This window comes from Chryseobacterium sp. LJ668, assembly GCF_019613955.1.
Lineage (GTDB): Bacteria > Bacteroidota > Bacteroidia > Flavobacteriales > Weeksellaceae > Chryseobacterium.
On sequence record NZ_CP080443.1, the window covers coordinates 1,729,949 to 1,960,634 of the forward strand.

Sequence of the window (230,686 nt, forward strand, 5' to 3'; positions counted from 1 at the left end):
CTTGTTGACTGGACGATCAATGTAGAAAAAGGAAAAAAAGTAAAAATCAGCCATATCGAGTTTGAAGGTAATGAAAGCGTTACCGATGCTAAACTTCGTAAAAAAGCTTTCAAAGAAACAAAACAAAAAAGATTTGGAATTGGTGGTATTTTAAAATCTTCAAAATTTATTGAAGAAAAATATCAGGAAGACAAACAAAGTCTGATTAATTATTACAACTCTTTAGGATACAGAGATGCGCAGATCGTTTCAGATTCTGTATGGAGGAATAAGAAAAACAATTACGAAATTAATGTAAAACTGAGTGAAGGTAAAAAATATTACATTGGTGATATTTCTTTTACAGGAAACACGGTATATTCTACAGAATATCTTCAGAGAATCTTGGGATACAAAAAAGGAGATATTTACGATGCTGTAGGATTCAATAAAAAAGTAGGTGAAGACGGAGGTAAAGAAGACGATTCTGATATCAAATCGATCTATATGAATAACGGTTATCTTTTCTCAAATGTGACACCTGTAGAGAAATCCGTAAATGGCGATAACATCAATCTGGAAATCAGAATCAATGAAGGTGAACAGGCAACGTGGAACAGAGTAACATGGGAAGGAAATACAACAACCCATGACCACGTAATTCTGAGAGCTTTAAGAACAAAACCGGGAGAATTATTTAAGAAAACCGAAATCAAAAGAACCTATTTTGATTTAGCAGGGATGTCTTTCTTTGATCCACAACAGATTGGTCAGGATATTAAGCCAAATCAGCAGGATAACACTGTTGATATCAACTGGACGTTGGTTGAAAAAGGTTCTTCTCAGGTTCAGTTGCAGGCAGGTTACGGAGGTAACAGCTTTATCGGAACTTTAGGATTGACTTTTAATAACTTCTCTCTTAGAAATTTCCTGAAATTTAAAGATTTCAGACCCGTTCCTCAAGGTGACGGGCAAACATTGTCAATTCAGGCACAGGCAGGTCAATATTTTCAGAATTATGGAATTTCATTTGTTGAGCCATGGTTATTCGGAACAAAACCAACTGCATTATCTGTAAGTTTAAATAACTCAAGAGTAAATTACAGCCAGTCTAACGGTCCCGATCAGAGATTAAATATTTTCTCGGCAACAGTAGGTTTAAACAGATTGTTGAAATGGCCGGATGATTATTTCTCATTATATACGGGAATTCAATTCCAGAAGTATAACTTTAGTAACTATCCTTTTGAATTTGGAGATACGACAGAATTGTACGGTAATGCCAATAACTTAAGTTTAAATATAGGATTAAGCAGAAACTCTGCAGGTATAGATCCTATTTTCCCTACAATAGGTTCAAATATTGAATTATCAGGTAAATTTACTCCGCCATATTCATTGTTTAGTAACAAAGACTACTCTACAATGTCCCCAACGGATAAATATAAGTGGATGGAATTTTATAAAATCAAATTCAAGGCTGATGTTTATAATGAAGTTGCAGGCAAATTGGTCTTAAGATCTTCTGCTGAAATGGGTTTTATGGATGGGTATAACAAAGAATTGGGAGCTCCGCCATTTGAGAGATTTTATGTAGGGGGTACCGGTCTTTTCGGAGGTAGATTTGATGGTAGAGAATTGATTCCGTTGAGAGGGTATGAAAATGCTTCTACATATGGAGGAACAATTGATGATATCACTCAGAAAGGTGGAGGTACTATTTACAACAGATTTACGTTAGAATTAAGATACCCGATTTCAATGAGTCAAACCGCAAAAATTTATGCTCTAACTTTTGCTGAAGGAGGTAACGTATGGAACTCTTGGGGCAAGTACAATCCTTTCCAGCTGAAACGTTCTGTTGGGGTAGGGGTAAGAGTTTATATGGGTGCATTTGGTTTGATAGGATTTGATTTTGCGTATGGATTTGACAAGACTATACTTGGTACAGAGCCGTCAGGTACAAAGACTCACTTCTTAATGAACCAATCTTTATAAATGATATGAAGAATTTTAAAATACTTTTCACTTCTCTGGCACTATTGCTTTTCAGTTTCAGCAATGCACAAAAAATTGGTGTTGTTGATACCAATTATATTTTAAATATGATGCCTCAGTATAAAGAGGCGGAAGCAAGGCTAAATTCTCAGATAGATACTTGGGAGCAGGAACTTCAAAGCCTGCAGGCTGAATTTGATAAAAAAAGATCAGCTTTCGAGAACGAAAAAGTACTCTTAGTAGGCGATCAGCTGAAACTGAGAGAAAAAGAAGTATTGGATTTAGAAAAGAACATCAAAACCACTACAAGTTTAAGATTCGGCAAAACAGGAGAAATCCACCAGTTGAGAGCCAACTTAGTAGAGCCTTTTCAGGACCAGATCTATGCAGCCATAAGAACGATGGTACAGAAAAATGGTCTGGGCATAGTTCTTGATAAGAGCAACGACATTAATGTAATTTCATTAGAAAAAAGATATGACTATACAGACAAAGTATTAGATATATTACTAAAAGGAACGACAGAGAAGGAAAAAAAATCGAATAAAAAATAGTAGAATTAATTTTTCGGAATTAACTTCTGCGCAAAATTATAATCTAAAAACAAATTAATTATTTATTACCCGTTATGAAAAAATTAAGTGTATTATTTGCAGCAGCGATGATGGTTGTATCTGTAGGTATGGCAAAAGCGCAAAAAATTGCTACTCTGGATGTCGCAGGTATCCTTAATGCAATGCCAGAAAAGAAAAAAGCTGATACAGAATTACAAACTTTTGTAAATGCAAAACAGGCTGAAATTAAGAAAAAAGCTGACGCTGCACAAACGAAGTATGCTCTTTATACCAAAGAAGCTCCTACAAAAACTGAAGCTGAAAACAAAGCAAGAGGTGAAGAAATGCAGAAGATTCAGGAAGAAATGGCTCAGATGGAAGATAAAATGAGAAAAGATGCTACTGCAAAGCAGGATTTACTTTTCGAACCTATCGAAAAAAAACTGATGGAGATTGTAACTAAAGTTGCTAAAGCAAACGGTTACGATTACATTATGGATGCCAACTCTACAGGATTAGTTTACAAAGCAGGTCCTGATGCAACTCCGGCTGTGAAAAAAGAATTAGGTCTTTAATATCTAGATATTAACAAAGATTTATAAAAACTACCATCTCTATTAGAGGTGGTTTTTTTATTTTTGCGGTATGGAAAAAGAAGTATCAACGACGGTAAAAGTGAGATTCAGCGACTGTGATCCGATTGGGCATTTAAATAATGTAAAATATTTAGATTACATGTTTAACGCCAGAGAAGATCATGTAGAAGAATTTTATGGTTTCACTTACGAAGAATATACGAAAAGAACGGGTTGCACGTGGATTGCTATTCAGAACGAGATCGCTTACTTAAAAGAAGTCAGATACAATACACAGGTAGTCATAAGCAGTAAAACCATCGAGATCCAGGACAGAACTGCAAAAGTAGAAATCCTGATGAAAAGCCTTGACGAAAAGACTATTCACGCGGTTTTGTGGGTTACTGTAATTTATTTTAATATTAAGACAAGAAAGTCTGAGGTTCATCCACAGGATATCAAAGATACATTCCACAAATTCTTTGTAAATTTAGAACAGAAAGATTTTCAGCCAAGAGTTAAATTTTTAAGATCGCAAAACGCGAAAAATTCATAAAGATGAAGAAAATAGCAGTAATAGGCAGCAACGGACAATTGGGAAACTGCATCAGAAAAATCGCTCCGGATTTTGGATTGGATTATGAATTTATTTTTACAGATTCAGCAACCTTAGATATAACCAAAGAAAATCAGGTTAAAGATTTTTTTTCTGAGCATAGACCGGAATTCTGTATCAATGCCTCAGCTTATACAGCGGTAGATCTTGCCGAGAAAGAAAGAGCAAAGGCATTTGCAGTAAATGCGTATGGTGTTGAAAATTTGGCAAAAGCTTGTGCAGATCACGCAACTGTTTTCATTCATATTTCCACAGACTATGTTTTTGATGGCGAAACCAATTTAGATTATTCCGAAGATGATTTCACAAGTCCCATCGGTGCCTATGGCGAATCAAAGAAAGAAGGAGAAGAATTGGCTTTAGAAGCAAATCCTGAAACTGTGATTTTGAGAACATCATGGCTATATTCAGAATTCAATAAAAACTTTGTAAAAACAATGTTGCATTTATTCGCTCAAAAAGACGAGCTTGGGATTGTTGGTGATCAGTTCGGCCAGCCTACCAATGCAAACGATTTGGCAGAAGCGGTCATGGAAATTATTGAGACACCTCAAAAAACTTTCGGAATCTTTCATTTCTCAAATTACCCGGAAACAACATGGTTTGAGTTTGCAAAAAAAATCGCAGACTTTTCAAAATCCTCTGTAAAACTAAATTCATTAACTACCGAGCAATATCCAACTCCTGCGAAAAGACCAAAAAGGAGTACTCTCTGTCTCGATAAAATTGAAGAAATTTATAAGATCGAACCCAAACATTGGGAAAACAGCTTGGAAGAATGTGTTCAAATTCTTTCGAGATAATTCTTGCTGATGAAAAATTTAATAATTACTACCTTGATTTTCTTTGCGCATTTAATAAGTGCACAAAATATATATCTCACAAAAGTTGAAAAAACAAACGTTAACACAGACAAATTCCTTTATCACCTAAAAGAATCGGGAAATGATGCACAATATCTTGGAGAAATTGAAGTACAAGGATTTTCAAAAGATGATGCAGCTGTTTTTTCGCAGATTTATAAAAAAGCAAAAGAAATCGGAGCCAATTCATTTTCGGTAAAGCCATTTGAAAGCATAGATGAGAATCCTCAGAAATTCAATGCATCTCACTATCGATTACAATTATTTTATATGCCTGCAGAAAAATTTTCATTGGAAGAAGGAAATCTTTATTTGTTTGCCGCTTCGCAAAAAGACCAGAAAATAAGCATTAACAGAAAAGATTACATACTACAGCCAAGAACATACCTGAAAATTTCTATGATTTCCGGAGAAATTTACACGATATCTACAAAAAAGCTTTTAGGTTCTACCATAAAAATTCAGAAAGGTGCTAAAAATTCAGATCAGTATTACCAGATTTCGTCTGCAAGATTAGGTAACAGCAGTAAAAATGATGGTACCCTACATTTAAAGTCAGGTGATATCGTTGGTTTAGAAAAATCTTTCGCCGAATTTCTATCAGTAATTTATCAGGAAACAAAATAAGTTTATCGATTAAATTTCTTTAAATAATGTCTTTGTATTTTCAGAGGCATTTCTTATATATTGATATATTTTATCTTTAAAAGATTGCTTTACATTTTGATTATTTTCTTGAGGAGCTCATTCCCTCTCTTTGCTGTATCTTTTTTGCGTTGGTCTCCGCTGCGCTCCGCCACCGCAAAAAAGGATGCCGCTTCGATCGGGGCTAGGGGGGAGGCGATAAAAATTACCATTGTTACCACTAAATTTAATTAGACCCAGCAATTTTATCAGTCATATTTATATACGACTCTTTGAATATTACCTTGAGACGACTAAAATTTTTTTAATTTCAGTTCATCCTTGTAATAAGCTCCGTAGAAGCACCATGTCTGCAGAGATTATTTATCAGAGAAAACAGCGGCATCTTCATCGTGTTTTAGAAAATCACCTGTAGTCATTGCGCTCCTGCGGAGCGCGTTCATTTGTTAATTTGGAAAAATCTGAAAGCCTGATCTTTACAAACATAAAATATCTGTAGCCAGATCACCGGCAATACATAAACTCCGGAGGAGAGCAATTTGCATCATGATTTATAAATGAAAGCTGGGTTCCGTAGAGAGCTGCACGCAAAGCTTCTTACACAAAGGTTACTAATAAATCATCTAATTAAGAAGATCCTTTCAGGTGCGATCTTTCCGGGAACCGCTCAAATACACTACTTTTCCACAATGAGCTCTGGAGGAGCGCCCTGTTTGCAGCAGAGAAATTCATGAAGAAAAGAGCGGCCTAACCAACGGTTACCCAGCGCCCTTCAGTGCTTATAGCACGATCCCCCATATTCTCAAACCCTCAAACCAGCATTCGTTGTCCCCCTTCACCTAACCTTCCACGTTAAATTTTTCTCTCAGACTTTCAGTGTCTTATGCTGTTATATGAATTAAACTTCAACATGATGTTAATTAAATTTGTGTGGATATAGAAAATGCCCTATCTTTGCCCCACTGAAAACGAGAGTGATTGGTAGCGCAGGAGAGCCTTAAAGCGGGCGTTTAAAGAAGATCCTATTTGGATATAAATTTAGGGAATTGCAAAAATTTAGTTGATAAAAATTTGTGAGGAAAGAAAAAGTTTATATCTTTGCAGTCCCGATAAAGGGAGCGCAGGAGTAGGGAAGTTTAGGTGTTGTAAATGGGAGATTAGGGTTACTAAAAAAACTTTAAATTTTTCACAAAAACATTTGGCTGTTTCGGAATAAATTATTACTTTTGCACACGCAAATACGGCAAAGCCCAACGACAGAAAAGGGTGGCCGGGGGAGCGGAAGAGAAGAGATCATTGAAAAATAGATATAACAACCAAGTAAGGAAAAACTAAAGCGTCAAAACTTTGAGTGAGCGTAAGACAAACATACAATGGAGAGTTTGATCCTGGCTCAGGATGAACGCTAGCGGGAGGCCTAACACATGCAAGCCGAGCGGTAGAAGATCTTCGGATCTTTGAGAGCGGCGCACGGGTGCGGAACACGTGTGCAACCTGCCTTTATCTGGGGGATAGCCTTTCGAAAGGAAGATTAATACCCCATAATATATTGAATGGCATCATTCGATATTGAAAACTCCGGTGGATAGAGATGGGCACGCGCAAGATTAGATAGTTGGTGAGGTAACGGCTCACCAAGTCAATGATCTTTAGGGGGCCTGAGAGGGTGATCCCCCACACTGGTACTGAGACACGGACCAGACTCCTACGGGAGGCAGCAGTGAGGAATATTGGACAATGGGTGAGAGCCTGATCCAGCCATCCCGCGTGAAGGACTAAGGCCCTATGGGTTGTAAACTTCTTTTATACTGGGATAAACCTACCCTCGTGAGGGTAGCTGAAGGTACAGTATGAATAAGCACCGGCTAACTCCGTGCCAGCAGCCGCGGTAATACGGAGGGTGCAAGCGTTATCCGGATTTATTGGGTTTAAAGGGTCCGTAGGCGGACTCGTAAGTCAGTGGTGAAATCTCATAGCTTAACTATGAAACTGCCATTGATACTGCGGGTCTTGAGTAAGGTAGAGGTAGCTGGAATAAGTAGTGTAGCGGTGAAATGCATAGATATTACTTAGAACACCAATTGCGAAGGCAGGTTACCATGTCTTAACTGACGCTGATGGACGAAAGCGTGGGGAGCGAACAGGATTAGATACCCTGGTAGTCCACGCCGTAAACGATGCTAACTCGTTTTTGGGCTTTCGGGTTCAGAGACTAAGCGAAAGTGATAAGTTAGCCACCTGGGGAGTACGTTCGCAAGAATGAAACTCAAAGGAATTGACGGGGGCCCGCACAAGCGGTGGATTATGTGGTTTAATTCGATGATACGCGAGGAACCTTACCAAGGCTTAAATGGGAATTGATCGGTTTAGAAATAGACCTTCCTTCGGGCAATTTTCAAGGTGCTGCATGGTTGTCGTCAGCTCGTGCCGTGAGGTGTTAGGTTAAGTCCTGCAACGAGCGCAACCCCTGTCACTAGTTGCTAGCATTAAGTTGAGGACTCTAGTGAGACTGCCTACGCAAGTAGAGAGGAAGGTGGGGATGACGTCAAATCATCACGGCCCTTACGCCTTGGGCCACACACGTAATACAATGGCCGGTACAGAGGGCAGCTACACAGCGATGTGATGCAAATCTCGAAAGCCGGTCTCAGTTCGGATTGGAGTCTGCAACTCGACTCTATGAAGCTGGAATCGCTAGTAATCGCGCATCAGCCATGGCGCGGTGAATACGTTCCCGGGCCTTGTACACACCGCCCGTCAAGCCATGGAAGTCTGGGGTACCTGAAGTCGGTGACCGTAACAGGAGCTGCCTAGGGTAAAACAGGTAACTAGGGCTAAGTCGTAACAAGGTAGCCGTACCGGAAGGTGCGGCTGGAACATCTCATTTTAGAGCGTCCTTAGACGTTAAACAAAAAAAGATACTTAAATGTATCATATACTTGCTTAAAAGAAAACGTTTTAGTTTTTACTCGGTTGCTTATATTATAAAAATACAAAACCCACTAGAAATTAGTATTAGGGAAGAGAGATAATTAACAATTATTAATTAATAATTATTAATTAGAGAGAGTCTCGTAGCTCAGCTGGTTAGAGCGCTACACTGATAATGTAGAGGTCGGCAGTTCGAGCCTGCCCGAGACTACTAATTGAAGGGATTAAAGTATTAAAAAGTTGAAAGATTAAAATATTAGCGATTGTTAATTTTTTAATTATTAAATCTTTTAATCATTTAATCTTACCTAGAGGGGGAATTAGCTCAGCTGGCTAGAGCGCCTGCCTTGCACGCAGGAGGTCAAGGGTTCGACTCCCTTATTCTCCACAGTTTTGCGAGTTTGATTTAAAAGTACGATGGATAGAGCCAAAACAAATATCCGTTTATCAGACTTTCAGAAAGACATAAGATCATTGACATTAACGGTAAAAATATCACAAAGAGAAAACCGAGCGCAATTAAGCGTTTGAGTTTACAAAAATAGCTTGGTAGTAATACTGAGCAAAAAATACTGAACTAATTAATAATTAGGAAAGAAATCGTTAAGGGCGTATGGCGGATGCCTAGGCTTTCAGAGGCGAAGAAGGACGCGGTAAGCTGCGAAAAGCTGCGGGGATCGGCACACACGAATTGATCCGCAGATGTCCGAATGGGGCAACCCGGCATGTTGAAGACATGTCACTCCGCAAGGAGAGCAAACCAGGAGAACTGAAACATCTAAGTACCCTGAGGAAAAGAAATCGAAGAGATTCCGTAAGTAGTGGCGAGCGAACGCGGATTAGCCCAAAAGCTTTTATATGTTTAATAGAATGTTCTGGAAAGAACAGCCATAGAGGGTGATAGCCCCGTATATGAAAGGCATACATAAGTGATAAATGAGTAGGGCGGGACACGTGAAATCCTGTCTGAATATGGGGGGACCATCCTCCAAGGCTAAATACTCCTGAAAGACCGATAGTGAACAAGTACTGTGAAGGAAAGGTGAAAAGCACTTCGAATAGAAGGGTGAAATAGAACCTGAAACCGTACGCCTACAAGCGGTCGGAGCCCACAAGTTGGGTGACGGCGTGCCTTTTGCATAATGAGCCTACGAGTTAATTTTACTAGCGAGGTTAAGGACTTCAGGTCCGGAGCCGGAGCGAAAGCGAGTCTGAATAGGGCGCTTAGTTAGTAGGATTAGACGCGAAACCTTGTGATCTACCCATGGGCAGGTTGAAGCTTTGGTAACACAAAGTGGAGGACCGAACCGGTTGACGTTGAAAAGTCTTCGGATGACCTGTGGGTAGGGGTGAAAGGCCAATCAAACTGGGAGATAGCTCGTACTCCCCGAAATGCATTTAGGTGCAGCGTCGTGTATAAGTTTATTAGAGGTAGAGCTACTGATTGGATGCGGGGGAGTCAAATCCTACCAATTCCTGACAAACTCCGAATGCTAATAAATGTTCCACGGCAGTGAGGGCGCGGGTGCTAAGGTCCGTGTCCGAGAGGGAAAGAACCCAGACCAACAGCTAAGGTCCCCAAATCTCTATTAAGTTGAAGCAACGCGGTTGGACTGCATTGACAGCTAGGATGTTGGCTTGGAAGCAGCCATTCATTTAAAGAGTGCGTAACAGCTCACTAGTCGAGCGGTCCGGCATGGATAATAATCGGGCATAAATAGAGTACCGAAGCTATGGATTTACAACTTTGGGTTGTATCTGGTAGGGGAGCATTCTGTTCGCACAGAAGCAGTATCGTGAGATATTGTGGAGCGTACAGAAAAGAAAATGTAGGCATAAGTAACGATAAAGCGGGCGAGAAACCCGCTCACCGAAAGACTAAGGTTTCCTCAGCCATGCTAATCAGCTGAGGGTTAGTCGGGACCTAACGCGAACCCGAAAGGGGTAGTGGATGGACAATGGGTTAATATTCCCATACTTGCTCACACTAAAAAGGGGACGGAGTGCCGTACCTGCTGGAGACTGACGGAATAGTCAAGGCCTAGCCTTCGGGCGAAGCTGCTGCAGGGAAAGTGCTTCCAAGAAAAGCCGAAGTGAAGCAACCCGTACCAAAACCGACACAGGTAGTCGAGGAGAGAATCCTAAGGTGCTAGAGTGAATCATGGTTAAGGAACTAGGCAAAATAGTCTCGTAACTTCGGAAGAAGAGACGCCAGCAGCAATGCTGGCCGCAGTGAAGAGGCCCAGGCGACTGTTTATCAAAAACACAGGACTCTGCTAAATCGAAAGATGCTGTATAGGGTCTGACACCTGCCCGGTGCTGGAAGGTTAAGGAAGGGCGTTAGCAGCAATGCGAAGCGTTTGACTGAAGCCCCAGTAAACGGCGGCCGTAACTATAACGGTCCTAAGGTAGCGAAATTCCTTGTCGGGTAAGTTCCGACCTGCACGAATGGTGTAACGATCTGGGCACTGTCTCAACCATGAGCTCTGTGAAATTGTAGTAACGGTGAAGATGCCGTTTACCCGCAATGGGACGAAAAGACCCTGTGAACCTTTACTATAACTTCGTATTGACTTTGAGTAAGTAATGTGTAGGATAGGTGGGAGACTTTGAAGCAGGCACGCTAGTGTTTGTGGAGTCAACGTTGAAATACCACCCTTTACTTACTTGGAGCCTAACTTCTTTTAGAAGGACACTGCGTGGTGGGTAGTTTGACTGGGGTGGTCGCCTCCAAAAGAGTAACGGAGGCTTTCAAAGGTACCCTCAGCACGCTTGGTAACCGTGCGTAGAGTGTAATGGCATAAGGGTGCTTGACTGTGAGACCTACAAGTCGATCAGGTGCGAAAGCAGGACATAGTGATCCGGTGGTTCCGTATGGAAGGGCCATCGCTCATAGGATAAAAGGTACTCCGGGGATAACAGGCTAGTCTCCCCCAAGAGCTCACATCGACGGGGAGGTTCGGCACCTCGATGTCGGCTCGTCACATCCTGGGGCTGGAGAAGGTCCCAAGGGTTGGGCTGTTCGCCCATTAAAGTGGCACGCGAGCTGGGTTCAGAACGTCGTGAGACAGTTCGGTCTCTATCTATTGCGGGCGTTAGATGTTTGAGAGGGCTTGATTCTAGTACGAGAGGACCGAATTGAACAAACCTCTGGTGTATCAGTTGTTCCGCCAGGAGCACCGCTGAGTAGCTACGTTTGGAAGAGATAAGCACTGAAAGCATATAAGTGCGAAACTCGCCTCAAGATGAGACATCTTTTAAGGGTCGTTGGAGATGACGACGTTGATAGGCTACAGGTGTAAAGTTGGTAACAGCATAGCCGAGTAGTACTAATTACCCGTAGATTTATTGCCTAATTGGCAACGCTTAATTGCGCAATCAAGGTTCTCTCTTTGTGAACATTTTTATCGATAAAAAGCCATAAGCTTAAGGCCTAAAACCTAATGCTTACAGCTATATACAACCTTTAGGGTGGTTTTAGCGGTGGGGCTCACCTGTTCCCATTCCGAACACAGAAGTTAAGCCCACCAGCGCCGATGGTACTGCGAAAGCGGGAGAGTAGGTCGCCGCCAGTCTTTTTTTTAAAGCTCCTTTATCAAACGATAAAGGAGCTTTTTTTTTGAAATAAACTGAAGCTAAATTTAAAGCTGACACAAAGGCAAAAATTATCTTGATATTTAAATAGCAGATTTTTTTATGTCCAGCCGACTTTAACAGGCCGCTCCTCCGGAGCTTGATCATCTTAACTGATCAATCAATCAATCAATCAATCAATATGATCTATGTTCTATGAACAGCTCGCCACTTCGTGGCTCTGCGGCGTAAAGAATCTTTTAGCTTACAACCTGTCATAAAACTCCGTTTACGTTGACCAATAAAGAATTGTTTTGTTATCAATTAGAATGAAGTTCAATACAAAAACGTGATTACCGAAACTTAAACCTAAACCTAAATCAGAAATTTTAATATTTTTGACACCGCATGAGGGAATATACCTCACCCTAACCCCGATCGAAACGACATCCTTTTGTGTTCTTTGGAAAAAGCACAGGCAACAAAAAAGATACAGTGAAGAAAGGGTAGAAGCTCCTGATGATAGTGAAAGTGATAATTAGTAAAGTTTTGAATGCTTTAAGAAACTGCCGAACTGTTGAAATTAATTTAGGCTCTTAAAACCTACTCAGAATTCCCCAGTGGATTTTGATATCATTAAATTTGAAAGGATTCCCAAATTCATTACCATTCGATAGCTGAAAACTCATTAAACCAATCGGAATAAAAAAGTTAAAACCCAGCCCGACACTGTATAATTTTGGCTTTACCTTGAGCGATTTGTTATTTAGCTGCCCATATTGTCCAAATACATCGAAAAATGCCTGATTACCGATCAGATACCGATATTCCAGACCTCCGTAATAGTAGAAATCGGCGGCAAGAGAATTTTCATTAAAACCGCGTAAGGAATTCCAGCCTCCAAAACGGTAGAGCTCGTTGGCAGAAAAATCAATTTTAGAATCCATCATTGCACCTTCGCCTTTTATATTGAGAAAGTGATTACCGTTGATGTGATAATTATGTTCCCCGAAAAAGTAAAACTGATTTTGCGGAGCCGTAACATCATCTTTGGTATAAACGGTCGTCAGATAATCATATCCGGCGCTAATTTTCGTCTTATAAAGAAACAAATCAATGTCTGTAGGTTCTATCATTTCAAACCAGATTCCGATGCCTTTTTTGTTGTAATCTTTTCCCTGAACGTAAAGTGAATCGATAATTGTAGAGCTTTCAAAAGTTCCCCGCAGACCTATCTTATTTCGACTGTTCATGTGATAATATAAAGCAGGAAGTGCTTTTACATTGGCAAAAGTAGAATCTTGTCTGAAAATATTTACTTTCATATTCAAACCAACATTTGACTTAAATAAATATGGAATATCGGTTTGTAAATCGAAATTTTGACCTTTATCCGGGTTTCTCTGCCAATATAAATTCACAGTTTCAAAACTGTTAAACATATTTCTGAAATTGACATTCAGTGTTCCGTTTAGAGTGAATTTTTCTGTTTTATCATTTCCAAAACCAATGACACCATCAAAACTATTGGTCTTTTTCTTTTCCATAAACAGATAAATCTGTGTAGAATCTTTTGTGAAAAGCGTTTGTGGTGGCCGTTCGAGGCTTACAAAAGCATGGCTCTGAAAATTTTTATTGATCGAAATCAAATTTTTATCATCGTATGTTTTTCCTTTAAATTCCTTCTCGAGATTTTTCATAAATCTTTTAGGAACTTTCGAATACCCTTTTACCACAAAACCATCGATTGTCCGTTTATCATTTTTATTAATATCGAGCTCTACATTAGGATACCCGTTTTTCTGACCTTTGTATTTTGACTTGATTCTGCTGAATGCAAAACCATCATCAATATATTTTTTGTTGATTACTTTTTTGGTTGAGTCTAAATTTTTAGTGAAAAATTCACTTTGTAATTTATGTTTTTTGATGATAGAATCTGAAAGTGTGACAAATGTCTCGTTAAAATTTTTCCCTTTATCATAAATGATTTCTGTGCTGTCACCTTTTATTTTCACTTCTTTCAACTCAGTGAAGAAGTAATTGCTTTGCGCTAAAGAATCGAGAAATTTGACTGCAGAAGCTGAATCTTTTACCTTTTTTTTGACTTTAGTTTCAGAATCGATCAGAAAATAATGCTTTTTCTGCGCTTGTACAAAAACGCAAAACAGGATAAAAAATATGTTTAGAAATAATTTCAACTTTTCTTAATGGTCCAAATATTTTAATACTAACTAAAATTTGTTTTAATAACTGAATTTAAGCTAGTTTATTATACTTTTTCATGAGATTCTCATATGTTCCCTGTGGCAAAACCCATTTCAAAGGAACTCCGATCTTCTGTCCGAATTTACCGAAATAATAATGAGCTTTCCACTTATTTTTAGCTAAAAGTGCATCAATATATTTTGCAACTTCTGACGGTTCGGTTCCGACGCCAACATGAGAATTCATCAAAGCATATACTTTATCAAAAACAGTTGCGTAAGGCTCAGAAACTTTGGTTTTCACTCTGTTTTCTGCTATATTAGTTTTTATATCACCCAGATGAAGCGAGCAGACATCAATATTCCAAGAGTAAACTTCGTATCGCATTGCTTCTGTTACTTTGTCTAACGCAGATTTTGAAGCAGAATAAAATCCACGAAAAGGTAGCCCCATCTCACTTCCAATACTCGAAACATTGATGATTTTCCCAAATTTATTCTCTCTCATTTTAGGTAAAACAGCGCTCATCATCTGAACGGCACCCACAAGATTCAGATTAAAAAGTTTTAAAATATCTTCTTTAGTAGAATCTTCCACAGAACCAACCATTCCCATTCCGGCGTTATTTATTAAGACATCGATTCTGGTTTCTGTCTTCAGAATTTCAGCAATTGCACTCTGAACAGCGTTGTTGTCGGTAATATCAGTAGGGATTGATTTGAAAAACTGACTTTCGGTAAATTTCCGGCTTAAACCGTAAACTTTATGACCTTTCTTCCCGAAATATTCTGCTAATACGAATCCTATTCCTGAGGAAGTTCCGGTGATGATGATTGTTTGTGACATTTAGTAATAGAAATATTTATTTGATTGAGGAATTTTGAATTTATTTTCGCCGATCCTAAAACCGTTCATTTTTATAAGTGTGGTAAATTTATGAATAATCTCTTTATGAAAATCTTTCGGTATATCTGTTTTTTCATCATCGCAAGTTGAATATTCTTCATCGATAATTACTTTACCTGTGGAGAAATTGACTTCGTTGATGACATTATAATCACAGGTGTCATCCAATTGATGTTGCACACCAATCAGATAAAAATCTCCATTTTGAAATCTAAATGTATATTTTGACGTTTCTGAATGTCTCGAGTTTGTGAAAAAGTGCTGAGAAATGATAAGACAGTTATGTTTTATCATTACATTAAGCTCATTAGTGGTAGGATAAAATCCGAATTTACTGTCGATTATTATTGTAGAATTTTCCTTCCAGATTTTTAAGTTTCCACTGATGTTTTTGAGAATATAAAATTTCCGCTCAAGTCCTTCTGATTTTGTTTTTATGTTGGTATTGAAAATTATGACTGTCTCTTCTTTTCCGTCTTTATCCAAATCTCCTTTTACTTCCAGAATTTTTTCATAATTCTTTGGAATTGTAAAATTTTTAAGTTCTTGAGAGCGTAGGAATGTAGAAATGATTAATGCAATAAACAAAAAGAGATTTTTCATGAGTCTTTGTTTAAAATTTCAGACAAATCTTCCCAAAACGTCGGGTAAGATTTATCGACAACATTTTCATCTTCAATATTCAATTTTTTAATCAAACAAAATGGTGCAAAACTCATCGCCATTCTGTGATCCTGATATGTTTTGATGGATATTTCTTCCTCAATGTCTTTAAATGCTAAAGATTTTATGGTTGAATCTGTAATTTCAGTTTCTGCTCCCAGCTTTTTAAGTTCTTGATGTAAAGCCAAAAGTCGATCAGTTTCTTTTACTTTTAAAGTTCCCAAGCCTGAAATTTCAAACGGAATTTTCAAAGCTGCTGCGGTTACACAAAGCGTTTGAGCAATATCCGGACAGTTGTTCATATCCAAAATAATATTTTCAGGAAAATGGAAATTTTCAATAGGTTGAAGGGTCAGTTTGTGTTCGTCTTCTGTGAAAATAGTTTTAATTCCGAAAAACTTTTCATAAATATGAGTAATGACAGAATCTCCTTGTGTTGATTCCTTGTAAAAACTTTTCAGATGTATCGTTTCTCTTCCGATTGCTGCAAATGAATAGAAGTAAGACGCCGAACTCCAGTCACTCTCTACTTCATAATTGATGTTTGATAAGCGATTATTGATGAATGATTCAACTTTGATTGTGTTCCCTACAAATGTATTTTTAATGCCGAATCTTGTCATAATATCTAAAGTCATTTCAATATATGACCTTGAAGTAATGTCTCCGATCAAATTTATTTCTAAACCATTTTCTAACTTTCCCGCTACCAATAAGAGCGAAGTAATGAACTGACTCGAAATATTTGCAGGAATAATTACTTTTTTCCGGATAATTTTTCTTCCTGTAATTTTCAAAGGCGGAAAGCCTTCATTTTCTAAATATTTGATGTCAACTCCCAAATTTTGTAAAGCATTCACCAGATCTAGGATAGGTCTTTCTCTCATTCTTCCGGAACCGGTAAGAATGGTCGTTTTTCCTTCCTGAATTGAATAATAGGATGTCAAAAAACGCATTGCCGTTCCTGCATGATGAATGTCGACAGTTTCAGTACTTGAAGAGAGTGCTTTTTTGAGTAATTGTGTGTCTTGAGAATTTGATAAATTCCCGATTTGTATGTTTGAAAATAAACTTTCTAAAATCAACAAACGATTCGAAATACTTTTCGAACCGCTGATTTGTATGGTTTTATTTTCTGTTAATTTTGATTTTTCTAACTTCATTATTTTTCCAGTTTAAGATTACATCAGATTTCAGAATTTAATAATTTACTATCCTATTTTAATTTATCATTATTCTGATGCCGATCTTTATCCCGGTCAGTTTTAAGTTTCATTTTTCTGTCAAAAGCCTCCTGCAGATTGGTTCCGGTTTGGTTGGCCAGACATAAGGTGACAAATAAAACATCTGCCAATTCTTCACCTAAATCTTTTGTTTTATCACTTTCTTTTTCACTTTGCTCGCCATATCTTCTTGCAATGATTCTTGCAACTTCTCCGACTTCTTCAGTAAGCATTGCCATATTGGTAAGCTCATTAAAATAGCGTACACCAATGGTTTTGATCCATTCGTCAACTTGCTGCTGAAGATTTGTAATTTCCATTAAGATTTATGGCTAATCTGTTGTTCCAGTTCAATGATTTTAGTATTCAGCCTTGCTATTTCAACTTCTTTTTCTTGAATTTCTGAATCTCCCAATTTTCCAGTAAGATTAGCAACTCTTTTAAAAAACTTTCTTACGATTAGGTACACTACAGTAAGAATAATAAAGATAATTATGTTAAAAATATTTAAATCCATCGATAAAAATTTAAATTACTGATATGCTCCTAAGGTCGGGTTTGTCGTTCTGGTAACTCCTACAATATCGGTCGGAACTGTTGCAGCAACTAAGACCGACCCCTTATTTCTTGCCGGCGAATCTGCTTTTACCCGTAAATTCATCTGTGCAGTAAAGTAATTAATAAATTTCGGATCTTCATTTTTCACACTTTGAATCACATGAATTGCGTCAGAAAAATTATATCCTGCTTCTGAAGTGTTGTTGTATTTTATCGATGAATTTTGTATCAAATATTCAAATTGACTTGTACCTGCCTGCTCTAAATTTATAGAATTATCTCTGTCAGAATATACGATACTATTGAGGATGTCTAACTTCTGCAAAGCAGCAATTTCGATTACTCCATTTTCATTTTTCCATTCGTTGGTTGCGAAAATTCCCATTCGGTTACGAGAACTCATAGTTCCAGAATAATTGGCAATTGTTGCGTGTTTATAAGTATGGTTTCCGCCTAATAAAATTCCAATCGCTGATTCTCCACAATTATTCATTACTAAATTTTCAGCATTAACTGTAGATCCTACAGCATAAATTCCGTATTCCTGAAAGGTGTGGATAAAAGAATTTTTTATTGTGGCAGTGGTCTGCTTCATATCAAGACCTTTTGTTCCCCCGAAAAGCCTGGTGTGGTTCATATTAAGAATAGAAGCAGGTTCCATTTTGATAGAATTCCAGTTTCTAGGAATGGTATCGTAATATGGGTCGTTCCTGTCTCCACGCATGATGATTTGGTCTGCTTGAGTTCCGTTGAGATTTAGTTTTGCTCCGGCGGCAATTTTCATTCCGCTGTTTTTGTGAAAATACACTTTTGTTCCCGCCTGAACATCTAAAGTTATATTTTGATCAACGGTAAGATTACCATATATGATTTTAGCTTTACTATTCGTCCAGTTTGTATTGCTAGTCAAAATATTAGGATTTGAAGGGGTCTGAATAAAAAATTCGGCATCCTGAACCACAGAAAATAAAGTAACATGCTGTTGTCCTGCAGGGCTTGTGAAAATCACACGGTCTTCAGCAATTGCTTCAGGACCTGTTGCTTGCGGGGCAATTTCCACAAAAATAAACAGACTGTCTTTCTTTCTTAAAGGAACATTGGTAAAATCATGACCCGCTTTTCCGTCAACATTGATTCTATATAAAGAAGCAGATCCTTTCTCAAGATTGATTCTCGGGATCATAATATCTTTGTCTTCATTATTATACACTTTCACAGCATAAGTTTCGGAGCGCACCTGATGATAAACGGTATCACAAAATACAGTGTCTCTCGAAAAACTGAGTTCCTGAGACGGTGCACCAAAAGAAATCTCGTCTTTGTTGCAAGAAATGGCTAAAACAAACATCCAGAAAGAGCAAAACAGCAGTAATTTGAATTTCATTGAAATTTAAGTTTAAATAGATTCCAAATTTAACGAAAATACTTCAACTTTAATATGTTGCTATCCATTGTTTTTTCTATAGTTTGCTAACGATGTGTTTATTATAATGTTTTTCGATAAATTTCAAAATGGATTTGTTATCTGTGAAAAATTATTGCTTAACTATTTGTATATTATAAAAAAAATTGTATTTTTGCAACCTAAAATTTAGCAGAGAAATACCATTACTATTTCGAAAGCAAACTTTAATTTTTTTTAAAAATTGTATTATGAAAAAAGGAATTCACCCAGAAAATTATAGACTTGTTGTTTTCAAAGATATGAGTAACGACGAAGTATTTGTAGGTAAATCTACTGCTGACACAAAAGACACGATCGAGCACGAAGGTGTAGAGTACCCATTGATCAAAATGGAAATCTCTTCTAGCTCTCACCCTTTCTACACAGGAAAGACCAAATTGGTTGATACTGCAGGTAGAGTAGACAAGTTCATGAATAAATACAAGAAATTCTCTAAATAATTTTTTGTTTTAAAATATTTAAAGTCTTCCAATTTTTGGGAGACTTTTTTTGTGATTAAATTTTATCAAAATTAAATTCATATTGCAAAAATTTATTCAATGATTCGTATTTTTGTAAAAAGCTGAGTGATTGTAAATTTCCTGCCTCAAGCATCCAGCTTCCAACCTAAAAACTATATTAAAATGCAACTCGTATTTTCAGATGCACAATATTGGGAAGATTTTCTTCCGCTTACTTTTACTCGTCCTGTTGCAGAAATGCGATGCGGAATTCTTACTTTCTCCGAAAGATGGCAGAGAATTTTAGCAAACGAAGAAGTATCTTTTTTCACCGAAAATTATCTTCAATGGAAATTTAAAAATCCGGAAGATGTAGAAAGTCTTTTTTTAGTTGCGAATTTCTTGCCGACTGAAACAATCATTCGACAGATAAAAGACTTGAAATTAGGTGAAGCTTTGGTTTATGAAGATGAGTTAATCGCGGCAAAAATCAATATGAAAGGTTTTTCTCTGAACCAGATTGAGAAAATGACCGATATCAAAGAAGAATTGATTTTCTTTAAAAAACCTACTGACCTTTTTACGTATAACGATAAAGCCATTGATTTTGATTTTGAATTATTAACAAAAGGTAAAACTTCTCAGGAGTTATCTTCTACCAACGGATTTTTAGGAAATAAGGAAGATTTATTCATTGAAGAAGGAGCCCAAGTCGAATTCTCTACCATCAATACCAAAACAGGAAAAATCTATATTGGAAAAAATGCAGAGGTAATGGAAGGATGCAATCTTCGTGGGCCGATTGTTTTATGCGAGGAGTCTAAATTTAATTTAGGAGCAAAAATTTACGGTGCGACTACGGTTGGTCCGCATTGCAAAGTGGGTGGTGAGGTGAATAATATCGTTATTTTCGGATATTCTAATAAAGGTCACGATGGTTTTGTCGGAAATTCTGTGATAGGCGAGTGGTGTAATCTGGGCGCGGATACCAATTCTTCCAATCTCAAAAACAATTATGCCAATGTAAAACTTTGGAGTTACAGGACGAAGCTTTTTGAAGATACAGGTTTGCAATTTGCTGGTCTGATAATGGGTGATCATTCTAAAACGGCCATCAATACCCAATTAAATACAGGAACTGTGGTTGGTGTAGCTTCCAATATTTTCAGGGAAGGCTTTCCTCCGAATTTAATTGAAAACTTTTCTTGGGGCGGATTTAAAGATGATGAAAGATTTAAATTAGACAAAGCCTATGAAGTTGCCGAGAAAGTGATGGCAAGAAGAAAATTACCTTTAACAGGCGATGACAAGGCAATTTTAAAGCATATTTTTGACGAATATTAAAGCATATAATTACAAAACTTCAAACTATTTTGAAGTTTTTTTGTTTTGCATGTAATGTTTTTCAGTTTTTAAATGTCTTACTTATAGAAACAAACTTATGACCCAGGAGACTTTCAAGAATACGGTTTTCATTCTCAAAGATGAGATGTATCGTTTTGCGAAAAGATTTGTCATGAGTAGTGATGAGGCAGAAGATGTGGTGCAGGATTTAATGATCAGGTTTTGGCAGAAAAAAGATGAACTGGAACAGTTCGGTAATTTCAAATCCTATGCATTAAAATCAGTAAAAAATGAATGCCTCAACCGATTGAAACACCACGATGTGAAGTTGGGCTTTGCAGATCTGCAACTTCACCGGTCAGAACTTTACAGTATGGATGTGAATAATCTAAAGGAGCATATCATTGGTTTTATCAATCAGCTTCCTGAAAAACAAAAAATGGTCATCCATTTGAAAGATGTAGAAGAGTATGATGTTTCTGAAATTTCCGAAATGCTGGAAATGGAGGAAAATGCAGTAAGAGTGAATCTTATGCGGGCAAGACAAAAAGTAAAAGAACAAATCTCACAACTGATGAGCTATGAGCAACGAACAATATCTGGATAAATATAAAGAAGTCTTCAAAGACTTGAAAGAGGAAAAAATGAACTGGGATTTTGAAGATTTTCTTCAAAAAGCAGAAGGTAATGCAGATCATGAAGGAGAAATCATTCCTATAAGTAAAGCTAAGCCTTCTTTCCCAAAGTGGTTTTGGATGGCAGCAAGTGTAATTTTGCTTTTCAGTATCGTATTAATTTTTAAATACAATCAAAATGCAGATGTAGAAAATCAGGCACAATTAGTTGCAAATGAAATTCAAAAGCAAAAATCTGATTTTATTAAAGAAAACCACGAGCACGAAACACAAGTTGCTGTATTGAGTAACGATTCGATTTCCGGAGAAAAAAGGGACTCTATTTTTGAGGAAAATTCCTTAGCGGAAGTTGATGTTTTAGATAAAATTCTTTCGAAGAAAAGCAGAATTAAAAAGGAAACAAAGCCTAGATACGTCAGCAATTCTGCTATTAAAAATATAAAAGATTCCACAGGATATAAAGATTCTTATGTGATCGTCAACGGAAAAAGAATCGATAATATGGAAGAAGCCATCAATGTTACCAAATATTCGTTTCAGGTGGTTGCCAACAATATGAATCAAGCTTTGGCACAGCCCAAGGTAATGGATAACGTAGAATACTAATAGAACAATCAATATAGATTACGCAACTGATCAGGCTTGTAGTCAACTAAATTTTAATTAAAGTCATGAAAAAAATATTTATCATATTCGCACTCGCTTTTTCACATTTCTTCAATGTGTACGGGCAAAAAGAAAAACTTGATCAATTGTTTGACAGATATCAGGAAGTGGAAGGTGTAACCTCCATTAAAATTGCAAAACCCATGTTCGGTATGCTGAGCAATCTGAATATAGGGGATTCTGAGTTGGATCAGATAAAGCCTTTGCTTGCAAAAATCAACAGTTTGAAAGTTTTGATCACCGAAAGTCCTGAAAACGGAAAGTCTCAGAATAATCTCAATCAGCTGAATAAAGAAATTACGTCTTATCTCAAAAACATGAATTACAGTGAAATGATGTCTGTAAAAAATGGGGACAGCAAGGTAAAATTTCTTTCTTCCGAAGCGAAAAACGGAATTCTTGAAGATATCCTTCTGAGAATTGATAGCGGAGATGGCGAGAATATTCTCGTGATGCTTGATGGGAAGCTTTCCATGGATGATGTGAATAAAATCATCAACTCCGGCGAAACAAATAATGCATCAACACATACAACTACGACATTAAAGAGCGGGTTTAATTCCGAAAATAATTCATCTTATCTAAATGGAGAAAACCGGAATGTGAGTGAGTTTTCCGGAATCAATGTAAGTTCAGGGATAAACGTGGTTTTCAAACAGGAAAATGCCACCAATGTAAGAGTATTTGCAGATTCTGATAAACTTCAAAATGTGATCACAAGAGTGGAAAATGGAGTTTTGAAAGTCTACATCGATACTAAAGGAGTTAAAAAGCTAAAATTCAAAAATCTGAGTGTGAATATCTCTTCACCAAAAATGGATAATGTTAAGGTTTCATCTGGTTCCAATTTTACGGCGGTAAATTCAATTAAAGAAAATAACCTCAGAATTGAAGCTTCTTCAGGAGCTTTAGTCAGTGGAAAATTTACAATAGCAAATACGGCTGATCTTAATGTTAGTTCGGGGTCTAATGTAAAAACAAACATCACGTCAGGTAAAGTGATGGTAAAAAGCTCAAGCGGCTCAAGTGTCAATGTAGAAGGAAATGCAGATATTGGAATGATTGATGTAAGCAGCGGCTCAGTCATCAAAGCTGAAAATTTTCGATTAAATATAGCAGAAGTGGAAGCCACATCGGGAAGCAGTGCTTCTGTGAATGTAAAAGATAAAATGAGGGTAAAGGCATCTTCCGGAGGTTCTGTAAGATACAAAGGAAATCCTAAAATCGATTCTGATGTTAGTAAAATGTCCGGCGGAAGTCTTTCTTCAATCAATTAATTTTAAAAGAGCTACCATGAAAATATTTAAAACTTTATTTGTTGCCATTTGTACAACGATTCTGATGCAATCATGCTTGGTTTCAGAAAAACCGAATATGGCATTTTTTTCAAAGTCAGAGTATGATTATAAAGGAGCGAAGTTCGTAAGCATCAATGTACCCCTATTTTTAGCTAAACCTTACATCAAAAAAGCTTTGAGAGAAGAAGGTGATAATGAGGCTGTCATTGCATTAGTCAAAAAAGTTTCTAAAATAAAAGTTCTTACAGTAGAAAACGGAAACAAAAAAATGCTAAAAGAGTACGCTAGTTATTTAAACGATAATAATTATGAAGACTGGGCAACAATAAAGCATGACGGCAATAATGTCAACATCAGGGTCAAGCAAAAAGGTGAATCTATTAAAAATATGCTGATCACTGTAAATTCGGATCAGGATTTAGTTTTTGTAGATGTAAGAGGAAGCTTTACCTCAGATGATATTTCGAAAATGATCAGCAAGGTTTCAGATAAATAAATTCATATTCATTTATTTTTATATTGTTAAAAGTTGCGATCGCTATGATTGCGACTTTTTAATTTAATTTATGGATTATTAAGTTTCATTTAAACTATTAAAAAGGATTTTCGTATCTCGCCTAAAAGCCTTAATTTTGCAAGAAAGTAAAGATGTCTATTCATAACAAAATTGTAGAGACAGCCATCACTTTCGATGACGTTCTTCTCGTACCTTCTTATTCAGAAGTTTTACCTAACCAGGTTTCTTTAAAGTCAAGACTTACCGATAAAATCACGCTTAATGTTCCTATAGTTTCTGCTGCGATGGATACTGTTACGGAAGGCGAGCTGGCAATTGCTCTTGCAAGAGTGGGCGGTTTAGGTTTTATTCATAAAAACATGACGATTGCCGAGCAAGCTGCACAGGTCAACCGTGTGAAACGCTCAGAAAACGGAATGATCTCTGATCCTGTGACCTTGACAAAAGATCATACTTTGGCTCAGGCTAAAGAAACAATGGCTAAATATAAAATATCAGGTCTGCCTGTTGTAAATGCTGATAATGTTTTGATCGGAATTATTACCAACAGAGATGTAAAATATCAGGAAAATCTTGATATGAAGGTAGAAGAGATCATGACAAAAGATAAGCTGATCACATCAGATAAAACCACCAATCTTGAGAAGGCAAAAGAAATCCTTCTTAAAAACAGAGTAGAAAAACTTCCTATTGTAGATAAAGATTATAAATTGGTTGGTTTGATTACCATTAAAGATATTGACAATCAACTAGAATATCCAAACGCCAATAAAGATGAAAACGGCCGTCTGATCGTAGGCGCAGGAGTTGGGGTTGGTGAAGATACAATGGATAGAATTGCGGCTTTAGTGCAAGCCGGAGTAGATATTATCGCCATTGATTCTGCACACGGACATTCCAAAGGAGTTTTAGAAAGAATTTCAGAAATCAGAAAAGCATATCCCGATTTAGATTTGGTAGGCGGAAACATCGTTACTGCCGAAGCTGCGAAAGATTTGATTGAAGCTGGCGCAAACGTTCTTAAGGTAGGTGTTGGTCCGGGATCTATTTGTACAACCAGAGTAGTTGCAGGAGTTGGTGTTCCGCAATTGTCGGCCATTTATAATGTTTATGAATATGCTCAGTCTAAAAATGTAACTGTTATCGCAGATGGCGGAGTAAAACTTTCAGGAGATATCGTAAAAGCTATTGCAAGCGGAGCAGGAGCCGTAATGGTAGGTTCTCTCTTAGCAGGAACAGATGAGGCACCAGGTGAAGAAATCATTTATCAGGGAAGAAAATTCAAAGCCTATCAAGGAATGGGAAGTCTTTCTGCTATGAAAAGAGGTGGAAAAGAAAGATATTTCCAGAGTGAAGCTAAAAAATTCGTACCGGAAGGTATTGAAGGCAGGGTTCCACATAAAGGAAAGCTGGAAGACGTGATTTTTCAGTTAACGGGGGGACTTAGAGCAGGAATGGGCTACTGTGGAGCAAAAGATATCGATGCTTTACAAAAAGATACTAAAATGGTAATGATCACCGGTAGTGGATTGAAAGAATCTCACCCACACGATGTCATTATTACACAGGAAGCTCCGAATTATTCTTTATAGACAATTTTTTTGGCATACATAAAAAAACTCGCAGAGTTTCTGTGAGTTTTTTTACTTAATTTTTCTGAATCTGAATCTCTGCTTGATCACAGCATTTAAAAACTGGCCTTTGGACCGCGCCGCTTTAAATTTTTCAACGATATCACTTGGTACTCTCTGGTAATCGTATACAGAACCAGACTGATATACAATTCGTAATATCTCAGTTTCAGGGAAATATCTGTAATCTTTTACAACTGATGAAGGCATGATTAACTTCATCAAAAAATATTCCCAACAGTATGTTTTATTTCAGTTTATCTTTAAAATCATCGATTCGAAAGTCGGTGTAAGCATTTCCTTTTTCTATTTTTTCTTTAGAATACAGTCTGAAATCATTTTCAGTTTTTTCCAAAAGATAATCATAAGGTCCAACCTGAGAAATCAATTTTACCAAAACCGGAGAAATTTCCAGGCAGATAAAAAGCCCCATGATAAAAGCTGCAGCAGTTGCAATAATGGCCGAGTTTTTTCCCAATTCATCTAAAGCCTGAAGCCGCGCAGCAAAACCGTTGAATTTATCCTCAATAGTTTCTGTGGATTTTCTTTCCGTTTCTAGATTGGTATAAACCTTAGATATTTCTTTGTCTAAATATTCTAATCTCGGAGCTGCCTGCTTTTGATAGTTTTCAAGATCTACTCTTCTTTGCTCTTTTAGCTCCTGCTTACGTTTTGCATTAGGTCCGAAACCTTCTTTACCACTCGTTAGTCCTGATTGTTTTCCTAAAATTTCTTTTTCGAGCTCTACCGCTGCAGAATCGTAAGACTTTTGGTACTGAGCGATTTTTTCTGAAATCTGCTTTTTCTCAATATCAAACGGGCCGCTTTGCTGTAAAATCCTTCCGGTCATTTCACCCTGAAGCTGTTTTTTGTTTCTTTGAATGATGGTATTTAGCTGTTTGTTGACTTCCTTTTCGAAAATCTTAAGCTCCAAAGGTTTTGAAATAATAATTCCTAAAAATGTTGCTAAAATCAATCTTGGAATCGACAATAAAATCTGGTTCCACCACGTTCCTGTTTTTTTAATTGATGAAACAATATAGCGGTCAAGATTAAAAATCATTAACCCCCACAAAATACCGAAACCTACCGAAATCCAAATATCATCAAATACGGTATACATTGCATAGCCTGCAGATAATGTAGCAAAAACTGCAGTGAATAAGACAATTCCACCGATTCCTGAGAATTTATTCCATTCGCTTGGCGTCTTTTTTAAGATATGAATATTTCCTCCGGAGCAGATCATCAGGAATTTCTGAAACCAGTTTATTTGATGATTTGTTTGATTTATAATTGGTTGACTGTTTTTCATTATTGAAAATTTATACAAAATTAGTATTAAAAATCATACCAATGTTACAAATAGTAATATGTTTTACCAAGTATAGTTGTTTTGTAATATAAATCATTGTTTTCAAAGTACTTACTATTAAAAGATGTTAAATATTAAGTTATTGTTACATTTTCAAACTTGATGTACTTGAGAATTGATAAAAAAATGATAGGTTTGCAATCGAATATTTAATAATATAGAGAGAAATGAAAAGAATCGGTACTATTTTATTGCTTATATTTTTTGTTAATTCATTTTCGCAGGATTTACACAAAGAATGTGGCTTTGATAAAATAATGCAAAAATTGGATGACAGACATCCGGATTTAAAAAGAGCACGGGAAGAAGGTGAGCAGAAGATCAATAATATGAATCAACAGGCTTTTCTAAATAAAGTAGGTGCATCTTCATCGTGGAACGCTCTCTATACAGGACAATTATATGAAATCCCAGTGGTCGTGCATGTTATAGAATCTCAGGATCCTGCAAATGCCAACTTGGCAGTAACAGATCAGGAAATTATCAATTGGATAGCCAGAGCAAACAGCATGTATGCAACAACTTATGGCAATGGGTTTTATCCAGAAGGAGCTGGCCCTACAGGAGGAAATGTAATTCCATTTAAACTTGTTTTGGCAAAAAGATCTCCCACATGTATGCCTACAACAGGTATTGTAAGATACAACGGAAGTACGCTCCCAGATTATGATCAGAACGGAGTGACAGATTCCGGAGCTACAGATACACAAATTAAAAACGAACTTGCTCCACACTGGCCGGAAAATTCGTATTTTAATATTTATGTAGTTATTGGTTTTGACGGTCAGCAGCAATTATCTTATGGGCTCATGGGATATGCATCATTTCCAAGCTCATACGATTACGACTATGAAAGTTTTATGAAAGTGGCGACGATAAAGAATCAGAATGATACCACGCTTACCCACGAGCTGGGTCATGCTTTTGGTCTTTATCATACGTTCCAGGGGATTTCGGCTAACAGTCAGACTACCTGTCCGGTAAACAACAACTGTGCAACACAAGGTGACTTAGTTTGTGATACTTCACCTTCAAGAAGCATGTATGGGGTTGCAATACCAACCAATAATGCTATAGATCCGTGTACAGGCCAAAATTATGATGGTACGCAGTACAATGTCATGAATTATACGAATTCTAACCGTAAGTTCACAGAAGGACAAAGAAACAGAGCTGTCCTGCTGATGATGGAATACAGAAAAAATCTCATCAATTCGCTTGCGGGTACGGATCCTGCAACGGTTATTGCTTCACCTGTTTCTGTGGTGAATGCTCAATGCAACCCTACAGGAATAATAAATCCGACTAACAGCGCTGTCGGACCAACACGACTGATATTCGGAAATATCAGTAGCATCAGCAATGGATATGATTCTGACGAAGCATCACCTCTTTTTTATGCAAATTACGCTGCTGCAACATGCATAAGACCTGCTTATTTTACAGACATTACCTCAAATGTAGCAACAGAGTTGAGAGTGACCTATGCTTACACATTTAATCATGCCGAAAAATTTAGAACGAAAGTTTGGATTGATTATAATAACAACGGGACTTTTGAAAACACAGAACTGGTAGTTAATAATCTTTCGGCTAATCTTACAAATTCAGGACTCACTCTTATCAATAATATTACACCTCCGGCAACTGCTGTTAAGAATGTGTATTTAAGAATGAGAATAGCAGTAGATGCTGCTACATTTAATGGAGTGACTTTCCCGGATTATGATGCTTGTTCGCAATTACGATATGGGCAAATGGAAGATTACGCGGTGAGAATCTTAGATACATTAGGTACTTCGGAGATGAATAACAATAATACTGAAACTAAAATTGTTTATATCAAAGCAGATAACAGACTTCAGCTTTTTGGAAGCACTAAAGCTAAATTTGGTGATTATCAAATCTATGACATGAGCGGAAAACTAATTCAGAGAGGAAATTCAAAAACAAATGAAATTCAGATCAACCAGCAATTAGTAAAAGGAGCATATATCATCAACTACACAGAAGGTGATCAACAAGGATCGAAAAAATTCCTTAACAATTAAATAGACGAAGCCCTTTTTTAAAAGGGCTTTTTTTATGTTTAAATTCAAAGATAAAGAAACTATTGATTCTGTTATTTTTTCTTTAATAATCAGCTATTTCATACGATCCGGATTTTGTTTCAGAAAGCTTTCCCAGCCAGTATAAGATTTTGTATCAGCAATTGTACCCGAATTGAAGTGATGGCAAACTGCTACAGCCAAACCATCAGAGGCGTCAAGATATTTAGTGGGAAATTCTTTCAAATTCAAAAGATTTTTGAGCATTCCGGCCACCTGCTCTTTGCTGGCATTTCCATTTCCGGTAATAGCCATTTTAATTTTTTTGGGCGAATATTCTGTAATCGGAATGTTTCTGTGAAGACTAGCTGCCATCGCAACTCCCTGGGCGCGACCCAATTTTAGCATCGATTGTACATTTTTTCCAAAGAAAGGTGCTTCCAGTGCTACTTCATCAGGATGATATTGATCAATCAGCGCAAGTGTTTTTTCAAAAATATATTTAAGTTTTGTTTCGTGATTAGGATATTTCTTTAGAATAAGTTCATGAATAGAAATCATTTCCATCTGCCCTTTTTTTATCGAAATAAGTCCAAAACCCATAATGGCAGTTCCCGGGTCGATACCTAAAATTATTTTCTCTGCTGAAATCATCGCTCCAAAGATATGACATTCTGCATTTTAATTGGAAAATTTTAATCAACTTATCCTTTCTTTTTATACTTTAGTGAAAAATATTATCATGAAAATATTTACTAGCTTAATGGCTGTCAGTATCTTAACTTTCTTCGGAGTGGGGCAGGTTAAAAGCCAGTCTCAATCTTTAAAGGAAGTGAGTGTGCAAAGCAAAAATGAAATTCTATATCTTTTTTTTAAGATCAGAAAAGATCAGTCTGGTTTAGAAAAAATTTCTCTCAATGATCAGAAAATTGTGAATGGAAAGATGAAATCAATGCCGGCTTTTAATGAAAATGAGCTCGAAAACGGTGATTTAATCATTACTTTATACGACAGGAGCGGGAAAGAAATTTATATACAAAATGCTAAAAATCCTTTAAATCCGGAATTGGAAAGCTTCGGAGATAAGATGGGAAGACATAAGCTTACCTTGCAGGAAAGTGAGTTTAGTTTTAGATTTCCGCATTTTTCAGAGATTAAATTTGTAAAAATTGAAAAATTCACAGATTCTAAAAAACACCTGCTATTCACTCAAAACTTGTAATCATGAAAAAACATTTATTAATTCTGTTACTAAGCAGCTCATTCTGCTTTTCACAGACATTTGATACAGTACCTTTGCTTCAAAACGGAACCAATGATAAGCGCATCAATATCGCAGTTTTGGGTGATGGCTTTACTGTTGCGCAGCTTCCGGCATTTGTAACTTCAGCACAAAATACCGTCAATTATCTTTTTACGAAAAGTCCGTATACAGAATATAAAAATTACTTCAATGTGTACGCAGTAAAGGTGATTTCTGCTGAATCCGGCGTAAAGCATCCGGGAACCGCAACTGATGTCACAGAACCAGTCATTCCGGTGTCAAATCCTAATAATTATTTAGGTTCTACCTTTGATATAGGGGTGCACAGATGCATTTACAGCAATACTACAAATAAAGTAGCTCAAGTGCTTTCGGCGAATGTTCCGGATTATGATATTACCTATGTTCTGGGCAATTCTACAGAATACGGTGGCTGTGGAGGTGCGTATGCTTTTGCTTCTTTAAATTCGTCTGCTAACGAAATTGTCGTGCACGAGCTGGGACATTCTTTTGGGAATTTAGCAGATGAGTATTGGTTTGCAGGTTCAGGAGAATCAGCTAATAAAACTCAGACCTCAAATCCTGCTACAATAAAGTGGAAAAATTGGGTGGGTCTTAATTCTGTGGGGGTGTTTCCTCATGCGGAAAGCCCAAGTTGGTTCAGGCCACATCAAAGTTGTGAGATGAGGTATCTTAATCAACAGTTTTGTTCAGTTTGTAAAGAGAGAATTATCGAAAAAATTCATAGTTTGGTTTCGCCGGTAGATTCTTTTACGCCTGTAAACACAAGTACTGTAGATGCAAATTCTAATGTGACGTTTACCGTAAACGAAATTCTTCCTATTCCTAATACTTTGGTTAACACCTGGAAACTGAATGGAACAACTCTAGCTGCTACAGGAAATACACTCACTGTCACACCTTCGCAACTCAACAATGGCAATAATACGCTTCTTTTCTCTGTAACCGATAATACGACATTGGTAAAAACAGATAATCATAGTACTGTACATTTTACAAACGTCTCGTGGACATTAAATAAAAATGCATTAGGAACTTCTGAAATAAAAGCAGAAGAAAGAAGATTCAGTATCTATCCTAATCCTGCAAACACAGAATTTTTTATCCGGGGAAGATCAAATTTCGCAAAAGACATAAAAATCACTTTGTATGATGCATCAGGGAAATTAGTACCTGTAAAATTTGAATTGCAGGATGCTGCAACGGTTTATGTTGATATTCATGATCTACCTTCCGGTATTTATACTGTCACTGCAACTGAGGGTAAAAGCTTAATTATTTCTCAGAAGATTATTAAAGAATAAATATTTATATCACTAAAATAAAAAAATCGGCTCTTATAGGTCGATTTTTTTATTTCCCGGAAAGTTTTTTTTCAGCAATCGATATCCATTTTCCGTCATGACGCAATAGTGAAATTTTATCAACGATGAATTTAGTTTTAAATTCTTTTCCCTTATAGATTTCCCATGCTTTAAGATAATATTCGAAAGTGAGATTTCTGTAACCTATCGTCATATGAGGATTAAATGATCGTTTATTAAAGGTGAATACTTCTTTAACATTTAAAAACAATTGCTTTAGACTTTCATTTTCTTCTGGTTGTATAAATAAAACCGGACTGTTTGGATTAGGAAAACTTCCGAAACCGTTTAATTTTATTTCGAAAGATGAAATATGGGTGTCAATTTTATCGAATTCCACATGAATATCATTTTCCATCGTCAACTCTCTTTCAAAAGGAGGAAGTAAAGTGATGTGAGCATCATTTTTCAAAGCTTTTGAATTATTAAAATTTAAAGCTAAATCTTTTTGGAAAACTTTTACCTCGTCAATAATCTCCTGTGGCGGATAGATCGCGATGAAATACATTTTTTTCATAACGTAAAAATAGGCATTTTTAAAAATTACCATCTAAAATTTTATACATAAGAAAATTATACATAAATTTGTTATGTATAAAATCTATAGGTGAAAAACAACAGTCTTTACAAAGGAACTTTGCAAAATATCATTTTAAAATTACTTTCAAAAGAGGTGAAAATGTATGGTTATCAAATGACACAACGAGCAAAAGATCTTACAGAAGGTGAATTGGAGATGACTGAAGGAGCGTTATATCCTTTGTTGCATAAATTAGAAGGTGATGGAATCATCAGTTCCGAAATTCAGAAAATCAATGGGCGAGACCGCAAGTATTACCTTTTAACAGAGAAAGGAAAAAGGCAACAAGCCGCTCAGGAAGCCGAAATGAAAACTTATTTATTTAATCTTAATACAATTTTTAATATATGATAACTAACTTTCAAGAGCGTGAGATAAAAAATTTTCTGAGCAAAAAAAATCTGAATGCTGTTATTTTGAATGAAATTTATGACCATTTTGTGATACAGATTTCAGAATTAATGAAAGAAAATTTAAGTTTTCAGGAAGCATTTCTTAAAACTAAAGTTGTGTGGCAATATGAATTAGAAATGGTGAATGCTGATGCCTTGTCATTCAAAAAAATTGCAAGAATAGAGAAGACAATTTTAAAGTCTAGATTCAGAAATATTATTTTTTCTTCAATAGCCTTTTCTTTGATTGGCATGGGTGTGTTTTTATTTCTGAATGATTATTTTTATATCATTCAAATCGGTTTAGCACTTCTTTCCCTTTCAATGCTTTTATACAATTTTGCATTCAAAAAATTGAAATTCAGAGAATACATCGAATTGAGTTTTCATCCTTTGATTTTGAAGAACTTTTTTATAGGATGTATTTTATTTTTTATTGTAGGTTTTTTTTCTCAAAATATACATTTTTGGGAATTTGGGATAAGGAAGGTTTTTGGCGTATATGGTATGTTGGTACAGATTCAGTTATTATATTTCAGAAGCAAAAAAGTAAATGTTTTAATTTAAGTGTTTTAAATAATTACCTCAGTAGCAGAAAGTAAAAAGACAGATGTCTAACTGAACAAGCTTTACTGGATATTTTGCTGGAAGTTAGTGACAAAATGACTGCGCAAATTTTAAATATTCAGATTGATAAAAACCTGAGTTTTGAAAACACTTTTTAAACTTGAATTACATTGACGATGAATTTAAGATGAATCATATTTTGCTTTTTCTCTTGAGTATATTCCTGTAATTTTCAAAAGCATTATCAAAAATTCAAAATTTCATCGAAACTCTATAAATTAGTTTATGTTTTGATTAGTAGAAATACGTTCTATCATATCGGTAAAATTTTTGATCTCACGATGAGGTTTGAAGGTTGTGCTTTTCCCTTTTTCTTCATCAGCAATATTTGAAAGAATGATGACAGAAGTTTTTGTCTCGGGATAATAAATATTTAGCGAGGGCGAGCCTTTTATATAACCGCTGTGAAAATACGCTGCAGGTTTTCCCATATTCATCATAATGCCGTATCCATATCCCATTTTTCCGAAAATCGGGTGTTGTCTTTCAGCACTTTTCAGTAAGAATTTTTTTAATGTTTCGGGTTGTATTATTTTTCCCGAGTAAAGAAGATTGTTCCACCGATGCAAATCATCAACTGTAGACAAAATTCCGCCTGCAGCAATTCCGATTTCTTTTCCGCCTAATCTTTTAGGCATATTGTGCATGATTTCAAAGTTTTTTTCATTTCCTAAATAAGCTCCGGCAAAATTCTCACTATCAAACAGATTTCCCGTAGATGAGTTTTTCAGACCCGCTCTTTTGAATAAATCAATCACATTTTCATCATAGGATTTCCCGGTTACTATTTCTATAATTTTCCCTAAAGCATTGTAGCCATCATTAGAATAGTGGAAATCTTTTCCGTTTGCAAACATCAATTTCTGACCCAAAGTATTAAGTCCTGAAGTGTGATTTAAAAGTTGATGGATCGTGATATTACCGTATTCTTTGCTTTGAAATTCTTTGAGATATTTTGAAGCCTGATCGTCTAAAGTAAGCTTGCCTTCTTCCATTTTTAATAAAATAAGAACCGCGGTGAATTGCTTGCTTACTGACCCGATAGCGAAAACTGTTTTATTATTAATCGCTTGTCTATTTTTAAAATCTGCAAAACCATTATTCCGTAGGTATAATTCAACAGTATCTTTGAAAACACCGACACTGCCGTTGAAATTGTATTGATTAAAAATAGAATCGATTTGAGTTTTATATAATTTTTGTTGAAATACGACAACACCAGAATCCGCAATTGCTTTTCTGTTAACTGGTTGTATAGTCTCAGTTTTTTGACAGGAAAATAGAAGGCAAATAAAACTAAGAATGATTAAAAATTTCATGATGTGCTTTAGATATCTAAAGTTATAAAAAATAAAAAATATCAAAATATGGACGGGAAAAGTTTGAGAAAACCAACGTTTAAGTTTACTGAAGATGCTTAGCTAATAAAACTATTTCGGTTTTACAAAAACTATGTAAATATCTTCTATCTGTTCTTTACTTGTGAAAAACTTTACATATTCTTTTGGGATGTAGTGTATGTCATATCTGCTGTAGTACATCCAATAACTTTTGTTGAATGATTTATGGTCAATTTTTTTACCATCTAAAACAATAAGAGACTTTTCTGTAGCGCTTGGTGGACCCGAAGAAACTTCTCCCATCATTTTATCAAGCCCATTATAATCCAACTTTATTAACTGCTTTTTGCCTAACTCTTTAATTGTGTAAATTGAAAGTTTGTTGTCGTAAACGTAATTATTGGGATTGAATTCTAAGAGACTTTCGAATTTAAGTATTTCTTTTGGAACCTCTAAAGAATAATAACCGTCTTTATCAGAATTTGTAGTATAGACTTTTGAAATCGTAATAAAACTGACTGTCGCAGAAATCGGCTGTTGTTTATCACCAGAGATTATTCTTCCTGAAATGGTAAAATTTTCACCAACATTTTTATTTACTACTTGATTCTTTTCTTTTTTAGATGTCGCAGTATTTACAAATTCTTTTTGTACAAGGTTTTTCGTTTGTGCCGGATAAGAATTAATGATACTTGCTGTCAAAGCTAAACCTGCAACGATCATGGAGAATTCTGTTTTTCTTGCTGGATAAGAAATTTCTTTTTCTTCGTGTGAAAATTCTTTCGAATGATTTTTAAAAAAGATTCCACAAACCTTTTTATTTCTACTTTCGATTATAATATTTGTGATTTCAAATTTGTTTAAGTGTGAAAAATCAATCACTGTTTTCGAGCACAAGTCACAGAATTTTCCTTCAGAAACATCATGCATATTTTCTAAAGATTCCGTACAAGGTTTTTCAATTCTTAAAAATGGATTCATGCTTATTAGTTTTAAACTAAACGGACTTTCTAAAATTTTATTTCTGAACCAAATCACAAAACCAGAAAACATATTCTCCATCGTCCTGATTGTCGCCAGACTTCGGCTTGGGATACGTTTTTTTTACATTGTCTCCAATTTCAAACTTAATCGGATTTTTAAAAATCGGTCCGTCAAAAGTAAAAGTGTGAAATTCTCCGTTTTCTCCGCAAGGATCAACATTTTTAGGAAGATCTTTAATGAGATCATTATCAATAATTCTTCCCGCAAAACTTTCATCCAAATAGGTCTCGTTGACGCATGTGATAATAGTTTTAAAACCGAGATCTAAAAATTCGTTGATGAGTTCCGAAGTATTTCGTTTCCACAGAGGAAAAACAGCTTTCATCCCAATTGTTTTTAACTGATCTTCTCTGTATTTCCTTAAATCTTCCAAGAAAATATCTCCAAAAATAGCATAAGTGATACCGTAAGATTTAATTTTTGACATTGTTTCAGACATAATCTGCTGATATTCTTCCATCGAGGGTTCTTTCGGAAGTTCCATTTTAATTAAAGGGAAACCTAAACTTTCAGCTTGTTTTTCCAATAATGAGACAGGAACACCATGCATCGAAATTCGCTGATAATCTTTATTGATACTTGTCAAAAGGGTTGTTATGTCAAACTTATTTTCCTTTACAATTTTATATAAGGCAAGCGCAGAATCTTTTCCGCTGCTCCAGTTGAAGATGGCTTTTGGTTTCATGTTTAAATAAATCTTCTCGCAGGAGGATTGATCTGTTACTTTTTTTCAATTTCTTTGATAGGAACAAAACCGCCGTTGAGATAGTCTAGTTTTAATTCGAATGGCACAGAAGCAGGACCCGATGCGATTAAACCGCCGATAATTCCGAAAAAAGCTGAAGCAAGTACGACATCACCGGTTTTAGCCGTAGATTTTATTTTTCCTGTAAAATAGAAGTCACCATCTCTTTTTTCTGCTTTTGTATAAAGATTTTCCACAGGAATATAAATGTATGGAGTTCCTTGATAGACAATAGCATACGTGCTGTTTTTTTTGATTTCTTTCTCTTTACCGTCGATTGTCTCATATATCGTCATGATTTTTGGAGACTTTCCGTAGAATTTTACATTGGTCAATTCTTTTTCAGGCTGCTGGTTTTTAAAGGAAATATAATTCATGTAAACTCCTTCTTTCATTGTTGTCGTGCTGTACAGACTTAGTTTTTGTTTTTCAATCTGATCAAAGTTTTTTACATCTTCTAAGGTGTACAGGTCGTTTGGAGTTGCTTTGACCACAATATTTTTGCTGATAAAATCGCTTACCATCTCACTGCCTTTTTTCATTGTAGCTTTCGTAACATCCATAGAAGAATGGTCTATTACAGAATCTATTTTATCAAGGTATGAGTAGGTTCCGTCATCATTTTTTGCAAAAAGATATGCCTGGAAATAGCAATACCCATGTTCGCTGAATGCACCGGTGAGTTCTGCAAAATAAAGCTGTTTAAGATACATTACAATAGTACCGTCTTCAGTATTTTCACCATTTATATGGTTGAGAAGATTCTGAAATTGGTCTGAAAGATTTGTAACAGGTACCACTTTTGCCTTATTGTTAAATGCGCCTTTCTGAACAATTCCTAATGAAGTCGTGTCTGTTCTGGCATCAATGAGTTGTATTGTTTTATAATAACTTTTTTCAAGCTTCGTATCCGGAAAGCTTATCGAGAAATCCTCAGTTCTTTTCTGAGCATCGGCAAATGATGCCAGAACCGCAAATGCCAAAACGAAAATATTTTTAAAAGTGTATTTCATCGTTATCTTTTTATAATGGCAAAAATACATCATTGTGTGAATATGTGGTTCATTGAAAAATTAAATCTCAGGAAATTTTTTGAAGGTTTTCGATAGTGACAAAGTTTAAATTAAGCTATTTGCTTGGTGGTTTTCCAAAATTATTTAGATGACTAACCTCTGTTTTTTCGCGTTCAGCAGCATGTCTTTTTTGCAATTCTTCAGAATTTCTATTGACATCGCTTTGTTGAAGAACCCCCATCGGATAAGATTTACACGAGATAGCAGATCCCAATAAATAAATTGCTGATATTATTCTGATAAAACTTTTCATTTTAATTTTTCTTAAAAGTAAAAGTACAAAAAACCTCAAAGAAATTTCCTTGAGGTTTGATTTATAAATGATTTTTACAGGTAGAAGTCAATCATTGACTTCAGACCTGGTGTTACATGTTTCTTCTGTATTTACCACCCACTTCAAACAAAGCATTGGTAATTTGCCCAAGCGAACAGTATTTCACAGCATCCATCATCACATTGAATAAATTCTGCTGATTGATGGCAGCGTATTGTAATGTTTTTAAAGCGGCTTCGGATTTATCTTCATTTGATTGTTGGAAATTATGAAGCGTTTCAATCTGAACCTGCTTTTCCTCTTCAGTAGAACGGATCACTTCTCCCGGACGAACCGTTGGCGAACCATCTTTTCCAAGGAAAGTATTTACCCCGATGATCGGATATTCTCCTGTATGCTTCAACCATTCATAATGCATCGATTCTTCCTGAATTTTTGAACGTTGATACATTGTTTCCATCGCACCAAGAACACCACCTCTTTCTGTAATTCTGTCAAATTCCGCATAAACAGCTTCTTCCACCAAATCAGTTAATTCTTCAATAATAAATGAACCTTGAAGCGGATTTTCGTTTTTCGCCAATCCTAATTCTTTATTGATAATCAACTGAATTGCCATCGCTCTTCTTACAGACTGCTCAGTCGGAGTTGTAATCGCCTCGTCATAAGCATTGGTGTGCAATGAATTACAGTTGTCATATATTGCGTAAAGTGCTTGTAAAGTTGTTCTGATATCATTAAAATCAATTTCCTGAGCGTGAAGCGAACGACCAGAAGTTTGAATGTGGTATTTCAACATCTGGCTTCTTTCGTCTGCGCCGTATTTCAGTTTCATGGCTTTTGCCCAGATTCTTCTTGCTACACGTCCGATCACTGAATATTCAGGGTCGATACCGTTGGAGAAGAAGAACGATAAGTTAGGTGCGAAATCATTGATATCCATTCCTCTTGACAAATAATATTCAACATAAGTGAAACCATTTGCCAATGTAAATGCTAGCTGAGAAACCGGATTCGCACCCGCTTCTGCAATGTGATATCCTGAAATAGAAACCGAGTAGAAGTTTCTCACTTTTTCGGTGATGAAATATTCCTGAACGTCACCCATCAATCTTAGAGCAAATTCAGTAGAGAAAATACAAGTATTCTGAGCCTGGTCTTCTTTTAAAATATCAGCCTGAACGGTACCACGAACGGTCGCGATTGTTTTAGCTTTAATTTCAGCATAAGCTTCAGCAGGAATCACTTCATCTCCCGTGATTCCTAATAGTTTTAAACCTAATCCATTGTTTGAAGGAGGTAATTCACCGTTATATTTTGGTCTTTCCAAACCTTTGTCGTCGAATTTTGCTTTTAAAGCTTTTTCAACATTCTCTTCAAGATTGTGTTCAGCGATATATTTCTCAACATTCTGATCGATTGCAGCATTCATAAAGAAAGCCAACAACATCGGAGCTGGTCCGTTGATCGTCATTGAAACGGAAGTCATCGCATTCACCAAATCAAATCCTGAATACAATTTTTTAGCATCGTCCAATGTTGCGATAGAAACTCCAGCATTTCCGATTTTACCGTAAATATCTGGTGGTAAAGCAGGATCCTGACCGTACAAAGTTACAGAGTCAAACGCTGTAGACAAACGTTTTGCATCCATTTCCGCAGAAACATAGTGGAATCTTCTGTTGGTTCTCTCCGGTCCTCCTTCTCCGGCAAACATTCTTGTAGGATCTTCTCCGGTTCTTTTGAAAGGATAAATTCCTGCTGTATAAGGAAATCCTCCCGGAAGATTTTCCTGACCTTTCCATTTGATCAAATCGCCCCAATCGGTATATTTCGGTAAAGAGATTTTTGGAATTTTTAAATGTGATAAAGATTCTGTTGAGGTTTCGACTTTAATTTCTTTTCCACGAACGAAATATGAATAAAACTCAGCCTTGAAAGCCTGTTTAGTATCTTCCCAATTGTTCAGGAAGTCGATATTTTCCTGTTGAAGGTCTTTTTCTGCTTTTTGATATTCAGACTCTAAAGTTTCATTGGAAAGGAATTTTTTCACGCCTTCAATGTGATACATTTTTCTTGCTAATTCGGCTTGTTTTTCAACATTGGCATCGTAAATTCTATTATTTTCAACGATTTCAGAAAGATAACGCACTCTTTTTGGAGGAATGATGATAATATCTTCAGAAACTTCCTGCTCAACAAAACCTTGTAAACTTAAATCTGAAAACTTGTCGTTTACTTTCTCAACTAATCTATTGTATAAATCAGTTGTTCCGTGATCATTGAACTGAGAAGCTTTTGTTGCGTAAACCGGCATATCATCTAACAGACTTTCCCACAACAGATGGTTTCTCTGAAACTGTTTTCTGACGGCTTGAAGCGCATCTAAAGCACCTCTTTTATCAGATTTATTTAAAGCCACTAAATCTGCATAATCTAACATGTCGATTTTTTCCAACTGCGTCGAAGCTCCGTATTCAGGAGTCATTACGTACATGGAAACGTCCGCAAAGTCTGAAACCTCTGATCCCGATTGTCCAATTCCTGAAGTTTCCAAAATGATCACATCGGGATGAGCCAATTTCAATACATTTAAAGCTGAATGAATAAAAGGCGAGACAGAAACATTGTTTTCTCTCGTCGCCATCGAACGCATATAAACTCTTGGATCATTGATCGCGTTCATACGAATTCTGTCTCCCAAAAGGGCTCCTCCCGTTTTCTTTTTCGAAGGGTCAATGGAGATGATTGCAATTTTTTTATCTGTATTGGAACGTAAGAAACGTCTTACCAATTCATCTGTCAAAGAAGATTTTCCGGCTCCACCAGTACCTGTGATCCCGATGATTGGAATATTTAAATCTTTTGATTTTTCGTCAATCGCTTTTACCAAATCAGGTTTTTCTTCTGAGAAATTTTCAACTGCAGAAATGATCTTCGCAATGCTGATAGAATTTTCAAAATTGATTAAATCTAAATCTTCCACCGTCACATCTTTTCCGGTTGGGAAGTCTGATCTTTTTACCAAATCGTCGATCATTCCCTGTAAACCAAGCTCACGACCGTCATCCGGAGAATAAATCCTGTCGATTCCATAAGCCATGATATCTTCTATCTCTTCTGGCAGAATTACACCGCCGCCGCCGCCGAAAATTTTGATTTGCGGAGAGTTTTTCTCTCTTAAAAGGTCGTAGATGTATTTAAAATATTCGTTGTGTCCGCCTTGATAAGAAGTCAGTGCAATTGCATTGGCATCTTCCTGAATGGCTGTGTTCACAACTTCTTCAGCAGATTTGTCATGGCCAAGGTGGATAACTTCGCATCCTGTTCCCTGAATCACACGACGCATAATATTAATAGCTGCATCATGTCCGTCGAATAACGACGCTGCTGTTACAATTCTTACTTTGTTTGTTGGAGTATATTTTTGGGTTTCCATATTGATTGTAGAAAATTTCTAAGTTCCCAAATATAATAATAAATAAAAACTTATTTTAAATATTCAAATTGTTGAATTATAATCATTTAGATAATTTCTTTGAATTATATATTTCCTATTTCAGAGGTAAGACAGATGTACAAAATACGATCATAATTTTAAATTGACCGTAAAATGCAATTTGTAGACATTCAAAATAAAATTCTCTATTTTTGCGCCATATAAAAATGATATGCAAAAAGCACTGATGTATTTCGGTTTGGGAACGGTTCTCAGTTTCGTTATCAATTATTTTTTCATGAATAGTGGAAATATCCCGCTGGAGATTTTTTATGCTATAGCATTTGGCTCAGCATGGGGGTTGTCTTACTTTCTGGATACACCGAAATTCTCCTTATGGCAGAAGCTTACCTTTTCTTTTGCTGCAATGGCTTTGCTGGTTTTAATTGGTACGCTTATTTTTAATCTTAAATTGGCAATTCCGGCAATTCTAAAATTCTCTATGGTTTTTGTTGCTTATTATTTAATTGCAAGTTTCAGAGGCAGCAAATCATTAAGAAATTAAAAAATAAGAGGATGTCATCTCTTTTTAAAGGTTTTTTCGTTTAGTGTATCATCAGGAAGCTTATTAAAGCAAGTATAATCACCAAAAACATAAACGCAAAGAAGTTGATGGTGAACAGAATAAATCCGATAACAAGACTTATTAATCCGTGCGATTTGTAAACACGGTGATGCGCTATAAAAAAGTAAGCAACGCTGTAAAGCGACAATGCAAAAATTACTAAATACAAAAGTGTATCAATTAACCAAAAGTCTGTTAAGCTTACCAATTTTGAGGTTAGCATTATAAATAGAATATTTAGCAGCAGGAAAGAGAAATAGTGCAGCGTGAAAATTCCATGGTCAAAATACCACCATTTTTTCTTTTTATGAAAAATCCATAAAAAGAATGCGAATAAGGGAAGATAAATAAATAGTGCTTTTGGCAGGTTGTGAAAAGATGTTTCCGCTAGATTCTTAAGGATTTCTCCTTTTGTCACCCCGTTTTCTTTAAGCTCAAAAAATTTGTGTGCCACCGGAACATCTATAAAATTGAAAAATGAAGGTTTTTTTGCTATTGCCGAATCGTAAGATTTTCTTGTTCTATAGCCGTCGTATTCGAAACTGTCATCTAATTTTTTATTCATTTCAAACGCTGCTCCGATATTGCTTATTTTGGCGGAATCGCTTAAGACGCTTAGTTGAGATATCGCTACCGAATCTTCTTTGGTAAGCTTTCTTTCAGCTTTTATACTGTCAAGAATCTTTTTTGTCTGAACAGCTTTTACTTTTTCTAAAAAACTTTGATCCTTCGATTTTCCGCTGTTATTTTGTGTATTAAAATTTAAATTGAATATCGGAAAAAGTGCAAACATGAAAAAAGTAATAAAACTGACGAAGATATACAATTTCACAGGTGGAACGAATCTCTGTCTCTTGCCTTCGAGATAAATATTGGTCAATTTTCCAGGCTTAAAAACCAAATTTTTCAATGCGCCCCAAAACTGACCGTCATAATGAGTAAAATCTTCTACGAAATGGGTAAAAAGATAATGAAACGGCTGTCTGGTTTCCGTGTTTTCCTGCCCACAGTGCGGGCAAAATCTCTCTTCTACAATATGTCCGCAATTGAGACAGTTTTTATCTACTCTTAATTTTCCGTGGCTCATGGTTTTTTTGGTTTCCGCAAATATAATTATTTCATAAAATATATCTGTTTTTGCTACCCGATTAAAAGCAAGATTTACATTTATTTAATGTGATGATTTAATTTGTTTCTTTTAAATCCTGAGATGGTTTTAAATTCTTAGCGTAGCAATTTTCGATTTGTAACCTTATAACATATATAGATGCGGATTTATTAAAGCTAAATAAGTTTTTGCATTATAAAAATAATGTGTACCTTTGCACACCCTTATGGGGAAAATTATGTTTAATCTTTAACTAAAACGTGTGAATACATTAAGTTACAAAACTGTTTCAGCGAACAAAGCTACTGCAAATAAAGAATGGGTTGTGGTAGACGCTGAAGGACAACCGTTAGGAAGACTAGCTTCTAAGGTTGCAAAGATTTTGAGAGGTAAGCACAAAGCAAACTTTACACCTCACGTAGATTGTGGTGATAATGTTATTGTTTTGAATGCTGGGAAAGTTACTCTTTCCGGAACCAAGTGGGCAGACAAGACTTATATCTGGCATACAGGTTATCCTGGTGGTCAGAAGTCTATGACGGCAATAGAACTTCTAAACAAAGATTCTTTAAAAGTATTGGAAAAATCTGTAAAAGGTATGCTTCCAAAAACTAAATTAGGATCTGCTTTGTTTAAGAACCTTTATTTATATGAAGGAACTGATCACAAGCATGAAGCTCAACAGCCTAAAACACTTAATATTAACGAATTTAAATAATTAATATGTCTATAGTTCACAAAATCGGAAGAAGAAAGACTTCTGTAGCAAGAGTTTATGTAAGACCTGGTACCGGGATTATTACAGTAAACCGTAAAGATGCTGCAACTTATTTCTCTACAGACGTGATGGTTTATAAATTGAATCAGCCGTTTATCCTTTCTGAGACTGTTGGTCAGTATGACGTTACCGTAAATGTTTTCGGTGGTGGTAATACAGGTCAGGCAGAAGCTATCAGATTAGGTATTTCTAGAGCACTTTGCGAAATTAATGCTGAGTACAGATTAGCATTGAAACCTGCAGGTTTACTTACAAGAGATGCAAGAATGGTAGAAAGAAAGAAACCAGGTCAGAAAAAAGCAAGAAAGAGATTCCAGTTCTCAAAACGTTAAGATCTGCAGTAAGCTTAAAGCATTATGCTATAGGCTTTTTGAAAAACTTATTAAACTTTTTAACTCGCTTGAAAGCTTACAGCTTAATGCCTACAGCCTAAAGCAAATTGCCCGTTACGTTTAGCATCCAAACACTTCTCCCATCTAAAGAAGTCGTTGATTGTTTAAGAAACGGAAAGTAAACTAACAAAAACAGAAAACATGGCAAAAGCAAATGTAAAAGACCTTCTAGAGGCTGGTGTACACTTCGGTCACATGACTAGAAAGTGGAATCCAAATATGGCTCCATACATTTTTATGGAGAAAAATGGTATTCACATTGTAGACTTACATAAAACAGCTGTTAAATTGGACGAAGCGTGCAGCGCTTTAGAAAAATTAACTTCTGCAGGTAAAAAAGTTCTTTTCGTAGCTACCAAAAAGCAAGCGAAAGAAGTAGTTGCTAAGCACGCTGCTGAACTTAATATGCCTTATATTACAGAAAGATGGCCGGGAGGTATGTTAACGAATTTCGTTACGATCAGAAAAGCTGTAAAGAAAATGAACTCTATCGACAAAATGAAAAAAGACGGTACGTTCGAAACTTTATCTAAGAAAGAAAGATTACAAGTTGACAGACAAAGAGCTAATTTAGAGAAAAACTTAGGTTCTATCTCTGACATGGTGCGTCTTCCTTCTGCAATCTTCGTTGTAGATATCATGAGAGAACACATCGCTGTAACTGAAGCTAAGAAATTAGGTATCCCGGTTTTCGGTATTGTTGATACAAACTCTGACCCAAGAAAAGTAGACTTCGTGATCCCAGGAAACGATGATGCTTCAAAATCTATCGATATGATCTTAAACGTAGTTTCAGATTCTATCAAAGAAGGTCAGTCTCAGAGAAAAGCTGATAAAGAAAAATCTAAAGAAGAAGGAGAAGTAGTATCTGCTGATAAAGATGCAGATTTCGACGCTGCTGCTGAATAATTGAAGATTTATCTTTAAATAATAGAAAATCCGCTAAACTTGTTTAGCGGATTTTTTTGTCTTATATAAAATTTCAGTTTGATAGCTTTACTGAATATGAACTGGTGACAAATTTTGTTTTCTGATAAACCGAATTGCAAATCATCCCGGAAAAATTATAATTCTGATTTTTGGGAGCCATCACCGATGCTGTTTTTTTGGCTCCAATCGGTATCTTTTTAAAATAGTTATTTCCGCTTATCGTTAAAACCGTGTTGCAAGCAGACTGGTTTTCCACAATAATTGAGGTCCTGGAGTTTTGTGATGAGCCGTTCAGCAAATCATTTAAAACATCTGCTGTTTCAGATTTATAGGTTTTTATTAATGTCTGATATTCGATTTCGGTTTGCGCAGCAGGACTGGTTTTTGTTCCTATAGTTGAGATTACAGGTGCCGCAGGTTTTTTTGCAGGCTGTTTGGTCTGTTGAATTGTACCTCCGCAATTGGTCAGAAACAAAATAATCAGCGTCGAAATTGAAAGAGTTTTTATCATATTAATATTTTCTCAGTGTAAATTTAAATGTTATTCTTTAGATTTGAATGAATTTACTTTCTTTCGCAAAAAAAAGCTGTAAAAATTACAGCCTTTCATTATTTTTTTGATTCAGTAAAGATTTAATTGATCCTAAATTTTATATAAGTAATCGTTTTTCCTTTAGCCGAGAAAAGTTCCTCATAATATGTTCTTATGTCTCTTAAATGCGGAGTATTCGGATCATATTCTAAGGCTCCATAAATATCGTGGTGAGCCGATAGAATTTCGTACCCTGCCCCTTGTAAATACCCTAATGTATAACCATGCAGGAATTCAGAATCTGTTTTAAGATGAATAGTTCCACCAGGCTTTAAGAATTTTTTATAACGTTCCAGAAAATCGGGATGGGTTAGTCTGTGTTTTGTACGTTTAAATTTGATTTGCGGATCGGGAAAAGTGATCCAAATTTCATCAACCTCGTTCTCAGAAAAAAAATGATCTACCAATTCGATTTGAGATCTTATGAATGCAACATTTTTCATGTTATTTTCAATGGCCTCTTTGGCTCCAAACCAAAATCTTGCACCTTTAATGTCTATTCCGATGAAGTTTTTTTCTGTAAATGTTTTGGCAAGGCCCACGGTATATTCTCCTTTTCCACAACCTAATTCTAAAACGATAGGTTGGTCGTTTTTAAAGAAGTTCTCTCTCCATTTTCCCTTCAGTCCAAAGCTGTTAATGGCCTCTTCTCTGGTTGGCTGAATAACGTTGGGTAATATTTTGTTTTCTGCGAATCTTGCTAATTTGTTTTTGCCCATCTTATAAATCTAAAATCTCGCAAAATTAGCGAAAATACCCTACAATCGCTTTACATTTAATAAAAAACGTGAAATCTTAATTTGCTTGAGATAAATCTATTTCGAAGAACTGCCGAGAGCTACCATCAGTGGTTTCTGAATGGTTTTTTGGGAAGCATACTGAGCACCGCAAACAAGACTTGTCAAAAGATAGTCGCCTTTTTGTATTACGAGAGAATTATCTCCATGAGCAGCCACAGGAAGTCTGTATTTTGTATTCCCGATTCCTTCTATTCTTACAATGATGTTGCAGTCAGACTTATTTTCAATCATGATAATGCATTCTTTTGCATTGGGATCATTATCAAAAAGTGAATTAAGTATCTTCACTGTCTTATTCTTATGTTCTACAGGATTGTCGGCCATCAGCATATTAAATTCAGATGCTTCAGTATCTGCGATCGCAGTGGTTGTTTTAGTAACTGCGGGTGTGGCTACGAAAACGTTTTTTGGTGAACTGGGCGTATAAACAACAGCAGACTGGCCAACCTGCAGTTCTCTTTCGTACTTCGCAATCTGTTTCTTCCTGATAATTGCATTCATTTCGTCAAAAGTTATTTTAGTAGAAGGTTTTCTTTTCAGCATAGCCAGCCAATCCTGCATTTGTCTTACCTTCTGGTCTCCGGGAGGTGCATTTTTGATATATTCTTTCATCAGATCCATCACTTTTGGTTTCAAAACAGATCTGCGTGGATCATCGGGGTGAGCGTCCCTCAAAAAAGCATTGATTTCATAGATGCTTTTACTCCTCAGAATATTGCTGTAATCTTTTGCTTTTTGCTGGGCAGAAAAACAGATGAAAAGTAGGGTGGTAAACAGTAAAAGTAACTTTTTCATTATAAAACTGGTGATTGGATTTATTTCTCCTTAAAAATAATAATTTTCAAATAAATTATGACAAAAATAAAGCATGCCATAACGTACAGTATTATTGTAAAACATCCTGTAAATGAGAATTTCTCAATCTTCGTTGGTAAATCGGTAGATATTTCTCAATCGGAATTTTTACCCCTTCAATATTATTCGACTGTACATACATTTCTATATTTTCTGAGGTATAAACAAACTGGAGGAAGTTATCAATCAGATTTTCAGGGATTTTAAATCTTGTAAAATAATCTTTTCCTAAATAATTTTTAATATTTGAGACCGATTTATTCATTCTTTCATACTCAGCATATCGTTGTTTCTTTTTTCTTTCGCCGGAAAGAATGTCAAAAATACTTTCGAGACTGAAGGTAAGTCCACCGTCTCTGAAATCTGCGACCGGAAGCACAGGAGAAGCACCATCACCTTTCGGTTCGGGTAAGCCTATGACTTTTTTCAAGGCATATGCCTTATCGTCTTTTCTTAAAGAATTTACATCATATCTTAAATTTCCCGTTGGCCGGAATCTGCTAATAACAACTTCCTGGATGTCGTGATACGCAACTTTTAACTCTACCAGATTTCGAACGTTAAGGCTTTGGGGCGATAGTTGAACATCTTTTCTTTCGGTAATAATAGAAGTGAAGCGAATGACATCTCCGGGACTGGCCTGAAGGGTAAAGTCTCCGTTATAATTGGTAAGAACTGTTTTATATGTTGTAAGATTGGTCACATAAACCTGATTAAGGTACAAAACAGAGTTGTCTCTTAAAAATACCTGTCCCGAAAAAATCTGTGCATTAATTTTGACGATGAAAACTAATAGCAAAAGGGTAATGACTTTCTTCATATAATGTGCAAAATTACATAAGAAAAGCATCATATCTTGTTATCTAGGACTTTAAAGCAGGTTAAAATTATATTAAACTTTTATTCAAACTGTTAATGAATGTTATATTACCGCTGAAAACTCAGCGATCAAGAATCTATTTATCCCACAAACTGTCATTTCTATTTTTTACCAATAGCCAGCTGGTGTATTTGACAGTGGTAGAATTACCGAATTCTGTCCAGGAAATAAAATACCAATAAGTGGCTGTAGATACTGGTCTGCCCTTCATTTTTCCGTCCCATGTAAAGTTATTGGAAGGTGATCCTCTAAACAGCTCAGCTCCATAACGATCAAAAATCCTGAAAATAAGATTATCTTTGCTCATCAAAGAAGAATAGTCTATATCATCATTATGGCCGTCCGAATTAGGTGTAATTGTATTGATTAGATTAATGATGACAAAAGTTTTTTCTACAACATCACATCTCTGAGAATCTCTCACATAGATTTTATGATTGCCAATCGGTACATTATTAAAAACATTTGAGCTTTGCCAACTGTTGTTATCCAAAGAATACTCGTAAGGCGGAACTCCACCGGTTACGCCAATAGTTACGGTAGACCCGTTGATGTCAATGGATGATATGACCGGTAAAATAGATTCTGATACGTTTACAAATTGTCTGTAAATACATCCGTCAAAAGTAAGGTCTACCCAGTAATTTCCTGCAGCAACATTGGTAATAGATGGAGTAGTAGCTCCTGTGCTCCATAGATATGTTGTAAATCCGGGTCCTGCATCTAATGTTGTTTTAGTTTTCGGACAGATCAGTTTATCAACCAATACATCCGATTTTTTAGGAATTTTAAGAGTGATTCTTATTGATCCTACATTAGGGCAGAAACCGATTTTCTCAAATCTTATAAAATAAGTGTGAGTTCCCGTTAGTGTAACAGCGCCACTGATCGCAGCAGTATCGTTTTGAGCATCGGCCAATGTAGAATGATAGCTTACCGTTACTAGAGGATCTGTTGTAAATTGAGGTATAAATTGTGAGAGATTGACCAGCTTACTACCGTCAAGATCATCATCACAGAACGTTGTTATAAATGCTGTGGTTAATAATGCCAGCTTTGATCCAACAGCAAAATTTAAAACATCTATTACTGGAGCACATCCATCCGGTGATTCAACCCGTACGTAAATTGTTGTATTTGTGCTAAAACTCCAATTATTTGGTAGTGTATTATTATTTCCCAGGTTTGCATCTGCCAGTAGAGCATAATATCTCACATTTGTAAAATAGACAGGATTATTTAAAACTAAAAGAGTAATATCTGATAAAACTACATTAACTACTCCATCAAGATTCTCATCACATAAAAATATTAGGTTAAGGGGTGCAATATTTGCTAAAGGAAATAAATTAAGGGTAATCTGCGCGATATTTTTACACCCTGCAGGATTTTTAACCACAACATACACTATCGTTCCGGCAGGTGCGGAATAGTTGCCCGGTACGCCGATTTGGCCTGCGGCATTTTCTGTCTGCGCAGCTAATAAACTGGTATAGTAGGTTTTAATGACAGGATTATTGGGTGTGACATTCGCTGTTGTTAGATTAAATGTTCCGACACCATTTACATTACATGCTGTTAATGTGGCATTGGTAACAGTAACGGGTAGAATATTTAATGTAACGGTTACCGATTCGCAATCCGGAAAGTCAGGGTCGTTGCCGCAGAATGTATACGTGAAAGTATCTGTTCCTGAAGCTGAAGGGTTGGTTACAGTGTAGGTAATAACTCCTGTTGTTGTATTGATGGTTGCCGTTCCTAGCGTTGGTGCTGTTGTAATTGCAATTGTAGATACCACCGGAGTTTGAGGAGAAGAAGTAAAAGCAGGAGCAATTATTTTGTTTTCACAAATATCAAAGCTTGCTGCCGTAATCTTTAGGCAATTTAAAACTTTGTAAGGTGCAGTTACCAATGGTGCGCAACTTCCCATTGTTACAGAACAAGTATAGTTCCCAGATTGTGTAGGAGTATAAGAAGGTCCGGTGGCACCGGTAATCAGGTTGCCGTTTCTGTACCATTGATATGTTTCGTAGATGATAGGGTCTACGGTTAATACAATGCCGGGAACGCAGTCTCCGCCGGATTTTATAATCACCGGCTGTGTAGAGAAGCCTGCAAAAAAACCACCATAACCTACTGCATCACTTCCTGCAGTGATCCCTGCGGTAATCGCTTTCGTAGAAACAACCGTTATTGTCCCCACTGTGTTCGGGATTCCATAGGTTACCCATGGTGTAAGGCCTGTCATATCAAATGGACCTGTTGTCGCAGGAGGAGTAACACCGTTGACTGTAACAACGGCACCACGTTCTGTAACAAGGTTTAGCTTGGTAGGGATATTCAGTATGCCAGAAGGATTAACATTAGAATGAACGAAATTTTCGTTAATAAAACCAATTTCGTTAATCTGTTTTGGTAAATAGCAACTTAATGCGGGAATAAAATTAAATCCCCCTGTAGCAACTTGAGTTCCGCTCACGGAATCTCCTGCAAGCAATTGGTAGACGTATGCATTTTTTGTTGTCCGGATATATAAATTGTAATGATTAGTACCCTGCAGCTGATATTTAGTATCTGAAACTACGTAATACTGACCTGTATTCAGTGTGGCTATCGGTAAAGTCTCATTATTAAGAAAGACCTGTGTATTATCCTGAGTGGCAATCACAAGGGCGCCTTCCATATTGCTGCCGATGCTTCCGTTACCTTTTACCAAGGCAAACTGCGTTCCCAGCTGTTCAACGGGTACAGACTGATCCATTAAAATATCTGAACTTGTAGGGATATTTCCTGCATATTGACCGTTGAAATTTCCATTTGTAATATTCACAGGCTTATCGGCGATAATCTTTGAGCCTATAAAGCCGTCAAAGTTTCCTGTGAGATCACCTATGCCATCAACAATATAGGATTGTCCTTTATTTAAAATAAAAGTCATCGTCGGTGTGGTTGCCCCTGTTGTACCGTTTGAGAACTGTACAGTAGGTTTGTAACCTGATATTGTTACTGTCGTATTGTCTTCTGTCGCCAGAATACTGGTCATGAAATTCAGGATTGTATTGCTCACGGTAATAGGAGCACTAGCAACGTGAAATGTTTTACCGGTTGAAGGTATACCTTTGGAGGTAATGATTTCTGCGTGATTGAATACTGAAAACCTTAAGTTAGCATAAAAAGGAAAATCTGCTTTTAAATAAAGACCTTTTGAAGTAGGAGTAAATAAATCTGTTTGTGTAGTGGTAATGATGTAATCTCTCAAAACATCAAATTTTTGCGGATTGTTTTTGCTGATGGTTACACTTCCTATGACTACATTGTTATTATAAATACTTACTGTAAAAGGAGTGGTGCGGTTGGTTGAGAGATACAATTTTTGATACGGATTAGGGTTTCCGGTTCTATCTACCATCGGTGCAAACCAATGCTCTCTATCCAGTTGTGCAAAGGAAATAGAGAAAACATAAAAAATAAGAAAAAAAGATAGAAGTTTCTTCATTCTGTATTTGATTTATCACAAATTTAATAATAAAATACGGTGCATCATTCAAAAATGAACAAAAAAACCACGACTTTATATCGTGGTTTTTTTAAAATGTTTATAATTAATTGTTATTCTCTGTTTTTAACCAAAATCCAGCCTGAAAATTTGATCGGAGTTTTGTTTTTACTTTCGTTCCAGGTGATGCTGAACCAGTAATTTCCGGTAGAAACTTTTTTGGTCTTGTTGATAGTACCATCCCACTTGAAGCCGGTGTCTTTATTACCTTCAAAAATCTTAACTCCGTATCTGTCAAAGATTCCCAAAATTAAATTTGGTTTGTGAGCCAATGCAGAATAATCGAGTACATCATTCACACCGTCACCATTTGGGGTAATCACATTTACAATATTAGGAATTGTAATGGTAACCACAATTGGCGTACAGTCAAAACTATCTTTCACATACACCGTTGTATCACCTCTTGTAAGATCGGTAAATACATTAGAATCCTGCCAGTTGATATTATCGGTTGAATATTTGTAAGGAGCAGTACCGCCAACAACAAATACGGTGATATCATTACTGGTAACTTCAATATTAGAAATTACGGGCTGTTTTGTCGGATAAACAGTTACTGTCTGTTTTGTGAAACAATCTCCAGTTTTTAATATAACTGAATAAGTTCCTACACTTACATCAGTAATAGTCTGTGTTGTAGCTCCTGTGCTCCATTGGTAGCCATCAAAACCAGGACCTGCATCTAATGTTGTTTTGTCTTCAATACAGATTTCTTTGTCAATCAATACGGTAGATTTTACTGGCGGAAGCACTACTAAAGTAATTTGTGCTACTCTGTAACATCCGTTCGCATTACTCACTCTCACGAATACTACTCCGTTTGGAGCAATGTAGTTGGCAAAATTTGTAATTTCATTCGTCTGATTATTTGCATCGGTAAGTGACGGGTAATATTTTTTAGTTGTCCCAGGCTGCGTATTTACAACCGCATTGGATAAATTGAATAAACCTGTCGCAATATCAGACTCAAGATAGCATGATCTCATTGTAGCATTGGTTACAACAGGGCTTTCTGAGATCGTTAATGTCAAAGTAATTTGCTCACAATCTACAAATTCCGGTGCATTACCGCAGAATTTATAAGTAATTGTGTCTGTCCCTACAAAGCCGAAGTTCGGAACATATCCGATCACTCCTGTAGTAGGATTGATGATTGCTGTACCATTTGCCGGTGGAGTAACAATCTGAACTGTGCTGGGAACAAAGGTTTGTGTTGAGCTTGTAAATGCCGGAACAATATTTATATAACCTTCACATACTGTTTTTGCTGCAGTAGTTTGCTGAAGACATGTAAAGACCTTGTAAACAGGTGTCGTGGCAGGAAGACAAGATCCTACAGTAATTCTTACCGTGTAATTTCCTGATTGTGTAGGAGTAAACGAATTGCTGTTTGCTCCAGGAATAGGAATATCATTTCTAAACCACTGATAGGTATCATAACTGTCATCTACTTCCAAAACAAGCCCTGGAATACAGTCTCCTGTCTGTTTTGCAATAAGCGGAATAGAAGAGAAACCTGCAAAGTAACCGCCATATCCCGATGTGCTGAATCCACCGTTAATTCCTGCAGTAACTGCTTTATTTGATAATATGGTTAAATTGCCTGCTACAGGTTCTAATGCGTATGTTACCCAGTTGGTATTCCCGGTTAATGGAAATGGGCCTTGAGCAGCAGTCGGAGCAACACCATTTACCGTTACAGTCGCACCTGCTTCCGTTAAAATATTAAGCTTTACAGAAGTTCCACTTGCTACAACACTTGCGCCACCGGCACCCGTTGGCATTTCATTTACTTTACCGATTTCGTCAATCTTTCTGGGCAAGAAACAGTTTAATGGCGGAATGTAGTTAAAACCACACGTCGCATTGCTGTTGCCTACAGAAACTAATTGGTATAAATAAACATTTTTTGAAGTGCTGATAAACATATTTTTATGAGCTCCTCCTCCCTGTGCAAGATAGTTGCTTCCGGAAATTCTGTACCATTGCCCCTGATTTAAGGTAGCAGCTGGTGTAGTAGAGCCGTTTAGAAATACCTGCGTGTTATTTTCAGTAGCAATCACTATACCTCCTTCTATGTCGTCTGCTGTAGTTGATCTGGTTCTTACCATTGCAAAAGTATTTCCCAATCTTTCAGTCGGTACAGACTGATCAAGAATAATGTCGGCTCCAGCACTTGTTCCTGTACCGAAATTACCGAGTACGTTTCCGTTGGTAAGAGTTATTGGTTTGTCAGAAACTATTTTAGCACCGATGAAGGCACTCATATTTGCTGCCGGACTTCCGGAACCAGCAAAAATAAAAGACTGTCCTTTATTTAAGGTAAAGGTATGGGTATTTGTAGTTGGGGCAGCTCCAATGAAGGCTACAGTTGAAATTGCGCTCCAAGTGGCAGTTACCACAGTATTGTTTTCTGTTGCTAAAACTCCTGCAGTAAAATTATTTCCGGTACTGGCAAAAGGAGATGGGGTATTGGCAACGTAAAATTCTTTACCAATCCCTGCCTTGCCTTTACTGGTAAGAATTTCTGCATGCGTGGTACTGCTGACGATTCTCAGTGTACAATAAAATGGCTTGGTTCCATTCAAATATAAACCTTTGTTAATAACAGTAAAACCTTCTGATACACTCGTGGCTGAGATGTTAGCAGGAGAAACTGTATAAACCTGAGGATTGTTTTTACTGATGGTGACTGTTCCTAAAGCAGTATTGTTACTAAACACAGTGACCGTAAAAGGTGTTACCGAATCTGTAGACAGATAAAGTGATTGTGTAACAGTAGATGATGCATAGAACGGGGCGATCCAATGTTCGGTGTCTCTTTGAGCAGAAACATTGATGCCGGTAATCATTAAAAGAAAAATGAGTAGAAATTGTTTCATAAGCGTTGAATTAGGATTTTTACAAAAATAATCCAAAAAAGCATATGTTTTCAGAATTTTTTGTAATTATTGTTGATAATGTTAACCAAAGAAGCCACAACTCTGTGCTGTGGCTTCTTTTTATTGTAAGGATTATTTGTTATTCTCTGTTTTTCACTAAAATCCAACCTGTGTATTTAATTGGTGTTTTTTGTGCATTTGGCTCTGTCCAGTTGATGTGGTACCAATATGTTCCGGTTAGAATTCCTTTACCTGAAAATCTTCCGTCCCACTTATAATTGTTTGACTTGTCACCGGTAAATAGTTTATTTCCGTATCTATCATAGATTACAAATGTAAGGTTTCCTTTATAAGCCAACTCGCTGTAATCAACAAAGTCATTGACGTTATCACCATTTGGAGTAATGGCATTCAATAAATTAGGAACTGTAATTTCTACCGATATTGGTGTACAATCTACTACATCTTTTACATAGAAAGTATGCTGCCCTCTTGAAAGATTTGTAAATACATTAGAATCTTGCCAGTTGGTAGGAGTATCTACTGCATACTTATAAGGTGCCGTACCTCCTTCTGCAAAAATAGTTGCTGTATTATTAGATATTTCAATAGATGTTATGATCGGATCATTTACTTTTTTCACACTTACGAATTGTTTTACAAAACATCCGTTATTTTGAAGGATTACCCAATATTCACCGACAGGAATTCCCTGGATGCTTTGAGTAGTTGCACCAGTACTCCATTCGTAAGATTGATATCCCGGTCCTGCATCCAGACTTGTTCTGTCATCTATACAAATAAATTTGTCTTTTAATACAGTAGATCTTTTTGGAGGTGTCACTTTAAGATTAATTTTTGCAATGGCATAACAACCGTTTGAATTGAATACTCTAGCATATACAAACCCGTCACTGGCAATGTATAATGTAGAATTCATGATTTCATTCGTTCCGTTGCTTGCATCTGTAAACGTCGGATAATATTTTTTTGTAACCGGAGTCTGATTGGTTATTACTGCTGTTGTTAAATTAAAATTACCCTTAGTTTCGTCGTTTCCAAGAAAACAAACCGTTAAAGTAGCATCATTCACTACCGGAGTAGGATAGAAGTCAAGGGTAATTTTAGCTGTGCCTGTACAACCTTCTGAAGTGGTAACTCTTACATAAACAAACCCTGCTCCTGAGAAGTAGTTGGTAGGATTAGTTATTTCATTAGTAAACGCATTAAGATCAGCTAATGTAGGATAGTATTTCTTAGTTGTAGGTACAGAATTATCTGTAACATTCGCAGTTGTTAAATCAAAGAATCCTTTTCCTGCATACTGACATGCTTTGACAGTCCTGTCAGTTAATACAAACGGTACTAAGTTTAGGTTTAAGGTAATCTGCTGACAATCTACAAATTCCGGTGCATTACCACAGAACTTATAAATAATTACATCAGGACCTAAATAGCCAGGAGTCGGAATGTAGGTGATAATTCCGGTTGAAGGATTTATTGTTGCTGTACCATGTGTAGGTTGTGTAAGTATTGTTACCGTACTTGGAACAGGAGTCTGCGTCGAGTTGGTAAATGTAGGGGTAATTACTTTCGTACCACAGATATAAATAGTTTGTGCGGTTTGTTGTAAACAGGTAAATACTTTAAAAATAGGGGTTGTTACCGCTAAACATGAACCTGCTGTCACTTTTACAGTGTAATTGCCGGCAGCTACCGGAGTGTATGTATTGAAAGTTGCTCCGGGGATAAGAACGCCGTTCAGATACCATTGGTAAGTTTCGTAGCTGTCATCAACTTCAAGAATAATCCCAGGAACACAATCTCCTGTTTTTTTACTGATAATTGGAATAGAATTGAACCCTGCAAAATATCCACCATATCCGGCAGTACTATATCCGCCATTAATACCCGCTGTTACCGCTTTGGTAGACTGAATAGTAAGGTTTCCTGTCACATTCTCTAATCCATATGTTACCCATAATGGATTTCCAGTTAACGTATAAGGACCTTGTGCTGCAGTTGGCGCTACACCATTCACAGTCACAGTTGCTCCTGCTTCTGTTATAATATTTAGTTTTATACCTATTGCACCAGAAATACCGGGCATTTCGTTGATTTTTCCAATTTCGTCAATTTTTCTCGGTAAGAAGCAGTTTAACGGTGGTATGTAGTTAAAACCACAGGTAGCACTACTGTCGCCTACTGATACCAATTGGTATATATATACATTTTTTGATGTATTGACGAGCATGTTGTAATGGCCAGAAGTCCCCTGGGCAACATAGCTTGATCCTGGAATTCTATACCATTGTCCTTGATTTAATGTGGCAACTGCAGTTGTTGATCCATTTAAAAATACCTGCGTATTATCTTCAACTGCAATTACAATTGCGCCTTCTAAGTCTGAAGTGGTGGATCTGGTTCTTACCATAGCAAAAGTACTCCCTAGTCTTTCAGTAGGTACAGACTGATCCAAAATAGCATCAGATCCGGCACCAGTATTGTCACCGAAATTACCATTCACATTTCCGTTGGTTAGTGTAACAGGTTTAGTTGATACAATCTTAGCTCCCATAAAAGGAGCAGCGGTTCCGGCATTACCAGCATAAATAAAAGATTGTCCTTTATTCAGTGTAAAAGTATTGGTGTTTGAGGTAGGAGCACCATTAAAAAAGCTGATAGGAGTTGCTGGGTTCCATGTAACGGTTACCACTGTGTTATCTTCTGTTGCTAAGATCCCAGCGGTAAAATTATTGAAGGTAGCACTGGAGGGTGTATTAGCAACATAAAACTCTTTACCGATACCAGCTTTACCCTTACTTGTTACAATCTCTCCATGTGCACTTTGTGCCAATCTGAGTGTACAGTAAAAAGGCTTTGGACCTTTTAAATATAATCCTTTGTTTATTATACTGTAAACATCAGAAGTAGTATTTGTTGTGATGATGTCACTAGCTACTGCGTAGGTTATAGGTGCATTTTTAGCTACACTTACAGTGGTTAGCAAAGAATTATTACTGAATATTTGTACATCAAACGGAACAACCGAATCTGTAGACAAATATAAAGTATTGTTATATCCTGACGTTGTTGAATAATAAGGTGCTATCCAATGGTCTGTATCTCTCTGTGCGGAGAGAGAGCAGAACGTCATAAAAACTAATATAAAACTTAGTAGAAATCTTTTCATAATTATGGAATTAGGATTTCTACAAAATTAGAATAATATTTAATATATTCTTAATAAATGCTAAAGAAAATTTAAAACTTATTCTCTATTCTTAATTAAAAGCCACCCTGAATGTGAAACTGGTAATTTTGTATCAGGTTCAATCCATTTCAATATATACCAATAAGTGCCTGTTGAGAGGGTTCTTCCTTCTGATTTTCCATCCCAGATGTAATTTTTACCGGATGATTTATAAACAGCTGCACCATATCGATCTACCACTTCAATGCTTACATTTTGTTTTAATCTAAGGTCAGAATAGTTTAATACATCGTTATGACCGTCCCCATTTGGCGTGATGGCGTTCACCAGGTTAAGAATTAAAAATTCTTTTATGATAGGTCTGCACCCGTCTGCGCTCAAAACATACACGGTATGAGGGCCTCTCGTAAGACCGCTAAACGTATTTGAAGACTGATAATCAATTCCGTTTAAAGAATATTGATAGGGAGCGGTTCCACCCGATACATTAATTGTAGCGTTTGATCCCGTAACCTGAATACTTGTAATGGTAGGCGCCTGCGCCGTCGTTACATTGACGGTCTGTCTGTAAATACAGCCGTTGAATCCCAGATCGACATAATATATTCCGGCACCTACTGTAATGATCGGTGTTGTTTCGCCGGTGCTCCATAAATATGATGTAAAACCGGTTCCTGCATTCAAAACTGCTTTTTCATTAAGGCAGACCACCTGATCTTTTAAAATGTCAGATTTTTTACCGGATTTTAAAGTAATGGTTATAGTTCCTGTATTTGGACAGGCATTGCTGCTGGTAAACCTTATATAGTAGGTTCCTGACGTTGTAATAACTTGTTGTGCAGCAATTGCATTTGTTCCCGCCTGCGCATTAGCCAAAGTCGAATGGAATGTCAGCGTAACTGCAGGATCTGTCGTAAACTGGTTTTTATAATCGTTGAGGTTGACGGTTTCAGAGCCATTCAAATCATTATCACAAACCTGAGTATTGACAATAGCTGTAAGTAGTGTAATTTTATTTCCGATCGTAAAATTAATCTGTCCGAAAGCGGGCGGACAATTGTTATTGCTTTCTACCCTTACATATACAATTGTATTGGCAGTATACGTCCAGTTGGCAGGTAAAGTATTGTTGTTGCCGGCATTTGCATCGGCCTGATTTAAATAATATTTAACCGTAAAATTAGTCGAGTTTGTAACTATCTGAGGTGTTACAGAAGTAAAATTAACATTGATGATCCCGTCAAAATTATCATCGCAAATATTTGCATTAAAATTTGACGTATTGATATTGGCAAGCGGATTCACCGTTAAGGTGATCTGTGCTGTTCTTGTACATCCGAACGGCGAAGTAACTCTTACATAAACATTAGACGCAGCTGAATTATAAACGGATGGTGTTGTAATGGGTATTGTATAAGCCGCATCAGAAAAATAAGTGACAACGGCACCGGGTGTTGTCGTTACGTTTGCTGTTGTTAAGTTGAAAGTACCATTCCCAAGAATGTTTGAACATGCTGTTAATGTCGCATTGTTAGCAACAATTGTATCTAAGCTCAGTGTTAATTTTGCAATTTGCGGACAAGCATTAGTACTTTGAAATCTGATGTAAAATGTTCTTACCGGTGCTACAGTTTGTGTAGCGTTGATGGCGTTAATTCCAGTCTGTGCATCTGACTGCGAGTTAAAATAAGTCAACGAAACTGCAGGGTCTGTCGTGAAGTTATTTTTAAAATTATCTAAAATTACAGTTTCCGTACCATCAGAATTATCATCACATAATAAGGTGCTGTAATCTTGCGTCAATAAAGAGATCTTAGCTCCGATGCTGAAATTGATCTGGCCAAAAGCTGCAGGACAGCCATTACTGGATTCTACTCTCACATAAACTGTTGTATTTGCAGTGTAAGACCAGTTTGTTGGAAGCGTATTAGCGTTTCCTGCTGTTGCATCTGCCTGTAGTAGATAGTATTTTACTGTAAAATTTGCAGAATTAGTGACAATTTGTGGTGAAATTGTAGTGAAATTGACATTGATGATTCCGTCAAAATTATCATCACAGAGATTTCCGTTAAAATTTGTGGTGGTAATGTTCGGTGCTGCATTTAATGATAAATTAATCTGAGCAACCTTTGAACATCCGTAAGTCGAAGTTACTTTGGCATAAACAATTCCTGCAGATGCGCTGTAAGAAGTCGGTGTCGTGATAGGCAGCGTTAAAGCGGCATCAGAGAAATAAGCGATAGCAATTCCGGGATCTGTAGTCACGATAGCTGAAGTTAAATTAAATATTCCTGTCGTTCCATTAGTCGTACAAGTTGTTATAGCAGTATTGGTAACCTGAAGGACATCAATATTTAAGATTACCTTAAAATATTCAAAGGCTGCAGGGTTACCGGTTCCTTCAATATAATAAGTGAAAGAATCTGTCACGTCCGCACTCAATCCGGGATTTGGAGTATAAGTAATTTGGCCGTTTGTTGGGTTTATAACCGCTGTACCAGATGTCGGAGCAATGCTGATACTTGTATTGGCAATAGAAATAGTTTGTGTAGAAGATGTAAATGCCGGACTGATTACTTTAGTATTGCAAGAACCTATATTTGAAGTTGTAGTAGAGATAGGCGGACAAACCGTGTAGCTGTAAACGTTGGTAAGTTTAGAGTCGCAATTATTCTTTGTAATAAGACACGTGTAATTTCCGGCACCGTAATTTTCAGGATTAATAAAATAAGTTGTAGCACCTGGAATAGGGTTGCCGTTCAAAAACCACTGGTAAGCATCATAGGTATTATCAACCTGAAGCAAAATACCGTTTAAACAGTCACCGGTTTTAGCAATACCGGGTACCGATGAAAATCCTGCAAAATATCCACCATATCCTACGGCACCGCTACCGCCAACAATACCTGCAGTCACCGATTTTGTAGAATTTACGGTAATATTTCCTGTGATATTGGGAATTGAGTAGGATACCCAATTTGCATTTCCGGTCACGGGATACGGGCCGTTTCCTGTTGCGATAGGGCCTCCGTTAAGAGTAACGATGGCACCGGTTTGGGTGATGATATTGAGTTTTGTATTGTAGGTCTGAAATCCTATTTGATTGATAAAACCTATTTCATCCACTTTGTTGGGCAAAAAACAGCTCAACGGCGGGATATAATTAAACCCGCCTGTAGCATAAATGGATCCTGTAGCCACACCTGCCAGCAATTGATAAACATACATGTTTTTCGTGGAGGAAATAGCCATGTTAAAATTATTATTCCCTTGATTCACATAAGAAGCGCCGGGAACCATAAAATATTGTCCTGCATTCAGCGTAACTCCCGAAGGCGCTCCATTTACCGTGAATGTAGTATTATTTTCTGTCGCAAGTACCAAAATTGTTTCCATGCCGGAAGTGGCAGGTCCGTTGCCTTTTACCACTACAAAATCTTTCCCCAACCTGTCTACAGGTACAGCCTGATCCATCAGAATATCATTATTGGTAAAATTTTGATTGGTATAAATTGCATTAAAATTCCCGTTGGTAACAGAAACTGGTTTTGTAGATTCTATTTTTGCCCCGACAAGACCTGCTAAATTATTAGGTGAATCGCTGCTTACAACATCCATTACATAAGATTGTCCTCTGTTTAGAGTAAATGTTTTGTTGGGTGTAGAAGTACCGTCAGAAAAAATAACATTGGGGTCATACCCTGAAACTACAACCGATGTATTGTCTTCAGTTGCAGTAACACCGATAGTAGAATTAATGTAAAAATTACTTCCTGTATTGGGTGCCATTGCCGCATAGAACTTGGTGCCTAAACCTGCAAGACCTTTTGATGTGATGATCTCTGCGTGATTGTCTACCGAAAATCTATAGTTGGCAAAGAATTTTTTTGGACCTTTTACATACATACCCATGGATGAGGGCGTAAAGAGATCTGCCTGGTTTACCGCCATAAGAAAATATTCGGGAATATTTACCTGTACGGGGTTTCCTTTACTTACCTGTACCGTTGTGTACAGTGTATTATTGTTATAGATCTGCACCGAAAAAGGTGCGGTCTCATTGGTAGATAAATATAAAAAGCTCTGCAGATTATTTGTTCCGGCTTTTGCGGCCATAGGAGCAAACCAGTGATCAGTATCTAATTGTGCGTTGACAAGTAAACAAAGAAAAGTACAAATACTTAGTAAAAATTTTTTCATGCCTGAATTTCAAGGGCGACAAATTTAAGTATTAATAATCAAAATCTTATCTAATTTTTTTAACATTTTTTTAGAATTTTTAAAAGTATGAATTTTTTAAACTAAAGTTCATTTAATGTTCATCTTCGCAACAGGGAATAAACAAAAAAATCCCGGTGAATTTTTTCACCGGGATCATTTATTGTATAAAAAAACTGGTTAAGCTAAGCTTACTCTTACAAATCCTGTAATTTTCAAGTCTCCATTTACAGATTTCACGTAATCAGCAACAGAAACAGAACTATCTTTAATAAAATCCTGGTGTACCAAAGTATTGTCTTTGTAGAATCTCTGCATTTTACCTTTTAATATATTATCAATAATATTTGCAGGTTTACCTTCTTCAGTAAGTTTGTGTCTTTCGATTTCCAATTCTTTGTCGATTGTTTCCTGAGAAACCGAAGTTTCATCAAGAGCGATTGGGTTCATTGCAGCAGCCTGCATAGAAACAGCTTTAGCAGCCTCGTCAGCACCGTCTACTTTAGCAGAAAGTGAAGTAATTGCAGCAATTTTGTTTCCTGCGTGGATGTAAGCTCCCAGGAAAGGTCCTGTGATTCTTTCGAACGCACCGATCTCGATTTTCTCACCGATAACTCCTGTCTGCTCGATCAATTTCTCAGCAACAGTCATTCCGTGGAAATCTGTAGCTAATAATTCTTCTTTAGTTGCAGCGAAAATAGCCATTTCAGCAATTTCGTAAGCTAGCTCGATGAACGCTTCGTTTTTAGCAACAAAGTCAGTTTCACAGTTTAAAGAAATAATAGTACCTAAAGTATTATCTTCATTTACTCTAGCGATTACAGCACCTTCAGAAGAATCTCTGTCAGCTCTGTTGGCAGCTACTTTTTGTCCTTTTTTTCTAAGGATATCTACTGCTTTTTCGAAATCTCCTTCTGCTTCAACTAAAGCTTTCTTGCAGTCCATCATACCTGCACCTGTTTGGTTTCTCAATTTTGCTACGTCTGCAGCAGCTGGTGAATAAGACATAATATTTATTTATTTTTTATTTAAAATTATGATTAACTTTAATAGTTTATTTTAAAGATGTGCAAAGATAATGATTTTAATGATAAACTAAAAAATGACTTTTCACGTTATAGCATTATTTAATAAATTTTTAAAGGTTTCTACAGATGAAAAACATATTTCTAATCATATTCCTCCTCATTTTCAGTCTTGGTTTCTCTCAGAAGAAAAAAAAATCTAAAACTAAAGTTGTTGCCGAAAAAGAAACGGTCATTATCTATACAGAAACAGAAGCCGAAACTTCTAACGAACCAAGAATTATCGCAGGTTTTTTAAAGCAAAACCCAGGTCATGCGAGAACAGATTTTTTTAAAAAAAGACTGATTACCATTATTATGGCAGACAACTCACCAGAAGCCAAACCGACCATCAAACCATTAAGTAAAGATAAAATTGAAAAAATAGTAAGCAATAACGAGCTTAATAAAGGTAAGGATGTAACAGTTAATAAATCACCGGAAAAAAATGTAAATTTTGCAAGTGTAGGAAGTGTCAGTAAAAAATCTGAGGCAAGTGATAAAAATAAAAGAACCGCGGCAATGCTTACTCACATTTTTAATGATGATCCGAGTGATAAGGAAGCATATATCAATATCAAAAACAGATCAAACTGCAGGCTGATCGTGAAGATAAGCGGTAAAAAATATTATAACCTTGATGTTCCTGCAAAAGGACAGAATTTTGTCCTGATCGATAAAGGTGAATATGTGCTGACTACAATGGTGTGTGACGCAAAATATTCGTCACTGAAGAAGATCACAAAAGATATTGAGATACAGCTGGATGTGTCGGAGTAAATAAAATTATATTTAAATAAAAAAGGTAGCTAATTTCTCAGCTACCTTTTTTTATTTTTATCCTTTGAATTGCCCCATGGCAATAAATTTGTCTTGTCTTTGGGTTTCCAGTTCCTGTCCTGTGAATTTAGAAAACGCTTTGATGTTTTGCAATATCGAGGTTTTTAAATTCAAATAGGTTGCTTCAGGATCGTAATGTGCTCCGCCAAGAGGCTCTTCGATGATTCCATCGATGAATTTTTCTCTTAAAGCGTCTTTCGGGGTTAAATTCAATGCGTTGGCTGCGTCTTCTTTATGATCCCAGTTTCTCCACAAGATTGACGAGCAACTTTCTGGTGCAATTACCGTATACCAAGTGTTTTCAAGCATATATACTTTATTTCCTACACCAATTCCTAATGCTCCGCCACTTGCTCCTTCACCGATAATGTAAGTGAAAATAGGAGTTTTAAGCTGCACCATTGTAAAGATATTTCTTGCAATAGCTTCACCCTGACCTCTTTCCTCTGCCTCTAATCCAGGATATGCGCCCGGTGTATCGACTAAGGTAATTACAGGAATTCTGAATTTTTCAGCCAGCTTCATTAATCTTAATGCCTTTCTATATCCTTCAGGATTAGGCATTCCGAATCTTCTGTATTGTCTTTCTTTGGTGGTTCTCCCTTTTTGGGTACCGATGATCATTACTTTTTGACCATCTAATGTTGCCAAACCGCCGATCATCGCAGGATCATCTGCAAAGTTTCTGTCACCATGCAATTCCAGGAAACTTCCTTTATCTACCATACCGTTGATATAGTCTATGGTGTAAGGACGATCAGGATGACGCGATAACTGTACTCTCTGCCAAGGAGTTAGATTTCCATAGATTTCTTTTTTCTTATCGATAATCTTATCCTCGATCTGACTGCATGCTAATTTTACATCAACACCACTTTCTTCTCCTACCAACGAACAGGTTTGATACTGATCCATCAGTTCTTTTATAGGAAGTTCGAAACTTAAATATTCCATTCTTGAAGTAAATTAAATCTTTCAAATGTATGAAAAATTATGAAAATTTATTTAAAATTATTTACAGCATTGCTTATTCTGGCGATACTTTCTTCTTTACCAACGAGTTCCACGATATCCGGAACATCCGGACCTTTCAGTTCTCCAACTAAGGCTAAACGCAGAGGCATCATTACTTTTCCCATTCCTACACCTTTGTTTTCTGCAAAATCGTGTAAGTTTTGTTTAATATTTTCTGAAGTGAAATCATTAATTGAATTAAAACTTTCGGCAAATTCTGTCAAAAGACCTGCAGTTTCTTCATTCCATGCTTTCTTAGATGCTTTCTCATCGTAAGAAATGGGAGCTTCAAAAAAGAATTTTCCGTTTTCGTAAATATCTTTCGGGAACGTTGCTCTTTCTTTCATCAAATGAATAATTTTCAATAATTTTTCATCTTCAATATTTAAATTTAAATCTGAATTTTTTAAAATTTGAAGTAATTCTTCATCCGATTTCAGCTGAATATATTGATGGTTGAACCACTCAGCTTTTTCTTTATTAAATCTTGCTCCGGCTTTATGAACTTTATTTAAATCAAATTCTTTAGCCATTTCATCCAGTGATAAAATTTCTTTATCGTCCGCAGGAGACCAGCCTAAAAGTGCCACCATATTGATGAAAGCTTCTGGCAAATATCCGTTTTCTCTAAAGCCTTTAGAAACAATTCCTGTTTTGGGATCCTTGAAATCTAATGGAAATACAGGAAAACCGAATTTATCACCGTCTCTTTTACTTAATTTCCCTTTTCCTTCAGGTTTTAAGATCAAAGAAAGGTGGGCAAACTCAGGAGCTTGCCAGCCCATTGCTTCATATAATAAAACGTGTAAACCAAGGGAAGGAAGCCACTCTTCACCACGGATAACGTGAGTAATTTCCATTTCGTGGTCATCAATGATGTTGGCAAAATGGTAAGTAGGCATCCCGTCGTTTTTCACTAGAACTTTATCGTCTAAGGTATCGGTATTCACTGCAGAATTTCCACGGATGATGTCGACTAAACCCAAAGTTCTGTCAACCGGCATCTTGAATCTTACAACATATGGCGTTTTTGCATCCATCAATTTTTGAATTTCCCCTTCAGAAAGTGAAATGCTGTTTTTTAAACGGTTTCTTGAAATGTTGTTATAAGAGAAGACATCACCTTTAGCTTCGAACTCGGCGCGGATGGCATCCAATTCTTCAGCGGTGTCAAAAGCGATGTAAGCGTAGTCGGTTTTTAAGATCTGCTCAGTGTATCTATCATAGATATCTCTTCTTTCAGATTGTCGGTAAGGGGCAAATTTTCCACCTTTTTTAGGGCTTTCGTCGGGAATGATTCCACACCACTCAAGAGCTTCTTCAATGTAATCTTCGGCACCTTCTACATAACGTGCGGTATCTGTATCTTCGATTCTCAATACAAACTCACCACCCTTATTTTTTGCAAAAAGATAATCATACAACGCAGTTCTTACACCTCCCAAATGCAATGGCCCTGTAGGACTTGGTGCAAAACGGACTCTTACTTTACTCATTTCTTTGAAATTAAGGTGCAAATTTAAGCATTTCAAAAAAGTTTATACGTAAAAGAGAGGTTTTTTTGGAAAAACTATTTGATATTTTTAAGTAGAATATAATTTTTGTATTCGCCGATTCTTATTTTCAGCAAGTCTTCTAAAGGCTGTACCAATTTATCTTTTTTGTCCCAAACTGCCTGCGATTTGTCATGCTCGAAGACAAAATCATGATCCGCAATTGCCTGTGCCATTACTTTTGGATGAGTTCCTAAGAATTTTCCTACTCGGTCGACAGTGTGATAATTGTATTCTTCCTTTGGTGCTTCTGCTAGTTTTTGATCTTTTTGACCGTAATAATATTGGAAATTATTGGCTTTCAGCATCATTTTCTTTTTTGATCTCACAGAATTGTAATGGTAAATCGGAGCATCAAGACGTAATACCTTTAATTTTTCACCTCTTTCGCTGCCATTTTTATAACCTTCATCAGATTTAAATTTTCTGAATCCTTGAGAATCGATATAAGATCTGATCTCAGGATTGTTTTTAAAAATTCTGATTTCATTTTTGTGTACGGCACGGCTGTTGCGGATGTGGTTATAGTCTCCCCAAAAGTGAAGAAAAGGTTGCAGAAAACCTTCTACGAGAGCATTGTTATTATATTTTTTGATATTTTCCAGAATCTTTGGTAAATCATTTTCGTGAATTACCTCATCTGCTTGAATATGGAAAACCCAATCTCCAGAAACATGTTCTAAACCAATATTTGATTGCTGGGCGAAAATCTTGCCATGTTGTTTCAGATTGTCATCCCAAATGGTGTCTATGATTTTTATTTTAGGATCGTTTAAATTTTCAATCGCTTCACGGGTTCCATCTGTAGAATCTCCTACTACTGCGATGAATTCGTCACAAATCGGCAAAACAGACTGAATAGATTCTAAAAAAGGAACTCCATACTGGAATCCATTTCTTACATATCCGTAACCACTAATTTTCATAGAACTAATTTTATACAAAAATCTTGATTTTTTTTAAATAATACCTTATTTAATAATTTAAGTTTTTATTTTTGTACTTAAAGATTACAAATAATGTTAGAAGTCGGTGAAAGACCTTGGGGAAAATATTTTGTTTTGGCTGATGAGCCTCACTATAAATTAAAAAGGATTGAAGTAAATCCCGGACAAAAATTATCGTATCAATACCATCACAAAAGACAAGAACAATGGACGATCATTGAAGGAGATGCCACCATTGTACTTGATGACAAGGAGATCTCTTTATCTTACGGTGAAAGTATTTTCATTCCTTTAGGTGCCAAACACCGCATCATGAATTTATCTGAAAAGCCGGTTGTGTTCATTGAAGTACAGACCGGAACTTATTTTGGTGAGGATGATATTGTGAGGTTGGAGGATGAGTATGATAGGAGGTAATTTATGGAGGTTCTCAAAAAGAATATCCGAAAATTAAATAAAATATCTGTATTTCTTTATGGATATTTTATTCTAGGAGCATTACTATCGATATTTATAGGGTCAAACACAAAGCTTAGTTTTTTACCTATTATATCTTTTGTTTTGTTTCTGATAGTTTTTTCTTTTTCGGAAACAAGATATTCTTTAAGTGAGGATTTTACGCTTACAAAATATATATATATCTTCTGTTTTATCAATATTTTCATTTTTCTTACGGGAAAGATAGAAAATGAAAGTAAATTATTTTTAACATTAAAAAATTATATTGGCTTCAATTTAAAAATTTTTTTTCTCATTATCAACGGAATATTTCTAATTCTTAGTTTCTATAAAAAAAGAAAAATATTGGCAAATATATATTTGGTGTGTTTCATATTATTTTCGTTAATCGTTCCTTTTTTATATCCAGAGCCTTTTATTGATTTGTTTATTATTCTTAAACAGTCAATAAATGATTTAGTACATTCGAAAAATCCATATGAAAGAGTTTATTCTGATATTTATGGTGGAACTTATAATTATGCTTATGGAAAACAGGATATAAAATTAGTTTATTGGCCAATAAATATTTACTTGCTAACACCGTTTCAAATAATTTTTGGAGATTTACGCTATGGTAATATATTTTATCTTATTTCGGGATGTTTAATTTTATTTCTTGCTTTGAAAAGAGATTTGAAGATTTTAAGTATTAGTATAATGTTGGTTTTTACTTGTCCTTACACTTTTTACATGATAAAATATTCTTGGATTGACAGCTTATCATTTCCTTTTTTCTGTTTGTTTTTTGTATCAATCATTTATAGAAAAAAAGCTCTCAGTTTTGTCTTTTTAGGAATTATCATGTCTATGAAACTTTACTTCTTGCCATTGTTGCCATTGGTAGTGGTGTATTATCATAGAGAGTTATCTCTTGCTGAATATTTCAAATATATATTTCTGACTTTTCTATCATTTTTCATTTGTTTTTTACCTTTTTTGATTATCGATAGTAAAAGTTTATTGTATAGTATTGATTATTTTAAAAATTCTAATCCTAGATATGATTCTCTTTCAATAACAGGATATTTATTTAATAAAGGAATAGATGTATCTAATTTTGCCAATTATTTAACTTTTGTTGCTTTGGCTATTATATATTATATATTTTATAAAAACAGAAATTTTACACCCCTTTCATTAATAAAATATTTTGTATTGGTTTTGTTCTCGATATTTATATTATCAAAACAAGCTTTTGGCAACTATTATTACAATATCGTATTGCTATCAATTTGCTACATTATAATCTATATTTATTCATTTAAAGAAAAATCAAAAATTTTATCATATGGAGTGTAAAATATGTAAAAAACCATCTCATGAAATTTTTGAGAAAACTGTTTTAACGAAATATCGTGTAAATTATTATCAATGTTCAAATTGTGGTTTTATACAAACCGATGAACCTTTTTGGTTAAAAGAAGCATACGAAAATGCTATAACATCCCTAGATATTGGTATTTTAAATCGTAACGATTTTCTTAAGGAAAATGTAAGCAAAATGATAGATTGTCTATTTCCAGAAGCGCAGTTTTTTTTAGATTTTGCAGGTGGGTATGGTCTTTTTGTAAGAGCAATGAGGGATAAGGGATATAATTTTTATAGACAGGATTTTTACTGTGAAAATTTGTTTTCCAAACATTTTGATATTGAAGACCTGAAAGAATCAAATTTTGATTTAGTTACAGCTTTCGAAGTATTTGAGCATTTAGAAAATCCACTCTTGGAAATTGAAAATATTTTAAAATATTCTCAACATCTCATTTTTTCGACAGACATAATTCCCCAAACAGCATCCCAAATTGAAAATTGGGTATATATTGCTCCCGAAACCGGACAACATATTGCTTTTTATTCTGAAAAATCTCTGAATATCATTGCTGAAAATTTTGGAAAAAAATATTATAGAAAAAATAATATTCATATTTTCACTCCGAAAGTTTTAACTCAAGAACAGACTGATTTTGCCTTGAAAGATATCAAAACATACAAATATTTTTTCGGGTTAAAAGAAAAAGAAATTAAAAAATTTGATATTTATAGAGAGTCTTATCAGGAAAGAGATTATCTATTCATTAAAGATTTATTAAATTCAAAATAATTATTAAAAGTTTTTAATGGATAAAATAAAATTAATTTTCGATGTTGAAATAATGGGTAATTCATATAAACAAAATCAAACGGGTATTTACCGAGTTGCGTATGAATTATTTAGTAGGTTTTATAAGAATAGAGATATTGATTTGGTTTCTGCTAATCATAATTATACTGATAGTAAAGATACTAAATCGAAAATAAGGGAATTTCTATCTGAAAATGGTTTAGAAGCCGATTTGATCTGTAATAGTGAAAGAAAAAAGTTTGTACCTTTTAGAAAAGAAAAGCCTTTCAGATATTTGTATAAAAAATTGGGTCTTTCTGATTTTATGATTACTTATAATGAAACAGAAATTATGGACAGACAAATGATTTATCACTCTGTTTATTATCCCATAAATAAAAGTCTAAATAGTTTTCCCAATGTTAAAAAAATAGTTACTATTCATGATTTAATTCCAATTTTATATCCACAATACAACGATAATACAAAGATTTTAAAAAAGACTATCAAAAGTTTAGGGAAAAACAACTATGCAATATGTGTATCTGAAAATACTAGAAAAGATTTGCTTCTACATGATCCCAGTTTAGATCCAGATAAAATCTTTGTTTCAAAGTTAGCAGCTTCTCAAGAGATATTTTATCCTTCAGTAGATGAGGATAAAAATATCTCTGTAAAAAAGAAATATAATTTACCGGAGAATTATATACTTAGCCTAAGTACATTAGAACCTCGTAAAAATATAGATCATTTGATAAGAACATATATTAAAACAATTATAACTCATAATATTAATGACTTATATCTTGTTTTGGTAGGTTCAAAAGGATGGCAATATGATAAAATCTTTGAAGAGTACGAAAATGCTAAAGATCTAAAAGATAAAATTATAATTACAGGACGAATTCCTGATGAAGATTTAGCGGCGGTGTACAGTCAGGCAAATTCATTTTATTATATGTCTCTGTATGAAGGATTTGGATTGCCTCCGTTAGAAGCTATGCAATGTGGTGTACCAACGGTGTCTTCAAATACATCCTCGTTACCAGAGGTAGTTGGTGATGGGGGAATCCTTCTAGATCCGCGAGATGAAATTACTTTATCTGAAACAATTTTTAAATTTTATACAAATGAAGAATTCAAAAAAGAATATGCTAAAAGAGGGTTAGAAAGAGCAAAACAATTTTCTTGGGATAAAACTATTGAAGAGCATATAAGTATTTATAATACAATATTACAAATAAATACTGCTTTATAAATATACATTAAAATTGAGACTGTTTTTTACTGTGGTTACATTTCCTGCTCTGTTAGAAAATGGGTTTCCCGGAAAAAAATTGAATTTTCTTCGTGATCACAATGATTTAATAACGGAATCGTACTTATTGATTACAGTATTCCAGGAATAATTTTTTAATACGTAATTTTTTGCTTTTGCACCTTCTGTGAGCAAATCTTTGTTATTCTGTTTTAAATAAAACAGGAGAGCTTCCGAGAATTCGCTATTGTTTCTAAAACTTTTACCTGTGTCACTTTTTTCTATATGAGCATATAAAACTTCACAATTTCTATTCACAATGACAGGAATTTCCATGATCATGGCTTCTAGCGTTATCAATGAGAGGCTTTCATAAAATGAAGGCATTATGAGTGCGCAGGCATTTTTTAGTAGTGTGTTTTTCAATAAGTCATCCGCAAAACCGGTTAGTATAATGTCATCTGCCTGCGTTAATTTTTCGTCAAGAGAATTTTTGCCGACCAGCACCAATTTTATATCAGTACATTCTGGATGGTTCTTTTTAAAGTTTCTAAAATACTCAATCATCATGACGCAACCTTTGTCTTCAACAATTCTGCCTATATAAATGAAGTATTTTTTAGCCTGAAAATCTTCCGGCAATTGAGTTACAGCCATGTCATAATCATCAAACCCAATTCCTGCAATGTCTGATTTTATTTTTTTGCTTTGCGGATACACTTTTTCTACAAAATCTTTTTCCGTCTGCGTATTGTACATGATAAATTCTGGACAAGAAAACAATTGTGCATATCCATCAAGATAAAATTGAGGTTCGTCGTGTGCCGTAGGAATCAGAATGCTTTTTTCAGCTACTTCTTTAATTCCAATATTTGTAGGATGGTATAAGTAAGTAAAAAATATAAATGCCCTGTAATTATCTTTTTCTGCTTTTATAAAATCAGTTAAATCAGTAGAAAATGGTCCTTGCGCTTCGAGCCAGTCAGCAAAAATAAATTTTTTCTTATTGTATTTTATTTTTTTAAAGAGCAGATATGGAAAATTTTTAAGATTTAATTTCTGTCGGCCATATTTATGCAAGTTACGAACGAATTTGCTAAGCCTGTTAAATTTTTTCAGGTCCTTTTTTAAAGTCTTGAATCTTCTTACTTTGATATCATTGATTACTTCAATGCCTTCAGGATAGTAATTATCCCAAAACTGATATTCGACTGCACATGTGGTGATAATTTCAATATCATAGATGGCAGAAAGTTTTTCAGCGAGCAATCTGGCATGAAGCTCTGCTCCGCCATTGATTTCTAAACCATAACGTTGAACAACAATAGCAATTTTGTCTTTCATATCAAATAAGCACCGTAATTATTCTTAATCTTAAAAAAAGTCTTAAATTATTCGCGTCCTTTTATTTTCTTTAAAATATCGTTGACTTTTTTTCTTGCCTTATTATACAATCCTTTTTCCAGATATTTCACTCTTTTTTGCAGGATCTTATTATCGCTTTCTAATTTTAGCAACGTGTTTTTTATTTCGTAGTCATCTCTTTCGATCAGAATAGTATTTTCAATGATATCCAATCTTTTTTTCATTTTTCTGCCTATTGCATCTAAAGAAAAATAAGTATGAATGTCTTCTTTTGCTCTTTTACCTGTTTCTACAGCGTGTTTCTGATTTTCAAAAACAAATTTCATCAGCTCTGCAGCATGATCTGTATCTGGTTCAGACCAATAATTATTTTTTGGTAAAACACTAAGATCATAATCATGTCTGATCAGCTTATATTTTACTAGAAAAGAATTATTAACAGTCATAAAATCAAGATTTCCGGAATAGCCTGTTGCAATTACAGGTTTTCCCAGTGCCATTGCTTCAGCCATCGTAAGGCCAAAACCTTCTGAACGGTGAAGAGAAACATAGCAGTCTGCAAAGTTCATTAAAGCAAGCAGATCATTTCTTCTTAGCATTTCTTCTTTATAGATAATGCTTTTATTGCTGCCAATTCTTGTCATCACTTTTTTTCTGGCTTTTGACAGGTGATTGCCCGGAATAGAGGTTTTGATAACAAGCTTTACTTTATCGTTATCTACACCAAAAGCTTTTTCGTAAGCATCAATTAGAGCAAGTGTGTTTTTTCGTTCAATAAGGCTGTTATAATCGAAAATAAAAAGGAAATGATAATCTTCTGATGACAGACCAGAATCAAAATTTTTATTGATGTCATCATCATTGATATCAATTGCGTGAGGAATATTGGTGACAGGAATGTCAGATTTTAACGAAATAGAGTCCAGACAATATCTTGAGCAGGTCCAGATTTCATCGTAATATTTAAAGTATTCTACATATTCATCAGGAAATTCTTCCATTTCCCATGCCCAATATCCGATATTATATTTGTTTTCGAAAAAGGCCGAAGATTTTTCATTAAAAAAGCTATAAATCGTATCCATGTTTACGTGGACGATATTCACCGGATAATCATTGGTATTATCTTCAAAATTCACTGAGTTGTCATTCAGTCTATTACTGAGGTGCATATTAAAGTTAATCGGCTTTGCGGGTATCTTCATAAGTTCCAAAGCTTTCAGATTATTACGGATAGCCTCTCCAAATCCGATTTCGGCATTGAAAAAACCAGACATATTGACTCCAAAGGTTTTCTTCTTATTTTCCATAATTATCTTTTCTAAAAATTTCTTTCAGTTTATTTTCAAAAACATTTTCCTCATTTAAAACCACATTTTTATAGGTCAAAAATTGTGGGATATGCTCAGAATAATTTTCTAATACTTCTTTTATTTTTGATATAATTTCAGGGATTTGACTTTCGCTGAAGTCAAACTTATACTCATCAGGAATCATCAAATCTTCATAATATGCTGAAGAACCATTTCTTCCTGAAATAATGCAACAGTCCTGAGATACAGATTCACGAAGCATCTTATCTCGGCCGGGGTTTTCTCCGAAATCAACATATAATAAAGATTTTGACATCAGATCTTTGATCTGCTGAGCATTCATATTCTGAATAGGAACCCAATTCAGCTCCGGAGAATTCTTTATAAGTTGAGAAATTTCTTCTTTTCCTTTTTTAGGATTATATAAAACTTTTTTGTTATTTAAATCTTTCTTGATGACATTTTTATTTTCAGTAAAAGAAGGATTGATATAATCACAAACATAATCAATCTGATTGTCAGGAATACCGTGTTTTTTCAGATAAACACTAGATCTGTAAGATTGTGCCCATTGAAAAACATTGGGTAAATCCTCAAAATAATACTCTTTATCTGCCTGCTTATAAAATAATTTTGTAAAAAAACTTTGCTTACGAATTCTATATTCCATCAAAATTTTATAAAAATCAACACTCAGCCACCAGATTACTTTTTGGCTTAAAGGATATTTTTTAATTAAAAAAGTCATCGATTCGGGAATAATCAAAATTGTATCGGGATGATCTTCAACAGAATCTGTTTCCTTTGTTTTGTAAACAGAATAATTGATCGCTTTCGCATTTTTTCTTTTAGGAATATAATGCATAAAAACATTTTCTACTCCGATTTTATACAATCTATCAGAAAGCTGGTGCAAAGCTTCCGGTCCGCCGGTAACTTTTTTCGGAGGACAGAAAATGATGATTTTAGAATGGCTTTTATAGGTAATCATTAAATTTTTTTAGCGAAAAATATTTTTATCATTAAAAGAAAGATGCAATAAAAAAGCAAAAATACGAGAATTAAAAATACTTTTCCAAATAGGATCAGATCAACTCTTCAACCCAGTTTTCGATGAGGTATTTTTCAAGAAATTTTTTCGGAACTTTTGTGTAAGGTTTTTCGAAAAATAACTCAGGAATACTGATTTTTTCTACGTCTTCGATGATATGAATGTTCTCAGGATTATAAAAATCATAATTAATAATATCTGAATTGGTGGTAATCAGCTTTTTATGAAGTCCCAAACTTTCAAAAACCCTGAAGCTTAAACCTTGCTGTTGAGTTCTGTGTACATCCAGCATGATCTCAGATTCTGCCAGTAGTGCATTGTTTTCTGAAATAGAAAGGGTAGTTTTTGAAAATTCCAAATACGGATCATTTTCTTTTTTTGAAGTGAAGATAATGATTCTGTAATTGATGTTCAGTTGATGCAAGTACTTTGCGATTTTTTGAAAGACAGGAAATCTGTTATCCAAAGAGCTGATATTAAAAACTTTGTATATAAATACCTCAGGAATGTGTTCTACATAATTGTAGATGAAATTGGTCTTAAAAATCAAATTGTATTTTTCACAGTCTTTTTTCTCGAATGAAAAAACTTTATCAAACAGCGTTAAGATCTTTTTTGTTTTCGGATATCTGTTGATGGAATCACTGATAATTAAAACTGATTTTTCTGACTTTTTGTTGATAGCCTTTATTGTTTCAGGAGACAAAAAATCTGCTTTAATATAAATTGATGTATCAATTTTATTTAATTTTTCAATTTCCTTTAGAATTACAGAATTGTAATGCTGATGCTTTAGATTTAAAATTCCTGTATTTTTAGTGAAAAAGTTGAAGATTTTATACCCCAGGTTGGGATACTTGTATCTGAAATGATGAAAATTGATATGCTTTACCTCGTGGCCTTTCGCTTCAAGAGCATCAGCGATATATTGGTTAAAACCCCAATTATCGTAAGTGATGAGAAGTATGGTTTTTATATCTTTATCCATTTTTGCTTACTAATCATTAAGTGCCAGATTCAGGAAATCTTTTAGTTGGTCTTCAAATAATTCAGGCTTAAAGTCTGAATAATTGCTAGATTCAGGAACAAAATCATTAAGATGCAAAAACTTGTCCATTTTAGGATTGCTGGTCCAAGCCCAGCCTTTTAATTGTATATGAGGTGCAAAAATCGTAAAAGTAGGGATGTTCAAAGACTTACTCAGGTTGGTGGCACCGCCCTCATTGCCAATCAGACATTTACAAAGGCTGGTTACCGCCGCAAATTCCCTGAGATTTTTTGTGTCAAATTCTTTAACGATAGCTTTCTGTGTTATATCAGAAACCATATTCATTAGTTTTATAAAAAGCTCTTTTTGAAAGGGTAGATAATTACACAATATTTTCGAATCTGGCTGAAATTTAACAATATTGTCGAGCACTTTAGCTATATATTCCAAAGGATAAGTCTTTTCTTCAGAGCTGCCAAATGTGCTGATCATTACTAAGCTGTCGTCTGTTTTCAACCCGTTTTGTGTAAGAATTTTTTTGGCATTTTCAAGCTCCTCATCCAAAATATAAGTTTTTGGGAAAATTTCTTGAAATTTAATATCCAAAGGTTCAAGTAATTGCAATCGATGTTCAATGCCTAACGTAGTGTTATCAGAAATTGCTTTCTGTCGCCTTTTCACGGGATTATTGTAAAAAAACTTCGTGTAGTTTTTAAAAAAGCCAATTCTTTTTTTTGCTCCGGAAAATAAAGTTAATAATCCGGTATCTATTTTAGAATATAAATCAATAACAATATCAAAATTTTCTCTTCGAATATTTTGCATCATTTGTACAAAATTTTGATCATCCCAAAAAATGAGATGATCGAGATAGGGGTTACCATACAAAATTTGCTTATGTTTTTCCTCCAAAAGGACGCTTAATTCGGCATCCGGAAATTTCTTTTTCAATAAAGGAAAGGTAGTAGAACTAACCAAGATATCACCCATGAATTTTTTCTGAATGATTAAAATCTTTATTTTATCTGCCAAACTCTGTGATTGTTTTTTCAATAATTCTGACGCAGTCTAACAACTGCTCTTCTGTAATTACCAAAGGTGGTGCCAATCTGATGATGTTTCCGTGAGTTGGTTTTGCAAGCAATCCGTTTTCCTTTAGCTGCAAACATAGATCCCACGCGGTTGAACTTTCTGGTGTATCATTGATTAAGATAGCATTAAGCAAGCCTTTTCCTCTTACTTTGGTGATCAGATCAGATTTTTCAATCAATTTTTCGATTTCAGATCTGAATATTTGGCCTAATTCTTCTGCTCTTTCAGATAGTTTTTCATCTTCTACAACATCCAAAGCTGCAATGGCAACTGCACAGGCAATCGGGTTTCCACCGAAAGTAGAACCGTGTTGTCCGGGTTTGATGACATTCATGATCTCGTCATTTGCCAAAACTGCTGAAACGGGATACATTCCTCCTGAAATAGCTTTCCCCAAAATTAAAATATCCGGCTGCACATTTTCATGATGACAGGCAATCAATCTTCCTGTTCTCGCAATTCCGGTTTGTACTTCGTCTGCAATGAAAAGAACATTGTATTTTTTACATAAGTCGGAAGCATTTTTAAGGAAATTTTCGTCCGGAACGTAAACTCCGGCTTCACCCTGGATAGGTTCAACTAAAAATGCTGCAATATTTTGAGCATCATTTTTTAAAACTTCTTCTAAAGCTGCAAGATCGTTATATGGAATTTTTACAAATCCCGGTGTGAAAGGGCCGTAATTTTTATTGGCATCAGGATCATTTGAAAATGACACGATGGTTGTGGTTCTTCCATGGAAATTATTTTCACAAACTACAATTTTCGCTGCGTTTTCTTTAATACCTTTTATTTCGTAACTCCATTTTCTGGCTAATTTTACAGCAGTTTCCACAGCCTCAGCACCAGAATTCATTGGTAAAACTTTATCAAAACCAAAAAGGGTGGTAATTTTTTTTTCGTATTCTCCCAAACTTGAATTGTAAAATGCTCTTGACGTTAACGCTAATTTCTTAGCCTGATCAACTAAAGCTTCCACAATTTTCGGATGCGAATGACCTTGGTTTACAGCCGAATAAGCTGAAAGGAAATCGTAATATTTCTTGCCTTCAACATCCCAAACAAATACGCCTTCACCTTTATCTAAAACCACAGGAAGCGGATGGTAATTGTGCGCGCCATGTTTTTCTTCAAGTTCAATAAAATATTGTGAGTTCTTTATTTGTTCTGCTGTTGACATAAAATTTTGATTTTGGCAAAGTTAATAATTTAATACGAAAAGGGGAACACAAAAAAACTGCTCCAAAATGAAGCAGTTTATGTTTTTTATAAAAAAATAATCTTAGTGATTATCATATTTTTTATCCATCACAAAACTCTCCATGAATTTTGTCGTATAATTTCCTGAAAGATAAGCTTCATCTTCCATCAACTGTCTGTGGAAAGGAATAGTCGTTTTTACACCTTCTACATAGAATTCTTCCAGAGCACGCTTCATTTTTGCAATTGCTTCTTCACGGGTTTGTGCCGTAGTGATTAGTTTTGCAATCATAGAATCGTAGTTAGAAGGAATAGTGTATCCAGAATAAACATGGGTGTCAACTCTTATTCCGTGTCCGCCGGGAATATTTAATCCGGTGATTTTTCCCGGAGAAGGTCTGAAATCAGCATATGGATCTTCAGCATTAATTCTGCATTCGATCGAGTGTAATTTCGGGTAGTGGTTGATTCCTGAAATAGGAGTTCCTGCTGCCAAAAGAATCTGCTCTCTGATGAGGTCGTAGTCAATCACCTGCTCAGTAATAGGGTGTTCCACCTGAATTCTTGTGTTCATTTCCATGAAATAGAAATTTCTGTGTTTGTCAACAAGGAATTCAATCGTTCCTACACCTTCATAACCGATAAATTCTGCCGCCTTTACTGCTGCTTCACCCATTTTCTCACGAAGTTCGTCAGTCATGAATGGGGAAGGAGTTTCTTCAGTTAATTTCTGGTTTCTTCTCTGTACAGAACAGTCTCTTTCAGAAAGGTGACAAGCTTTACCAAATTGGTCACCTGCAACCTGAATCTCGATATGTCTGGGCTCTTCAATCAGTTTTTCCATGTACATTCCTCCGTTTCCGAAGGCTGCAACAGCTTCCTGAATGGCAGATTCCCAATGTTCTTTAAGATCTTCTGCTTTCCAAACAGCTCTCATCCCTTTACCACCACCACCGGCAGTAGCTTTGATCATTACGGGATATCCTGTTTCTTCTGCTGTTTTTACAGCGTGCTCGTAAGATTCAATTAAACCTTCAGAACCAGGAACGCAAGGTACATTTGCTGCTTTCATTGTTGCCTTCGCATTGGCTTTGTCACCCATTCTCTCGATTTGCTCAGGACTTGCACCAATAAATTTGATGCCGTTTTTAGCACAGATTCTGGAGAAGTTGGCGTTTTCAGATAAGAAACCGTAACCCGGGTGAATAGCATCAGCATTGGTGATTTCTGCAGCAGCAATAATGCTTGGGATTCTAAGGTAAGAGTCTTTACTCATCGGCGGGCCGATGCAAACTGCTTCATCAGCAAATCTTACATGAAGACTGTCTTTGTCGGCAGTGGAGTATACCGCAACAGTTTTGATTCCCATCTCTTTGCACGTACGTAAAATACGCATCGCAATTTCGCCACGATTGGCAATTAATATTTTTTTGAACATCCTCTGAAATTTTAAATTTTAAATTTTGAATTTTAAATTATTTTAAATGAAACAATTTCCATCTAAAATCTATAATCTTTCATCTAAAATTCCTTAAGATGGATCTACTAAGAATAATGGTTGGTCATATTCCACCGGAGAAGAATCGTCTACTAAAATCTTAACAATCTTTCCGCTTACTTCAGATTCGATCTGGTTGAATAATTTCATTGCTTCAATAACACAAACTACCTTTCCATTTGATACTTCATCACCTACGTTGATGAAAACATCTTTGTCCGGAGATGGTTTTCTATAGAATGTTCCGATCATTGGAGATTTAATAGTTACATATTTACTATCATCAGAAGCTGCTACAGGAATTTCTGCAGAAGGTGATACGGCGGCGGGAGCATGTCCCGGAGCTGCCAGCTGAGGAGCCTGCTGATACATTGCGGGTTGAGAAACATAGCTTACTTCATTGCCTCCAAGCGGAGTTTTAATAGTAATTTCGAAATCTTTAGTCTTGTATTTTACTTCTGAAACTTCAGCTTTAGATACAAACTTGATAAGATTTTGTATGTCTTTAATGTCCATAAAATTGATATTTGATTTGTCGTCAAAGATACCAAAAAAACACAAAAAGCAACAAAAAACCACTCATTTTTATTAAAATTGAGTGGTTTTTGTATTAAATAGAGATTTTTAAATTAAAAAGCTCTTAGTTTTCTTCTGTAGTAGTTTCTACTGTTTTTTCCAATACTACTTTTCCTCTGTAGTATAATTTTCCTTCATGCCAATGCGCTCTGTGGTACAAGTGCATTTCTCCTGTTGTTGCATCTTTTGCCAATTGAGGAACTACTGCTTTGTAATGAGTTCTTCTCTTATCTCTTCTTGTAGACGACTGTCTTCTCTTTGGATGTGCCATTTTGTAATAACTTTTTTAATTTGATGAGCGATGAGATCTTTGCATCATCTCATCATATTATTATTATTTAATTTTTATCTTTTAATTTCTTCAAAGCTTCCCATCTCGGGTCAACTTCTTCTTCTTCCTTTTCAATTTCTTTCGGACTGAATTTTTCCAGGATTGCCAAGTCTTCATCACTTATATTAGGTGATATTTTCTTCATGGGTATAGATAGTGCAACATTTTCATAAATCAAATGTGCTACGTTGAATGCATGGTCTTTAGCCGGAATAGTGATTACGTCTTCCTCGCTGTCGTCATACTCTTCCCCGAATTTAACTAAAATACCAACTTCGTTTTCTACAGGGTATGTAAAATTATCGTTTGTAATATCACAAACCAATTCTACAGTTCCGTTTACTTTTACCTCAAATTCTAAAAATGTAGTGTGCTTATTTAAAAATACTTCTACATCAATATTAGGATTTGTAAATTCCTGTTCAGTTTCGAATAATTGAAAGAACTCTTTATTGATCTCAAACCTGAACTCGTGCTTACCGATTTTCAGTCCGGAAAAGCTTATATCGTAGTTTCTTAACTTGTCCATAAAATGAGTGTGCAAAAATATGCATTTATTTTAATATTACAAATAAAATGTTTAACAAAATTGATATTAATTAGATTTGCGACTTACATATCACTTTCTACAGGAAGATCTTCGTCAATTCCGTTATCTGAGGGCATTCTTCTCGGCTGAAGGCGATTGCTCATCATTTCTTTATAATCACTTCTGTTATTGAAAATTTTAATAGCCATGAAAATAGCTTCCATAAAGCTCTGCTCATCGGCGATATTTTTCCCGGCTATATCATAAGCAACACCATGATCCGGAGAAGTTCTGATAAAGGGAAGTCCTGCTGTATAATTTACCCCTTCTTCATACGCTAAAGTTTTAAAAGGCGCCAATCCCTGATCGTGGTACATAGCCAAGACCGCATCAAAACTTTGATATTTATTTGGCTGGAAGAAACTGTCTGCCGGGAAAGGTCCGAAAGCCAAAATCCCCTGGTCCGAAAGTTCTTTGATGGCCGGCGAAATGATTTCAATCTCTTCATTCCCGATGACGCCGCCGTCTCCGGAATGAGGGTTCAGACCTAATACTGCAATTTTAGGTTTAGATATAGAGAAATCTTCAATTAAGGTCTGGTTTAAAGCCTTGATTTGCTTTTTTATTTTTTCTTTAGAAATATTTTCAGCAACCTGCGAAATAGGAATGTGATGGGTAGAAACAGCAACTTTTAGTCCATCTGTTACCAAAAACATCAAGCCTTTCTTATTAAATTTTTCTTCAAAATAACCCGTGTGTCCTGCATGTTTAAAGCCCATCTTTACCATTTCGTCTTTATTGATAGGCGCGGTAACCAAGACGTCAATTTCTCCATTCATCAGAGCTTCCGTGGCAGCTTCCAGCGAATCGATCGCCATTCTGGTAGATTCCTCAGTTGGTTTTCCCAATTCCACATTAGAATTATCTTTTACCAAATTAAGCATGTTCAGCTTTCCGTTTTGAGCCTGTGAAGTTTCTGTGATGTAATTAAAATTCAGATTAAGCTTAAAAATATTCTTCTGATAAGTAAATAATTTCCCTGAGCCGAAAATAATGGGGGTGAAAAAGTCTGTAATAGTTTTGTCTTTCAGAGATTTCATGATGATTTCCGGGCCGATGCCGTTGAAGTCACCAATTGAAATTCCTACTCGTACTTTATGGTTTTTTGGGCTCATTTTGATTATCTTTGAAGATTATAATTTTACAAATTTAGCAAAAAATAATATGTTCACAGGAATTATTGAAGCGGTAGGAATTATTGAGAAGATTGAAGAAAACGGCAGCAATATTAATTTTACTTTAAGCTGTCCATTTACCCAGGAATTAAAAATTGATCAGAGTCTTGCTCATAACGGATGTTGTCTTACCGTGGTGGAAATTACCGGGAGTCAATACGTTGTTACTGCGATCAATGAGACTTTAGAAAAAACAAATTTGGGAAAATGGGAAACGGGAAGCGTGGTGAATCTTGAGCGCTGCATGATAATGAATGGAAGGCTTGACGGACACATTGTTCAGGGGCATGTAGATCAAACCGGCGATATTGTAGATATCGAAAATAAAGATGGCAGCTATTTTGTTACTATACGATATAATTCAGAAGGAGGTTTCGTAACGGTTCCGCAAGGTTCAATTACTGTAAACGGAATCAGTCTTACCGTTGCCAAGAGTGGCGATTTTCAATTTTCTGTTGCTATAATCCCTTATACATGGGAGTTTACCAATATGAAAAATGTTAAGATCGGGGATAGAGTCAACCTTGAATTTGATATTGTTGGTAAGTACATTGCTAAATTAATTAACAGGCAGAATGGCGTTTAATAAATATAAAGGGTATAGTTTAAGAAACCGGTTTTTTTTTGGTTTCTTATTCGTCTGTCTTTTAAGTGTTGCGGCATCTTCATTGGTTCCTTATTTTGTTCTGCGGAACAATGCTCTCCAGCAAAGCAAGATTGATATGCAGGAGAAGACCAATGCGGTAATAAGGTTTTTAGATTATGCAGTAAGCCAGTCGACTACGCAAACCAAAGATCTTCCTGTTGTATTAAAGAATAAGATATTCGAGATTGCAGATATCAACCAGCATGATATTATTATTTATGATTTAAATGGAAACTATTTACTTTCAAATAAAGATAAAAATTTAGTCGATAAGAAAAAGATTCCTATCAATATTGTCAACAAGCTTCTTTCAACTGAGGCAAGATATGATTTTAGGCAGCATGATGTTTCTAAAGATGCCGTTTTTACCTCTTCATATTTGCTGCTTAAAAATAATATGCTGGAACCGATCGCAATTATTTATATTCCTTTATATCATAACGAATCAGCTTATCTGGAAGTTTTACACAAATATGTTATTTATATTCTGATCGTCGATATCTTACTTATTGCTTTCAGTGTCTGGCTAAGCTGGGTTACTTCCGCGAATCTTGCAAAAAATATCACCAAATTTTCTGATATGATTACCAGGATTACGCTTTTCGAAAACGAGATGCGTCCTATAAAATATTATAAAAATGATGAGCTTAATGCCTTGGCAAGAGCATACAATCGTATGATTCTCCAGATTCAGGATCAAAAGGAAAGACTCCGTTTTAAAGCATCTGAGGAGGCGTGGCGTGAAATGGCAAAACAGGTTGCGCATGAGGTGAAAAATCCTTTGACACCGATGAAATTGACCATTCAGAATTTTGAGAGAAAATTTGATCCGCAAGATCCTAATGTAAGCGAAAAGGTTAAGAAATTAAGCAAAACAATGGTCGATCAGATTGATTTAATTGCTACAGTTGCTTCCGCATTTTCTGAATTTGCCAAGCTTCCTGAAAAAAATAATGAAATCATTAATCTGAATACAGAAATTGATGATATTTTGAGAGTTTTCAATGATGATCAGATCTTCGTTCATTCTAATAAGAGCAATATTATGATCAATATGGACAGGATTTATTTGTCCAGAATTATTACAAATTTAGTCACCAATGCAAAACAGGCACAAAGTGACGATCGAGATCTTCTTGTGAATGTCGATATCGAACAGCAACAAAGAAGGGTTGTTATTTCAATACAGGATAATGGAGTAGGAATTGCTGAAAATATGTATGACAGAATTTTTGAACCCAATTTTACTTCAAAAAACAGCGGAATGGGCTTAGGTTTATCGATGGTGCGGAAAATGGTGGAAGATTACAAAGGACAGATTACTGTAAAATCTGAAGTCGGAAAAGGCTCTACCTTCATCATTACACTACCTACAAATCTCTAGTGAAGCCTTTTAAATTTAAAAAATTCGAAATTCAACAATCTGCCAATGTTTTCCGCGTAGGAACAGATGGTGTTTTACTGGGTGCTTTAGCAAGTGTCGATTTTGCTAACAGCATTTTAGAAATTGGAACCGGAACCGGTTTGATATCTTTAATGCTTGCTCAAAGAAATTCTAAGGCAAAATTCTTAGGCATTGAAATTAATAAGGAAGCCGTAAATCTCACAAAACTTAATTTTCAAAACTCTCTATTTCATTTAAGATTAAACAATGCTCTTCATGATTTTAAAACTTTTGAAACTCATGAAAAATTTGATCTAATTGTTACAAATCCGCCCTATTTTGAGACTTCAGATTCTTCTAAGGATAAAATTGCCAGACAGAATGTAGAGTTGAATTTTTATCAGCTCATATCAAAATCATCAGAATTGCTTTCAGAAAATGGAGTTTTTTCCGTAATTATTCCCTTTGAGGTTGGTGCAGATTTTATTAAAATTGCTAAAGAAAACCAATTGTTTTTAAAGCGAAGAATTAATATTTATGGGATCGAAAATTCAAAAATTAAAAGATTAATACTGGAGTTTTCTTCAAATGAAAAAAAATTAGAAGAATCTGATTTTATCATAGAAAAAAGTCCGAGAAAATACTCAGACCAATATCTTGAACTCACTAACGAGTTTCATGTTTTTAAAAAAGAAGATCGAAATTAGATTTAGATGTTAGCATCTCAATTTCTTAATCTATTATTTCTTATTCAAATAACTCAGCAGTATCCAACACAGAAACCTTTCCGTCTTCACATCTGATCGCTTCTCCCGGGAAATTTTGAATCATGTGATAATCATGGGTAGCCATTACTACGGCAGCTCCGTTATCTGCAGCAACCTGCTTTAGCAAAGTCATGATTTCGTTAGATGTTTCAGGATCTAAATTTCCTGTTGGCTCATCTGCTAAAATCAAATCAGGATGATTCAGTAAGGCTCTTGCAATTGCAATACGCTGCTGTTCACCCCCCGAAAGTTCATGAGGCATCTTGTGCTTCTTTCCTTTCATGTTTACACTCGAAAGTACTTCGTTGATTCGCTCATCCATCTTCGCTTTGTCTTTCCATCCTGTAGCTTCGAGAACGAATTTAAGATTTTTCTCTACCGTTCTGTCAGAAAGCAGTTGAAAATCCTGGAAAACGATTCCCAGTTTTCTTCGAAGATTGGGGACATCAGACGCTTTCATTTTTGCCAAATCAAATCCCACAACTTCGCCATGTCCTGCTACTAAAGGGATGTGCCCATATAATGTTTTCAGAAGTGAGCTTTTTCCGGAACCGGTTTTACCGATAAGATAGCAAAATCTGCCTTTCTTGATATTTAAATTGACATCGGTAAGCACGGTAAAATTTTTCTGGGTAATTTTTGCATGCGTAAGATTGATGATATTGTCTCCGGATATATTGGTATGTGGCATAAATTCAATTTTTAGAGGCTTTTTCTAAAATATTTTTTCAGATTTTAAAAATAGAAAAAAGAAGCTTTATAAACCTAAAATTTAGGAAAATTTAACAACAAAAAATGCTTGAAAAAACTTATTTTCAAGCATATTCTGTATATTGTAAGTTAAGAATTATCTCTTAGCTCTTGCAGAACTAACTGTAAGGCTTTTTCTGCCTTTAGCTCTTCTCGCTGCCAAAACTCTTCTTCCGTTTGGCGTAGACATTCTTTCTCTGAAACCGTGTTTGTTTCTTTTCTTTCTTTCTGATGGCTGGAATGTTCTTTTACTCATTACTATATATTTTAGTCGTAATTATCTATTAATTTTCAGGTTGCAAATATATGTATATTTTTATTAAGTGCAAATATTATCTTAAATTATTTTGATGAAATATCCCATCAGTAAAATACAAAATCGAATGAGGGAATATACTTTTTAAAGATTCGTCCGCATAAAAACTTTATCTTTGAAGACTAAAATTTAAAGAAATTCCATGTTTACACCTGCAGAACTTTTAGAGATCAATCAACTTCTTATTCCGGAAAATAAAATCGTAATTCTTACTCATTATAACCCGGATGGCGATGCCATTGGTTCAAGTTTAGGGCTTAAACATTATCTTCGTGCAAAAGGTATTGAATCTGAAGTGGTAACGCCAAACGATTTCCCTAAGTTTCTGAAATGGATGCCGGAAGCAAAGAAAAACATCATCGGGGAATACAAAAGAAAAATAGCTTCTGACCTTATTTATGATGCGGATGTGATCTTCTGTTTAGATTTTAATTCGCCTGCAAGAATTGGCCTGTTAGGAGACTGGTTAGTGAGAGCGAAGGCAAAAAAAATTCTTATCGATCATCACCAACAGCCGGAAAATTTTGATTTTGTGTATTCAGATACCGTCATTCCTGCAACATGCCAAATGATTTATCATTTTATTGAGGCCATGGATGATGAAGATTTGGTGAATAAAGAAATTGCAGAATGTCTTTACACCGGAATTATGACTGATACAGGAGGTTTCCGTTTCAGGTCTACAAGTGCAGCAACGCATAGAATTGTAGCCAATCTAATTGAAAAGGGAGCAGATCCTTCAGTGATTACTTCCAATACATGGGATACAAATACTGTTTCACGTCTTCATTTACTCGCGCTTGTTTTGGGACGAATCGAAGTGGTAAATGATGGTACCGTAGCGGTTTTGTCTTTAACCAGAAAAGAGCTCCAGGAATATGGCTTCCAGAAAGGTGATACCGAAGGTTTTGTCAATTACGGATTAAGCATAGTCGGCGTAAAAATGTCCGCATTTTTTATGGAAGATCTGTATGAAGATTTTATTAAAATTTCTTTCAGAAGTAAAGATGATGTCGATGTAAATCAGTTCTCAAGAAAGTACTTCAGCGGTGGCGGCCACATCAATGCAGCAGGAGGAAAATCTATGGAATCTTTACCTGAAACAATTGAGACGTTTAAAAAGAGATTGATTGATGAGAACTTATAGTTAATTTTACTAATTAACTCATAACTTCGCATATCCCTTTTTCTCAAGCTCTTGACAGGTGTAATCGTAGACCTCAGAAAACATATCATCCAGAAATTTCTTATTGAATAAACTGAACTTGGTCATTTTTGGCGGATCTAAAAATATATCACATGATTTTGCTTTAGAATAAACTGATTTTGCGATCGCAAGATGTAAAATACGGTCAAATTCTTTCATTAAACTCATATTTTCAAGGCTGTCATAGCTGATGGAGTTGACGTGTGAGCCAATCAGGAAATCGCATTTGTCAATGATCGGTTCTATCGGTAGATTATCTAAAACTCCGCCGTCAACATACACTTTTTCCCCGATTCTCACGGGCGGTAACACAAACGGAACACTTGAAGAGGCCAAAAGCGGCATGAATAATTCACCTTCCGAAAAAAAATCAACAATTCCATGTGTCATTTCTGTAGCCGCAACATAAACCGGAATTTTTAAAACTTTAAAATCATCTTCAGGAAAGTAATCGTTAAGTAATTTCAGAATAAATTTTGAACTAAATACTCCGTTTTTTGAAAGCTTTAAATAAGAGCGTGAGAAAAATGTGGTTTTTCTGACGATTTCCATCATTTCATCCGGAGATGTTCCGATGGAGTAGAAGGCTGCAACAATTGATCCGGCGCTGGTTCCGGAAATAATTTGCGGCTTCAGATCATATTCTTCCAAGGCTTTCAAAACGGCGATATGTGCAATTCCTCGCATGCCACCGCCGGATAAAGTAAGGCCGATAATCGGTTTCTTTTTTTTGAAAGAGAATAAACCCATTTAAAATACAAATTTTTTCGGCAAATGATGAAGAAGCTCTGTATTGACAATTTCTGCGCAGATGCTAGGTTTTTCCCAATGACCATTATGTCCGCAGTCGACAATGTAAGATTTGATATTGGTTCTGTCGGGAAGATGCCCAATGGTCTTTTCCGTTTTTACCGCATTGTCATGTTTTCCTGCAATTACTACAATTTTTGCCTCTAGGGTTTCTAAAATATGTTTTTTATCGGTCCTCTCTACCATACCTTTCACGCAAGCCAAGGCCCCGAGATTATTGGTAGAAAGTGCAATCTCCAGAGCTGTTTCTATTTTTCCTTCCAGAACATCTCTTTCATTTTGATTGAATAAATTAGGAATTCCGGCTCTTACATAATGTGCAAAAGCATCCTTAATGATACGGTAACTTTTGATGCGTTGCTCTTTTTTCTCTTCGTCATCTGCAAAATAGGTTGAAAAAAATAAGGTCAGACTTTTCAGACTTTCAGGAAATTTTTCAGCGAAGGCCAAAGCAGAGTAGCCCCCCATCGAATGACCGAGTAGATGAATTTTGTCCAGCTCTTCATGGTCTACAACTTTTTTCACTTCTTCAGCCATCAATTCCATAGTGTGTACGTCTGCTAAAACATCAGACTTCCCGTGACCAGGAAGATCTATTTTTAACAAAGTAAAGTCTTTTGAAAGATGTACTTCCATATCACTCCAGATGCTTACATTTTCCATAAAACCGTGGAGCAATACTAAAGTTTCTTTCCCTTTGCCTTTCTTTTCGAAGTTGAGCATAATTTAAAATTAATATTGAATGTCAATATAATCTACAAAACCCGAACCATTTACCATATCCTGAAGTCTATAGGTTTTTCCGCCATCTTTTGACATAAATGTTTTGGTTCCTTTTCTTGTATATAGTTTTCCGTTGTCATTATCAGTAATACTTTGAGTGATTTCTCCTGTAAAATTCATGTGTTTAGGAGAAACTACCATCATAATTCCTTTTAATGTAACGGAATTTTTACCTGATTTTATATTTCCGGATAGGGTATAATGATCTCGCTCATCTTCAATTCTCGTGAAATTTACGGAACCTGAATATCTGGGAGAACTGTCATTCTGATAAAAGAATTGGTGGGCTCCATTAAAATCTTTGAAACGGTTTTTGCTGTTTAAAGCTTTTATACTATCATTGGTTTTTACTCGCTCAGCATTCACAGAGTCTGTGATTTTTGTGCTGTCAGCTTTTTCATCAGCTTTTTGAGATTCTTTTTTAGAACAAGAAAATGTGAGAATTCCTGCGATGGCGATCACTAAAGTTTTTTTCATTAAAAAATAATTATATTCTCAAATGTAAATAAAAAAAGAGCATTGTGAAAATGCTCTTGCGTTTATTTTGTTACGTTTTCGTATACTTTCTTTTCCCAAGGTTTGATGTCGGTAATTCCGTATCTTTCTTTTTTGGAGATTGAAATATTGTCTAGCACATCTACGAAATTTTTGTAATTGGCCTCATCAGTCGGTTTGATAATTATGGTAAAAATTTCTTTTTTCGGAGCTTTATTGTAAGCCTCAGAAATTATTTTCGAAATCTTTACTCCGCTGAAATCTGTTTCTTCCAGATTGTTTTCGGTTAGATCTTTCTCATTGCTTTGATGATAAAAAACTCTGTTATCTTTTCCGAGAATAAAGGTAACCTGATTTTTATCGCCAATCACTTTATCATTTATTGGAATCGGATTAGGGTCTTTTGCAGGTAACCCCAGATCCATCACGTTGGGTTTGGTAAAATTGGTAGTAAACATAAAAAAGGTAATCAATAAAAATCCCAAATCAACCATGGGCGTCATGTCGATTCTTATCGGTTTCTTTCTCTGTCTTCCGCTTTGTTTTTCTTGTGTCATCAATTCAGCCATAGTAGTATTTTTTAATGTTAAACAATTTTTAATAAAGACTGATATATTGTTTCTTAATTATAAAAATCTATGCAAAGTTTATACCTAAATTTAAGAATTGTTAACTATTTTTCATTTAAATGAAATGTTTCGCATAATTGTGAGTTGAGAATTCAGGCAACAAAAAACTCACATCTTTCCGATGCGAGTTTCCATTATTTCGAATGTGAGATTATTGATTCTTTTTATAAAAATTGACTCCGCATTCAAGAAATTTTTTGAAATCTTCTTTCGGCATATATCCGGAGACAGGAGCATTGATCACTTTTCCGTCCGGAGTTATTAAAACATAATGCGGCTGAGAATTATTATTAAAATTCACCTGTTGGAACAAACTCCATCGATCACCAATTGTTTTTACTCTTTTCACTTGTCCTTCACCAAGATCAATTTTGGTTTTCTGATCTTCAGGAAGTTCTTCTTTGTCATCCACATACAATGAAGCTAAAACAATGTCATTTTGAAGAATGGGTAAAATATCAGGTTCGCTCCAGACAAATTCTTCCATTTTTCTACAGTTTTCACAACCATAACCTGTGAAGTCAATCAAGATCGGTTTGTTTTCTTTTTTAGCTAATTCAATGGCGTTAAAGAAATCGTGCTCAGGTTTCATTCCTAAAATTCCATCTTTTTCATCATGGAAATAACTTACATTCAATGGAGGCAAAATTCCGCTTAATAATTGCATTTTCGGTCTGTCTGCAGGAATTAATCCCTGAATAAGATAAATTACAAAACCAATTCCTAAAACCCCCAAAACCTTTCTTGTTAAAGAAATTTTTGGTTTTTTATCATCGTGCGGAAATCTGATCAATCCAAATAAATATAAAGCTAAGCCAATCCCGACAACGATCCAGATTCCAATGAAAAGTTCTCTTTTAATTAAGAAAGTTTTTGAAACTAAATCTGCTTTTGATAGAAATTTTAAAGCTAAAGCCAATTCTATGAAACCTAAAACTACTTTCACGGTATTCATCCAACCTCCCGATTTCGGAAGACTTTGTAAAGCCTGTGGAAATAATGCTAAAAGTCCAAAAATAATCGCCCATGCCAAACCAAAACCTGTTAAAGCCAATGTTAAAAGTGTCGGGATATGAGATGAACCAGATAAAGATCCTCCCAATAAACTTCCCAAAATAGGACCTGTACAGGAGAAAGATACAATCACTAAAGTCAGTGCCATGAAGAAAATACCGATAATTCCTCCCGCTTCCTCGGCTTTTGAAGATTTGTTCGCAATCGAACTTGGCAGCGAAATATCGTAATATCCGAAGAAGCTTCCCGCAAAGAAAATAAAGATGATGAAAAACACAACATTCAGCCAGACACTGGTAGAAATTTCGTTGAAAATATTTCCCGCAATTCCGTCAATCAAATGAAAAGGAACACTTAATAAAACAAAAATCATCAAAATGAAAAATCCGTAGATCAAAGCATCTCTTTTTCCCTTCGCCTTGTTTTGACTTCCTTTTGTAAAGAAAGAAACTGTTAATGGAATCATCGGAAAAACGCAAGGTGTCAGCAAAGCGATCAATCCGCCAATGAATCCTAAAAATAAATACATCCAATAATTTTCTGATGCTGTAACCGCTTTATTTCCACAGTCTGTCAAAGGTTTTTTGAAATCGATTGACGCGATTTTTAACTGTTTAGGATCAAGTTTTGAAGTTTCCGTAACAGCAACTTCACTTTTTATTGGATTTTCGACAACAGTTTCCGTAGTTTTTACAGTATCTTTTATCGCTTCAGTTGGCGCAACAGCATCTTCCGCAACTCCTTTTGGCGTAATTTTTTGGGTGAATTCTAATGTATTCGGAGCGAGGCAAACTCTGTCATCACAAGTTTGGTAAGTAATTTCAGCTATAACTTCTCCCGGTTTTGTTCCGTCTTTTAATTTGAATTTCTGCTTAAAACCTGCCGAATTTGAATAAAAAATAATTTTTCCGCCGAAAGCTTCAGAGAATTCTTCATGCTTTTTTCCAACTTCCTGAAATTTACCGATCAGTTCAATGTTTTTTCCCGAAACGATGTATTCAGTCGGTATTCCCGTATCTTCCGGAATGTCTCTTGAATAGATATGCCAACCGCTTTCCAAAGTTGCATTCAGAACAGCTTCGTATTGATTATTGCCAAGGTCGTTAACAGTGAATTTAAATTTTACAGGATTTTTTATTTGTGCATTGATTCCCGTGAATAAGAACAGGAGAATGAGTAAAAACCAGTTTTTGAATTTCATTTTACTTTTCATTAAAAATTGTGAGAATGTTTTTCGTTTTCTCATCTTTTGCGTAGCGTTTGTCTTGCCTGAAAGGGATAATTCCTAAAACAGTATTGTTTCCATCTGCCAGAAGCCAAATTTTTTGCTTGGCTAAAATAGACAATTTTTCGTCCTTAAAAAACTTAGAAACCTTCTTTTTTCCCGAAAAACCAGAGGGATAAAAGACGTCTCCTTCCTCTTTCCTCCTTAATTTCAACGGAAACGTGATTTTTTCTGCATCAAAATCCCAATTGAAAGTTTTATTGATTCCTTCGATGGTTGCAATGGTATTTTCGAGATTAATGATGGTTTGGTTTTCAGAAATATCCGATTTTTCGATTAAAATAATCTCATTTGTATTTATCCATTGATTTGATGAGATAAAAATCAATTCGCTCCGGTTGATGATGAGCTGAAAATCCTTCGAATAAAAAGAACTTCCCGTTTCAGATTTAAAGATTTTTTTAATTTCTTCTTCCTTGTCGAAACCGTATTTTTTTAAAATTTCAAATTTCACAAAATCACTTTCAAGATTGAGTTTTTCTTTATCTAAAATTTTATTTTCTGTGCTTGAAATCGTGATTCTGTTTTCAATTTCTTCAATCTGTTGCTGAACAAAATCTTTGGTCTGATTTAAATATGATAAAGACTTTTTAAAATTCTCCAAAAAATGATCGTTTGTTTCCAGAAGTTTAGGAACCACTTCGTTTCGGATTTTATTCCTTAAATAATCACTTTTTTTATTAGACAAATCTTCCCGATATTCAATTTGATTCTTATTGGCGAAATCATAAATTTCATCTTTAGAAAAATGCAAAAGCGGACGCAAAATTTTATTGTCGTTTGCAGGAATTCCACGCAAGCCTTTAATACCGGAAGCTTTAGATAAATTAATAATAAAAGTTTCAAGCTGATCATTCAGGTGATGTGCTGTCACTAAAAATTCTAAATTTTCTTTTTCTTGAATCTGCTTAAAAAACTCATATCGAAGTTCTCTTGCCCAAAGCTGAATAGAATGTTCAGGCTTGCTGTCTTTTTCTGAAACTTCATAAAGATGAAATCTGATATCATGTTCAGAGCAGAAATCTTCCACCACTTTTTGATCCGAATCAGATTCTCGTCCCCGGAGCTTATAATTTATATGCGCAACCTGAAATTTTAAACCAAGTCCTTGAAACAGAAAAGCTAAAACCATAGAATCTGAACCTCCGCTTACTGCTAAAAGATACGTCTGATTTTCAGGAAATTCAGTGAAATTTTCGAGTTGTTTTTTGAAGGCCGATTTTTCCAACATGAGGCTTAGAATTCTTTTGCGTAAAGATAAACCATATAATTAAATTGAATTTTCTTAAATTTGGTTCGTCTAAAAAAGATTATTTATGAAGATTTTTAAAATTTTAGCAGTTTCTGCGATGGTGTTGGGTGTAACATCTTGCGTAAGTAAAAAGCAGTATGACGCATTAAGCGGCAACTACAAACAGTGTATCGAAAATATTGGCGAAAGACAGAGAGAAATTCAGGATCTGAAAGGTCAGAATTCTACTTTGACCGCGGAAAATAACTTATTAAAAAGCCAACATGACGCTTTGAAGTCATCTTTGGATGCGTGTCTTTCTAATACCGGAAAAAGCTCTGCAAATATTGATAAATTGGTAGGAGAGATCAATTCTTCCAATATGTATATCAAACAGTTGATCTCTTCTAACGCAAAGAATGACAGCTTGAATTTAGCTTTGTCAAACAAGTTAAAAAGATCTTTGGATAATGTAACTGATGATGACGTTCAGGTAAAAGTGCTAAAAGGAGTGGTGATGATTTCGCTTTCAGATAAAATGTTATATAAAGTGGGAGATTACAATGTGCTTCCGGCCGCTCAGGAAGTTCTGGGTAAAGTGGCAAAAGTGATCAACGATTACGATAAATATTCTGTATTGATCGAAGGTAATACAGATAACGCACCATTAAGCTCAGCAAACTTACCGCGAGATAACTGGGATCTTTCTGCATTAAGAGGAACTTCGGTTGCAAAAGTATTGCAAAGTCAGTTTGGTGTTGACCCTGCGAGAATCACAGCAGGTGGTCGGTCAGAATACAATCCGAAAGCGACCAACATGAGTGTTTCCGGAAGAGCAGAGAATAGAAGAACAGAGATCATTATTATGCCAAAGCTTGATGAGTTTATGAAATTGATGGATATTACTCCTAAGAAATAATGAATAAAATACTCTAAATCAAATCCCGGTAAAATTTTTATCGGGATTTTTTATACAACATCTTTTTAAGTTGTAAAAAGATTCATCTAGTAAAACCATTACACCACATCTGTGTTTCTGCCATATTTCAATTAAATATCGGTGTTGTCAATTCCTAAAATTATTTATATTTAAGTAAATTTGAACCGTAAAATTATCAATATGAGCTTTTTTGAAGAAAAAAATTCTGAAATGGACAGGTATCTGGAAAATCATGCTTCAGCGGAGCCTGAAATTCTCAGGAAACTGAGAAGAGAAACCTTTCAGAAAACGACTCAGCCACATATGATTTCGGGTTATCAGCAGGGAAGATTACTGACCATCATTTCAAAAATCCTACAGCCAAAAAATATTCTTGAAATAGGCACATTTACAGGTTATGCAACACTTTGTATGGCAGAAGGCTTATCAGCAGACGGGAAACTGATAACTCTGGATGTCAACGAAGACTTAGCGTATCTGCCAAAAAAATATTTTTCAGAAAGTGAATATTCAGGACAGATCAATTTTAAACTTCAGGATGCCAAAGATTTTTTAAAAGAGACAGATGAGGTTTTCGATTTGGTTTTTATAGATGCAGATAAAGAAAATTATGCAGAATATTTTAAATTAATTAAGCCAAGAACAAAATCAGGTTCTGTGGTCATATTTGATAATGTTCTTTGGTACGGGAAGGTTTTAGAAGAAACCCCGAAACAGAAATCTACGCAGGTTATTAAGGAGCTTAATGATTTGGCAGCGAAAGATGACGATTTTGAAAATCTTATTTTACCTTTGCGTGACGGAGTAAATCTGCTTCGCAGGAAATAATTAAAAGATTTAAATATTAAATAATTGAAAGATTCTTACCTCTAATTTTTTTAATCTTTAAATCATTAATCTTTTAATATAAATAAATGGATAAAGGAATTTGTGTTGTGACAGTAGCGCCGGTGCGTGCAGAAAATGCTGACAAAGCAGAAATTGTCACAGAAATATTATTTGGCGAAAGCGCAGATATTTTGGAAGTGAATAAAAACTGGACCAAAATAAAAATGCATTATGACGGGTACGAAGGCTGGATGGATACCAAACAAATTAAGCCTGTAACCGAAGAATATCTTGCCGGTAGAAAAGTAACTCTGATTACTGAAGATTTCTCATCTGTTATCACGAATGACGGCCGTACTTTGCTTTCTATGGGTTCTGAAGTAGAATATCCTGCTGTAGCATCGCGTAGAAGTCATGATTTGCGTGAAAGCATTGCATTGACAGCCAAAGAATTCCGAAATGTTCCTTATCTATGGGGCGGAAAAAGCTTTTTTGCAGTAGACTGTTCCGGTTTCGTACAGCTGGTCTACAAAATTCACAATGTAAAGCTTCCAAGGGATACCTACCAGCAGGCAGAGGTGGGTAATGTTTTGAGTTTTGTAGAAGAAAGCCAACCCGGAGATCTTGCATTTTTTGAAAATTCTGAAGGGAAAATTATTCACGTCGGGATCATGCTTGACAATCAGAAAATCATTCACGCTTCGGGTAAAGTGAGAATCGATACATTAGATTCGACTGGGATCTTCAATAAAGAAATGAATAAGCATACTCATAAATTAAGAGTTATCAAAAGCGTGCTTTGACGATGAAAACTTCGAGTATACTTTTAGTCATCAATATTCTGCTCCTTATTTTCATATGGGGTTTCACAGGAGTTAATTACGCAGGTTTACCAGAAACTCTTCCTTCTCATTTTGCAGTTAACGGAACGGTAGACGGAGAAAGCGAAAAGCGGGCAATCTGGTTTTTACCAGGAATCGCAACATTTGTATCCTTACTGCTTGTCGGTATTCCAAAAAATCCTGATTCACCACTTTTGAATGTTCCGAACAGTTACCGGAATAGAGAAAGTTTAAAGCTTTTTGCGTACAGTATATTACTTTCAATACTTCTTCTATTATTAGATACTGTAGTTGAAAGTATCCTTATTGCACAAGGTAAATTACGGGAAATGAGCAATGCAGTTTTTGTTTTCTTAGCTCTTTTATTCGTTGTGATAGGAATACATATTTTCAGAATGCTGAGAGAAAGAAAGTCAGAAACATCTAAAATTTAAAATTGAATTTCATTTACAACATATTCATCCATCTTCTCATTTTCGGAATGAAAGTTTTTTCATTATTAAATGATAAAACGAAAAAAGGGGTTAAAGGAAGAAGAGAAACGGTAAGTCGTGTTAAATCTGTCTTTTTAACTTCAGACAAGGTCATCTGGATGCATGCTGCAAGCTTGGGAGAGTACGAACAAGGTTTACCGGTTTTAGAAAAGCTTAAAGATCATTTTCCGCAACATAAAATACTAATTACGTTTTTTTCGCCATCGGGGTATGAGAATGTTGTTAAAAAGAAAAATATTGCGGATGTAATCTGTTATCTGCCATTTGACACGAAGGAAAATGTAAAAGAATTTATTAGTCACATTAATGTTGAACTATTTTTTACGGTGAAATATGATTACTGGTATAATCTTTTTCAGGAGCTGAAAAATAAACATGTAAAAATAGTTGTTATTTCGGCATTATTTTATGAAAGTCAATCTTTTTTTACATCTTACGGGAAATGGTTTGTAAAGCAGTTGCAAAAAAATGTCGACTGGTTTTTTCATCAAACACAGCATTCTTATTTTCTGGCAAAAAGTGTCGGTTTAAAAAATGCTTCGGTCACAGGAGATACCAGATTTGATCGTGTAAAACATTTGAAAAACAGGGATAATCATGTCGATTTTATCAGAGAATTTATTGGTGATAAAAAATCAATTGTCTTTGGAAGCTCATGGCAGGCGGAAGAGAAAATAGCGAGAATGATTTCTGTAAATCAAAATATTAGATTAATCATCGCTCCACACGATCTGAAAAGAGTTGAAAATTTAAAAGAATTATTTCCAGACGCAATTCTTTACAGCAATTTAAAAAATTCTCAAACTCTCCAATCCTCAGACTCTCAAACTTTAATCATCGACAGTATCGGGTTGCTTTCAAAATTGTATTCTTATGCAGATATTGCGGTAGTTGGTGGTGGTTTTCATGATTCAGGACTGCATAATATTCTTGAGGCAGCGACTTTCGGTGTGCCTGTAATTTTCGGATGTCATTACATAAAAAATCCCGAAGCCGATGATTTAATTAAATCTAATGGCGGAAAATCTTTTGAACACGAAAATGAAGCGGCAGAATTTGCTTTAAATTTATTAAATAATCCAAATATTTTAAAAGAAATGTCTGAAAATGCTGATCGGTTTGTTGCAGAGCAACCCAATTCTTCGGAATTGATTTTAAAGAAAATTCTGTCACTTTAGAAATCCCTGGCTTTTAATATCTTTTATGATCAAATCCAGATGATCAGGAATTTTTTCAATCGTTAACCAGTCAAAATCAAAGCTGTTGTTGATGCAAAGCTTTTCCAGATATTTATTATCATGAATTTTTGATTCCAGACTTTCTAATATTTCATTCAATTCCATCCAGTAATCTTCGTCAAGTTTTTTTATTGAAATAATAGCCTTCAGAAGTTTATTGATCAGATAAATATAAAGTTTGTATATATTGTCAAATCTTTGATTATTAAGTTTATCATTACTTTCTAAAATTGAATTGACAAGGTAAAGCTGTAGATAAATATCTCCGAATTTATCGGTTGTAATTTTGACGTGCTCGGTGATTTCTGCACTTATTTTTCTGATCAGAACTAAAAAATATTTAGGATTTCCTATATATTTTGATGCTAAAAGAACTCTTTCACTGATCTGTTCTTCCATCTGATTTCGCTTCTGGTCGGTGGTTTCGGTGTCGATCAGTTCAAAATAAAGTTTTTTTGACAACAGTTTGTCCTTTTTCAGCAAACGGAAAATCAGACGGTCTTTTTCTATGGCAGAAAAATTACTCAATGCAGTCTTAAATTCTTTTGAATATTCCATTAATTAAATATTTTAGAGTACTTTAAAAATCCGTTGATTGCCCAATTGGCAGTATAATACAAAGATTTTAAGGTAGAAAATTTCATAAAATCTTTATAAACTAAATACTGATCTTTGATGATGTGCTGTTTTTTTCGTGAAACACTTGTTGCATGCATCCTGTACTTTGCCATAGTTTTTGGCAGCGGTTTTCCTTCAGGTATTTTTTTAAGTAAATTGAGCCACATGACATGATCTTCACGTTTGCTTCCTTCGGGAAAATACTCTATACCAACTCTTTTAGAATCGTACATTGATGAGAGTAGAGAAAGCCGGCAGGTTTTTAATAAATTATCAAATGTAACCACTTTATCTGCCTTAAAATCTTCAATTTTAGGGTCCAGATTTTCATCGCATCTCGCGTAGGTAGAATAAGCAATTTCAGCATTTTCTTTTTTCATAAAAGCAACCATTTCATCAAGAAATTCGGGTTCCCAAAAATCGTCTGCATCCAGAAATGTTATAAATCTTCCGGTCGCATTTTTTAAAGATACATTTCTGGCGTGTCCTGCGCCTCCGTTTTTTTCAGAGATGGTAAGTTTTATTCTTGAGTCATTCAGTTTTTGAATAATTTCCACAGAATCGTCAGTAGATCGGTCATCTGTAATCAGCCATTCCCAATCTGTAAACGTCTGATTTTGTACAGAGCTAATTGTTTCTTCCAAAAATTTTGAAGAATTATAGCAGGGAGTGATGATGGAAACTTCGGGCATTCGGTATTTTTTGCAAATATAAGGCTTTGGAAATGGTCGTTAAAAGCTGTATTTGTAAGAAAATGCAAATTATGATTCCAAAATTCAAAAAAAATAGTGGAATTTTAATAAAAAATCATAATTTTATGCCTTGAAAAATTTGATCTATGAAGAAATTAGCATTATTATTTGCAGGTTTATCATTAATGGTAGCTACTACCGCATGTAACGATGACGAAGATACTGTGCAGGAGTTTCCAATCGTTGGAACCTGGAAGCCGGTTGCAGAAGTGAGAACCCAGATTGATCTTGACGGTGTCGGGTTTTCTGATGAGATTACGTACACTACATGTCAGCAAGAATCTCGTTGGGTTTTTAACGAAAATGCTACAGGAAAAAGAACAAATAAGGATGAAGCAGGTTCACCTTTGACTTGTACCACGATTTCCGAACGTAATTTTACTTACATTTACAATAAGACGGATAAGAATTTCGAAATCAAATATCAGGGAACGGTAGTTTCTGAAAAAGGAAAAATCGTTGATCTGAATGCAGAAACAATGAACCTGAAGATTGAGGATAATGTGGATCCTACAGTGTACAAAGCAACCACGTACACCTTTAAAAGAATTGCGCAGTAGTTTTATCAAACTTACTATTTATTCATACAACTCCAGTTTTTGCTGGAGTTTTTTGTTTTTTTAATTTAAATTTAGTTCAGGACAGGCATTTTAGTCTAGATTTTTTTTTGATAAAAAACACTAAATTTGTGAAATCAATATAATTTATACTTTTAAAAGAATGTTTTACGATCATCAGCAGATAGAAAAAAAGTGGCAGAAATACTGGGAAGACAATCAAACGTACAAGACTTCCGGCTTAACCGATAAACCTAAATTTTACGTCCTTGATATGTTCCCGTATCCATCGGGAGCCGGTCTTCACGTCGGACATCCGCTGGGATATATTGCTTCGGATATTTATGCGAGATATAAAAGACATCAAGGTTTTAATGTTCTGCATCCTGTGGGTTATGATAGTTTCGGTCTTCCTGCTGAGCAATACGCAATCCAAACAGGGCAACATCCTGCGGTTACTACTGAACAAAACATTACCAGATACGAGGAGCAACTTAGGAAAATTGGTTTTTCATTCGACTGGAGCAGAGAAGTAAGAACTTCGGACGCTTCTTATTATAAATGGACACAGTGGATTTTTATTGAATTGTTCCATTCCTGGTATAATAAAGATACAGACAAAGCAGAATCTATCTCAACGTTGATCAAACATTTTGAAGAAAAAGGGACGGAAGGATTAAATGCCAGTCAAAACGATGAACTAAATTTCACTTCAGAAGAATGGAAAAATGCTTCTGAAATAGATAAAGAAGATGTTTTATTAAATTATCGATTAGCTTACAGAGCAGAAACAACTGTCAATTGGTGTCCTGCTTTAGGAACAGTTTTAGCCAACGACGAAGTAAAAGACGGAAAATCAGAAAGAGGCGGCTTCCCTGTTTTTCAAAAGAAAATGATGCAGTGGAGCATGAGAATTTCTGCCTACTCAGAGAGATTGTTGCAGGGTCTTAAAACTTTAGATTGGCCGCAACCTTTGAAAGATTCTCAGGAATACTGGATCGGAAAATCTCAGGGAGCACAAGTGAAATTTCAGGTAGAAAATCACGAAGAAATTATCGAAGTTTTCACAACAAGACCTGATACTATTTTTGGAGCAACTTTTATGGTTTTGGCGCCTGAAAATCCGTTGGTTGAAAATATTACAACTGCAGAACAAAAAGTTGAAGTCGATACTTATATTGAACAAACTTCCAAAAAAACTGAGCGTGATAGAATGGCGGACGTGAAAAACGTTTCAGGCGCTTTCACGGGAAGTTATGCGATCAATCCGTTCAGCGGAGAAAAGATGCCGATCTATATTTCAGATTATGTATTGATGGGTTACGGAACGGGAGCTGTGATGGCTGTTCCTGCGCATGACGAGCGCGACCACAGGTTTGCAAAGAAATTTAATTTAGATATTAAAAAAGTTGTAGAAACAGAAGAAAATATTCACGAAAAATCTTTTGACTCAAAAGATTCGGTTTGTGTCAATTCTGATTTCTTAAACGGCTTAAATTATAATGATGCCAAAGCATTGATCATAGATGCTATCGAGAAAAAAGGAATCGGTCACGGTACGACTAATTACAGACAGCGTGATGCGATTTTTTCAAGACAGCGTTATTGGGGCGAGCCGGTTCCTATTTATTATAAGGAAGGAATGCCTTACACATTGCCAAATTCTGCGTTGCCGTTAGAACTTCCTGAAGTTGAAAAATATTTACCGACAGAAGACGGCGATCCGCCATTAGGAAATTCAAAAACTTTTGCATGGGATGAGACGAATCAAAAAGTAGTTGCTACAGATTTAATTGATGATCAAAATGTTTTCCCGTTAGAATTGTCTACCATGCCGGGTTGGGCAGGAAGTTCTTGGTATTTCTTAAGATATATGGATCCGAATAATGATGAGGTTTTTGCTAAAAAAGAACTGACAGATTATTGGGGACAAGTAGATTTATATATTGGTGGAAGCGAGCACGCAACCGGTCACTTACTGTATTCTCGTTTCTGGAATATGTTCTTAAAAGACAGAGGATATATTAATCATGATGAGCCTTTCCAGAAGTTGATCAATCAGGGGATGATTTTGGGGATGAGTGCGTTAATTCATAGAATTGATGGAATTAATAAAATTGTTTCTAAAAATTTGGCAAGCGAATATCAAACTCAGAAAATCCCGGTTGATATTTCAATGTTGGTTGGAACTACAGATGAAATTGATGTTAATAAGCTGAAAAATTGGAGACCGGAATTTAGTAATGCTGAATTTATACTAGAAGAAGGAAAATTAATTACTGAAAGGGAAGTCGACAAAATGTCTAAGAGGACATATAATGTAGTAAATCCAGATGATATCTGTGACGAATACGGAGCAGACGGATTAAGATTGTACGAAATGTTTTTAGGGCCGTTGGAACAATCCAAACCTTGGAACATTCAAGGTCTAAGTGGAGTTTACGGTTTTCTGAAAAAATTCTGGAATTTATATTTCAATGGCGATGTTTTCGAAGTTTCAGACGAAGAGCCTACAAAAGCAGAATATAAAATTCTTCACACATTAATAAAGAAAGTAATTTTTGATATTGAAAATTTTTCTTTCAATACTTCAGTTTCATCATTCATGATCGCTGTCAATGAGTTACAGAAAATAAAGTGCAACAAACGCAATATTTTAGAGCCTTTGGCCGTTATAATTTCCCCTTATGCACCACACATCTGCGAAGAGGTATGGAATTTGCTTGGTCACAGCGAGTCTATCGAGTTTGAAAAATTCCCTGAGCTCAACGAAGAATATTTAATTGAAGAGGAAATTAATTATCCGGTAAGTGTTAACGGTAAGATGAAATTTACAATTTCTCTGTCGGCTCAACTTTCAGCGCAAGAAGTAGAAGTTTTAGTGCTTCAAAATGAGAAAATGAAAGAGATTTTAGAAGGCAAAGCACCAAAAAAGATTATTGTAGTGCCTAAAAAGATTGTAAATATTGTAATTTAAAACAAATTTAACATTGGCAATTTCAAAAAAATCAACCCCTAATTTTTTTGATTTTTTAATGTAATTTGATTTAATGACAAAAATCAGTAAAATATTTAGATATAATTACAATATCGGAATCGTATTAAATTTCCGTTATCAAAAAAAGACAAAATGTTTATTTAAGACTATTGCATTTTAAGTTATTTTGCCTTTATTTTACAACTTTAAAATTTTTAAACAATATAATTTAGTTAAATATGGAAATGAATGTTTCAAAAAATGATGAGCAAGTAGTTGCTAAAAAAGCAGGGGGTCTTAATCCGGCTGTAATTATTCCTATTCTATTACTTATAGGAATCGGAATTTATTTATTTATTTTTGGTGCACCTGGAAATTTTAAAGATCCAGAACAGTTCAAAGACGCTATCTCAGTAGCTTTTTCTGATGTGGAGTCTAAAAATATTGAACCACCAACAGGAGGAATTATTGGAACAATCTACAAAGGTGGATTTATTGTGCCAATTTTGATTACATTCATGATTACTGTATTGGTTTTTTCAATTGAAAGATTTTTCATCTTAAGTAAAGCTTCTGGTCAAGGAAATCTGGATAATTTTGTGGTAAGAGTGAGAAGTTTATTAAATCAAAATAAAATAGACGAAGCTTTAGAAGAGTGTGATAGACAACAAGGTTCTGTAGGAAATGTGGTGAAGGAAGGTCTTACAACATATAAGGCTCTATCCAATGATACCACGCTAAATAAAGAGCAGAAAATGGTTGCTTTGAACAAAGCTATTGAAGAAGCTACTACTCTGGAAATGCCAATGTTAGAAAAAAACATGATGATTCTTTCAACTTTGGGTACTGTTGCGACATTAGTGGCATTGTTAGGTACTGTAATTGGGATGATCAAAGCATTTGCTGCATTAGGTGGCGGTGGTGGTACCCCAGATGCCGCTGCGCTGTCAACAGGTATTTCTGAAGCTTTGATTAATACGGCGTTAGGTATTGGTACTTCTGCAATTGCGATTATTCTTTATAATTTCTTTACATCAAAAATTGATGGTTTGACATATAAGATTGATGAGATCGCAATGAGTATTCAGCAGTCTTTTGCTGAATTCAACTAAGAGTTTATAGCAATATATTTGCATAGTAAAGAGTTTAATTAAAAATATTAAAATAATGGCGAGACTCAAACCAAAAAGACATGGGGTAGTGACGGATATGACGGCGATGTGTGACGTTGCATTCCTGCTACTTACGTTTTTTATATTGACCACTCAGTTTAAAAAGCCTGATGTGGAGCAGATCAAACCGCCATCTTCAATCTCAGAAAAATTACTTCCTGATGCCAGTTTAATGACTGTCAATGCAACTCCAGAAGGAAAATTTTATTTCCAACCGGTAGAAAATGCAACAGAGAGAGGAAAGCTTTTAGATAAAATGAGTCAAAAGTATAATATTTCTTTTGATAATAATCAAAAAGCAGCATTTCAAAGAGTTCAGGCAATTGGGGTTCCTATGAACCAGCTAAAAAGTTTTTTAGATTTGCCAGGAGATGCGCAGAAAAATTATAAAGGTTCTGGGGTTCCCATGGACAGCACAAATACACAATTAACAGATTGGATACAGCAAAGTTTGAGTGTGAACCCAAAGTATAAATTAGCTATAAAAGGTGATGTAAACACTAAATTTCCAAATGTTAAAAGTTTATTTGAGGGGTTAAGAGATATTGACTTTCTAAACTTTTGGTTAATAACGTCACAAGAAAAATCTGAATAATACGATTGTAAAAAATGGCAGAAGTACAAGTACAGGAAAAGGGCGCTAAAGGCGGTAAGGTACGCTCCAAGAAGCAAAGTACCCGAGTAGATATGACTCCAATGGTAGATTTAGGTTTTCTTTTGATTACATTCTTTATGTTTACAACAACATTTAGTAAACCAAATGTAATGGATTTGGGTCTTCCTGCAAAACCTAAAAAGGACCAACCTAAACCCCCTCCAACAGATATTGATTTAACAAATTCAATTACGTTATTATTAGGAAAAAATAATAAGATATATTGGCATCAGCAGGATCCAACGTCTTTAAATGACGCAAATCTCAATGAAACTAATTTTGATAGAGAGGGTTTGAGAGCGATTATTAAACAAGCAAAATCTAAAGCGAAAGATCAAAATAAATTTACTGTGATTATTAAGCCCACAGATGATGCAGTATATAAAAACTTCGTAGATGTTTTAGATGAAATGGCAATTACAAAAAGCGAGAGATACGGTGTTACCGATCTTAAGCCATATGAAAAAGCTATTTACGATAAAAAAGTAGGGAATTCTGGTAATCAGGTTCCCGTAACGAAGTAGTAAAAACCATTTAAAATATTACAATGGCAGACGAAAATGTGTACAGATCAAATGGATCTCTGGATGAGATTGTATTTGAAAATAGAAATAAAGGCTATGGTGCTTATGATTTAAGAAGTAGTTATCCAAGATTACTAACGAAATCTTTTATCATCGGAACATCACTTTTTTTGGTTGCTGCTTTATCACCTTTCATTTATTCTACTATTAAAAATTTGACTGCGCCTGACAAGGTTGAAGTTAAGTCTGAATTGGTGGAAATTCTTGAAGATGAGCCAATTATAGAAGAGGTTAAACCTGATGAACCGCCACCTCCTCCGCCACCAAAAGAAGAGGAAAAAATTGAAGTTATTCAAAATGTGGTTCCAGAACCGGTGAAAATTCCTAAAAATGAAACTCCACCTCCCAAAATTTCGGAACAAATTGATACTAAAACGGGTGTGACTGCACAAGAAGGTGTGAAAACTCCAGCTTATACTCCGCCACCACCACCGCCATCTACTGGTACAAAAACTTCAACAGCTGAAGTTAAGCCTCAGGTGAGTGATACTCAGGTTTATAGCGAGGTTGAGCAAACTGCTGAATTTCCCGGAGGTATCAATGCTTTTAGAAATAAAGTGTCTGGTAATTTTGATGGTTCAGCAATGAATGGAGATGAAGGTACTGTAAAAGCAGAAGTAACTTTCGTAGTAGAGAGAGATGGAACAATTACAGATGTAAAAGCTAACGGTAAAAATTCGGATTTTAATTCTGAAGCTGTTAGAACAATTAAGTCTATTAAAAATAAATGGACTCCTGCAAAAATCAATGGTCAATCTGTTCGTTACAGATTCAGACTTCCGCTAACGATGAATTTTGAAGGTTAATATTTATCTTAAATACTATTAAAAAAGAGAAGCATTTGCTTCTCTTTTTATTTTTTTTAATACTTTTGTTATATGATGTTTAATTGGTTGTCTTTAGTTACAGGATTATTTTATATTGTCTTAGGAGTTGTAATTATTGTTTATAAATTCTTCTTTACGATTCTAGAGCCTGCGGTTGCGTATCCACTTGGTGCTGTAGTTATGCTGTATGGCGTATTCAGAATTTGGCGGGCGGTTTCAAAAATTAAAAACACTGGAGACAATGAATAATTTTAAATATACAATTCTATTTTTGGTTCTTACAGTTGTAAGCTGTTCAAAAAAAGAAGATAAATCCCCATCTTATCATAGAGGTAATCTTACAATTCTGACGGACGAATCTTTTAAAAGTGTAACTGAAGCCTTGGCAGACGGATATATGATCACCTATCCGGATACGAAAATTAAAGTAATTACAAAAAAAGAAGATCTAGGTTTTTTAGATTTATTAAATGATAAAGCCAGAATTGCAGTTATGTCAAAAGATTTGTCTGCAGAAGAAGTAAAAGCTTATGAAGAACAGGTAGATCTTAAATTCTTACCTGCAAAATTTGCCGCTGATGCAGTAGTTTTTGTTGTTCCTAAAAATTCAAGTAGGACAAGCATTACCATGGAAGAGATTTCTCGAGGAATGTTGTCAGAAGATAAAAATTTTATTTTTGATGGGGCAAATTCAAGTAATCTGAATTTTGTAGCTCAAAAGTTAAAAAAGCTTCCTAAAGATTTAAAATATTCTATTATCCCCGGAAGTACAAATGTCATTGAAGAATTAAATAAGTACCCAAGCAAAATCGGTGTGGTAGGGCTCAATACGTTAAGCAGGCCGTACGACAAAAATGCTGAGAAACTAAGAGAGCTTGTCAAAATTTTACCGGTTGAAACTAATGGTAAGCTATATTCTGCAAATCTTGAAGGTTTGAGGGAAATGAAATATCCTTTTACAAGAGTCTTATATTTCTTAACCAATGAAGGGAATTTTAACATTGCTAATGGTTTTATAAGATATTCCTGCACACAACTTGGTCAGATGATCGTAGAGAAAGAAGGCTTGCAGCCGTATAATATTTACAGGAGGGAAGTGCAAATGCGTTAAATAATATTAAATTAATCTTAATGCCATAATAATCATTTGTTTTGGTCTGAAAATTGTGGATTAATTTAAGTTCAATTTAGAAAATATATAATGAAAGATATAATGATTATGAATGTAAAGAAGATTGCTTTTGGGGCAACGGTTGTATTTTTTAGCAATTTTGCAATTGCACAAACGTTACAAGAAGGTATTAACAGTATCGACAGTGATAAATTTGCTCAGGCAAAAAACAATTTCACTCAGATGATTGCCAAAGAGCCAAAAGCAGAAAATTATTTCTATTTAGGAAATACATATTTAAGACAATCAGAGCCGGATTTCGCTCAGGCAACTGACAGTTTCAATAAAGGTCTTGCTGCAGACAGTAAAAGTTATTTAAATAAACTTGGTTTAGCAACAGTTAAATTAGGTAAAGGTGATAAAAGTGCTATTGCTGAAATTCAGAAAATAGTTACAGATTCAAGAGAGAAAGATGCCGAAGTTCTTTTCAGAGCAGCTGAAGCTTTAACTTTATTTGAAAAGAATAACTCTCCGGATCTGGCAATTCAGTTTTTGAATAAAGCAATTGAGAGAGCGGCTAAAAAAGAAGTTCCTGCAAATTATTACTATACACTTGGTGATGCTTACAGATTGAAAAAAATTCCTGGTGATGCAATGTCTGCTTATGACAAAGCCTTGCCTTTGGCTAAAAATAAAGCTTCCGTTTATACGAGAATAGGAACACTTTGGATGGCTGCTCAGCAGTGGCAACAGGCTAAGACGAGTATTGAAAAAGCAATTTCTACGGACCCAACATATGCGCCTGCTTATAAAGCTTTAGCGGCTTTCAATATCAAGTATCAGGAAAATGCAAAAGCAACACAGGATCTGATCAACTATACAAAATATGCAGATGAAGATCCGTACACTCAATTGGAGATTGCTAAATTGTATTTCACCAATGAAGATTATGCGAACTCAAAAATGATTTTGGATAAGATTTTTGATAAAGTTAATGATCCTATCAAATTTAAGTTAAGATCATACGTTAACTATGCAGACGGGCAATATGCTGAAGCAAAACAAAATATGGATACCTTCGTATCACAGGCAGAAAAATCTAGATTACAGCCTGCCGATCAGGGTTTACAAGGTCTTATTGCTGCAGGCTTAGCTAAAACTGAAACAGATGCAGGTAAAAAGGCTGCTTTGACAACAGAATCTCAACAGAAGATTGCGATTGCAAAAGCTGCGAAAGATGAGACGATGAAATGGGATATGGAATTGGCTAAAATCAGTGGTGGAGGTGCAGCCTCTCAATCATCCGTTGATGCAGGTCCTACAAGTCCGCAGATTGACGCTTTGAAAAAACAGGTTGCTGCAAATGCACAGGATTCTGATGCTTTGTATAAATTGGCAACAGCTTATCAGGATGTAAAAAACTGGAATGGTGCGATCCTAACTTGGCAGAAAATGAGTACAATCCTACCTGATTGGGCTCCTGCTTATTACAGTTTAGGTTACGCTTATCAGCAAGCAACAAATAATGATGCAGCTAAGATTGCTTATGAAAAGTATATTGCCACAGTAAAACCTGCGGAAATTGAAGCTAATAAGCAGACTTTGGCCTATGCCTACTTTGCGGTTGCGTACTTATCTAAAGATACTGATAAAGTAAAAGCAAAAGATTACGTTGCAAAATCTCTACAGCTGGATCCTACCTATCAGGATGCGGTAAAATTAAATACAGAAATCAATAAATAATTTGATTTTAAAAAATAACAATTAAACTTCCCGATCATTTGATTTGGGAAGTTTTTATTTTAAGTCATATATTTGAAACTATGGAAACGTACGAGATTGAAAATTCTGGAATATGATCAAACTTAATGGCGTTACATAAGATAATTAAAACTAAAGGATAAATGAAAATAGATATTCTTGCATTCGGTGCGCATCCCGACGACGTTGAGTTAGGTTGTGGAGGAACAATTGCAAAATTAATTTCAGAGGGTAAAACATGTGTTATTGTCGATCTTACTAAAGGTGAACTTGGCACACGCGGAACAGATGAAACCCGGAAAGAAGAAGCCGCCGCATCCGCTAAGATATTGGGTATTGTGGCAAGAGAAAATTTAGGGATGAAAGATGGCTTTCTTCTCAACTCCGAAGAATATCAGATGCGAATCGTAGAAATGATCAGGAAATACCGCCCGGAAATCGTTCTGGCGAACGCAATCGATGATAGGCATCCGGATCATGCAAAAGCTGCCAAATTAGTATCGGATGCATGCTTTCTCGCGGGTTTAAGAAAAATAGAAACCATTTCAAAGGGAGAAACGCAGGATGTATGGAGACCCAAACATATTTTTCACTATATCCAATGGAGAGATATCAAGCCTGAATTTGTAATCGATATATCAGAGCATCTTGAAAAGAAACTTGAAGCATGCATGGCATATAAAACTCAATTTTATGACCCGTCATCTACAGAACCAGTAACTCCGATTGCCACAAAAGAATTTTTTGAAAGCCTGACTTATAGAGCACAGGATCTTGGAAGATTGTCAGGAGTAGCCTTTGCAGAGGGCTTTACAACAGAAAGATTGATAGCTTTGAAAAATTTTGAAGGATTTGTTTTGTAACTAAAATAAATTTTCTATATTTGCACCCACGAAACGGTGATTGTAGCTCAGTTGGTTAGAGCGCCGGATTGTGGTTCCGGAGGTCGGGGGTTCGAGACCCCTCATTCACCCCATATTAAAAACACATTTTCTTTGAGAATGTGTTTTTTTGCATTAAAAAAGCATCCGAAAAGATGCTTGTATTTTTTATCTGGTTTAGATTTGTATTAAACTTCGTCGTCAGAATCGATCGTGAATGTTCTGCTTTTGAAATCTTTATCATGCTTTTCAGAGATTACATCTTCTCCCTTTTCATTGATGATAAAATCTGTAGATTCATTAAACATCTCCTGAAAACTCTTAAAATCTTCTTTATAAAGATAGATTTTATGCTTCTCAAATGTAGCCTCTCCATTCTCTCCGAAATTCTTTTTGCTTTCGGTAATCGTAAGATAATAATCTCCCGCTTTCGTTTCCCGCACATCAAAGAAATAAGTTCTTCTTCCTGCTTTTAACACCTTCGTGAAAATTTCATTTTCATGGCGTTCCTTGTATTCACTCATTGTTAGATATTTTTTTAAATCTTGTTAAGAACAAATATAAAAGTTTTCTTTTAATCACAAAATTTTTTTTATGATTTATTTAACAATTCCAAAAGAAACGGCTAACTGTTTACAGAATTGGTAATTTCTGTCAGATTAATGATCTTATCTGCCCTCTGAGCGCTAGATTCTCTGTGCGTTATGATGATAGAAGTCGCATTTTGAATTTTAGTGTCGATATTCTCTAAAATGTTTTGTTCAGTCTCTGTATCTAAAGCTGATAACGAATCGTCAAAAATGATAATTTTCGGATCTTTTATGAGTGCTCTTGCTATACATATTCTTTGTTTTTGACCTCCAGAAAGCATGACACCACGTTCTCCAACCATTGTTTTATACTGATCTTTAAACTCTATGATATTTTTGTGAACATCTGCGATTTTAGCATATTCAATCACTTTTTCATTTGAGGGATTGTCGACCGAGAAGCCAATATTATGCTCAATCGAATCTGAAAAAAGATAACTTTCCTGCGGAATATACCCTATAAAATCTCTGTAATTATCGAGATTGTGATCTTTGAGATTTTTTCCATCGATCAAAATTTCTCCTTCTGTCGGGTCAATCAATCTGCATAAAAGGAGAGCTATCGTAGATTTTCCGCTCCCCGTTTTCCCCATAATGGCCAGAGATTGCCCCGCATTTATTGTGAAGCTTAAATTATCCAATGCTTTAATTCCGGTGTTCGGGTATATATAAGAAACGTTTCTGAATTCAATATTTCCTTTAATAGGATACTTTTCAAAATTTTCATTAATAACTTCAGATTTTTTATATAAAAATTCATTGATTCTCTGCATAGAAGCTTCAGCTCTCTGATTGATAGAAGTTACCCAGCCAACCATAGAAAAAGGCCAGATCAGAATATTAATATACATGAAGAAATCTGCAATTTTTCCTACTGTCAATTCTCCTGCAATATACTTTTGTCCGCCAATTAAAATGATAGCAACATTCAGTAGTCCGATTACAAATAGAATGATCGTAAAAAAATAAGCTTCCGTTTTTGCTAAATCTAGAGCTTTGTCCTGATAGTCCGTAACTTTTTCGCTGTAATTTTTCTTGATATAACTTTCTTTAGCGAAAAATTTTACAACCCGTATCCCGGAAAAACTATCCTGTACAAATGTGGAAATACCAGATTGGCTCTTCTGCATGATTTTCGATTTTTTATTGATAATCGAGCTTACTTTAAAAATAATATAAGAAAGAATCGGTAATGGAAATAGAGTCCAGACTGTCATTGAAACATCTGTTTTCAGCATATAGATACAGGTGATAGTCAACAAAATCACCAGATTCACAATGTACATTACACCGGGACCTAAATACATTCTTACGGCAACAACATCTTCGCTCAGACGATTCATCAGATCACCTGTTGTTGTAGTTTTATAATCTGTAAGAGATAATTCCTGATAATGTCTGTAGATTTTGTTTTTCAGCTCATATTCTATTCTCCTTGATGCCACAATAATCGTCTGTCTCATCATAAAGGTGAAAAATCCGGTAAGAAGTGAGCATCCAACAATAATGGCAACATAAATAAGCACCTGTCGGTTAAAGCCGAGGCTGCCGTTTTTTGTGAGTTCATCCACAGATTTACCTACAAACTGTACTTTATAAATGTTGAAAAAATTGCTGGCAACGATGAATAGTAACCCCCAAAACAATAATATTTTGTGCTTCCAAAAATAAGGGTTTAGAGTTTTTAAAGCTTTCATAAACTTTTGCAAATTTACAAAAATACAGTCATACTACGAGTTTCATAAATTTTAAATTTTGTATCTTTGCGCCCATAAATAGCTCTTTGAATGTTAGGAAGAAGACAAATCCGTGAAAAAGTAGTAGAAACTGTGTATTCATACTATCAAAATCCAATAAAATTTGATGTTTTAGAAAAAAACATGTTCTATGGTATAGAGAAAATCTATAATCTCTATGTTTTAGAATTAAATTTTTTAGTTGCTTTGAAAGGTCTTGCTGAAAATCAAATGGAGATTGGTAAGAATAAGTACTTCAAGACTGATTCTGATATCAATCCCAATCAAAAATTCATCAACAACCAGGTTTTGATCAAGTTGGAAGAAAATCCAGAAAGACTCTTTTTTTCAAGCCAGCATGCAGATTTGAAATGGGATTTACATGATGATTTTCTTGTAAGAACATTTCAGAGAATGACAGCAGGAAAGCGTTATCAGGATTTCATGAAAGTTGAAGAGTATTCTTTCATAGAAGATCAGAAGTTCATTGGAAAATTATTTCTGAGATATATCGCAGAAAATGAAGATTTTCATGAATATGTAGGTGATAGAGAACTAACCTGGGCAGATGATATTCACATTGCCAATTCAATGGTGCAAAAAACTATTGGATTCATTAAAGAAGATGGGGACAGCCGTACCTTAATCAAAATGATTAAAGATGAGGAAGATAAGAGCTTCGCCAGTAAATTACTAAGAGATACACTGAACAATTGGGAAGCCAATGAAAAAAAGCTTTCTGAAAGACTGGAGAACTGGGATCTCGAAAGAGTTGGCCTGATGGATAAAGTTATTTTAACGATTGCCATATCAGAATTGGACCATTTTCCTTTGACACCTTCCCGAGTTATTATTAATGAGTATATCGAAATTTCAAAGGTTTTTGCAACAGACCGTTCTAATATATTCATCAACGGAATTTTAGATAAATATTGTAAAGATTTAAATAGAATATAAAAAATAAAAAATGAAAAAGACGTTATCGATTATCGCATTGTCGATCATAGGTTTGGGTTTGGTTTCTTGTAAAAAGGAAGAAAATAAAGAGCTTCAGAATTCGGAAACAATTACACCAGATTCTACAAATACATTGCCGGGAGATTCTTTACCTCCAAGAGCGCAAAATAATACTGCTGCAGGAGAAGTTGCCACACCGGCAGTATCTAGTCAGCCGTTGACGACTGTTGCTTTATCAGAAAGTAATTTTGATTTTGGTAACATTAAAAAAGGTGATAAAGTAAATCATGTATACGAAGTAACAAACACCGGAACAAATCCTTTGATCATATCAGAAGTTAAGCCAGGATGCGGATGTACTGCACCTGAGTTTACAAAAGACCCGATTTTACCTGGTAAAAAAGGAAAAATTACTTTAAGCTTCGATTCTTCAAGTTTTGATGGTGCTGTTCAGAAATATGCAGATGTTTTTGCAAACGTTGAAAAAGCTCCTATTAAATTGACGTTCAACGCAAACATACAACCTAAATAAAAGATTATGTTAACAATATTTTTACAGTCCGCACCAGCTGGAGGATCTTCTCCGATGATGCTGATTATGATGGGTGTGATGTTTGTTGGGTTTTATTTCCTGATGATCAGACCTCAGATGAAAAAACAGAAGCAGGAGAAAAAATTCCAGGAAGAGCTGAAAGTTGGGAGCAGAGTAGTACTTACTTCCGGTCTTCATGGGAGAATTTCTCAGATTCAGGAAGACGGAGTTATCATCGAGACCTTATCCGGGAAATTAAAGTTTGAAAAAGCGGCAATTTCGAGAGAATTTACGGCTGCGAGATTTGGAGATAAAGCTACGGCAACTACTGATAAAAAAGAAGTTATCGAAACTGAAAAGAAGTAGTTTTTAGTTTTAAAAACATATTAAGAATCGGCGCGGTGACCAAAGGTCACCGCGCCGATTCTTAATATGCTTATTTTCGCTCCGAATATTCCAATATTAAAATGTTATTATACAGAATCAATTTGTGCTCATAAATACAAAACATTCGCGAAAGTGATGTTTTAAAAATATCTTTGCCCAATGAATGAAAATACAGCAAAAACAGTTCTCATCTTAGGTGCTAATTCTGATGTTGCCAAACAATGTATTTTGCAATATCTTAAAAAAGGTTTTTCGGTAACAGCAGCTTCCAGAAACACAGAATCACTCAATAAGTTCATTATCGAGAACAATTTGGATTCAGCAAAAATTTCTGTTTTATCTTTTGATGCTGAAAATTTCGATGCTCATCAAAAATTTTATGATGAGCTTCAAATAAAACCGCATATTGTAGTTTACTCAGCCGGATTTTTAGTCGATAATGAAGCAGCTTTAAGAGATTTCAAAGAAGCTAAACAGATGATTACGGTGAATTATATGGGCGGAGTATCTATTTTAAATATTATTGCAACAGACGATTCCAATAAAAATCTGGAGAGGATCATCGGTCTGTCCTCACTTTCGGGAGTACGGGGACGAAGAAGCAATTTCGTTTATGGAAGTACAAAAGCGGCTTTTACAACATATTTGGCAGGCTTGAGACAGGAATTAGCTCAACGAAATATTACGGTCAACGTTTTAATAAGCGGTTATATCAATACGAAAATAAATACAGGCTTAGAACTCAATAAAACCCTTTTGATGGAACCCGGTTATGTCGCAAAACATATCGTCAATGCCGGAAATTCTTTCTCTATTGTCCCGAATTTTAAATGGAAAATGATTTATTTTATCTTGAAAATATTGCCGGAAGGTTTGGTGGCCAAGTTGCCTTGATTAATAATTATCAATCTTTACTTTCTGTAAAGCTAAAGCAAATATTAAAGTATTATAATTGGCTAAAAGCAAAGGTTGGTTTCCATAATGAGCAAGTTTCAAATCTACTTTAGTATTGTTCAGATAAAAGAAATTTCCATAATTTGACATTTCTTCATCTACAAATTTCAATTTAATTAAGTTGTTGATATAGTTCATTAGCATTAATTGTTGAGAACTTGATAGTGAAATTTTTTTATTTAATTTTTTCACTTGAATTATTGAGCCTAAAGAATCTCTAATTCCACAATCAGCTCCAAATTTTGTATACGACAATTCTATTTGTTTTTCTAAACGATAAATTTTTATAAGTTCTTCATGACCGCCCCATTCTCCACAATCAGCAAATTGAGATTTTATAAATATTGTATCCTCATTATTATAGCTTAATATATTGTCAAACGAATATTTTTCTTTTTGATCTATTTCTTTCACAATTTCTTTATCTGAACAACTGACAAGAAATGATAGAATTAAAATTGAAATAAGAGTTTTCATTGATTGGTTTTATTTCCAAAAGTACAATTTATTCAAGATTCTGCAATAATTCCAACACCTTCATCATATCAATTCCTTTACCCAAAACAGGTTTAAACAAATCTCCTTTTTCTTTAATTCTCCCCAAAGCATTATGAATATTAAAATCTGTCGGTTTCATACCTGGTTTTACCTCATCCCATTCTAAAGGCATGGAAACGGAAGCACCTTCTTTTGGTCTTATACTGTAGACACTTGCTAAAGTCTGACCGGTTCTGTTTTGAAGATAATCTAAATAGATTTTCTTATCGTCTCTTTTTTGCAGACTTCTTTCTAGAGTGGTAATTTTCGGTAGTTTTTCATTGACATGTTTCATTAAAATGTGAGCGAAATCTTTAACTTGGTCAAAATCGTATTTCCCACCCATCGGAATATAAACATGAATTCCCGTACTTCCCGAAGTTTTACAATATCCTTTGATTTTAACTGAATTTAAAACCTCATTCACTTGTAAAGCAGTTTCTATCACATGATCAAAACTGTTTTTCTTCGAAGGATCAAGATCTAAAACCATAAAATCCGGATGATCAAGATCAGGAAGCGAACTATTCCAGGGATTCAGATCAATACAACCTAAATTATTCAGATAAGCCAACGTCGCCTTGTCATTACAGTAAATATAATCGATGTATTTATCATTTGATTCCGAGTAAACCTGCGTGGTTTTGATCCAATCCGGAATATTGTCACTCGCATCTTTCTGATAGAAACTTTGCTCTTCAATTCCGTTAGGAAAACGGTTTAAAGACAATGGGCGGTTTTTCAAATGTGGCAAAATATAATCCGCAACAGATTGATAATACTCAACTACGTCGCCTTTTGTAACATCGTCTTTTGGGAAATAAATTTTATCCTGATTTGTCAATTTTACTTTATGCTTGTTCAATGTGATTTCCTTTTCTTTTTCAGAAATTTCAGTTTTTTTTAATGGTGTTTTGGCTTTCATTTCTTTTGATTTTTCGTTAATTTGATTCATCTCAATCATCGAGCCTTCGGTTTCTTCAGGATTTTTATCTTCCCGGATGGCTACAAAAACAGGATGGCGGAAAATTCCGTCGTTGGTAATTTCAGAGTATTTTATTTCGCAGACCAATTCGGGTTTTACCCAAGTTACAGGCATATTAGTTTTTGGTTTCTTTTCAAATGGAGAAGTTTTTACGACCAATTTCAATAACCTTTGATGAAGAAGATTCAAGGATTCATTATTAAATCCCGTTCCTGTATGTCCGGAATAAATCAGTTCCCCATCAATATATTTTCCCAAAATCAATGCTCCAAAACCTTCTCTTGAACCGCGTGGTTCAGTAAATCCACAAATAATAACTTCTTCCGTGTTGGTAAATTTTATTTTAAGCCAATCTGAATTTCTGCTGTTTTCAATATATAAACTGTCTGCTTTTTTGGCAATCATTCCTTCAAGTTCCATTTTTTTCATCTGATTAAAAAAATCGATGCCTTTTTCGGGAATATGATCACAATATTTGATGATGTCGGTTTCAATTAAAGCTTCTTTTAAAAGCTCTTTTCTCTGTATTAAAGGTAGTTCTTCGGTCGAATGCCCATTGAGCCAAAGCAGATCGAAAACCTGATATGTCAAAGCCAGGTCAGGATTGTCACCTATTTGTTGCAGGAGTTGGAAACTAGGCTTCCCGTGTTCATCATATGCGACAATTTCCCCATCCAAAATCATTTTGTATTTTTGGTGACTGAAATCATCGACGACTTTATCGAATTTTGACAGGAAAGAAATCCCGTTTCGGGAATAAAATAGAGGTTGTTTATTAGAAAGATCAGCCACGGCTCTGTAGCCGTCCCATTTTATTTCAAAAACCCAGTCTTCGTCATCAAAAGCTTCTTCAGAAAGCCTGGCCAACATCGGTTTGATGAATGTCTCAAGTTTCTTTTCGTCTACTAAAGAATTGAATCTTTGAAATTTTGGTTTCGTTTCTGAAGTTATGACTTCTTTTTGGTGCTTTTTAGGCTTTTTTTTTCCTCTAAAAATTTTGTAACCTGAGAATTTTTGGCTGTTTTTTCTTCGGCGTCATAATTTTCTTCGGCAAATTTATCTTTATGTTTAATTAACAACCATGAATTTCCTTCAGTATTTTTCATTTTTACTAAAGCAAATTCACCCTTGAGTTTTTTGCCATGTAAAATGAATTTTAATGAACCTGCTTTTAGTTCTTTCAGTAATTCTTTTTCGTCCGAAAGTTTGCTTGTATCGTCCAACGGTTCGTATGTTCCGCTGTCCCAGACTTCCACTTGTCCGGCTCCGTAATTTCCTTCAGGAATATTTCCTTCAAAATCTTTGTAGTCGTAAGGATGATCTTCAACCATCATCGCAAGACGTTTGTCTTTCGGGTCTAATGACGGGCCTTTCGGAACGGCCCAGCTTTTCAAAACACCTTCCATTTCCAATCTGAAATCATAATGAAGACGTGACGCAGCATGTCTTTGAATCACAAAAATAAGTTTGTCTTCACTTTTTTTTGTTTTTCCTTTGGGTTCGGTGGTTTCATCGAACTTTCGTTTTTCGTTATAATCTTTTAGTGGCATTACGATGCATTTTTAGATTTCGGACTATGCAAGCTGGCTTTCAACTGTGCCATAAGGTCTATCACCTTGCCCTGTTTTGCAGGTTCTGCTTTTTTAGCTTTTACACCTTTTCCTTTTGCTTTTTGTTTGATGATTTTTAGTAAAGATTCAGAATAAGTATCTTGATACATTTCAGGATCAAATTCCTGCGAAAGCTGTTCGATAAGGCTCACTGCCATTTTTAGTTCGGCAGGTTTTGGAGGTTTTTTAGCAGGAATTTTTAAATCTTTATAATCTCTTATTTCCTGAGAAAAACGTAATCTGTTCAAAACTAAAACTTCATCATTGTAAGGTCTGATCATCCCAATCGCTTCACTTTCACGAAGCACAAAAGTTCCAACGCCCACCATTTTTGTTTGGGACAAAGCTTTTAATAAAAGTCTGTAGGCATTTTCTCCATTCTTTTGAGGCTCCAGGAAATAAGGGTTTTCAAAATAAACGCTATCAACTTCAATCTCTTTTACGAATTGATCGATTGAAAGTATTTTGCTTTTTTCAGGACTTGCTGCTTGGTAATCTTCGTCTTCAAGAATGATGTATTTATCTTCCATGAGATATCCTTTTACAATATTTTCCCACTTGACTTCTTTGCCTGTTTTTTCGTTCACTCTTTTAAATTTAATGTTCGAAAAATCAGACTTGTCGAGCATATCCAAATCGAGTTTGCTGGTTTCTACAGCAGAATAAATTTTTATAGGAATATTCACTAATCCAAAACCAATGGCACCGTTCCAAATTGCTTTCATTGTCTTATTTTTTATAAAACTTGCAATGATTGTGCCGTGAGATAATTGTGTTTTGAGATTAGATTTATTTAAATAACGACTTACTTTCTAAAGTGTTGTGGATGAATGTTTCATCATTCATGGTTGTATTTTTTCGTTTTCTTTGAGAATTTTTGTTAATTCAATCTCCTCTAAATATTCTTCATAGCTAAATGAAACGATGTCTGAATGTTTTTGCTTCAGGAGATTTTTGTCAGTTAAAAACTTCATCCAATCCCATCTTCTTTCAGAGGAGTCGCAACCATATATATCTTGTGAATTACACAGTTTATCAGGAAATCCCAATCGTGTTTTAAATTCTATCTCTAAAAGTTTGATTAGTGAATAAACTTCATTGTCTGTTTTGTAATTTCCGATGTAAGGTTGTATGACATCAAATTTTATCAATTCGAATATTTTGTCATAATTTAAAGTTTCATCTGTGTTTTTATAATCGATTTCGGCTTTGTCAAGATAATATTTGTACAAATTTTCTTCTGTATTTATAGCGTAAATTTTTAAGAAATTTTCTCGTTCCTCTTTGTTTTCAAAATCCTTTATTAGGAAGAAACCAAAATCTTTTTCAAGAAAAGAATACTTGTTTCGATAAGTGTCTTTGTTGTATTTTATTTTTTCGGCAGCTTTGATTGCATCAGGTATTTGTGAATAATGGATTTTTGAAAAAAGTTTCGAGATATCTCTTTCGAAATCATCAATTTTGCTTGATGTCATTCGGATTTTATCAATTTCACTTTGGATATCGAATATTTTACCGTCAAAATTAGCATCATTGAATTTTTTGTCTTCGAAAGGATATTCAAATTTGTCTGACAATACTTTTTTTGCGTTTGCTATTTCAAAATTTATGTCTGGATCATCAGTTTTTAGATTGTTTAAAATCATCAATGCATCTGGAGAATTCTTGGTAAATTTTATTAAATAATATCTAAAGTTCCCATTAATATTACAATCTTTAAAGAGTTTAGATTTTTTCAGATATAATTTTAGCTCTTCCGTATCTTTCAAAAGTTGGCTCCAATTTTTAGAATAATAAATATCTGCTATTCTTGAAATTGAGCATTGAAGATTATAATTGTTTTCGTTTACAATTGTCCAGTATTCTAATGCGGTAATGTCTTTGAATGTAAGTTCCTGTATTAATTTGTCTTCAAGTTTTCGTCTTTCATTAAAAGGCAATTTCGTTTTTAGTTTTCCAATATCTGATCTTAAGGCTTCGGTTCCAATAAAATCAATTTTGTTTTTTCTACAATATTCGGTCAATAGAGATAACGAAGTCAGAAATTTAAAAGGTGAAAGTGGTAGAACTTTTTGATTGGTTTGGTTAAAGATATTTTTTTCTTTTTCAAAACTTAATTCATTTACTCTTTTTACATCACTTTGAGAAAGGTGTATGAAAGAATTTAGGGCAATCGAATCGTTGTCACTAGATAAATTTTCAACCAAAGAATTTATATTGTCGATTTTATTTGGTTGGAGTGATGAGTTTTCAAAATAATTTTGAGCTACATTCCATTTAAAGTTTGTATAATTTTTTGAAAAATAAATGAGCAAATTGAGAATAGCACTATTGTCAAAATTCATATCCCGAGTGTCCCAGACTATATAATCATTTCTTCCGGCAGGTCCGATATCTGTATATGTCAGTAATTTTAAAAGATCGAAAAAATCTTCTTTATTTCTGTTGAAATTATTGAATTTATCTCTTCGGCGATAAAATTCTTTACAAATTTTTAAAAGACATTCCGGATTATTTTGTTGTATTAAAATAGCAATACCTCCTGCTTTAATCCAATCTTTACTTAGAATTTCCGTACGTTTGTCAATAAGTTTCTGAATTTTTTCAGCAGGCAATTCTCGAAATTCTATGAAAAATTTTCTCTCGTAAATTGGTGTTATATAAAATGCTTCTAATTCCGGATAATATTTTATTTTGTCTTTATTCTTGTTTAAAAAAGTAGAATAATTTTGAGCATTTTTTATTTCTGCTAAGTTAATCGAGGCTTCAGGAAAAATAAAATTTTCTTCAATAGTTCGTTTTGCGAGATAAAATTCTTCGGTTTCGTTATAGTGATGGCCCAGAAATTCAGCTAGTTTTTTGGAGCTGTCAAAATAAGGTGCTAATTCATTTAATGCTTTTTTATCACCTTTTTCCAAACGTAATTTTAATTTATAAATACTGCTTTCAAAGTATTGCCCCTCTGCATCCTGAGAACTGTAAAGATGTAGAATGAGTACAAGAAGTATGGATATTAGTTTTTTCATAATAAAAAAGCGGAGAAAAAATCTCCGCTTCTAATTTATGCTTTTAAATTTAATTTCAATTCCAATTCATCGAGCTGTTCGTTAGCAATTGCGGCCGGCGCGTCGATCATCACATCACGCCCAGAATTATTCTTAGGAAAAGCGATGTAATCTCTGATCACTTCGTTTCCATCAAGAATGGCTACCAAACGGTCAAATCCGAAAGCCAATCCTCCGTGAGGCGGAGCTCCGTATTTGAAGGCGTTCATTAAGAACCCAAACTGAGCTTCTGCTTCTTCTTTTGAGAATCCTAATAAATCAAACATTTTAGATTGAAGATCTCTATCAAAAATTCTGATAGAACCTCCACCAATTTCATTTCCGTTCAATACCATATCGTAAGCATTGGCTCTTGCTTTTCCCGGATCAGTTTCCAGTAAATGAATATCTTCCGGTTTTGGAGAGGTGAAAGGGTGGTGCATTGCATGGTAACGTCCGCTTTCTTCGTCAAATTCCAGTAAAGGAAAATCGACAACCCAAAGTGGTGCGAAAACGTCTCCTTTTCTTAATCCCAAACGGTTTCCAAGCTCCATTCTCAATGCAGAAAGCTGAGTTCTTACTTTGTGCTCGTTTCCGGAAAGAATCAACATTAGATCGCCTTCTTTCGCTCCGAATTTTTCGATGATTTTTGCTAAATCTTCCTCACTGTAAAATTTATTCACAGAAGAAGTTTTTACACCATCATTCTGGAATTTAACCCATACCATTCCTGATGCTCCGATTTGTGGTCTTTTCACCCAGTCGACAAGCTCATCGATTTGTTTTCTTGTGTAATCTGCGCAACCTTCAACATTAATTCCGACAATCAATTCAGCGTCATCAAATATTTTAAAATCCTTTCCTTTTACTAAATCGTCTAATTCTACGAATTCCATTCCGAAACGGATATCCGGTTTGTCGTTTCCGTATTTCTGCATTGCATCAGCAAAAGTCATTCTTGGGAAAGTTCCGAATTCCTGACCTGTAATATCTTTGATCAATGTTTTCGTCATTCCTTCAAACACATTCATTACATCTTCCTGATCTACAAACGCCATTTCGCAATCGATTTGTGTAAATTCCGGCTGTCTGTCGGCTCTTAAATCCTCATCGCGGAAACATTTCACGATCTGGAAATATTTATCCATTCCACCGACCATCAACAATTGTTTGAAAGTCTGTGGAGACTGTGGTAATGCGTAAAATTGCCCCGGATTCATTCTGCTTGGTACAACGAAATCTCTTGCTCCTTCCGGAGTAGATTTGATTAAAACCGGAGTTTCAACCTCGATAAATCCTTCGTCTGACAGATAATTTCTCACTTTCTGCGCCATTTTGTGACGGAAAATCAGTTTATCTCTTACCGGAGCTCTTCTGATATCCAGATAACGGTATTTCATTCTTAATTCTTCGCCACCATCCGTTTCGTCCTCAATTGTGAAAGGCGGAAGCTGAGATTCATTAAGAACTTCTAATTTTTCAACTAAAATTTCAATTTCTCCTGTTGGAATATTGGGGTTCTTGCTTACTCTTTCGATAACTTTTCCTGTCACTTGAATTACAAATTCACGTCCTAATTTTTTTGCATTTTCCATCAATTCCGCTGAAGAACGGTCTTGATCGAAAACCAACTGAGTAATTCCGTAACGATCCCGAAGATCTATCCAAATCATAAATCCTTTATCACGAATGGTTTGTACCCATCCTGAAAGTGTAACTTCCTCATTAAGATTTTTCAGAGACAATTCTCCGTTGGTGTGCGATCGAAACATAAGTATTTGTTTGAAATTTTCGTTGGCAAAGATAAGATTTTTAGAGGGTTTAAAAACAAAAAACTTCCATGAAGGAAGTTTTATAAAATTATAAATTGTTTAAATTTCTATTTCAGCATTGTTGCCACAGCAGAAAAGTTATATTTTAGTGCATAATCTTTTGCGGAAAGACCATTGGCATCTTTCACATTTTTATCAGCACCCTTTGCTAATAACATTTTCACCATAGTTGTCTGTCCAAACATTGCAGCATTCATCAATGGGGTAACTCCATCGCAGGCTTTGTTTACATCAGCTTTGTTACTAATTAAAAATTCAGAGATATTCTTTTTATTATTTAAAGCGCTGTATGAAAGCATTGTGTAAGAAGCATCTTTTACACTCAGACATTTATCATAGTCAGCTTTTGTAAAAGCAGCTTTGAATTTTTGTATATTATCTGATTGAATAGCCTGTCTCTGTACGCCTGTAACTTGTTGTGCAAAAATAAGATTCGCAAATGCAGAAAATCCTAAAATCACAGAAGTAATAATTATTTTTTTCATAAAATTAATTTTTCTAAAGAATATACAAATCTAATAATTTTTTTGATACATTGACTCAATTAGTTATCCAATTTACAGCCTTTTCTAAAACTTCATCCTGATCTGTTTTTATTCCTTCTATTGTCGGCTTCACTACAATATCCGGAATGATTCCTACACGTTGCGTTTCTTTTCCGTCCGGATAATAAATTCCGATCCCGCTGATCATCGTTGAAATATTTCCGGGGAGCATTATTTTTGAGACATTTCCGTCGGCGCCAGACGTTGTGGAACCAAAAACTTTAGCATTTGGTGCCGTTCTAAGGCCCATCGTGTGATATTCAGCGCTGCTTTGGGTAGTTTCGTTGATTAAAATGGCAATCTTACCTTTATAATAATTGTTTCCGGTACCGGGAATTTTGAGGCTTGGTGTAAAAGTAAAAACACCAGGCTGTATATTATTTGTATTGCTAAATTTCACAAATTCAGTACTATTTGGTTTTAATAACTTTCCAAGTTTAAATACAACAAAGTCAGACGGATAGCTTCGGAAATCAATCACGAGACCTTTAGTATTTTTAATTTTTTCGAAAATTTCAGGAAGTTTTTCGGAATCTGCACTTCCCATGTAAAGATAAGCTACGTCGTTATTAAACATTTCGAAAAATTCTTTCTGCTCATCGTTCGCAATTTCTGCGTAAGTGTAAGTTTTAATCAAGGCACTGTTTTCAATCCCGTCTCTTAGAAATTTAATATGAATAGTTTCGGAATTGCTGCAAAGAAGATTTCTTGCGATTTCTCTCAATTGCGTTGGGTAATTGGATGCAGCAGTATATTTTAGCTGTTTTTGGATAATACTGTCGATATTTTCACCGTTGACCTCAACGATGATATCACCTTTTTGCAATCTGGTCTCTTTGCCTAATTCTTTTTTATAAAAATCAGTTACTATTGCCTTATTTTCTACAAAACTAACCTTAACAGAAGAATATCTTTCTCCAAAATATTGATTGACTGCTTTGTTGTTTCCCCAGATATTTGCATGGGTATCATGAATGCGCGCAATAATTTCTAAAGCTGCAAGTGTGTATTCTGACTGGTTTTTTGCATTAAGGAATTTGGGAATAAACTCCGGAAGCACCTTTTTCCAGTCTTCTTCGATCAGATTTTTGTATGGAAAGTAATATTGAATGATATTCCAATATCTGTACAGAGACAGCAGGCGAAATCCTTCATCAGGAAAAGACATTTTCTTGTAAGGATTTTCATTTTTAAAATCAGGATTGTTGACTTGGTCAAAAAAATCTACATAATAATTTATTTTGGATCTTTTGGCGTATTTTAAATTGAGAAGCAGTTCAGTCAGTTCCTGTGAAAAACCTGAGCTGGTAATCCAATCCAGATCGGCCTTTATTTTTATATTCTTATCATCAGATACAATTTTTGTTGTTTCAAATTCTCCCAAATTCTTGATCCAGCTGATGTATATTTTATCGTTTTCGGTGATGGAATTCCCTTTTAATTTAGGTAAGAGCCTAAAAAGCTCATAATCCCAGTTATAATTTCCTTTGGCGATATTGGGATGATAATATTTAAGATAGCCCCAAATTAATCCAAGGTTTTTCAGATTTTCCGTGTTTTTTGCATCTAAATTGATATTGCTGAGTTTAGAACCATCATCAAATTCTTTATCCAGTTCCACTTTTGCTGGTATTTTCTCAAAAACTTTCGCTTTACTAATATCTCTACCGTCGATACTCACTTTCAGCTCATCAATCCAGATTTTCCCTTTTCCTGCTAAAAGTGCTCCTAAAACAATTTGCTTTGTATTTTCAGGGGACATTTCAAGCGTTACTTCATATTTTTTCCAAGGGTTTGTACCTTTCAAACCGATTTTTTTCATATTATCGAATGCAATCTGAGGATCTATTCTCATCCAAAGACCTGCAAAGCCATTTGATACATTTTCTGTCTTAAGATAACCTGAAAGTTTTATTTTTTTTCCGGCATAGTTCTCAGGAAGCGTAAAAGCGAGAGCTTTAAAGCCTTTTTCTTCTGTAGATTCTATGGTGGCAGAATATTTTCCTTGCTGTTTTTCGGTGGCATCTACAGAGATTTTTGCGTTACCATCACCAAAGATGTTCCAGTTTTTCGGGAAATTATTTTCAATGATTTCAAAGTTTAAATTTTCGATCTTTTTCTGCGCCTGAAAATTAGTAAAGATCAACAATAGGATTAAAATGATACAATGTTTTTTCATGGTTTTAATTTTCACAAACATAAGAGTTATCAAGATTCCATGATAAGCTGAATTTTTATTTTAAGGAGTTTTATGATGATAAGAGTTTTTTTAACCTCAAATTTTAATTTAAACTGTTAAAAACAATTAAACTTTATATTCTAATATGTCTCCCGGCTGACAGTCTAAAGCTTTACAGATCGCATCCAAAGTAGAAAGCTTCACCGCTTTTGCTTTCCCGGTTTTCAAAATAGACAGATTGGCCTGCGTGATCCCGATTTTTTCTGCAAGTTCCTGCGACTGCATTTTTCTTTTTGCCAGCATGACGTCTACATTAATGATAATCGGCATATTTATATGGTTAAATCGTTTTCTGACTGCAAATCGACAGCTTTCTTATAAACCTGAGCAATGATATAAACTACTCCGGCAAATAAAAAGAACCGAAAATTCTCATTACCGGAATCAAATGAAATTGATAGTTTTCCTGTCACCAATCCGGCAATAAAATTTATTAAAAATGATAAGCAGCCAATGGCCAATGCCAGTTTTGCAATTCTTGAAATTAAAAAATAAATTTCAATTGAAAAAGGATGATTGAGTTTAATTTTCTGTAAAATTTTTATGACATATCTTAACATGATCAGTTCCATGGTTCCTAAAACGACAGAATATACCAATAGAAAAAGTAACCTTCCTTTTTCTAATGACTGAATATTTTTTATGTTCTCATTGCCAATATTTACACTAATTTTTATTTCTTTCATGCTCCCGATATCAATTCCTAAAATGGTAGCAAAAATCAGCAAAATCAATATAAATAATCCAATGCTTAGAATGATTGTGTAGAGCCAGATAAACAATTTGAGGATCTCTAGAATTGAAGTAGAATTTTTCTGCATTTTTTTTATGTTTATTATTATTGCAAATCTATAAATATTTATTGTTTTACGATAATTTATAATTGAAATTTTAATTTAAAAATTTAATGTCTGAATTTGTATTTTTAACCCCGAATAATTTCTCCAATGAAAAGATATTTAGATTTTCTTAAAAAAGCCTTCAGCGAAGAAGAGACAGATTATACAAAAATAACCATCAGAAGCGCTGTTCTCTTATTAGCCATTCCTATGATGCTGGAAATGGCGATGGAATCTGTGTTTGCTTTGGTAGATCTTTATTTTGTCGGTCATCTTAAAGAAAGCGGCTTTGCCATTCAGACGGTTGGTCTTACCGAATCTGTTTTGACCATTATTTATTCAATAGCAATCGGAATGAGTATGGCTGCAACTGCAGTTGTGGCAAGGAGAATTGGTGAGAAAAACCCTGAACAGGCATCCAGAAGTGCTGCGCAGGTAATTTTTGTTTCTTTCATTATAACATCGGTTCTAAGTTTAGCCGGAGTAATTTATGCAGAAGAAATCCTGATTTTAATGGGTTCAAAACCTGATGCGGCGGCTTATGGGAAAGATTTTACTAGAATCATGATGGGAAGCAGTATCATTATCATGCTTTTGTTTTTGATCAACGGAATCTTCAGAGGTGCAGGAAATGCAGCAATTGCCATGAAAAGTCTTTGGATTGCAAATATTGCCAACATTATTCTCTGTCCGGTCCTGATCAGAGGTTTGGGACCAATCCCTGCAATGGGACTTACCGGAGCTGCTGTTGCCACAACCATAGGAAGAAGTACCGGTGTTCTGTATCAGTTGTATCATATTTTTATCGCAGATTCTCTGGTGCGGATAAAGGTGTCTTATTTTAAACCTGATTTTAAACTAATTGCATCTATAGTAAAAATTGCAATACCGGGAATATTTCAGTTTGTGATTGCTTCCTGCAGCTGGATTTTTCTTGCAAAACTGGTTGCAACAACAGGTGGAGAAGATGCTTCCGCAGGTTACCAGACGGCACTTCGGCTCATGATGTTCTTCATGCTTCCTGCATGGGGACTGAGCAATGCAGCATCTACGTTAGTGGGGCAAAATATGGGTGCGGGAGAAATGATCCGAGCGGAACAGTCTGTGATGAAAACAGTAAAGTATAACGTAATTTTTATGCTTTTGGTAAGTATACTGTTTCTTCTTCTCGGTGATTTTCTGGTAGGGTTTTTCACCGAAGAGAATATTATTAAAAGTTATGCCAAAAATGCTCTTCATATCATGAGCTTAGGATTTGTTTTTTACGGAATCGGAATGGTGACAATCAACGCTTTCAACGGAGCTGGAGATACTTGGACGCCGACCTGGCTTAATTTTTTTGGATTTTGGATGTTTCAGATTCCGCTGGCATATGTACTTTCAAAATATATGGAAATGGGGCCAAAAGGGGTTTTTATATCGATACCCGTTGCAGAAACTTTCATTACCATTGTCGCATTTATTTTGTTTAAAAAAGGAAAATGGAAAAATGTGAAAGTCTAAAGATTTAAATTATAAAACATTTAGCACCATAATCTTTTGAGTTCTAATTGTTAATCTCTAACTTCGTAGTCAAATAATAAATACATTGCTATGGGAAAAGGAGACAGAAAGTCTAGAAAAGGAAAGATTATTTTAGGAAGCTACGGAAAGAAAAGACCGAAAAAAGCTTCAAAATCTTATTCTGCTGCAGAAAAAGCAAAAGACTAAAAACAAAATGACCGAAGAGTACTCTTCGGTCATTTTTTAATTATATTTTAAAATTATTTTCCTCCAAAAAGGCCGCCCAACAAATCACCTATACCGCCACTTTGTTGTTTCTGCTGTTGTCCATTGCTCCCAAGTACACTTCCTAAAATATCATTCAGAGGATTTCCGGATTGCGATTGTCCGCCGCCTAGAACACTTCCCAAAATATCATTTAACGGGCTTGATTGCTGCTGCTGAGCCTGGCTTTGTGCGCCACCCAAAATTCCGCCCAGAAGATCTCCTAAACCGCCCGCTCCTACATTGTTTTGCTGTTTTTCCTTACCTATATATCCCATGATCACCGGAGCAAGCATTGCCAGGATCGGCCCGATTTTATCAATCGAAATTCCTGTATTTTGGGATAATTGGTTTTCAACTGTATTTTTCTGATTACCAAATATGTGAGATAGAATAGAACCTCCTTCATCCTGTCTGTTGTCAAGCTGTGAAGTATCGTCTAAAATGCTGCCGTCATGATCTTTGTCCAAAGCATTATTCAGAGCTTCTGCTTCATTCGCATCCTGAGATTTATTTTTAAGATAAGAAATGACGAGTGGAGTAGCCACCGCCAAGAGGGCGATAATCTGGTTTTTGCTGATTCCGAATTTGTTTTCAGCTTGTTCTGCAACCTGGTTCCCTGTGTTTCCTGTCAATAGGTCAATTAAGTTCATTGTGTTTTTTTATTTGTTAGTTAACCAAAGTTATTAAAAAATATTTCACTATCAATTTTTAAATGAATTTTCTTTTAAATTTTAAATCAATTCTGGATTTTAGCTTTATTTTACAATTTTCGAATTTCTTCAAGTGACTGTTTTTTTTTGCGCAGTTCTATAAATTGTCTGGAAGCTTCTTTCATGGCTTCAACATTATCGTTGCATTGTATATGATCTAATGTAAATTCTAAACAGCCCACGTTATTATGAAGCCAAGGAAGCATATAATAGCGCAAACCATCTTTGTACAATTTTTCCTGATTAAATTTTTCACCGGCTTCTGTTAAAGACACAATGTAAAAGCACGACACATAAATTAAAGGAATAAATAAAGGGATAAACTTTAGTTTTTTCAAATGAAACCGATGGGCTAAAATCTTAATTCCTAATGCTGCAAAAACAATAAATATCAGATAGAAAGGAATGAAATAAACATAATTATCAGAAACAGCATAAAAAGTTGCAAATCCAAAGGTAAATAGAGATGCGATGGCAAGAAATAGAAATTCATTTTTAAAGTTTCTATACACATAAATACCACCAGCGACGCAGAATAAAGTAAAAATATGAAAATTATAGATCAAATAAAGTATTGATTTTATAACGTCTGTAATCAGATCAAACAAGCTCTGCGAGAAAGTATTATTGATCCAAAGCTCTGTTTTTGAGATGAAAACATACTTAAATTCAATATCATTTAGATGGTTTACAAAAAACATTAGGGCAAAAATGAAAAGAAAAGAAGCCAACGACAGTAAAACTTTTTTTCTGTTGTCTCTTAATAGATAAAGCAAGACAAAATAAGCAGGGATCAGCATAATATTCTGGATATGAATCCAAAAACTCACGCCCAACAGAATACCAGAGAGTAAAATATTTTTTTGAGAATTATCTTTAAAAGATCTGATTGAAAAGATAAGAAAGCCAACTACTGCTAATGCATTAAATGCATAAACTTCCACCGTTTCTGCACTGCGCCAAAATGTAAAGCTCAAGCCAAAAACAAAAGTTGAGGTAACGGCAATCCATTTTTCTGAAATAAATTCCTTTAATAAAATATAGACCAGACTAACTGTGAGAGAAGCAGGAATTATAGACATGAGACGCATCAGTAAAACGCTGTCTATATTCAGAAATTTTGAGAAAAATATGGGAATGTTAATGTATAAAAAATGCGAAAGAGGTGTCGCATGAGTTATAAATGTGCAGTTTTCAACATCTAAAACAAATCCAATTGAGTCTCCGAACGATATTTTAGAAAAACTTCCTAGGTAATAAATCAGAAAAAAAAGTAAAAAAATTAAGAAAGGAATAGTTTTACTTTTCATCAATTAATTTTTAAAGATAGGCACATTCGAACAAGCTTCTCCGAACATCAGCGATTTCACAATAGGTTTCAGCTGTTCTACCAGTTCGATGTAAGCGTTTTCAGGAATCTCTTTATCCGAACAGCCTTTTACCAGCACTCGTTTCCCTTTTAAATCATCAAAATCATACGTCTGAATGGCATTATGCATCAGAAGAACTTCCAGATCTTCCTTATTGCCGTAAATTACTTTTTTGGCAACATCTGTTATTCTTGCCGTGATCAAAAAATACGCCCACAGCGGAACGATCGCATCTGCAGAATTATATATGTAAACATACTGATCTGCGTAATCATCAGGATTTATCGCTGCTACTTTTTCTCGGAAATCTTTTTCCTTTAAAATCATTTCCATGTAAAGAAAATCTTTAAGATCAATTCCTGTTCTGATGCCTTTTGGGACCAAATCAGTAAGGTCAAAATTAATCAATCCGCTGGAGGCAACTTTATTTTTTATTTCAAATTCGTCTGACATTTTTTATCATTATCTTTGAAGCAAATTTACTCAATTATAATTTGAATTTTAATGTTTGAAACGGTCTTTTTAATAGATCATTCATCGCATATCAATTATCATTCATGAAATATTACATTATCGCAGGTGAGGCTTCCGGAGATTTGCACGGGAGCAATTTAATGAAATCTCTTAAACAGAAAGATGCTAATGCAGAATTTAGATTTTGGGGTGGTGATCTTATGGAAAAACAAGGCGGAACTTTAGTAAAACATTATCGCGACTTGGCATTCATGGGCTTCTTAGAGGTTGCGATGAATTTAACAACTATTTTAAACAATATTAAATTCTGCAAAAATGATCTTAGAGACAACAGACCCGATGTTTTAATATTGGTCGATTATCCGGGGTTTAATTTGAGAATTGCAAAATTTGCTAAAGAACTTGGGATCAAGGTTGCGTATTATATTTCCCCACAACTTTGGGCCTGGAAAGAAGGCAGGGTAGAAACCATCAAAAAATATGTAGATGAGATGATGGTGATTCTTCCATTTGAAGAAGATTTTTATCACAAGCATCAGGTAAAATCTCATTTCGTGGGCCATCCTTTGCTTGATGCAATTTCAACGCTGCAAGATATTGATAGTGAAGTATTTAAAATAGAAAATAATTTAAACGAAAAAGAAATTATTGCTCTCCTTCCGGGATCCAGAAAGCAGGAAGTTGAAAAAATGCTGGAGATCATGCTTTCGGTAAGGCCTTATTTTAAAGATTATCAATTCGTTATAGCCGGTGCACCAAGTCTTGAAAAGGATTTTTATCAGAAATATGTTGATGAAAATGTGCATTTTGTTTCTAATAAAACATACGATTTGCTGAGGTGTTCTAAAGCTGCACTAGTGACTTCAGGAACTGCAACACTGGAAACTGCACTCCTAAATGTTCCGGAAGTTGTTTGCTACCGGGGAAGCAAAATTTCTTATGCCATTGCAAAAAGACTCGTCAGACATATCAAATATATTTCGCTTGTCAATCTGATTATGGATCAAGAAGTAGTAAGAGAATTGATTCAGAATGAATTAAACACAAAAAATCTTGTTAAACAACTCAAATTTTTGCTTGAAGGCGAGACAAGAAATGATATGCTTAAAGCGTATGAAATTTTAAGAAGCAAGCTTGGCGGGGAAGGTGCGAGCGATAATGCTGCGGATATTATTTTAAAATTAAAATAAATTTTTAAGAAATATTTTCTTTTTTTGATTACATTCGTAGTACAAAATGATGAAAATTGAACCGACAGCCACTCCTTATATTAGTTTGCTGCTTTATTCTTGGGATTTTAATTCAAGATTATTTTTCTTTTGAACGAGATTTCGTTTTTATAATTGCATTGGTGTGTTTACTTATTGCAATTTCTCTTTTTTTTAAATCTTTTTTAATCTCAAAACTCAATTCGATACTGATTGGGTTGCTCTTTTTCGGGCTAGGAATCTCTATGCATTTTCTGAATTTCCCGAAGACTTCTCAAATTTCTTTTACAACTAATGAAAATATTACTTTCAAGATCTCAAAAAAATTAAATTCTACGGAAAAGAATAAAAAATATGAAGCCATTGTCAAAATTAAAAATCAAATATTTAATACTGTTTTGTTAATTCCGAAAGAAAGCAAAGAGCTTGATTTTGAGCACTATTACAGAGCAAAATCATACATTAGCCAGCCACAGTCTCCGGAATATGATTTTCAGTTTGATTATGCAAAATATCTTCATCGTAAAGACATTTTTTATCAATGCTATGTAAATGGAGAAATCTCTTCAGCAAAAAGAAATGATCTTTCTTTTAATGAAAAAATCCGTCAGAAAAGACTGGAGGTTTTAAAAGAAATCAACAATTCTGCAATGTCATCAAAAAGTCAGGAATTTCTGAAAGGAATTATTTTGGCTGACCGTACCGAAATTGATTCGGAAACTCTGCAGGATTTTAACCGTTCCGGTCTGGTGCATTTTCTTGCGATCTCAGGAACACACATTGTGGTGATTTTTGGGATGTTTTATTTTCTTTTGATGAAATTTTTACCGTTACGCTTCAGAAAATCTGTTATTATTGTGAGCCTTGGGTTTATCTGGGTCTTTGCTCTATTCATAGGGTTTGGAAGCTCCGTAGTTCGTTCGTGCATTATGCTTACCATGTATTTTTGTTATGTTTTGCTGCAGAGAAAGCCAGATTTGTTGCATGCGTTGGCGCTGTCTGCATTTACTATTCTGATCATTGACACCCAACAGTTGTTTGATGTAGGATTTCAGTTGAGTTTCTTAGCAGTCCTAGGGATTTATTGGTTGAATCAGCCGATTTTAAAACATCTTCCCAAGCAAAATAATCATTTTAAGAAGATCATATACAACACGGTTTCCATTTCAATTTCTGCGCAGATGGTGACGCTTCCATTAGTGCTGTTCTATTTTCATCAGTTTTCCTTTGTATCTTTTGCTGCCAATCTTTTTATTGTTCCTTTCTCTGAAGTGATTATCATTTTTTCATTTGTAATGGCTGGTTTGCTGGCCTTAGGATTTGATTTTAAAATTATTAATATCATTTATGATGTCACCATCGATCTTTTGTTAACAGTTATCCATTGGTTTGCTGATTGTGAATCTTTGTTTTTTGAAAATATTTCAATGAATGGGGTTGAGGTTGCTATGTTGTTTGTAATTGTATACTTTTTGAGGTTTGTAATCGTTAAATCTAATTTTAGGTGTGCTCCTCAGTTTTCTTTAGCTGTTTTAATGTTTTTTATTGTAAGAATTTCTTTCACGATTTATGAAAATAAAAGGCAGGAAGTATTAGTGCATCACTATAAAAAAGGAAAAATTGTATCTGTGAAAAACAAAAGTTCAGTTTGTTTCTGGATAGAAAATGTTATTGATCAGGAAAAGATCAGGCAGTATATTATCAATCCTTACATATCTTCTCGCAGGGTGAAAAATATTAAAATCGAAAGACTTCCCGCTGTATCAGGAAAGGTGGTTTTTAATAATAAAATCTATAATTTGAAATAATCAAATGACTAAAATTCCCCCACGTTATCAATGTTTCCCGTTGTTATTTAGAAAGATTACAAACTGACTAATAGTGAGATTTCTCACTTTTTAGTTTTATTAACATTCCTTAATTTTGTGGAAAATCAAATTTAAACTCAATATGGCAGGTTTAACAAGTTCTACGATTGGTAGAAAATATGCTATGGCGCTTTCAGCAATGTTCTTGCTGATTTTCCTAGTAATGCATCTTACCGTAAATCTATTGTCGGTTTTCGGTGAAACAGCTTATAACAATGCATCACAGTTTATGGGGTACAATCCTCTTATTCAGTTTGTAATGCAACCCGTGTTGATGTTTGCTGTCATTTTCCATTTTGTGATGGGATTTATTTTAGAAATTAAAAATCAAAAAGCCAGACCTATCGGTTATGAAAAAAACGAAGGTTCTGCGAATTCTACTTGGTCATCTCGTAATATGATTATTTCGGGAGCCGTCATTTTAGCATTTATTTTTCTGCACATGTATGATTTTTGGCTTCATGAGATGAATTATAAATATGTAGATGGTCTTCCCGTTGAAGAAACGCGTTTTTGGGGCGATCTTCATAGAAAGTTTGCTGATTTGTGGAGAGTGGTACTTTATGTAATTTCTTTCGGTTTGCTTGGTTTACATTTAGCTCATGGTTTTCAGTCTTCATTCCAGTCTGTGGGAGCAAGACATCCAAAATATACTCCAATGATCAAAGCTTTCGGAAACTGGTATTCTATACTGATTCCGCTGGGCTTTATTTTCATCGCAGTTTTTCATTACATAACTCAATAATTTCAATATACTAATATGAGTAAATTAGATTCAAAAATTCCTGCAGGTCCGCTTAAGGATAAATGGAAAAATCATAAAGACCATATGAACCTTGTTGCGCCTAACAACCGTGATAAAATTGATATTATTGTTGTAGGTACAGGTTTGGCAGGAGGTTCTGCAGCAGCTACTTTGGCTGAGCAGGGATATAATGTGAAAGCATTCTGCTATCAGGATTCACCAAGAAGAGCACACTCTATTGCTGCTCAAGGTGGTATCAACGCTGCTAAAAATTATCAAGGTGATGGTGACTCTACTTATAGACTATTCTATGATACGATCAAAGGAGGTGACTATAGAGCAAGAGAAGCAAACGTATATAGATTAGCGGAAGTTTCTGCTAATATTATTGACCAATGTGTTTCTCAAGGGGTTCCATTTGGTAGAGATTACGGCGGACAATTAGATAACCGTTCATTTGGTGGCGTTCAGGTTAAAAGAACTTTCTACGCAAAAGGACAAACCGGTCAGCAGTTATTGTTAGGTGCATATTCCGCATTAAGCCGTCAGATCGGAAAAGGTAGAGTAAAGATGTACAACCGTCACGAAATGCTAGAATTGGTAATCGTAGACGGAAAAGCAAGAGGAATTATCGCAAGAAACCTGGTAACAGGTGAAATCGAAAGACATTCTGCTCATGCAGTGGTAATTGCTTCAGGAGGTTACGGAAATGTTTATTTCCTTTCTACCAACGCAATGGGTTCAAACGTTTCTGCAGCCTGGAAGATTCATAAAAAAGGAGCATATTTCGCAAACCCTTGTTATGTGCAAATCCACCCGACTTGTATTCCGGTTCACGGAACACAACAGTCTAAACTGACTTTAATGTCTGAATCATTGAGAAACTCAGGGAGAATCTGGGTTCCTAAGAAAATTGAGGATTCGGTTGCCATCAGAGAAGGAAAACTGAGACCTGAAAATATTAAAGAAGAAGACAGAGATTACTATCTTGAAAGAAGATATCCTGCATTCGGAAACTTGGTTCCTCGTGACGTTGCTTCAAGAGCAGGTAAAGAAAGATGTGATGCAGGTTTCGGTATCGAAAATAATGATACTAAAGAGGGTGTTTACTTAGATTTCTCAACAGAGATTATCAAAAAAGGTAAAGAAACCGCTATCGAAAAAAATATTCATAATCCTACTGATCAGCAAATATATGATCTTGGAAAAGCTTGGATTGAAGAGAAGTATGGTAACTTATTCGTGATGTATGAGAAAATTACTGCGGATGATCCTTACAAAACTCCAATGAAGATTTATCCTGCCGTTCACTACACAATGGGTGGTGTTTGGGTTGATTATAATTTACAATCTACAATTCCTGGATGTTTCGTAATTGGTGAGGCTAACTTCTCAGATCACGGAGCCAACAGATTGGGAGCTTCAGCTTTAATGCAAGGTTTGGCAGACGGATATTTCGTACTTCCTTATACTATCGCAGATTATCTTTCTGCGGATATCAGAACGGGAGCAATTCCTACGACTTCTGCTGAGTTTGAAGAAGCTGAAAAAGAAATTAAAGACAAAGTGAACTTCTTTGTCAATAATAAAGGAACACATTCGGTAGATTATTTCCATAAAAAATTAGGACACATTATGTGGAATAAGGTTGGGATGGGAAGAACTCCTGAAGGTTTAAGAGAAGCAATTGCAGAAATTGACGAAGTGAAAAAAGATTTCTGGCAGAATGTGAAAGTAATGGGAGAAACTGAAGGGATGAACACCGAGCTTGAAAAAGCGTTCAGAGTGGCAGATTTCATCGAGTTAGGACAGTTAATGGCTATCGATGCATTACACAGAAACGAATCTTGTGGCGGGCATTTCAGAGAAGATCATTCTACTCCGGAAGGTGAAGCAGAAAGAGATGACGTCAACTTCAAATACGTAGGAGCTTGGGAATATCAGGGTGATGATATCAAACAGGAAGTTCTGCACAAAGAAGATCTGATCTATGACAATATCGAAGTTAAAGCAAGAAGTTACAAATAATCTCCAACCAATAAATATAACATTATGAGTGCAAAAAAAGGCCTTCATCTTACTCTGAAAATTTGGAGACAAAAAAATACAAAAACTAAAGGTCAGTTTGAGACCTACAAAATATCAGATGTTTCTACAGATTCTTCTTTCTTGGAAATGTTAGACATTCTGAACGAGAACTTAATCAACGAAGGAAAAGAGCCAATCGCCTTTGATCACGACTGTCGTGAAGGAATCTGCGGTATGTGTTCTCTTTACATCAATGGTAGAGCTCACGGTCCTGATACTGGGATTACAACGTGCCAGCTTCACATGAGGATGTTCAAAGACGGTGAAACCATCGTTATTGAGCCTTGGAGAAGTGCTGCATTTCCTGTGATCAAAGATTTAATGGTTGACAGAAGTGCATTCGACAGAGTGATGGCTGCAGGTGGATTTATCTCGGTAAATACTTCAGGAAACACTTTGGATGCCAATGCAATTCCGATTCCTAAAGAAGACGCAGATAAAGCAATGGATGCAGCAGCATGTATCGCTTGTGGAGCTTGTGTTGCTTCTTGTAAAAATGGTTCTGCCATGTTATTCGTTGGAGCTAAAGTTTCCCAGTATGCACTTTTACCGCAAGGTAGAGTAGAAGCGAAACGAAGAGTTCTGAATATGGTAAAAGCCATGGATGAAGAAGGATTCGGAAACTGTTCCAATACAGGTGCTTGTGAAGTAGAATGCCCTAAAGGAATTTCTCTTGAAAACATCGCAAGAATGAATAGAGAATACATTACTGCTTATGCAGATAGAGGATAGTTTGTTTTAAAATATATATAAATTTCGTCTTCTTTAAAGAAGACGAAATTTTTAGTTAAATCTTTCATAAAATCAATTCTTACATAGCGGTAAGTTTGTTGAAAAACTTATTTTTGCTTAATTATTAAAAATTCAGATGAAATCTAAAATTCAATCATTCAAAAAAAATAACAGTACAATAATGATTAAAAAATATCTTTTGTTGTTTGTCATTGCAGTATTTGCAATTTCATGTTCAAAAAAAGTTGAAGTAAAAGGAAAAATCGCAGGAAGTTCTCCTTTAGAAAGAATAGAATTTGTTGAAGCTTCAGGGGTTGCTACTCTGCCTTTGGTAAATATTGGTCTTGATAAAGACGGAAACTTTGCAGGAAGCTTCGAAGCTCCAAAAAATGGAATGTATGTGATCAATTATGCCGGAAAGCAAAATTTGATTTTCCTTAAAGGCGGGCAAAAGGTTAATATTTCTGGAACAGCAGCTACTTTCCCGAACGAATATGTAGTGACAGGTGATGCTAAGAACGATAATGATTTTTTCCAGGCAAGTCAGAAATTTCTTTCAACTTACGGCCAGGGTTTGAATATTCAGGAATTAATGACAGGTGACGAGGCGAAGTTTGTAAAAGCAATGCAGAAGATTGAAGCTGATATCAATAGAAACATTGAGGAAAATGTAAAAAAATACAATCCTGGCAAAGAGGTGATAGAATGGAAAAAATCTGATGCCAAAGTTGCTATTCTTAATCTTATGGTTAATTATGAAATGACTAAAAAGCAGATGTCTGGTAACCCTTCATTCAAATCAGGAAAAGTTTTCACAGATTATGAAAATAAATTAAAAGAAAACAATGACGAAATGGTGAAGAAAAGCCCTTTCTACAGACAATATCTTTTAACAAAAATGAGCCCTGATTTCCAGAAATTTGCAGAAGCAAAAAGTAAAGGAAAAACAGATATCACAACTTCAGAACTGTTCAATGACTTTTTAAAGTCTCAAAAAGAAGTTTCTCAAGTTACCAAAGATTATTTACTGGCATTCGTAATGGCTCAGTCAGATATTCATCCGCAAACTCCGGCTAAGACGACAGATAAAATTAAAAAAATCATTGAAGAAGATATCAAAGATGCTGGAGTTAAAGCTGATATAAAAAAAATGCAGTTTACCATCAACGGATTCAAAATAGGTGATGATGCACCGGAAGGTTCATTGGTAAAAGCAGACGGTTCAGCTTACAAACTAAGTGATAATAAAGGAAAACCTTATGTATTGGTTTTTTATGCATCTTGGAATCCTTACATTGCAGAAGGTACAGTTCCTGTATTGAAAGAAGTGGTAAATTTCTATAAATCTAAAATGAATTTCGTTTTTGTAAACCTTGATGACACTAAAGATCAGTTTACAAAAACAAGCAATGCAATGATGAAAGGAATTCAGGGAACTAATGTTTATGCAGAAGGTGGGCTTAATTCTGATATTGCAAAAAAATACGGAGTATACGGATTTAAACTTCCAAACTTCATCGTAGTAGATAAAAATGGTAAAGTTGCCAGCAGATCTTTTGTAAACTTAGGCGATCAGGAATTGATCACCATCTTAGATAAGCAAACAGGTCTTTCTGCACCTAAAGTTGCTCCTCAGCCACAAATGATGCCACAGATGAATATGGATCCTTCAGCTCAGCCGGCTCCTCCGGTTCAGGAAGCTCCACAACAATCGGCTCAGACAAAATAATAAAACTTACGCAATAGAAAAAAACCTTGTCTTCGGATAAGGTTTTTTTTATTGTATTTTTGCAAAGTGAAACCGAAAGGTAAATCTAAATATAGAAAAATAGAAAATTTACGGAGATAAAATGGAAAGTTTACTCCGTATTGATAGAATTGATATGAAAAAGAAGAAAGACGTATTTCTTGAAAATATAAAGCTCATAACTGCAGGTGCAAAAGGAGTTGCCATAGGAAAAACTGAAGATGGGAAAACTGTTTTGGTTTCCGGAGGCATCCCCGGAGATGTGGTGAATGTGAGAGTTAAGAAATCAAAATCAAACTATATTGAGGCCGAGGTAAAAGAGATTGTAGAAAAATCACCGTACCGAGTAGAACCGAAATGCATTCATTTCGGAGTTTGTGGAGGCTGCAAATGGCAGAACATGAGCTACGAAAAGCAACTTGATTTCAAGCAGGAAGAAGTGTACAACAATATCAAAAGAATTGGCGGAATCGACGATTTTGAAACCGTTTCCATCTTGGGTGCAGAAGAGCAGTATTTCTACAGAAATAAAATGGAATTTTCATTTTCCAATGCAAGATGGTTGACTCAGTACGAAATTAGCGCTGAAGAAAACTACGGCAGCAGAGATGCTCTCGGATTTCATATCCCGGGAATGTGGAGCAAAATTCTAGATTTGAAAGAATGCTGGCTGCAGGAAGATCCTTCAAATGCGATTCGTTTGGCCGTTAGAAATTTCGGAGTTGAAAATGGCTTAGACTTTTTTGATGTGAGAAACCAGGCAGGATTTTTACGTACTTTAATGATGAGACAGAATTCAAAAGGAGAATGGATGGTTTTATTTCAATTATATAGAGAAGAAAAAGCAAACCGAGCAAAACTTTTTGATTATCTGCTAGAACAGTTCCCGCAAATTACAACATTAGTGTATGCAATCAATCCAAAACAAAATGATTCTATTTATGACTTAAATGTCAATACCTATTTCGGGGAAGGATTTTTAATGGAAGAAATGGATGGTTTAAAATTTAAAATCGGTCCGAAGTCATTTTTCCAGACCAATTTTAAGCAGGCCTTAGAATTATACAGAAAGACACTTGAATTTGCAGATTTAAAAGGTGATGAAGTAGTTTATGATTTATACACCGGAACAGGAACAATTGCACAATATGTTGCAAGAAATGCAAAACACGTCATCGGAATCGAATCTGTGCAGGAAGCCATTGACGCAGCGATAGAGCATGCTGAATTAAATGGTTTAACGAATACCACCTTCTATTGTGGAGATATGAAAAATGTATTCAACGATGAATTCATGGAAAACCATCCGAAAGCAGATGTATTGATTACTGACCCGCCAAGAGATGGAATGCATCAGAAAGTGGTAGAACAAATCATAAAATTGGGACCGGAAAAAGTGGTATATGTGAGCTGTAATTCGGCAACACAGGCAAGAGATATTGCCTTGATGAAAGAGCATTATACATTGGTGAAAATTTTACCGGTAGATATGTTCCCACAAACTCATCATGTCGAAAATATTGCATTACTGATCAAAAAATAATTATTTAAATTTGACATATAAACCAAATAATAGTAATATGATAAAGAACTGTAAAGCATTCTTCTTATTAGCAGCTTTAGTTTTCTGCCAGCAAAATTTATTTTCACAGGAAAAGCCTAAAGATTCTGCTGTGGCAAAAACCGATACGGCTAAAGTAAAAAAAGACGATAAAAAGAAAAGCCTGATCAAACCTTTTAAAGAAATCATTACTGATAAAGCGGTTTCTGATCAGGGAGTTTTTACAGTTCATAAAGTAGACGATAAATATTATTTTGAAATTCCGGATTCGATGCTGAAAAAGGAATTTCTTCTGGTGACCAGATTAACAAAAGCTGCTGCCGGAATGCGTTCAGGTACTTCAGGATATGCGGGAGACCAGATTGGTCAGCAATTGATTGCTTTTGAAAAAGGACCTAAAGATAAAATTCTGCTACGATCAATTTCTCACGTTGATTATGCAAAAGATTCTACCTCTGAAATGTACAATTCGGTAATGAGAAATAACGTACAGTCGATCATTAAATCTTTTGATGTAAAAGCATATGGGATCAAAAAGAATTCGTCTGTCATTGAAGTTACTGATGTTTTAAATTCTGATAATGAGTTGACTTCATTTTCAGTCTGGTCTAAAGATTCTTACAGAGTTGGAGCTTTTCAGAAAGATATGTCTTATGTCAATTTTGTTAAATCTTTCCCTACAAATATTGAGATCAACACCACCAAAACTTTTGCAAGAACTTTGGGTACACCTGCAGCGCCTGCAATCCCTGGAATGCCGGCTCCTAAAGTAAGTGGAAATTATACGGTAGAGATCAATTCTTCATTTGTACTTCTTCCGGAAAACAAAATGCAGTCAAGATATTTTGATCCCAGAGTTGGATATTTTACTGTCGGATATACAGATTTTGATCTTGATCCTCAAGGTGTAAAAAAGATTTCTTTGGTTAAAAGATGGCGTCTTGAACCGAAGCCTCAGGATTTGGAAAAATACAACAGAGGAGAATTGGTAGAGCCGGCAAAACAAATTGTATTTTACATCGACCCTGCAACGCCAAAAAAATGGGTTCCTTATTTAATACAAGGAGTTAATGATTGGCAGAAAGCTTTTGAGAAAGCGGGTTTTAAAAATGCAATTATAGCGAAAGTTCCGGATCCGAAAGTCGATACAGAATGGAGTCTTGAAGACGCAAGATTTTCGGCAATTGTTTACAAGCCGTCAGATGTTTCGAATGCTTCAGGACCATCAATTGCAGATCCGCGAACCGGAGAAATTCTGGAAAGTCATATCAATTGGTATCATAATGTAATGTTGCTGTTGAGAAACTGGTATTTCGTCCAGGCTTCGCCTAACGATCCGAGAGCCAGAAAAATGGAATTTGATGATAAACTGATGGGTGAGCTGATCCGCTTCGTTTCTTCACACGAGGTTGGGCACACTTTAGGTTTGAGACATAATTATGGTTCAAGCTCCACAGTTCCTGTAGAAAAATTAAGAGATAAAAAGTGGTTGGAGAAAAACGGACACACCCCTTCAATAATGGATTATGCAAGATTCAACTATGTTGCACAGCCGGAAGATAATATTGGTGATGCCGGAATTTTTCCAAGAATCGGAGATTACGATGATTGGGCAATTGAGTGGGGGTACAAAAGATTTAACCAGTTTAAATCTCCCAAAGCCGAAAAAGAATATCTGAACCAGTGGGTGATTCAAAATCTTAAAAACGAAAGACTTTGGTTCGGAACAGAATCAAATCCTTTAGATCCCAGATCACAAAGCGAGCAGGTAGGAGACAACGCCATGACTGCAAGTACATACGGAATCAAAAACCTTCAGAGAATTGTGGATAATTTAGAAAAATGGACGAAAACTCCAAACGAGGATTACGCAAATCTTGATATGATGTATGATCAGGTAACTTCGCAGTTTAGAAGATATTTAGGTCACGTTTCAAAATACGTCGGCGGGCAGATGGAAACTCCGAAAACGGCAGAACAATCCGGAGCAATATACGAAGCTGTGACTAAGAAAGATCAGAAAGAAGCCTTGAAATTTTTAGACGAAAATATTTTCACCACTCCGCAATGGCTGATTAAAAAAGATATTTTTGAGAAAACAGGAAAAACTCCTGTGAAAACAATAGAAGAAATTCAGAATGGTGTTTTAGGAAGAATTCTGAGTCCGATGGTTCTTCAGAATATGTATCAGATGGAAGCAGTGGAACCCAATACATACTCGGTGATCGAATTGCTTTCAGATCTAAATACTTCCATTCTTAAAAAAGATAATCCGGATATGTACGGAAGAAATCTTCAGAGAAATTATATAGATTCGTTAATAAAGCTCGTTGATAATAAATCATCAGACAAATCAGACATTTCTGCATTGGTAAGAGGAAATTTAAATACAATCAAAAAAGAACTATCAACAAAACCAGCTTCAGATTTGGTGAATAAATATCATTATGAAGACTTGGTTTTCCGCATTGAAAAAGCTTTAGATCCAAAATAACTAAGATGAAAAGATTACTGTCATTCCTTATTGTATTATTGCTGACGATTTCATGTGGTGGAGACGATGACATTTGCGAAAGCGGAGAAGGAACACCAAGAATGAAAATCACCTTTAAAAAAGCAGACAAAATAACGACCTTAGATTCTGTAAAAGTATACGTCGATTACGGAGTACGAACCGTTGATCTTGGGTGGAGTCGTAATACAGATTCTATTTTGATTCCGCTTCGTGTGGATGAGTCACCTTTCACAGATTTATTTATAAAAACAACAAAAAAAGGAGACTCCTCAAAAATCCGTGTCAGTTACACGGCTCGCTCTATTTACGTTTCTCCGGGTTGCGGCGCTAAATTAAATTATGAAAATGTAAGCGGTCAGTTATTAAAAGCAACACCTGTCGTAAAAGTAGAATCCGGACAAAATTTTATTCAAAATGAAGAAAAAACTAATCTTTACCTCGTTTTTTAGTCTTTTGGGACTACTTGTTTCTGCGCAGGAAAAGAAAGCCGCCGAAAAAGAAAAATGGAAATATGAACCCAACTTTATGGTAGGTGTTGATGTATTGAATACGGGGTTTTCTTTCTTCTCAGACAGACAGTTGTTTCAGGGTTTTATTTCATCAAAAATAAAAGGAAATATCCACGCAATTATAGAAGCGGGATTTGAAAAAAATATCTATCAGAAGAATGGCTATGATGCAACCGCTAACGGGCCTTTTGCGAAAATTGGAGCATTTTATATGCTTGCTAAAGACCCGGAGAATGAATTCAATGGTTTTTATGGTGGAGCAAAAATAGGAGGTTCATTTTATAATCAGAAATATGATGCCATTCCTATCAGGGGTTTTGGAGGAAGCAGTTCTTCGGTATCGTTGCCCGCATCTTCCCAGTCATCTTTTTGGATAGAAGGTGCAATCGGCGGCAGAGTGCAGCTTTTTGAATCTAATTTTTTCATTGACGTCAATATGCAGCCGAGATATCTTATGGTGACTTCAAAACAGGAAGAGGTTGTCCCAATGATCGTTCCCGGTTTTGGCAGAAGCTCTTCAAAATTTAATATGGGCTTTGCCTGGAATATTGCGTATAAGTTTTAGCGTATTTTTGGTTTTGTACCTATTCCTGATTTGTTTTTTAGCAATCTATATAATGCATCCAGTTCTTTTGGTGGAATCCCCTCGTCAAAGGTAGAAGACTCATAAGTGTTGCTACCAGAAGTAATAATTATTTTTGAAGCCAATGCTCTGTCTGAGTATCTTCCTGTAGTTAAAGATTCATAGGAAGAAATTTTTGATAAATCTAAGATATTGGTTTCTTTTATGATATTCTCCCATTCTATTGAGGTCATTGGTGACTTTGTCTCGACTCCGTTTACAGAAGTTATAATTCCCGAGGCCAAATAGGTTAGTGATCTGTTTGTTCCTCTTGTTTGCTCAGTGACAATAATTTTATCGATCTTGGTGTTTTTTTGAGTTACCTTTGAGATATTATTATTAATATCAGGTTTTAATTGATGACTACAGCTTAAATTAACTAAAATTAATTGTAATAATACTATAATTTTTAATTTCATTTTTTAATTTTTTTATAAAAGTATTGTTTTTTTTGTTGATTAAATTAATAAAATACATCAAGAACTAATATATTTGTAAAAAAAAATTATTTAATATATTTTATATGAATACGAAGATTATCTTTAAATTACCTTTTCTATTATTTGTTATGCTTTTCTGTTCTGTTTTTGCACAAAAAAATGGTGAACAGGACAAGATAGTTTTTGGTAAAAAGTATACCATTGAGGATTTAAAAAGAATGAACGGGGTCATCAGATGTGCTTCTACAGAATATGAGGCACTGTTGCAAAAAAAAGACCCAAAGAGAATGACAAATGCTCAATTTGAGGCATGGATTGCTCCTTTGATTGCTAATGCACAAGCGAATAAATCTCAAAATGGAGGAATAATAACAATTCCTGTTGTAGTACACGTCATCCACAGCGGTCAGGCATTAGGTGTTGCTCCAAATATTACTGATAGTCAGGTTATGTCTCAAATTACCGTAATGAATAATGATTTCAGAAGAATGGCATCAACGCCGGGATTTAATACAAATCCTGTAGGTGCAGATACAATGATTCAGTTTGCACTAGCAAAAGTAGACCCTAAAGGTAATCCTACTGATGGGATTGATCGTGTAAACCTGTGTCAAATATCTTGGGCAACTGCTGCCATTGATGGTTATGTAAAACCTCTTACTATTTGGGATCCTACTAAATATATGAATATGTGGAGTGTAAACTTCGATGATTCTAGTTTATTAGGATATGCTCAATTTCCATCAACTTCTGGTCTTCCTGGTTTAGATGCAAATGGTGGATTTGCAAATACTGATGGTGTAGTAGCCAATTTCAGCACTTTCGGGAGTAGTGATTATGGTACTGATTTCTTTTTAGATGCTCCTTTTGATAAAGGCAGAACAATGACTCACGAAGTTGGTCACTTCTTAGGATTGCGTCATATTTGGGGTGATGCTCAATGTGGCACAGATTACTGTGCAGATACTCCAACAGCTCATGATGCTAATGGAGGTTGCCCTACTACAATTGCAAGTTGTGATAATCCATCAATCTATGAGATGGTTCAAAATTATATGGATTATACAAACGATACATGTATGAATATCTTTACAATTAATCAAAAAGATAGAATCACTGCCGTAATGAATAATTCTCCTAGAAGAATGGAGCTAAAGACTTCGGTTGCAGACCAGGCAATCCCTTTATTTGCAAATGATGCAGAATTGAAAGGTGAAAAAAGCTGTAGCCAAACTTCTTGTGGTACTCCTTCAAATGTAACTGTACAATATATGCTGTACAATAGAGGAACATCTGCTCTTACTTCGGCTGTAATTTCTTACTCAGTTAATGGAGGCGCTATGCAAACTACGAACTGGACAGGTAACTTGGCTCAAAACAAATATGCAATGGTAAACATTCCTACAGGTGCATCTCAAGGGAGTATTACTGCTGAAATTGTATCTGTGAATAGTACATCAGATCAGAGAGTAGGAAATAATTCATCAACTATAACAATAGGAAATTCAGTTCCTGTAACAAGTACAAGCTTTACATTTGAATTGCAGAGAGATTATTGGGGATCAGAAACTAATTGGAATTTAAAAAATAGCGCAGGAACTACATTATATAGTGGTGGGCCTTATACTAATACGGTTCCTAATTTTCCTGCTTTAATTACTCAGACATGGACGCTTCCTTTAAATGATTGTTATACTTTTACAATTAATGATACTGCAGGTGATGGGATCTATGATTATGACGGAGGCTACATCATAAAAAATTCGGCGGGTGTACCTGTTGTATCTGGTAATGCTTTTACATTTACTCAACAGAGAGTTTTCAAAGTGATTCCGGCTTTAGTGTTAGCAACAAATGAAGTGAAAAAAGATGTGTTTGGTATTTATCCAAACCCGGCTGATGAAGTTTTAAATATAACTAAAGTTTCAGAGAAAGCTAAATTTGAAATTCATAATGCAGTAGGGCAAATAGTTAAATCAGGAGAAATTAAAAATAATCAGGTGAGAGTTTCTGAATTGATAAAAGGAACTTATATAATTACAATTAAAGATAAAAATATATCTGAAAGTATTAAGTTTATTAAAAATTAATAAATATTTATTGAAACATAGTACCCTAAACATGATTGTTTGGGGTATTTTTATTTGTATTTTAATTTGAATTAATGTTTCGTCTCCTCAATTTTATAATTTTGAAAAAATCATTAAGCGAATGAAAATCAATATAAAGAGAATTATTGCGCTAATCATAAATAATTGAGAGATTTATATATAATATACTTAAAAAATTTCATTTTTTAAACTACATTTGTAAAACAAAAAAGTTTTATAATGAAGAATTTTACTATGTCGAAAATGATTTTAATTCTTTTTATTTCTTTGACAAATATTTTGTTTGCTCAAAAATTAGAAAATGAAAAATTGGTTTTTGGTAAAGCTTATACTATAGATGAGCTTAAAGACGCAAACGGAATCATCCGTTGCGCATCTACTGGATATGAAAAATATCTGCAGGCTGTTTATCCGGATAGAATGACTGAATCTCAGTTTGAAGCATGGATAAATCCGTTAATAGAAAATGCAAAACAGAACAAGTCTCAAAACGGAGGGATTATTACAATACCAGTTGTTGTGCACGTTATTCATTCAGGGCAGGCTTATGGAGTTGCTCCGAATATTACAGATACTCAGGTTCAGTCTCAAATCACTGTGATGAACAATGATTACAGAAAACTTACGGGAACTCCAGGATTTAATTCAAATCCTGTAGGTGCTGATGTAATGATTCAATTTGCTTTAGCTAAAGTAGATCCTTTTGGAAATCCTACTAACGGTATTGATAGAGTTAATCTTTGTTATGCAAGTTGGACACAAGCAGGTATTAACTCTTATGTTAAGCCAAAAACTATTTGGGATCCTACAAAATACATGAATATGTGGAGTGTACAGTTTGGGGGCAGTAGTTCAAACCTTTTAGGATATGCACAATTTCCTTCAAATTCAGGATTGGCTGGCTTAAATACAAATGGAGGGCTTTCTTCAACAGATGGTGTTGTAGCCAATTATGCAACATTTGGTAGTACAGATTACAATGATGGGACATTTATAATGTCAGCTCCTTATGATAAAGGAAGAACAATGACCCATGAAGTAGGACACTTTCTAGGATTAAGACATATTTGGGGTGATGCATCTTGTGGGACAGATTATTGTATTGATACACCGACTGCTCATACTGCAAATTATGTTTGTAACAAAAGTATTGTAAGTTGTGATAATCCATCAGTTTTTGAAATGGTAGAAAATTATATGGATTACACCAACGACACATGTATGAATATTTTTACTATTAACCAGAAAGACAGAATTACAGCAGTAATGAATAATTCTCCGAGAAGAGTCGAGCTAAAGACTTCAGTTGCAGATATAGCAATTCCATTATTTGCTAATGATGGTGAGGTGAAACTGGAAACCAACTGTTCTACTGCAAACTCAACTTGTGGAGGAACAGCATCAACGACCGCTAAAATATCTTTATATAATAGAGGAACGAGTAACATGACTTCCGCAGTTATTACTTTTGGTGTAGGAACTAATATACAAACTTACAACTGGGCAGGGAATTTAGCTCCGAATCGTTACGCATTAGTAGATTTGCCAATTCCTGGAACAACGCCTACTGGTACTATGACTGTTACAGTAACTACAGTTAACGGAGTGGCTGATCAGAGAGCTTCAAATAATTCTTTTAATACATATTTTGTTGGTTCAGGTGCTGTAGGTGCAGGACAAGGTACTTATACTTTCAATTTACAAAGAGATTATTATGGTACTGAGATTACTTGGGATTTGAAAAACAGTGCCGGTATAGTTCTTTATAGTGGTGGTCCATATGCAGATACTCCTACAACTGGTGCTCTTCCTGCAATTGATGCTTCTTCATGGGCTTTAACTCCCGGTTGTTACACATTCACTATTAATGACTCTTTTGGAGATGGAATTTATGATACTGGAGGGTATTATAATTTAAAAGATTCTCAGGGTAATATTGTATTCCAAGGTAGCCGATATACAACTACTCAAACAAGAGCTATAAATGTAACCGTATTAGCAACAGGTGAGACAAAATCGGATCAATTTGCTATATATCCAAATCCAGCTGATGATGTTTTAAACATTACAAAAGTTTCTGATGAAGCCAAATTTGAAATACATAATGCTGTAGGACAATTGGTAAAAACCGGTGAAATTAAATCTAATCAGGTAAAAGTTGCAGAACTTGTAAAAGGAACTTATATTATTACAATTAAAGATAAAGCTATTTCTCAAAGCATTAAATTTATCAAGAAGTAGTAAAAATATCTTAATACTTAATAAATCCTCAGGTTTTTCCTGAGGATTTTTTTATTATCAAATAATAAAAGCTTTATTTATTCAATGCCTTCAAAAAAAATAATTAAACATATCTTCAAATAACAAAAAATGATTAGATTTGTAATTAATATAAATTTAATAAAGCCTATGAGTGATTTTTTTACTTCTTTAACACATTTTCTAAACTCAGAATACGATATTGCTAATGAGAAAGAATATCTAAAACAATTCATTAACACTAATTAACAAACTTATGTGTCCATTTGGATTTAAATCTTTATAATATGAAGAAAATATTACTAATTTTTGCCTTTATATTGGCATTTTTAACTAATGCTCAGGTAAGTTCTTATAGTTTCTTGCAATCTAACGGAACTTATACACCTTTAGCAGCATCGTCTGCTACTGTTCTGGCAACTGCGACATCAGCCAATTCGCTTGATAACGCAGTATATCCGGTTACATTGCCGTTTAATGTTTCATTTAATGGAGTAAACTATTCAGCTTTGAATGTTTCTACCAATGGATTCATTACTTTCGGAACTACAGTGCCAGGAACAGCAACTTATTCTCCGATTTCAAGTACGGAAACATATGCCGGTGCGATTTCTGCATGGGGTAGAGACCTTAATGCTATAGCGAATGTTACCAGTGTTTTTGGAAATGTAAGCTGGGGCGTAGAAGGAACGGCTCCCAACAGAGAAATTGTAGTGCAATGGACTGATTTCAGACCTGCTTACACAACATCTGCGACAAATGCTTATACTTTCTCTTTTCAAATTAGATTAAGAGAAACGTCTAAAACTATTGCTGTCGTTTATAAGAGCGGATCATATCTTGCAGGTACTACAGCAATTGCTAACACAGTGCAGGTTGGTCTTAGAGGGGCTACAAATGCTGACTTTAACAATCGATTAAATTCAACGGCTCAGGCTTTCAACAGTTCTACAGCAGGTACTGCAAATACAAGTGCTCAGGCATATAATACTTCTGCTGCAACACCGGGAATGCCGGGTGACGGACTTACGTATACGTGGAGTCCTCCAAGCTGTTTTGCACCTTCAGGTTTAGTTTCTAATGCAACATCTCCTGTATCCGCAAATATTGGCTGGTCAGCACCTAGTACTGTACCTGCAAATGGATATGAATATATTGTATCTACAACCAATACAACTCCACTTCCAGCCACAGCAGGTACGCCTACAACAGCACTATCAGTTCCTGTGAATACACTTATTACAGGTACAACTTATTATTGGTGGGTAAGGTCAATTTGCTCTACTACAGATAAAAGTACATGGGTAGCAGGTCCTCCGTTTACGCCTGGTCAAATTGGTTCTGGTACAGCTTCTTCTGGAAATTTACCAATATATTCTTGCTTTGGTTATAACTACTCTCAACAGATTTATACCGCTGCTGAAGTAGGTGGTGCCATTGGTACAAACAATTTTATTACTAAAATAAGATTCTACGTAGAGTCTACCGCAACTACTCAGGCCAATTATAACCAGTGGGTAGTTTATATGGGGAATACAACACAGGCAAATTTTGCCACTACGACGAGCTGGGTTCCATTATCAGGTATGCAACAAGTGTATACCGGTACTTTACCAACCATGACTAATGGTGGTTGGGTTGAATTGAATTTAACAAGTCCTTTTGTTTGGAACGGTACTTCAAATATTGTTATAGCAGTAGATGAAAATGCATCAGGTTACTCTTGTACTCAAAACTGGGGTAATTATCCTGCTGGTACCAATAGAGGTATTCTTCAGTATAGTGATTCTGTGAATGCAGATCCAGGTGCACCTCCTACGGCTAGTGCCAGATATTCTGATATTCCAAGAGTACAACTTATTGCTATAGCACTACAGCCATGTACAACTGCTCCACCAGCTAATATTACAATGGGGCAAATTACAACAACATCCGCAAGTGTTTCTTGGACTCCAACTATTGGTGCAACATATATTCTTAGATATAGAATTGCTCCAAGTGGTCCATGGATAACAGTTCCCTTAAATACACCGCTTACAAGCAACTATACAATGGTAGGCCTTCAGGAATTAACAAGTTATGAAGTTCAGATTGCGACCATTTGTGGTGGTACTACAGGAGCCTTTTCTCCTAGTACAACCTTTACAACTCCTGCTATATCGTATTGTTCTGCTGCAGCAACAAGTGCAGATGAATATATATCAAATGTTACTGTAGCGCCTCTTGCTTTGGCAGCAATGAGCAGCACATCAGTAATGGCTACAACTGGACCTTATTATTCAGATTATACTGCAGATCCTGCAAGATTGGTTTCACTAATAAGAGGTTCTGCAAACAATAGTATTTCTGTTACAAAAGCATGGCCACCAGGAGGTACTCAGTATTCAAACGCAGTAGGTGTTTGGATTGATTTTAACAGAAATGGAATTTTTGAAACTACTGAAAGAATTCTAACTGGTCCTAGCAATGCTACAGCATTGGTAACGGGTACTTTTTCGGTGCCGACAATCGCTTCTGGACTTGTTTATACAGGAAACCTAACTACAAGGATGAGAGTGATCATCCAAGAATTTACAGATCCTAGTCCATGTGGAAGTTTTAGTTATGGAGAAGTAGAAGATTATTCAGTTAAATTTATCGATTTACTACCGTGTACTACAGCTGCACCTACTCCGATAACAGTGTCTAACCTTACATCTTCGACAGCATTCGTTTCATGGTTGCCAGCTGCAAATGCTAATTATCTTATTAGATGGAGAGAGGGAGCTACAGGCCCATGGATACCTTCTAATACAGGTTTGGCTCTTCCTGCGGGACAAAGTTATCATACGCTTACAGGTCTTACAGAACAAACTGCTTATCAGGTACAAGTTGCTACTATATGTAATGGAACTACAGGTGCCTTTGGTGCTTCGGTGAATTTCACAACTCCACCATTAACATATTGTAATATGACAGGAACAGGTACTATCGATCACATTTCAAACGTGAAAGTGACACCGGTGAATTTCCCGGTAATGGATAATACTTCTGTTCAGACTAATTATATCAGTTATAATACACCAGCAACGTTAATCAATTTAGAAATTGGATCTACTGGAAATCAAATATCAGTAAGTAAAGCTTGGACAGGAACAAACACCTTTGCTGATGCTGTTGATGTTTACATTGATTTTAACAGAGATGGAATATTTGCTGTTACTGAAAGAATCATGAATTCTGCATCAAGTACAACTACTCCTGTTACAGCTACATTTAATGTTCCTGCTACTGGTGTTTATACAGGACCTTACAATACCACAATGAGAGTTATTCTGAAACGTGGAAGTGCTCCTGTAATGTGTGCTAACGCAGATAATGGTGAAGTAGAAGATTACGCGGTTAAATTAAGACCATGTAGTAATGTTACCCCAACAAACGTAACAGTTACCAATATTACTCACGTTTCTGCTACAGTAGGATGGACGTCAGGTCTAAACAATAACGCTTTTGTGTTAGAATACAGACCAGTTACAACTCCTGCATCAGCTTGGACGGTTGTTAATGCTTCGGTTTTAGCAGGTAACCCGCCGGTACAGCTTACTGGTTTGACGCCAGCGACAATGTATGAAGTAAGGATCGCTGCAAAATGTGGAAGTGGCGGATTAGGTGCTTATACGCCTAGTAAAACATTTACTACAAGATGTGATCCTACACCTCCGAATGTTACAATAACAAATGTTACTGCGACTTCAGCAGTTGTTACCTGGAATCCTATAGTTCCTAGTGCAACATATATCATCAGATACAGACCAGTAGGTACTGCAACATGGATTTCTGTAACAGCTCCGGCGCCACCAGCAAACTCTGTTACACTTACAGGATTAACATCTTTTGTAACATATGAAGTGCAAGTTGCTAATATCTGTGTAGGTGAAACGACTCCAAATCCATGGTCAAATCCTCAGGTGTTCACAACAGTAAGAATTTGTGAAATACCACCTCCGGGATTAACTATTACTACATTGACGCCAACAAGTGCAGAAGTTACTTGGAGTGCATATACAGGTCCGGGAGCTACTGGTAGTTATATCTTAAGATATAGAAAAGTAGGTATTCCTAGCTGGACAAACATTCCGGTGAATGTAAATACGTACACGATCACAGGATTGTTAGAATTAACGAAGTATGAAATGCAGGTAGCAAACGTTTGTACAGGAACACCTGGAAACTTTACGCCTCCTTACTTCTTTACTACACCGACAATTGTATATTGTCAAATGTCATCAACAAGTTCTGCAGCAGGATTTATTGAAAAAGTGACGGCCAAACCTACTGGTAAACCTGAAATGATTAATGAGTCTCTTGGATCTACCTATACTGATTATACTGGCTTTACAGGAGTTCCGGTGAAATATATTGAAATGATTCAGGGTTCTTCAGGAAATCAGATTACAATTGACAAAAACTTAGGCTCAGGTACAAGTGCAGGAGTTGCAGTTTGGATCGATTTTAACAGAAACGGGTATTTCGACATCAATGAAAGAGTTCTTGCAGACGGACCAAATACCAACCCTACTGCCAGCGCAACATTCAGTGTACCTGCTGATGCATTTGTAAGCATGACAGATTACAAGTATGTAACGATGAGAGTTGCAATGCAGAAAGATGGAATTCCGGTAAACTGTTTAAGCTTTGCCGATGGTGAGGTTGAAGACTATACAATTAGAATTTCTAAACTTGGTGTACCAAACGCAGTTAACCAAACAGAAATATTGATTTATCCGAATCCGGTTAGCACAGTTTTAAACGTAAAAAATATCAGCAAAAAGGCGAATTATAAAATTTACAGTGCAGCAGGACAAGTGGTATCAAGCGGGCTTATCTTAAATAATAAGATTGATGTCAGCAAATTAATTAACGGATTATATGTGATCGACATAGAAGATGTTAAAGGTACTGTACAGAAGAAATTTATTAAAGAATAATTAAATACTTATAAATAACAGAATAAGCTCTCAGAAATGAGAGCTTATTTTTATATAAATTCGACAAACATTAAGAAAACCGCTGATCAATCAGCGGTTTTCTTAATTAAAATTATTCAATTTCAAAGATGATTTTCTCAGTCTGCTCCTCAAGATCATCAAGACTGGTATTATTGTAGATGACAAAATCTGCCTGTTTTATTTTGTCTTTTTCCGGCATCTGATTACTCATAATAGTTTCAACTTCACGGTAGGTTTTTCCGTCCCTGTCCATAACCCTTTTTATTCTGATGTTGTCTTCTGAAGTTACTAAAAGTGATTTGTAGCATTGAAGATGAAGTTTCAGTTCAAACAATAATGCTGTTTCTTTAAAGACTAAATATTTTGTTTGTTTAGAAACCCAGTTTTCAAAGTCCAATCGTACTGCCGGATGGATAATTTCATTGAGCTTATGTAATAAATCAGTATCAGTAAAGACTCTTTCCCCAACAAATTTTCTATTATACAGCCCATTTTCATCATAAGAATCCGGGCCTAGTAGTTCCTTAATTTTATTCTTCAAATCTTCATTGTCATTTACAATCGTCTTAGCTCTTTCATCTGAATAATAAACAGGAAAACCACAGTTTTCAATATAGTGAGCAACAGTCGTCTTACCCGAACCAATACCTCCTGTAAGACCGATTATTTTTGAAGCAGAATCGGGTTCTGCTTTTGGGGTTTCTGTAAGTAATTCGTCCATAATTAGTAACCAAAAACTTCATTAAAGCTGTATGTTTCATCCAGACGCACTCCTTTTTCAGTCATTTTAAGGCTGGCCAATTCATTATAAGCGTCGTGCTCAAAGAACAGTAAATAGTCATTATCAATGCATTGTTTTAAAAACTTAGCTTTTTCTTCTACGGTTAAAAGAGGTCTTGTATCGTACCCCATTACGTAAACCTGAGGTATATGACCAGCAGTGGGGATCAGATCAGCGGCAAAAACAATTGTTTTTTCCTGATACTGAATTACAGGAAGCATTTGTTTTTCGGTATGTCCATCTACAAAAATGACATCCATTTTAAGATCTGGTGTAAAACCGTAATTTCCATTCGTGGGAAGAGGTAAGAAACCCAGCTGGCCACTTTCTTCAATAGGTAAAATGTTTTCTTTCAGAAAACTCGCTTTTTCTCTTGCATTTGGTTCGGTAGCCCATTTCCAGTGGTTTTCATTGGTCCAGAACTGAGCGTTTTTAAAAGCCGGTCTGTAGCCTGTTTTATCATCATTCCATTCTATTGCACCACCACAGTGATCAAAATGCAAGTGGGTAAAGAAAACGTCAGTGACATCTTCTTTTACAAAGCCATATTTTTTTAAGTTTTTATCTAGATTATCATCGCCCCAGAGAGAATAATGACCGAAGAATTTATCGTCCTGTTTATTTCCAAGACCACAGTCTACAAGAATCAATTTTTTCCCATCTTCTATTAGTAATGAGCGGGTTCCTAACTCAATTAAATTTCTTTCGTCTGCAGGATTGGTTTTTTCCCAGAGACTTTTCGGGACGACGCCAAACATAGCTCCGCCGTCGAGCTTAAATTTTCCGCATTGGATAGGATATAGTTTCATATAATATTTTATTTAAATGTATAGTTCTTTATGTAAAAGTTTTAGACTAAAATAGCTCACCAGGATTTCGCGGGATTGCAATATTCAGATGTCGATACGCTTTTTCAGTGACCTCTCGTCCTCGAGGAGTTCTGATGATAAAACCTTCCTGAATCAAAAACGGTTCATATACTTCTTCCAAAGTCTCTGGGTTTTCAGCAATTGATGTTGCCAAAGCAGAGATTCCTACAGGTTTTCCCTTGAAATTTTCAATCATAACGCGCATGATCTTATTATCCATTTCATCCAATCCGAATTCGTCAACATTCAAAGAATTCAGGGCATACTTGGTAATGTTGATTTCAATTTCTCCATTTCCTTTAATTTCAGCGAAATCGCGGACTCTTCTCAGCAAAGCATTGGCGATTCTTGGAGTTCCTCGGCTTCTTCTCGCTATTTCAATGGCTGCATCTTCGTAAATTGTTACGCCTAAAACTCTTGCGCTTCTTATAATGATAGTAGAAAGAAGCTCTATTGAATAATACTCTAATCTGCTTTGAATCCCAAATCTGGCAAGCATTGGTTTGGTTAGCATTCCGCTGCGTGTGGTTGCGCCTACTAAGGTAAAAGGATTTAAACTGATCTGAACACTTCTCGCATTAGGACCCGTTTCGAGCATAATATCAATTTTATAGTCTTCCATTGCAGAATACAGGTATTCTTCTACTATAGGAGATAGACGGTGAATTTCATCAATAAAAAGAACATCATTTTCTTCTAAATTAGTCAATAAACCGGCTAAACTTGCGGGCTTATCCAAAACAGGACCGGAAGTGATTTTGCAATTTACTCCCAATTCATTTGCTATAATATTTGATAAAGTCGTTTTTCCTAAACCAGGTGGGCCATGGAGTAGTACGTGATCTAGTGCACCACCACGGTTTTTTGCGGCAGCAACAAAAACTTCGAGATTCTCTAATGTTTTTCTTTGACCGGCAAAATCTTTAAAACTCTGCGGGCGAATTTTTTCTTCCTGTATGAGTTCGTCATCGGAATAATTTTCCTTATCAGGATGTAAAAAATCTGGCATTAATTCATTTCATTTACCTCAAAGATAGCAAATTTAAGATTAGACTGAGACGGAGATTGATGAAAATTTCAGACTAAGTTTAAGGTAAAACAGCATACAAGTCTTATGAGATACCATTTATTAAATTGATATATTTTAAGTAATTTTGATAGAGAAAATTTCAGCGTCGCGGTTTTTCGCTCTAACCTTAATCTTAACTTTAATTTTTAATGAAACTAATAGGACCATTTAAGCAAATCGTAACATTATCCAACCTTTCTTTAAGAGGAAAACTATCAGATGAACAGCTTGAGATCATTGTGGATGGCGGAATTTTAATTGATCAGAATAAAATTCAAGAAGTAGGAAATTTCGCAGATTTAAAATCAGAAAATCAAAGTATAGAAATAGAAAAAATTGAAGGTGAGCAGATTCTTCTTCCTGCATTTGTAGATTCTCACACTCATATTTGTTTTGGAGGAAACCGTGCGAATGATTTTGCTATGCGCAATGCAGGTAAAACCTATTTGGAAATTGCAGAAAGCGGCGGCGGTATCTGGAGCTCTGTACAACACACTAGACTGGCATCAGAGGATGAATTATTAAAAACTTTGCTGGAAAGAATCAATATTTTAATTTCTTTGGGAATTACAACGATTGAAATAAAAAGCGGATATGGTTTAGATGTGGAAAATGAACTCAAGATGCTCCGAATCATAAAAAAAGCCCAGTTGGAGACTCAAGCCACATTAATATCAACTTGTTTGTCCGCACACCTAAAACCAAGAGATTTTAACGGTGATAATCAAGAATATCTAAATTATGTTCTGACAGAAATTTTACCAAAAGTAAAAGAAGAAAACTTATCAGAAAGAGTTGATATTTTTATTGAGAAATCAGCATTTCAGCCTGAAGAAAGTAAAGAATTTTTATTGAAAACTAAAGATTTAGGTTTTGAAATTACGGTACACGCCGATCAATTTACAGCAGGAAGTTCAAGAATTGCAGTTGAAGTCGGTGCAAAATCTGCTGATCATCTGGAAGCAACAATAGACGAAGATATAGAGTTTTTAGCGCTATCAAATACCGTAGCAACTGCTTTGCCTGGTGCAAGCCTTGGGCTGGGAGAAAAATTTACTCCGGCAAGGAAACTATTGGATGCTGGCGCAATTTTGGCAATAGCCAGTGATTGGAACCCGGGTTCAGCTCCTATGGGAAATTTGATTACACAGGCTTCCATTTTGGCAACCTATGAAAAATTGACTACAGCAGAAGTTTTAGCAGGAATGACTTTCCGTTCGGCTTATGCATTAGGTCTTAATGATAGAGGTAAATTGGATAAAGGGTTAAAAGCTGATTTTGTAGCTTACAAAACCGATAATTTTCAGAATGTATTGTATAATCAAGGGAGCCTGAAAATTCAGAATGTGTATATTGACGGTCATAAAATTAAATTATAATAATATAAATGAATCAAAATATTTGGCTAGGCAGAACAGATGGTGAGGAACTACTTTATCACAGAGTTTTTCAAAGAGTACAAGAGATCAACAACTACGATCTAGTTTCAACTAACGATTTCGTTTTACATGGATTTGCTGTTGATGAAGGAGTAAAAAGAAATAAAGGCAGAGTAGGCGCAAGACATGCGCCGGATGTCATTAGGAAAAATATGGCTAATTTTCCGGTCATTCTTCCTGATTTTTCAATGCTCGATTTTGGAAATATTACCTGTGATGATGAGAATTTAGAAAAAACACAGAATGAGCTTGCTGAAAAGGTTGCAAAAGTTTTAAATAAAGGAGGAAAGTCTATAGTCCTTGGTGGGGGACACGAATTGACCTACGCTCATTATTCAGGAATCAGAAAAGCTTTTCCCGATAAAAAAATAGGAATCATTAATATTGATGCGCATTTTGATAACCGCAAACCTGAAGATGAGGTGGGAGCAAGTTCTGGAACCGGATTCTGGCAAATCGCACAAGAAGAAAATAACCATACATTACATATCGGGATCCAACGAAATTCAAATACTTTAAAATTATTTGATACCGCCCATCATTTGAGTATGAAATATATTTTGGCTGATGAATTATTTTTCGAAAATCTTCCTTCAGTTTACGAAAGGATCACCGAGCTCACAGAATCAGTCGATGTTTTATACCTTACTGTTTGCATGGATGTTTTCAATGCGTCAATTGCACCCGGCGTTTCTGCAGCAGCATACAACGGATTATTCACAGATGCTGCTTTTATGCATTTTTATAAACATATTCTCAAAAGTCCTAAACTTATTGCCTTAGATGTGGCAGAGGTAAATCCTCAGTTTGATATTCAGGAAAGAACTTCCAGATTGGCTGCAAGCTTAGTCAATGAATGGTTTATGATTTAAAAGACAAATTTATTAAATAGAAATAATCATCTTTTTAAATTGATCTAAGGAATATATTTTTGCTTCCTTTACGATGCTTTAGACAAAAGAATAATTCGTCTTTTGATTTTTAAGAATATACAATGGAACAATCAGTAGAAAATAAACTTTTAAAAGCCGATAAAGCTTTTATAGAATGGAAAAATGTATCGTTTGCTGACAGGCAAAAATTAATTAAAAAAGCTGCAGAATTATTAAAAAACAATTCAGAAAAGTTTGGTAAAATCATAACCAGAGAAATGAATAAGCCTATTTCACAATCAATCTCTGAAGTGGAAAAATGCGCTCTGATGATGAATTATTATGCTGCAGCAGAAAATGTTTTACGGCCTGAAAAAATTGATTCTGAATATTCTATTTCGGAAATTCATTATGTTCCTAAAGGTGTAATTCTCGGAATAATGCCGTGGAATTTTCCTTTCTGGCAGGTTTTAAGATTTGCGGTGCCTGCAATTTTATCTGGAAATACGGTAGTTCTGAAGCATGCATCAATATGTTTTGGGAGTGGAAATACGATTGAAGAAATATTTTTGGAAGCTGGTTTCCCGGAAGGTGTTTTTCAAAATTTAGAGGTTGGTCATAAGGATGTGAAAGAAATTCTTGAGCATCCGGTCATCAAAGGGGTAAGCCTTACCGGAAGCGAAAAAGCTGGTGCTGAAGTGGCATCAATTGCCGGACAGAAAATTAAAAAATCTTTGCTTGAACTCGGCGGAAGTGATGCTTTCATCGTCTTAAATGATGCAGATCTGGATGAAGCAGCGAAAGTAGGTGCTTTGGCAAGACTTCAAAATTGCGGACAGACTTGTGTGGCAGCCAAAAGATTTATTATTCAAAGAGATATAGAGTTTGATTTTCTTCCAAAATTCATTGAAGAATATAAAAAATATGTTCCTGAAGATCCGATGAATAAGGAAACAAAATTGAGCGGTATGGCAAGAGCAGATTTAGCTGATGATTTAGAAAAACAATATCAGAAAGCTTTAGATCACGGCGCAGAAGCGATTATTCCTTTAGAAAGAATTTCTGATACAGAATTTAATCCAGGATTAATTAGTATCAAAGAGGGAAATCCTATTTTGCAGGAGGAGCTTTTCGGGCCTTTAGGGATCGTGATGATTGCAAAGGATGATGATGAAGCTTTGGAAATGGCCAATAATATTCCTTTCGGGCTCTCAAATTCCGTCTGGACTCAAAACAGAGAACGGCAGCAATTTTTCATCAACGGCCTAGAATCCGGAACAGTTAATATCAACAGAATGACAAGTTCTGACCCACGCTTCCCGTTTGGAGGAACGAAATCTTCGGGTTATGGTACTGAGCTTTCTTTGTTAGCTTTGAAAGAATTTGTCACGGCAAAGACCATTTTGGGGAAATAATTAATGAGAAATATCTTACTAATAACTATATTTTTATCATTTACTTTTGGATATGCGCAAAGGCTATTTACCCTAGACCAATATGCAATAATGATATTTATAAAAGTAGAGTAGAAAAATATTATGTTGAGGAAAGACTTGATAAAGAAGATTTCCAATAAAAAAGCTCTCGATTTTCGAGAGCTTTTTGTTTTTATAAGAGAATATTACACTGTTGTTAATCTCAGCGTATTCGTTTTTCCGCCTTCGTATGATGGAGTAGCATTGATATTAATGACAAAATCTCCGCTTTCAATATAACCGTAATTATGAGTCAGCATATTGACCTGGATGATCGTTTCATCTGTAGATTTATTCATATCGTAATAATAAGCACGAACTCCCCAAAGTAAATTCAGCATTGTGATTACCCTTTTATTAGAACTGTAAACGATAATGTGCGAATTGGGTCTGTGAGCAGAGATCTGAAATGCAGTATATCCTGAATTTGTTAATGTAACAATCGCAGAAACGTTAGTGCTTTTTGCAATTCTTACGGCTGCAAGACAAACTCTATTTGTGATAAATCTCTCATCAATACAGTTAAAATCTTTCTCAATCGGCTCATTTTTGTGCTGATAAAAATTGGTCTGTTCAATGTTCCGAACAATTTTAGTCATATTTTCCACTACTTGGATAGGATATCTACCCACAGAGGTTTCTCCTGAAAGCATTACCGCATCTGCGCCATCCAGTACAGAGTTGGCAACGTCATTGACCTCTGCTCTTGTAGGAGTTAAGCTGTTGATCATCGTTTCCATCATCTGGGTAGCAATAATAACGGGTTTAGAATAAAACCTTGCTTTCTCAACCAATGTTTTCTGAATTGCCGGAACTTCTTCCATCGGAACTTCTACACCAAGATCACCACGGGCAACCATAATCGCATCACATTCCAATAGAATTTGTTCGATATTTTTTACACCTTCCGGCTTTTCAATTTTTGCAATGATCGGAGTTTTGAGTTTACCATTTGGATGTTTAGATATCAATTCTTTCAGATCGATAATATCCTGCGCATGACGTACGAAAGAAAGAGCGATCCAGTCTACTTCCATATCAAGCATAAAGTTTGCATCCAGAATATCTTTTTCGGTCAAAGCAGGAAGCGAAACGTTGGTATTAGGAAGGTTAACTCCTTTCTTAGAACTCAATGGTCCACCCTGAATAGTTTTTGCTTTTACAGTATCTATTTTGTTTGTTTCAAGAACCTCTAAAACCAGTTTACCGTCATCAATCAAAATTCTTTCTCCTACGTTTACATCCTGAGGAAACTGCTGATACGTCATGTAAACTTTTGTGGAATCACCTTCAATTTTTTCGTTGGTGAAAGTCAGTACATCACCTGGATTTAAATAAGAACCTTCTTTTACAACTCCAACTCTAAGTTTTGGGCCTTGTAAATCGGCTAAAATACCAACAGAATATCCGTATTCTTTATTAAGTTCTCGGATTGATTGAATATTGGTACGAACCAGGTCGTAATCTGCGTGTGAAAAATTTATTCTGAATACGTCAACGCCAGCTTTCATCAATCCTAACATTACTTCCTTTGAAGAAGAAGCGGGCCCAAGCGTTGCAATAATTTTTGTTTTCTTTAAATACTTATTCATAATACTGTATTATTTGATAAAGTTCTTCTTCAGAACTTAGATTGTAATCCTGTATCGGAAACACAAGATTTTCAGGCAGCAAAATTACGGAAAAATCAGGGAATTGTTCCGGACTATGCAGAATATATTCTACTTCTGCCTGATTATTTAATAAAAATTTAATATTTTCTTCTTCTGAGAAAAGTTCTGTCTGTACCTTTTTTTGTTTACTGTCTGAAGATTTATTAGAAATAAAAGTGAAGCAGGTTTTTGTAAACCGATGATAACCTTCAAATCTAGGGAAATAATAATCGTAATAAATACCGTGAAAGGTTAGATCTTTTATTCTTGAAAATTTAAAATCGTTGCTGCAGTTTATTTTGAAAAAGAACTCATGATCGGGTATATTTTTAGCTAATCTTACCAATCCTATGGTAATATCTTCAAATTCTATATCGTCAAGATCATACAGTTTTTGGACTTCCAAGTATATTTTCTTTTTTATTTAAAATATAAAATGCTCTCTGTGCTGCCTTTTCTTCTGCTTTCTTTTTAGATGTTTCGGTAGCATTGGCAATTTTCTCATCATTCAGCCATACATGACAACGGAAAACAGTACTCTTATTCACTTGAATTTCTTCGCAGGTTTCATATTTAATGTTAAGCTTTTTCTTTTGGCTCCACTCCAGCAGCAGACCTTTGTAGCTTACAATTTTGTTTTCAAGCTTATTGATTTCTGATGGTGTTAGAAGTTGTTCTAACACAATTCTTTTGCATGTATCGTATTGAAAATCAAGGTAAACGGCTCCTACCAATGCTTCAAATAGATTACCGGCAATATTATCTCCCAAAGCAACAGAATTGTTGTTTTTTTGTAAAAGATCGGTAAGTTTTAAGTCTTCTCCCAGTTTATTAAGGTTCTTCCTGTTTACAATCTTAGATTTCATCTGTGTCATATATCCTTCGTTACCTTGGGGATATGTATGAAACAGATGGCATGAAACAATTGTACCCAAAACAGAATCTCCCAAAAACTCGAGTCTTTCGTAGTTGCTGTCTTGATTTTTAGAAGAACTTTTAATAGAAAAAGCTTCACGGTAAAAGTTGATATTTTGTACTGGCGTGCCTAAAATTTTATTAAGCTCTATGCTCAGAAAATAATCTCTTTCCGTTAAAACTTTTTTTCTTTGTTTGAGAAGGAATCTAGAAAAGTATTTCTGTAACTCCATTCAGTAATAATTAGATTTTCTTGAATAGAACGCAAGCGTTGTGCCCACCAAATCCGAAAGTGTTGCTCATCGCTACTTTCACATCTTTTTTCACAGCTTCGTTGAATGTAAAATTCAATCGGCTGTCGATTTTATCATCATCCGTAAAATGATTGATGGTAGGAGGAACAATACCATGAATAATAGTTCCCAAGGCTGCAATTGCCTCAATAACTCCGGCAGCACCCAAAAGGTGGCCTGTCATAGATTTTGTAGAATTAATCTGAATGTCGTAAGCATGCTCACCAAACAATTTTGAAATTGCACTGGATTCGGCTAGATCTCCTAATGGAGTAGAGGTACCATGCATATTGATATGGTCTACTTCATCAGCAGTTAACCCTGCGTCTTCTAAGCAATTTTTCATTACTAAATAAGCACCCAAACCTTCAGGATGCGGTGCCGTCATATGATGAGCATCTGCACTCATACCGCCACCTAATAATTCTGCATATATCGTTGCACCGCGCTTTACAGCGTGCTCATATTCTTCAAGAATGATTGCACCTGCACCTTCACCCAATACAAAACCATCTCTGTCTTTATCAAAAGGTCTTGAAGCTGTTTTAGGATCTTCATTTCTTGTAGAAAGTGCCATCATTGCATTGAATCCACCGACGCCGCTTGCTGTAACGGCAGCTTCGGAGCCTCCGCAAACAATCACATCTGCTTTACCAAGCTGGATCAGCATTTTAGAATCAATCAATGCGTTTGCAGAAGAAGCACAAGCAGAAACAGTAGTATAATTGGGACCGTGAAAACCATATTCTATTGAGATATGTCCCGGTGTGATGTCCGCAATCATTTTAGGAATAAAAAACGGGTTGAATCTCGGAATATCAGTGTTTGCCCATCCTAAAACCTCAGTTTCAAAAGTTTCTAAACCGCCAATTCCAGAGCCCCATATTACTCCGACTCTGTGTTTGTCTACATTGTCTTCCATAATCCTGGAATGTGCAACTGCTTCTCTTGCAGCAACCATCCCAAGTTGGGTGTTTCTATCCATCTTTTTTGCATCTTTCTTATCGAAATGATCTAATGGATTGAAGTTTTTCACCTCACAAGCAAACCTTGTTTTAAAGTTTGTGGCATCAAAAAGAGTAGTCGGAGCGGCTCCGCTCTCGCCCTTTAACAGGCTTTCCCAGTATTCATTCGCATTATTACCGATGGGTGTTAAGGCGCCAAAACCGGTTACAACTACTCTTTTTAATTCCATAAACTTTGTAAATTTTCTTATTGAAGAATATTATTTATTTACTACTTCTTCAATGTAAGCAATCGCGTGGCCTACAGTAGTAATTTTTTCAGCTTGGTCATCCGGGATTTGAATGTTAAATTCTTTTTCAAATTCCATGATTAACTCAACGGTATCTAAAGAGTCAGCTCCTAAATCATTTGTGAAGCTAGCCTCTGGAGTTACCTCTGTTTCTTCAACGTCAAGCTTATCAGCGATGATAGCTTTTACTCTTGATGCAATGTCTGACATAGTAAATTATTTTTTTAATTGTTAGATTGTGCAAATATATAAAATTCTTTAGGATAAAACATTTTTTTAGAGTTTTTTGTGGATGGATGATGCTTAATTTGCTGCCTGAGACTTTAGTATTTTAGTTATCAGGTATTTATCATTTAATTTAAATCCAATCAGTCCAAGCGGATATTTTAATTTTTAAATATCAAAACTTTTCGGTTTAAATTTTCATTAAAGTTTAGCTAAAACTATAGTTTTTGATATCTTATAATTTGTTTGAATTAATATTTGCAGCTTAATGAGTGTTATTAAATTTTAAAATATATTTAATGGAATACAACAATCTATTGTAAGCTTTTTTTAAGATTGGTTAAGCTGTAATCATCCCGCGGATTCTTCAAATTGATTATAAATGATGCAAGACTCACAAATAGTTCATAATGGTAGTTTTTTGTATGCTGATTCTCAACTTACGTCTTCAATCAGATGTGGAAAATTGCATTCAATTTCATATTATATGCATAAAAATACCAGCAAACGTGCTGGTATTTTTTTTCTTTAAGTAGTTTTAGAATCGATTTAATCAAGCGGTCTTCTACCCGAGATCAAGTTGTAAAGTATTACAACCACGGCTATCACCAATAGCACGTGAACCAAATAACTCGTGCTGATTCCAGGGATAATATTTAACATTCCTAAAAGCCACACAACGATGCAGATAACTGCGACTAACCAAAGTATACTTCTCATAATAAAATTTTTTTGGGTGTTATAATTTTAGTATTAGCATATACTGTGCCTTTTTATTTAAGAGTTGTAATTTATTTTAATTAAAAAGAGATATTGAAATAGGATTGCAATCGGTTTATGAACATCATCATTAGTTAATATCAAAATTGAAAAGACGAAGACAGCTGTGAATATAGAATTTTTTAATGTTCCTTAATACATTGCTATCGGAGTTGATTAACTGCCAAAACGATTAAGGGAGTAAACATAATTATTTTATAGAATGAAGTAAAATTTAAATAAGTGTCCGGAGAATTTATTTACTTTATTATAGTAAGATTATTTCAGAAGTGCTTATGAAATAAAGCGAATTTCTGGCTAAAAATAAAAATAACCATCTGAAAAACAAACGGTTATATTTTAATTAGTGGAGTTGGAGGGATTCGAACCCTCGTCCAAACAAGCAATACATAAGATTTCTACATGCTTATTTTACTATTGGTTTTCGACTGGAGGCAGAGAGCAAACACCCAACTTCCAGCTTATCTTCTGAGGTTTTCGAGTTTCAGCCGAAGCATCTGAAACCTTATTTCTGCATTACTATATCTCAGAATCAAACGCCGCAGAACAGAGCATTTGTGAGACATCTTGCTTCCTTACTATCTTCGGGAAAGCGCTTGAATCTTACTTTATTCGGATTAAGCTGCAAGAGCGAACTCTTCGTTGCCAGTTAAAAGTTTGTAGCAAGGGATTAAAGAGATCGCGCTACGGTTCTCTGCATGCTTACTTACCCATTGGTCTTGCTGTCGAAACCAGTCAACCCCATGTATTGTAGTAGCAAAGATATAAATTTAATAGATATGAATCAATTATTTTCTAAAATGGTGAAATTTAAAATCAATTTTAAGCAGAAATAATTTGCTGTTCACGAAAAAAGTTATATTTTTGCAATCCAAAATGAGATGTAATATATGTTAATAATTCCAGTAAAAGATGGTGAGTCCATCGACAGAGCGTTAAAAAAATATAAAAGAAAATTTGATAAAACAGGTACAGTTCGCCAGTTAAGATCTAGACAAGCGTTTATCAAGCCTTCTGTAACTCTTAGACAATCTAGGCTAAAAGCAGCCTATAAGCAAAGAGGGTTAAGCAAGGAAGAACAAGCTTAAGAAATTTTCTTAAACACATACTGAATCACTTCTTAAATAGTTATATTTGAGGAGTGATTTTTGTTTTATAGATATAATATGCAAGAGAAGTTTTTAGATTATCTACAGCTTGAGAAGAGGTATTCACCTCACACCATTACTAGCTACCGTAAAGATCTAGGTGATTTTTATTCTTTTTACCTGAAAACAGAAGGATCTGACAAAATTATTAAAGCTGATAAAAAAATAATAAGAAATTTTATTGTTGAGCTGAGCGAAAATAATATTTCCAAGAGAAGTATCAACAGAAAACTCTCAACCCTTCGCAGTTTTTATCTCTTTCTTCTCAAAATTGGCGAAATTGAAACTTCCCCGGTTGAAACCATCAACTCCCTTAAATTTTACGCAGAGAAGCAAATTCCTATGTCTGCAGAAGAAATGGAAGTGCTTCAGGATACTGTGCTCATCAATGTGGATGATGTATTAGAAAAATGTATCGTTGAGGTTTTATATCAAACCGGAATCAGAAAATCTGAGCTTTGTGGCTTAATATTTGAAAGTGTAAACATTGAAGGACAACAGCTGAAAATTTTAGGCAAAGGAAATAAAGAACGTTATATTCCGATCTCTTCGGACCTGACGAAACTTCTTACCGAATATCTGCAGATCAGAAAACCTCAGGAGGATTTTAAACAATACTTCTTTGTCAACAAAAAAGGGAAAAAATTAACCGAAAAATTTGTTTATTTAGTGGTTAATAAGTACCTTAGTCTGGTAACTTCAAAACAAAAGAAAAGCCCTCATATTCTAAGACATAGCTTTGCGACACACGTTTTGGATAATGGGGCGGAGATTTCTAAAGTAAAAAAAATATTAGGGCATTCTAGTCTGGCAAGTACTCAGGTGTATACGAATGCAAATATAGAACAGTTGAAAAAAGTGTTTAATCAGGCTCATCCAAGAGCAATTAAAAAAGAAGAATTATGAAGATTTCAGTACAGGCAATCGGCTTAACTCCGCACGAACCATTAGAGTCACATGTTGACAAAAAAGTAAGCAAGCTTAATACGTTTTACGACAAACTACAGGAATGTAAAGTGTTTTTGAAGGTGGAAAATAATTCGGATAAAGCCAATAAAACAACCGAACTTATATTGGTAGTCCCAGGTGATGATATTGTCGTGAAAAAGACAAGCACGAGTTTTGAAGAAAGTTTAGACCAATGTGTAGACGCAGCTAAGAAACTGTTAATCAAGAAAAAAGAATTAGCTTAAAAAATAAAGTTAAAAAACTTTAAAAAAAAGTTTGAGATTTCAAAAAATCTGTTCTATATTTGCACTCGCAAAAAGGAACAATCGTTTTTTGAAATCTTTTTATTTTGCCTCCGTAGCTCAGCTGGCTAGAGCAGCTGATTTGTAATCAGCAGGTCGTGGGTTCGAGTCCCTCTGGAGGCTCAATTAATATAAAATATCTGGGGAGATTCCAGAGTGGCTAAATGGGACTGACTGTAACTCAGTTGCTTCGGCTTCGCAGGTTCGAATCCTGCTCTCCCCACATTTTATAGTAGAAAAAAGTCTTGCAGAATTAAAAGGATTTTCTTAGATTTGCAGACCGTTACCAATAATTTTGGAAACAAAATTGCGGAAGTAGCTCAGTTGGTAGAGCGTCAGCCTTCCAAGCTGAATGTCGCGAGTTCGACCCTCGTCTTCCGCTCCATTTCACACCGCACATTAGGCGTGATTTTTTTTAACTGCTGATGCAGCACAGAGTAGAGTTTCTCTGATAGCTTTCAGTTTTTATTAAATTGCCTCCATAGCTCAGTTGGCTAGAGCAGCTGATTTGTAATCAGCAGGTCGTGGGTTCGAGTCCCTCTGGAGGCTCAATTTAATATAAAATATCTGGGGAGATTCCAGAGTGGCTAAATGGGACTGACTGTAACTCAGTTGCTTCGGCTTCGCAGGTTCGAATCCTGCTCTCCCCACATTTTATATTAGAACAAACTTACAGATATAAAGAGTTTTCTTTTGTTTTGTATAGCGTTTACCAATAATTTTGGAAACAAAATTGCGGAAGTAGCTCAGTTGGTAGAGCGTCAGCCTTCCAAGCTGAATGTCGCGAGTTCGACCCTCGTCTTCCGCTCAAAAATCACTCTTTTACAGACGTGATTTTTTTCTTTTCAGGCCGACTTAGCTCAGCGGTAGAGTGCTTCCTTGGTAAGGAAGAGGTCACGGGTTCAAGTCCCGTAGTTGGCTCATTTTATTAATCCCGATTTCTTCGGGATTTTTTTTGCCTTAAATTTGTTCTTTTACATTAAATCGGTTTTAAATTTTAACAATATTTCTTTTTAAGTTTAAAATAATTTTGAAGATTACAAAAAACATATTATATTTGCACCACCAAAAAACAACGATACAATCGTAGTTATGGGAGAGATGGCAGAGTGGTCGATTGCGATAGTCTTGAAAACTATTGACTGTAACAGGTCCGGGGGTTCGAATCCCTCTCTCTCCGCATTATTAAAAGCCTCAAATATTTTATTTGAGGCTTTTTTGTTGATAGTTCTATTAAGTTATTTGTAGATGTTGAAAGTTATCTGAATCCAAATATTAAACGATTACTTAAATTTAGAATTATGCTTTCACTTGGCTTTCGAAAATATTTCAGATTTTTTAATATAAAATCACCTGTTACAGTCTACATCAGATTTCTGTAAAATCATCCAATCACATTTGCAAAAAACTTAGTTATAAGTCCTTATATATTGTTATAAATAATAGAAGCCCGGAATAGACATCTATTCCGGGCTTCTCTATGAAAATCAAGATGTATTTTTAGAATCCTAAACCTATCGCAAAGCCTTTTACCGGGTTAGGGTATGTAGCGAGGGAAGCTGTAGACCCATTGGTAGTGTTTACTATATAAATTTTTGTATCGCCTCCAACAGAAGCTAATAAATAAGCTTTTTGGCTGGTACTTCCGATGTCAAATCCGTTTGCAGATGTGATGTTCAGTCCTAGTGAACCTCTTTCTACCAAAGTACCGGCATTGGGAGGATTTTGCAGATAAAGCTTATCTGTATTATGATCAATTACAAAAAGCGAAGTTGTAGTTGCGCCTGCAAAGTTGTCGCTGTAAGCTGCTGCGCCTATAGCCGGTGTCCCCGGATTAAGTGCAGTGTCGGTAGCCGTAGTAAAACCTGTAACAGGGTCTAATCTTAAATTTTGTCCCATATTGCTTACTACTCTTATTTTATCGACCGTAGGGTTAAAATCAAAACCGAATTCAGTTCCTACAAGTGGGGTAGTAAGTGTACCTGTGCCCACCTGAGTAGCTGCACCTGTACCTAAGTTGATGGTATAAATTCTATTTGAATTCCCTAAAGCGTACAATTGTCCGTTCAGAGGTCTGAAATCAATACCAAGAATTCCTTCGCCGGTCTGTAATCCTGTAATTGCTTTTGTAACAGGCTCTGGCTTGTTTGGATCAAATATTTGAAGTGCATTTGCATTATCAATTGCATACGCCACCGGATTTGTAGGAATTGCAAGGTCAATTACTTTCTGAGACAGTGTACCAATAGTCGAAGCTTTACCCGTATCAAGATTTACAGTATATAAAGCATTTTGTCCTCCGCTTGTTGCGGCCATTAGTGCAACGCTATTTTCAGGGTTGATATCAAATGCTGCTTGACCTGTAAATGTAAGACCTAAACTTCCCACTTCAACTAAGGTCCCGGCATTAGGCGGATCTTGTTTAAATAATTTTCCTGAAGTTAAATCAAGATCATATAAAGTAGTGGTGGCAGCACCAGATTTACTGTTAGTATATGCAATACCAGCAATAGAGGATGTCGTAGCAATGCTGGTATCGGTAGCAGCAATCACTCCAGTTTCAGGATTCAAACGAAGATTTTGGCCTGTACTTGTTACTAATCTGATACGGTCAACAGTAGGATTAAAATCAATAGAAGCAATAGTACCTGAAATTGCAGGTGCAAATGCAGTTGTACTTACCGGTCTTGTAGCAGCGGTAGATGTATTGATGATATAAAACTTACTTGCGCTGGATACCGCATAAAGCTCACCTGTCGCCGGTCTGAAATCGATACTGAGTAATTTTTCTCCCGATGCAAGTCCTGTAATCGGCTTATTGGAGGTGAATACGGTTGTATTATTAGCATTAAAAGCTAAGAGTTCATTATTGGCACTTAGTCCATAGACCATTACGTCAGGACCTACTATTGGAGTTTCGGGCATGCTGTTTTCATCGTCATCGCACGAAAATACTGTGACAAGGGCAAATGCAGCCAGACAAAAGTTGGATAGTTTTTTCATAAAAATTTATTTTAATTAAATAGTTTCAGATAAATATACGAGAGAAAAATGATCATGGATGTGTGAAGTGTTTTTTTTAATTCATTTTTTTATTATAAATTTGCATTTCCAATATACAAAATATAATGTTTGCACTTTTTTGAATTTGAGTAATAATTTTTTTTAACAAAAAGATTTTAGTATTTAAAATTTCATTATATTTGCACACTGAAAATTTGAATAAACAATAAATAAAATAATTTAATATCATGGCAAAGGAAACGTTTAATCGTAACAAACCACACTTGAACATTGGTACTATTGGTCACGTTGACCATGGTAAAACTACACTTACTGCAGCAATCAGTGCTGTGTTAGCGAGCAAAGGTCTTGCTGAGAAAAAAGATTTCTCTTCTATTGACTCTGCTCCTGAAGAAAAAGAAAGAGGGATTACTATCAATACTGCTCACATCGAGTACGAAACTGAAAAAAGACATTATGCTCACGTTGACTGCCCAGGTCACGCAGATTACGTAAAAAACATGGTAACTGGTGCTGCTCAGATGGACGGTGCTATCGTTGTATGTGCTGCTACAGACGGGCCTATGCCTCAAACTAGAGAGCACATCCTACTTTGTCGTCAGGTAAATGTACCTAGAATCGTTGTTTTCATGAACAAAGTTGACATGGTAGATGATGCTGAGTTATTAGAGCTTGTTGAAATGGAATTGAGAGACTTATTGTCTACTTACGATTTCGACGGAGATAACTCTCCAGTAATTCAAGGTTCTGCACTTGGTGCTCTTACAGCTGCTACTGCAGAAGGAGGTGCTAAGACAGATGACCAATGGTTCAAATCTGTTGAGCAATTAATGGATGCCGTTGACGAATGGATCGAGCAACCACCAAGAGATACTGATAAGCCATTCTTGATGCCAATTGAAGACGTATTCTCTATTACAGGTAGAGGTACTGTTGCAACTGGTAGAATCGAAGCTGGTATTATCAACACAGGAGATCCTGTAGATATCATCGGTATGGGTGACGAAAAATTGACTTCTACTATTACAGGAGTTGAGATGTTCAGAAAAATCCTAGACAGAGGTGAAGCTGGAGATAACGTAGGTCTATTGTTGAGAGGTATTGAAAAAACTGACATCAAGAGAGGTATGGTTATCGCTAAGAAAGATTCTGTGAAGCCTCACAAAAAATTCAAAGCTTCAGTTTATATTCTTTCTAAAGAAGAAGGTGGACGTCACACTCCATTCCACAACAAATACCGTCCTCAGTTCTACGTAAGAACTACTGACGTTACAGGTGAGATCTTCTTACCAGAAGGTGTAGAAATGGTAATGCCTGGTGATAACTTAGAGATCACTGTAGAATTGTTACAACCAATCGCTCTTAACGTAGGTCTTAGATTTGCGATCAGAGAAGGAGGTAGAACAGTTGGTTCAGGTCAGGTTACTGAAATCTTAGACTAATCATCTTAATATAATTAAAGTTCCGTAAGGAAACTTACGGAACTTTATTAATCTACGGGCATCGTCCAATGGTAGGATACCGGTCTCCAACACCGTTGATCAGGGTTCGAATCCTTGTGCCCGTGCAAAAAGAAAATAATGAGCTTAGTAGAATTTTTAAAAGGTTCTTATAACGAATTCAGACACAAAGTAGAATGGCCGAAATGGTCAGATCTGCAGTCTTCAACTATTGTAGTTACTATTGCAACTGTTATTTTAGCATTATTTACCTTTGGCGTTGATGAATTGTTTTCTAAAGCAATCAGCAATATAATAGGAATGCTAATTAATGTGTTCAACTAAAAAAGTATTTTCCCATAATGAGCGAATTGAAATGGTATGTGCTGAAAGCAATCAGCGGACAGGAAAATAAAGTGAAAAACTATATTGAGACAGAAATCAAACGTTTAGGGTTTGAGCAGTACGTTACTCAAGTGGTTATTCCTATGGAAAAGGTAATCCAAATTAGAAACGGAAAAAAAGTTCCTAAAGAAAGACCTTATTATCCTGGATACCTGATGGTGGAAGCTGATCTGATGGGAGAAATTCCTCACGTTATCAAAAACATCCCGGGAGTAATATCTTTCCTGAGCTTAACGAAAGGAGGAGATCCTGTTCCGATGAGAAAATCTGAGGTCAACAGAATGCTCGGAAGAATGGATGAACTTTCAGAGTTTGCTTCAGATGCAGAAATTCCGTTCATCGTTGGTGAGAATGTCAAAGTAATCGATGGGCCATTCAATGGTTTCAACGGTACAGTAGAAAAAATTCTTGAGGATAAAAAGAAAGTCGAAGTATCTGTATTGATCTTCGGAAGAAAAACTCCAATGGAATTGAGCTTTATGCAGGTAGAAAAAGTATAACACTTTTTAAAATATAAATAGACCGTTCAGAAATGAGCGGTTTTTTTTATTTAGAATTTTAGAAAGTAAGAAACTATCAGAAGATCCTCTATAAGCATGTGAATATTAATTTTATTTATTTTATTCTGAAATTTAATGAGTTAAGTATTTGCTAATTAAAAAATATTTCATAATTTTGCAGTCCGAAAGTAGGATTACTATTTGTGAGTAGGTAACCTGCTGAATAATAAATGCTTCCAACTCATTAATTATTCAAACTTAAAAAAGAAAAAATGGCTAAAAAAGTCTTTAAAATGGTAAAGCTTCAGGTGAAGGGAGGGGCAGCAAACCCGTCTCCACCAGTAGGTCCTGCATTAGGTTCTGCCGGTGTAAACATCATGGAGTTTTGTAAACAATTTAACGGAAGAACTCAGGATAAGCCTGGACAGGTTTTACCGGTAGTAATTACGGTATACGAAGACAAATCTTTCGAATTCGTAATCAAAACACCACCTGCAGCAATTCAGTTAATGGATGCCGCTAAGATCAAAGGAGGATCAGGTGAACCAAACAGAAACAAAGTAGGGGCTGTATCTTGGGCGCAAGTTCAAAAAATCGCAGAAGATAAAATGGCAGACCTTAACTGTTTTACAATGGATTCAGCTCTTTCTATGGTGGCAGGTACTGCAAGATCTATGGGATTAAGAGTAACAGGAACTAAACCAACTAACGCTTAAAACTAATAGAATGGCAAAATTAACTAAAAAGCAAAAGGAAGCTTTAAGCAAATTAGAAAAAGGAAGAATTTATAACCTTGAAGAAGGTGCTGCTCTTGTAAAAGAAGTAAACACTGCAAAGTTTGATGCTTCTGTAGATATCGCTGTAAGATTGGGTGTAGACCCGAGAAAAGCTAACCAGATGGTAAGAGGTGTAGTGTCTCTTCCTCACGGTACAGGTAAAGATGTTAAAGTATTAGCTCTTGTAACTCCGGATAAAGAAGCTGAAGCTAAAGCGGCTGGTGCTGATTATGTGGGTCTTGACGAATACTTACAAAAAATAAAAGATGGTTGGACAGATGTTGACGTTATCGTTACTATGCCAGCTGTTATGGGTAAATTAGGACCTTTAGGTAGAGTATTAGGACCAAGAGGTTTGATGCCTAACCCTAAATCAGGTACTGTAACTATGGAAATTGGTAAAGCAGTAACTGAAGTGAAAGCAGGTAAGATTGATTTCAAAGTAGATAAGTATGGTATTATCCATGCTGGTATTGGTAAAGTATCTTTCGATGCTGACAAGATCAAAGAAAATGCTCAGGAATTAATTTCTACATTGATCAAAATGAAACCAACTGCTGCTAAAGGTACTTATGTAAAAAGCATTTATTTGTCTTCTACAATGAGCCCGGGTATTGCAATTGATAGTAAATCTGTTAACTAATTTTAATCCTTAAGACAATGACAAAAGACCAAAAAGTTGTAGCAATACAAGAGATCAAAGACTTGCTTCAGGATGCTAAAGTAGTTTATGTAGCAGATTTGGACGGTTTGAACGCTGCAAAATCTTCTGACTTCAGAAGACAGGCTTTCAAGCAAAATATTAAAGTAAAAGTGGTAAAAAACACACTTTTGCAAAAAGCAATGGAGCAGATTGACGGAGTAGATTTCTCTGAAATGTTCGAGACTTTCAAAGGGAACACTGCATTAATGATTGCTGAAACAGCTAACGCTCCTGCAAAATTAATCAAAGACTTCAGAAAGAAAGACGAGAAGCCGGCATTGAAGTCTGCTTTTGTACAGGAAACTTTCTATGTTGGTGACAACAATCTAGATGCTTTAGTAAGCATTAAATCTAGAGAAGAAATGATCGGTGAAATCATCGGATTGCTTCAGTCTCCAATTCAAAGAGTTGTTTCTGCTCTTCAAAACAAACCTGAAACTGCAGAAGCTAAAGCTGAAGAAGCTGCACCTGCTGTGGAAGAAACTCCTGCTGCTGAGGCTCCGGAAGCTCCTGCTGCAGAAAGCACTGACGAAACGCCAGCTGCTGAATAATTACTCTCAAAAAATTAAATAAATAATCAACAAAAACATTACAACAATGTCAGATTTAAAAAATTTAGCGGAAACGCTAGTAAACTTAACAGTAAAAGACGTAAATGAATTAGCTACTATCCTTAAGGATGAGTACGGAATCGAGCCAGCTGCTGCTGCTGTAGTTATGTCTGCAGGTGGTGGAGCTGAAGCTGCTGAAGAAAAAACAGAATTCGACGTAATTCTTAAAGCTGCTGGTGCTTCTAAATTAGCTATCGTTAAATTGGTAAAAGATTTAACTGGTGCTGGTCTTAAGGAAGCTAAAGATATCGTAGATGGAGCTCCTGCTGCAATCAAAACTGGTATCTCTAAAGACGAAGCTGAAGCGCTTAAGAAGCAATTAGAAGAAGCTGGTGCTGAAGTAGAATTGAAATAATTCATTTCACTTTTAAATATAGAAGCCTGAGCAATTTGCTCAGGCTTTTTTTTATTCATAATAATGTCTTTAAATTTTACCAAATGTAAACCAATTAGAAAAATTGATTGTTCTCTAAGTAGAAGTTTTTAATAGGATAAGATGTATTTCATTAAAAAAAGGTTTAATAATGAATTTTTGATAAAATATAAGCTACTTAAATAACGATTGTTAAAATTTATTACTTATTTGATTTCAAAGTGATAAATATCAGGCATTTAATAAAAAATTAATATAATTATAATCATATTTATAAGTAATTTTGCGCTGTAAAGAATTATAGTTGAAAAGAATTCTAATAACCAAAATTATACATGCCGAATATTTGAAATATGCATACAATTTCAACATTTTACGCATTCTTTTAATTCTCCTTTTTTTTCAATCATTCGCATACGCTCAGGATTCTCCAGCACAAGTAAAAAAGCAGCCTGCAAGTATTGTTGTTTCAAAAGGATCTTACATTTATTCTACAGACGAAAATTTCAACAAGCAAATTCTTAACAATAAAATTGTACTGAAAAATGCTGATGTATCTTATAATTCAGGAAGACAAGATGAAATATTAATTACATCGTTGCCTGATAACAGCAAACCAAAAAAACAATTTAAAGATCAGCTTCAAACAGAAGTCAAAAAAAAGAAAAAAGAAGCTCTTAATACAATTAATAAAAAGATTAAAGAGTTTGAAAAAAGGAAAAAAGAGTTTTTTCACAGTCAGCAATTCACTCAGGATGCTTCTTCGGGACAGTTTTTAGCAATTCATCAAGGTGTTAAAGACTATATAACACCAACGTATCATCACAATAATCTTTCAAAAATAGTTAATGGATATCATAATTTTTTGATTTCATCAGCCTTAGATTATCTCCATTCTCAGAAATATTTTCAATACAATAACAAATCATTAGATTTTTGTTTCTCACAGGTCTTTTCTGTAAGGCCACCACCTGTATTAGTTTCATAAATAGTCAATTAAAATTTATCAAAGCTTACACTTTGTAAGAAACTTATACAATTCAAAATATGAAACTTAAATATTTTTTTCAAAATATGAAAGGGCAATTTGTAATCATGCTTTTACTGATTAGCTCTTTAACTTTCTCGCAAACAATACCATCAAGTAATGCGGCAGCAAACTGTACCTCATGTGCTCCGACAGGATGGACTATTGTCACGGGAACTCCCGATATTTCCAGCCAAACAGTTGCTGCTTCCGCTGGGGGTGTAAGTGGAGGAGCCGGTGCCTTGTGGACCAATGCTGCAGGTGGTGGGGGAACTGCGGTTACTTTGCCGGCAGCACCCAATGGTAATATTCGATGGATCTCGTTACGTGACGTTGGACCCGGAAATACGCAGGAATCGATTAGTGCACCAATCGGTTCATTGGTTGTCGGAAGAGAATATGAAGTTGTAGTATACTCTTTAACTGCAACAACAAATCAGGCAGGTACAAGTAATGTTGCATATGCGGGAACTTTCATTGATTTTTTTACCTTTCAGGTTGGTACCGGTCCACTACAGACTGTTAGTATGCTTCCTTCGGTTACACCCGTTAGAACTTGGGGTACCAGACGTCTTAGATTTATTGCTTCTGCAACTTCAGAAACCATAGTTCTTAGACCGGGTACCAATTCTGCTGGAACTTCAGCTAATACTGCAGCAGACTTCTTATTATTTGAAGCAGTTAATTTAGTTGTAACGGTAAATGCTGTAAATGCCGTCCCTATTTCTACTGCCGATAATACTTCTACATTACAAAATGTTCCTGTTACAATCAATGTTGCTGCAAACGATACTGATCCCGATGGACTTGTTGTAGCAAGTACAGTAGATCTGGATCCTGCCACAGCAGGTATACAAAATACCTTCGTAAACGCCCAGGGAACATGGGCGGTTAACAATTTAGGGGCAGTTACTTTTACGCCTTTATCAACTTTTATTGGGGTAGCATCTATTCCGTATACAATTCAGGATAATTATACATTAGATGGGAATAGTGTTCCGGGTACATCAACCCCTGTGAATATTAATGTAACGGTAATAGGAAATACAACGGATACAGATGGTGATGGGGTCATAAATGATGTAGATTTAGATGATGATAATGATGGTATTTTAGATTCTATAGAAGGTTTTTGTACTACGACATCAATCGCTGCAACTGACGGTTTTGATAGTCCTGTAGTTACGACCATTAATGGTAATAATATTCAGGCTACCAACCCGTATAACGGATGGACAGCTGAAGGGCAGGGTGCCGCTGCATTTAATATAGTGAGAGTAAATGGTGCGGGATATACGGAAGGTCCGGATAATGCACAATCGGGAACTCAATATGTTGATATTAATGGCGCAAGTGCAACAATATATAAACAATTCACATTTGCAGGTGCAACAGTTCTTTCAGCCTCTGCTTGGTTTGCAAACAGAGCGACTTCTAATGCAGGTTATGTACCATATTCAACGAGAATAGAGATATTTAACACTACATCTAATACGGTAGTAGCACAGGGAAATCTATTAAACTTTACTAAAGCACAGGGTGATGAAGGTTGGTTTCAGAGTTCAGTATCTAATATTGCTCTTCCGGCAGGAACGTACAGGATAAGAATGCTTGTCAGCGATTTTGGACATGTAGATTCTATTTCATATTGTTTTTCAACAGATACTGACGGAGATACTGTTGCTGATTATATTGACACAGATTCTGATAATGATGGGTGTGCTGATGCACTTGAAGGTTCTGAAAACGTTCGTACTACGCAGATTCATGCTTTGAGTCTACCAACGTCTGATACTAATTATCCTTACAGAGGACAGATAAAAGTTCTCGCAAACGGAACAACTTCGGGAACTCCCGCTCAAATAATAAGCACTGTTACAGCTGCAAATGGAGTGCCTCAATTGGTTAATAATGCTGCAGGAAATTCTGGCGGCGTCGCTGGTGTTGCTGATAATACAGACGCTCCAACCCCTACTTCAGAAATAGGTCAGGGTATTGGCTCTTCTCAAAATATTGTTGTACAAGATGGAGACTGTTCACGATGCTTCCGCCCGGCGACATCTCCTGGAGTAGGAGGTTTGCCAACAAATCATGGGATCACTGCATTGTCTAGAGCGGGTACAGATAATGGCAATTGGCCGATGAAAATTACCGGTGCTTACACAGCATTAGATGCAAAAACGAAAGGTCTTGTAATCAATAGACTGACAACGGCTCAGATATCAGCATTTACAACACCGGTAGTGGGAATGATGATATATGATACCACGGCTAACTGTCTGAAAATTTATGACAATACCAATACATGGAGATGTTTCAGCACTCCGACTTGTGATGTTACAATCCTTAATTAAAAGAAAAATGAATAAATATATATTAACACTGTTTTTACTTTCGTCAACGATGGTTTTCAGTCAGGTTACCATTGGTAAATCTCTTGCAACTTCGGCTCCGGCAACTCTCTCTGTATCTATTGAGTTTGGTGATGCGGCAGGAGGACAAAAAGGGATTGTTTTACCATGGGCGACAACTGAAGCGGCTATTTCCGGAACCACTCCGGCTCCTATTACCGGAACATTGTTTTTTGACTCAACTGCTAAAAAAGTAAAACTCGGCAGTTCAACAATACAAAATGCGACGGCAATAAATCAATACTTGGATCTGTCTGCAGGTGCAGCAATTCCTGCTGTTGGTGTAGGTGTTGCTGATGCTAATGCTGAAGTTTCTACATCAAAAACCGTTGTCTCAGCTGATTTGACAACTGCACAGACAAACACTACCAATGGTATTCTTGTTTTAGCAGATACTAATAAGGCTATGGTTTTGCCAAGAGTAAACTCATATGCAGATATCGTTAATCCTAGTCCGGGTATGATGGTTTATGTAACGGGTACTTCACCTAATCAGCTGGCTGTATTCAATGGTAGCGAATGGTCATTTTGGAGTGGTGGAATCCCAGTTGTCACTTCACCCACAACAGGCAGAATTTGGATGGATCGCAATTTGGGTGCTGCTCAGGTGGCAACATCATCTACCAACGCTGCTGCATATGGTGATTTATATCAATGGGGACGTTTAACTGATGGACACCAGATTCGTACATCTACCACAACAGCTACAACCAGTACAACGGATGTACCGGGGAATGCTAATTTTATTACAAGTGCAACCGATTGGCGTACAGCTTCGAATAATAACTTGTGGCAAGGGATAAGTGGTATTAATAATCCTTGTCCGGTAGGTTTTCGTATTCCTACAATAACGGAATTTACTGCTGAAACAGCGATTACAAATGCTGCTACAGCATTCACCTCTCCATTGAAATTGACTGTTGGTGGAAGTAGAACTGGTTCTACAGGTGCTTTAGCAAACGTTGGAACTACAGGAAGTTATTATACAAGTACGATTTCAGGTACTCAATCATCTGTGTATACGATTGCAGCAGCATCAGTAGCGACTACTATTGTACAACGCGCAACTGGGGCGTCAGTTCGATGTATAAAGAATTAATTATTTGTTCTTAATTTGTATAATTCATACAATTAAATAGCTAAGCTGTCTTTTCGGAGGCAGCTTTTTTTTGTAAGAATTAAATATTATAATTGGCTAGATTTAAGTTTCCCAAAATAAATCATAACTCGCTTTAATTTCATAATCGTTTGATAGACAACTTTAAATAACTTGTGTTTTCCAAATTTAGTTAGTATATTTGCAGTCTCTTTTGGCGCTAAAACTAAACATATTACGGTAAAACATTGTGAATCAACTCTTTCAACTATTTTGAAGGAGATTTCGTGTTTATCATTATGATTTTTTTCGTCTAAAGTAAAATTAAAAATATTTTGCATTACGCTGTGAAAAGATATACCAGCGTTGCAGTTAGAATTAGAGTGTAGAATAAAGAATTAAAAGAAAAAGACCACTTCTGATAGCGCCAAACATCAAATGTCTTTTTATTTTGTCTCTTTTATCTTTAGTCTTTTTCTGATATTTTTTTGTAAAATCAAAATATTTTTTAACCCTTTCTTAAAAGTTTTATGAGTAAAACAAATGCAATTACTAAAGGAAATGAGAGAATCAATTTCTCTACAGCGAAAGGAAAAATCATTACTCCGGATTTCTTAGATATCCAGTTAGAGTCATTTAAAGATTTTTTCCAATTAGACACACTTCCTGAAGACAGAAAGAAAGAAGGTTTGCACAAGACCTTCCAAGAAAACTTTCCAATTACCGATTCTAGAAACCAATTCGTTTTGGAATTCTTAGATTATTTGGTAGATTCACCACGTTACTCAATCGATGAGTGTGTGGAAAGAGGTTTAACGTATTCCGTTCCTCTAAAAGCCAGACTTAAACTATATTGTACAGATCCTGAACATGAAGATTTTCAGACCGTTGTACAGGATGTTTATTTAGGTCCGGTTCCTTATATGACTCCGTCTGGTTCATTTATTATCAATGGAGCAGAGCGTGTTATCGTAACTCAGTTACACAGATCTCCGGGTGTATTCTTCGGACAGACTTACCACGCAAACGGAACAAAATTGTACTATTCAAGAATTATCCCTTTCAAAGGATCTTGGATGGAATTTACGACAGATATCAACAGCGTAATGTACGCGTATATCGACCGTAAGAAAAAATTACCTTTAACAACTCTATTAAGAGCGATCGGTTTCGAATCTGATAAAGATATTCTTCAGATTTTTGACCTTGCAGAAGAAGTGAAAGTTTCTAAAGCTGCGCTTAAAAAAGTAGAAGGAAGAACTTTGGCTGCGAGAGTATTGAACACTTGGTTCGAAGATTTCGTAGACGAAGATACTGGTGAAGTTGTTTCTATCGAAAGAAACGAAATCATCCTAGACAGAGAAACGATTCTTGAAAAAGAACATTTAGATCTTATTTTGGATGCAGGTGTGAAATCTATCTTGATTCACAAAGAAAATTCAAACGAATTCTCTATCATTCAGAATACATTACAAAAAGACCCTACCAACTCTGAAAAAGAAGCGGTAGAATATATTTACCGTCAGTTAAGAAATGCGGATCCACCCGATGAGGAAACTGCAAGAGGAATCATTGAAAAATTATTCTTCTCTGAGCAAAGATATTCACTTGGTGAAGTAGGACGTTACAGACTAAATAAAAAGTTAGGTCTTAATATCCCGACTACCACTGAGGTTCTTACAAAAGAAGATATCATTGCGATCGTAAGACACTTGATCGAATTGGTAAACTCTAAAGCTGAGGTTGATGATATTGACCACTTATCAAACAGAAGAATTAAAACTGTTGGTGAGCAATTGGCAGGACAGTTCGGTGTAGGTCTTTCTAGAATTGCAAGAACAATTAAGGAAAGAATGAACGTTAGAGATAACGAAATATTTACTCCTCTAGATCTTGTTAATGCTAAAACTCTAACATCAGTTATTAACTCATTCTTTGGTACCAACCAGCTTTCTCAATTTATGGACCAAACCAATCCATTGTCAGAAATCACGCACAAGCGTAGACTTTCTGCACTAGGACCTGGTGGTTTATCAAGAGAAAGAGCAGGTTTCGAGGTACGTGATGTTCACCATACACACTATGGTCGTATCTGTCCTATTGAAACTCCTGAGGGACCAAACATTGGTTTGATCTCTTCTTTAGGTATTTATGCTAAAATTAATACACTTGGTTTCATCGAAACACCATACAGAAAAGTAAATTCAGGTACTGTAGATTTACATGCTGATCCTATTTATCTGAATGCTGAAGACGAAGAAGATAAAGTAATTGCTCAGGCAAACGTTGAATTAGATGATAACGGAGGATTCTTAACAGACAGAATTATTGCCAGATTAGATGGTGATTATCCTGTAGTTGAACCTTCTCAGGTTAATTTGATCGACGTAGCACCAAACCAGATTTCCGGTATTTCTGCTTCATTGATTCCGTTCCTGGAGCATGATGATGCAAACCGTGCGTTGATGGGATCAAACATGATGCGTCAGGCAGTTCCATTGTTGAAGCCTCAGGCTCCAATTGTAGGTACAGGTCTGGAGCAGCAGGTTGCTAAAGATTCTAGAATTTTGATCAATGCAGAAGGAAGTGGTGTTGTTGAATATGTTGATGCTGATCAGATTACCATTAAATATGAAAGAAGCGATGACGAAGATCTTGTATCATTCGAATCTGCTACAAAAACATATAAATTAACTAAGTTTAGAAAAACTAACCAGAGTACAACTATTACCTTAAGACCAAACGTAAGAGTAGGTGAGACGGTACATAAAGGTCAGGTTCTTTGCGACGGTTATGCAACCGAAAACGGAGAATTGGCTCTTGGTAGAAACTTGGTGGTTGCGTTCATGCCTTGGAAAGGATACAACTTTGAGGATGCAATTGTAATCAACGAAAAAGTTGTACGTGAAGACTGGTTTACTTCAATCCACGTAGATGAGTATTCTCTTGAAGTTCGTGATACCAAATTAGGTATGGAAGAACTGACAGCAGATATTCCAAACGTTTCAGAAGAAGCTACAAAAGATCTTGATGAGAACGGAATGATCAGAATCGGTGCTGAAGTGAAGCCTGGTGATATCATGATTGGTAAGATTACTCCAAAAGGTGAATCTGACCCTACTCCTGAAGAGAAACTTCTTAGAGCAATCTTTGGTGATAAAGCCGGTGATGTAAAAGATGCTTCATTGAAAGCAGATTCTTCATTAAGAGGTGTTGTGATCAACAAAAAATTGTTCTCTAGAAATATTAAGGACAAAAAGAAAAGAACTGAAGAAAAACTTAAGCTTGAAGAGATTGAAAATACTTACAAAGCTAAGTTTGACGAGTTGAGAAATACTTTAATCGAAAAATTAAACACTTTAGTTAGCGGTAAAACTTCTCAGGGAGTTACGAATGACTTAGATGAAGAAATTATTGGTAAAGGTGTGAAATTCACTCACAAATTATTGACTTCAGTTGAAGATTACGTAAACGTTAGCGGCGCAGATTGGACGGTTGACAACGATAAGAATGAATTGATCAAACAATTGATTCACAATTACAAAATCAAATTCAACGATATTCAAGGAGTTAAAAACCGTGAGAAATTCGCAATTTCTATTGGAGATGAGCTTCCTGCAGGTATCATGAAATTGGCTAAAGTTTACATCGCTAAAAAACGTAAGCTGAATGTAGGGGATAAAATGGCAGGACGTCACGGTAACAAAGGTATCGTTTCAAGAATCGTTCGTGAAGAAGATATGCCATTCTTGGAAGATGGAACACCGGTAGATATCGTATTGAATCCACTTGGGGTACCTTCTCGTATGAACATCGGACAGATTTATGAAACAGTTCTTGGATGGGCTGGTCAGAAATTAGGAATGACGTTCGCAACGCCAATCTTTGATGGGGCAACTCTTGATCAGATTACTGAGTATACTGAGAAAGCTGGAGTTCCTCAATTCGGTCACACTCACCTTTATGATGGTGGTACCGGAGAAAGATTTACGCAAGCTGCAACAGTAGGTATTATCTATATGCTGAAACTTGGGCATATGGTAGATGACAAAATGCACGCACGTTCTATCGGACCTTATTCATTGATTACTCAGCAGCCATTAGGAGGTAAAGCTCAGTTTGGTGGTCAGAGATTCGGAGAGATGGAGGTTTGGGCTCTTGAAGCATTTGGAGCTGCAAATATCCTGAGAGAAATCCTGACTGTGAAGTCGGATGACGTGATTGGTAGAGCAAAAACTTATGAAGCGATTGCAAAAGGTGAAGCAATGCCTGAACCGGGTATTCCAGAATCTTTCAATGTATTACTTCACGAGCTGCAAGGTCTTGGATTAGACGTAAGACTAGAGGAATAATTTTAAATTTTAAATTATAAATGTTGAATGGCAACATTCAAAAATTAATCTAAAATCTAAAATCTAAAATTTAAAATCTAACAAATGTCAAATAAAAATAAATCAAGTAGATTTAATAAAATAACCATCGGTTTAGCTTCACCTGAGTCAATTTTACAAGACTCAAGAGGAGAAGTTCTTAAGCCGGAAACTATTAACTACAGAACGCACAAGCCGGAAAGAGACGGTTTGTTCTGTGAAAAAATATTCGGTCCTATCAAAGATTACGAATGTGCTTGTGGTAAATACAAGAGAATTCGTTACAAGGGGATCGTTTGTGACCGTTGTGGTGTAGAGGTTACGGAGAAGAAAGTGCGTAGAGAAAGAATCGGACACATCGGTTTAGTTGTTCCTATCGCGCACATTTGGTATTTCCGTTCTTTACCAAACAAAATCGGTTATCTTTTAGGTATTCCTTCTAAGAAATTAGATATGATCATCTATTACGAGAGATATGTTGTTATTCAGCAGGGTATCGCTAAAAAAGCAGATGGTTCTGATTTCGATGATAAAGAATTCCTTACAGAAGAAGAGTATCTGGATGTTTTGGAAACTCTTCCTAATGACAATCAATATCTTGATGATGCAGATCCAAACAAGTTCATCGCCAAAATGGGTGCTGAAGCAGTTGAAGAATTGCTGAAAAGAATTGATCTTGATGCATTGTCTTTTGATTTGAGACACAAAGCTCACAACGAAGGTTCTAAGCAAAGAAGAACTGAAGCTCTGAAAAGATTAAACGTAGTAGAAGCATTGAGAGGTGCCAATACAAGAATGATCAACAGACCAGAGTGGATGATTATGCGTGTGCTTCCTGTTATACCACCAGAATTAAGACCATTGGTTCCATTGGATGGAGGACGTTTCGCAACTTCTGACTTAAATGACCTTTACAGAAGAGTAATTATCAGAAATAACCGTTTGAAGAGATTATTGGAGATCAAAGCTCCTGAAGTAATTTTGAGAAACGAGAAGCGTATGCTTCAGGAATCTGTAGATTCATTATTTGATAATACAAGAAAATCTTCTGCAGTAAAATCTGAATCAAACAGACCATTGAAATCACTTTCAGACTCATTGAAAGGTAAGCAAGGTCGTTTCCGTCAGAACTTACTAGGGAAAAGGGTAGATTACTCTGCGCGTTCGGTAATTGTTGTAGGTCCAAACTTACAGCTTCACGAATGTGGTATTCCTAAAGATATGGCAGCTGAACTTTACAAACCGTTTATCATCAGAAAACTGATCGAAAGAGGGATTGTAAAAACAGTAAAATCTGCAAAGAGAATTATTGACAGAAAAGAACCTGTAGTATATGATATTTTAGAAGGGGTAATGAAAGGTCACCCTGTTTTACTAAACAGAGCACCTACTTTGCACAGACTGGGTATTCAGGCTTTCCAACCTAAGATGATCGAAGGTAAGGCAATCCAATTACACCCGTTAGTAACAACAGCATTCAACGCCGATTTTGATGGTGACCAGATGGCGGTACACTTACCGTTGGGTCCGGAAGCAATTTTGGAAGCTCAGTTATTAATGTTAGGTTCTCAGAATATTTTGAACCCGGCAAACGGTTCTCCAATTACGGTACCATCTCAGGACATGGTTCTTGGTCTTTATTTCATGACCAAAGAATTAAGCTCTACAGATGATATGAAAGTTTTGGGCGAAGGTTTGGCATTTTATTCTCCGGAAGAAGCGGAAATCGCTTATGCTGAAGGACGAGTTTCATTAAATGCTAAAGTAAGATGTAGACTGCCGGTAAAAGAAGAAGGAGTAATCACTACAAAATTGATTGAAACTTCGGTTGGTAGAATCTTATTCAACCAGATCGTTCCTAAACAGTCAGGATATATTAATGAACTTTTGACGAAGAAATCATTAAGAAATGTTATTGGTAAAGTACTTGCCGATACAGATTTCCCTACTACTGTGAAGTTCTTGGATGCGATGAAAGACTTAGGTTACTCAAATGCATTCAAAGGAGGTCTTTCGTTCTCATTAGGTGACATCGTAGTTCCTGTTGAGAAAAAGAAAATGATCGCAACATCTATTGAAACGGTAGACGAAATTAGAGCCAACTATAACATGGGTCTAATCACAGATACAGAAAGATATAACCAGGTAATCGACGTTTGGACAAACACCAACGCCGGATTAACTGAAATGATCATGAGCAGAATGAAAGTTGACCAAGGTGGATTCAATTCTGTATACATGATGCTTGATTCTGGTGCGAGGGGTTCTAAAGAACAGATCCGTCAGTTATCAGGAATGAGAGGTTTGATGGCAAAACCGCAGAAAGCTGGTTCTACCGGTGCGGAAATTATCGAAAACCCGATTCTTGCAAACTTTAAGGAAGGTCTTTCGATCTTAGAATACTTTATCTCTACTCACGGTGCTCGTAAGGGTCTTGCGGATACCGCTCTTAAGACTGCCGATGCAGGTTACCTGACGAGAAGATTGGTAGACGTTGCACAGGATGTGATCATTACTGAAGCAGATTGTGGAACTCTTAGAGGAACTGAAGTTACTGCACTGAAGAAAAATGACGAAATTGTTGAAAGAATTTCTGAAAGAATCTTAGGTAGAGTATCTCTTCACAATATTTACGATCCTGAAACCGACGAATTGGTAGCAAATGCTGATCAGATTATTGATGAGGCTCTAGCCAAAAGAGTCGAGGAAATGGGTCTTGAAGCTTTAGAAGTACGTTCTCCATTGACTTGTGAAACCAAAAAAGGAATCTGTGCCAAATGTTATGGTAGAAACCTTGCAACAGGTAAGAAAATCCATATGGGTGAAGCGGTAGGTGTAATTGCTGCACAATCTATTGGTGAACCGGGAACTCAGTTAACATTGAGAACTTTCCACCAGGGTGGGGTATCTACAAACGTATCAGAAAATCCTTCAATTTCTGCAAGAAGAGATGGTATCGTTGAATTGGATGAGGTAAGAACAATTACTTCTGAAGACGAAAGCGGAAACACTGCGGAAGTAGTGGTATCACGTACTACAGAATTCAGATTAGTTGCTGACAACGAATCTAGAACTCCGTTAATGATTGCTAACGTACCTTACGGTTCTCAATTGCTGGTTAAATCTGGTGATAAGGTGAAAAAAGGAGATATTATTGCAAAATGGGATCCGTATAATGCGGTAATCATTGCAGAAAACGCTGGTAAGGTAGAATACGAGGATATTATCCAAGGTATTTCATTCCAACTGGAGATTGATGAGCAAACAGGATTTGAAGAGAAAGTAATCTCTGAATCTAGAAATAAGAAAGCCGTACCTACATTGAAGGTGGTAGATTCTAAAGGAGTTGAGCAAAAAGGTTACAACTTACCGGTAGGAGCCCACTTAATGGTAAATGATGGTGAAAAAATTAAGGCTGGTAAAGTCTTAATCAAGATCCCAAGAAAATCTGCTAAGTCAGGGGATATCACCGGAGGTCTTCCGAGAGTTACAGAATTATTTGAAGCAAGAAACCCTTCAAACCCGGCGGTTGTTACAGAAATCGATGGGGTAGTTTCTTACGGAAAAATCAAGAGAGGTAACCGAGAATTGATCGTTGAAGCTAAAACTGGTGAGAGAAAAATTTATTTAGTTAAATTATCAAACCAGATCTTGGTACAGGAGAATGACTTCGTGAGAGCTGGTTCGCCACTTTCTGACGGTTCAGTGACTCCAGACGACATCTTGAAGATCAAAGGACCAACTGCGGTTCAGGAATATTTAGTAAATGAAATTCAGGAAGTTTACCGTCTGCAAGGGGTAAAAATTGACGATAAGCACTTTGAAATCATCGTAAGACAGATGATGACAAAAGTATCGATCGTTGACGGAGGTGATACTCAGTTCCTTGAAGCTGCTTTAGAGCACAAATATGATTTCTTAGTAGAAAACAACAGAGTATTTGGTCTTAAAGTAGTGACAGATGCTGGTGATTCTAAAGAATTCAAGCCGGGACAAATGATTACTGCTAGAGAGCTGAGAGACGAAAACTCTAAGCTGAAGCGTGAAGATCAGAAATTAGTTGAAGTAAGAGAGGCACTTCCTGCAACCGCTACACCGGTATTGCAAGGAATTACAAGAGCGGCTCTACAAACTAAATCATTCATGTCTGCAGCATCATTCCAGGAAACAACTAAAGTTCTGAACGAAGCAGCAGTAGCTGGTAAAGTAGATACACTGAACGGTCTTAAAGAAAATGTAATTGTAGGACATAGAATTCCTGCAGGTACAGGTCTTAAAGAGTATCAGAATGTGATTGTAGGTTCTAAAAAAGAATTCGAAGATCTGAATTAATTTAAAATTTAATGTTCAGGGTTCAAAGATTTAATTTATTTTTGAGCCTTGAATTTTTTAAACATAAAACTTAAACAAAAATAATGGACAACCAAAATCAAAACAACGATCCCAACAACATCAACATCCAACTGAACGAGATGGTAGCTTCAGGTGTATATTGTAACCTGGCTTTAGTAAATCATTCTCCATCAGAGTTTGTAGTAGATTTCATCCAGCTTATGCCGGGTGTACAGCAGGCGAATGTGCGTTCAAGAGTAATTCTTGCTCCACTTCACGCTAAGAGAGTTCTTACAGCTCTTCAGCAAAACATCACCAACTACGAGCAGCAGTTCGGAGAAATCAAAGAAGTTGAGCCTTTCGTATTAGGTGGAAACAACGTACAAGCGTAAGATTTTCTCAAAATATATAAGAATGCCCCGGCGAGAGTTGGGGCATTTTTTTTTACTTTTTTTAAATTTATTTGGGCGCCTTTTCCGTCCTCCACTCCCGCTTTTTTGCCTCCGCTTCGCTTCGGCAAAAAGAGCTCCGTTCAGGCCGGGGCGCAACTTTCTCCATTTTTCATTTTCAGTCGAGTATTAAAATGATATTATTTGATGAAAAATAATTTCACGAAACAATATTTCATTGTATATCTTTGTTTTTTACATTTTTAGTTAAGTATATGTTAGATCATCAGTTTATTGTTAATAAATTCGGATTTTTAGGCGCTGATTTCTTAAAAGATCTCAGCAAACATGCGATCATCAATAATGTAAAAGCTAAAACTGAAATAACCAGAGAAGGGCAGAAAAATAAATTTGTTCCATTCCTGATCAAAGGTTCAGTGCGTGTTTTTACCTTGAATGACGGCCGTGAATTGATTTACTATTATGTGAGAGAAAATGACAGTTGCATGATGACATTTTCATCTATTTTTTCAGATTATATAAGCCGTATATACGCTGTTGCAGAAGAAGATTCAGAGGTTTTGCTTATTCCCGTTTCGGTGATGCATGAATGGTTGATCCGGTTTCCTGCAATCAATAAATTATTTTATCATGAGTATGACAAACGGTTTTCAGAAGTCATGAATATGGTGAATGAAGCTGTTTTTCACAGGCTGGATAAAAGAATTCTGAGCTACATAAAACACCAGATCCACTTGACAGGAAACAATCCTATAAGACTTACCCACAGAGAAATTGCAGTCAATCTCGGCACATCGAGGGAAGTGGTAAGCAGAGTTTTAAAGAAAATGGAGAACGAAGGAGAACTCTCCCAAAACAAAGAAGGAATAAGAATCCCATTGAGTGATAATGTTAGGCAACTGTAGGAAGTTGTAATTAGATTAAATTATTGTCTAATGAGCAAAAAAAATTCACTGTGTGACTTTTGTCACACACTTTTGTAAGCATATCTCTATAAGTTTGTTGTATCAATTTTAATTAGAAATATATGACAAAAACTCTCCTCTTTTTGTCAATGTTTTCATCAATTTTTGCCTTTTCTCAGGAAGATTTGCTGAAGGATATTGACACCATTCAAACAAATACCAGCAACACCTCACCACCGGCTTTTAAAGCGCTACAAATCGTAACAGGTCAATCAACGAAACTTACCGCAAAGAACGAATGGTATATTGTCGTTGCACACCGTTTCGGGGATATAAGCACAGGTTTTAAAAATTTTTTCGGTCTCGATGATGCTTCTACAAAACTAGGTGTGATTTATGGTGTAACAGACGGTCTGTCATTAAGTTTATCGCGGGAAACCAATATGAAAACCTTTGAATTCGGAGCAAAGTACAAGTTTCTGAAGCAAAATGAAAATTTCCCTGTTGATCTGGTGGGCTATAATGTAATGGCAATCAATACAGATTTAGATAAAGATACTTATCCGCATCTTCAGTTTGGTGACAGGCTTTCATATCTTACACAGGCGCTGATTTCCAGAAGGTTTAATGAAAACTTTTCTTTGCAGCTGAGCCCGTCTTACGTTCATAAAAATCTTTATGAGCCCAATGTTGAAGACAATAATCAATTCTTAGCAGGATTGGGAGGCCGGTATAAAATTTCTAAAAGAATATCGATCAATGCAGAATACTTTGTGAATTTCGACAGTCACAGTTTCTATAAAAATCCTCTGTCTTTAGGGATGGATATTGAAACCGGAGGCCACGTTTTTCAGCTCTTGTTCAGTAATTCGCAACTCAATTCTGACATTGGCTATCTGACCAATGCTACAGGAAAATGGGAGAAAGGGCAGATTTTCTTTGGGTTTAATCTTTACAGAGTTTTTTAAAATGAAAAAGATAATTTACATACTCACTCCGGTTCTATTTCTTGCTTCATGCGAGAGCAGAACGTACGAAGAGATTTCAGATAAAACTCAGTCCCCGGAAGTTGTGAAATTTGCAGCAGACATAAAACCTATTGTTGATGCCAATTGTATCATCTGCCATTCTCCGGGCGGGTCAGCGTCTTTTCAGCCTCTTAATAATTATAATCAGGTAAAAACCAATATTGATAATATTTTAGACAGGATACAAAGACCCAACGGAGATCCTCAGAAAATGCCTCAAGGAGGATCGTTATCGGCTAGCCAGATCAATCTTTTCATTAAATGGAAAGCAGACGGATTGATTGAAAACTAAACAATATAAGCTATGAAAAAAATATTATTAATTTCAGTATCGCTTTTGGTTTGCAGCCTCAGCTTTGCGCAAAAGTACAGCTCTAAAACAGGAAAAGTGACCTTCGAAGCATCCGTCCCTTTGTTCGAAGATGTATATGCCCAGGATGACAACAACGTAGTCGTTTTGAATGCGGATACCGGCGAGATGGCTTCTGTATCTATGGTGAAGAATTTTCATTTTAAAGTAAAGCTCATGGAAGAGCATTTTAATGAAAGCTATGCCGAAACTGCAAAATATCCGAAGACAACATTTAAAGGTAAAATTTTAAATTTTGATAAATCAAAACTCACTGCAAATGCACAAAAATATACTGTTCAGGGTACTTTGAATTTCCACGGTGTAGACAGAACGGTTTCGTCTCCCGCAACAGTATATACAAAAGATGGAAAGATTTATATGAAGGGAAATTTTGTAGCAAAATCAGCAGATTTTAAAGTAACCATTCCGAAGATGGTCATGAAAAAAGTCGCTGAAAACGTAAATGTTGAATACAATTATACACTTGTAAAGCAATGAAAAATATACTATTGATTTTAAGCTTCTTAAGCTTCTCTTTTTTTCACGCTCAGGAACAGGTGAAATCTGTTTTTGATGTAGCGAGAAGCGGTACTGTTGCGGAACTTAAAGTTTTAATGAAAAACAATCCGGATATTATCAACCAGACCAATGAGCAAAAATATTCTCCGCTTATTTTGGCTTGTTATCGTGGAAATATGGAAGTTGCTGATTTTCTTATTGATCATGTAAAAGACATTAATTATAATTCTCCAATGGGTACTGTGCTTATGGCAGTAATATTCAAAGGAGATTTGAAATTAGCTCAAAAATTATTAGATAACAAATCTGATGTAAACAAGGCAGATTCACAAGGAACAACGCCTCTTATTTTTGCTGTAAAATTGGGAAATATTGAGATGGTACAACTTCTTCTCAAATACAAAGCAAATAAAAATTTAAAAGATAACGAAGGAAAAACGGCGTTTGATTATGCTGTATTTTCAAAAAATAATGAACTTATCAATCAATTAAAAAATTAAATATGAAACACATTGTACTCTTTTCTTGCTTATTAATAAGTAGTTTTGGCATTTCGCAGCAAAAAACTACAGGTGATGTCCCTTTATCTCCCAATAATGGAATAACTGCAAATTTTACTTTAGATAATGCAACCTCTAAGGTCACTTTGGTTTTAAAAGGTCCTTCTGACAGATGGTTTGGATTGGGAATTGGTGTAAATGCGGGATTTAGCATGTCTTCAGGAGATGCGGTAGTTTATTCTGATGTTACTACTCCAAAATTAACAGATAGAAATTTTATAGGCACAACGCAACCGCCATTAGATAGTTCACAAGACTGGACGATCGTAAGTGATGTCGTTTCAGGAACTGTAAGAACGTTAACTTTAACAAGAAATTTAACAAATTCTGATCCTAATGATTATCAAATGCCATATGCTACCACAAATTCTATAAGTTTTGCGGGACCAAGACCTGCTACAGCTACTACGACCGTAGCACCACATGGAGGTACAGCCAATGTAGGATATGCTACTGCTTCTTTTACAACAGTATTGGGTGTAGATGAATTGAATGCTTTAGAAAAAAATAAGGTAACAGTCTACCCAAACCCTGTAAAAGAAACGGTAAACTTCAAAAATGCAGAGAAAATAAAATCGATCGACATTTATGAATCTACCGGAAGAAAAGTAAAATCTGTAAAATTAGACAGTGAAAACATCAGTGTTTCTGATCTGAAATCCGGAAGCTATTATCTGGAAATTACTTTGAAAGACGGAAGCCTTTCTTATGAGAAATTAATTAAAGAATAATTGAAAGCCACTGAAAAGTGGCTTTTTTATTTTTTTAATTGAGCATTTTTTGGAATTAAAATGATCGATAAAATGCTTGCTAACAAAAAAAATAAAAACTTTTTTAACAAAAAATGGCTGCGCTATAAATGAAAAACCCATCGCTAATTGCGATGGGTTCTTTATTATGGCTTACGGATTACAAATCCGCTAGATCGGGTTTTTTTTTAGTTGGAAATTTAAGACAAAAAAACTCGCTTTGCGAGGGGTTTTTTATTATCTGCCACACGATAAAATCGTGCGGGAGCGAGGATATAAAATCTCGCTCCATAATCACACATGCCGGTCTTCTGCAACTCCTTTCCATTGAACTTGTTAATATGCATTCCAAGTATGGCCGTATAATTATGCCACACCATTAACATAAAAATCAAAAATTTCATCTACTCTAAGATTTATTTTGACCTGCCAAAAGTAACTACATCCATCTATATTAATAATAATTTCTTTTTTCCAATTTTCTGGACATTCTTTCCGCCAAATAAAATTTATCCATATAATTCTTTCACCATTAGAATTGATGTAACCAATATATTGACGGTTATATTTTTTTAAGTTTTTAGCAATTTTCGGGCAATTAACTTGTTTGAAAATTGCAAGTTTATTTTCAGGTATACGTTCAAAAATAATTTTTTCAGTACGTTCAATTTCCTTCTGTGTTGGAACAAATCTTTTTTCTGTTCCATTTAAAAATTGGACTTTTGTATTTGTATCAAATACATATCCTTGATAGCATTTAAAATCAATTTCATATCCGTTATCGTGATTTTTATTAAAGGTTGTTAAAAAGAACAATAAAGTTAATAAGTGTTTCATAAGAATTATGGATTAAAAACTTGTGGGGTTATATTTGGAATTACAATTGGGATTGCAAGCGAAGTGGATGGGTTAACAACAGGGGCAGTTGTTCCACCATAGAAATAATTAGGAAAATATTTGCTTTCTCTATGTTTACCATAATTATTTAACAGTGATCCTGTCCACGTTCCTGAAGCATCTTGACCATAATAACTTCTTAAAGGAATTCCATTTTCAGATCTTACATTATTATCATAAGACGCTTGGATTTTGATAGTAATAATTAGCCTCAATTATTATGGTTTTATTTTTATGATCTATCTCTACCATCGTAATCAACAAACATTGCAGGATTGTTTCCTACATAAGTATAAAGAGACATTCTTGTATATTTCTCCGCCAGCGGATCCACCACACCCCATCTTCCAATATCGGGCATATAAAATCTTGCGCCATAATCATACATTCCCGTCTCTTGTAACTCCTTTCCGTTGTACTTATAATTGTATGAAGGATTTCCTGCTAAAGCATTATACCCTTCATGCTTCAACCCAAACGGATAATAGTTGTTTTCTTCAAGAACTTCTGCCTCCATTATTTTGGTAGCTTAATCTCACATTTCCTAAATGATCGCTTTAATTGTAAATATACTTATTATTTTCAAAATTGAAATATCCTTCAGAAGTAGCTAGACTCATTCAGCAACTTGACGAAGAAGACAAAAGCACCGTCTTTAAAATCATCGATAAAATGCTTACCACCAAAAAATTCAAAGACTTCTTTAATAAAAATGTAGCTGCACTATAAAACAAAAAACCTCGCATTTTGCGAGGTTTTTATTATCTGCCACACGATACAATCGTGCGGTAGCGGGGGGGATGTAAAATAAACAAAGCCAACTTCATTGAGTTGGCTTTGTTATTATAAAATTTCTATAATTTCTATTTCTCCTAAAGGTACTTTAGATTCAGAAAATAAGATTTTCTCTTTTACTTTAAGTTTTTTTCCAAAATAACCCTTAGATATAAAGTCTATCTCAACTTTTATCTCTTCTCCTGGATAAACTAATTTTTTTTCTAACGGAAGTGTAATTCTTCCTGAAACTAAACTAGTCGAACCAAAATCAAAAAGTGGTCTATAACCACTCTCAAATGGTTTATTTCTTCCTTCTTTATATAAAAATAATTTTGCTCTAATTTTCATAATATCAATCATTTAGCAACAGGGCTATATTTTAAAGCTTCTATACTTTTTATGGCTCTAAGTTGATTTGCTGGAATGGAAGTTGCTGGTAATCCATCTGCTGTAAAGTTGGTCGCAGATTTCATAACGGAATTTGGCACTTGCACCCTTATAATTGTCATAGGCGTTTGGTCCCAATTGTACAACCATTTCCCAAATTGAGAAGCATTTGACGCACTATTTGTAAAGAGCTTACCCGTTTCGTATCCCGCACTTGAGACTCTTAATCCACCACTTGCAGATATATCTCCCAACTCTGCTGGTGACACTGCTCTAAAAAGTGTTGTACTGGTAATTCTTCCATATCCACCTGCTGCAAATCCACTTGAAACATCCCTCATTTGTTCTATATGACTACTATTCATCAATCTAAAAATCCTATCCATTTTAGATTCTCCAGAATTATAATTAGGATTATCTCTATGAGACCTATATTGCTCTAAAGGATTCTGACTTGAACTTCCTGCAAATAGGGAATGCGTTCCTTCTGAAAACATACTATTTGTAGAACCCATAATGGTAGTACCGCCAGCTGTGGTTACATCTGAACCAGTAGCTAAAGTATTTCCTGAAGAATCAGAAACAGTCCCATTATCGTGGAAAGTATACTGGGAAGATACTTCTCCTCCTACGCTAGTCGTAAGAGTACTACCTTCTCCAAGATGTTGAGCATTTGCACCATAAGTTCCAACTGCATCTGCTTGAGATTTTACTGATGCATCAAAGAAAACTTGACTTCCTCTTTTTACCCAATCTGTCCCTGACATTCCTGTAGGGTCTATAATATTTATTGGATTATTATAAGCATAACCATAAGGGTCTAAGGTTGTAGAGCTTAAAGGGTCGTGTACTCCCCATCGTCCAATATCCGGCATATAAAATCTTGCTCCATAATCATACATGCCGGTCTCTTGTAACTCCTTACCGTTGTACTTGTAATTCTTGTAACTTCCGGTTCCAAAGTAAGCTTCTGCTTCGGGGTTTCTTATGAAATTCATTCCAAATGGATAATAATCATTACTGTCTGTGACTGTAAGTTTGTTATCTATTCCATTTTTATAACTTACCCTCACATTTCCCAAATGATCTTTGTATTGATAAATATACTCATTATTTTCAAAATCATAAAACCCTTCTGAGGTGGGTAAAAATTTTAAAACACTATTATAAGATGAACCATGAATCATATTGATAAAAGCTTCCGGTTCATATGCTTCACCTGTTTCTTTATACCAAGCCCACCACAGTTCGTCTCCTGTAGAAGAGGCATAATGAAACCCATCCAGATATTCGGTAGATGACGAATACATTGCACCATTACTATTTGATGTTATAAAGCTTTTTTTCAGTTTTGTACCGTCTGCTCTGTATAAATAACTTAAACTTTTATTGTAATTATCTATTTTAAGCTGATAAGGAAGATTGAGATAGTTATAACGAATATCATCAATCTTTTTATCCGGCATACTGGTCAGATTCCCGTTTGCGTCATATCCGTTAGTATTATTACCTCCTTCGTAACCGGTAGGGTTTCCAGTACCATCATTAATACGGGTAAGCATATTTCCTTCGTAATAATAATCCAGATTATCGACCAGCTCTGCCGAATTGCCGTAAAATGAGGGTGCTGTTCTCCATAAATGAGTAAGATTTCCATTCAAATCATACTGTACTTGTTCATTGAAAAAACCATTGGTAGGTACCGCAGAGTCGGGTGTAGAGAATGAGGCCTCTGTAAGGCGGTTTAGAGGATCATAATTATATTCATATCTTCTTAAGGTACTTTCTTCTCCCGGTGTTATGCTTTTCTTCCAGTCTACTGATGTAATGTTGCCATTATATCTTCCCCCAGTAGATGCAGGATTGACATATTTCATTTCATACCCGAAGAGTTTATCGTTTAAATTCGCAGGATCATTAATTTTGGTCATCCATCCGCGGATGTTGTACGCATAATCAACACTTTGAAGTCCGCTTCCCAGACTCGTTCCGCCGACCTTCTTGTTTTTCAGCTGCGAAAGCTCGTTGTATTCATTTTGAGTAAGGTATTCTACCGGATTGTTGTCTACCTGATGCTTGTGAGTGAGTAATCTGTTCTGATGATCGTAGGTGAAATTTTCAGTAATTACTTTTTCTGCATCACTGTCCAATCTTTTATGTCTGGTGATTGCCTGCTGCGGTACCCCTGCAAAATCCAGCTCAGATTCCGTTTTGGTATAGCCTCCTAAATGATTGATAGAATGGCTTCCGATCACCCTTCCTTTGGTGTCGTACCAGGTGTAGTTTTTGGTCCATTTATCGTCTTCGATGTTTTTGACATAAGATGCTGTAGGTAAGCTTTTGGTACTGATATTTGAGTTTTGGGCATCCTGAGAAAGTACGTTCTGGCCTAAAACCTGAGTTGGCATTGCAGGGCTTCCTGTGGGATAGGTGTCGTAGTAGTTGACAGATAATACGGTTTCTATATCAAGAAAGTAACTATTCGTGTAATAAATCTGCATTCCATTCTTAGTAAAACCTGTGGGATGTTTTGATTCGGTAATCACCAATCCTCCTGCCTGGCTCTGCATGCCTGCTCTGCTTCCGCCTGCAATAATGCCTGTGTAAATTACCCTGCCAAACTGGTCATATTTCGTGATGAGCCATTTGCTATTTTGCTGCATATTAGCATCCTGGGTCATGATCAAACGGTCTGCTTTATCATACACCATATATTCCCAGCCTTTTCCGGGAAGCTTTTTTTCGGCAAGCCTGCTGTTTCCGTCATACCGGTACTGGTAGCAGAGATTATCTAATGTTGTTGCATCAACAGCGTTTGCTGCAACCGCCAAAGGCGGCATTACATAAGCTAACTGATTGTATTCATTATAAACATAATAGGTGTCGGTATTTTCTGTGGCAGAAAGAACTTTTCTTACCAAAATGGTTTGTCCCTGTCCATTTTTGAACTCAACTGTTTTGTTGCCGTCTTCATCGGTAACGGTATTTTTATAAAGTTGGGAAGTACCATACGTTCCACTTTGAGTAAGAACCGATTTGGTAGTTCCGTTTTCCCACGTTGTAGAGGTGGTATATTTTATGACTTCCCCGGTAATATTTGCATCATAATCAAATTTCACGGGTTTGGTATTCCAGTCATTTCCCACCTGCTTCTGCTCAAAAACCCGGTCTAATGGTGAGTTTTCCAAAAGCTTTTCTGCATAGATCTTTTCCGTTCCGTATGGTGTATTTGGGGCATTTGCCAAAGGGTTTGAATAAATTCCACCGTTTTGTGTTCCGGTCTGCGGAACAGGAAGGTAATCTTTTACCTGTCTTCCGAAACCATCATATTCGATATGCGAAATGACATCTTTTTCTAGTGGTGATGCTTTGACATTTACCACCTGCTTGGGTCTGCCGAGACCGTCAAGATACTGAACGGTCTGAATCTGTTTGGCAGTGGAACTTGATGTGGTGACAGGCTCAAGATAAACTCTTGTCTGCACGTAGTTTTCAGTATTGGTTGTCTGTGCATAGGATAGACCGGCTACAAATAGCATACTGATGGGGATTAATATTTTTTTCATGTTGTGTTTAGTTTTTGTAGTTGTATTTGAATTCTTTCAGGATCTTTCCTGCCGCATCATTCTCTCTGATTTCTTTGAGTCTGTTGGCAGAATCGTAAATATAGACTTCCCTGATTCCGGAGGGTGGCGTAATGCTCGTTACACCAATCAATGGATCGTAGGTGTAGGTTGTAATCTGGTAATCTGAGAAGAGTGAGTCTTTCCTGATATTATCAAGTGCTGTAAGAAGTGCAGGTTCGTTTGCGGGATTGGATGCATCCAGATTAGATGCCTGTATTGCAAGATTAATTAAAGCATTTGAAAAATTCCTCGATCCAACTATTTTTACTATTGGTAAGGATTGATTATAACCCCAAATAATTGCAGTCCAGACACCATCTTTTGTAGTGTATTGTAGTAGATTGCCTTTATTATCGTATTGATCATAGGTCACTTCTGTTGACATCGTACCGTTTAAAACATTGAAAGACAGTGAAGAACTTGGCAACACATTAGTCGCATGATCATATTTTATTTCTGTCTTGGAAATTGTTTTTCCAGGATCTGAGAGATTCTGTTTTTTAATAACGGTAGTTTCCAAAGGAATTCCTATCATGTTAGCATTCATCAGCTTCTGATTACCTTTCTCAAAAGCATACGCATAGGATGTTTCATGAACAGATTGATCAGCAAGAGTTGTTATCTGTTTTGTGAGTTGGTTCTGCGGATTTAAATACTCATTTTTTATATTTGTGATAATTTTAATATTTGGATCATTAGAATTGGGAAAATCGGTAATTGTTGTTTCAGACAATAAAGCTTCATCTATGCTTGTCGGGTAATACGTAATAAATTTATTCTTAATCTCAAAAGGATCTCCAAATGGTGAAGGGTAAATATCAGTTCCTAGAATATTATAGACTTTCCTGTCTTCATTAAAACTGTATGTATTTTCAATGATCTTATTATAAACGATATTATTATTATGAATTTTAAATAATTTATCACTGAGTAATTTTCCGTCAACATTTGGAAAAGAAAATAAACGATAGAATTTTTTTCCGACAGATTGTGTTAATAAAGATAAAATACCATCGTTTCCAAGAATCTGCCGATCATCTGCACCTAGCTGATAAAAATCTGGTGAAAATAATGTGAAATCTTCATTTCTCGGTTTTACATAATATCTTTTTTCTTCACCGCCTTTTTCAAATTGATCTCCTCCGAAGCTGATGGTTATATCTGAATACATAGGATCATTGAAATTGAAATAGTTTGGTTCAGTCAAATTCCCTGATGGATAATTATATCCTAATGAACTTACATTAGGAGTTGATTTAAGGTTTTCAACCACCGTAGAAGAGCCTGGGTAACTATCAGTAGGATGGTCATAGCATCCGGAAGAGGTTTGTGCATTAGGTAATCTTGTTTGTAGAAGAAAATGAGTCTTAAAGTTAGGAATTAAAATAGTATTGTTCTTTTTTATATTGGGTATATCTAGAAAATTAGTATAATACATTCTTTTAATGTTTACAACGTTATTTTCTGAAATATCATATTGTTTTTTTAATCGAATTCCGGGTCCATTTTGAATATCGAGTTTTTTATACTTTATAGTTACGTGCCCCTCACAATTACTACAAACATTATTTTTAATTTTATATCTAAACTTATATTTTTTAGTACGATCGAGCGTAAATTCATCCTCTGCTTTGGTAGAATAGCCAGGAGTTATCTTACTCACTCCTAGGCTTTTATAATAAATAACCTGATTTAAATCATTAAGAATTTCAAGTTCAGCCATTGCTTTTAATGGAGGAGAAGTTGAAACATCATTAGATCTGAGATGAAGTGAAATTTGAGCTATTCCATTAAAAAATTCATACGGAAATAGTTCTTTATTATCAATATCAACATAGCTTATAGGGTCACCCATCAGCTGGTTACCGATATTTAAATGAAACTCTTCATCTTTAGGTGCTTCACTGATAGGTTCGTATTCAAATATTGTTTTTCCCTTTGTAGGATAAGTTATGGATTTTAATGTTCCATATTTTGCCAATTCAAAGACAGGTCTGCGATCAGCAAAATTATTATATGCAGGATTACTAGTTCCCTCAAATAAATTTATATTGGGAATAAGCGTATTTATACTATTGCTTTGATCATTGTAATATCCAAGATAATCAATAGATTTAGATAATCGAGCGGGCATTTCTAAAGGTTGGTCATACTCTAGTGTATATTCTTGCTTTAGAGTTAATGTATTTAGATGGCTTTCATAAAATTTTACTTGGGTTAAAAAGTATCTTTGCAGGACATTGTTATTTAAATTGTCTATATAATTAAAAGTATATTTTTTTAGTAAATTATTATTGACATTTATGTTAATATTACTTAGTTTATTATATAAAATATGGTCATTTGAATACTCAAATGAAATGATTTTATCTTCTGAAATAATACTTTTTATTCTTTTCGGATCTGAAATTTTTAAAAGACTGTTGTTCTGTTGAATTCCACCAACTGGTAGGGGATGTCCACCACAAGCTGGCTCCGAAATTATGACAATATCTGAATTATAATTTTGTTGTATTCCTGTAACTATTTGACGTGTAGTTCCTGTTTCATATTCAAAATTAACAATCTGATCAGTACCGGTACTGGTTATATCTTTCAAATAAAAACTAGTTACACCCGCTGTTGAAGGGTCATCTTTGTTTAATGTTTTTTCAGTAAATCCGGTACTTCCAAAATGATATATAATTCCTTCGTTTGTAGTAATTTTGAATTCATAATTTTGGCTAAATGACCCTATAACTTCTACTTTACAATTATTGTCTTTAGTCAGTATTACTGGTTGAAAATTTCCATCTAAATAAAAGCTTCCGGAATAATGACCGATAGTAAAGTTGAAAATATCTACCTCATGATCATTATATTGTAATACATATGCTCCCCAAGTCTGAGGATTGGATAGAGTTATATATGGAAGCAGATTAAATAAATTGTGTACTACTTTTTCATCAGCAATATCATTTATAGTCCTTGTAATTATTCCTCCGGTATTTAAAATCCAATTTATGCCGGTACTGTTAGGTATCTCGTTTACTTTCACTCCAGCTTTAGTATATTTCAATTCTAAATCTAGAGGAATATTGCCATTTTTAAGTGAAAATAATGGAATATTAACCATAGGTTCTCCCCTAAAATCGTTGATTTCGGTATTTCCGAATTGCGATTTATAAAATGATTCCGGTGATGGAGGGATTACGTCATATGGTGCATCGGTATTGTTGGCTTGTCCAAAAATAATTAAGCTTGTAAAGCTTGTAAAAATTAATAGTATTTTTCATCATGTTTTTATTTTTTAATCAGTTTAGCATTCGCAGTCTCATTCGTATCCGTTTTTATCGTCACCAGATACGCCCCCTGAATCAGATTCTGCGTATTAATCTTGGTCACTTTATTCTTAGTTTTCAGGCTCTGCAGCTGTCTTCCGCCCATGTCGTAAATGGTAATGTCTGCTTCCTTAAAGTCAAAGCCGATTTCTACATAACAGTAATCAGAAACAGGATTCGGATAAATCTTGATGTCCTGCTTTTCAATCAGCTGATCCAGCTGTTTGTCTCCCAGCTTTACGATCTTCCAGTTCTCCTTTCCTAGTTCTTCGGCGCTCGTTCCTGCCAGAATAATCGAACCGTCTCTGTTGAGTTTGATATCCGATAACCTTTCTTCTCTTTTTCTCGATTCTCCTTTTACATGCTTTCTCCACTGCTCATTTCCATCCTGGTTCAGGTACAGCATCCAGAAAGTTTCATCATCAGTTTCAATTCTTCCTTCTGCCTGAGTGTAACCACCAAGTAAAATACCCTGAGTTAAATCTTTATTCTTTGCTCTTTCATCTTTCCTCTGAATCACATTCATCCCATCAGAATATCCCGGTTCTTGAAATTGTAGGATTTCTGCCATTGTTCATCCCCTTTTTCATTTAATGAAATCAGCCAGATATCGGTTCCTTCTTCAATGCCTGCTGTTTTGTTTCCTGATCTTTCGGATCTTGATTCACCGCCAACAATATATCCTGTAGAAGTCATCGCTAAAGTTCTCAGATGGTCATCTCCTTTTCCTCCGAAATTCTTCTCCCATTCTACTTTTCCGTCTTTGTTGAGCTTGATGATCCAGTAATCGCCTTCACCGAAGTTTTCCGTTTTCTTTGATCCGCCGGTATTGCTTCGAGAATAAATTCCCAGCAAAGCTCCGCCGTCAATGGTTGGAATCATCTTTTCCACTTCATCCAGACCTTTTCCGCCTAAAATAATCTGTGACAGTTCTTTTCCGTTTTTATCCAGTCTTGAGATCAGCACATCTTTTGATCCGTAACCTTTCGGTGCATTTTGCACATTTCCGGCCACGAAAAATCCGAAATCTGTGGTCTGAATGACTGCTTTCGCCTCTTCATCCTGAGCCGAACCCAGTGTTTTCTGCCACAGCTCATCTCCAAATTCATTAATCCGGATCAGCCAGATATCAGATCCGCCTTTAGCATCATCTTTTTTGTCTGAGCTTTTGCCTGAATAGGATGTCCCTGCTAAAAGAAATCCGCCTTCCTGCGTGGCAACCGTTGCCGAAAGAAAATCATGGTTCTGACCCGAGAAATATTTTTCCCAGACTTCTTCACCCTGCTGGTTGAGCTTCACCAAATGAAAGTCGTAGCCGTTGTTTTGTTTGTTTTCTGAAGTGAGTTTTTTTGCCTGAATGGAACTTCCTGTGATAAGATACTGTTGATCGATGGTTGTAGTAACCTGTGAAAGAAAATCCTGCGTGGAAGATTTGATGTCTTTCTGCCATACTACTTCCTGAGCGCACCATACAGCAGCAGTGCATATCAAAAATGCACCCGTGTAGAGTTTTTTCATCATTATGTATTTTTATGGTTTGTTATTAATTTTTTGCGAATTTATCTTTTTTTTAATATATACTACAATAGTTTTAACTAAATGTAATACGATGTAATTATTTAATGCAAAGCTAAATGGGTAATGCGACAGAACGTGACGTGTTCGAAAAGGTTAACTTATTAACAACCTCGAAATATTTAAATAAACAATCGAATACTGTCACAATAAGACATCATCTATTGGAATCACTTTCTCCGGGAAGTCTGTATCGCCCACAAATTCTTTGATATCAGTTTCGATTGTTCGGCAAATGGTATTTAAAGGTACATCATTGATGCTGTTATCAAAAGGATTTTCACTAAATTCTCCTATCTGCTCCATGGTGTAAAATACCCAGGAAATAAGCAGCGAAAAAGGTACCGTAAGCCAAACGCCATAGGTTCCCATTTTTGCCATTTCATTGACCAATCCAAATGGCAAAAGAAAAATAAACAGCATCACAAATATTCTACTGAAAACGCTAAATTGTCGGTATAATGGTGTGTTTTTAATTCTTTCACATCCCCCCTGATAATTGAGTAGTTCCACGATCTGTTTTACCAGATCACTGTGTTCATATTCATCAATTACAGAAGTTTTCTTCAGACGTCCCAGCTCGTGAATCTGCTTTTTTAAGATATGGTTAGCAATATTACTCCGAGATTGCATCATTTCGTAATATTCCATTTTTCCAATATCGGAAAATATTTTTTTCACACCGGCATCGAATTGTTCCAGTTCATTTTTTTCACTAAGAAATGTCTGGTGCAAATTATCCTTGCTCGTTGCCCAAGGAATGGTTTTGCGTAACTGAAGCCTAAGAATATTTACCCATCCTAAATGCCTGTATAAAAACTCTCTTTGAATTTCTTTATCCGGAACCACTGCAATGAACATTATCGCAAAGCTACGGCTTGTATTGGTGATGCCTCCCCACAATTTCCTGGCTTCCCAAAGACGATCATAAGCCTGATTATTTTTAAATCCTACGTAAAAAGCGACCGCTGTACCAATGGTAGCAATGGGTATAAAAGATATGCCTATCCATTTCCAGCCTATGACTTGATATAATATACAAACTGCTACAGAAGTGAGCAGTGTTCTAAACAGATTTTTGCGCGCAAAATGCCAAAGTAATGAAAACTTAAATTCTTTTCCTACATACATAATTAATTGTGTTTTTAATCTTATTTAAAGAATATAAATATATCCCGCTCAAAAATAAATAAATAATTTTTAATTTTTTTATTTTCTGAGAATTTGATTATTTTAAATGTATTAGTAGCTTTAATTTTTACTCAATAGCTTTGATTACTGAATATGGAATAATAAATTTCGGACATAGAAAAGGTTAGCCCAAAGCTAACCTTATATAATTACATGATTGAGTAATAATACTTTTATAAAGACTTCATATCAATCACGAAACGGTATCTCACATCGCTTTTCAGCATTCTTTCATACGCTTCGTTAATTTCCTGCATTTTTATCATTTCAATTTCAGAGACAATATTATGTTCACCACAAAAATCAAGCATTTCCTGAGTTTCGGCAATTCCGCCGATGACAGACCCTGCTACAGATTTTCTTCCAAGAATCATCGGGACAGTATTTAAAATATTTTCTAAACCACCTAAGTATCCAACCAAAACATGCGTTCCATTGATATTGAGTGTTGAAATATATGGATTCACATCATGGTCGTAAGGAACAGTGTCAATAATGACATCAAATTTACCTTTTACTGATTTCATTTGCTCCTCATCTGTAGAAATCACAACGTGATCTGCTCCTAATTGTTTTGCATCGTCAGATTTTCCCGGAGTTCTCGAGAATAATGTTACTTCAGCTCCCAAACCTTTTGCAAGCTTGATTGCCATGTGTCCTAAACCACCTAAACCAACAACGGCAACTTTAGAATTTGGCCCAACATTCCAGTGTTTCAGAGGCGACCAAGTGGTAATTCCTGCGCAAAGAAGTGGTGCAACTGCAGCCAGATCCAGGTTTTCAGGTATTCTCAAAACGTGATCGGCATCTACAACCACTTTTTCAGAATATCCGCCAAAAGTATGACCTCCCAAATGCTCATCTGTACCATTGTAAGTTCCTGTAAATCCTGTCAGGCAATATTGCTCAAGGTTTTGTTTGCAGCTTTCGCAGGTTCCGCAAGAATCTACAATACAACCAACTCCGGCAAGATCACCTACTTTAAATTGAGAAACTTCACTTCCTACTTTTGTAATTCTTCCTACAATTTCATGCCCTGGAACTGCTGGGTATTTTGTTCCGCCCCAGTCATTTCTTGCCGTATGAAGATCTGAATGGCAGACCCCACAAAAGAGAATTTCTATTTCTACATCTTTGGTAGTGGTCTGTCTTCTTTCGATATTCATTTGTTTTAAGTCGGCTTCCTTAGATTCCGTGCCGTAAGCTTTTACTGAGTATGTGTTCATTTTTCTGATTTTAAATTATTCTTCTTTATGCAAAAATCGGGACTTTTTAGCAATAAGCATTTATATAAATTGGTTTATTCAGTAAAATATTGATGTTATTTATTTAAAGTAATTGTACTTAACAGCCGTCCTGATAAAAAGTCTTCAGAAGTATTGTTTTTTAACATAACAATATTAATTTTAAACTTAAATTCATTTTTTGGGAATGCAATTACAACAACACATTGAAACCCACACTTTCCGGACCGCTTTTGGAAAAATTTTAGCTTTGAAACAAAATGGAATCTTCAAAGCTAAAAACATCCGTTATGCGCATTCGGAAAGATTCAAAAGACCGGTTGCTATAAAACCTTCGGATTCTGAAATAATTTTTCCTGAAAAAACTCCGGTTTGCCCGCAGAATATCAGTCCTCTTCTGGAAAAAATGATCGGAAAAACAAATCTTGATGACTTTGAAGTGGATGAATCATCACAATTTATTTCAGTTTTTCGACCTGAGAATTTTAATGAAAATGAAAAATTATCTGTAGTTGTCTGGATTCACGGGGGTTCTTATGAAATTGGTTGTGGAGATCTTACAACAGCTGATCCTATAGATTGGGTTAGAGAGCAAAACCTGATTGTTGTCACCGTTTCCTATCGTCTCGGAATTTTCGGATTTCTTGGCGGAACTGATGAGAGACCGGCAAATTTAGGCTTGTTTGATATTATTGAAGCTTTAAAATGGGTTAAAAATTACATATCGTATTTTGGTGGTGATGCAGAAAATATAACACTTTTCGGACAGTCTTCAGGGGGTGATGCGATTGCTCATCTAATGGTTTCAGAGGGCGTTGAAGGTCTGTTTAAAAGAGTCATTATTCACAGTGCACCCTTAGGTTTAAGGCAGAACAGAAGTAAAATGTCTGCCGAATTTTTAATGAATACCAAAAATTTTAATATAAATTCTGACGTTCTGGAAATCGTAGAAGATTATAAAAAGAATACACCGTCATTTTTTAAATATGGTTTGAAAGCTGCAATGCCATTCGGAACTCAATACGGTTTCCCGCCATTGTGTAATGAAAATGAAGCAGAAGAAAAATGGAAAAAGAATGCTGAAAATATTGATGTTTTAATCGGTTTGAATGACGAAGAAACTTCGTTTTATTTAAGAGCTTCAGATCATATAAACACGTATCTGCCGAAAAAGATAATTGATAAGACAATCCGGTCGACCACAGAAATCATCTACGGAAAACCTGCAAAAGATTTTGCTGAAAGCTATGCAAAAGCAGGAGGGAATGTTTATTTATTCAGAATTCACCCGCGACTTTCTGGTAATCAATTCATGGGAGCTCACGCGATTGATCTTCCATTCATCTTTGGAAATGAATCTGCATGGAAAAATGCCGGTATTTTAAATAATATCCCATGGACATATGTTGATGAAAATGGCAGAAAATTGAGAAAGCTCTGGGCAGAGTTTGCCCAAAGCGGTAAAATTGCCAACGATTCTGAAAGACCGGAGATCCTGGAACTGCGAAAAATTTAGTTTTTTCTATTATAAAGTATAAGTTATTCAGGTAACCAAACACTCACATTCCCGGCCGGAACAGGAAAATTCCCCCAACCTTTTTCGTCGATTATTACTTTTTCTTCATACCTGCCCAACGAATCATAAAAGGTCTGCCCAATATATTTTTCACCCACTTCCATAGGTTTTTCGTAAGCGTCTTTATTGCTTAAAACAACAGCGCAGCCTTTGTGCTCATCATCACCTTCACGAATCCAGCCAAGACAATTGGCATCTTCAAAATAATCTCTCTGAATACCGTAAGCATTTTCTTTTCTTGCTTTTAGAAGCTCTTCGATACCGTCAACTTTATCCAAAAATATTTCCTGCTCGTTTCCTTCACGGTCATTGTCTTTGTAATGAGCTCCGTATAAATCGGGATAAAAAATACAAGGATAACCTTTTTCTCTCAACAGAATCAATGCGTAGGCTAAAGGTTTAAACCAAGTCTCAACAGGAGCTTCCAAATCCTGCAAAGGCTGCGTATCGTGATTGTCGACAAGGCTTACCGAATGTTCAGGATTTGCATCTGTAAGGGTCTCATCAAAAATCCTCCGCAGATCATAAGAATCCCCTTCTTTGGATGCAGTATGGAAATTATTTTGCAGCGAGCTGTCAAAAAGACTCATACAGCCTTCCGTGGTATCTATGTATTTCTGAAGTAAACTCAATTGTCCGGGAGCCCAGTATTCGCCGACCGCAAAGATGTTTTTACCCGAGTTGGATCGCAGCATCGTGAGCCATTCTTTATAAAAATCAAAAGAAATATGTTTTAAAGCGTCTAATCGCACACCGTCAAAATCGGTTTCTTTAAAATACCATTGTGCCCATTTGTTGAGTTCTTCACGCACATGAGGATTTCGGTGTTCCACATCATTGAACATGAGATAATCATAGTTTCCTTTTTCATCATCGATCATCTCTTCCCAATCATTACCATATTCAGACTGAATTTTATAAATGTGAGATTCTTTTCCTTCCGCATAATCTACTCCGCTGAAGCAGGTGAAATTCCATTCAAATTCTGAATATTTTTTTCCTCTACCCGGAAAAGTGAATTTTGTGTATGATTGAATGTCCGAAAATTCTGAAATTATTTTCTGACGGTTATCTTCGTCTACTTTTGCTGCCTTAAAGGTTTCAAGCTCGTCACCGCCGGCTTTATGACCCAAAACAATGTCTACGATCACCTGTATATTGTGTTTTTTTAGAGCCTTAATAGCACTGATATAATCTTTCTTGGTTCCATATTTTGTCGAAATGCTGTTTTTCTGGTCAAATTCGCCGAGGTCATAAAGGTCGTAGGCATCATATCCTACAGAAGAGCTTCCGTCTGTACCTTTATAAGCCGGCGGAAACCAAACTGATGTGATCCCTAATCCTGATAAGTATTTTGCTTCTTTTTCCGCATGTTTCCACAGTACACCTTCTCCGTCACTGTACCAGTGGAAAAACTGAATCATTGTCTGGTTCATAGTTTAATTGTATTTGGTAGTATCAATTTAATGAAAGTTATTGGTTAGTCTTCAAATTCCTCAAAACGAATTTTAAGCTGAACAGAAATCTGCTTCTTTTCTTCTGTGTTGAGATGTGATAACGACAGACCCAATAATCGTACCGCTTTATCGTAAGGACGCAGTTCCCAGAGTTTTTTTGAAATTTTAAAATATTGTTCGGGAGAGCTGAAATATTCTTCTTTTGTGATGCTTCTTGTAAAAAGTGAGAAATCTTTGTATTTTATTTTTAAGGTCAGAGATCTACCCATAATATTGTTTTTTGATAAGCGATGATGAAGTTCCTCACTTAAACTCTCAAGTTTTTCGTCAATCTGCTGCTCATCTGAAAGATCTTCAAAAAAAGTTCTCTCTACGGCAACACTTTTTTGAATTCTGTGAGGCTTCACTTCAGAATGATGAATGCCACGGACTACATCATAGTAATATCTTCCGGATTTACCGAAAAGTCTCGTTAAATCTTCCAGTGATCTTTTCTTTAAATCTTTGCCCTTATAAATCGCCAGACTAAACATTTTATTGGCGGTAACTTTGCCTACACCGTAAAATTTTTCTACAGGAAGTTCTTCCAGAAATTTTTCAATTTTCTCCGGGTGAATGGTTTTTTGTCCGTTGGGTTTATTGATGTCGGAAGCTACTTTAGCCAAAAATTTATTAACAGAAATTCCTGCAGAAGCCGTTAAGCCAGTTTTTTCGAAAATTTTCTGTCGGATTTCTTTAGCAATCTGATTCGCAGATTCTATTCCCATTTTATTATCGGTCACGTCAAGATAGGCTTCATCTAGAGATAAAGGTTCTACAAGATCTGTGTATTCGTAGAAAATCTCACGGATCATTCGCGAAATTTCTTTATATCTTGGAAATCTTGGAGGTACAAAAATCAAATGCGGACATTTCTCTTTTGCTGTTTTGCTGGGCATTGCAGAACGTACCCCATATTTTCTTGCTTCATAACTCGCTGCCGAAACTACACCACGATGTCCGCCGCCGACTGCAAGAGCTTTACCACGTAATTCAGGATTGTCGTGCTGCTCCACAGATGCATAAAATGCATCCATATCAACATGAATAATTTTGCGAACCGGAAAAGAAGAATCCATATTACAAAGATATGGATTCATTTATTTCTGTTAAAGTTTTAAATTTAGGTATAAGGCTTTTTCAGAGTAAACTCTACTTTAAAAGTTGATCAATTGCAGCCTGAATTTCCGGATCTTCAGGAGAAATGGCATAGTATTTTGCAATCTCAGATTTCTGATCAACGACCATATATCGTGGAATCCAGTTGAGGTCGATATAATTGTTGAAATCATTTTTCCAGCCGACAGAAAACCAGTAATTTTCTTTTTCCTTCATATTAAATCTTTCAAGGCTGCTGTCAAACTTTTCTTTAGATCTCTCCAAAGAAAAGAAAACAAAATCGATGTTGGGATTGTTTTTTTCTAATTCTTCAGCTTTTGGTAAAGCAATAAGACAATCTCTGCACCATCCGGCCCAAAAATCGATAACGAGAACTTTACCTTTATGCTGATTTAATATTTCCTGAACGGTGATTTTTTTACCGCTCTCATCTTCCAATTTTTGGTTTAAAGCTTCTTTTGAAAACTGAGTTTTTAAAACTTCAGGCGTTTTTTGAGAACATCCTAAAGTGAAAATACTCAACATCAAAATAGTCATGAGTTGCTTCATTTTATTTTTTTACAAATCTAAACATTGCAAAGTAATTGTAGGGTGAAATCGTCTGATTTAACAAAAATTTGAGATATTGAGATCGTTATTTTAAAATACAAAATCCGCAACAGCTGCTGCAGATTTTAATATTGGGTTTAAAACTTTTTATTAACGTAATTGAGAATCAATTGATTAAATTCTTCTTTTTTATCAATAATAACGTTGATTGGCCAGTAATACACATCGTCTCGCAGATAATCGAAAGTCTTCAGACGTACATAATCTTTTTCTGTAGTAAGAATCAGCTTGTACTCTCCCAATTTTTTGTATTCATCAACAATATTCTTGATATCTGCGTCAGTAAAATTATGATGATCTCTGAATTTGAGATGTTTTACTTTCTGAGAAAATTTTGCCAAATGATTCAGCAAAGGTTTTGGGTTGGCAATTCCGGTGATCAGAAGAATGTCGTAATAATTAAGGTTGTTATCCGGAAGTGTTTTTTCTTTTGAATACACATTTTCATCATATCCGATTGACGAGAAAAATACTTTCTGTTTATGTGACGGGTGTATTCTTGAAATATAATATTGCTTGGTTTCTTCTGTAAGCTCATCCGGACATTTGCTGACCATGATAATGTCTGCACGGCTTACTCCCGCTCTTGATTCGCGCAAATCCCCTGCAGGAAGAAGATGATCTTTAAAATAAGGATCATTAAAATCGGTCATTAAAATATTCAATCCGGCTTTGATCGCTCTGTGCTGCATCGCATCATCCAGAATCAAAACATCAAGATCCATATCTGCAATTACCTTTTTAGCTCCGGGAACACGGTCTTCTGAAACGGCAACGACAAAGCGGTTTTTGAATCTTTCAAAAAGCTGCATCGCTTCGTCACCCACAGTTTTGTAATTGCTGTCATAATTGGTAACATCGTAACCTTTTGTAAGTCTTCCGTAACCTCTGGAAAGCACTCCGGTTCTGTAATATTTTGACAAAGATTTAGCCAAGTACATTACCATAGGCGATTTCCCGCTTCCGCCCACAGAAAGATTACCGACATTGATTATCGGAGTTTTGAATGTCGTAGATTTTAAAATTCCCAGATCATACATTGTGTTTCGGATGCCCGTCACCATATGATAACCCAAAGAAAAAGGATAGAGATACCATCTTTTCATACGTTGGCAAAAATAAGAATTTTATAGAGCATTTTACCCAAAATATTTATGACTTATTAACATTTACTTTAAAAATTACATCTTTATTATTGTTAAATTAATTTATTTTTGCAATATTATTTTAAGAGCTGATAACTATTCATCTTTATTGGTATTATTAAAAGTCTACAATATAACATTTATCTTCATTGAGGTATTTTATAGAATTTTCGTACAACGGTACAAATTATTTTGGCTATCAGATTCAGCCTAAGGATATTTCTGTGCAGGAAGAATTGGAAAAAGCACTTTCTACCATTTTGCGTGAGCCTATTAAGACAGTAGGAGCAGGGCGAACTGATACGGGCGTTCATGCAAAAAAAATGTTTGCTCATTTTGAAACTGAACAGATTTTACCCGATCACCTAACGCATCAGCTCAACAGTTTTCTTCCTGCGGATATTTCCATTAAAAGAATTTTTAAGGTCAAAGATGATTTTCATGCACGTTTTGATGCGACCTTCAGAACGTACGAATATTATATTTCATTAGGAAAAAATCCGTTTACTCAAAATTCGGCATGGCAGCTTTGGCGAAGAAATATTGACGTCGATAAAATGAACGAAGCCTGCAAAATTCTTTTTGAGTACGAAGATTTTACAAGTTTTGCAAAGCTGCATACCGACAATAAGACCAATCTCTGCAAAATTTACAAAGCAGAATGGGAGCAGGCCGGAACTGAGCTTAAATTTACAATTTCTGCCAACCGTTTTCTCAGAAATATGGTTCGGGCAATCGTGGGAACCATCGTTGAGGTGGGTTCCGGAAAAATGCAGCCGCAAGATCTGCGAAAAGTAATAGAAAATAAAAACAGGAGCTCAGCAGGAACTTCTGCTCCGGCTCATGCGCTCTTTCTGGTTGATGTAGGCTACGACTTTTAAAAATCAATGATTAAATTGTCAATATCAATCGACTTGTAAAGGCTGTAAAATTTTAAAGTCTTATTTTTGCAAAGAATTTTTTCAAATTAATTCTTTACGTCACTTTCTATCATGAAAAAACAAGATACCTGGGCAATAGTAAAGAGGCTTTTCTTCATCGGTATGAAGTTTCGTTCCTGGTTTATTTTCACCCTGATTATTTCTATTATACTGTCCATAGTTTCTACTTACAGGCCGTATCTTACAATGCAGATTGTGGATAACGATATCACGAAACTGAAAGATAAAGCTCTGATGATGAAGCATATTTATGGTCTCGTCGGGTTGGTTTTTGCAGAAACGATTTTAAATTTCTTTCTGGTTTATTTTTCCAATTATATTTCTCAGAATGTTATCAGAGATATTCGTGAGCGTTTGTATAATAAATTGATTTATTTCAGAACGGCTTTTTTTGATAAAACGCCTATCGGACAATTGGTGACAAGAGCTGTTGGTGATGTTGAAACGATTGCAACCGTTTATACAGACGGTTTTCTGATGGTTTTCGGAGATGTTTTGAGAATTGTTTTTGTACTGTTCATGATGTTTCAGGTAGATGTGCATCTCAGCTATATTTCTCTCGCTATTTTACCTTTGATGGTGGTTATCACAAGATTTTTTCAAAAAAGACTTAAAAAAGCTTTTGGTGATGAAAGAACCTGGACGTCCAATCAGAACTCATTTGTTCAGGAAAGATTAGCCGGAATGCCAATTATTCAGGTTTTTAACAGGCAGCAGGCTGAGTTTAAAAAGTTTGATGATATCAATATCACCCTAAAAAGTGCTTTGCTAAGGACTGTCTTTATCTTCTCACTGTTTTTTCCTGTCGTTGAATTGATTTCTTCGCTTTTCATTGGTTTTGTGCTCTTTTATGGAGGTTATATTACAATCAGTGCAGGTGTTGTCATTGCTTTTATTCAGTTTATTTCGATGCTGATTCGTCCTTTGCGGCAGATTGCAGACCGTTTCAACAACATTCAGCGTGGTATTGTAGGGGCCGAAAGAGTTCTAGGCATTATGGATGAAGATTATGCCATGCCCAACGAAGGAAAAATTGAAAAAGAACATTTTGACGGAAAGATAGAATTTAAAAATGTACGTTTTGCCTATGATGACAAACAAGAAGTTTTAAAAGGAATTGATTTTAAAGTTAATCCAGGAGAAACTGTGGCAATTGTAGGGGCAACCGGAGCCGGAAAATCTACTATTATCAGCTTAATCACTAGATTGTACGACCTTAATTCGGGAGAAATCTTTATTGATGACGTAGAGCTGAAAGATTATGAATTGTACAATCTGCGAAGTCATATCGGCGTTGTTCTGCAGGATGTTTTCCTATTCCACGGAAGCATTTATGAAAATCTTTCATTCGGTGACGAAACGGTGACTTTGGAAAAAATAAAAGCTGGTGCAAAAGAAATTGAAGTTGATGATTTTATTGAAAGCCTCCCGGGGGGTTACGAATATGTAGTAAGCGAAAGAGGTTCTTCGATCTCGCTCGGGCAAAGACAATTGCTTTCTTTTCTAAGAGCGTATTTATCAGATCCTAAAATCTTAATTTTAGATGAGGCTACTTCTTCTATTGACCATGAAAGTGAAAAACTGATTCAAAGAGCTACCGAGAAAATTACAAAAAACAGAACGTCAATAATTATCGCACACAGACTTTCGACTATTGAAAAAGCCGATAAAATCATTGTGATGGACCAAGGTAAAATAGTGGAAGAAGGTAAGCATCTGGAGCTTCTTGATAAAAATGGTTACTATGCTACTTTGTATAAAGCACAGCTTAGAAAAGAGATTGAAGTAGGAGAAAAATCATAATCCGTAGGGCAAAAAACCGAGATCTTTTTTCCAGGCATTCCCAAACTTTTGGGTAAGCGTTTTAGCAACAAGCTTATTGTTTTCTTTAGCTTTTTCAGAAAGAAATTTACTGACCACGCAATTTTGATAATGTATATCAACACCATAATTTTTTTCAAATTTTTTGTGGGCTTTTGACATAATTCCAAACTGTACGAAGTAAGGAGTTTTTTCTCTATCTGTTACTTTTTGAGATTTTTCTTGAACTGTATTACACTTTTGTTTATGGTTTTGTGCAACAATTTGTACAGATGAAGTCAATAGAAAGACGATTATTACTAAAATTTTCATCAGTTTTGATTTTCTATTTGATGTCTTTATGATAATGAAGTTAAAATGTAGTACTGTAATTTGAGTGAGAATAAATATTTAAATTATTGAATCCTTTTATAAAACTACACATTAAAACCCATTTGTTAACATTAAGTTCATATTAAATTCATTTATGATTAATAACTATACAATTAGGTATAGTTTTTGTTATTAAGAATAAATATATAAAATTTCAAAAACCCTATGGTTAATTCAATAATATTTTCTAAATTTATTATAAAATTAATAATCTATTGAAATTAATAGGGGTTGGTTTGATAATTATTGATAATTTTTAACTTAAACTAAAATTTAGAGATGAATAATATACAAGATGAATTTCAGGTTCTCAAAGAAGAACTAAAAAAACTGAACATAGATGTACAAAAAGTAGTAAAAGTAGGAAATGGAAGTATGGATTTTCATGAAGTCTTTTACAGATCACCACGATATGATGATGTAAGAACAGTATATGTGCAACGCCACACGCTCGATCATCTTATCGAAAAATTTAAAGATGCGTATAAATAAAGAATACCGTTCACAATGTGAGCGGTATTTTATTAATGTAATGTGAATTTAAAATCTGTATCCGAGTGAAAAACCGCTACGGAATCCGGCCCACGGCCCGTCAACTTTAATTCTTGCACCATTGGCATTGGTTTCTACGGTATAATCTACAAAAGGAATATCTAAATTTTCAATTTCTTTCTTCAGTTCCGCCTGCATTTCAGGAGTGAGTAAGATATCGCTCGTTAGATTAAAATCACCTTTCCCGGTACCGTAATGTGCTCCTGCGATCCAGAAATCCAAAACCAAATTATGCTGCTTATTAAGAAAAAACTGCGCACCGACCATTAATCCCCCACTGTTTCCTTTTGCGTCTCCCATACCTTTAAGTGGAATAGGGATGGTAGTTCCAAATGCATTGTAATCATACGTGTAATCAAATGTATTGGTAGAAACTTTTGAAAATCGGTAATAAGGAGCAAAATAAAATCCTTTTCCATAGCCTTGACCAATGTAAAATCTCGGTTCTAGGGTAAAGTTGGTCGCTTTTATTTTTAGATTTTGGAAATCTTTTTCGTCTTCATCACTCAGAAAAGCATTCATGAAAGGTACTTTTCCTTCTGCAACGGTTCCGAAACCTACATTGATGGCAAACCAGCGATTGATTGATCTCTCATACGAAAGATTAATATTTCTGAAAGCATAACCGGTAATATTGGTTTTAATGATATTCATCTTGTCTTCCGGAACAGTATTTATTTCCGGATTAATTATCTGCTGTGCGCTGAATCCTGAGATAAGAAAACACGGGACAAGAATTAATAGTTTTTTCATGGTAGTATAATTTTGATTTAATTAAGGCAGAAATAGAATGATAAGCTGCAACTTATGTAAACAATAAAGTACAATTATGTTGAATCAAAAACCGTTCTAAAATCATAGAATAGCTAAAGATATCTTAAAATAATTAATGATAATTACTTTTTGATGAATTTTATGCTTTCAGATTGCGATTTGTTTCCTGAAATCTCAATAAAATATGCTGAAGGTGGCAGATCTGAAACCTGTACTTTTCCGGTTCTTAAATCGGATGTTTTAATCAGCTTTCCATCCGGGCTGTAGATATTAGCTCTAGAAAAATTTGACAAGTCACCTTTAATTTCAATATAATCATGTGCTGGATTTGGATAAATTTGAATTGTTTTTTTTGTTCTTACATCAGAAGATGTTGCGAGAAATGTTTCGTTTAACGCCTGAGCTGCATTGGTTGTCTGCGCTGTTCCCTGAACGGTAATAACTGCATTGGTTGTAGTTAACAAAGGAAATTTATGAAGGCTGTCATAATAGGTATAGGAGGTATTGACAACACTTCCTACAGGAAATCCAAATACTGTAAGTGAAAAATTCTGAATCGATTTTATTCTTAAAACATTGGTATAGGTTTTTGTCCCGATAAGAAGTGTTCCTGCCGCATCGGCTGTAAGACTGATGGTTCCACTAAAATTACCCGAGCCTGCGGTAGCCGAGAACGTTCCGGAAGCAGTATCTGTTTCTGAGTATCCGAAAGCTGCTGGATAGCTGATAAATGTTCCGTTGTTGGCGGAAAAATTGAGTGTTGCATCCGGGGTTACCAATCCTGTAATTTCAAGTTTGCTTGCTGTTTGCTTATAATAAACAGTATTTCCTGCGCCGACCATTTTGATTGTGGTTCCCGGAAAAGTTGATATTTCACTTGCGGTAGGTGCAGAGTAGGAGGTAGCTGATGCGGAACCCTGTGTTAAACTCGTGTTTATAAATGTTGCATTATTACCTGTCGCAGAATTGTCAACCGTACCGTTAACGTTTACATTATTCACAACTTCTCCGATGATAGGGTCGTTAAATGCTTTGGTAATGGTAGTTTGTGCTGAGGTCGATGCTGTTGATGCAAATAAAATGAATAGAATTGTTTTCATATTTACTTTTTGCTAAAGATAATTAAAAAGTAAATTATTTTTTTCATTTATTTGATAAAAAATCGTTAATAATCATGTAAACATATCACCTAAAAATAAATTGAATACAAAATTTATATTCATTACAAAGATGCGGATAGCAATAATTTTATAAAGTACTTTTTATTTTTCTCTGCATGCACATTCATGGTGTTCGTTGATATATGCAATGGTAGCTTTACATAGTTTTTCCAATGTATCGATATTGATATCCGCTAATTTTTTAATATAAATACAGGCTTTGCCGATCTTGAATTTCCCTAGATTTTCCAACAAAGGTTTATTTTCTTCAATGGGCGAATATACATACAGCGAAAATTCTGCTTTACGCGGTGAAAAACCAATGATTGGAGCGTCACCTTTATGTCCGCTTGCATATTTGTAATGGTAACTGCCAAAACCGATAATGGTAGGTCCCCACATTTTAGGTTCAAAGCCGGACCATTCGCGCATGAGCTCTATTAACTGGAAACTTTCTGCTTTTTTCTGTTCGTTTTCGACATATGAATTGATGAATTCAGTAACATCCACCTGTGTTTCGCCCGTTTTATTTTTTGCCATGATAGTAAATAGATCAATTGATAATTTCTGCATCCGGGTTCTCCCGTAATTTTGCAATTCTTTCTCGCCAGTTTTGAAGCTCTTCATCCGTTAGTCTGATCCATTCTTTTACTTCACCCACGATTTTTACGGGTTCCGAACTTCTGTAAGATCGGGTAGGGTTTCCCGGAAATTTTTTATCGGTGACGTTAGGATCGTTTTCAAATGTTCCCGTAGGTTCTACGACGTAGATGCGTTCGTGACCATCTCCTTTTGCCAATGCGGCGGCTAATCCGGCCCCATTTTGCAGGGCGGTGAAGTAGATATGATTCATCATGATTTCGGGATGATAATTCGATTCGAAACCGGCAGTCAGAAAGTCTCCGATTTGCAGATCTGCTCTTGTACCGTGGTAGAATGGCCCGTTGTCAAGAATGTTTTCTTTTTTGTTTTCCATTTTCTGAGTTTTTATCAGGATTTTTTACAACCTGTAAACTTAAGAATTTGTTTTTAAACAAAAAACTCCTGCGAATTTTAAGTACTCAGCAACCACCTTTTCGATGGATCCTCTTGAAAATTATTGTACCGTCAACTGTTGCATATTCGCACGATATAATCGGATATGCATATTTAGGCGCATGCGATACATAATGACTTTTTATCATGATTTTGTCGTTCACTTTCAGGTTATTCAAATTTTCACGTTGAGACTTTTCTGCATCAAATGTTACAATATAATCTTCATTATTAATCCTGACCATGACTCCGAAACCTAATCTTGATTCCGGAGGAAGAGAAAGAGAAGTGATTATGCCTTCCATGCTGGTATACTCGGTAATGTGCTTCCATATTTTATTTTCAGCAGCATATACTTTTTTACCTGCGGGAGAAGCTTCCCATTTTTTGAAATGTTTACCGGCAGGGGTAGCTTCCCATTTTTTTATTTCGGCATTCTTTTCAGCTAAAGACAGTTGTTTTTGAATCGGCTTCTTGGTACATTCATTTTTAATTTCACGATTGGCGAATACAAGTCCGCTCACTACAAGCAGTGGTAGGATGAGCGCAAAAATTACTTTTTTCATAATTTTTTAATTTTAAATTAAATTTCAGTTCTTTGATAAGTCAGACCTGATAAGATCTACTTTTGTTTCTAATAGTTTATCAAAGTTGACTCAGCGAAAATACTTTGATATTTTTCGGATTCAGGGATTTGAATTGTAAATAAAATTGTAAACTTTGTAAATAATAACTTGACACGATGTATCTTAGTCAAAATCTCTTCTTAGGAAAGCGCAAATACCTTTTTACATTCGTATTGCTCTCACTGATCTTTGGCATTTGTGCCGCTTTCAGCACAGAGGATAAGGACGACTTCGATTTTGCCAAAAGGGAAGTTTTACTCCGCAGAATAGGACATGAATTGCTTTTGCAGTCCGGCGACCGTACATCAAGAGTTCTTCCGGTAAAAAAGATTGCAGAAAATGAATATCAAATCAGTTTTGAGGACGAACTTACTTTTCAGCCGGATTCTTTGGTGAGTCTTACGAACCGTGTGTTGGCAAAAGATCCAGTTGCAAGTGATTATATCGTTAACGTTTTGAACTGTCGCAACTCTACTGTAGCTTATGGATATTCGGTATCGAAGAGTAAAAAAGATGATATTGTAGCCTGCTTAGGAAGAAAACAACCCAAGGCTTGTTATCTGATCAATATCAAATTTAAATCAACAGGAATCAACACAACAAAAAGCGTTTATCTTTTGGGTGGTCTGTCATTTTTAGCATTGATAGGTTTTGTTTTATTAAGACCTAAATCTGTAAAATCACGAAAAGATTTACCTGAAAATCAGCAAACTGATCTGTTCACTTTGGGCTCGGTATTGTTTGACGCAAAAAACAGAAAGCTCATCATTAATGATAAAACCATAGATCTTACCGCAACAGAAAACCGCGTATTATTTATTTTCGCATCGTCTCCCAATGAAATCATCGAGAGAAGCCGACTGCAAAAGGAAATCTGGGAAGATGAAGGTGTTATTGTAGGACGCAGCCTGGATATGTTCATCTCAAAACTCAGAAAAAAACTGGAACTCGATCCTAATGTCAGAATTATGGTGATACGGGGGAAAGGGTACAGGCTGGAAATTAATTCTTAATTGGAAACCAACGATGCAAGAGTAGATTATTTGGTAGCTTGTTATTACTCTACAATACCATTTCCGGTCCTGATTGATTCTTCCATTAAATCTACAATTTCAGGGACTGAGATTGAAAATATACCAGCGTTTCCCTTGTCAAATTCTTTCTTCCAATAATCGTAGCCTTCAATGTAATTAGGAAGTTTGACTTTTTCATTTTTTAAAGCAGTAACACTTTCGTCCAATGCTTCCTCAGTAATTGGAATGTGTGTCAATTCATTTGCAAATCCATCTTTTGATTCGGGACTTTCTACTTTCAACTGACCAATCGAAATATGAATTACCTTTCCGTGTTCTGGATATTCTTCTATTTTTAAAATTTTCAGGGTAGAACTTTCTTCTCCCTTTCGGGTTTTGTAATTCCACTCCTGACCGACTTTGTATTTCATGGCTTCTGGGTTTTTGCAGCTGGTTAAAAATAAATACAATAGTAGACTTATTAAAATTTGGAATTTGATCATAGTTTAGAATTGTTCTTCTGTCACAAAAATAAGAGATTTTTCTAAGTAGAGTAAAGATAGTTTTGAAAAAGTGTTGTAAAGCATTGAAATATAGCTAATTGAACTTGATTACCTCAACGGAGTGGTTGATTGGCTCAACGGATGAATGAACTCTTCAACGGAATGCCTGATTTTCTTTACAGAGTTCTTGATGTCTTCAACGAAGAAGTTGAAACTTATGTTAAAATGATTGCAGGTCTTGTCGAAAGGTTTTTTGTGGTTTCTTGCTTTTATGACATTTAGGAAAAGACTTTTGTAGCTGTAAAGTCACAGATTACAAATCTGCAACATCGGAGTTTATTTAGCGGAAAGTGCTTCTTCGCTAATATCTGCAACCTGAATGCTTTTGATAGATGATTTGGTTGAGGATGCTGTACTTCCTCCCATGATGTATAATTTATTGTTATATATTTCTGCAGCAGCATGTCTTCTCGGAATCATATTGGATGATAACCTGTGCAACTTGTTGGTTTCTGTATCAAAATAGGCCAGAAAATTTTGATTATTATAACCGCCTGCAATAAAAATCTTATTACCGTATACCGCTAAAGAATGACCCGATATCGCAGCAGGTATAGTATATTGCTCAGTCCACTCATTTTTGTTGAGATCATACACATTGACCAGACGTGATGAGGTGCCGTTAAAACCACCGATTACATAAAGCTTATCATTCACAATTTTGCCCCTTGCTTCTCTGGCGTTAGGCATATTTGGTAAAGTATGCCATGTGTCTGAAGCAATGTCATAATATTGAAACCTGTCAGAAAATACTGTGGTGGCGGCATTGTTTAGTCCACTGCCGCCGAAAGTATATATTTTTCCGTTATGAATGGCGGAGCCTGCATTTCCTGTGTAGGCACGATTAACAGCTCCCTTCGTTTTTTTATGAGTTTCAAGGTCTATAATTTCAAGATGGCTGTTTCCCCAACCGTTAAAAATATAAATTTTATTACCGTAAGTCTCCGAATTGGCAAATCTTTTAGGAACCAGACTGGAGTTGATGACACTCCAGCGGTTATCTTTAATGCTGTATTTCTCAATAAAATTTGCATAACCATCCGTATCTTTATAACCATTGCTCACATAGATACTGTCACCTGCAATGGTACTGCTTATTGCTCCTCTTCTCACAGACATATCCGAAAGATGTTTAAAATGTAAGGCTTGTGCATTGGCTAAACAAAAACCGAAAAGTGAAAGGAGTAATAATTTTGTTTTCAAGGGCGTTGAGGTTTGGTTTGAAAAATATGTTTTAAATATAGGAAAAAATGGAGGATTGGAAATACAGGACGTTGAATTTGTTATAGAATGGAAAAACCGTTCAGATGAGAACGGTTTTATGTTTATGGTAAATTCATGTGGCTTTTTGAAGCTGTAAAAGATGCTTTCTTTGCTAATAATTCACTTAAAGACTATTCATAGGATTTTCCCATTTATAACTATGCAGTTTAGTATTTAAAACCTTATTAAGTTTGTCGCGTATATTCTCTCTGTCTATTTGTGATTGAGTGGTTAATTTTAGAATATCGTAAAATCTTTTAGCATTTATTAGTTCTATTGGCATTCCTTTGCCGGCTAATGTCTGAACTACTTTTTTGGCGCCTCTTTGAAAATCAGATGTAGTCACAAAAATCCCTTTTGGAATGCCCGAAATAAAAAGGGCACCAGTTAATTCTCTGATCTGATTCACTTTTATTTTATTCTTATGTCTTTTAACTTGAACACCAATCTGGTTGTTATTTTTTTCCAAAATGACATCAATTCCTCCGTCGTTGGAATATCCTGTGACAACTACTTCATAGCCTAGATTTTTGAAAACCATTCCTGTAACGTCTTCAAGTAATTTGGGATGTAAATCAAATCTTTTTTTGTATTTTGCAAGAAGATATTTTGAAATCTCCGTAATAGGAGCTTTAACATTATGCAAATCTAATTTTTTTAATCTTCCTACAGTACCATAGAAAAATTGCCATAATTGCCATTCTTTAGCCCATACGGTTACATCCTTCAATATTCTCCACCAACCGCATTTATTGCAATGATTAAAATATACTTCACAACAGTAACGAGAAAGATCCAGTTCCCACATATCTTTATCGATCCCTAGTTCGTCATTCCACAATTTCTTGTCTAATTGATGGAAGGTATAAATTTCTTTGAGGTCAACATCCCAATAATCATGTAGTGAATAAACTTCCAATTCGTTCTTACAGAAAATACATGTAGTACTATGGGGATTGTCATCTCCACTTCTTAATGGACTACCAAAATAGTTATATTCAAAAGGGGACATACGCTTTATTTATATAAAATTACAAAAAATAAAACCGCTCTGATCATTGAGCGGTTTGGTTTTAAAGATAGGGAAGCCACGGATTACAAATCCGCGACATCGGGATTTTCTTGGAATTTGATAGTCAAATTAAAAAGTGATGAACCTTCTTCTGTTATGGAAAGAAGTATATTTTTTTGTTTTGTTTAAATATTCTGAGACATGGTCGAAATTTACAATGTCTACCCAAAATTCAGCATCAAAAAACATCTGGATATTAAGTCTGAAATATTTTAATTCTTTTAGATCTCCTTTATTTGTAAATTCCCAAAGTTTAGATTCAACCACAATTATTGGGTGTATAAAAAATATGTGATCACTTGTTGAGCATAATCTATAAACTAAATCATCAATTTTTTTTAAATTTGAGCTATTCTGATTTTTCGCTTCTATTATTTCGTGCTCGATTCTATCCAAAAGCAAATCTTCATGTGCAGTCATTGCCCCTTGTAAACTTTGTATGCACTTCCAAATGACTGAGTTATCAATATCTTTAGTATTATTAATATTTGTTTCTCTGTATGCGTTAAACGTTGGAATCTCAAATGGTGTTATCATGTAATCTAACCATTTGTAAACGCCATTTACAATGCAGCATTCTTCTAACTTTTCTTTTATGTAAGTACACTCTTCAGTATTCAAATTATGTTTGTAAAGTAAATTGTCAAGTTTATTAACACTTTGAAAAATATAGCTTCCTGTCCAAACCAATTCAAAATTACTTCTAGGGCTTGCTTCATTATTTGCAATGATATGATAGTTTTTTAAACTTTTACATTCTACCAAAATATCAACATCACAACTATAATTTCCTTTTTTGAAATACTTTCTAGCTTTAACATCAAGCTCACGTAACTTATTGGAGGACACATCTAAAAAATACGGAGATTGCTCTGGATGCCATTTTAAATTTTGATAATTCATTATAAACTTTTGATTCTATTTTAAGAGAATTTAAAGCATCAGAATTTAATAGTTTATTAATTAATTCATTTTGTTCCATTGAGTTAATTTTAATTCTAATATACAAAAAAACCGCTCAGAAAAAATCTGAACGGTTTGATATGTTTAAAGCATCGGTGATGACTACATCATTCCCGGCATTCCGCCTCCCATTGGCATAGCAGGTTCTGCGCTCTTAATTTCAGTGATTACGCACTCAGTTGTTAATAGCATTCCGGAAACTGAAGCTGCGTTTTCAAGAGCAACTCTCGTTACTTTCGTAGGGTCGATGATACCTGCTTCAAGCATGTTTACATACTCGTCAGTTTTAGCATTGTATCCGAAGTCTCCGCTGCCTTCAGCAACTTTAGCTACGATTACAGAACCTTCACCTCCTGCGTTAGCAACGATTTGTCTTAATGGCTCTTCGATCGCTCTTTTTACGATTTTGATACCAGTAGTTTCATCAGCATTGATTCCTTCAAGATTAGTCAAAGCAGAGATTGCTCTTACAAAAGCAACACCACCTCCTGCAACGATACCTTCTTCAACAGCTGCTCTCGTAGCGTTTAATGCATCGTCAACTCTGTCTTTTTTCTCTTTCATTTCAACTTCAGAAGCTGCTCCAACGTACAATACAGCAACACCACCGGCTAATTTAGCCAATCTCTCCTGTAGTTTTTCTCTGTCGTAGTCAGAAGTAGTCGTTTCCATCTGAGCTTTGATCTGGTTTACTCTGCCTTTGATCTTGCTTTCTTCACCACCACCATTTACGATTGTTGTGTTGTCTTTGTCGATAGATACTTTTTCAGCGGTTCCCAACATATCAAGAGATACGTTTTCCATTGTGAAACCTTGCTCTTCAGAAATTACCTGTCCACCAGTTAAGATAGCGATATCTTCCAACATTGCTTTTCTTCTGTCGCCAAATCCTGGAGCTTTTACTGCAGCAATTTTAAGAGAACCTCTCAATTTGTTAACTACCAAAGTTGCCAAAGCTTCACCTTCAACTTCTTCAGAGATAATCAATAGAGATTTTCCGCTTTGTGCGATTGGCTCAAGAACAGGAAGCAATTCTTTCATTGAAGAGATTTTTTTCTCAACTAAAAGAATGTATGGGTTTTCCAATTCAACTGTCATTTTTTCAGGATTCGTCACGAAATATGGAGACTGGTAACCTCTGTCAAACTGCATACCTTCTACAACGTCTACAGTTGTATCGATACCTTTCGCTTCTTCTACAGTGATTACACCTTCTTTACCTACTTTTCCGAAAGCTTCAGCGATCAAAGATCCGATAGTTTCGTCGTTGTTAGCAGAAACTGAAGCAACCTGCTTCACCATTTCTGTAGAATCACCAACTTGCTTAGACTGCTCTTTTAGGTTAGCAACAACAGCAGTTACAGCTTTGTCGATACCTCTTTTCAAGTCCATAGGGTTTGCACCTGCAGCTACGTTCTTAAGACCTTCTCTTACGATAGCCTGTGCCAAAACAGTAGCGGTAGTAGTACCGTCTCCTGCAATATCATTGGTTTTGGAAGCAACTTCTTTTACCATTTGCGCTCCCATGTTTTCTACTCTGTCTTCAAGTTCGATTTCTTTTGCTACAGAAACACCATCTTTAGTAACGTGAGGTGCACCGAAAGATTTTTCGATTACCACGTTTCTACCTTTTGGTCCTAAAGTTACTTTTACTGCATTAGCCAATGCATCAACTCCTCTTTTTAGAGCATCTCTTGACTCGATATCGAATTTTATTTCTTTTGCCATTTTGATTTGATATTAGATGTTAGATGTCAGAAGTTAGACACATAACGTTTGTTTTAATTTGATTTTAATTTGAATAGTCTGAAATCTAATGCCTTGTATTTGGAATCTATCCGATTACTCCTAAAAGGTCTCCCTCTTTTACGATTAAAAAATCTTTTCCGTCTAATTTTAATTCAGAACCTGAATATTTTCCATAAAGAACTTTGTCACCTACTTTTACAGTTGTAGGCTCGTCTACTTTACCAGGACCTACTGCTACTACTGTACCTTCTTGGGGTTTTTCTTTCGCTGTATCCGGGATAATAATACCTGAAGCTGTTTTAGTTTCTGCAGCGATAGGCTCGATAAGCACTCTGTCTGCTAAGGGTTTAAAGTTTACTGACATAATATTTTTATTTTTTAATTATTTCTGTGTTGTAATTCTCTAAATCTATGCCACGGGAAGATAAGTAGAGTTTTGGCAGATTTTTTATGAAGATGTGAAATTTTGGCAGAAAAAAAGCTTCCAATTTTTGAAAGCTTGTGTTTTATTTTTTACATTTTTGCTCATATTCGTCAAGAAGTTCCCTGTAAGGCATACTAGAATATTCGTGGTCAATTTTCATTGCATCAAAACCTTCACCTCCGTTCTTAGCTATTTTTCTTAATTCTTTTTTCTTTGCAAAACCTTCTTTTCTGGCAGTTTTCACATCATCTTCAAATTCTTTTATACGGACATCTAAATTATCAGAAAATGGAGCGCAATCTTTCGTGACTTCATATATTGCTTTCTTCAGTTTGTCATCAATTTTCCCTAAATTAAAAAAATTAACTCTGTTGAGATCTATTACGATGTAACCGTACTCTTCATCAGCCTTCTTCATATAAGGAAGATAAATATTGTTGTTGTATCGGTTGTTTTGTACAAACACAATGTTTATTCCGTAGAGATTTGTTTTGCCCTCTTGTTCTAAGGGTAATACAACTGTTTTTTTGACATCTAAAATTTCACCTTTTACATTAATGGTTTTTAATTTCATTTTATCGTAAACAAGCTTTTCAGAACCATCTTTCCCGAGGATGACAATTCTTTTTAAATCGTTTATGCCTATCTTTTCAACGGCAGATGATTGTTCTTCTTTAAAATTAAATTCATCAATCTCAAACCTTAATTTTTTTTCAATATTTCCCAACAACAACATATCTGCATATACATATTTAGGATTCTGAAAATTTTGTAAAAAGCCGGTTTTCACTTCTCCGTTCTCCATAATGATTTCTACCGGAATGGATGCTTTTTTGCCGAAATACACATCCTCCTGAGAGAATACAAAAGAGAAAGAAAATATAAATAATAAGACAATTAGTTTTTTCATGGTTATAGTCAATCGTAATTTAATTTTTCTTCCCTGCAGCCTGCATCGGGTTTACTTTTCCGTTGGCTCCACCACGTACTGCACCGTCCTGCTTTTGTTTAAAGACCTGGAATTTTGATGCTTCGGTAGAGCTTCCGTCATTGCTCCACAAATTATTTGAGGTATCAATATCTGCGGTTTCCCGCATTGGGTCAAGCTGCACAGATTTTAATTTTTTGTCAAAATAAAATGTTTTTGAAGCTTTCTTCTCATTATGTCTCCAGATTTGAGCAGATGATTTGTCTTTTAATTTTGAACCATCTTCGAACGTAAATTCAAGTATAATAGGCATTACCAAACCACCTTTGTTTATAAAATCAATCTGATAGGCAGTGATATTTTTTAGTTTATCCTGATCTTGTTTATCTAAAGCAACACTTTTTTCTGTTTTGGTACTATATTCTTTATTACCATCCACCTTTTCCTGACCACGGTCATATCGGTAATAAAAATCCTGAAGATCTTTATCTTTCTCTACTTCAAATGCAATGGTTTTATCGTCTCTGTTTCTAATTTTAGAAATATCTTCAAACTCATTCTGCAAAGGTTTTTCAACTTTATATTTAGTTTCACCAGCTTCTTTTACGGCATTAAGATCCGGACTCGCCATTGTTACTTTGTCTATTGCAATGTCCACAGGATCTGTTCCGTAAAACCAGCCTCTCCAAAACCAATCCAGATCTTCACCGCTCGCATCTTCCATCGTTCTGAAAAAATCTGCAGGTTCGGGATGTTTAAATGCCCATCTTTTTGAATAGGTTTTAAAAGCTTTGTCAAAAAGTTCTCTGCCCATAATTGTTTCACGAAGAATATTCAGACCTGTTGCTGGCTTTGAGTATGCATTCGGACCAAACTGAATAATGTTTTCTGAGTTACTCATGATTGGTTCCAGCTGATCTTTAGGAAGTTTCATGTAATCAACAATTGTCCATGCCGGTCCTCTTTTTGAAGGGAATTTATTGTCCCATTTTTCTTCCGTTAAATATTCTGTGAATGTGTTTAAACCTTCATCCATCCAGCTCCATTGTCTTTCGTCTGAATTGATGATCATCGGGAAAAAGTTATGACCAACTTCATGAATAACAACACCGATCATTCCGTTTTTTGTTCCTTCGGAATAGGTGCCGTCTTTTTCTGTTCTCCCGAAGTTGAAACAGATCATCGGATATTCCATTCCATTCGAAGCTTCTACAGATTGTGCAACAGGGTACGGATACGGAATCGTGAATTCTGAATAGGTTTTAATCGTATGCGCAACTGCCTTTGTGGAATATTTTCTATACAGGCCATAAGCTTCTTTGGGATAGAAACTCATTGCCATTACTTTGTTATTATTTTCAGGTATGGTAACGCCCATTGCGTCCCAAACAAATTTTCGTGAAGCCGTCCATGCAAAATCTCTCACGTCTTTCGCTTCAAAAACCCAGGTTTTTCTTTGTTTTGAATGATTTTTCTCTGCCTTTTTAGCTTCATCCAATGTGACAATTTCTACAGGCTCATTCGAAGTTTGTGATTTTTTATATCGTGATAATTGTTCGGGAGTTAAAACCTGTTCATAGTTTTTACATTCTCCGGTTCCGCCAATCACATGATCTGCTGGAACATTCATTGATACTTTATAATTTCCAAAAACCAGAGCAAACTCACCTCTTCCTGTGAACTGATGGTTTTGCCATCCTTGAAAATCACTGTACACACACATTCTTGGGAACCATTGAGTGATGGTGTATACATCATTTCCATCCTCGGCAAAGTTCTCGTAACCGCCGCGGCCGCCCATTTTCATTCTGTTTGGAATATTGTAATTCCAGTCGATTTTAAAGATGAATTTATCACCTTTTTTTAGAACTTTAGGCAAATCAATACGCATCATCGTTTTGTTGACCGTATATTTTAGAGGATTTCCTGAAGCATCGGTTACTTTGTCAAGATTAACTCCATATCGATTGTCTCTTGCTGGTAGATCTGTGATTTTCAATTGCTGATCTGTCGAAGATTTCGGCAGGGTAGAAGAGAATTGATAATCGGCTTTTTTGACAGTTGACTGTTGGTTCTCATCCAATTGTAGCCAGATATAATCTAAATCGTCCGGTGAATTATTGTGATAGGTAACCGTTTCTGAACCTTTTAAATTTCTTTTATCCTCGTCGAGATATGCTGTAATATCATAATCTGCTCTGTTTTGCCAATAAGCTTGCCCAGGTGCTCCCGAAGCAGCTCTGTAAACATTAGGAGTAGGAAGGATCGTTCCAAGCTGCTCAAATCTGTTTCCGTGGTTGCTTCCAGGGTTATTTTGAATATTTTGAGCTGAAATACCCATATATAGAAATACCGAAAGTGTAGTAACTTTTAGTTTCATGTGCAAATAATTTAAGAATTATCAAATATAATAATAAGTAGCTGAAAAGTTGAAAATGTTTCAGGCATACATTTATTTATTAAAGACTCTTTTATATCTTATCATGGAATTCTTTCTAAAGTCATTTTTAATGCTAATGCAAAAACTCCTGATGAGACGAAAAGAATCCAATCTTTTTTATTGATCTTAAAAAGATTTAATAATATAAATAGTAACACCAATATAAGTATAACAATCACAATCTGTCCTAGTTC

Annotated in this window: 204 protein-coding genes, 12 tRNA genes, 3 rRNA genes, 1 other RNA gene and 1 pseudogene (2 of these 221 cut by a window edge); 113 read left to right on the top strand and 108 right to left on the bottom strand. The window is 35.5% G+C overall.

The window, feature by feature from the left end; genetic code table 11:
* The 11 genes from bamA to rrf form a co-directional block, all read left to right on the top strand.
* Positions 1–1,977: the 3' portion of an outer membrane protein assembly factor BamA gene (bamA, locus tag K0U91_RS08090; RefSeq protein WP_220179045.1), read on the top strand. 564 nt of this gene lie to the left of the window's left edge; 1,977 of the gene's 2,541 nt are visible here — the last part of the coding sequence; the start codon falls outside the window, past its left edge; the stop codon is at positions 1,975–1,977.
* A 5-nt stretch (positions 1,978–1,982) separates the two neighbouring features.
* A complete protein-coding gene (locus tag K0U91_RS08095) occupies positions 1,983–2,531 on the top strand; it encodes an OmpH family outer membrane protein (RefSeq protein ID WP_219971750.1) in 549 nt (182 codons plus the stop codon).
* 74 nt (positions 2,532–2,605) lie between these two features.
* Positions 2,606–3,106, top strand: coding sequence for an OmpH family outer membrane protein (locus K0U91_RS08100; protein ID WP_219971751.1), 501 nt, complete (start codon positions 2,606–2,608; stop codon positions 3,104–3,106).
* Positions 3,107–3,176: 70 nt separating this feature from the next.
* Entirely contained in the window at positions 3,177–3,662 is a 486-nt protein-coding gene (locus tag K0U91_RS08105; protein WP_219971752.1) for an acyl-CoA thioesterase, read from the top strand.
* Between the two features lie 2 nt (positions 3,663–3,664).
* On the top strand, positions 3,665–4,525 hold the full coding sequence (gene rfbD, locus K0U91_RS08110; protein ID WP_220179046.1) for a dTDP-4-dehydrorhamnose reductase: 861 nt from the start codon (positions 3,665–3,667) through the stop codon (positions 4,523–4,525).
* A 9-nt stretch (positions 4,526–4,534) separates the two neighbouring features.
* A complete protein-coding gene (locus tag K0U91_RS08115) occupies positions 4,535–5,212 on the top strand; it encodes a hypothetical protein (protein WP_219971754.1) in 678 nt (225 codons plus the stop codon).
* A gap of 1,388 nt (positions 5,213–6,600) precedes the next feature.
* Positions 6,601–8,117 (top strand): 16S ribosomal RNA (locus tag K0U91_RS08120).
* Positions 8,118–8,298: 181 nt separating this feature from the next.
* Positions 8,299–8,372 (top strand) — tRNA-Ile (locus tag K0U91_RS08125).
* Positions 8,373–8,475: 103 nt separating this feature from the next.
* Positions 8,476–8,549: transfer RNA gene (locus K0U91_RS08130), tRNA-Ala, on the top strand.
* A gap of 205 nt (positions 8,550–8,754) precedes the next feature.
* Positions 8,755–11,514, top strand: a 23S ribosomal RNA gene (locus tag K0U91_RS08135).
* Positions 11,515–11,628: 114 nt separating this feature from the next.
* Positions 11,629–11,736 (top strand): 5S ribosomal RNA (gene rrf, locus K0U91_RS08140).
* The 16S, 23S and 5S rRNA genes sit together here with 2 tRNA genes alongside, the layout of an rRNA operon.
* A 594-nt stretch (positions 11,737–12,330) precedes the next feature.
* Here rrf and K0U91_RS08145 read toward each other — a convergent pair.
* Genes K0U91_RS08145 through K0U91_RS08175 form a run of 7 tightly spaced genes read right to left on the bottom strand, consistent with a single transcriptional unit; the run spans position 12,331 to position 18,676 of the window.
* Positions 12,331–13,935, bottom strand: a complete 1,605-nt coding sequence (locus K0U91_RS08145; RefSeq protein WP_220180703.1) for a BamA/TamA family outer membrane protein — start codon at positions 13,933–13,935, stop codon at positions 12,331–12,333.
* 58 nt (positions 13,936–13,993) lie between these two features.
* Positions 13,994–14,788 carry an SDR family oxidoreductase gene (locus K0U91_RS08150; RefSeq protein WP_219970238.1) on the bottom strand — a complete coding sequence of 265 codons (795 nt, stop codon included), beginning with the start codon at positions 14,786–14,788 and terminating at the stop codon, positions 13,994–13,996.
* Positions 14,789–15,451 carry a hypothetical protein gene (locus K0U91_RS08155; protein ID WP_220180704.1) on the bottom strand — a complete coding sequence of 221 codons (663 nt, stop codon included), beginning with the start codon at positions 15,449–15,451 and terminating at the stop codon, positions 14,789–14,791.
* Entirely contained in the window at positions 15,448–16,674 is a 1,227-nt protein-coding gene (locus K0U91_RS08160) for a 3-phosphoshikimate 1-carboxyvinyltransferase (RefSeq protein ID WP_220180705.1), read from the bottom strand. The genes K0U91_RS08155 and K0U91_RS08160 overlap by 4 nt, the downstream gene beginning before the upstream one ends.
* A gap of 53 nt (positions 16,675–16,727) precedes the next feature.
* Positions 16,728–17,054, bottom strand: a complete 327-nt coding sequence (locus K0U91_RS08165; protein WP_219970241.1) for a nucleotide pyrophosphohydrolase — start codon at positions 17,052–17,054, stop codon at positions 16,728–16,730.
* Entirely contained in the window at positions 17,054–17,251 is a 198-nt protein-coding gene (locus K0U91_RS08170; protein ID WP_220180706.1) for a hypothetical protein, read from the bottom strand. The genes K0U91_RS08165 and K0U91_RS08170 overlap by 1 nt, the downstream gene beginning before the upstream one ends.
* Before the next feature lie 15 nt (positions 17,252–17,266).
* A complete protein-coding gene (locus K0U91_RS08175) occupies positions 17,267–18,676 on the bottom strand; it encodes a hypothetical protein (protein ID WP_220180707.1) in 1,410 nt (469 codons plus the stop codon).
* Between the two features lie 269 nt (positions 18,677–18,945).
* On the opposite strand from K0U91_RS08175, the gene K0U91_RS08180 reads away from it, so the two are divergent.
* From K0U91_RS08180 to guaB, 7 genes are all read left to right on the top strand, one after another.
* Complete coding sequence (locus K0U91_RS08180) at positions 18,946–19,197, top strand: type B 50S ribosomal protein L31 (RefSeq protein WP_047445187.1); 252 nt, start codon at positions 18,946–18,948, stop codon at positions 19,195–19,197.
* Positions 19,198–19,380: 183 nt separating this feature from the next.
* The gene (locus K0U91_RS08185) at positions 19,381–20,541 is read left to right on the top strand and encodes a GlmU family protein (RefSeq protein WP_220180708.1); all 1,161 of its coding nucleotides are present in this window, start codon (positions 19,381–19,383) and stop codon (positions 20,539–20,541) included.
* A 97-nt stretch (positions 20,542–20,638) separates the two neighbouring features.
* Positions 20,639–21,148, top strand: coding sequence for an RNA polymerase sigma factor (locus K0U91_RS08190; RefSeq protein WP_220180709.1), 510 nt, complete (start codon positions 20,639–20,641; stop codon positions 21,146–21,148).
* On the top strand, positions 21,123–21,782 hold the full coding sequence (locus tag K0U91_RS08195; protein ID WP_258561929.1) for a hypothetical protein: 660 nt from the start codon (positions 21,123–21,125) through the stop codon (positions 21,780–21,782). The genes K0U91_RS08190 and K0U91_RS08195 overlap by 26 nt, the downstream gene beginning before the upstream one ends.
* A gap of 65 nt (positions 21,783–21,847) precedes the next feature.
* Complete coding sequence (locus K0U91_RS08200) at positions 21,848–23,119, top strand: DUF4252 domain-containing protein (protein WP_220180710.1); 1,272 nt, start codon at positions 21,848–21,850, stop codon at positions 23,117–23,119.
* A 16-nt stretch (positions 23,120–23,135) separates the two neighbouring features.
* Positions 23,136–23,636: a DUF4252 domain-containing protein gene (locus K0U91_RS08205; protein ID WP_220180711.1), complete on the top strand. Its 501-nt coding sequence runs from the start codon at positions 23,136–23,138 to the stop codon at positions 23,634–23,636.
* A 152-nt stretch (positions 23,637–23,788) separates the two neighbouring features.
* Positions 23,789–25,249, top strand: a complete 1,461-nt coding sequence (gene guaB, locus K0U91_RS08210; RefSeq protein WP_219970248.1) for an IMP dehydrogenase — start codon at positions 23,789–23,791, stop codon at positions 25,247–25,249.
* Positions 25,250–25,300: 51 nt separating this feature from the next.
* Here the strand turns inward: guaB and K0U91_RS08215 are convergent, their stop codons facing one another.
* Positions 25,301–25,510, bottom strand: coding sequence for a KTSC domain-containing protein (locus K0U91_RS08215; RefSeq protein WP_259429329.1), 210 nt, complete (start codon positions 25,508–25,510; stop codon positions 25,301–25,303).
* A 25-nt stretch (positions 25,511–25,535) separates the two neighbouring features.
* A complete protein-coding gene (locus tag K0U91_RS08220) occupies positions 25,536–26,603 on the bottom strand; it encodes a DUF4407 domain-containing protein (protein WP_220180713.1) in 1,068 nt (355 codons plus the stop codon).
* 317 nt (positions 26,604–26,920) lie between these two features.
* Here K0U91_RS08220 and K0U91_RS08225 point away from each other — a divergent pair, with 317 nt between their 5' ends.
* Positions 26,921–28,714 carry a zinc-dependent metalloprotease gene (locus K0U91_RS08225; protein ID WP_258561930.1) on the top strand — a complete coding sequence of 598 codons (1,794 nt, stop codon included), beginning with the start codon at positions 26,921–26,923 and terminating at the stop codon, positions 28,712–28,714.
* A gap of 93 nt (positions 28,715–28,807) precedes the next feature.
* Here the strand turns inward: K0U91_RS08225 and ruvC are convergent, their stop codons facing one another.
* Positions 28,808–29,362 carry a crossover junction endodeoxyribonuclease RuvC gene (ruvC, locus tag K0U91_RS08230; protein WP_219970571.1) on the bottom strand — a complete coding sequence of 185 codons (555 nt, stop codon included), beginning with the start codon at positions 29,360–29,362 and terminating at the stop codon, positions 28,808–28,810.
* Between the two features lie 91 nt (positions 29,363–29,453).
* On the opposite strand from ruvC, the gene K0U91_RS08235 reads away from it, so the two are divergent.
* Positions 29,454–29,933, top strand: coding sequence for a hypothetical protein (locus K0U91_RS08235; protein WP_220180715.1), 480 nt, complete (start codon positions 29,454–29,456; stop codon positions 29,931–29,933).
* Between the two features lie 2 nt (positions 29,934–29,935).
* The gene (locus K0U91_RS08240) at positions 29,936–31,300 is read left to right on the top strand and encodes a T9SS type A sorting domain-containing protein (RefSeq protein ID WP_220180716.1); all 1,365 of its coding nucleotides are present in this window, start codon (positions 29,936–29,938) and stop codon (positions 31,298–31,300) included.
* A gap of 49 nt (positions 31,301–31,349) precedes the next feature.
* Here K0U91_RS08240 and K0U91_RS08245 read toward each other — a convergent pair whose 3' ends face one another.
* A complete protein-coding gene (locus K0U91_RS08245; protein ID WP_220180717.1) occupies positions 31,350–31,877 on the bottom strand; it encodes a 2'-5' RNA ligase family protein in 528 nt (175 codons plus the stop codon).
* Between the two features lie 90 nt (positions 31,878–31,967).
* Here K0U91_RS08245 and K0U91_RS08250 point away from each other — a divergent pair, with 90 nt between their 5' ends.
* Positions 31,968–32,291, top strand: a complete 324-nt coding sequence (locus K0U91_RS08250) for a PadR family transcriptional regulator (RefSeq protein ID WP_219970254.1) — start codon at positions 31,968–31,970, stop codon at positions 32,289–32,291.
* Entirely contained in the window at positions 32,288–32,899 is a 612-nt protein-coding gene (locus K0U91_RS08255; RefSeq protein WP_220180718.1) for a hypothetical protein, read from the top strand. The genes K0U91_RS08250 and K0U91_RS08255 overlap by 4 nt, the downstream gene beginning before the upstream one ends.
* A 278-nt stretch (positions 32,900–33,177) precedes the next feature.
* Here K0U91_RS08255 and K0U91_RS08260 read toward each other — a convergent pair whose 3' ends face one another.
* The 6 genes from K0U91_RS08260 to K0U91_RS08285 all read right to left on the bottom strand — a co-directional run bounded on the left by K0U91_RS08260 (position 33,178) and on the right by K0U91_RS08285 (position 40,874).
* Positions 33,178–34,278 (bottom strand): serine hydrolase domain-containing protein, encoded by a 1,101-nt coding sequence (locus tag K0U91_RS08260; protein WP_220180719.1) that lies wholly within the window; start codon positions 34,276–34,278, stop codon positions 33,178–33,180.
* Positions 34,279–34,389: 111 nt separating this feature from the next.
* Positions 34,390–35,280 carry a hypothetical protein gene (locus K0U91_RS08265; RefSeq protein WP_220180720.1) on the bottom strand — a complete coding sequence of 297 codons (891 nt, stop codon included), beginning with the start codon at positions 35,278–35,280 and terminating at the stop codon, positions 34,390–34,392.
* A gap of 37 nt (positions 35,281–35,317) precedes the next feature.
* The gene (locus K0U91_RS08270) at positions 35,318–36,028 is read right to left on the bottom strand and encodes a Dph6-related ATP pyrophosphatase (RefSeq protein ID WP_220180721.1); all 711 of its coding nucleotides are present in this window, start codon (positions 36,026–36,028) and stop codon (positions 35,318–35,320) included.
* A gap of 35 nt (positions 36,029–36,063) precedes the next feature.
* Entirely contained in the window at positions 36,064–37,101 is a 1,038-nt protein-coding gene (locus K0U91_RS08275) for a hypothetical protein (RefSeq protein WP_220180722.1), read from the bottom strand.
* Between the two features lie 115 nt (positions 37,102–37,216).
* On the bottom strand, positions 37,217–37,414 hold the full coding sequence (locus K0U91_RS08280; protein WP_220180723.1) for a hypothetical protein: 198 nt from the start codon (positions 37,412–37,414) through the stop codon (positions 37,217–37,219).
* Positions 37,415–37,526: 112 nt separating this feature from the next.
* Entirely contained in the window at positions 37,527–40,874 is a 3,348-nt protein-coding gene (locus K0U91_RS08285) for a methylmalonyl-CoA mutase family protein (protein WP_220180724.1), read from the bottom strand.
* Positions 40,875–41,106: 232 nt separating this feature from the next.
* On the opposite strand from K0U91_RS08285, the gene K0U91_RS08290 reads away from it, so the two are divergent.
* Entirely contained in the window at positions 41,107–41,439 is a 333-nt protein-coding gene (locus tag K0U91_RS08290) for a hypothetical protein (protein WP_220180725.1), read from the top strand.
* 40 nt (positions 41,440–41,479) lie between these two features.
* Here the strand turns inward: K0U91_RS08290 and K0U91_RS08295 are convergent, their stop codons facing one another.
* Positions 41,480–42,586, bottom strand: coding sequence for a DUF3667 domain-containing protein (locus K0U91_RS08295; RefSeq protein ID WP_220180726.1), 1,107 nt, complete (start codon positions 42,584–42,586; stop codon positions 41,480–41,482).
* Between the two features lie 283 nt (positions 42,587–42,869).
* Here K0U91_RS08295 and rplM point away from each other — a divergent pair, with 283 nt between their 5' ends.
* From rplM to rpsB, 3 genes are all read left to right on the top strand, one after another.
* Entirely contained in the window at positions 42,870–43,325 is a 456-nt protein-coding gene (gene rplM, locus K0U91_RS08300) for a 50S ribosomal protein L13 (RefSeq protein WP_219970264.1), read from the top strand.
* 5 nt (positions 43,326–43,330) lie between these two features.
* On the top strand, positions 43,331–43,717 hold the full coding sequence (gene rpsI, locus K0U91_RS08305) for a 30S ribosomal protein S9 (RefSeq protein ID WP_219970265.1): 387 nt from the start codon (positions 43,331–43,333) through the stop codon (positions 43,715–43,717).
* Between the two features lie 201 nt (positions 43,718–43,918).
* Positions 43,919–44,686, top strand: coding sequence for a 30S ribosomal protein S2 (rpsB, locus tag K0U91_RS08310; RefSeq protein ID WP_047445142.1), 768 nt, complete (start codon positions 43,919–43,921; stop codon positions 44,684–44,686).
* 73 nt (positions 44,687–44,759) lie between these two features.
* Here the strand turns inward: rpsB and K0U91_RS08315 are convergent, their stop codons facing one another.
* From K0U91_RS08315 to tsf, 9 genes are all read right to left on the bottom strand, one after another.
* Positions 44,760–45,218, bottom strand: coding sequence for a DUF6759 domain-containing protein (locus tag K0U91_RS08315; protein ID WP_219970266.1), 459 nt, complete (start codon positions 45,216–45,218; stop codon positions 44,760–44,762).
* Positions 45,219–45,340: 122 nt separating this feature from the next.
* The gene (trmB, locus tag K0U91_RS08320; protein ID WP_219970267.1) at positions 45,341–46,018 is read right to left on the bottom strand and encodes a tRNA (guanosine(46)-N7)-methyltransferase TrmB; all 678 of its coding nucleotides are present in this window, start codon (positions 46,016–46,018) and stop codon (positions 45,341–45,343) included.
* A gap of 96 nt (positions 46,019–46,114) precedes the next feature.
* Positions 46,115–46,894 carry a DUF6759 domain-containing protein gene (locus K0U91_RS08325; protein WP_219970268.1) on the bottom strand — a complete coding sequence of 260 codons (780 nt, stop codon included), beginning with the start codon at positions 46,892–46,894 and terminating at the stop codon, positions 46,115–46,117.
* Between the two features lie 91 nt (positions 46,895–46,985).
* The gene (locus K0U91_RS08330) at positions 46,986–47,774 is read right to left on the bottom strand and encodes a hypothetical protein (protein WP_220180727.1); all 789 of its coding nucleotides are present in this window, start codon (positions 47,772–47,774) and stop codon (positions 46,986–46,988) included.
* A 136-nt stretch (positions 47,775–47,910) separates the two neighbouring features.
* Positions 47,911–51,330 (bottom strand): T9SS type B sorting domain-containing protein, encoded by a 3,420-nt coding sequence (locus tag K0U91_RS08335; protein WP_220180728.1) that lies wholly within the window; start codon positions 51,328–51,330, stop codon positions 47,911–47,913.
* Between the two features lie 113 nt (positions 51,331–51,443).
* Complete coding sequence (locus K0U91_RS08340) at positions 51,444–54,275, bottom strand: T9SS type B sorting domain-containing protein (protein ID WP_220180729.1); 2,832 nt, start codon at positions 54,273–54,275, stop codon at positions 51,444–51,446.
* Positions 54,276–54,414: 139 nt separating this feature from the next.
* Entirely contained in the window at positions 54,415–57,468 is a 3,054-nt protein-coding gene (locus K0U91_RS08345) for a T9SS type B sorting domain-containing protein (RefSeq protein ID WP_220180730.1), read from the bottom strand.
* A 78-nt stretch (positions 57,469–57,546) separates the two neighbouring features.
* Entirely contained in the window at positions 57,547–61,689 is a 4,143-nt protein-coding gene (locus K0U91_RS08350) for a T9SS type B sorting domain-containing protein (RefSeq protein WP_220180731.1), read from the bottom strand.
* A gap of 198 nt (positions 61,690–61,887) precedes the next feature.
* Entirely contained in the window at positions 61,888–62,715 is an 828-nt protein-coding gene (gene tsf, locus K0U91_RS08355) for a translation elongation factor Ts (RefSeq protein WP_219970274.1), read from the bottom strand.
* A gap of 146 nt (positions 62,716–62,861) precedes the next feature.
* Between tsf and K0U91_RS08360 the strand changes: the two genes are divergently transcribed.
* Positions 62,862–63,551: a DUF6759 domain-containing protein gene (locus K0U91_RS08360; protein WP_220180732.1), complete on the top strand. Its 690-nt coding sequence runs from the start codon at positions 62,862–62,864 to the stop codon at positions 63,549–63,551.
* Positions 63,552–63,608: 57 nt separating this feature from the next.
* Here K0U91_RS08360 and K0U91_RS08365 read toward each other — a convergent pair whose 3' ends face one another.
* The 3 genes from K0U91_RS08365 to K0U91_RS08375 form a co-directional block, all read right to left on the bottom strand.
* Positions 63,609–64,565: an acetyl-CoA carboxylase carboxyltransferase subunit alpha gene (locus tag K0U91_RS08365; RefSeq protein ID WP_219970276.1), complete on the bottom strand. Its 957-nt coding sequence runs from the start codon at positions 64,563–64,565 to the stop codon at positions 63,609–63,611.
* A 47-nt stretch (positions 64,566–64,612) separates the two neighbouring features.
* On the bottom strand, positions 64,613–66,121 hold the full coding sequence (gene gltX / locus K0U91_RS08370) for a glutamate--tRNA ligase (RefSeq protein WP_220180733.1): 1,509 nt from the start codon (positions 66,119–66,121) through the stop codon (positions 64,613–64,615).
* 74 nt (positions 66,122–66,195) lie between these two features.
* Positions 66,196–67,104 (bottom strand): glycosyltransferase, encoded by a 909-nt coding sequence (locus K0U91_RS08375; RefSeq protein WP_220180734.1) that lies wholly within the window; start codon positions 67,102–67,104, stop codon positions 66,196–66,198.
* A gap of 93 nt (positions 67,105–67,197) precedes the next feature.
* On the opposite strand from K0U91_RS08375, the gene K0U91_RS08380 reads away from it, so the two are divergent.
* Positions 67,198–67,542 carry a phosphomannose isomerase type II C-terminal cupin domain gene (locus K0U91_RS08380; protein ID WP_220180735.1) on the top strand — a complete coding sequence of 115 codons (345 nt, stop codon included), beginning with the start codon at positions 67,198–67,200 and terminating at the stop codon, positions 67,540–67,542.
* A 56-nt stretch (positions 67,543–67,598) separates the two neighbouring features.
* Here K0U91_RS08380 and K0U91_RS08385 read toward each other — a convergent pair whose 3' ends face one another.
* Positions 67,599–67,790 carry a hypothetical protein gene (locus K0U91_RS08385; RefSeq protein ID WP_220571800.1) on the bottom strand — a complete coding sequence of 64 codons (192 nt, stop codon included), beginning with the start codon at positions 67,788–67,790 and terminating at the stop codon, positions 67,599–67,601.
* A 139-nt stretch (positions 67,791–67,929) separates the two neighbouring features.
* Here K0U91_RS08385 and K0U91_RS08390 point away from each other — a divergent pair, with 139 nt between their 5' ends.
* From K0U91_RS08390 to K0U91_RS08400, 3 genes are all read left to right on the top strand, one after another.
* The gene (locus K0U91_RS08390; protein ID WP_220180736.1) at positions 67,930–68,925 is read left to right on the top strand and encodes a hypothetical protein; all 996 of its coding nucleotides are present in this window, start codon (positions 67,930–67,932) and stop codon (positions 68,923–68,925) included.
* A 202-nt stretch (positions 68,926–69,127) separates the two neighbouring features.
* A complete protein-coding gene (locus tag K0U91_RS08395) occupies positions 69,128–69,727 on the top strand; it encodes a class I SAM-dependent methyltransferase (RefSeq protein ID WP_220180737.1) in 600 nt (199 codons plus the stop codon).
* Between the two features lie 16 nt (positions 69,728–69,743).
* A complete protein-coding gene (locus K0U91_RS08400; protein ID WP_220180738.1) occupies positions 69,744–70,985 on the top strand; it encodes a glycosyltransferase family 4 protein in 1,242 nt (413 codons plus the stop codon).
* 96 nt (positions 70,986–71,081) lie between these two features.
* Here the strand turns inward: K0U91_RS08400 and K0U91_RS08405 are convergent, their stop codons facing one another.
* The 11 genes from K0U91_RS08405 to pdxA form a co-directional block, all read right to left on the bottom strand.
* Positions 71,082–72,329, bottom strand: coding sequence for a glycosyltransferase family 4 protein (locus tag K0U91_RS08405; protein ID WP_220180739.1), 1,248 nt, complete (start codon positions 72,327–72,329; stop codon positions 71,082–71,084).
* Positions 72,330–72,376: 47 nt separating this feature from the next.
* Positions 72,377–73,660, bottom strand: a complete 1,284-nt coding sequence (locus K0U91_RS08410; protein ID WP_220180740.1) for a glycosyltransferase family 4 protein — start codon at positions 73,658–73,660, stop codon at positions 72,377–72,379.
* The gene (locus K0U91_RS08415; RefSeq protein WP_220180741.1) at positions 73,650–74,654 is read right to left on the bottom strand and encodes a hypothetical protein; all 1,005 of its coding nucleotides are present in this window, start codon (positions 74,652–74,654) and stop codon (positions 73,650–73,652) included. Before K0U91_RS08415 ends, K0U91_RS08410 begins: the two co-directional genes overlap by 11 nt.
* A gap of 94 nt (positions 74,655–74,748) precedes the next feature.
* A complete protein-coding gene (locus tag K0U91_RS08420) occupies positions 74,749–75,702 on the bottom strand; it encodes a hypothetical protein (protein ID WP_220180742.1) in 954 nt (317 codons plus the stop codon).
* A 9-nt stretch (positions 75,703–75,711) separates the two neighbouring features.
* A complete protein-coding gene (locus K0U91_RS08425; protein WP_220180743.1) occupies positions 75,712–76,734 on the bottom strand; it encodes a glycosyltransferase family 9 protein in 1,023 nt (340 codons plus the stop codon).
* Positions 76,724–77,974 carry an ornithine--oxo-acid transaminase gene (rocD, locus tag K0U91_RS08430; protein WP_219970287.1) on the bottom strand — a complete coding sequence of 417 codons (1,251 nt, stop codon included), beginning with the start codon at positions 77,972–77,974 and terminating at the stop codon, positions 76,724–76,726. Before rocD ends, K0U91_RS08425 begins: the two co-directional genes overlap by 11 nt.
* Before the next feature lie 102 nt (positions 77,975–78,076).
* A complete protein-coding gene (gene accC / locus K0U91_RS08435; protein ID WP_219970288.1) occupies positions 78,077–79,432 on the bottom strand; it encodes an acetyl-CoA carboxylase biotin carboxylase subunit in 1,356 nt (451 codons plus the stop codon).
* 93 nt (positions 79,433–79,525) lie between these two features.
* Positions 79,526–80,008 (bottom strand): acetyl-CoA carboxylase biotin carboxyl carrier protein, encoded by a 483-nt coding sequence (accB, locus tag K0U91_RS08440; protein WP_220180744.1) that lies wholly within the window; start codon positions 80,006–80,008, stop codon positions 79,526–79,528.
* Positions 80,009–80,132: 124 nt separating this feature from the next.
* The gene (rpmF, locus tag K0U91_RS08445) at positions 80,133–80,339 is read right to left on the bottom strand and encodes a 50S ribosomal protein L32 (RefSeq protein WP_047445089.1); all 207 of its coding nucleotides are present in this window, start codon (positions 80,337–80,339) and stop codon (positions 80,133–80,135) included.
* 67 nt (positions 80,340–80,406) lie between these two features.
* Positions 80,407–80,928: a YceD family protein gene (locus K0U91_RS08450; protein ID WP_220180745.1), complete on the bottom strand. Its 522-nt coding sequence runs from the start codon at positions 80,926–80,928 to the stop codon at positions 80,407–80,409.
* 83 nt (positions 80,929–81,011) lie between these two features.
* Positions 81,012–82,103 (bottom strand): 4-hydroxythreonine-4-phosphate dehydrogenase PdxA, encoded by a 1,092-nt coding sequence (gene pdxA / locus K0U91_RS08455; RefSeq protein WP_219970291.1) that lies wholly within the window; start codon positions 82,101–82,103, stop codon positions 81,012–81,014.
* Between the two features lie 49 nt (positions 82,104–82,152).
* Here pdxA and K0U91_RS08460 point away from each other — a divergent pair, with 49 nt between their 5' ends.
* From K0U91_RS08460 to K0U91_RS08470, 3 genes are read left to right on the top strand one after another with little or no spacing between them, the layout of a single operon-like run.
* On the top strand, positions 82,153–82,749 hold the full coding sequence (locus K0U91_RS08460) for a riboflavin synthase (RefSeq protein ID WP_219970292.1): 597 nt from the start codon (positions 82,153–82,155) through the stop codon (positions 82,747–82,749).
* Positions 82,739–84,193 carry a sensor histidine kinase gene (locus K0U91_RS08465; protein ID WP_219970293.1) on the top strand — a complete coding sequence of 485 codons (1,455 nt, stop codon included), beginning with the start codon at positions 82,739–82,741 and terminating at the stop codon, positions 84,191–84,193. Before K0U91_RS08460 ends, K0U91_RS08465 begins: the two co-directional genes overlap by 11 nt.
* Positions 84,193–84,900, top strand: coding sequence for a tRNA1(Val) (adenine(37)-N6)-methyltransferase (locus K0U91_RS08470; protein WP_220180746.1), 708 nt, complete (start codon positions 84,193–84,195; stop codon positions 84,898–84,900). The genes K0U91_RS08465 and K0U91_RS08470 overlap by 1 nt, the downstream gene beginning before the upstream one ends.
* A gap of 40 nt (positions 84,901–84,940) precedes the next feature.
* Here the strand turns inward: K0U91_RS08470 and K0U91_RS08475 are convergent, their stop codons facing one another.
* Together K0U91_RS08475 and rpmH are read right to left on the bottom strand one after the other, a co-directional pair.
* Positions 84,941–85,651 (bottom strand): cell division ATP-binding protein FtsE, encoded by a 711-nt coding sequence (locus K0U91_RS08475; RefSeq protein WP_219970295.1) that lies wholly within the window; start codon positions 85,649–85,651, stop codon positions 84,941–84,943.
* 156 nt (positions 85,652–85,807) lie between these two features.
* Positions 85,808–85,966 carry a 50S ribosomal protein L34 gene (gene rpmH, locus K0U91_RS08480; protein WP_034679005.1) on the bottom strand — a complete coding sequence of 53 codons (159 nt, stop codon included), beginning with the start codon at positions 85,964–85,966 and terminating at the stop codon, positions 85,808–85,810.
* Between the two features lie 202 nt (positions 85,967–86,168).
* Here rpmH and K0U91_RS08485 point away from each other — a divergent pair, with 202 nt between their 5' ends.
* Positions 86,169–87,173 (top strand): DHH family phosphoesterase, encoded by a 1,005-nt coding sequence (locus K0U91_RS08485; RefSeq protein WP_219970296.1) that lies wholly within the window; start codon positions 86,169–86,171, stop codon positions 87,171–87,173.
* A gap of 18 nt (positions 87,174–87,191) precedes the next feature.
* Here the strand turns inward: K0U91_RS08485 and K0U91_RS08490 are convergent, their stop codons facing one another.
* The 6 genes from K0U91_RS08490 to tilS form a co-directional block, all read right to left on the bottom strand.
* Complete coding sequence (locus tag K0U91_RS08490) at positions 87,192–87,983, bottom strand: patatin-like phospholipase family protein (protein ID WP_219970297.1); 792 nt, start codon at positions 87,981–87,983, stop codon at positions 87,192–87,194.
* The gene (locus K0U91_RS08495; protein WP_220180747.1) at positions 87,984–88,766 is read right to left on the bottom strand and encodes an alpha/beta fold hydrolase; all 783 of its coding nucleotides are present in this window, start codon (positions 88,764–88,766) and stop codon (positions 87,984–87,986) included.
* 9 nt (positions 88,767–88,775) lie between these two features.
* The gene (locus tag K0U91_RS08500; RefSeq protein ID WP_220180748.1) at positions 88,776–89,303 is read right to left on the bottom strand and encodes a hypothetical protein; all 528 of its coding nucleotides are present in this window, start codon (positions 89,301–89,303) and stop codon (positions 88,776–88,778) included.
* A 62-nt stretch (positions 89,304–89,365) separates the two neighbouring features.
* A complete protein-coding gene (locus tag K0U91_RS08505) occupies positions 89,366–89,890 on the bottom strand; it encodes a biopolymer transporter ExbD (protein ID WP_220180749.1) in 525 nt (174 codons plus the stop codon).
* A gap of 211 nt (positions 89,891–90,101) precedes the next feature.
* A complete protein-coding gene (locus tag K0U91_RS08510) occupies positions 90,102–92,165 on the bottom strand; it encodes a protein-disulfide reductase DsbD family protein (protein ID WP_220180764.1) in 2,064 nt (687 codons plus the stop codon).
* A 1-nt stretch (position 92,166) separates the two neighbouring features.
* The gene (gene tilS / locus K0U91_RS08515; protein WP_220180750.1) at positions 92,167–93,480 is read right to left on the bottom strand and encodes a tRNA lysidine(34) synthetase TilS; all 1,314 of its coding nucleotides are present in this window, start codon (positions 93,478–93,480) and stop codon (positions 92,167–92,169) included.
* A gap of 85 nt (positions 93,481–93,565) precedes the next feature.
* Between tilS and K0U91_RS08520 the strand changes: the two genes are divergently transcribed.
* From K0U91_RS08520 to K0U91_RS08540, 5 genes are all read left to right on the top strand, one after another.
* Positions 93,566–94,399, top strand: a complete 834-nt coding sequence (locus K0U91_RS08520) for an OmpA family protein (RefSeq protein WP_219970303.1) — start codon at positions 93,566–93,568, stop codon at positions 94,397–94,399.
* Between the two features lie 201 nt (positions 94,400–94,600).
* A complete protein-coding gene (locus K0U91_RS08525; protein WP_220180751.1) occupies positions 94,601–95,248 on the top strand; it encodes an O-methyltransferase in 648 nt (215 codons plus the stop codon).
* 86 nt (positions 95,249–95,334) lie between these two features.
* Positions 95,335–96,051, top strand: a complete 717-nt coding sequence (locus tag K0U91_RS08530) for a C40 family peptidase (protein ID WP_220180752.1) — start codon at positions 95,335–95,337, stop codon at positions 96,049–96,051.
* Positions 96,052–96,053: 2 nt separating this feature from the next.
* The gene (locus tag K0U91_RS08535) at positions 96,054–96,524 is read left to right on the top strand and encodes a DUF1648 domain-containing protein (RefSeq protein WP_220180753.1); all 471 of its coding nucleotides are present in this window, start codon (positions 96,054–96,056) and stop codon (positions 96,522–96,524) included.
* 2 nt (positions 96,525–96,526) lie between these two features.
* Positions 96,527–97,762: a 3-deoxy-D-manno-octulosonic acid transferase gene (locus K0U91_RS08540; RefSeq protein WP_220180754.1), complete on the top strand. Its 1,236-nt coding sequence runs from the start codon at positions 96,527–96,529 to the stop codon at positions 97,760–97,762.
* Here the strand turns inward: K0U91_RS08540 and K0U91_RS08545 are convergent.
* Positions 97,754–98,380: a deoxyuridine 5'-triphosphate nucleotidohydrolase gene (locus K0U91_RS08545; protein WP_219970308.1), complete on the bottom strand. Its 627-nt coding sequence runs from the start codon at positions 98,378–98,380 to the stop codon at positions 97,754–97,756. The genes K0U91_RS08540 and K0U91_RS08545 overlap by 9 nt on opposite strands.
* Positions 98,380–99,132: a glycosyltransferase family 2 protein gene (locus K0U91_RS08550; protein ID WP_220180755.1), complete on the bottom strand. Its 753-nt coding sequence runs from the start codon at positions 99,130–99,132 to the stop codon at positions 98,380–98,382. Before K0U91_RS08550 ends, K0U91_RS08545 begins: the two co-directional genes overlap by 1 nt.
* A 146-nt stretch (positions 99,133–99,278) precedes the next feature.
* Between K0U91_RS08550 and K0U91_RS08555 the strand changes: the two genes are divergently transcribed.
* The 11 genes from K0U91_RS08555 (at position 99,279) to K0U91_RS08605 (ending at position 109,812) form a co-directional block, all read left to right on the top strand.
* Positions 99,279–99,752 (top strand): lipocalin-like domain-containing protein, encoded by a 474-nt coding sequence (locus K0U91_RS08555; protein ID WP_219970310.1) that lies wholly within the window; start codon positions 99,279–99,281, stop codon positions 99,750–99,752.
* A gap of 160 nt (positions 99,753–99,912) precedes the next feature.
* Positions 99,913–102,726: a leucine--tRNA ligase gene (leuS, locus tag K0U91_RS08560; protein WP_220180756.1), complete on the top strand. Its 2,814-nt coding sequence runs from the start codon at positions 99,913–99,915 to the stop codon at positions 102,724–102,726.
* Positions 102,727–102,965: 239 nt separating this feature from the next.
* Positions 102,966–103,838: a MotA/TolQ/ExbB proton channel family protein gene (locus K0U91_RS08565; RefSeq protein ID WP_219970312.1), complete on the top strand. Its 873-nt coding sequence runs from the start codon at positions 102,966–102,968 to the stop codon at positions 103,836–103,838.
* A gap of 55 nt (positions 103,839–103,893) precedes the next feature.
* Entirely contained in the window at positions 103,894–104,493 is a 600-nt protein-coding gene (locus K0U91_RS08570; RefSeq protein ID WP_219970313.1) for an ExbD/TolR family protein, read from the top strand.
* Positions 104,494–104,507: 14 nt separating this feature from the next.
* Positions 104,508–105,077, top strand: coding sequence for an ExbD/TolR family protein (locus K0U91_RS08575; protein WP_219970314.1), 570 nt, complete (start codon positions 104,508–104,510; stop codon positions 105,075–105,077).
* Positions 105,078–105,100: 23 nt separating this feature from the next.
* Positions 105,101–105,943 (top strand): energy transducer TonB, encoded by an 843-nt coding sequence (locus K0U91_RS08580; RefSeq protein WP_219970315.1) that lies wholly within the window; start codon positions 105,101–105,103, stop codon positions 105,941–105,943.
* Between the two features lie 72 nt (positions 105,944–106,015).
* Positions 106,016–106,213: a C4-dicarboxylate ABC transporter gene (locus K0U91_RS08585; protein ID WP_258561932.1), complete on the top strand. Its 198-nt coding sequence runs from the start codon at positions 106,016–106,018 to the stop codon at positions 106,211–106,213.
* On the top strand, positions 106,206–107,075 hold the full coding sequence (locus K0U91_RS08590; RefSeq protein WP_220180757.1) for a PstS family phosphate ABC transporter substrate-binding protein: 870 nt from the start codon (positions 106,206–106,208) through the stop codon (positions 107,073–107,075). Before K0U91_RS08585 ends, K0U91_RS08590 begins: the two co-directional genes overlap by 8 nt.
* Before the next feature lie 90 nt (positions 107,076–107,165).
* Entirely contained in the window at positions 107,166–108,818 is a 1,653-nt protein-coding gene (locus K0U91_RS08595; protein ID WP_220180758.1) for a tetratricopeptide repeat protein, read from the top strand.
* Between the two features lie 161 nt (positions 108,819–108,979).
* Positions 108,980–109,699, top strand: a complete 720-nt coding sequence (gene bshB1, locus K0U91_RS08600; protein WP_220180759.1) for a bacillithiol biosynthesis deacetylase BshB1 — start codon at positions 108,980–108,982, stop codon at positions 109,697–109,699.
* Positions 109,700–109,735: 36 nt separating this feature from the next.
* Positions 109,736–109,812, top strand: a tRNA-His gene (locus K0U91_RS08605).
* A gap of 93 nt (positions 109,813–109,905) precedes the next feature.
* Here K0U91_RS08605 and K0U91_RS08610 read toward each other — a convergent pair.
* Together K0U91_RS08610 and K0U91_RS08615 are read right to left on the bottom strand one after the other, a co-directional pair.
* Positions 109,906–110,241 carry a DUF3276 family protein gene (locus tag K0U91_RS08610; RefSeq protein ID WP_219970319.1) on the bottom strand — a complete coding sequence of 112 codons (336 nt, stop codon included), beginning with the start codon at positions 110,239–110,241 and terminating at the stop codon, positions 109,906–109,908.
* Positions 110,242–110,342: 101 nt separating this feature from the next.
* Positions 110,343–112,004: an ABC transporter ATP-binding protein gene (locus K0U91_RS08615; RefSeq protein WP_220180760.1), complete on the bottom strand. Its 1,662-nt coding sequence runs from the start codon at positions 112,002–112,004 to the stop codon at positions 110,343–110,345.
* Between the two features lie 90 nt (positions 112,005–112,094).
* Here K0U91_RS08615 and nusB point away from each other — a divergent pair, with 90 nt between their 5' ends.
* The 4 genes from nusB to K0U91_RS08635 all read left to right on the top strand — a co-directional run bounded on the left by nusB (position 112,095) and on the right by K0U91_RS08635 (position 114,813).
* Positions 112,095–113,000, top strand: a complete 906-nt coding sequence (nusB, locus tag K0U91_RS08620) for a transcription antitermination factor NusB (protein WP_219970321.1) — start codon at positions 112,095–112,097, stop codon at positions 112,998–113,000.
* 10 nt (positions 113,001–113,010) lie between these two features.
* Positions 113,011–113,532 (top strand): DUF1573 domain-containing protein, encoded by a 522-nt coding sequence (locus K0U91_RS08625; protein ID WP_220180761.1) that lies wholly within the window; start codon positions 113,011–113,013, stop codon positions 113,530–113,532.
* 6 nt (positions 113,533–113,538) lie between these two features.
* Complete coding sequence (yajC, locus tag K0U91_RS08630; RefSeq protein ID WP_220180762.1) at positions 113,539–113,898, top strand: preprotein translocase subunit YajC; 360 nt, start codon at positions 113,539–113,541, stop codon at positions 113,896–113,898.
* Positions 113,899–114,078: 180 nt separating this feature from the next.
* Positions 114,079–114,813 (top strand): SDR family NAD(P)-dependent oxidoreductase, encoded by a 735-nt coding sequence (locus tag K0U91_RS08635; RefSeq protein ID WP_220180808.1) that lies wholly within the window; start codon positions 114,079–114,081, stop codon positions 114,811–114,813.
* Here the strand turns inward: K0U91_RS08635 and K0U91_RS08640 are convergent, their stop codons facing one another.
* The 10 genes from K0U91_RS08640 to K0U91_RS08685 form a co-directional block, all read right to left on the bottom strand.
* Entirely contained in the window at positions 114,814–115,350 is a 537-nt protein-coding gene (locus tag K0U91_RS08640; RefSeq protein WP_220180807.1) for a hypothetical protein, read from the bottom strand.
* A gap of 28 nt (positions 115,351–115,378) precedes the next feature.
* The gene (gene ligD, locus K0U91_RS08645) at positions 115,379–117,265 is read right to left on the bottom strand and encodes a DNA ligase D (RefSeq protein WP_220180806.1); all 1,887 of its coding nucleotides are present in this window, start codon (positions 117,263–117,265) and stop codon (positions 115,379–115,381) included.
* Positions 117,266–117,342: 77 nt separating this feature from the next.
* Positions 117,343–117,945: a DNA polymerase ligase N-terminal domain-containing protein gene (locus K0U91_RS08650; RefSeq protein ID WP_220180805.1), complete on the bottom strand. Its 603-nt coding sequence runs from the start codon at positions 117,943–117,945 to the stop codon at positions 117,343–117,345.
* Entirely contained in the window at positions 117,945–118,730 is a 786-nt protein-coding gene (gene ku, locus K0U91_RS08655; protein WP_220180804.1) for a non-homologous end joining protein Ku, read from the bottom strand. The genes K0U91_RS08650 and ku overlap by 1 nt, the downstream gene beginning before the upstream one ends.
* 117 nt (positions 118,731–118,847) lie before the next feature.
* Positions 118,848–121,031: a hypothetical protein gene (locus K0U91_RS08660; protein ID WP_220180803.1), complete on the bottom strand. Its 2,184-nt coding sequence runs from the start codon at positions 121,029–121,031 to the stop codon at positions 118,848–118,850.
* Positions 121,032–121,066: 35 nt separating this feature from the next.
* Positions 121,067–122,821: an aspartate--tRNA ligase gene (gene aspS, locus K0U91_RS08665; RefSeq protein ID WP_220180802.1), complete on the bottom strand. Its 1,755-nt coding sequence runs from the start codon at positions 122,819–122,821 to the stop codon at positions 121,067–121,069.
* Between the two features lie 107 nt (positions 122,822–122,928).
* A complete protein-coding gene (locus tag K0U91_RS08670) occupies positions 122,929–123,366 on the bottom strand; it encodes an ankyrin repeat domain-containing protein (RefSeq protein ID WP_220180801.1) in 438 nt (145 codons plus the stop codon).
* 55 nt (positions 123,367–123,421) lie between these two features.
* Positions 123,422–125,605: a S41 family peptidase gene (locus K0U91_RS08675; protein ID WP_220180800.1), complete on the bottom strand. Its 2,184-nt coding sequence runs from the start codon at positions 125,603–125,605 to the stop codon at positions 123,422–123,424.
* Between the two features lie 126 nt (positions 125,606–125,731).
* Positions 125,732–125,935, bottom strand: a complete 204-nt coding sequence (locus K0U91_RS08680) for a helix-turn-helix domain-containing protein (RefSeq protein ID WP_219970334.1) — start codon at positions 125,933–125,935, stop codon at positions 125,732–125,734.
* 2 nt (positions 125,936–125,937) lie between these two features.
* Positions 125,938–126,486, bottom strand: coding sequence for a DUF2975 domain-containing protein (locus K0U91_RS08685; RefSeq protein ID WP_220180799.1), 549 nt, complete (start codon positions 126,484–126,486; stop codon positions 125,938–125,940).
* Positions 126,487–126,612: 126 nt separating this feature from the next.
* Here K0U91_RS08685 and K0U91_RS08690 point away from each other — a divergent pair, with 126 nt between their 5' ends.
* Both K0U91_RS08690 and K0U91_RS08695 read left to right on the top strand, forming a co-directional pair.
* On the top strand, positions 126,613–128,007 hold the full coding sequence (locus tag K0U91_RS08690; protein ID WP_220180798.1) for an MATE family efflux transporter: 1,395 nt from the start codon (positions 126,613–126,615) through the stop codon (positions 128,005–128,007).
* Between the two features lie 90 nt (positions 128,008–128,097).
* On the top strand, positions 128,098–128,214 hold the full coding sequence (locus K0U91_RS08695) for a 30S ribosomal protein THX (protein ID WP_219970337.1): 117 nt from the start codon (positions 128,098–128,100) through the stop codon (positions 128,212–128,214).
* Between the two features lie 53 nt (positions 128,215–128,267).
* On the opposite strand, the gene K0U91_RS08700 is transcribed toward K0U91_RS08695, so the two are convergent.
* The 3 genes from K0U91_RS08700 to K0U91_RS08710 form a co-directional block, all read right to left on the bottom strand.
* Positions 128,268–128,924: a DUF937 domain-containing protein gene (locus K0U91_RS08700; protein ID WP_220180797.1), complete on the bottom strand. Its 657-nt coding sequence runs from the start codon at positions 128,922–128,924 to the stop codon at positions 128,268–128,270.
* Positions 128,925–129,034: 110 nt separating this feature from the next.
* A complete protein-coding gene (locus K0U91_RS08705; RefSeq protein WP_220180796.1) occupies positions 129,035–130,294 on the bottom strand; it encodes a protein O-mannosyl-transferase family in 1,260 nt (419 codons plus the stop codon).
* A gap of 3 nt (positions 130,295–130,297) precedes the next feature.
* Positions 130,298–130,807: a DUF2480 family protein gene (locus K0U91_RS08710; RefSeq protein WP_219970340.1), complete on the bottom strand. Its 510-nt coding sequence runs from the start codon at positions 130,805–130,807 to the stop codon at positions 130,298–130,300.
* A gap of 104 nt (positions 130,808–130,911) precedes the next feature.
* On the opposite strand from K0U91_RS08710, the gene lpxB reads away from it, so the two are divergent.
* From lpxB to K0U91_RS08760, 10 genes are all read left to right on the top strand, one after another.
* The gene (lpxB, locus tag K0U91_RS08715; protein ID WP_220180795.1) at positions 130,912–132,018 is read left to right on the top strand and encodes a lipid-A-disaccharide synthase; all 1,107 of its coding nucleotides are present in this window, start codon (positions 130,912–130,914) and stop codon (positions 132,016–132,018) included.
* Positions 132,019–132,074: 56 nt separating this feature from the next.
* Positions 132,075–133,844 (top strand): ComEC/Rec2 family competence protein, encoded by a 1,770-nt coding sequence (locus K0U91_RS08720; protein ID WP_220180794.1) that lies wholly within the window; start codon positions 132,075–132,077, stop codon positions 133,842–133,844.
* A 142-nt stretch (positions 133,845–133,986) separates the two neighbouring features.
* Positions 133,987–134,649 (top strand): succinate dehydrogenase cytochrome b subunit, encoded by a 663-nt coding sequence (locus K0U91_RS08725; RefSeq protein WP_220180793.1) that lies wholly within the window; start codon positions 133,987–133,989, stop codon positions 134,647–134,649.
* Between the two features lie 15 nt (positions 134,650–134,664).
* Positions 134,665–136,677: a fumarate reductase/succinate dehydrogenase flavoprotein subunit gene (locus tag K0U91_RS08730; protein ID WP_220180792.1), complete on the top strand. Its 2,013-nt coding sequence runs from the start codon at positions 134,665–134,667 to the stop codon at positions 136,675–136,677.
* Between the two features lie 24 nt (positions 136,678–136,701).
* Positions 136,702–137,469, top strand: a complete 768-nt coding sequence (locus tag K0U91_RS08735) for a succinate dehydrogenase/fumarate reductase iron-sulfur subunit (protein ID WP_219970345.1) — start codon at positions 136,702–136,704, stop codon at positions 137,467–137,469.
* A 181-nt stretch (positions 137,470–137,650) separates the two neighbouring features.
* A complete protein-coding gene (locus tag K0U91_RS08740; RefSeq protein ID WP_258561935.1) occupies positions 137,651–139,198 on the top strand; it encodes a TlpA family protein disulfide reductase in 1,548 nt (515 codons plus the stop codon).
* Between the two features lie 154 nt (positions 139,199–139,352).
* Complete coding sequence (gene rlmD, locus K0U91_RS08745) at positions 139,353–140,759, top strand: 23S rRNA (uracil(1939)-C(5))-methyltransferase RlmD (protein ID WP_220180809.1); 1,407 nt, start codon at positions 139,353–139,355, stop codon at positions 140,757–140,759.
* A 37-nt stretch (positions 140,760–140,796) separates the two neighbouring features.
* Positions 140,797–143,271 (top strand): zinc-dependent metalloprotease, encoded by a 2,475-nt coding sequence (locus K0U91_RS08750; protein WP_220180791.1) that lies wholly within the window; start codon positions 140,797–140,799, stop codon positions 143,269–143,271.
* 5 nt (positions 143,272–143,276) lie between these two features.
* A complete protein-coding gene (locus tag K0U91_RS08755; protein ID WP_219970352.1) occupies positions 143,277–143,741 on the top strand; it encodes a DUF6452 family protein in 465 nt (154 codons plus the stop codon).
* The gene (locus tag K0U91_RS08760; RefSeq protein WP_220180790.1) at positions 143,707–144,366 is read left to right on the top strand and encodes a DUF6048 family protein; all 660 of its coding nucleotides are present in this window, start codon (positions 143,707–143,709) and stop codon (positions 144,364–144,366) included. The genes K0U91_RS08755 and K0U91_RS08760 overlap by 35 nt, the downstream gene beginning before the upstream one ends.
* Here the strand turns inward: K0U91_RS08760 and K0U91_RS08765 are convergent.
* Entirely contained in the window at positions 144,363–144,842 is a 480-nt protein-coding gene (locus tag K0U91_RS08765) for a hypothetical protein (RefSeq protein ID WP_219970354.1), read from the bottom strand. The two genes, K0U91_RS08760 and K0U91_RS08765, sit on opposite strands and share 4 nt — an antisense overlap.
* 104 nt (positions 144,843–144,946) lie before the next feature.
* Between K0U91_RS08765 and K0U91_RS08770 the strand changes: the two genes are divergently transcribed.
* From K0U91_RS08770 to K0U91_RS08780, 3 genes are all read left to right on the top strand, one after another.
* The gene (locus tag K0U91_RS08770; protein ID WP_220180788.1) at positions 144,947–146,953 is read left to right on the top strand and encodes a M43 family zinc metalloprotease; all 2,007 of its coding nucleotides are present in this window, start codon (positions 144,947–144,949) and stop codon (positions 146,951–146,953) included.
* Between the two features lie 240 nt (positions 146,954–147,193).
* Positions 147,194–149,215: a M43 family zinc metalloprotease gene (locus K0U91_RS08775; protein WP_219970356.1), complete on the top strand. Its 2,022-nt coding sequence runs from the start codon at positions 147,194–147,196 to the stop codon at positions 149,213–149,215.
* A 305-nt stretch (positions 149,216–149,520) separates the two neighbouring features.
* The gene (locus K0U91_RS08780) at positions 149,521–154,200 is read left to right on the top strand and encodes a fibronectin type III domain-containing protein (protein WP_220180787.1); all 4,680 of its coding nucleotides are present in this window, start codon (positions 149,521–149,523) and stop codon (positions 154,198–154,200) included.
* A gap of 112 nt (positions 154,201–154,312) precedes the next feature.
* Here the strand turns inward: K0U91_RS08780 and coaE are convergent, their stop codons facing one another.
* From coaE to ruvB, 3 genes are read right to left on the bottom strand one after another with little or no spacing between them, the layout of a single operon-like run.
* Positions 154,313–154,942, bottom strand: a complete 630-nt coding sequence (coaE, locus tag K0U91_RS08785) for a dephospho-CoA kinase (RefSeq protein ID WP_220180786.1) — start codon at positions 154,940–154,942, stop codon at positions 154,313–154,315.
* Between the two features lie 2 nt (positions 154,943–154,944).
* The gene (locus K0U91_RS08790; RefSeq protein ID WP_220180785.1) at positions 154,945–155,811 is read right to left on the bottom strand and encodes an MBL fold metallo-hydrolase; all 867 of its coding nucleotides are present in this window, start codon (positions 155,809–155,811) and stop codon (positions 154,945–154,947) included.
* A gap of 46 nt (positions 155,812–155,857) precedes the next feature.
* Entirely contained in the window at positions 155,858–156,880 is a 1,023-nt protein-coding gene (ruvB, locus tag K0U91_RS08795; protein WP_220180784.1) for a Holliday junction branch migration DNA helicase RuvB, read from the bottom strand.
* 209 nt (positions 156,881–157,089) lie between these two features.
* Here ruvB and hutI point away from each other — a divergent pair, with 209 nt between their 5' ends.
* The 3 genes from hutI to K0U91_RS08810 all read left to right on the top strand — a co-directional run bounded on the left by hutI (position 157,090) and on the right by K0U91_RS08810 (position 160,666).
* Positions 157,090–158,319 (top strand): imidazolonepropionase, encoded by a 1,230-nt coding sequence (gene hutI / locus K0U91_RS08800; protein ID WP_220180783.1) that lies wholly within the window; start codon positions 157,090–157,092, stop codon positions 158,317–158,319.
* An 8-nt stretch (positions 158,320–158,327) separates the two neighbouring features.
* Positions 158,328–159,251: a formimidoylglutamase gene (hutG, locus tag K0U91_RS08805; RefSeq protein ID WP_220180782.1), complete on the top strand. Its 924-nt coding sequence runs from the start codon at positions 158,328–158,330 to the stop codon at positions 159,249–159,251.
* 122 nt (positions 159,252–159,373) lie between these two features.
* Positions 159,374–160,666, top strand: coding sequence for an aldehyde dehydrogenase family protein (locus K0U91_RS08810; RefSeq protein ID WP_220180781.1), 1,293 nt, complete (start codon positions 159,374–159,376; stop codon positions 160,664–160,666).
* A gap of 206 nt (positions 160,667–160,872) precedes the next feature.
* Here K0U91_RS08810 and pyk read toward each other — a convergent pair whose 3' ends face one another.
* The 7 genes from pyk to ssrA form a co-directional block, all read right to left on the bottom strand.
* Entirely contained in the window at positions 160,873–162,318 is a 1,446-nt protein-coding gene (pyk, locus tag K0U91_RS08815; protein WP_219970364.1) for a pyruvate kinase, read from the bottom strand.
* On the bottom strand, positions 162,311–162,784 hold the full coding sequence (locus tag K0U91_RS08820; RefSeq protein ID WP_219970365.1) for an IPExxxVDY family protein: 474 nt from the start codon (positions 162,782–162,784) through the stop codon (positions 162,311–162,313). The genes pyk and K0U91_RS08820 overlap by 8 nt, the downstream gene beginning before the upstream one ends.
* Positions 162,762–163,526 carry a ribonuclease III gene (gene rnc, locus K0U91_RS08825; protein ID WP_220180780.1) on the bottom strand — a complete coding sequence of 255 codons (765 nt, stop codon included), beginning with the start codon at positions 163,524–163,526 and terminating at the stop codon, positions 162,762–162,764. The genes K0U91_RS08820 and rnc overlap by 23 nt, the downstream gene beginning before the upstream one ends.
* A gap of 10 nt (positions 163,527–163,536) precedes the next feature.
* Positions 163,537–164,781, bottom strand: a complete 1,245-nt coding sequence (gene fabF, locus K0U91_RS08830; RefSeq protein WP_219970367.1) for a beta-ketoacyl-ACP synthase II — start codon at positions 164,779–164,781, stop codon at positions 163,537–163,539.
* 30 nt (positions 164,782–164,811) lie between these two features.
* A complete protein-coding gene (locus K0U91_RS08835; protein ID WP_002976354.1) occupies positions 164,812–165,051 on the bottom strand; it encodes an acyl carrier protein in 240 nt (79 codons plus the stop codon).
* A gap of 564 nt (positions 165,052–165,615) precedes the next feature.
* Positions 165,616–165,786, bottom strand: coding sequence for a lmo0937 family membrane protein (locus K0U91_RS08840; RefSeq protein ID WP_219970368.1), 171 nt, complete (start codon positions 165,784–165,786; stop codon positions 165,616–165,618).
* Positions 165,787–166,190: 404 nt separating this feature from the next.
* Positions 166,191–166,589, bottom strand: a transfer-messenger RNA (tmRNA) gene (ssrA, locus tag K0U91_RS08845).
* A 147-nt stretch (positions 166,590–166,736) separates the two neighbouring features.
* Between ssrA and rpsU the strand changes: the two genes are divergently transcribed.
* The 11 genes from rpsU (at position 166,737) to K0U91_RS08900 (ending at position 169,424) form a co-directional block, all read left to right on the top strand.
* Entirely contained in the window at positions 166,737–166,934 is a 198-nt protein-coding gene (rpsU, locus tag K0U91_RS08850) for a 30S ribosomal protein S21 (RefSeq protein ID WP_034723363.1), read from the top strand.
* 78 nt (positions 166,935–167,012) lie between these two features.
* A complete protein-coding gene (locus tag K0U91_RS08855; protein WP_220180779.1) occupies positions 167,013–167,900 on the top strand; it encodes a tyrosine-type recombinase/integrase in 888 nt (295 codons plus the stop codon).
* Positions 167,897–168,187, top strand: coding sequence for an HPF/RaiA family ribosome-associated protein (locus K0U91_RS08860; protein ID WP_047444892.1), 291 nt, complete (start codon positions 167,897–167,899; stop codon positions 168,185–168,187). Before K0U91_RS08855 ends, K0U91_RS08860 begins: the two co-directional genes overlap by 4 nt.
* A 106-nt stretch (positions 168,188–168,293) precedes the next feature.
* A tRNA-Thr gene (locus K0U91_RS08865) sits at positions 168,294–168,367 on the top strand.
* A gap of 19 nt (positions 168,368–168,386) precedes the next feature.
* Positions 168,387–168,467, top strand: a tRNA-Tyr gene (locus K0U91_RS08870).
* Between the two features lie 86 nt (positions 168,468–168,553).
* Positions 168,554–168,629: transfer RNA gene (locus K0U91_RS08875), tRNA-Gly, on the top strand.
* Positions 168,630–168,719: 90 nt separating this feature from the next.
* Positions 168,720–168,793: transfer RNA gene (locus K0U91_RS08880), tRNA-Thr, on the top strand.
* A 20-nt stretch (positions 168,794–168,813) separates the two neighbouring features.
* Positions 168,814–168,894, top strand: a tRNA-Tyr gene (locus tag K0U91_RS08885).
* An 85-nt stretch (positions 168,895–168,979) separates the two neighbouring features.
* A tRNA-Gly gene (locus K0U91_RS08890) sits at positions 168,980–169,052 on the top strand.
* A 41-nt stretch (positions 169,053–169,093) separates the two neighbouring features.
* Positions 169,094–169,165: transfer RNA gene (locus K0U91_RS08895), tRNA-Thr, on the top strand.
* A gap of 174 nt (positions 169,166–169,339) precedes the next feature.
* Positions 169,340–169,424 (top strand) — tRNA-Ser (locus K0U91_RS08900).
* 320 nt (positions 169,425–169,744) lie between these two features.
* Here the strand turns inward: K0U91_RS08900 and K0U91_RS08905 are convergent.
* Entirely contained in the window at positions 169,745–171,247 is a 1,503-nt protein-coding gene (locus K0U91_RS08905) for a DUF4394 domain-containing protein (RefSeq protein ID WP_220180778.1), read from the bottom strand.
* 248 nt (positions 171,248–171,495) lie between these two features.
* Between K0U91_RS08905 and tuf the strand changes: the two genes are divergently transcribed.
* The 20 genes from tuf (at position 171,496) to K0U91_RS09005 (ending at position 193,816) form a co-directional block, all read left to right on the top strand.
* Entirely contained in the window at positions 171,496–172,710 is a 1,215-nt protein-coding gene (gene tuf, locus K0U91_RS08910) for an elongation factor Tu (protein WP_219970371.1), read from the top strand.
* Positions 172,711–172,764: 54 nt separating this feature from the next.
* Positions 172,765–172,835: transfer RNA gene (locus tag K0U91_RS08915), tRNA-Trp, on the top strand.
* Between the two features lie 13 nt (positions 172,836–172,848).
* Positions 172,849–173,052, top strand: a complete 204-nt coding sequence (gene secE / locus K0U91_RS08920) for a preprotein translocase subunit SecE (protein ID WP_219970372.1) — start codon at positions 172,849–172,851, stop codon at positions 173,050–173,052.
* A gap of 17 nt (positions 173,053–173,069) precedes the next feature.
* Positions 173,070–173,612, top strand: coding sequence for a transcription termination/antitermination protein NusG (gene nusG, locus K0U91_RS08925; RefSeq protein ID WP_219970373.1), 543 nt, complete (start codon positions 173,070–173,072; stop codon positions 173,610–173,612).
* Positions 173,613–173,884: 272 nt separating this feature from the next.
* Positions 173,885–174,328, top strand: coding sequence for a 50S ribosomal protein L11 (rplK, locus tag K0U91_RS08930; protein ID WP_034760648.1), 444 nt, complete (start codon positions 173,885–173,887; stop codon positions 174,326–174,328).
* A gap of 10 nt (positions 174,329–174,338) precedes the next feature.
* The gene (gene rplA / locus K0U91_RS08935) at positions 174,339–175,031 is read left to right on the top strand and encodes a 50S ribosomal protein L1 (RefSeq protein WP_220180777.1); all 693 of its coding nucleotides are present in this window, start codon (positions 174,339–174,341) and stop codon (positions 175,029–175,031) included.
* Between the two features lie 17 nt (positions 175,032–175,048).
* Positions 175,049–175,642, top strand: a complete 594-nt coding sequence (rplJ, locus tag K0U91_RS08940) for a 50S ribosomal protein L10 (protein WP_219970375.1) — start codon at positions 175,049–175,051, stop codon at positions 175,640–175,642.
* A gap of 46 nt (positions 175,643–175,688) precedes the next feature.
* The gene (rplL, locus tag K0U91_RS08945; protein WP_219970376.1) at positions 175,689–176,057 is read left to right on the top strand and encodes a 50S ribosomal protein L7/L12; all 369 of its coding nucleotides are present in this window, start codon (positions 175,689–175,691) and stop codon (positions 176,055–176,057) included.
* A gap of 322 nt (positions 176,058–176,379) precedes the next feature.
* Positions 176,380–177,063, top strand: a complete 684-nt coding sequence (locus K0U91_RS08950; protein WP_220180776.1) for a hypothetical protein — start codon at positions 176,380–176,382, stop codon at positions 177,061–177,063.
* A gap of 59 nt (positions 177,064–177,122) precedes the next feature.
* The gene (locus K0U91_RS08955; protein ID WP_220571801.1) at positions 177,123–179,456 is read left to right on the top strand and encodes an Ig-like domain-containing protein; all 2,334 of its coding nucleotides are present in this window, start codon (positions 177,123–177,125) and stop codon (positions 179,454–179,456) included.
* A 7-nt stretch (positions 179,457–179,463) separates the two neighbouring features.
* Positions 179,464–180,612: a fibrobacter succinogenes major paralogous domain-containing protein gene (locus K0U91_RS08960; RefSeq protein WP_219970379.1), complete on the top strand. Its 1,149-nt coding sequence runs from the start codon at positions 179,464–179,466 to the stop codon at positions 180,610–180,612.
* Positions 180,613–181,139: 527 nt separating this feature from the next.
* Complete coding sequence (gene rpoB, locus K0U91_RS08965; RefSeq protein ID WP_219970380.1) at positions 181,140–184,961, top strand: DNA-directed RNA polymerase subunit beta; 3,822 nt, start codon at positions 181,140–181,142, stop codon at positions 184,959–184,961.
* An 84-nt stretch (positions 184,962–185,045) separates the two neighbouring features.
* On the top strand, positions 185,046–189,311 hold the full coding sequence (gene rpoC, locus K0U91_RS08970; RefSeq protein ID WP_219970381.1) for a DNA-directed RNA polymerase subunit beta': 4,266 nt from the start codon (positions 185,046–185,048) through the stop codon (positions 189,309–189,311).
* Positions 189,312–189,394: 83 nt separating this feature from the next.
* Complete coding sequence (locus K0U91_RS08975; protein WP_047444864.1) at positions 189,395–189,703, top strand: DUF3467 domain-containing protein; 309 nt, start codon at positions 189,395–189,397, stop codon at positions 189,701–189,703.
* Positions 189,704–189,975: 272 nt separating this feature from the next.
* A complete protein-coding gene (locus K0U91_RS08980; RefSeq protein ID WP_220180774.1) occupies positions 189,976–190,626 on the top strand; it encodes a Crp/Fnr family transcriptional regulator in 651 nt (216 codons plus the stop codon).
* 122 nt (positions 190,627–190,748) lie between these two features.
* The gene (locus K0U91_RS08985) at positions 190,749–191,594 is read left to right on the top strand and encodes a DUF5777 family beta-barrel protein (protein WP_220180773.1); all 846 of its coding nucleotides are present in this window, start codon (positions 190,749–190,751) and stop codon (positions 191,592–191,594) included.
* Between the two features lies 1 nt (position 191,595).
* Complete coding sequence (locus tag K0U91_RS08990) at positions 191,596–191,946, top strand: c-type cytochrome (protein ID WP_258561933.1); 351 nt, start codon at positions 191,596–191,598, stop codon at positions 191,944–191,946.
* Between the two features lie 12 nt (positions 191,947–191,958).
* Complete coding sequence (locus tag K0U91_RS08995) at positions 191,959–192,504, top strand: YceI family protein (protein ID WP_219970385.1); 546 nt, start codon at positions 191,959–191,961, stop codon at positions 192,502–192,504.
* Positions 192,501–193,025: an ankyrin repeat domain-containing protein gene (locus tag K0U91_RS09000; protein WP_220180771.1), complete on the top strand. Its 525-nt coding sequence runs from the start codon at positions 192,501–192,503 to the stop codon at positions 193,023–193,025. The genes K0U91_RS08995 and K0U91_RS09000 overlap by 4 nt, the downstream gene beginning before the upstream one ends.
* A gap of 2 nt (positions 193,026–193,027) precedes the next feature.
* Positions 193,028–193,816 carry a T9SS type A sorting domain-containing protein gene (locus tag K0U91_RS09005; RefSeq protein WP_220180770.1) on the top strand — a complete coding sequence of 263 codons (789 nt, stop codon included), beginning with the start codon at positions 193,028–193,030 and terminating at the stop codon, positions 193,814–193,816.
* 384 nt (positions 193,817–194,200) lie between these two features.
* On the opposite strand, the gene K0U91_RS09010 is transcribed toward K0U91_RS09005, so the two are convergent.
* The 3 genes and pseudogenes from K0U91_RS09010 to K0U91_RS09020 form a co-directional block, all read right to left on the bottom strand.
* Positions 194,201–194,671, bottom strand: a complete 471-nt coding sequence (locus tag K0U91_RS09010; protein WP_219971528.1) for a hypothetical protein — start codon at positions 194,669–194,671, stop codon at positions 194,201–194,203.
* A 5-nt stretch (positions 194,672–194,676) separates the two neighbouring features.
* Positions 194,677–194,946 (bottom strand): hypothetical protein, encoded by a 270-nt coding sequence (locus K0U91_RS09015; protein ID WP_220180769.1) that lies wholly within the window; start codon positions 194,944–194,946, stop codon positions 194,677–194,679.
* A 32-nt stretch (positions 194,947–194,978) separates the two neighbouring features.
* Positions 194,979–195,339 (bottom strand): annotated as a pseudogene (locus K0U91_RS09020) (RHS repeat-associated core domain-containing protein); the annotation flags it as partial.
* Here K0U91_RS09020 and K0U91_RS09025 point away from each other — a divergent pair.
* Positions 195,320–195,460, top strand: coding sequence for a hypothetical protein (locus tag K0U91_RS09025; RefSeq protein WP_220180768.1), 141 nt, complete (start codon positions 195,320–195,322; stop codon positions 195,458–195,460). The pseudogene K0U91_RS09020 and the gene K0U91_RS09025 sit on opposite strands and share 20 nt — an antisense overlap.
* A 114-nt stretch (positions 195,461–195,574) precedes the next feature.
* Here the strand turns inward: K0U91_RS09025 and K0U91_RS09030 are convergent, their stop codons facing one another.
* The 7 genes from K0U91_RS09030 to K0U91_RS09055 form a co-directional block, all read right to left on the bottom strand.
* On the bottom strand, positions 195,575–195,856 hold the full coding sequence (locus K0U91_RS09030) for a hypothetical protein (RefSeq protein ID WP_220180767.1): 282 nt from the start codon (positions 195,854–195,856) through the stop codon (positions 195,575–195,577).
* Positions 195,857–195,864: 8 nt separating this feature from the next.
* Positions 195,865–199,461: a DUF6443 domain-containing protein gene (locus K0U91_RS09035; protein WP_220571802.1), complete on the bottom strand. Its 3,597-nt coding sequence runs from the start codon at positions 199,459–199,461 to the stop codon at positions 195,865–195,867.
* A 7-nt stretch (positions 199,462–199,468) separates the two neighbouring features.
* The gene (locus tag K0U91_RS09040; RefSeq protein WP_220180824.1) at positions 199,469–202,636 is read right to left on the bottom strand and encodes a hypothetical protein; all 3,168 of its coding nucleotides are present in this window, start codon (positions 202,634–202,636) and stop codon (positions 199,469–199,471) included.
* 167 nt (positions 202,637–202,803) lie between these two features.
* Complete coding sequence (locus K0U91_RS16250; RefSeq protein ID WP_259429333.1) at positions 202,804–203,412, bottom strand: T9SS type A sorting domain-containing protein; 609 nt, start codon at positions 203,410–203,412, stop codon at positions 202,804–202,806.
* Positions 203,364–204,359, bottom strand: a complete 996-nt coding sequence (locus tag K0U91_RS16255; RefSeq protein WP_259429334.1) for a hypothetical protein — start codon at positions 204,357–204,359, stop codon at positions 203,364–203,366. Before K0U91_RS16255 ends, K0U91_RS16250 begins: the two co-directional genes overlap by 49 nt.
* A 201-nt stretch (positions 204,360–204,560) precedes the next feature.
* The gene (locus K0U91_RS09050; RefSeq protein WP_219970389.1) at positions 204,561–205,547 is read right to left on the bottom strand and encodes a bestrophin family protein; all 987 of its coding nucleotides are present in this window, start codon (positions 205,545–205,547) and stop codon (positions 204,561–204,563) included.
* 233 nt (positions 205,548–205,780) lie between these two features.
* Positions 205,781–206,833 (bottom strand): NAD(P)-dependent alcohol dehydrogenase, encoded by a 1,053-nt coding sequence (locus K0U91_RS09055; RefSeq protein WP_219970390.1) that lies wholly within the window; start codon positions 206,831–206,833, stop codon positions 205,781–205,783.
* Between the two features lie 205 nt (positions 206,834–207,038).
* Here K0U91_RS09055 and K0U91_RS09060 point away from each other — a divergent pair, with 205 nt between their 5' ends.
* Positions 207,039–208,367 (top strand): carboxylesterase family protein, encoded by a 1,329-nt coding sequence (locus K0U91_RS09060; protein ID WP_220180605.1) that lies wholly within the window; start codon positions 207,039–207,041, stop codon positions 208,365–208,367.
* Between the two features lie 23 nt (positions 208,368–208,390).
* On the opposite strand, the gene K0U91_RS09065 is transcribed toward K0U91_RS09060, so the two are convergent.
* From K0U91_RS09065 to lpxK, 4 genes are all read right to left on the bottom strand, one after another.
* Positions 208,391–209,863 carry an alpha-amylase gene (locus tag K0U91_RS09065; protein ID WP_220180604.1) on the bottom strand — a complete coding sequence of 491 codons (1,473 nt, stop codon included), beginning with the start codon at positions 209,861–209,863 and terminating at the stop codon, positions 208,391–208,393.
* Between the two features lie 44 nt (positions 209,864–209,907).
* On the bottom strand, positions 209,908–211,002 hold the full coding sequence (gene dinB / locus K0U91_RS09070) for a DNA polymerase IV (protein WP_220180609.1): 1,095 nt from the start codon (positions 211,000–211,002) through the stop codon (positions 209,908–209,910).
* 73 nt (positions 211,003–211,075) lie between these two features.
* Entirely contained in the window at positions 211,076–211,591 is a 516-nt protein-coding gene (locus K0U91_RS09075; RefSeq protein ID WP_220180603.1) for a TlpA family protein disulfide reductase, read from the bottom strand.
* A gap of 137 nt (positions 211,592–211,728) precedes the next feature.
* Positions 211,729–212,757, bottom strand: a complete 1,029-nt coding sequence (lpxK, locus tag K0U91_RS09080; protein WP_220180602.1) for a tetraacyldisaccharide 4'-kinase — start codon at positions 212,755–212,757, stop codon at positions 211,729–211,731.
* 188 nt (positions 212,758–212,945) lie between these two features.
* Between lpxK and truA the strand changes: the two genes are divergently transcribed.
* Entirely contained in the window at positions 212,946–213,677 is a 732-nt protein-coding gene (gene truA / locus K0U91_RS09085; protein WP_220180601.1) for a tRNA pseudouridine(38-40) synthase TruA, read from the top strand.
* Positions 213,678–213,788: 111 nt separating this feature from the next.
* Entirely contained in the window at positions 213,789–215,540 is a 1,752-nt protein-coding gene (locus K0U91_RS09090) for an ABC transporter ATP-binding protein (RefSeq protein WP_220180600.1), read from the top strand.
* Here the strand turns inward: K0U91_RS09090 and K0U91_RS09095 are convergent.
* Complete coding sequence (locus K0U91_RS09095; RefSeq protein ID WP_220180599.1) at positions 215,535–215,870, bottom strand: FEKKY domain-containing protein; 336 nt, start codon at positions 215,868–215,870, stop codon at positions 215,535–215,537. The genes K0U91_RS09090 and K0U91_RS09095 overlap by 6 nt on opposite strands.
* A gap of 339 nt (positions 215,871–216,209) precedes the next feature.
* Here K0U91_RS09095 and K0U91_RS09100 point away from each other — a divergent pair, with 339 nt between their 5' ends.
* Positions 216,210–216,422 carry a hypothetical protein gene (locus K0U91_RS09100; protein WP_050377259.1) on the top strand — a complete coding sequence of 71 codons (213 nt, stop codon included), beginning with the start codon at positions 216,210–216,212 and terminating at the stop codon, positions 216,420–216,422.
* Positions 216,423–216,470: 48 nt separating this feature from the next.
* Here K0U91_RS09100 and K0U91_RS09105 read toward each other — a convergent pair whose 3' ends face one another.
* The 5 genes from K0U91_RS09105 to K0U91_RS09125 all read right to left on the bottom strand — a co-directional run bounded on the left by K0U91_RS09105 (position 216,471) and on the right by K0U91_RS09125 (position 220,017).
* A complete protein-coding gene (locus K0U91_RS09105; RefSeq protein WP_220180598.1) occupies positions 216,471–217,235 on the bottom strand; it encodes a DUF3575 domain-containing protein in 765 nt (254 codons plus the stop codon).
* 143 nt (positions 217,236–217,378) lie between these two features.
* Positions 217,379–218,356 carry a T9SS type A sorting domain-containing protein gene (locus K0U91_RS09110; protein ID WP_220180597.1) on the bottom strand — a complete coding sequence of 326 codons (978 nt, stop codon included), beginning with the start codon at positions 218,354–218,356 and terminating at the stop codon, positions 217,379–217,381.
* 162 nt (positions 218,357–218,518) lie between these two features.
* Positions 218,519–218,956 (bottom strand): DUF1801 domain-containing protein, encoded by a 438-nt coding sequence (locus tag K0U91_RS09115; RefSeq protein WP_219970400.1) that lies wholly within the window; start codon positions 218,954–218,956, stop codon positions 218,519–218,521.
* Between the two features lie 13 nt (positions 218,957–218,969).
* Entirely contained in the window at positions 218,970–219,392 is a 423-nt protein-coding gene (gene arr, locus K0U91_RS09120; RefSeq protein WP_220180596.1) for an NAD(+)--rifampin ADP-ribosyltransferase, read from the bottom strand.
* A gap of 85 nt (positions 219,393–219,477) precedes the next feature.
* Entirely contained in the window at positions 219,478–220,017 is a 540-nt protein-coding gene (locus K0U91_RS09125) for a hypothetical protein (RefSeq protein WP_220180595.1), read from the bottom strand.
* A 176-nt stretch (positions 220,018–220,193) separates the two neighbouring features.
* On the opposite strand from K0U91_RS09125, the gene K0U91_RS09130 reads away from it, so the two are divergent.
* Entirely contained in the window at positions 220,194–221,090 is an 897-nt protein-coding gene (locus tag K0U91_RS09130; RefSeq protein WP_220180594.1) for a winged helix-turn-helix domain-containing protein, read from the top strand.
* Between the two features lie 44 nt (positions 221,091–221,134).
* On the opposite strand, the gene K0U91_RS09135 is transcribed toward K0U91_RS09130, so the two are convergent.
* A complete protein-coding gene (locus tag K0U91_RS09135) occupies positions 221,135–221,521 on the bottom strand; it encodes a hypothetical protein (protein ID WP_258561917.1) in 387 nt (128 codons plus the stop codon).
* A 213-nt stretch (positions 221,522–221,734) separates the two neighbouring features.
* On the opposite strand from K0U91_RS09135, the gene K0U91_RS09140 reads away from it, so the two are divergent.
* Positions 221,735–221,875: a hypothetical protein gene (locus K0U91_RS09140; protein WP_220180592.1), complete on the top strand. Its 141-nt coding sequence runs from the start codon at positions 221,735–221,737 to the stop codon at positions 221,873–221,875.
* 54 nt (positions 221,876–221,929) lie between these two features.
* On the opposite strand, the gene K0U91_RS09145 is transcribed toward K0U91_RS09140, so the two are convergent.
* Positions 221,930–222,772 (bottom strand): Kelch repeat-containing protein, encoded by an 843-nt coding sequence (locus K0U91_RS09145; protein ID WP_220180591.1) that lies wholly within the window; start codon positions 222,770–222,772, stop codon positions 221,930–221,932.
* A gap of 34 nt (positions 222,773–222,806) precedes the next feature.
* Here K0U91_RS09145 and K0U91_RS09150 point away from each other — a divergent pair, with 34 nt between their 5' ends.
* The gene (locus K0U91_RS09150) at positions 222,807–223,013 is read left to right on the top strand and encodes a hypothetical protein (RefSeq protein WP_220180590.1); all 207 of its coding nucleotides are present in this window, start codon (positions 222,807–222,809) and stop codon (positions 223,011–223,013) included.
* 27 nt (positions 223,014–223,040) lie between these two features.
* Here K0U91_RS09150 and K0U91_RS09155 read toward each other — a convergent pair whose 3' ends face one another.
* The 7 genes from K0U91_RS09155 to K0U91_RS09185 form a co-directional block, all read right to left on the bottom strand.
* Positions 223,041–223,928: a restriction endonuclease gene (locus K0U91_RS09155; protein ID WP_220180589.1), complete on the bottom strand. Its 888-nt coding sequence runs from the start codon at positions 223,926–223,928 to the stop codon at positions 223,041–223,043.
* Between the two features lie 129 nt (positions 223,929–224,057).
* Positions 224,058–224,891 (bottom strand): hypothetical protein, encoded by an 834-nt coding sequence (locus K0U91_RS09160; RefSeq protein WP_220180588.1) that lies wholly within the window; start codon positions 224,889–224,891, stop codon positions 224,058–224,060.
* Between the two features lie 162 nt (positions 224,892–225,053).
* On the bottom strand, positions 225,054–226,679 hold the full coding sequence (groL, locus tag K0U91_RS09165; protein ID WP_220180587.1) for a chaperonin GroEL: 1,626 nt from the start codon (positions 226,677–226,679) through the stop codon (positions 225,054–225,056).
* Between the two features lie 106 nt (positions 226,680–226,785).
* Positions 226,786–227,064: a co-chaperone GroES gene (locus tag K0U91_RS09170; RefSeq protein ID WP_047444781.1), complete on the bottom strand. Its 279-nt coding sequence runs from the start codon at positions 227,062–227,064 to the stop codon at positions 226,786–226,788.
* A 142-nt stretch (positions 227,065–227,206) separates the two neighbouring features.
* On the bottom strand, positions 227,207–228,034 hold the full coding sequence (locus K0U91_RS09175) for a hypothetical protein (RefSeq protein WP_220180586.1): 828 nt from the start codon (positions 228,032–228,034) through the stop codon (positions 227,207–227,209).
* 19 nt (positions 228,035–228,053) lie between these two features.
* Positions 228,054–230,432: a M1 family metallopeptidase gene (locus K0U91_RS09180; protein WP_220180585.1), complete on the bottom strand. Its 2,379-nt coding sequence runs from the start codon at positions 230,430–230,432 to the stop codon at positions 228,054–228,056.
* A 101-nt stretch (positions 230,433–230,533) separates the two neighbouring features.
* On the bottom strand, positions 230,534–230,686 hold the 3' portion of the coding sequence (locus K0U91_RS09185; protein WP_220180584.1) for a HupE/UreJ family protein. It continues 423 nt past the right edge of the window; the window shows 153 of its 576 coding nt (coding positions 424–576); its start codon lies off the right edge, out of view; it ends in the stop codon at positions 230,534–230,536.

What these genes read in the sequence shown, in the direction of transcription:
- K0U91_RS08095 (WP_219971750.1), top strand. Translation starts at nt 1,983, where the DNA reads ATGAAGAATTTTAAAATACTTTTCACTTCTCTGGCACTATTGCTTTTC.
- K0U91_RS08100 (WP_219971751.1), top strand. Translation starts at nt 2,606, where the DNA reads ATGAAAAAATTAAGTGTATTATTTGCAGCAGCGATGATGGTTGTATCT.
- K0U91_RS08105 (WP_219971752.1), top strand. Translation starts at nt 3,177, where the DNA reads ATGGAAAAAGAAGTATCAACGACGGTAAAAGTGAGATTCAGCGACTGT.
- rfbD (WP_220179046.1), top strand. Translation starts at nt 3,665, where the DNA reads ATGAAGAAAATAGCAGTAATAGGCAGCAACGGACAATTGGGAAACTGC.
- K0U91_RS08115 (WP_219971754.1), top strand. Translation starts at nt 4,535, where the DNA reads ATGAAAAATTTAATAATTACTACCTTGATTTTCTTTGCGCATTTAATA.
- K0U91_RS08150 (WP_219970238.1), bottom strand. Translation starts at nt 14,788, where the DNA reads ATGTCACAAACAATCATCATCACCGGAACTTCCTCAGGAATAGGATTC.
- K0U91_RS08155 (WP_220180704.1), bottom strand. Translation starts at nt 15,451, where the DNA reads ATGAAAAATCTCTTTTTGTTTATTGCATTAATCATTTCTACATTCCTA.
- K0U91_RS08160 (WP_220180705.1), bottom strand. Translation starts at nt 16,674, where the DNA reads ATGAAGTTAGAAAAATCAAAATTAACAGAAAATAAAACCATACAAATC.
- K0U91_RS08165 (WP_219970241.1), bottom strand. Translation starts at nt 17,054, where the DNA reads ATGGAAATTACAAATCTTCAGCAGCAAGTTGACGAATGGATCAAAACC.
- K0U91_RS08170 (WP_220180706.1), bottom strand. Translation starts at nt 17,251, where the DNA reads ATGGATTTAAATATTTTTAACATAATTATCTTTATTATTCTTACTGTA.
- K0U91_RS08175 (WP_220180707.1), bottom strand. Translation starts at nt 18,676, where the DNA reads ATGAAATTCAAATTACTGCTGTTTTGCTCTTTCTGGATGTTTGTTTTA.
- K0U91_RS08180 (WP_047445187.1), top strand. Translation starts at nt 18,946, where the DNA reads ATGAAAAAAGGAATTCACCCAGAAAATTATAGACTTGTTGTTTTCAAA.
- K0U91_RS08185 (WP_220180708.1), top strand. Translation starts at nt 19,381, where the DNA reads ATGCAACTCGTATTTTCAGATGCACAATATTGGGAAGATTTTCTTCCG.
- K0U91_RS08190 (WP_220180709.1), top strand. Translation starts at nt 20,639, where the DNA reads ATGACCCAGGAGACTTTCAAGAATACGGTTTTCATTCTCAAAGATGAG.
- K0U91_RS08195 (WP_258561929.1), top strand. Translation starts at nt 21,123, where the DNA reads ATGAGCAACGAACAATATCTGGATAAATATAAAGAAGTCTTCAAAGAC.
- K0U91_RS08200 (WP_220180710.1), top strand. Translation starts at nt 21,848, where the DNA reads ATGAAAAAAATATTTATCATATTCGCACTCGCTTTTTCACATTTCTTC.
- K0U91_RS08205 (WP_220180711.1), top strand. Translation starts at nt 23,136, where the DNA reads ATGAAAATATTTAAAACTTTATTTGTTGCCATTTGTACAACGATTCTG.
- guaB (WP_219970248.1), top strand. Translation starts at nt 23,789, where the DNA reads ATGTCTATTCATAACAAAATTGTAGAGACAGCCATCACTTTCGATGAC.
- K0U91_RS08215 (WP_259429329.1), bottom strand. Translation starts at nt 25,510, where the DNA reads ATGAAGTTAATCATGCCTTCATCAGTTGTAAAAGATTACAGATATTTC.
- K0U91_RS08220 (WP_220180713.1), bottom strand. Translation starts at nt 26,603, where the DNA reads ATGAAAAACAGTCAACCAATTATAAATCAAACAAATCATCAAATAAAC.
- K0U91_RS08225 (WP_258561930.1), top strand. Translation starts at nt 26,921, where the DNA reads ATGCAAAAATTGGATGACAGACATCCGGATTTAAAAAGAGCACGGGAA.
- K0U91_RS08235 (WP_220180715.1), top strand. Translation starts at nt 29,454, where the DNA reads ATGAAAATATTTACTAGCTTAATGGCTGTCAGTATCTTAACTTTCTTC.
- K0U91_RS08240 (WP_220180716.1), top strand. Translation starts at nt 29,936, where the DNA reads ATGAAAAAACATTTATTAATTCTGTTACTAAGCAGCTCATTCTGCTTT.
- K0U91_RS08245 (WP_220180717.1), bottom strand. Translation starts at nt 31,877, where the DNA reads ATGAAAAAAATGTATTTCATCGCGATCTATCCGCCACAGGAGATTATT.
- K0U91_RS08255 (WP_220180718.1), top strand. Translation starts at nt 32,288, where the DNA reads ATGATAACTAACTTTCAAGAGCGTGAGATAAAAAATTTTCTGAGCAAA.
- K0U91_RS08260 (WP_220180719.1), bottom strand. Translation starts at nt 34,278, where the DNA reads ATGAAATTTTTAATCATTCTTAGTTTTATTTGCCTTCTATTTTCCTGT.
- K0U91_RS08265 (WP_220180720.1), bottom strand. Translation starts at nt 35,280, where the DNA reads ATGAATCCATTTTTAAGAATTGAAAAACCTTGTACGGAATCTTTAGAA.
- K0U91_RS08270 (WP_220180721.1), bottom strand. Translation starts at nt 36,028, where the DNA reads ATGAAACCAAAAGCCATCTTCAACTGGAGCAGCGGAAAAGATTCTGCG.
- K0U91_RS08275 (WP_220180722.1), bottom strand. Translation starts at nt 37,101, where the DNA reads ATGAAATACACTTTTAAAAATATTTTCGTTTTGGCATTTGCGGTTCTG.
- K0U91_RS08280 (WP_220180723.1), bottom strand. Translation starts at nt 37,414, where the DNA reads ATGAAAAGTTTTATCAGAATAATATCAGCAATTTATTTATTGGGATCT.
- K0U91_RS08285 (WP_220180724.1), bottom strand. Translation starts at nt 40,874, where the DNA reads ATGGAAACCCAAAAATATACTCCAACAAACAAAGTAAGAATTGTAACA.
- K0U91_RS08290 (WP_220180725.1), top strand. Translation starts at nt 41,107, where the DNA reads ATGCAAAAAGCACTGATGTATTTCGGTTTGGGAACGGTTCTCAGTTTC.
- K0U91_RS08295 (WP_220180726.1), bottom strand. Translation starts at nt 42,586, where the DNA reads ATGAGCCACGGAAAATTAAGAGTAGATAAAAACTGTCTCAATTGCGGA.
- rpsI (WP_219970265.1), top strand. Translation starts at nt 43,331, where the DNA reads ATGTCTATAGTTCACAAAATCGGAAGAAGAAAGACTTCTGTAGCAAGA.
- rpsB (WP_047445142.1), top strand. Translation starts at nt 43,919, where the DNA reads ATGGCAAAAGCAAATGTAAAAGACCTTCTAGAGGCTGGTGTACACTTC.
- K0U91_RS08315 (WP_219970266.1), bottom strand. Translation starts at nt 45,218, where the DNA reads ATGATAAAAACTCTTTCAATTTCGACGCTGATTATTTTGTTTCTGACC.
- trmB (WP_219970267.1), bottom strand. Translation starts at nt 46,018, where the DNA reads ATGGGCAAAAACAAATTAGCAAGATTCGCAGAAAACAAAATATTACCC.
- K0U91_RS08325 (WP_219970268.1), bottom strand. Translation starts at nt 46,894, where the DNA reads ATGAAAAAGTTACTTTTACTGTTTACCACCCTACTTTTCATCTGTTTT.
- K0U91_RS08330 (WP_220180727.1), bottom strand. Translation starts at nt 47,774, where the DNA reads ATGAAGAAAGTCATTACCCTTTTGCTATTAGTTTTCATCGTCAAAATT.
- K0U91_RS08335 (WP_220180728.1), bottom strand. Translation starts at nt 51,330, where the DNA reads ATGAAGAAACTTCTATCTTTTTTTCTTATTTTTTATGTTTTCTCTATT.
- K0U91_RS08340 (WP_220180729.1), bottom strand. Translation starts at nt 54,275, where the DNA reads ATGAAACAATTTCTACTCATTTTTCTTTTAATGATTACCGGCATCAAT.
- K0U91_RS08345 (WP_220180730.1), bottom strand. Translation starts at nt 57,468, where the DNA reads ATGAAAAGATTTCTACTAAGTTTTATATTAGTTTTTATGACGTTCTGC.
- K0U91_RS08350 (WP_220180731.1), bottom strand. Translation starts at nt 61,689, where the DNA reads ATGAAAAAATTTTTACTAAGTATTTGTACTTTTCTTTGTTTACTTGTC.
- tsf (WP_219970274.1), bottom strand. Translation starts at nt 62,715, where the DNA reads ATGTCTTATTCACCAGCTGCTGCAGACGTAGCAAAATTGAGAAACCAA.
- K0U91_RS08360 (WP_220180732.1), top strand. Translation starts at nt 62,862, where the DNA reads ATGAAAAACATATTTCTAATCATATTCCTCCTCATTTTCAGTCTTGGT.
- K0U91_RS08365 (WP_219970276.1), bottom strand. Translation starts at nt 64,565, where the DNA reads ATGGAATATTTAAGTTTCGAACTTCCTATAAAAGAACTGATGGATCAG.
- gltX (WP_220180733.1), bottom strand. Translation starts at nt 66,121, where the DNA reads ATGAGTAAAGTAAGAGTCCGTTTTGCACCAAGTCCTACAGGGCCATTG.
- K0U91_RS08375 (WP_220180734.1), bottom strand. Translation starts at nt 67,104, where the DNA reads ATGAAAATTAGTGGTTACGGATATGTAAGAAATGGATTCCAGTATGGA.
- K0U91_RS08380 (WP_220180735.1), top strand. Translation starts at nt 67,198, where the DNA reads ATGTTAGAAGTCGGTGAAAGACCTTGGGGAAAATATTTTGTTTTGGCT.
- K0U91_RS08385 (WP_220571800.1), bottom strand. Translation starts at nt 67,790, where the DNA reads ATGAAAATATTGATAAAACAGAAGATATATATATATTTTGTAAGCGTA.
- K0U91_RS08395 (WP_220180737.1), top strand. Translation starts at nt 69,128, where the DNA reads ATGATAGATTGTCTATTTCCAGAAGCGCAGTTTTTTTTAGATTTTGCA.
- K0U91_RS08400 (WP_220180738.1), top strand. Translation starts at nt 69,744, where the DNA reads ATGGATAAAATAAAATTAATTTTCGATGTTGAAATAATGGGTAATTCA.
- K0U91_RS08405 (WP_220180739.1), bottom strand. Translation starts at nt 72,329, where the DNA reads ATGAAAGACAAAATTGCTATTGTTGTTCAACGTTATGGTTTAGAAATC.
- K0U91_RS08410 (WP_220180740.1), bottom strand. Translation starts at nt 73,660, where the DNA reads ATGGAAAATAAGAAGAAAACCTTTGGAGTCAATATGTCTGGTTTTTTC.
- K0U91_RS08415 (WP_220180741.1), bottom strand. Translation starts at nt 74,654, where the DNA reads ATGATTACCTATAAAAGCCATTCTAAAATCATCATTTTCTGTCCTCCG.
- K0U91_RS08420 (WP_220180742.1), bottom strand. Translation starts at nt 75,702, where the DNA reads ATGGATAAAGATATAAAAACCATACTTCTCATCACTTACGATAATTGG.
- rocD (WP_219970287.1), bottom strand. Translation starts at nt 77,974, where the DNA reads ATGTCAACAGCAGAACAAATAAAGAACTCACAATATTTTATTGAACTT.
- accC (WP_219970288.1), bottom strand. Translation starts at nt 79,432, where the DNA reads ATGTTCAAAAAAATATTAATTGCCAATCGTGGCGAAATTGCGATGCGT.
- accB (WP_220180744.1), bottom strand. Translation starts at nt 80,008, where the DNA reads ATGGACATTAAAGACATACAAAATCTTATCAAGTTTGTATCTAAAGCT.
- rpmF (WP_047445089.1), bottom strand. Translation starts at nt 80,339, where the DNA reads ATGGCACATCCAAAGAGAAGACAGTCGTCTACAAGAAGAGATAAGAGA.
- K0U91_RS08450 (WP_220180745.1), bottom strand. Translation starts at nt 80,928, where the DNA reads ATGGACAAGTTAAGAAACTACGATATAAGCTTTTCCGGACTGAAAATC.
- pdxA (WP_219970291.1), bottom strand. Translation starts at nt 82,103, where the DNA reads ATGAGCCCAAAAAACCATAAAGTACGAGTAGGAATTTCAATTGGTGAC.
- K0U91_RS08460 (WP_219970292.1), top strand. Translation starts at nt 82,153, where the DNA reads ATGTTCACAGGAATTATTGAAGCGGTAGGAATTATTGAGAAGATTGAA.
- K0U91_RS08465 (WP_219970293.1), top strand. Translation starts at nt 82,739, where the DNA reads ATGGCGTTTAATAAATATAAAGGGTATAGTTTAAGAAACCGGTTTTTT.
- K0U91_RS08475 (WP_219970295.1), bottom strand. Translation starts at nt 85,651, where the DNA reads ATGCCACATACCAATATATCCGGAGACAATATCATCAATCTTACGCAT.
- rpmH (WP_034679005.1), bottom strand. Translation starts at nt 85,966, where the DNA reads ATGAGTAAAAGAACATTCCAGCCATCAGAAAGAAAGAAAAGAAACAAA.
- K0U91_RS08485 (WP_219970296.1), top strand. Translation starts at nt 86,169, where the DNA reads ATGTTTACACCTGCAGAACTTTTAGAGATCAATCAACTTCTTATTCCG.
- K0U91_RS08490 (WP_219970297.1), bottom strand. Translation starts at nt 87,983, where the DNA reads ATGGGTTTATTCTCTTTCAAAAAAAAGAAACCGATTATCGGCCTTACT.
- K0U91_RS08495 (WP_220180747.1), bottom strand. Translation starts at nt 88,766, where the DNA reads ATGCTCAACTTCGAAAAGAAAGGCAAAGGGAAAGAAACTTTAGTATTG.
- K0U91_RS08500 (WP_220180748.1), bottom strand. Translation starts at nt 89,303, where the DNA reads ATGAAAAAAACTTTAGTGATCGCCATCGCAGGAATTCTCACATTTTCT.
- K0U91_RS08505 (WP_220180749.1), bottom strand. Translation starts at nt 89,890, where the DNA reads ATGGCTGAATTGATGACACAAGAAAAACAAAGCGGAAGACAGAGAAAG.
- K0U91_RS08510 (WP_220180764.1), bottom strand. Translation starts at nt 92,165, where the DNA reads ATGAAATTCAAAAACTGGTTTTTACTCATTCTCCTGTTCTTATTCACG.
- tilS (WP_220180750.1), bottom strand. Translation starts at nt 93,480, where the DNA reads ATGTTGGAAAAATCGGCCTTCAAAAAACAACTCGAAAATTTCACTGAA.
- K0U91_RS08520 (WP_219970303.1), top strand. Translation starts at nt 93,566, where the DNA reads ATGAAGATTTTTAAAATTTTAGCAGTTTCTGCGATGGTGTTGGGTGTA.
- K0U91_RS08525 (WP_220180751.1), top strand. Translation starts at nt 94,601, where the DNA reads ATGAGCTTTTTTGAAGAAAAAAATTCTGAAATGGACAGGTATCTGGAA.
- K0U91_RS08530 (WP_220180752.1), top strand. Translation starts at nt 95,335, where the DNA reads ATGGATAAAGGAATTTGTGTTGTGACAGTAGCGCCGGTGCGTGCAGAA.
- K0U91_RS08535 (WP_220180753.1), top strand. Translation starts at nt 96,054, where the DNA reads ATGAAAACTTCGAGTATACTTTTAGTCATCAATATTCTGCTCCTTATT.
- K0U91_RS08545 (WP_219970308.1), bottom strand. Translation starts at nt 98,380, where the DNA reads ATGGAATATTCAAAAGAATTTAAGACTGCATTGAGTAATTTTTCTGCC.
- K0U91_RS08550 (WP_220180755.1), bottom strand. Translation starts at nt 99,132, where the DNA reads ATGCCCGAAGTTTCCATCATCACTCCCTGCTATAATTCTTCAAAATTT.
- K0U91_RS08555 (WP_219970310.1), top strand. Translation starts at nt 99,279, where the DNA reads ATGAAGAAATTAGCATTATTATTTGCAGGTTTATCATTAATGGTAGCT.
- leuS (WP_220180756.1), top strand. Translation starts at nt 99,913, where the DNA reads ATGTTTTACGATCATCAGCAGATAGAAAAAAAGTGGCAGAAATACTGG.
- K0U91_RS08565 (WP_219970312.1), top strand. Translation starts at nt 102,966, where the DNA reads ATGGAAATGAATGTTTCAAAAAATGATGAGCAAGTAGTTGCTAAAAAA.
- K0U91_RS08570 (WP_219970313.1), top strand. Translation starts at nt 103,894, where the DNA reads ATGGCGAGACTCAAACCAAAAAGACATGGGGTAGTGACGGATATGACG.
- K0U91_RS08575 (WP_219970314.1), top strand. Translation starts at nt 104,508, where the DNA reads ATGGCAGAAGTACAAGTACAGGAAAAGGGCGCTAAAGGCGGTAAGGTA.
- K0U91_RS08580 (WP_219970315.1), top strand. Translation starts at nt 105,101, where the DNA reads ATGGCAGACGAAAATGTGTACAGATCAAATGGATCTCTGGATGAGATT.
- K0U91_RS08585 (WP_258561932.1), top strand. Translation starts at nt 106,016, where the DNA reads ATGATGTTTAATTGGTTGTCTTTAGTTACAGGATTATTTTATATTGTC.
- K0U91_RS08590 (WP_220180757.1), top strand. Translation starts at nt 106,206, where the DNA reads ATGAATAATTTTAAATATACAATTCTATTTTTGGTTCTTACAGTTGTA.
- K0U91_RS08595 (WP_220180758.1), top strand. Translation starts at nt 107,166, where the DNA reads ATGAAAGATATAATGATTATGAATGTAAAGAAGATTGCTTTTGGGGCA.
- bshB1 (WP_220180759.1), top strand. Translation starts at nt 108,980, where the DNA reads ATGAAAATAGATATTCTTGCATTCGGTGCGCATCCCGACGACGTTGAG.
- K0U91_RS08610 (WP_219970319.1), bottom strand. Translation starts at nt 110,241, where the DNA reads ATGAGTGAATACAAGGAACGCCATGAAAATGAAATTTTCACGAAGGTG.
- K0U91_RS08615 (WP_220180760.1), bottom strand. Translation starts at nt 112,004, where the DNA reads ATGAAAGCTTTAAAAACTCTAAACCCTTATTTTTGGAAGCACAAAATA.
- nusB (WP_219970321.1), top strand. Translation starts at nt 112,095, where the DNA reads ATGTTAGGAAGAAGACAAATCCGTGAAAAAGTAGTAGAAACTGTGTAT.
- K0U91_RS08625 (WP_220180761.1), top strand. Translation starts at nt 113,011, where the DNA reads ATGAAAAAGACGTTATCGATTATCGCATTGTCGATCATAGGTTTGGGT.
- yajC (WP_220180762.1), top strand. Translation starts at nt 113,539, where the DNA reads ATGTTAACAATATTTTTACAGTCCGCACCAGCTGGAGGATCTTCTCCG.
- K0U91_RS08635 (WP_220180808.1), top strand. Translation starts at nt 114,079, where the DNA reads ATGAATGAAAATACAGCAAAAACAGTTCTCATCTTAGGTGCTAATTCT.
- K0U91_RS08640 (WP_220180807.1), bottom strand. Translation starts at nt 115,350, where the DNA reads ATGAAAACTCTTATTTCAATTTTAATTCTATCATTTCTTGTCAGTTGT.
- ligD (WP_220180806.1), bottom strand. Translation starts at nt 117,265, where the DNA reads ATGTTGGCCAGGCTTTCTGAAGAAGCTTTTGATGACGAAGACTGGGTT.
- K0U91_RS08650 (WP_220180805.1), bottom strand. Translation starts at nt 117,945, where the DNA reads ATGCCACTAAAAGATTATAACGAAAAACGAAAGTTCGATGAAACCACC.
- ku (WP_220180804.1), bottom strand. Translation starts at nt 118,730, where the DNA reads ATGAAAGCAATTTGGAACGGTGCCATTGGTTTTGGATTAGTGAATATT.
- K0U91_RS08660 (WP_220180803.1), bottom strand. Translation starts at nt 121,031, where the DNA reads ATGAAAAAACTAATATCCATACTTCTTGTACTCATTCTACATCTTTAC.
- aspS (WP_220180802.1), bottom strand. Translation starts at nt 122,821, where the DNA reads ATGTTTCGATCGCACACCAACGGAGAATTGTCTCTGAAAAATCTTAAT.
- K0U91_RS08670 (WP_220180801.1), bottom strand. Translation starts at nt 123,366, where the DNA reads ATGAAAAAAATAATTATTACTTCTGTGATTTTAGGATTTTCTGCATTT.
- K0U91_RS08675 (WP_220180800.1), bottom strand. Translation starts at nt 125,605, where the DNA reads ATGAAAAAACATTGTATCATTTTAATCCTATTGTTGATCTTTACTAAT.
- K0U91_RS08680 (WP_219970334.1), bottom strand. Translation starts at nt 125,935, where the DNA reads ATGCCGATTATCATTAATGTAGACGTCATGCTGGCAAAAAGAAAAATG.
- K0U91_RS08685 (WP_220180799.1), bottom strand. Translation starts at nt 126,486, where the DNA reads ATGCAGAAAAATTCTACTTCAATTCTAGAGATCCTCAAATTGTTTATC.
- K0U91_RS08690 (WP_220180798.1), top strand. Translation starts at nt 126,613, where the DNA reads ATGAAAAGATATTTAGATTTTCTTAAAAAAGCCTTCAGCGAAGAAGAG.
- K0U91_RS08695 (WP_219970337.1), top strand. Translation starts at nt 128,098, where the DNA reads ATGGGAAAAGGAGACAGAAAGTCTAGAAAAGGAAAGATTATTTTAGGA.
- K0U91_RS08700 (WP_220180797.1), bottom strand. Translation starts at nt 128,924, where the DNA reads ATGAACTTAATTGACCTATTGACAGGAAACACAGGGAACCAGGTTGCA.
- K0U91_RS08705 (WP_220180796.1), bottom strand. Translation starts at nt 130,294, where the DNA reads ATGAAAAGTAAAACTATTCCTTTCTTAATTTTTTTACTTTTTTTTCTG.
- K0U91_RS08710 (WP_219970340.1), bottom strand. Translation starts at nt 130,807, where the DNA reads ATGTCAGACGAATTTGAAATAAAAAATAAAGTTGCCTCCAGCGGATTG.
- lpxB (WP_220180795.1), top strand. Translation starts at nt 130,912, where the DNA reads ATGAAATATTACATTATCGCAGGTGAGGCTTCCGGAGATTTGCACGGG.
- K0U91_RS08725 (WP_220180793.1), top strand. Translation starts at nt 133,987, where the DNA reads ATGGCAGGTTTAACAAGTTCTACGATTGGTAGAAAATATGCTATGGCG.
- K0U91_RS08730 (WP_220180792.1), top strand. Translation starts at nt 134,665, where the DNA reads ATGAGTAAATTAGATTCAAAAATTCCTGCAGGTCCGCTTAAGGATAAA.
- K0U91_RS08735 (WP_219970345.1), top strand. Translation starts at nt 136,702, where the DNA reads ATGAGTGCAAAAAAAGGCCTTCATCTTACTCTGAAAATTTGGAGACAA.
- K0U91_RS08740 (WP_258561935.1), top strand. Translation starts at nt 137,651, where the DNA reads ATGATTAAAAAATATCTTTTGTTGTTTGTCATTGCAGTATTTGCAATT.
- rlmD (WP_220180809.1), top strand. Translation starts at nt 139,353, where the DNA reads ATGAAAAAGAAGAAAGACGTATTTCTTGAAAATATAAAGCTCATAACT.
- K0U91_RS08750 (WP_220180791.1), top strand. Translation starts at nt 140,797, where the DNA reads ATGATAAAGAACTGTAAAGCATTCTTCTTATTAGCAGCTTTAGTTTTC.
- K0U91_RS08755 (WP_219970352.1), top strand. Translation starts at nt 143,277, where the DNA reads ATGAAAAGATTACTGTCATTCCTTATTGTATTATTGCTGACGATTTCA.
- K0U91_RS08760 (WP_220180790.1), top strand. Translation starts at nt 143,707, where the DNA reads ATGAAGAAAAAACTAATCTTTACCTCGTTTTTTAGTCTTTTGGGACTA.
- K0U91_RS08765 (WP_219970354.1), bottom strand. Translation starts at nt 144,842, where the DNA reads ATGAAATTAAAAATTATAGTATTATTACAATTAATTTTAGTTAATTTA.
- K0U91_RS08770 (WP_220180788.1), top strand. Translation starts at nt 144,947, where the DNA reads ATGAATACGAAGATTATCTTTAAATTACCTTTTCTATTATTTGTTATG.
- K0U91_RS08775 (WP_219970356.1), top strand. Translation starts at nt 147,194, where the DNA reads ATGAAGAATTTTACTATGTCGAAAATGATTTTAATTCTTTTTATTTCT.
- K0U91_RS08780 (WP_220180787.1), top strand. Translation starts at nt 149,521, where the DNA reads ATGAAGAAAATATTACTAATTTTTGCCTTTATATTGGCATTTTTAACT.
- coaE (WP_220180786.1), bottom strand. Translation starts at nt 154,942, where the DNA reads ATGGACGAATTACTTACAGAAACCCCAAAAGCAGAACCCGATTCTGCT.
- K0U91_RS08790 (WP_220180785.1), bottom strand. Translation starts at nt 155,811, where the DNA reads ATGAAACTATATCCTATCCAATGCGGAAAATTTAAGCTCGACGGCGGA.
- ruvB (WP_220180784.1), bottom strand. Translation starts at nt 156,880, where the DNA reads ATGCCAGATTTTTTACATCCTGATAAGGAAAATTATTCCGATGACGAA.
- hutI (WP_220180783.1), top strand. Translation starts at nt 157,090, where the DNA reads ATGAAACTAATAGGACCATTTAAGCAAATCGTAACATTATCCAACCTT.
- hutG (WP_220180782.1), top strand. Translation starts at nt 158,328, where the DNA reads ATGAATCAAAATATTTGGCTAGGCAGAACAGATGGTGAGGAACTACTT.
- K0U91_RS08810 (WP_220180781.1), top strand. Translation starts at nt 159,374, where the DNA reads ATGGAACAATCAGTAGAAAATAAACTTTTAAAAGCCGATAAAGCTTTT.
- pyk (WP_219970364.1), bottom strand. Translation starts at nt 162,318, where the DNA reads ATGAATAAGTATTTAAAGAAAACAAAAATTATTGCAACGCTTGGGCCC.
- rnc (WP_220180780.1), bottom strand. Translation starts at nt 163,526, where the DNA reads ATGGAGTTACAGAAATACTTTTCTAGATTCCTTCTCAAACAAAGAAAA.
- fabF (WP_219970367.1), bottom strand. Translation starts at nt 164,781, where the DNA reads ATGGAATTAAAAAGAGTAGTTGTAACCGGTTTTGGCGCCTTAACACCC.
- K0U91_RS08835 (WP_002976354.1), bottom strand. Translation starts at nt 165,051, where the DNA reads ATGTCAGACATTGCATCAAGAGTAAAAGCTATCATCGCTGATAAGCTT.
- K0U91_RS08840 (WP_219970368.1), bottom strand. Translation starts at nt 165,786, where the DNA reads ATGAGAAGTATACTTTGGTTAGTCGCAGTTATCTGCATCGTTGTGTGG.
- rpsU (WP_034723363.1), top strand. Translation starts at nt 166,737, where the DNA reads ATGTTAATAATTCCAGTAAAAGATGGTGAGTCCATCGACAGAGCGTTA.
- K0U91_RS08855 (WP_220180779.1), top strand. Translation starts at nt 167,013, where the DNA reads ATGCAAGAGAAGTTTTTAGATTATCTACAGCTTGAGAAGAGGTATTCA.
- K0U91_RS08860 (WP_047444892.1), top strand. Translation starts at nt 167,897, where the DNA reads ATGAAGATTTCAGTACAGGCAATCGGCTTAACTCCGCACGAACCATTA.
- K0U91_RS08905 (WP_220180778.1), bottom strand. Translation starts at nt 171,247, where the DNA reads ATGAAAAAACTATCCAACTTTTGTCTGGCTGCATTTGCCCTTGTCACA.
- tuf (WP_219970371.1), top strand. Translation starts at nt 171,496, where the DNA reads ATGGCAAAGGAAACGTTTAATCGTAACAAACCACACTTGAACATTGGT.
- secE (WP_219970372.1), top strand. Translation starts at nt 172,849, where the DNA reads ATGAGCTTAGTAGAATTTTTAAAAGGTTCTTATAACGAATTCAGACAC.
- nusG (WP_219970373.1), top strand. Translation starts at nt 173,070, where the DNA reads ATGAGCGAATTGAAATGGTATGTGCTGAAAGCAATCAGCGGACAGGAA.
- rplK (WP_034760648.1), top strand. Translation starts at nt 173,885, where the DNA reads ATGGCTAAAAAAGTCTTTAAAATGGTAAAGCTTCAGGTGAAGGGAGGG.
- rplA (WP_220180777.1), top strand. Translation starts at nt 174,339, where the DNA reads ATGGCAAAATTAACTAAAAAGCAAAAGGAAGCTTTAAGCAAATTAGAA.
- rplJ (WP_219970375.1), top strand. Translation starts at nt 175,049, where the DNA reads ATGACAAAAGACCAAAAAGTTGTAGCAATACAAGAGATCAAAGACTTG.
- rplL (WP_219970376.1), top strand. Translation starts at nt 175,689, where the DNA reads ATGTCAGATTTAAAAAATTTAGCGGAAACGCTAGTAAACTTAACAGTA.
- K0U91_RS08955 (WP_220571801.1), top strand. Translation starts at nt 177,123, where the DNA reads ATGAAACTTAAATATTTTTTTCAAAATATGAAAGGGCAATTTGTAATC.
- K0U91_RS08960 (WP_219970379.1), top strand. Translation starts at nt 179,464, where the DNA reads ATGAATAAATATATATTAACACTGTTTTTACTTTCGTCAACGATGGTT.
- rpoB (WP_219970380.1), top strand. Translation starts at nt 181,140, where the DNA reads ATGAGTAAAACAAATGCAATTACTAAAGGAAATGAGAGAATCAATTTC.
- rpoC (WP_219970381.1), top strand. Translation starts at nt 185,046, where the DNA reads ATGTCAAATAAAAATAAATCAAGTAGATTTAATAAAATAACCATCGGT.
- K0U91_RS08975 (WP_047444864.1), top strand. Translation starts at nt 189,395, where the DNA reads ATGGACAACCAAAATCAAAACAACGATCCCAACAACATCAACATCCAA.
- K0U91_RS08980 (WP_220180774.1), top strand. Translation starts at nt 189,976, where the DNA reads ATGTTAGATCATCAGTTTATTGTTAATAAATTCGGATTTTTAGGCGCT.
- K0U91_RS08985 (WP_220180773.1), top strand. Translation starts at nt 190,749, where the DNA reads ATGACAAAAACTCTCCTCTTTTTGTCAATGTTTTCATCAATTTTTGCC.
- K0U91_RS08990 (WP_258561933.1), top strand. Translation starts at nt 191,596, where the DNA reads ATGAAAAAGATAATTTACATACTCACTCCGGTTCTATTTCTTGCTTCA.
- K0U91_RS08995 (WP_219970385.1), top strand. Translation starts at nt 191,959, where the DNA reads ATGAAAAAAATATTATTAATTTCAGTATCGCTTTTGGTTTGCAGCCTC.
- K0U91_RS09000 (WP_220180771.1), top strand. Translation starts at nt 192,501, where the DNA reads ATGAAAAATATACTATTGATTTTAAGCTTCTTAAGCTTCTCTTTTTTT.
- K0U91_RS09005 (WP_220180770.1), top strand. Translation starts at nt 193,028, where the DNA reads ATGAAACACATTGTACTCTTTTCTTGCTTATTAATAAGTAGTTTTGGC.
- K0U91_RS09010 (WP_219971528.1), bottom strand. Translation starts at nt 194,671, where the DNA reads ATGAAACACTTATTAACTTTATTGTTCTTTTTAACAACCTTTAATAAA.
- K0U91_RS09030 (WP_220180767.1), bottom strand. Translation starts at nt 195,856, where the DNA reads ATGAAAATTAGAGCAAAATTATTTTTATATAAAGAAGGAAGAAATAAA.
- K0U91_RS09035 (WP_220571802.1), bottom strand. Translation starts at nt 199,461, where the DNA reads ATGAAAAAAATATTAATCCCCATCAGTATGCTATTTGTAGCCGGTCTA.
- K0U91_RS09040 (WP_220180824.1), bottom strand. Translation starts at nt 202,636, where the DNA reads ATGGTTAATATTCCATTATTTTCACTTAAAAATGGCAATATTCCTCTA.
- K0U91_RS16250 (WP_259429333.1), bottom strand. Translation starts at nt 203,412, where the DNA reads ATGGCAGAAATCCTACAATTTCAAGAACCGGGATATTCTGATGGGATG.
- K0U91_RS16255 (WP_259429334.1), bottom strand. Translation starts at nt 204,359, where the DNA reads ATGAAAAAACTCTACACGGGTGCATTTTTGATATGCACTGCTGCTGTA.
- K0U91_RS09050 (WP_219970389.1), bottom strand. Translation starts at nt 205,547, where the DNA reads ATGTATGTAGGAAAAGAATTTAAGTTTTCATTACTTTGGCATTTTGCG.
- K0U91_RS09055 (WP_219970390.1), bottom strand. Translation starts at nt 206,833, where the DNA reads ATGAACACATACTCAGTAAAAGCTTACGGCACGGAATCTAAGGAAGCC.
- K0U91_RS09060 (WP_220180605.1), top strand. Translation starts at nt 207,039, where the DNA reads ATGCAATTACAACAACACATTGAAACCCACACTTTCCGGACCGCTTTT.
- K0U91_RS09065 (WP_220180604.1), bottom strand. Translation starts at nt 209,863, where the DNA reads ATGAACCAGACAATGATTCAGTTTTTCCACTGGTACAGTGACGGAGAA.
- dinB (WP_220180609.1), bottom strand. Translation starts at nt 211,002, where the DNA reads ATGGATTCTTCTTTTCCGGTTCGCAAAATTATTCATGTTGATATGGAT.
- K0U91_RS09075 (WP_220180603.1), bottom strand. Translation starts at nt 211,591, where the DNA reads ATGAAGCAACTCATGACTATTTTGATGTTGAGTATTTTCACTTTAGGA.
- lpxK (WP_220180602.1), bottom strand. Translation starts at nt 212,757, where the DNA reads ATGAAAAGATGGTATCTCTATCCTTTTTCTTTGGGTTATCATATGGTG.
- K0U91_RS09090 (WP_220180600.1), top strand. Translation starts at nt 213,789, where the DNA reads ATGAAAAAACAAGATACCTGGGCAATAGTAAAGAGGCTTTTCTTCATC.
- K0U91_RS09095 (WP_220180599.1), bottom strand. Translation starts at nt 215,870, where the DNA reads ATGAAAATTTTAGTAATAATCGTCTTTCTATTGACTTCATCTGTACAA.
- K0U91_RS09100 (WP_050377259.1), top strand. Translation starts at nt 216,210, where the DNA reads ATGAATAATATACAAGATGAATTTCAGGTTCTCAAAGAAGAACTAAAA.
- K0U91_RS09105 (WP_220180598.1), bottom strand. Translation starts at nt 217,235, where the DNA reads ATGAAAAAACTATTAATTCTTGTCCCGTGTTTTCTTATCTCAGGATTC.
- K0U91_RS09110 (WP_220180597.1), bottom strand. Translation starts at nt 218,356, where the DNA reads ATGAAAACAATTCTATTCATTTTATTTGCATCAACAGCATCGACCTCA.
- K0U91_RS09115 (WP_219970400.1), bottom strand. Translation starts at nt 218,956, where the DNA reads ATGGCAAAAAATAAAACGGGCGAAACACAGGTGGATGTTACTGAATTC.
- arr (WP_220180596.1), bottom strand. Translation starts at nt 219,392, where the DNA reads ATGGAAAACAAAAAAGAAAACATTCTTGACAACGGGCCATTCTACCAC.
- K0U91_RS09125 (WP_220180595.1), bottom strand. Translation starts at nt 220,017, where the DNA reads ATGAAAAAAGTAATTTTTGCGCTCATCCTACCACTGCTTGTAGTGAGC.
- K0U91_RS09130 (WP_220180594.1), top strand. Translation starts at nt 220,194, where the DNA reads ATGTATCTTAGTCAAAATCTCTTCTTAGGAAAGCGCAAATACCTTTTT.
- K0U91_RS09135 (WP_258561917.1), bottom strand. Translation starts at nt 221,521, where the DNA reads ATGAAATACAAAGTCGGTCAGGAGTGGAATTACAAAACCCGAAAGGGA.
- K0U91_RS09140 (WP_220180592.1), top strand. Translation starts at nt 221,735, where the DNA reads ATGAATGAACTCTTCAACGGAATGCCTGATTTTCTTTACAGAGTTCTT.
- K0U91_RS09145 (WP_220180591.1), bottom strand. Translation starts at nt 222,772, where the DNA reads ATGTCTGTGAGAAGAGGAGCAATAAGCAGTACCATTGCAGGTGACAGT.
- K0U91_RS09155 (WP_220180589.1), bottom strand. Translation starts at nt 223,928, where the DNA reads ATGTCCCCTTTTGAATATAACTATTTTGGTAGTCCATTAAGAAGTGGA.
- K0U91_RS09160 (WP_220180588.1), bottom strand. Translation starts at nt 224,891, where the DNA reads ATGAATTATCAAAATTTAAAATGGCATCCAGAGCAATCTCCGTATTTT.
- groL (WP_220180587.1), bottom strand. Translation starts at nt 226,679, where the DNA reads ATGGCAAAAGAAATAAAATTCGATATCGAGTCAAGAGATGCTCTAAAA.
- K0U91_RS09170 (WP_047444781.1), bottom strand. Translation starts at nt 227,064, where the DNA reads ATGTCAGTAAACTTTAAACCCTTAGCAGACAGAGTGCTTATCGAGCCT.
- K0U91_RS09175 (WP_220180586.1), bottom strand. Translation starts at nt 228,034, where the DNA reads ATGAAAAAACTAATTGTCTTATTATTTATATTTTCTTTCTCTTTTGTA.
- K0U91_RS09180 (WP_220180585.1), bottom strand. Translation starts at nt 230,432, where the DNA reads ATGAAACTAAAAGTTACTACACTTTCGGTATTTCTATATATGGGTATT.